Source organism: Pseudomonas sp. 13159349 (assembly GCF_013305685.1).
Classification (GTDB): Bacteria; Pseudomonadota; Gammaproteobacteria; order Pseudomonadales; family Pseudomonadaceae; genus Aquipseudomonas; species Aquipseudomonas asiatica.
On record NZ_CP045553.1, the window covers coordinates 2,517,384 to 2,745,141 of the forward strand.

209 protein-coding genes and 13 pseudogenes (2 of these 222 only partly in view) are annotated in these 227,758 nt (G+C 60.3%); 119 read left to right on the top strand and 103 right to left on the bottom strand.

The annotated features are described in order from the left end of the window. The 5 genes from GEV38_RS11805 to GEV38_RS11825 all read left to right on the top strand — a co-directional run. On the top strand, positions 1-360 hold the 3' portion of the coding sequence (locus GEV38_RS11805) for a helix-turn-helix domain-containing protein (RefSeq protein WP_015270026.1). The gene continues 195 nt to the left of window position 1, outside the view; the window shows 360 of its 555 coding nt (coding positions 196-555); the start codon falls outside the window, past its left edge; it ends in the stop codon at positions 358-360. Between the two features lie 27 nt (positions 361-387). Then, positions 388-1,734, top strand: a complete 1,347-nt coding sequence (locus tag GEV38_RS11810; protein WP_173895826.1) for a glutamine synthetase family protein — start codon at positions 388-390, stop codon at positions 1,732-1,734. A gap of 84 nt (positions 1,735-1,818) precedes the next feature. After that, positions 1,819-2,592 (top strand): gamma-glutamyl-gamma-aminobutyrate hydrolase family protein, encoded by a 774-nt coding sequence (locus tag GEV38_RS11815; RefSeq protein ID WP_015270028.1) that lies wholly within the window; start codon positions 1,819-1,821, stop codon positions 2,590-2,592. Positions 2,593-2,661: 69 nt separating this feature from the next. After that, the gene (locus GEV38_RS11820) at positions 2,662-4,020 is read left to right on the top strand and encodes an aspartate aminotransferase family protein (protein ID WP_015270029.1); all 1,359 of its coding nucleotides are present in this window, start codon (positions 2,662-2,664) and stop codon (positions 4,018-4,020) included. Positions 4,021-4,248: 228 nt separating this feature from the next. Continuing rightward, on the top strand, positions 4,249-4,803 hold the full coding sequence (locus GEV38_RS11825; protein WP_054572893.1) for a helix-turn-helix domain-containing protein: 555 nt from the start codon (positions 4,249-4,251) through the stop codon (positions 4,801-4,803). Between the two features lie 26 nt (positions 4,804-4,829). Here the strand turns inward: GEV38_RS11825 and GEV38_RS11830 are convergent, their stop codons facing one another. Then, positions 4,830-5,600 (bottom strand): SDR family NAD(P)-dependent oxidoreductase, encoded by a 771-nt coding sequence (locus GEV38_RS11830; protein WP_054572892.1) that lies wholly within the window; start codon positions 5,598-5,600, stop codon positions 4,830-4,832. A 158-nt stretch (positions 5,601-5,758) separates the two neighbouring features. Between GEV38_RS11830 and GEV38_RS11835 the strand changes: the two genes are divergently transcribed. Genes GEV38_RS11835 through GEV38_RS11845 form a run of 3 tightly spaced genes read left to right on the top strand, consistent with a single transcriptional unit; the run spans position 5,759 to position 8,029 of the window. Continuing rightward, positions 5,759-6,280, top strand: a complete 522-nt coding sequence (locus GEV38_RS11835) for a chalcone isomerase family protein (RefSeq protein ID WP_054572907.1) — start codon at positions 5,759-5,761, stop codon at positions 6,278-6,280. Between the two features lie 43 nt (positions 6,281-6,323). After that, positions 6,324-7,850, top strand: coding sequence for a cryptochrome/photolyase family protein (locus tag GEV38_RS11840; protein WP_054572891.1), 1,527 nt, complete (start codon positions 6,324-6,326; stop codon positions 7,848-7,850). Next, positions 7,847-8,029 (top strand): DUF2256 domain-containing protein, encoded by a 183-nt coding sequence (locus tag GEV38_RS11845; protein WP_081013970.1) that lies wholly within the window; start codon positions 7,847-7,849, stop codon positions 8,027-8,029. Before GEV38_RS11840 ends, GEV38_RS11845 begins: the two co-directional genes overlap by 4 nt. Here GEV38_RS11845 and GEV38_RS11850 read toward each other — a convergent pair. The 7 genes from GEV38_RS11850 to GEV38_RS11880 all read right to left on the bottom strand — a co-directional run bounded on the left by GEV38_RS11850 (position 7,967) and on the right by GEV38_RS11880 (position 13,472). Then, positions 7,967-8,455 carry a DUF2878 domain-containing protein gene (locus GEV38_RS11850; protein WP_054572890.1) on the bottom strand — a complete coding sequence of 163 codons (489 nt, stop codon included), beginning with the start codon at positions 8,453-8,455 and terminating at the stop codon, positions 7,967-7,969. The genes GEV38_RS11845 and GEV38_RS11850 overlap by 63 nt on opposite strands. Further along, entirely contained in the window at positions 8,455-9,717 is a 1,263-nt protein-coding gene (locus GEV38_RS11855; RefSeq protein WP_015270035.1) for a cyclopropane-fatty-acyl-phospholipid synthase family protein, read from the bottom strand. The genes GEV38_RS11850 and GEV38_RS11855 overlap by 1 nt, the downstream gene beginning before the upstream one ends. Then, positions 9,692-10,501, bottom strand: a complete 810-nt coding sequence (locus GEV38_RS11860) for a DUF1365 domain-containing protein (RefSeq protein ID WP_054572889.1) — start codon at positions 10,499-10,501, stop codon at positions 9,692-9,694. Before GEV38_RS11860 ends, GEV38_RS11855 begins: the two co-directional genes overlap by 26 nt. Continuing rightward, positions 10,498-11,745 (bottom strand): NAD(P)/FAD-dependent oxidoreductase, encoded by a 1,248-nt coding sequence (locus GEV38_RS11865; protein WP_054572888.1) that lies wholly within the window; start codon positions 11,743-11,745, stop codon positions 10,498-10,500. Before GEV38_RS11865 ends, GEV38_RS11860 begins: the two co-directional genes overlap by 4 nt. A 6-nt stretch (positions 11,746-11,751) precedes the next feature. Continuing rightward, entirely contained in the window at positions 11,752-12,504 is a 753-nt protein-coding gene (locus GEV38_RS11870) for an SDR family oxidoreductase (protein WP_054572887.1), read from the bottom strand. Beyond that, positions 12,501-12,923, bottom strand: a complete 423-nt coding sequence (locus GEV38_RS11875; protein ID WP_015270038.1) for a nuclear transport factor 2 family protein — start codon at positions 12,921-12,923, stop codon at positions 12,501-12,503. The genes GEV38_RS11870 and GEV38_RS11875 overlap by 4 nt, the downstream gene beginning before the upstream one ends. 102 nt (positions 12,924-13,025) lie before the next feature. After that, positions 13,026-13,472: a PAS domain S-box protein gene (locus tag GEV38_RS11880; protein ID WP_003257626.1), complete on the bottom strand. Its 447-nt coding sequence runs from the start codon at positions 13,470-13,472 to the stop codon at positions 13,026-13,028. Positions 13,473-13,626: 154 nt separating this feature from the next. Here GEV38_RS11880 and GEV38_RS11885 point away from each other — a divergent pair, with 154 nt between their 5' ends. The 4 genes from GEV38_RS11885 (at position 13,627) to GEV38_RS11900 (ending at position 19,213) form a co-directional block, all read left to right on the top strand. Continuing rightward, positions 13,627-14,514, top strand: coding sequence for a MerR family transcriptional regulator (locus GEV38_RS11885; RefSeq protein ID WP_015270040.1), 888 nt, complete (start codon positions 13,627-13,629; stop codon positions 14,512-14,514). Between the two features lie 217 nt (positions 14,515-14,731). Beyond that, positions 14,732-15,916, top strand: a complete 1,185-nt coding sequence (locus tag GEV38_RS11890) for a porin (protein WP_003257627.1) — start codon at positions 14,732-14,734, stop codon at positions 15,914-15,916. A 269-nt stretch (positions 15,917-16,185) separates the two neighbouring features. After that, positions 16,186-17,349, top strand: coding sequence for a nitric oxide-sensing protein NosP (gene nosP, locus GEV38_RS11895; protein WP_013972164.1), 1,164 nt, complete (start codon positions 16,186-16,188; stop codon positions 17,347-17,349). Then, on the top strand, positions 17,318-19,213 hold the full coding sequence (locus tag GEV38_RS11900) for a NahK/ErcS family hybrid sensor histidine kinase/response regulator (RefSeq protein ID WP_015270042.1): 1,896 nt from the start codon (positions 17,318-17,320) through the stop codon (positions 19,211-19,213). Before nosP ends, GEV38_RS11900 begins: the two co-directional genes overlap by 32 nt. Before the next feature lie 170 nt (positions 19,214-19,383). Here GEV38_RS11900 and GEV38_RS11905 read toward each other — a convergent pair whose 3' ends face one another. The 6 genes from GEV38_RS11905 to GEV38_RS11930 form a co-directional block, all read right to left on the bottom strand. Then, the gene (locus GEV38_RS11905; protein ID WP_013972165.1) at positions 19,384-20,049 is read right to left on the bottom strand and encodes a response regulator transcription factor; all 666 of its coding nucleotides are present in this window, start codon (positions 20,047-20,049) and stop codon (positions 19,384-19,386) included. 57 nt (positions 20,050-20,106) lie between these two features. Next, positions 20,107-20,667 carry a PQQ-dependent catabolism-associated CXXCW motif protein gene (locus GEV38_RS11910; protein WP_054572886.1) on the bottom strand — a complete coding sequence of 187 codons (561 nt, stop codon included), beginning with the start codon at positions 20,665-20,667 and terminating at the stop codon, positions 20,107-20,109. A 304-nt stretch (positions 20,668-20,971) separates the two neighbouring features. Then, entirely contained in the window at positions 20,972-21,763 is a 792-nt protein-coding gene (locus GEV38_RS11915; protein ID WP_013972167.1) for an ABC transporter permease, read from the bottom strand. Beyond that, positions 21,760-22,500 (bottom strand): ABC transporter ATP-binding protein, encoded by a 741-nt coding sequence (locus GEV38_RS11920; protein ID WP_015270045.1) that lies wholly within the window; start codon positions 22,498-22,500, stop codon positions 21,760-21,762. The genes GEV38_RS11915 and GEV38_RS11920 overlap by 4 nt, the downstream gene beginning before the upstream one ends. Then, on the bottom strand, positions 22,497-23,486 hold the full coding sequence (locus tag GEV38_RS11925) for a YVTN family beta-propeller repeat protein (protein WP_054572885.1): 990 nt from the start codon (positions 23,484-23,486) through the stop codon (positions 22,497-22,499). Before GEV38_RS11925 ends, GEV38_RS11920 begins: the two co-directional genes overlap by 4 nt. A gap of 31 nt (positions 23,487-23,517) precedes the next feature. Then, positions 23,518-24,711, bottom strand: a complete 1,194-nt coding sequence (locus tag GEV38_RS11930; RefSeq protein ID WP_054572884.1) for an ABC transporter substrate-binding protein — start codon at positions 24,709-24,711, stop codon at positions 23,518-23,520. Positions 24,712-24,862: 151 nt separating this feature from the next. Between GEV38_RS11930 and GEV38_RS11935 the strand changes: the two genes are divergently transcribed. After that, the gene (locus GEV38_RS11935; RefSeq protein ID WP_054572883.1) at positions 24,863-26,137 is read left to right on the top strand and encodes a histidine kinase; all 1,275 of its coding nucleotides are present in this window, start codon (positions 24,863-24,865) and stop codon (positions 26,135-26,137) included. Further along, positions 26,137-26,775, top strand: a complete 639-nt coding sequence (locus tag GEV38_RS11940) for a response regulator transcription factor (protein WP_003257635.1) — start codon at positions 26,137-26,139, stop codon at positions 26,773-26,775. The genes GEV38_RS11935 and GEV38_RS11940 overlap by 1 nt, the downstream gene beginning before the upstream one ends. A 179-nt stretch (positions 26,776-26,954) precedes the next feature. Here GEV38_RS11940 and GEV38_RS11945 read toward each other — a convergent pair whose 3' ends face one another. Next, positions 26,955-27,614, bottom strand: coding sequence for a pentapeptide repeat-containing protein (locus GEV38_RS11945; protein WP_054573834.1), 660 nt, complete (start codon positions 27,612-27,614; stop codon positions 26,955-26,957). Between the two features lie 178 nt (positions 27,615-27,792). Next, a complete protein-coding gene (gene exaA / locus GEV38_RS11950; RefSeq protein ID WP_013972174.1) occupies positions 27,793-29,688 on the bottom strand; it encodes a quinoprotein ethanol dehydrogenase in 1,896 nt (631 codons plus the stop codon). Positions 29,689-29,942: 254 nt separating this feature from the next. On the opposite strand from exaA, the gene pedF reads away from it, so the two are divergent. From pedF to GEV38_RS12000, 10 genes are all read left to right on the top strand, one after another. Next, positions 29,943-30,404: a cytochrome c-550 PedF gene (gene pedF, locus GEV38_RS11955; protein ID WP_013972175.1), complete on the top strand. Its 462-nt coding sequence runs from the start codon at positions 29,943-29,945 to the stop codon at positions 30,402-30,404. Positions 30,405-30,409: 5 nt separating this feature from the next. After that, complete coding sequence (locus tag GEV38_RS11960) at positions 30,410-31,285, top strand: ABC transporter substrate-binding protein (protein WP_054573833.1); 876 nt, start codon at positions 30,410-30,412, stop codon at positions 31,283-31,285. Between the two features lie 178 nt (positions 31,286-31,463). Then, positions 31,464-32,231, top strand: a complete 768-nt coding sequence (locus GEV38_RS11965) for a quinoprotein dehydrogenase-associated SoxYZ-like carrier (RefSeq protein WP_015270052.1) — start codon at positions 31,464-31,466, stop codon at positions 32,229-32,231. 40 nt (positions 32,232-32,271) lie between these two features. Continuing rightward, positions 32,272-33,210, top strand: a complete 939-nt coding sequence (locus GEV38_RS11970; protein WP_015270053.1) for a quinoprotein relay system zinc metallohydrolase 1 — start codon at positions 32,272-32,274, stop codon at positions 33,208-33,210. A gap of 162 nt (positions 33,211-33,372) precedes the next feature. Continuing rightward, positions 33,373-35,157: a PQQ-dependent alcohol dehydrogenase PedH gene (pedH, locus tag GEV38_RS11975; protein WP_024086834.1), complete on the top strand. Its 1,785-nt coding sequence runs from the start codon at positions 33,373-33,375 to the stop codon at positions 35,155-35,157. Positions 35,158-35,319: 162 nt separating this feature from the next. Continuing rightward, positions 35,320-36,840 carry an aldehyde dehydrogenase family protein gene (locus GEV38_RS11980; protein WP_015270055.1) on the top strand — a complete coding sequence of 507 codons (1,521 nt, stop codon included), beginning with the start codon at positions 35,320-35,322 and terminating at the stop codon, positions 36,838-36,840. Positions 36,841-37,091: 251 nt separating this feature from the next. Further along, positions 37,092-37,163 (top strand): pyrroloquinoline quinone precursor peptide PqqA, encoded by a 72-nt coding sequence (pqqA, locus tag GEV38_RS11985; protein WP_003253598.1) that lies wholly within the window; start codon positions 37,092-37,094, stop codon positions 37,161-37,163. 52 nt (positions 37,164-37,215) lie between these two features. After that, the gene (gene pqqD / locus GEV38_RS11990) at positions 37,216-37,488 is read left to right on the top strand and encodes a pyrroloquinoline quinone biosynthesis peptide chaperone PqqD (protein ID WP_039613271.1); all 273 of its coding nucleotides are present in this window, start codon (positions 37,216-37,218) and stop codon (positions 37,486-37,488) included. Positions 37,489-37,577: 89 nt separating this feature from the next. Continuing rightward, positions 37,578-38,741 carry an alcohol dehydrogenase-like regulatory protein ErcA gene (ercA, locus tag GEV38_RS11995; protein WP_013972181.1) on the top strand — a complete coding sequence of 388 codons (1,164 nt, stop codon included), beginning with the start codon at positions 37,578-37,580 and terminating at the stop codon, positions 38,739-38,741. Then, the gene (locus GEV38_RS12000; RefSeq protein WP_054573832.1) at positions 38,725-40,452 is read left to right on the top strand and encodes a NahK/ErcS family hybrid sensor histidine kinase/response regulator; all 1,728 of its coding nucleotides are present in this window, start codon (positions 38,725-38,727) and stop codon (positions 40,450-40,452) included. Before ercA ends, GEV38_RS12000 begins: the two co-directional genes overlap by 17 nt. 237 nt (positions 40,453-40,689) lie before the next feature. On the opposite strand, the gene GEV38_RS12005 is transcribed toward GEV38_RS12000, so the two are convergent. Further along, positions 40,690-42,342, bottom strand: coding sequence for a SulP family inorganic anion transporter (locus tag GEV38_RS12005; protein ID WP_015270057.1), 1,653 nt, complete (start codon positions 42,340-42,342; stop codon positions 40,690-40,692). Positions 42,343-43,108: 766 nt separating this feature from the next. On the opposite strand from GEV38_RS12005, the gene GEV38_RS12010 reads away from it, so the two are divergent. The 3 genes from GEV38_RS12010 to xth (GEV38_RS12020) all read left to right on the top strand — a co-directional run bounded on the left by GEV38_RS12010 (position 43,109) and on the right by xth (GEV38_RS12020) (position 44,917). After that, positions 43,109-43,723 (top strand): hypothetical protein, encoded by a 615-nt coding sequence (locus tag GEV38_RS12010; RefSeq protein WP_173896075.1) that lies wholly within the window; start codon positions 43,109-43,111, stop codon positions 43,721-43,723. 160 nt (positions 43,724-43,883) lie between these two features. Continuing rightward, positions 43,884-44,126 carry a hypothetical protein gene (locus GEV38_RS12015; protein ID WP_003257678.1) on the top strand — a complete coding sequence of 81 codons (243 nt, stop codon included), beginning with the start codon at positions 43,884-43,886 and terminating at the stop codon, positions 44,124-44,126. Then, positions 44,123-44,917: an exodeoxyribonuclease III gene (gene xth, locus GEV38_RS12020; RefSeq protein WP_015270059.1), complete on the top strand. Its 795-nt coding sequence runs from the start codon at positions 44,123-44,125 to the stop codon at positions 44,915-44,917. The genes GEV38_RS12015 and xth (GEV38_RS12020) overlap by 4 nt, the downstream gene beginning before the upstream one ends. An 18-nt stretch (positions 44,918-44,935) precedes the next feature. Here xth (GEV38_RS12020) and GEV38_RS12025 read toward each other — a convergent pair whose 3' ends face one another. The 6 genes from GEV38_RS12025 to GEV38_RS12050 all read right to left on the bottom strand — a co-directional run bounded on the left by GEV38_RS12025 (position 44,936) and on the right by GEV38_RS12050 (position 48,463). Then, positions 44,936-45,364, bottom strand: coding sequence for a hypothetical protein (locus GEV38_RS12025; protein ID WP_015270060.1), 429 nt, complete (start codon positions 45,362-45,364; stop codon positions 44,936-44,938). A gap of 26 nt (positions 45,365-45,390) precedes the next feature. Continuing rightward, on the bottom strand, positions 45,391-46,500 hold the full coding sequence (locus GEV38_RS12030; RefSeq protein WP_015270061.1) for a mechanosensitive ion channel family protein: 1,110 nt from the start codon (positions 46,498-46,500) through the stop codon (positions 45,391-45,393). Between the two features lie 86 nt (positions 46,501-46,586). Continuing rightward, the gene (locus GEV38_RS12035; RefSeq protein WP_054573831.1) at positions 46,587-46,772 is read right to left on the bottom strand and encodes a hypothetical protein; all 186 of its coding nucleotides are present in this window, start codon (positions 46,770-46,772) and stop codon (positions 46,587-46,589) included. A 45-nt stretch (positions 46,773-46,817) separates the two neighbouring features. Continuing rightward, positions 46,818-47,063, bottom strand: a complete 246-nt coding sequence (locus tag GEV38_RS12040) for a hypothetical protein (RefSeq protein WP_054573830.1) — start codon at positions 47,061-47,063, stop codon at positions 46,818-46,820. Then, complete coding sequence (locus GEV38_RS12045; RefSeq protein WP_004376291.1) at positions 47,063-47,527, bottom strand: hemerythrin domain-containing protein; 465 nt, start codon at positions 47,525-47,527, stop codon at positions 47,063-47,065. Before GEV38_RS12045 ends, GEV38_RS12040 begins: the two co-directional genes overlap by 1 nt. A gap of 432 nt (positions 47,528-47,959) precedes the next feature. Continuing rightward, positions 47,960-48,463, bottom strand: coding sequence for a CinA family protein (locus tag GEV38_RS12050; RefSeq protein ID WP_013972207.1), 504 nt, complete (start codon positions 48,461-48,463; stop codon positions 47,960-47,962). A gap of 186 nt (positions 48,464-48,649) precedes the next feature. Here GEV38_RS12050 and GEV38_RS12055 point away from each other — a divergent pair, with 186 nt between their 5' ends. Then, positions 48,650-48,883: a PLDc N-terminal domain-containing protein gene (locus GEV38_RS12055; protein WP_015270063.1), complete on the top strand. Its 234-nt coding sequence runs from the start codon at positions 48,650-48,652 to the stop codon at positions 48,881-48,883. A gap of 296 nt (positions 48,884-49,179) precedes the next feature. On the opposite strand, the gene GEV38_RS12060 is transcribed toward GEV38_RS12055, so the two are convergent. Continuing rightward, positions 49,180-50,379, bottom strand: a complete 1,200-nt coding sequence (locus GEV38_RS12060; RefSeq protein WP_054573829.1) for a zinc-dependent alcohol dehydrogenase — start codon at positions 50,377-50,379, stop codon at positions 49,180-49,182. 226 nt (positions 50,380-50,605) lie between these two features. Here GEV38_RS12060 and GEV38_RS12065 point away from each other — a divergent pair, with 226 nt between their 5' ends. Together GEV38_RS12065 and GEV38_RS12070 are read left to right on the top strand one after the other, a co-directional pair. Further along, complete coding sequence (locus GEV38_RS12065) at positions 50,606-51,301, top strand: DUF2238 domain-containing protein (protein WP_052329214.1); 696 nt, start codon at positions 50,606-50,608, stop codon at positions 51,299-51,301. 350 nt (positions 51,302-51,651) lie between these two features. Continuing rightward, a complete protein-coding gene (locus GEV38_RS12070; protein WP_173895828.1) occupies positions 51,652-52,137 on the top strand; it encodes a hypothetical protein in 486 nt (161 codons plus the stop codon). 50 nt (positions 52,138-52,187) lie between these two features. Here the strand turns inward: GEV38_RS12070 and GEV38_RS12075 are convergent, their stop codons facing one another. Then, positions 52,188-53,018 (bottom strand): AraC family transcriptional regulator, encoded by an 831-nt coding sequence (locus tag GEV38_RS12075; protein ID WP_015270067.1) that lies wholly within the window; start codon positions 53,016-53,018, stop codon positions 52,188-52,190. Positions 53,019-53,148: 130 nt separating this feature from the next. Here GEV38_RS12075 and GEV38_RS12080 point away from each other — a divergent pair, with 130 nt between their 5' ends. Both GEV38_RS12080 and grxC read left to right on the top strand, forming a co-directional pair. Beyond that, on the top strand, positions 53,149-53,667 hold the full coding sequence (locus GEV38_RS12080) for a carboxymuconolactone decarboxylase family protein (protein ID WP_013972212.1): 519 nt from the start codon (positions 53,149-53,151) through the stop codon (positions 53,665-53,667). A 13-nt stretch (positions 53,668-53,680) separates the two neighbouring features. Then, positions 53,681-53,935 (top strand): glutaredoxin 3, encoded by a 255-nt coding sequence (gene grxC, locus GEV38_RS12085; RefSeq protein ID WP_015270068.1) that lies wholly within the window; start codon positions 53,681-53,683, stop codon positions 53,933-53,935. Between the two features lie 120 nt (positions 53,936-54,055). On the opposite strand, the gene GEV38_RS12090 is transcribed toward grxC, so the two are convergent. The 3 genes from GEV38_RS12090 to GEV38_RS12100 form a co-directional block, all read right to left on the bottom strand. Further along, entirely contained in the window at positions 54,056-55,072 is a 1,017-nt protein-coding gene (locus GEV38_RS12090) for a GlxA family transcriptional regulator (protein ID WP_015270069.1), read from the bottom strand. 223 nt (positions 55,073-55,295) lie between these two features. Next, positions 55,296-56,681, bottom strand: a complete 1,386-nt coding sequence (gene gabP / locus GEV38_RS12095; RefSeq protein WP_013972215.1) for a GABA permease — start codon at positions 56,679-56,681, stop codon at positions 55,296-55,298. Between the two features lie 83 nt (positions 56,682-56,764). Continuing rightward, entirely contained in the window at positions 56,765-57,538 is a 774-nt protein-coding gene (locus GEV38_RS12100; RefSeq protein ID WP_054573827.1) for a creatininase, read from the bottom strand. 331 nt (positions 57,539-57,869) lie between these two features. Between GEV38_RS12100 and GEV38_RS12105 the strand changes: the two genes are divergently transcribed. Next, positions 57,870-58,433, top strand: coding sequence for a hypothetical protein (locus GEV38_RS12105; RefSeq protein WP_015270071.1), 564 nt, complete (start codon positions 57,870-57,872; stop codon positions 58,431-58,433). 199 nt (positions 58,434-58,632) lie between these two features. Continuing rightward, positions 58,633-59,844 (top strand): M24 family metallopeptidase, encoded by a 1,212-nt coding sequence (locus GEV38_RS12110; RefSeq protein WP_015270072.1) that lies wholly within the window; start codon positions 58,633-58,635, stop codon positions 59,842-59,844. A 92-nt stretch (positions 59,845-59,936) separates the two neighbouring features. On the opposite strand, the gene GEV38_RS12115 is transcribed toward GEV38_RS12110, so the two are convergent. Continuing rightward, a complete protein-coding gene (locus tag GEV38_RS12115) occupies positions 59,937-60,317 on the bottom strand; it encodes a cupin domain-containing protein (RefSeq protein ID WP_003256754.1) in 381 nt (126 codons plus the stop codon). 110 nt (positions 60,318-60,427) lie between these two features. On the opposite strand from GEV38_RS12115, the gene GEV38_RS12120 reads away from it, so the two are divergent. After that, the gene (locus tag GEV38_RS12120) at positions 60,428-61,279 is read left to right on the top strand and encodes a LysR family transcriptional regulator (RefSeq protein WP_015270073.1); all 852 of its coding nucleotides are present in this window, start codon (positions 60,428-60,430) and stop codon (positions 61,277-61,279) included. Positions 61,280-61,378: 99 nt separating this feature from the next. On the opposite strand, the pseudogene GEV38_RS12125 reads toward GEV38_RS12120, so the two are convergent. Beyond that, positions 61,379-61,582, bottom strand: a pseudogene (locus GEV38_RS12125) (LysR substrate-binding domain-containing protein); the annotation flags it as partial. On the opposite strand from GEV38_RS12125, the pseudogene GEV38_RS12130 reads away from it, so the two are divergent. Next, positions 61,518-61,838 (top strand): annotated as a pseudogene (locus GEV38_RS12130) (zinc-binding dehydrogenase); the annotation flags it as partial. The pseudogenes GEV38_RS12125 and GEV38_RS12130 overlap by 65 nt on opposite strands. 124 nt (positions 61,839-61,962) lie before the next feature. Here the strand turns inward: GEV38_RS12130 and arsJ are convergent. The 5 genes and pseudogenes from arsJ to GEV38_RS12150 form a co-directional block, all read right to left on the bottom strand. Further along, on the bottom strand, positions 61,963-63,186 hold the full coding sequence (gene arsJ / locus GEV38_RS12135) for an organoarsenical effux MFS transporter ArsJ (protein ID WP_054573826.1): 1,224 nt from the start codon (positions 63,184-63,186) through the stop codon (positions 61,963-61,965). 9 nt (positions 63,187-63,195) lie between these two features. Next, positions 63,196-64,200 carry an ArsJ-associated glyceraldehyde-3-phosphate dehydrogenase gene (locus GEV38_RS12140; RefSeq protein WP_039612838.1) on the bottom strand — a complete coding sequence of 335 codons (1,005 nt, stop codon included), beginning with the start codon at positions 64,198-64,200 and terminating at the stop codon, positions 63,196-63,198. A gap of 23 nt (positions 64,201-64,223) precedes the next feature. Continuing rightward, positions 64,224-64,940 carry an arsenical resistance protein ArsH gene (gene arsH / locus GEV38_RS12145; protein WP_054573825.1) on the bottom strand — a complete coding sequence of 239 codons (717 nt, stop codon included), beginning with the start codon at positions 64,938-64,940 and terminating at the stop codon, positions 64,224-64,226. A 50-nt stretch (positions 64,941-64,990) separates the two neighbouring features. Then, positions 64,991-65,101: pseudogene (locus GEV38_RS27680) on the bottom strand (arsenate reductase ArsC); the annotation flags it as partial. 18 nt (positions 65,102-65,119) lie between these two features. Further along, positions 65,120-65,476 (bottom strand): metalloregulator ArsR/SmtB family transcription factor, encoded by a 357-nt coding sequence (locus GEV38_RS12150; RefSeq protein ID WP_054573824.1) that lies wholly within the window; start codon positions 65,474-65,476, stop codon positions 65,120-65,122. 441 nt (positions 65,477-65,917) lie between these two features. Here GEV38_RS12150 and GEV38_RS12155 point away from each other — a divergent pair, with 441 nt between their 5' ends. The 3 genes from GEV38_RS12155 to tcuB all read left to right on the top strand — a co-directional run bounded on the left by GEV38_RS12155 (position 65,918) and on the right by tcuB (position 69,603). Continuing rightward, positions 65,918-66,838, top strand: coding sequence for a LysR family transcriptional regulator (locus GEV38_RS12155; protein ID WP_054573823.1), 921 nt, complete (start codon positions 65,918-65,920; stop codon positions 66,836-66,838). Positions 66,839-66,986: 148 nt separating this feature from the next. Next, the gene (gene tcuA / locus GEV38_RS12160) at positions 66,987-68,441 is read left to right on the top strand and encodes an FAD-dependent tricarballylate dehydrogenase TcuA (RefSeq protein ID WP_015270080.1); all 1,455 of its coding nucleotides are present in this window, start codon (positions 66,987-66,989) and stop codon (positions 68,439-68,441) included. Further along, positions 68,422-69,603, top strand: a complete 1,182-nt coding sequence (gene tcuB, locus GEV38_RS12165; protein WP_054573822.1) for a tricarballylate utilization 4Fe-4S protein TcuB — start codon at positions 68,422-68,424, stop codon at positions 69,601-69,603. Before tcuA ends, tcuB begins: the two co-directional genes overlap by 20 nt. Before the next feature lie 60 nt (positions 69,604-69,663). Here tcuB and GEV38_RS12170 read toward each other — a convergent pair whose 3' ends face one another. After that, positions 69,664-70,557: a LysR family transcriptional regulator gene (locus tag GEV38_RS12170; RefSeq protein ID WP_013972231.1), complete on the bottom strand. Its 894-nt coding sequence runs from the start codon at positions 70,555-70,557 to the stop codon at positions 69,664-69,666. Between the two features lie 147 nt (positions 70,558-70,704). Between GEV38_RS12170 and GEV38_RS12175 the strand changes: the two genes are divergently transcribed. The 4 genes from GEV38_RS12175 (at position 70,705) to GEV38_RS12190 (ending at position 75,911) form a co-directional block, all read left to right on the top strand. Then, on the top strand, positions 70,705-71,784 hold the full coding sequence (locus tag GEV38_RS12175; RefSeq protein WP_015270082.1) for a 4-oxalomesaconate tautomerase: 1,080 nt from the start codon (positions 70,705-70,707) through the stop codon (positions 71,782-71,784). Between the two features lie 73 nt (positions 71,785-71,857). Further along, complete coding sequence (dctA, locus tag GEV38_RS12180; RefSeq protein ID WP_173895830.1) at positions 71,858-73,171, top strand: C4-dicarboxylate transporter DctA; 1,314 nt, start codon at positions 71,858-71,860, stop codon at positions 73,169-73,171. A 123-nt stretch (positions 73,172-73,294) separates the two neighbouring features. Beyond that, a complete protein-coding gene (locus GEV38_RS12185) occupies positions 73,295-74,599 on the top strand; it encodes a CitMHS family transporter (protein WP_013972233.1) in 1,305 nt (434 codons plus the stop codon). A 58-nt stretch (positions 74,600-74,657) separates the two neighbouring features. Continuing rightward, positions 74,658-75,911, top strand: coding sequence for an OprD family porin (locus GEV38_RS12190; RefSeq protein WP_054573820.1), 1,254 nt, complete (start codon positions 74,658-74,660; stop codon positions 75,909-75,911). Between the two features lie 62 nt (positions 75,912-75,973). On the opposite strand, the gene GEV38_RS12195 is transcribed toward GEV38_RS12190, so the two are convergent. The 3 genes from GEV38_RS12195 to GEV38_RS12205 form a co-directional block, all read right to left on the bottom strand. Beyond that, on the bottom strand, positions 75,974-76,873 hold the full coding sequence (locus GEV38_RS12195; RefSeq protein ID WP_054573819.1) for a DMT family transporter: 900 nt from the start codon (positions 76,871-76,873) through the stop codon (positions 75,974-75,976). A gap of 24 nt (positions 76,874-76,897) precedes the next feature. Continuing rightward, positions 76,898-78,409, bottom strand: coding sequence for a sensor domain-containing diguanylate cyclase (locus GEV38_RS12200; protein ID WP_081014025.1), 1,512 nt, complete (start codon positions 78,407-78,409; stop codon positions 76,898-76,900). A 160-nt stretch (positions 78,410-78,569) separates the two neighbouring features. Beyond that, on the bottom strand, positions 78,570-79,670 hold the full coding sequence (locus tag GEV38_RS12205; protein ID WP_054573817.1) for an SDR family oxidoreductase: 1,101 nt from the start codon (positions 79,668-79,670) through the stop codon (positions 78,570-78,572). Positions 79,671-79,743: 73 nt separating this feature from the next. On the opposite strand from GEV38_RS12205, the gene GEV38_RS12210 reads away from it, so the two are divergent. From GEV38_RS12210 to GEV38_RS12240, 7 genes are all read left to right on the top strand, one after another. Beyond that, positions 79,744-80,130, top strand: a complete 387-nt coding sequence (locus GEV38_RS12210; protein ID WP_054573816.1) for a MerR family transcriptional regulator — start codon at positions 79,744-79,746, stop codon at positions 80,128-80,130. A gap of 93 nt (positions 80,131-80,223) precedes the next feature. Beyond that, positions 80,224-80,748: an RNA polymerase sigma factor gene (locus tag GEV38_RS12215; RefSeq protein ID WP_054573815.1), complete on the top strand. Its 525-nt coding sequence runs from the start codon at positions 80,224-80,226 to the stop codon at positions 80,746-80,748. Continuing rightward, positions 80,745-81,581 carry a FecR family protein gene (locus GEV38_RS12220; protein ID WP_054573814.1) on the top strand — a complete coding sequence of 279 codons (837 nt, stop codon included), beginning with the start codon at positions 80,745-80,747 and terminating at the stop codon, positions 81,579-81,581. The genes GEV38_RS12215 and GEV38_RS12220 overlap by 4 nt, the downstream gene beginning before the upstream one ends. Before the next feature lie 77 nt (positions 81,582-81,658). Continuing rightward, on the top strand, positions 81,659-84,097 hold the full coding sequence (locus GEV38_RS12225; protein WP_173895832.1) for a TonB-dependent receptor: 2,439 nt from the start codon (positions 81,659-81,661) through the stop codon (positions 84,095-84,097). A gap of 91 nt (positions 84,098-84,188) precedes the next feature. Further along, complete coding sequence (locus GEV38_RS12230; protein WP_173895833.1) at positions 84,189-84,695, top strand: GNAT family N-acetyltransferase; 507 nt, start codon at positions 84,189-84,191, stop codon at positions 84,693-84,695. A gap of 277 nt (positions 84,696-84,972) precedes the next feature. Continuing rightward, positions 84,973-86,670 (top strand): 2-isopropylmalate synthase, encoded by a 1,698-nt coding sequence (leuA, locus tag GEV38_RS12235; protein WP_015270092.1) that lies wholly within the window; start codon positions 84,973-84,975, stop codon positions 86,668-86,670. Positions 86,671-86,968: 298 nt separating this feature from the next. Further along, positions 86,969-87,685: an SDR family oxidoreductase gene (locus tag GEV38_RS12240; RefSeq protein WP_015270093.1), complete on the top strand. Its 717-nt coding sequence runs from the start codon at positions 86,969-86,971 to the stop codon at positions 87,683-87,685. Between the two features lie 125 nt (positions 87,686-87,810). On the opposite strand, the gene ftrA is transcribed toward GEV38_RS12240, so the two are convergent. Continuing rightward, the gene (gene ftrA / locus GEV38_RS12245; protein ID WP_054573812.1) at positions 87,811-88,770 is read right to left on the bottom strand and encodes a transcriptional regulator FtrA; all 960 of its coding nucleotides are present in this window, start codon (positions 88,768-88,770) and stop codon (positions 87,811-87,813) included. Positions 88,771-88,865: 95 nt separating this feature from the next. Here ftrA and GEV38_RS12250 point away from each other — a divergent pair. Continuing rightward, positions 88,866-89,300: pseudogene (locus GEV38_RS12250) on the top strand (rhodanese-like domain-containing protein). Positions 89,301-89,648: 348 nt separating this feature from the next. Here GEV38_RS12250 and GEV38_RS12255 read toward each other — a convergent pair. Further along, the gene (locus GEV38_RS12255; protein ID WP_054573811.1) at positions 89,649-91,085 is read right to left on the bottom strand and encodes an IS1182 family transposase; all 1,437 of its coding nucleotides are present in this window, start codon (positions 91,083-91,085) and stop codon (positions 89,649-89,651) included. Between the two features lie 196 nt (positions 91,086-91,281). Here GEV38_RS12255 and GEV38_RS12260 point away from each other — a divergent pair, with 196 nt between their 5' ends. After that, on the top strand, positions 91,282-91,731 hold the full coding sequence (locus tag GEV38_RS12260; protein ID WP_173895835.1) for a GNAT family N-acetyltransferase: 450 nt from the start codon (positions 91,282-91,284) through the stop codon (positions 91,729-91,731). Positions 91,732-91,990: 259 nt separating this feature from the next. Here the strand turns inward: GEV38_RS12260 and GEV38_RS12265 are convergent, their stop codons facing one another. Then, entirely contained in the window at positions 91,991-92,902 is a 912-nt protein-coding gene (locus GEV38_RS12265; RefSeq protein WP_015270098.1) for a LysR family transcriptional regulator, read from the bottom strand. 93 nt (positions 92,903-92,995) lie between these two features. Between GEV38_RS12265 and GEV38_RS12270 the strand changes: the two genes are divergently transcribed. The 5 genes from GEV38_RS12270 to aroE are packed head-to-tail and all read left to right on the top strand — an operon-like array spanning position 92,996 to position 96,834. Continuing rightward, positions 92,996-93,943, top strand: coding sequence for a ketopantoate reductase family protein (locus GEV38_RS12270; RefSeq protein ID WP_173895837.1), 948 nt, complete (start codon positions 92,996-92,998; stop codon positions 93,941-93,943). Beyond that, positions 93,940-94,338: a VOC family protein gene (locus GEV38_RS12275; RefSeq protein WP_015270100.1), complete on the top strand. Its 399-nt coding sequence runs from the start codon at positions 93,940-93,942 to the stop codon at positions 94,336-94,338. The genes GEV38_RS12270 and GEV38_RS12275 overlap by 4 nt, the downstream gene beginning before the upstream one ends. Then, complete coding sequence (locus GEV38_RS12280; protein WP_003256790.1) at positions 94,335-94,790, top strand: MaoC family dehydratase; 456 nt, start codon at positions 94,335-94,337, stop codon at positions 94,788-94,790. The genes GEV38_RS12275 and GEV38_RS12280 overlap by 4 nt, the downstream gene beginning before the upstream one ends. Next, positions 94,787-96,019 (top strand): CaiB/BaiF CoA-transferase family protein, encoded by a 1,233-nt coding sequence (locus GEV38_RS12285; RefSeq protein WP_054573808.1) that lies wholly within the window; start codon positions 94,787-94,789, stop codon positions 96,017-96,019. The genes GEV38_RS12280 and GEV38_RS12285 overlap by 4 nt, the downstream gene beginning before the upstream one ends. After that, a complete protein-coding gene (gene aroE, locus GEV38_RS12290) occupies positions 96,016-96,834 on the top strand; it encodes a shikimate dehydrogenase (protein ID WP_054573807.1) in 819 nt (272 codons plus the stop codon). Before GEV38_RS12285 ends, aroE begins: the two co-directional genes overlap by 4 nt. Before the next feature lie 53 nt (positions 96,835-96,887). Here the strand turns inward: aroE and GEV38_RS12295 are convergent, their stop codons facing one another. The 8 genes and pseudogenes from GEV38_RS12295 to GEV38_RS12330 form a co-directional block, all read right to left on the bottom strand. Next, on the bottom strand, positions 96,888-97,607 hold the full coding sequence (locus GEV38_RS12295; protein ID WP_015270103.1) for a proteasome-type protease: 720 nt from the start codon (positions 97,605-97,607) through the stop codon (positions 96,888-96,890). A gap of 41 nt (positions 97,608-97,648) precedes the next feature. Continuing rightward, the gene (locus GEV38_RS12300; RefSeq protein WP_015270104.1) at positions 97,649-98,428 is read right to left on the bottom strand and encodes a transglutaminase family protein; all 780 of its coding nucleotides are present in this window, start codon (positions 98,426-98,428) and stop codon (positions 97,649-97,651) included. After that, a complete protein-coding gene (locus GEV38_RS12305; protein ID WP_015270105.1) occupies positions 98,425-99,375 on the bottom strand; it encodes an alpha-E domain-containing protein in 951 nt (316 codons plus the stop codon). Before GEV38_RS12305 ends, GEV38_RS12300 begins: the two co-directional genes overlap by 4 nt. Positions 99,376-99,378: 3 nt before the next feature. Further along, complete coding sequence (locus GEV38_RS12310; protein WP_015270106.1) at positions 99,379-100,788, bottom strand: circularly permuted type 2 ATP-grasp protein; 1,410 nt, start codon at positions 100,786-100,788, stop codon at positions 99,379-99,381. 478 nt (positions 100,789-101,266) lie between these two features. Further along, a pseudogene (locus GEV38_RS12315) lies at positions 101,267-101,757 on the bottom strand (GNAT family N-acetyltransferase). A 436-nt stretch (positions 101,758-102,193) separates the two neighbouring features. After that, positions 102,194-103,459 carry an MFS transporter gene (locus tag GEV38_RS12320; protein WP_039612867.1) on the bottom strand — a complete coding sequence of 422 codons (1,266 nt, stop codon included), beginning with the start codon at positions 103,457-103,459 and terminating at the stop codon, positions 102,194-102,196. Positions 103,460-103,492: 33 nt separating this feature from the next. Further along, positions 103,493-104,563, bottom strand: a complete 1,071-nt coding sequence (locus GEV38_RS12325; protein ID WP_015270109.1) for a sugar phosphate isomerase/epimerase — start codon at positions 104,561-104,563, stop codon at positions 103,493-103,495. A 111-nt stretch (positions 104,564-104,674) separates the two neighbouring features. After that, positions 104,675-106,180 carry a PLP-dependent aminotransferase family protein gene (locus GEV38_RS12330; protein WP_054573806.1) on the bottom strand — a complete coding sequence of 502 codons (1,506 nt, stop codon included), beginning with the start codon at positions 106,178-106,180 and terminating at the stop codon, positions 104,675-104,677. Between the two features lie 896 nt (positions 106,181-107,076). Between GEV38_RS12330 and GEV38_RS12335 the strand changes: the two genes are divergently transcribed. Together GEV38_RS12335 and GEV38_RS12340 are read left to right on the top strand one after the other, a co-directional pair. Beyond that, complete coding sequence (locus GEV38_RS12335; protein ID WP_015270586.1) at positions 107,077-107,313, top strand: hypothetical protein; 237 nt, start codon at positions 107,077-107,079, stop codon at positions 107,311-107,313. Between the two features lie 782 nt (positions 107,314-108,095). After that, positions 108,096-110,648 carry an EAL domain-containing protein gene (locus GEV38_RS12340; RefSeq protein WP_054572909.1) on the top strand — a complete coding sequence of 851 codons (2,553 nt, stop codon included), beginning with the start codon at positions 108,096-108,098 and terminating at the stop codon, positions 110,646-110,648. A 22-nt stretch (positions 110,649-110,670) separates the two neighbouring features. Here the strand turns inward: GEV38_RS12340 and GEV38_RS12345 are convergent, their stop codons facing one another. Next, entirely contained in the window at positions 110,671-111,585 is a 915-nt protein-coding gene (locus GEV38_RS12345; RefSeq protein ID WP_054572910.1) for a LysR family transcriptional regulator, read from the bottom strand. A 199-nt stretch (positions 111,586-111,784) separates the two neighbouring features. Here GEV38_RS12345 and GEV38_RS12350 point away from each other — a divergent pair, with 199 nt between their 5' ends. From GEV38_RS12350 to hutH, 4 genes are all read left to right on the top strand, one after another. Then, entirely contained in the window at positions 111,785-112,753 is a 969-nt protein-coding gene (locus tag GEV38_RS12350) for an ABC transporter substrate-binding protein (RefSeq protein WP_015270114.1), read from the top strand. Positions 112,754-112,828: 75 nt separating this feature from the next. Further along, a complete protein-coding gene (locus GEV38_RS12355; protein ID WP_015270115.1) occupies positions 112,829-113,680 on the top strand; it encodes a proline/glycine betaine ABC transporter permease in 852 nt (283 codons plus the stop codon). After that, positions 113,677-114,510, top strand: a complete 834-nt coding sequence (locus GEV38_RS12360; RefSeq protein ID WP_081013972.1) for a glycine betaine/L-proline ABC transporter ATP-binding protein — start codon at positions 113,677-113,679, stop codon at positions 114,508-114,510. The genes GEV38_RS12355 and GEV38_RS12360 overlap by 4 nt, the downstream gene beginning before the upstream one ends. 12 nt (positions 114,511-114,522) lie before the next feature. Further along, complete coding sequence (hutH, locus tag GEV38_RS12365) at positions 114,523-116,046, top strand: histidine ammonia-lyase (RefSeq protein ID WP_015270116.1); 1,524 nt, start codon at positions 114,523-114,525, stop codon at positions 116,044-116,046. 412 nt (positions 116,047-116,458) lie between these two features. Here hutH and GEV38_RS12370 read toward each other — a convergent pair whose 3' ends face one another. Then, a complete protein-coding gene (locus GEV38_RS12370) occupies positions 116,459-117,784 on the bottom strand; it encodes an SDR family oxidoreductase (protein ID WP_054572911.1) in 1,326 nt (441 codons plus the stop codon). 361 nt (positions 117,785-118,145) lie between these two features. Here GEV38_RS12370 and GEV38_RS12375 point away from each other — a divergent pair, with 361 nt between their 5' ends. Continuing rightward, on the top strand, positions 118,146-119,774 hold the full coding sequence (locus GEV38_RS12375) for a mechanosensitive ion channel family protein (protein WP_015270118.1): 1,629 nt from the start codon (positions 118,146-118,148) through the stop codon (positions 119,772-119,774). Between the two features lie 7 nt (positions 119,775-119,781). On the opposite strand, the pseudogene GEV38_RS12380 reads toward GEV38_RS12375, so the two are convergent. The 3 genes and pseudogenes from GEV38_RS12380 to GEV38_RS12390 form a co-directional block, all read right to left on the bottom strand. Beyond that, positions 119,782-120,549, bottom strand: a pseudogene (locus GEV38_RS12380) (MgtC/SapB family protein); the annotation flags it as partial. After that, entirely contained in the window at positions 120,534-121,355 is an 822-nt protein-coding gene (locus GEV38_RS12385) for a helix-turn-helix domain-containing protein (RefSeq protein ID WP_054572912.1), read from the bottom strand. The pseudogene GEV38_RS12380 and the gene GEV38_RS12385, both read right to left, overlap by 16 nt. Before the next feature lie 2 nt (positions 121,356-121,357). Then, positions 121,358-121,606: a hypothetical protein gene (locus GEV38_RS12390; RefSeq protein ID WP_223997932.1), complete on the bottom strand. Its 249-nt coding sequence runs from the start codon at positions 121,604-121,606 to the stop codon at positions 121,358-121,360. Positions 121,607-121,978: 372 nt separating this feature from the next. Between GEV38_RS12390 and GEV38_RS12395 the strand changes: the two genes are divergently transcribed. Beyond that, entirely contained in the window at positions 121,979-122,905 is a 927-nt protein-coding gene (locus GEV38_RS12395; RefSeq protein ID WP_015270122.1) for a universal stress protein, read from the top strand. A gap of 27 nt (positions 122,906-122,932) precedes the next feature. On the opposite strand, the gene GEV38_RS12400 is transcribed toward GEV38_RS12395, so the two are convergent. Beyond that, complete coding sequence (locus GEV38_RS12400; protein ID WP_015270123.1) at positions 122,933-123,481, bottom strand: GNAT family N-acetyltransferase; 549 nt, start codon at positions 123,479-123,481, stop codon at positions 122,933-122,935. A 186-nt stretch (positions 123,482-123,667) separates the two neighbouring features. On the opposite strand from GEV38_RS12400, the gene GEV38_RS12405 reads away from it, so the two are divergent. Genes GEV38_RS12405 through GEV38_RS12415 form a run of 3 tightly spaced genes read left to right on the top strand, consistent with a single transcriptional unit; the run spans position 123,668 to position 126,616 of the window. Continuing rightward, entirely contained in the window at positions 123,668-124,582 is a 915-nt protein-coding gene (locus GEV38_RS12405) for a universal stress protein (RefSeq protein ID WP_054572913.1), read from the top strand. A 2-nt stretch (positions 124,583-124,584) separates the two neighbouring features. Continuing rightward, the gene (locus GEV38_RS12410) at positions 124,585-125,952 is read left to right on the top strand and encodes an MBL fold metallo-hydrolase RNA specificity domain-containing protein (RefSeq protein ID WP_015270125.1); all 1,368 of its coding nucleotides are present in this window, start codon (positions 124,585-124,587) and stop codon (positions 125,950-125,952) included. A 55-nt stretch (positions 125,953-126,007) separates the two neighbouring features. Beyond that, positions 126,008-126,616: a hypothetical protein gene (locus GEV38_RS12415; RefSeq protein ID WP_043935573.1), complete on the top strand. Its 609-nt coding sequence runs from the start codon at positions 126,008-126,010 to the stop codon at positions 126,614-126,616. 185 nt (positions 126,617-126,801) lie between these two features. On the opposite strand, the gene GEV38_RS12420 is transcribed toward GEV38_RS12415, so the two are convergent. Next, entirely contained in the window at positions 126,802-127,371 is a 570-nt protein-coding gene (locus GEV38_RS12420) for a GNAT family N-acetyltransferase (protein WP_054572914.1), read from the bottom strand. A gap of 57 nt (positions 127,372-127,428) precedes the next feature. Continuing rightward, on the bottom strand, positions 127,429-127,887 hold the full coding sequence (locus tag GEV38_RS12425) for a hemerythrin domain-containing protein (protein WP_054572915.1): 459 nt from the start codon (positions 127,885-127,887) through the stop codon (positions 127,429-127,431). A 231-nt stretch (positions 127,888-128,118) separates the two neighbouring features. On the opposite strand from GEV38_RS12425, the gene GEV38_RS12430 reads away from it, so the two are divergent. Continuing rightward, a complete protein-coding gene (locus tag GEV38_RS12430) occupies positions 128,119-128,850 on the top strand; it encodes a helix-turn-helix domain-containing protein (RefSeq protein ID WP_024086875.1) in 732 nt (243 codons plus the stop codon). Here GEV38_RS12430 and GEV38_RS12435 read toward each other — a convergent pair. Further along, positions 128,825-129,550: a hypothetical protein gene (locus tag GEV38_RS12435; protein WP_054572916.1), complete on the bottom strand. Its 726-nt coding sequence runs from the start codon at positions 129,548-129,550 to the stop codon at positions 128,825-128,827. The genes GEV38_RS12430 and GEV38_RS12435 overlap by 26 nt on opposite strands. Positions 129,551-129,744: 194 nt before the next feature. Between GEV38_RS12435 and GEV38_RS12440 the strand changes: the two genes are divergently transcribed. Then, the gene (locus GEV38_RS12440; protein WP_173895839.1) at positions 129,745-130,299 is read left to right on the top strand and encodes an Hsp20/alpha crystallin family protein; all 555 of its coding nucleotides are present in this window, start codon (positions 129,745-129,747) and stop codon (positions 130,297-130,299) included. 140 nt (positions 130,300-130,439) lie between these two features. On the opposite strand, the gene GEV38_RS12445 is transcribed toward GEV38_RS12440, so the two are convergent. From GEV38_RS12445 to GEV38_RS12455, 3 genes and pseudogenes are all read right to left on the bottom strand, one after another. Then, entirely contained in the window at positions 130,440-130,865 is a 426-nt protein-coding gene (locus GEV38_RS12445; protein ID WP_015270132.1) for a potassium channel family protein, read from the bottom strand. A 27-nt stretch (positions 130,866-130,892) separates the two neighbouring features. After that, a pseudogene (locus tag GEV38_RS12450) lies at positions 130,893-131,111 on the bottom strand (cell division protein FtsH); the annotation flags it as partial. Beyond that, a pseudogene (locus GEV38_RS12455) lies at positions 131,063-131,380 on the bottom strand (divalent metal cation transporter); the annotation flags it as partial. The pseudogenes GEV38_RS12455 and GEV38_RS12450, both read right to left, overlap by 49 nt. 287 nt (positions 131,381-131,667) lie before the next feature. On the opposite strand from GEV38_RS12455, the gene GEV38_RS12460 reads away from it, so the two are divergent. From GEV38_RS12460 to GEV38_RS12510, 11 genes and pseudogenes are all read left to right on the top strand, one after another. Further along, positions 131,668-132,237, top strand: coding sequence for an acyl carrier protein (locus tag GEV38_RS12460; protein ID WP_015270135.1), 570 nt, complete (start codon positions 131,668-131,670; stop codon positions 132,235-132,237). Positions 132,238-132,248: 11 nt separating this feature from the next. Then, a complete protein-coding gene (locus GEV38_RS12465) occupies positions 132,249-133,523 on the top strand; it encodes a beta-ketoacyl-[acyl-carrier-protein] synthase family protein (RefSeq protein ID WP_102083849.1) in 1,275 nt (424 codons plus the stop codon). Between the two features lie 157 nt (positions 133,524-133,680). Then, on the top strand, positions 133,681-134,607 hold the full coding sequence (locus GEV38_RS12470; protein WP_015270137.1) for a hypothetical protein: 927 nt from the start codon (positions 133,681-133,683) through the stop codon (positions 134,605-134,607). Continuing rightward, positions 134,604-135,902 carry a beta-ketoacyl-[acyl-carrier-protein] synthase family protein gene (locus GEV38_RS12475; RefSeq protein ID WP_015270138.1) on the top strand — a complete coding sequence of 433 codons (1,299 nt, stop codon included), beginning with the start codon at positions 134,604-134,606 and terminating at the stop codon, positions 135,900-135,902. The genes GEV38_RS12470 and GEV38_RS12475 overlap by 4 nt, the downstream gene beginning before the upstream one ends. Next, on the top strand, positions 135,899-137,104 hold the full coding sequence (locus tag GEV38_RS12480) for a beta-ketoacyl synthase N-terminal-like domain-containing protein (protein WP_015270139.1): 1,206 nt from the start codon (positions 135,899-135,901) through the stop codon (positions 137,102-137,104). The genes GEV38_RS12475 and GEV38_RS12480 overlap by 4 nt, the downstream gene beginning before the upstream one ends. Before the next feature lie 43 nt (positions 137,105-137,147). Next, positions 137,148-140,018, top strand: a complete 2,871-nt coding sequence (locus GEV38_RS12485) for an aminotransferase class III-fold pyridoxal phosphate-dependent enzyme (RefSeq protein ID WP_137164946.1) — start codon at positions 137,148-137,150, stop codon at positions 140,016-140,018. A 9-nt stretch (positions 140,019-140,027) separates the two neighbouring features. After that, positions 140,028-140,765 (top strand): SDR family NAD(P)-dependent oxidoreductase, encoded by a 738-nt coding sequence (locus GEV38_RS12490; protein ID WP_015270141.1) that lies wholly within the window; start codon positions 140,028-140,030, stop codon positions 140,763-140,765. Continuing rightward, entirely contained in the window at positions 140,762-141,526 is a 765-nt protein-coding gene (locus GEV38_RS12495) for an SDR family NAD(P)-dependent oxidoreductase (RefSeq protein WP_039612918.1), read from the top strand. Before GEV38_RS12490 ends, GEV38_RS12495 begins: the two co-directional genes overlap by 4 nt. A 2-nt stretch (positions 141,527-141,528) precedes the next feature. Further along, positions 141,529-142,812 carry a DUF1302 family protein gene (locus GEV38_RS12500; protein WP_054572920.1) on the top strand — a complete coding sequence of 428 codons (1,284 nt, stop codon included), beginning with the start codon at positions 141,529-141,531 and terminating at the stop codon, positions 142,810-142,812. A gap of 51 nt (positions 142,813-142,863) precedes the next feature. Next, entirely contained in the window at positions 142,864-143,700 is an 837-nt protein-coding gene (locus GEV38_RS12505; protein ID WP_054572921.1) for an outer membrane lipoprotein-sorting protein, read from the top strand. A gap of 33 nt (positions 143,701-143,733) precedes the next feature. Continuing rightward, positions 143,734-146,343, top strand: a pseudogene (locus tag GEV38_RS12510) (RND family transporter). Between the two features lie 69 nt (positions 146,344-146,412). Here the strand turns inward: GEV38_RS12510 and GEV38_RS12515 are convergent. The 4 genes and pseudogenes from GEV38_RS12515 to GEV38_RS12530 all read right to left on the bottom strand — a co-directional run bounded on the left by GEV38_RS12515 (position 146,413) and on the right by GEV38_RS12530 (position 148,864). Then, positions 146,413-146,796, bottom strand: coding sequence for a MerR family transcriptional regulator (locus GEV38_RS12515; RefSeq protein WP_003256870.1), 384 nt, complete (start codon positions 146,794-146,796; stop codon positions 146,413-146,415). A gap of 164 nt (positions 146,797-146,960) precedes the next feature. Next, entirely contained in the window at positions 146,961-147,539 is a 579-nt protein-coding gene (locus GEV38_RS12520) for an NAD(P)H-dependent oxidoreductase (RefSeq protein ID WP_015270145.1), read from the bottom strand. Between the two features lie 547 nt (positions 147,540-148,086). Next, on the bottom strand, positions 148,087-148,548 hold the full coding sequence (locus GEV38_RS12525) for a type II toxin-antitoxin system YhaV family toxin (RefSeq protein WP_024086894.1): 462 nt from the start codon (positions 148,546-148,548) through the stop codon (positions 148,087-148,089). Further along, positions 148,506-148,864, bottom strand: a pseudogene (locus tag GEV38_RS12530) (type II toxin-antitoxin system PrlF family antitoxin). The gene GEV38_RS12525 and the pseudogene GEV38_RS12530 overlap by 43 nt, the downstream one beginning before the upstream one ends. Positions 148,865-149,420: 556 nt before the next feature. On the opposite strand from GEV38_RS12530, the gene GEV38_RS12535 reads away from it, so the two are divergent. Genes GEV38_RS12535 through GEV38_RS12545 form a run of 3 tightly spaced genes read left to right on the top strand, consistent with a single transcriptional unit; the run spans position 149,421 to position 157,116 of the window. Further along, on the top strand, positions 149,421-152,222 hold the full coding sequence (locus GEV38_RS12535) for a S8 family serine peptidase (RefSeq protein ID WP_024086895.1): 2,802 nt from the start codon (positions 149,421-149,423) through the stop codon (positions 152,220-152,222). Between the two features lie 2 nt (positions 152,223-152,224). Beyond that, positions 152,225-154,039, top strand: coding sequence for a serine protease (locus tag GEV38_RS12540; RefSeq protein ID WP_044039697.1), 1,815 nt, complete (start codon positions 152,225-152,227; stop codon positions 154,037-154,039). Next, a complete protein-coding gene (locus GEV38_RS12545) occupies positions 154,036-157,116 on the top strand; it encodes an ATP-binding protein (RefSeq protein WP_024086897.1) in 3,081 nt (1,026 codons plus the stop codon). Before GEV38_RS12540 ends, GEV38_RS12545 begins: the two co-directional genes overlap by 4 nt. Positions 157,117-157,362: 246 nt before the next feature. On the opposite strand, the pseudogene GEV38_RS27685 reads toward GEV38_RS12545, so the two are convergent. The 5 genes and pseudogenes from GEV38_RS27685 to GEV38_RS12565 form a co-directional block, all read right to left on the bottom strand. Then, a pseudogene (locus GEV38_RS27685) lies at positions 157,363-157,551 on the bottom strand (IS3 family transposase); the annotation flags it as partial. Positions 157,552-157,761: 210 nt separating this feature from the next. Continuing rightward, positions 157,762-158,517, bottom strand: coding sequence for an IS21-like element ISPpu7 family helper ATPase IstB (gene istB / locus GEV38_RS12550; RefSeq protein ID WP_074198791.1), 756 nt, complete (start codon positions 158,515-158,517; stop codon positions 157,762-157,764). Between the two features lie 17 nt (positions 158,518-158,534). Further along, positions 158,535-160,050 (bottom strand): annotated as a pseudogene (gene istA / locus GEV38_RS12555) (IS21 family transposase). Positions 160,051-160,520: 470 nt separating this feature from the next. Beyond that, the gene (locus GEV38_RS12560) at positions 160,521-161,501 is read right to left on the bottom strand and encodes an IS5-like element ISPa41 family transposase (protein ID WP_004576175.1); all 981 of its coding nucleotides are present in this window, start codon (positions 161,499-161,501) and stop codon (positions 160,521-160,523) included. A gap of 440 nt (positions 161,502-161,941) precedes the next feature. Next, positions 161,942-162,808, bottom strand: a complete 867-nt coding sequence (locus GEV38_RS12565; protein ID WP_014861609.1) for a LysR family transcriptional regulator — start codon at positions 162,806-162,808, stop codon at positions 161,942-161,944. Between GEV38_RS12565 and GEV38_RS12570 the strand changes: the two genes are divergently transcribed. Together GEV38_RS12570 and GEV38_RS12575 are read left to right on the top strand one after the other, a co-directional pair. Further along, on the top strand, positions 162,807-163,634 hold the full coding sequence (locus tag GEV38_RS12570; RefSeq protein ID WP_256674088.1) for an aspartate/glutamate racemase family protein: 828 nt from the start codon (positions 162,807-162,809) through the stop codon (positions 163,632-163,634). The genes GEV38_RS12565 and GEV38_RS12570 overlap by 2 nt on opposite strands. 51 nt (positions 163,635-163,685) lie before the next feature. Continuing rightward, complete coding sequence (locus GEV38_RS12575; protein WP_054830797.1) at positions 163,686-164,405, top strand: glutamine amidotransferase; 720 nt, start codon at positions 163,686-163,688, stop codon at positions 164,403-164,405. Positions 164,406-164,581: 176 nt separating this feature from the next. Here the strand turns inward: GEV38_RS12575 and GEV38_RS12580 are convergent, their stop codons facing one another. Beyond that, entirely contained in the window at positions 164,582-165,016 is a 435-nt protein-coding gene (locus GEV38_RS12580) for a PRC-barrel domain-containing protein (protein ID WP_014861612.1), read from the bottom strand. Between the two features lie 556 nt (positions 165,017-165,572). Between GEV38_RS12580 and GEV38_RS12585 the strand changes: the two genes are divergently transcribed. Beyond that, positions 165,573-166,088: an MgtC/SapB family protein gene (locus GEV38_RS12585; protein WP_014861613.1), complete on the top strand. Its 516-nt coding sequence runs from the start codon at positions 165,573-165,575 to the stop codon at positions 166,086-166,088. Between the two features lie 37 nt (positions 166,089-166,125). Here the strand turns inward: GEV38_RS12585 and GEV38_RS12590 are convergent, their stop codons facing one another. After that, complete coding sequence (locus GEV38_RS12590) at positions 166,126-170,235, bottom strand: CheR family methyltransferase (protein ID WP_014861614.1); 4,110 nt, start codon at positions 170,233-170,235, stop codon at positions 166,126-166,128. A 372-nt stretch (positions 170,236-170,607) separates the two neighbouring features. On the opposite strand from GEV38_RS12590, the gene GEV38_RS12595 reads away from it, so the two are divergent. From GEV38_RS12595 to GEV38_RS12620, 6 genes are all read left to right on the top strand, one after another. Next, positions 170,608-170,793: a hypothetical protein gene (locus GEV38_RS12595; protein ID WP_014861615.1), complete on the top strand. Its 186-nt coding sequence runs from the start codon at positions 170,608-170,610 to the stop codon at positions 170,791-170,793. Between the two features lie 14 nt (positions 170,794-170,807). Then, positions 170,808-172,133: an iron-containing redox enzyme family protein gene (locus GEV38_RS12600; protein ID WP_014861616.1), complete on the top strand. Its 1,326-nt coding sequence runs from the start codon at positions 170,808-170,810 to the stop codon at positions 172,131-172,133. Continuing rightward, positions 172,133-173,086: a class I SAM-dependent methyltransferase gene (locus GEV38_RS12605; RefSeq protein ID WP_014861617.1), complete on the top strand. Its 954-nt coding sequence runs from the start codon at positions 172,133-172,135 to the stop codon at positions 173,084-173,086. The genes GEV38_RS12600 and GEV38_RS12605 overlap by 1 nt, the downstream gene beginning before the upstream one ends. A gap of 7 nt (positions 173,087-173,093) precedes the next feature. Continuing rightward, positions 173,094-174,200 (top strand): carboxylate-amine ligase, encoded by a 1,107-nt coding sequence (locus GEV38_RS12610; RefSeq protein ID WP_024086899.1) that lies wholly within the window; start codon positions 173,094-173,096, stop codon positions 174,198-174,200. 186 nt (positions 174,201-174,386) lie between these two features. Continuing rightward, a complete protein-coding gene (locus GEV38_RS12615) occupies positions 174,387-174,617 on the top strand; it encodes a metallothionein (protein WP_024086900.1) in 231 nt (76 codons plus the stop codon). Positions 174,618-174,891: 274 nt separating this feature from the next. Next, on the top strand, positions 174,892-175,056 hold the full coding sequence (locus GEV38_RS12620; protein ID WP_014859204.1) for a DUF6021 family protein: 165 nt from the start codon (positions 174,892-174,894) through the stop codon (positions 175,054-175,056). A gap of 70 nt (positions 175,057-175,126) precedes the next feature. Here GEV38_RS12620 and GEV38_RS12625 read toward each other — a convergent pair whose 3' ends face one another. Further along, on the bottom strand, positions 175,127-175,666 hold the full coding sequence (locus tag GEV38_RS12625; protein WP_014859203.1) for a type 1 glutamine amidotransferase domain-containing protein: 540 nt from the start codon (positions 175,664-175,666) through the stop codon (positions 175,127-175,129). 166 nt (positions 175,667-175,832) lie between these two features. Here GEV38_RS12625 and GEV38_RS12630 point away from each other — a divergent pair, with 166 nt between their 5' ends. The 3 genes from GEV38_RS12630 to GEV38_RS12640 all read left to right on the top strand — a co-directional run bounded on the left by GEV38_RS12630 (position 175,833) and on the right by GEV38_RS12640 (position 178,189). Next, complete coding sequence (locus GEV38_RS12630; protein WP_014859202.1) at positions 175,833-176,075, top strand: hypothetical protein; 243 nt, start codon at positions 175,833-175,835, stop codon at positions 176,073-176,075. Beyond that, on the top strand, positions 176,072-176,869 hold the full coding sequence (xth, locus tag GEV38_RS12635) for an exodeoxyribonuclease III (RefSeq protein ID WP_014859201.1): 798 nt from the start codon (positions 176,072-176,074) through the stop codon (positions 176,867-176,869). The genes GEV38_RS12630 and xth (GEV38_RS12635) overlap by 4 nt, the downstream gene beginning before the upstream one ends. Positions 176,870-177,049: 180 nt before the next feature. After that, positions 177,050-178,189: a glutathione-independent formaldehyde dehydrogenase gene (locus tag GEV38_RS12640; protein WP_014859200.1), complete on the top strand. Its 1,140-nt coding sequence runs from the start codon at positions 177,050-177,052 to the stop codon at positions 178,187-178,189. A gap of 91 nt (positions 178,190-178,280) precedes the next feature. Here GEV38_RS12640 and GEV38_RS12645 read toward each other — a convergent pair whose 3' ends face one another. From GEV38_RS12645 to GEV38_RS12670, 6 genes are all read right to left on the bottom strand, one after another. After that, positions 178,281-178,529, bottom strand: a complete 249-nt coding sequence (locus GEV38_RS12645; protein ID WP_014859199.1) for a hypothetical protein — start codon at positions 178,527-178,529, stop codon at positions 178,281-178,283. 78 nt (positions 178,530-178,607) lie between these two features. After that, positions 178,608-179,072: a hemerythrin domain-containing protein gene (locus GEV38_RS12650; RefSeq protein WP_014859198.1), complete on the bottom strand. Its 465-nt coding sequence runs from the start codon at positions 179,070-179,072 to the stop codon at positions 178,608-178,610. Positions 179,073-179,165: 93 nt separating this feature from the next. Then, positions 179,166-180,920 carry a glycoside hydrolase family 15 protein gene (locus GEV38_RS12655; protein ID WP_173896080.1) on the bottom strand — a complete coding sequence of 585 codons (1,755 nt, stop codon included), beginning with the start codon at positions 180,918-180,920 and terminating at the stop codon, positions 179,166-179,168. 231 nt (positions 180,921-181,151) lie between these two features. Continuing rightward, on the bottom strand, positions 181,152-181,595 hold the full coding sequence (locus GEV38_RS12660; RefSeq protein WP_014859196.1) for a DUF421 domain-containing protein: 444 nt from the start codon (positions 181,593-181,595) through the stop codon (positions 181,152-181,154). Positions 181,596-181,604: 9 nt separating this feature from the next. After that, positions 181,605-182,111 (bottom strand): hypothetical protein, encoded by a 507-nt coding sequence (locus GEV38_RS12665; protein WP_014859195.1) that lies wholly within the window; start codon positions 182,109-182,111, stop codon positions 181,605-181,607. Positions 182,112-182,122: 11 nt separating this feature from the next. After that, the gene (locus GEV38_RS12670; RefSeq protein WP_014859194.1) at positions 182,123-182,626 is read right to left on the bottom strand and encodes a CinA family protein; all 504 of its coding nucleotides are present in this window, start codon (positions 182,624-182,626) and stop codon (positions 182,123-182,125) included. Positions 182,627-182,779: 153 nt separating this feature from the next. Here GEV38_RS12670 and GEV38_RS12675 point away from each other — a divergent pair, with 153 nt between their 5' ends. Further along, entirely contained in the window at positions 182,780-182,941 is a 162-nt protein-coding gene (locus GEV38_RS12675; protein WP_167551131.1) for a hypothetical protein, read from the top strand. 52 nt (positions 182,942-182,993) lie between these two features. Here GEV38_RS12675 and GEV38_RS12680 read toward each other — a convergent pair whose 3' ends face one another. Further along, entirely contained in the window at positions 182,994-183,851 is an 858-nt protein-coding gene (locus GEV38_RS12680; protein ID WP_024086901.1) for an SDR family oxidoreductase, read from the bottom strand. 196 nt (positions 183,852-184,047) lie between these two features. Here GEV38_RS12680 and GEV38_RS12685 point away from each other — a divergent pair, with 196 nt between their 5' ends. The 7 genes from GEV38_RS12685 to GEV38_RS12715 all read left to right on the top strand — a co-directional run bounded on the left by GEV38_RS12685 (position 184,048) and on the right by GEV38_RS12715 (position 187,439). Continuing rightward, positions 184,048-184,572 carry a hypothetical protein gene (locus GEV38_RS12685; protein ID WP_004573937.1) on the top strand — a complete coding sequence of 175 codons (525 nt, stop codon included), beginning with the start codon at positions 184,048-184,050 and terminating at the stop codon, positions 184,570-184,572. A gap of 32 nt (positions 184,573-184,604) precedes the next feature. After that, positions 184,605-185,660, top strand: a complete 1,056-nt coding sequence (locus GEV38_RS12690; protein WP_014859192.1) for a peptidase M42 — start codon at positions 184,605-184,607, stop codon at positions 185,658-185,660. A 96-nt stretch (positions 185,661-185,756) separates the two neighbouring features. Then, positions 185,757-186,041, top strand: a complete 285-nt coding sequence (locus GEV38_RS12695) for a DUF6555 family protein (protein ID WP_014859191.1) — start codon at positions 185,757-185,759, stop codon at positions 186,039-186,041. A gap of 45 nt (positions 186,042-186,086) precedes the next feature. Continuing rightward, on the top strand, positions 186,087-186,245 hold the full coding sequence (locus tag GEV38_RS12700) for a hypothetical protein (RefSeq protein WP_014859190.1): 159 nt from the start codon (positions 186,087-186,089) through the stop codon (positions 186,243-186,245). 17 nt (positions 186,246-186,262) lie between these two features. Further along, the gene (locus GEV38_RS12705; protein ID WP_024086902.1) at positions 186,263-186,487 is read left to right on the top strand and encodes a DUF2188 domain-containing protein; all 225 of its coding nucleotides are present in this window, start codon (positions 186,263-186,265) and stop codon (positions 186,485-186,487) included. After that, positions 186,484-186,918 (top strand): DNA methylase, encoded by a 435-nt coding sequence (locus GEV38_RS12710; RefSeq protein ID WP_024086903.1) that lies wholly within the window; start codon positions 186,484-186,486, stop codon positions 186,916-186,918. The genes GEV38_RS12705 and GEV38_RS12710 overlap by 4 nt, the downstream gene beginning before the upstream one ends. A gap of 83 nt (positions 186,919-187,001) precedes the next feature. After that, a complete protein-coding gene (locus GEV38_RS12715; protein WP_014859189.1) occupies positions 187,002-187,439 on the top strand; it encodes a response regulator in 438 nt (145 codons plus the stop codon). Here GEV38_RS12715 and GEV38_RS12720 read toward each other — a convergent pair. Continuing rightward, the gene (locus GEV38_RS12720; RefSeq protein ID WP_014859188.1) at positions 187,436-187,852 is read right to left on the bottom strand and encodes a low affinity iron permease family protein; all 417 of its coding nucleotides are present in this window, start codon (positions 187,850-187,852) and stop codon (positions 187,436-187,438) included. The genes GEV38_RS12715 and GEV38_RS12720 overlap by 4 nt on opposite strands. 165 nt (positions 187,853-188,017) lie before the next feature. On the opposite strand from GEV38_RS12720, the gene GEV38_RS12725 reads away from it, so the two are divergent. After that, on the top strand, positions 188,018-189,352 hold the full coding sequence (locus GEV38_RS12725; RefSeq protein WP_024086904.1) for a sodium:proton antiporter: 1,335 nt from the start codon (positions 188,018-188,020) through the stop codon (positions 189,350-189,352). Positions 189,353-189,367: 15 nt separating this feature from the next. Here GEV38_RS12725 and GEV38_RS12730 read toward each other — a convergent pair whose 3' ends face one another. Beyond that, entirely contained in the window at positions 189,368-189,769 is a 402-nt protein-coding gene (locus GEV38_RS12730; protein ID WP_044039709.1) for a response regulator, read from the bottom strand. Positions 189,770-189,930: 161 nt separating this feature from the next. On the opposite strand from GEV38_RS12730, the gene GEV38_RS12735 reads away from it, so the two are divergent. Then, positions 189,931-191,478: a sensor histidine kinase gene (locus GEV38_RS12735; RefSeq protein WP_014859186.1), complete on the top strand. Its 1,548-nt coding sequence runs from the start codon at positions 189,931-189,933 to the stop codon at positions 191,476-191,478. Positions 191,479-191,910: 432 nt separating this feature from the next. Here the strand turns inward: GEV38_RS12735 and GEV38_RS12740 are convergent, their stop codons facing one another. After that, positions 191,911-192,255 carry a response regulator gene (locus GEV38_RS12740; RefSeq protein WP_230491501.1) on the bottom strand — a complete coding sequence of 115 codons (345 nt, stop codon included), beginning with the start codon at positions 192,253-192,255 and terminating at the stop codon, positions 191,911-191,913. A gap of 268 nt (positions 192,256-192,523) precedes the next feature. Between GEV38_RS12740 and GEV38_RS12745 the strand changes: the two genes are divergently transcribed. After that, positions 192,524-192,802, top strand: coding sequence for a hypothetical protein (locus tag GEV38_RS12745; protein WP_024086907.1), 279 nt, complete (start codon positions 192,524-192,526; stop codon positions 192,800-192,802). 57 nt (positions 192,803-192,859) lie between these two features. On the opposite strand, the gene GEV38_RS12750 is transcribed toward GEV38_RS12745, so the two are convergent. From GEV38_RS12750 to GEV38_RS12760, 3 genes are read right to left on the bottom strand one after another with little or no spacing between them, the layout of a single operon-like run. Beyond that, positions 192,860-194,185 carry an SDR family oxidoreductase gene (locus GEV38_RS12750; protein ID WP_014859184.1) on the bottom strand — a complete coding sequence of 442 codons (1,326 nt, stop codon included), beginning with the start codon at positions 194,183-194,185 and terminating at the stop codon, positions 192,860-192,862. 32 nt (positions 194,186-194,217) lie between these two features. After that, complete coding sequence (locus tag GEV38_RS12755; protein WP_014859183.1) at positions 194,218-194,451, bottom strand: PLD nuclease N-terminal domain-containing protein; 234 nt, start codon at positions 194,449-194,451, stop codon at positions 194,218-194,220. 13 nt (positions 194,452-194,464) lie between these two features. Then, entirely contained in the window at positions 194,465-195,667 is a 1,203-nt protein-coding gene (locus GEV38_RS12760) for a zinc-dependent alcohol dehydrogenase (protein ID WP_014859182.1), read from the bottom strand. 248 nt (positions 195,668-195,915) lie between these two features. On the opposite strand from GEV38_RS12760, the gene GEV38_RS12765 reads away from it, so the two are divergent. The 3 genes from GEV38_RS12765 to cydB all read left to right on the top strand — a co-directional run bounded on the left by GEV38_RS12765 (position 195,916) and on the right by cydB (position 198,819). Then, positions 195,916-196,305, top strand: a complete 390-nt coding sequence (locus tag GEV38_RS12765; protein WP_014859181.1) for an NUDIX hydrolase — start codon at positions 195,916-195,918, stop codon at positions 196,303-196,305. A gap of 142 nt (positions 196,306-196,447) precedes the next feature. Then, on the top strand, positions 196,448-197,824 hold the full coding sequence (locus tag GEV38_RS12770; RefSeq protein ID WP_014859180.1) for a cytochrome ubiquinol oxidase subunit I: 1,377 nt from the start codon (positions 196,448-196,450) through the stop codon (positions 197,822-197,824). Then, the gene (gene cydB / locus GEV38_RS12775; protein ID WP_014859179.1) at positions 197,821-198,819 is read left to right on the top strand and encodes a cytochrome d ubiquinol oxidase subunit II; all 999 of its coding nucleotides are present in this window, start codon (positions 197,821-197,823) and stop codon (positions 198,817-198,819) included. Before GEV38_RS12770 ends, cydB begins: the two co-directional genes overlap by 4 nt. Positions 198,820-198,852: 33 nt before the next feature. Here cydB and GEV38_RS12780 read toward each other — a convergent pair whose 3' ends face one another. The 4 genes from GEV38_RS12780 to GEV38_RS12795 all read right to left on the bottom strand — a co-directional run bounded on the left by GEV38_RS12780 (position 198,853) and on the right by GEV38_RS12795 (position 204,459). Next, on the bottom strand, positions 198,853-201,051 hold the full coding sequence (locus tag GEV38_RS12780) for a xanthine dehydrogenase family protein molybdopterin-binding subunit (RefSeq protein ID WP_024086909.1): 2,199 nt from the start codon (positions 201,049-201,051) through the stop codon (positions 198,853-198,855). Continuing rightward, positions 201,048-202,049 carry a xanthine dehydrogenase family protein subunit M gene (locus GEV38_RS12785; RefSeq protein WP_014859176.1) on the bottom strand — a complete coding sequence of 334 codons (1,002 nt, stop codon included), beginning with the start codon at positions 202,047-202,049 and terminating at the stop codon, positions 201,048-201,050. Before GEV38_RS12785 ends, GEV38_RS12780 begins: the two co-directional genes overlap by 4 nt. Then, positions 202,046-202,573 carry a (2Fe-2S)-binding protein gene (locus GEV38_RS12790; protein WP_024086910.1) on the bottom strand — a complete coding sequence of 176 codons (528 nt, stop codon included), beginning with the start codon at positions 202,571-202,573 and terminating at the stop codon, positions 202,046-202,048. The genes GEV38_RS12785 and GEV38_RS12790 overlap by 4 nt, the downstream gene beginning before the upstream one ends. Before the next feature lie 98 nt (positions 202,574-202,671). Further along, positions 202,672-204,459 (bottom strand): thiamine pyrophosphate-requiring protein, encoded by a 1,788-nt coding sequence (locus tag GEV38_RS12795; RefSeq protein WP_014859174.1) that lies wholly within the window; start codon positions 204,457-204,459, stop codon positions 202,672-202,674. A 147-nt stretch (positions 204,460-204,606) separates the two neighbouring features. Between GEV38_RS12795 and GEV38_RS12800 the strand changes: the two genes are divergently transcribed. Next, on the top strand, positions 204,607-205,131 hold the full coding sequence (locus tag GEV38_RS12800; RefSeq protein ID WP_014859173.1) for a cupin domain-containing protein: 525 nt from the start codon (positions 204,607-204,609) through the stop codon (positions 205,129-205,131). Between the two features lie 41 nt (positions 205,132-205,172). On the opposite strand, the gene GEV38_RS12805 is transcribed toward GEV38_RS12800, so the two are convergent. Then, on the bottom strand, positions 205,173-205,553 hold the full coding sequence (locus GEV38_RS12805) for a hypothetical protein (protein WP_024086911.1): 381 nt from the start codon (positions 205,551-205,553) through the stop codon (positions 205,173-205,175). A 762-nt stretch (positions 205,554-206,315) separates the two neighbouring features. On the opposite strand from GEV38_RS12805, the gene GEV38_RS12810 reads away from it, so the two are divergent. Together GEV38_RS12810 and GEV38_RS12815 are read left to right on the top strand one after the other, a co-directional pair. Further along, positions 206,316-206,669 (top strand): hypothetical protein, encoded by a 354-nt coding sequence (locus GEV38_RS12810; protein WP_080676042.1) that lies wholly within the window; start codon positions 206,316-206,318, stop codon positions 206,667-206,669. Between the two features lie 646 nt (positions 206,670-207,315). Continuing rightward, positions 207,316-207,606 (top strand): hypothetical protein, encoded by a 291-nt coding sequence (locus tag GEV38_RS12815; protein WP_024086912.1) that lies wholly within the window; start codon positions 207,316-207,318, stop codon positions 207,604-207,606. Between the two features lie 85 nt (positions 207,607-207,691). Here the strand turns inward: GEV38_RS12815 and GEV38_RS12820 are convergent. Both GEV38_RS12820 and GEV38_RS12825 read right to left on the bottom strand, forming a co-directional pair. Then, positions 207,692-207,817 (bottom strand): annotated as a pseudogene (locus GEV38_RS12820) (effector protein); the annotation flags it as partial. Between the two features lie 945 nt (positions 207,818-208,762). Then, complete coding sequence (locus GEV38_RS12825; protein ID WP_003117291.1) at positions 208,763-209,743, bottom strand: IS5-like element ISPa41 family transposase; 981 nt, start codon at positions 209,741-209,743, stop codon at positions 208,763-208,765. 1,768 nt (positions 209,744-211,511) lie between these two features. Here GEV38_RS12825 and GEV38_RS12830 point away from each other — a divergent pair. From GEV38_RS12830 to GEV38_RS12840, 3 genes are read left to right on the top strand one after another with little or no spacing between them, the layout of a single operon-like run. After that, positions 211,512-213,896 (top strand): ABC-three component system protein, encoded by a 2,385-nt coding sequence (locus GEV38_RS12830; protein ID WP_014861263.1) that lies wholly within the window; start codon positions 211,512-211,514, stop codon positions 213,894-213,896. Further along, positions 213,886-214,455, top strand: a complete 570-nt coding sequence (locus GEV38_RS12835; protein ID WP_012052680.1) for a hypothetical protein — start codon at positions 213,886-213,888, stop codon at positions 214,453-214,455. The genes GEV38_RS12830 and GEV38_RS12835 overlap by 11 nt, the downstream gene beginning before the upstream one ends. Beyond that, complete coding sequence (locus tag GEV38_RS12840; RefSeq protein ID WP_012052679.1) at positions 214,448-217,237, top strand: AAA family ATPase; 2,790 nt, start codon at positions 214,448-214,450, stop codon at positions 217,235-217,237. The genes GEV38_RS12835 and GEV38_RS12840 overlap by 8 nt, the downstream gene beginning before the upstream one ends. Before the next feature lie 87 nt (positions 217,238-217,324). On the opposite strand, the gene mobH is transcribed toward GEV38_RS12840, so the two are convergent. After that, positions 217,325-219,037: a MobH family relaxase gene (mobH, locus tag GEV38_RS12845; protein WP_014861265.1), complete on the bottom strand. Its 1,713-nt coding sequence runs from the start codon at positions 219,035-219,037 to the stop codon at positions 217,325-217,327. 224 nt (positions 219,038-219,261) lie between these two features. On the opposite strand from mobH, the gene GEV38_RS12850 reads away from it, so the two are divergent. Both GEV38_RS12850 and GEV38_RS12855 read left to right on the top strand, forming a co-directional pair. Then, positions 219,262-219,456 (top strand): hypothetical protein, encoded by a 195-nt coding sequence (locus GEV38_RS12850; protein ID WP_024086914.1) that lies wholly within the window; start codon positions 219,262-219,264, stop codon positions 219,454-219,456. 124 nt (positions 219,457-219,580) lie between these two features. Then, a complete protein-coding gene (locus GEV38_RS12855; RefSeq protein WP_004575622.1) occupies positions 219,581-219,946 on the top strand; it encodes a histone-like nucleoid-structuring protein, MvaT/MvaU family in 366 nt (121 codons plus the stop codon). A gap of 86 nt (positions 219,947-220,032) precedes the next feature. On the opposite strand, the gene GEV38_RS12860 is transcribed toward GEV38_RS12855, so the two are convergent. The 7 genes from GEV38_RS12860 to GEV38_RS12890 all read right to left on the bottom strand — a co-directional run bounded on the left by GEV38_RS12860 (position 220,033) and on the right by GEV38_RS12890 (position 227,057). After that, on the bottom strand, positions 220,033-220,971 hold the full coding sequence (locus GEV38_RS12860) for an ArdC family protein (RefSeq protein ID WP_012052676.1): 939 nt from the start codon (positions 220,969-220,971) through the stop codon (positions 220,033-220,035). An 85-nt stretch (positions 220,972-221,056) separates the two neighbouring features. After that, complete coding sequence (locus tag GEV38_RS12865) at positions 221,057-221,473, bottom strand: hypothetical protein (RefSeq protein WP_012052675.1); 417 nt, start codon at positions 221,471-221,473, stop codon at positions 221,057-221,059. Between the two features lie 203 nt (positions 221,474-221,676). Further along, the gene (locus tag GEV38_RS12870; RefSeq protein WP_012052674.1) at positions 221,677-222,042 is read right to left on the bottom strand and encodes a DUF3085 domain-containing protein; all 366 of its coding nucleotides are present in this window, start codon (positions 222,040-222,042) and stop codon (positions 221,677-221,679) included. An 832-nt stretch (positions 222,043-222,874) separates the two neighbouring features. Then, positions 222,875-224,413, bottom strand: a complete 1,539-nt coding sequence (locus GEV38_RS12875; protein ID WP_012052673.1) for a conjugal transfer protein TraG N-terminal domain-containing protein — start codon at positions 224,411-224,413, stop codon at positions 222,875-222,877. A 9-nt stretch (positions 224,414-224,422) separates the two neighbouring features. Further along, positions 224,423-224,728 (bottom strand): hypothetical protein, encoded by a 306-nt coding sequence (locus GEV38_RS12880; protein WP_012052672.1) that lies wholly within the window; start codon positions 224,726-224,728, stop codon positions 224,423-224,425. Further along, on the bottom strand, positions 224,725-226,080 hold the full coding sequence (locus tag GEV38_RS12885) for an integrating conjugative element protein (RefSeq protein ID WP_012052671.1): 1,356 nt from the start codon (positions 226,078-226,080) through the stop codon (positions 224,725-224,727). Before GEV38_RS12885 ends, GEV38_RS12880 begins: the two co-directional genes overlap by 4 nt. Then, on the bottom strand, positions 226,080-227,057 hold the full coding sequence (locus GEV38_RS12890) for a TIGR03756 family integrating conjugative element protein (RefSeq protein WP_024086916.1): 978 nt from the start codon (positions 227,055-227,057) through the stop codon (positions 226,080-226,082). Before GEV38_RS12890 ends, GEV38_RS12885 begins: the two co-directional genes overlap by 1 nt. A gap of 478 nt (positions 227,058-227,535) precedes the next feature. Between GEV38_RS12890 and GEV38_RS27690 the strand changes: the two genes are divergently transcribed. After that, positions 227,536-227,751, top strand: a complete 216-nt coding sequence (locus tag GEV38_RS27690) for a hypothetical protein (protein WP_024086918.1) — start codon at positions 227,536-227,538, stop codon at positions 227,749-227,751. Here the strand turns inward: GEV38_RS27690 and GEV38_RS12895 are convergent. After that, positions 227,705-227,758, bottom strand: partial view of an SOS response-associated peptidase family protein gene (locus GEV38_RS12895; protein ID WP_012052669.1) — the final stretch only. Its footprint extends 675 nt past the window's final position; only the last 54 of its 729 coding nucleotides appear in the window; its start codon lies beyond the right edge, outside the window — the gene reads right to left on this strand; it ends in the stop codon at positions 227,705-227,707. The two genes, GEV38_RS27690 and GEV38_RS12895, sit on opposite strands and share 47 nt — an antisense overlap.

Consider the following 227,758-nt stretch of genomic DNA (forward strand, 5'->3'; position numbering starts at 1 on the left):
GCGTACTTCTACAACCTGAGCAAGCCCCGCAGCGTCAGCTGGGTCACGCGCCCCCACGAGCGGCGCACGCTGTACCTCGAGTCGGGCATCACCGATGTGCTGGCTTCGCCCACCATCGGCGGCGCGTTCTCCATGCTCGACAGCCATCTCGAGCCAGGCGCCAGCAGTGGCGAGCTGTACCTGACCGACCGTTCCGAGCAAGGCTGTTTCGTGCTCGAAGGCGAACTCACGGTCTGGCTGGACCACGGCGACGCCGTGACCCTGCAGGCCAACGACTGCTTCCAGCTGCACCCCCACGCGCAGTTCCGTTACGCCAACCTGACGGAAAAAGCCACCCGCGTGCTCTGGGTCTTCAACTGAATTCGTTCACCTCACAAGGACAAGAAGATGAGTGTCGTCTTTCCGGATCTGCTGACTGAAGTGCGCTCGTTCCGAGCGAAACACCCAGAAATACGTTATGTCGACCTGATTGCGCTGGATATTCCCGGGCACTTCTACGGCAAGCGCTACCCCATGGACATGCTGGAAAAAGTCGCAGCCGGCGCGCCGCTGAAGTTGCCGCAGAACTGCGTGCTGCTGGGCACCCAGGGTGGCCTCTATCCAATCGGTGACTACTGCTTCGCCGATGGCGACCCGGATGCCACCCGCCGCCTGGTGCCGGGTACCCTCAGGCCGGTGCGCTGGGAAAAGGAACCGATCGCGCAGATGCTCATCACCTCTGACGGCACCGCCAACCCCATCGAGTTCGAGCCCCGTGAAGTGCTGGCCCGGGTGATCCAGCGCCTGGCCAGGCGCGGCATTCGCCCGGTGGTGGCCTTCGAGCTGGAGTTCTACCTGTTCGACCGCAAGCTCGATAACGGCCTGCCACAGTACCCACGCGACAAGGCGACCGACGACCACGACGACCAGCCGAACATGCACATCGAGCGGCTGTCGCGCTTTGCACCGGTGCTGCACGAAATGGTCGATGGTGCCAACGAGCAAGGCGTGCCGGCGAACGTCATCACCGCGGAGCTGGGCCCAGGCCAGTTCGAGATCAACTTCTCGCACAGCGACGATGCCATGAGCGCGGCGGACTGGTCGGCGCTGTTCTGCCGCAGTACCCGCGGGATCGCGATGAAGCACGGCTACCGAGCCAGCTTCATGAGCAAGCCGTACCTGGATGCGCCGGGCAGCGGCATGCATGTGCACGTCAGCCTGTACGACAACGCCGGCAACAACATCCTCGCCGGCGATGACCAGCGCAAGCTGCGCCATGCGGTGGCAGGGTGCCTGGAGCTGCTGCCGCACTGCATGCCGATCTTCGCCCCGAACCACAATGCCTACCGCCGTTACGGTGCCATGGTCAACGCGGCGAGCAAGGCCAGCTGGGGTTTCGAAGATCGCGATGCGTGTATTCGCATCCCCGAGTCCGACCCCCGCAACCTGCGCATCGAACACCGCCTCGCTGGGGCCGATGCCAACCCGTACCTGGTGCTGGCGGCCATCCTGACCGGGATGGAGCATGGCCTGGAACGTGGCGTCGAGCCCATCGCCCCGCTGAACGACAACCGCCAGAGCGGCATCGAGTTCCCCAAGGATGCCTTCAGTGCCCTGGCCGCCATGCGTCACCACCCGGAGGTCAACGCGGGCCTGGGCAGTGAATTCGTGATGGTCTACTGCGAAAACAAATACCAGGAGCAACTGGACTTCATGCGCCACATCGATGCCCGCGAATACCGCTGGTTCCTGTAGGTGCCGGGGTCGGGGCAGCGCCGCTGCACCCTGCCTTTCTACCGTTTCAATACAACGCGCAATATGGATTTGCCGGAGGAAGATATGCCACGTGTGCCCGTTATCGGCATTACCGCATGCACCAGCATGATCGAGCTGCATGCAACCCAGACCATCAGCGAGAAGTACGCGCGCGCGGCGGCCAAGGCAGCGTGTGGGCTGCCCATCGTGATACCCAGCCTCGCAGACCTGATGGACAGCGCCGATATTCTCGACGTGGTGGATGGGCTGATCTTCACCGGTTCGCCGTCCAACATCGAACCGTTCCACTACAACGGACCGGCCAGTGCAGCGGGCACCCATCACGATCCGCTGCGTGATGCCACCACACTGCCACTGATGCGTGCGGCCATCGCCGCCGGAGTGCCGGTGCTGGGCATCTGCCGTGGTTTCCAGGAAATGAACGTGGCGCTCGGTGGCACCTTGCACCAGAAAGTGCATGAGACCGGCATGTTCATGGACCACCGCGAAAGCAAGGGTGAGCCCATCGAAAAGCAATACGGCCCGCGTCACGCCCTGCATATAGAGCCCGGCGGCATGCTCGACCGCATGGGTTTGCCGGCGGTCATCGATGTCAATTCCATCCACGGCCAGGGCATCGATGTACTGGCCCCCGGGCTGAGGGTGGAGGCGCTGGCGCCCGATGGCCTGGTGGAAGCTGTTTCGGTCGAGAACAGCAAAGGCTTTGCCCTGGCCGTGCAATGGCACCCCGAGTACCAGGTCATGGACAACCCGCATTACCTGACCATCTTCCAGTCCTTTGGCAAGGCCTGCCGGCATCGCTCGGTACTGCGCCAGATGCTGTTGAAGACCGCCTGACAGCGATCTTTCCCAATTACAAAAAAGTACCTGCGCAGCACGGCTGCGCAACTTGATGGAGTGAAGTCAATGAGTGAGCAGAATTCGCAGACCCTTGCCTGGCAAGCCATGAGCCGCGACCACCACCTGGCCCCGTTCAGCGATGTTCGGCAGCTGGCCGAGAAAGGCCCGCGCATCATCACCTCGGCCAAAGGTGTGTACCTCTGGGACAGCGAGGGCCACAAGATTCTCGATGGCATGGCGGGCCTGTGGTGCGTGGCGGTGGGCTATGGGCGCGATGAGCTGGCCGACGTCGCCAGCCAGCAGATGAAGCAGCTGCCGTACTACAACCTGTTCTTCCAGACCGCGCACCCGCCCGCACTGGAACTGGCCAAGGCGATCGCCGATGTGGCCCCGCAAGGCATGACTCACGTGTTCTTCACCGGCTCTGGCTCCGAAGGCAACGACACCGTGCTGCGCATGGTCCGCCATTACTGGGCGCTCAAGGGCCAGAAGAACAAGAAGGTCATCATCGGCCGCATCAACGGTTACCACGGCTCCACCGTGGCCGGCGCGGGCCTGGGCGGCATGAGCGGCATGCACCAGCAGGGCGGGCTGATCCCGGATATCGTGCATATCCCGCAGCCATACTGGTATGGCGAAGGCGGCGACATGACCGAGGCCGACTTCGGCGTGTGGGCGGCCGAACAGCTGGAGAAAAAGATCCTCGAAGTTGGCGTGGACAACGTTGCCGCCTTCATCGCCGAACCGATCCAGGGCGCTGGCGGGGTGATCATTCCACCGCAGACCTACTGGCCGAAGGTGAAGGAGATCCTGGCCAGGTACGACATCCTCTTCGTCGCTGACGAAGTGATCTGCGGCTTCGGCCGTACAGGCGAGTGGTTCGGTAGCGACTACTACGACCTCAAGCCCGACCTGATGACCATCGCCAAGGGCCTTACCTCCGGCTATATCCCCATGGGCGGCGTGATCGTGCGAGATGAAGTGGCCAAAGTCATCAGCGAAGGCGGCGACTTCAATCACGGCTTCACCTATTCCGGCCACCCGGTGGCGGCTGCGGTCGGCCTTGAGAACCTGCGGATCCTGCGTGACGAAAAGATCATCGAGCAGGTGCACGACAAGACCGCGCCTTACCTGCAACAACGCCTGCGCGAGCTGGCTGACCACTCGCTGGTAGGCGAGGTACGCGGCCTGGGCATGCTCGGTGCGATCGAGCTGGTGAAGGACAAGGCCACCCGCGCGCGCTATGAAGGCAAAGGTGTCGGCATGATCTGTCGCCAGCACTGCTTCGACAACGGCCTGATCATGCGTGCCGTGGGCGACACCATGATCATCGCGCCGCCGCTGGTTATCAGCATCGAGGAGATCGACGAACTGGTGGAGAAGGCCCGCAAGTGCCTGGACTTGACGTACGAGGCTGTTCGGTAAGGGGGGCTGCTGTGCAGCCCATCGCCGGCAAGCCAGCTCCCACCTCGACCGCATCGACTTCAAGTGCTGCGCAGTACCTGTGGGAGCTGGCTTGCCGGCGATGGGCCGCAAGGCGGCCCCGAATTAAACTGCCGGTTCCCGCAATTCCTTGAAGAATCTTGCTTTGTGAAATGAATCATGTACTTTTCAGGGCATCAATTTTTCCCATCCGAAAGTCGCGATTCAACCATGAAAGTGCACGAAGAGATCGAAGGCCTGGCCGTACTGATTCGCGACCTGCGCAAGTTCAAGGGCCTGACACTGGGCGAACTGGCGCAGCGCATCGGCCGTTCGGTGGGCTTTCTGTCCCAGGTCGAACGGGGCGTATCCCGCCCAACCGTGGCCGACCTCACGGCTATCAGCGAAGAGCTCGGCGTCTCCACGGCCTATTTCTACAAGCTGGACCAGCCCCGCGAGCTCGAGTGGGTCACCCGCCCTCACGAGCGTCGTACCCTTCACCTGGCCGGTGGCATCACCGATGTGCTGGCATCCCCCACGATAACGGGCGCGTTCTCCATGCTCGACAGCCACCTGGAGCCGGGGGCCAGCAGTGGCGAGGAGTACCTGGACGACAGCTCGGAGCAGGGCTGCTTCGTGCTCGAAGGCGAACTGACCGTCTGGCTGGATGGCGGCGAGCCGGTAACGCTGCGCGCCAATGACAGTTTTCAGCTGCAACCCCACGCGAGCTTTCGTTACGCCAACCTGACAGACAAGCTCACCCGCGTGCTCTGGGTATTCAGCTGAGAGGGGAATCCAGGCTGGCTCTGGAGTCACCAGGCAATCGGTGTCCCGTCCCACGCCCAGAATGTACCGCTCTGTTCCGGGCCGTGTCGGCTCACCAGCGCTAGAATGCATGTGGCTGCAAACGCCGGCGAGAACAGTTTTCCTGGCGCCACATTGCCCTGAAAGGGTTGGGAAAGGCGGGTGTCGGTGGTCCCGGGATGCAGCAACAGTACCGTGGAAGCGGGGTTCAGTCGCTTGAGCTCGATGCTCGCGGTACGCAGAAGCTGGTTGAGCGCCGCCTTGCTGGCGCGATAGCTGTACCAACCGCCAAGATGATTGTCGCTGATCGACCCGACCCGCGCCGACAGCGCCACATAGGTCATCGGTTGCTGTCGCAACAAGGGCAGCAAGTGCCTGAGCAGCAGGACAGGGGCGAAACAGTTGGTCGTGAAGCTGGCCAGCAGCCCCGCCATATCCACCTGTGTCAGCGCTTTTTCGGCCCGTGCGGGTGGCGCTTGCAGCACGCCAAGCGTGCAAAATACCAGGTTCAAGTGGTTGCAGCAGGCTCCCACCCGCGCCGCCAGTGTTTGCAGTGCCACTTCGGAACAAGCGTCGCAGTCGATGCGAACCAACTGTCGTGGGTGCTCGGCGAACAAAGCATCCAGCGCAGGGTTGCTGGTGGCATGTCGCGAGACGGCAAACACCCGTCCGATGTCGTCGCGCGCCAGCAGCTGTGTGCACAGTGCAAGGCCGATCCCCTGGCTGGCTCCGCAGACCAGCACGTTGGCGGGGGTATGAAGGTCATTGATAAGGCTCACTGAACTGCCTCCTTTGCCGGCCCCGACGCAGGTATGCCACTGTCACTGGCTCTGCCGAAACAAGGCCCTGAGACCCGCAAGTAAAAGTTGTACAACCTCATAAAAAACTGTACATAGTTTCTAATATTGTACAGGTATTTCACGTGCTCGAGGTCAGTATGGGGCACACGACTCGTTGGGCCTGGCTTTGCCTGCTATTGACTGCCCTGTCGGAGGCGGCGGACTGGCGAGCGGAGCTGCCGGCAGCGCAACGGCTGGGCGTCGGTGAGTTCAGCTGGTTTGGCTTGCGCCTTTATACCGCACAGCTCTGGGCAGCAGGTCCGGTCCAGGACTGGAGCCGGCCTTTTGCCCTTGAGCTGGCCTATCACCGAAGCCTGTCCAGGGACACGCTGGTACAGGCCAGCCTCGAGGAAATGTACCGCCTGGCACCTGAAAACCTGACGCCGCAGCGGCGCGCGGCGTGGTCCCAGGCCATGCAGCAGGCGTTTGTGGATGTACGGCCAGGCATGCGCATCACCGGCTTGTACATGCCGGGGCAGGGCTGCCGCTTCTACGTCGATGGCAAACTCAGCCGGGCGGTCGCCGACCCCGTTTTTGCACGGGCGTTCTTCGCCATCTGGCTCGATCCGCGGGCCAGGGATCAACAACTGCGTCAGCGTCTGCTGGGGGGCATGCCATGAATCTGCATAGCGGTAACGCTGACCAGCCTGGGGTAGCCTGAAGATGCGCCTGGGTCTGGTACTGGGTGACCAGCTGTCCTTCGACCTGGCAAGCCTCAACGCCCTCGATCCTGCCCGCGATGCTGTGCTGATGGCGGAAGTGGAAGGGGAGGCCAGGTACGTGCCGCATCATCCGCTGAAGATCGTCCTGATCTTCAGCGCCATGCGGCACTTCGCACTGGCACTGCGCGAGCGCGGTTGGCAGGTGCATTATGTGCAACTCGATGATGACGGCAACAGCGGAACCATCGTTGGCGAGTTGCGGCGCTGGCAGCAGGCCCTGGGAGCCACGCATATTCACCTGACCGAGTGCGGAGAGTGGCGCCTGGAGCAGGCGTTGCGCGATGCCGCACTGCCGCTTGTGTGGCATCGCGACACGCGGTTTCTATGCTCCCGCGAAGCTTTCGCGCGCTGGGCCCGGGAGCGCGGCCAACTGCGCATGGAGCACTTCTACCGTGGCATGCGCAAGCGCACCGGCCTGCTGCTGGAGCCTGACGGCAGCCCGGCAGGTGGAACCTGGAATCTCGATGGCGACAACCGCAAGGCCTTGCCTCGCCAGCTACGTGGCCCTTTCGCCGCACATTTCGCACAGGACGACATCACAGCTGCAGTAATAGCCCTGGTACGGCAACGCTTCAGCGACCACTACGGAGCCATCGACGGTTTCGACTACCCGGTGACCCATGCCGAGGCACAGCAGCTCTGGCAACACTTTCTGGATTTCGGCCTGGCGGCTTTCGGTGACTACCAGGATGCGATGGCCGAGGGCGAGCCGTACCTGTTCCATGCGCGCATCAGTGCAGCACTCAACATCGGGCTTCTTGATGTGCGTTTTCTATGCGACGGGGTCGACAAGGCCTGGCGCGAGGGGCGAGTACCGCTCAATGCAGCAGAGGGCTTCATCCGCCAGCTGATCGGCTGGCGTGAGTATGTACGCGGCATCTATTGGCTGCGCATGCCGGAGTATGCCGCGCTCAATTACCTGGGTAACGAGCGAGCGTTGCCGGAATTCTACTGGACCGGTCGCACCCGCATGCGCTGCATGGAGCAGGCCATCGGGCAGACCCTTCGCTTGGGTTACGCTCACCATATCCAGCGCCTGATGGTCACCGGCAACTTCGCCTTGTTGGCCGGTATCGCGCCCACCGCAATCTGTGAGTGGTACCTGGCTGTCTACATGGACGCCTTCGACTGGGTCGAACTGCCCAACACGCTTGGTATGGTGATGTACGCCGACGGCGGCTACCTGGGCTCCAAGCCTTACTGCGCCAGCGGTCGCTACATCCAGCGCATGTCCGATCATTGCAAGGCCTGCAGTTACAGGGTTGACCAGGTGGCCGAGGAGGACGCCTGCCCGTTCAATGCCCTGTACTGGCATTTTCTCATCCGTCATCGCCACCTGCTTTCGGCTAACCCGCGTCTGGCGCTGGTCTATCGAAACCTCGATGGCATGTCGGCTGACCGTCGCGATGCCATCTGGCAGCGTGGCCAGTCACTTTTGGCGCGACTCGATGCGGTGCAGCCGATATGAAAAAGGTTCTTTTGCCCAGCAAGGTCTGCGTGGTGTGTGGGCGGCCGTTCAACTGGCGCAAGCGCTGGTCACGTTGCTGGGAGCAGGTGCGCTACTGCTCCGAACGATGCCGCAAGTCAGCACCGCACCGCAAGGCGCACGAGCAGGGGGAGGGTAACGGCCCATATCGGCATCAGTAACAGGCCGGTTACCGGTGCGCCCATGGGCAAGTCGACATTTGCCAGCCCCGCTCCGCCTATATAGGCCAGCGGGCCGCCAACTGCACCTAGCAGTGCACCGAGCTGCCAGTGCCTGTCGGCCCATGCCAGGCTGTGGCGCATGCCGCTGGCCAGTACCAGCCACAGCAGCGCAAGCCACAGCGGCAATGGCCAGGTGTCGAAGCTGAACACGCCCAGCGCGCCCAGCACGCTATCCAGCACACACCCGACCGGCGTTACCAGCAACAGCGCCTTGACCTCTGCGTGGACGGCCGGGCACAGGCTCAGATGCACGGCCAGGCCAGCAATCACCAGCATCGACAGGAAGGGTTTTTCGGCCCCCAGTATGCATAGCCACCAGCCAGCCTGTAGCCACAAGGCATTGGCGAGCAGCCAGCCACGGCTCATCAGGCACTGCCAGGCAAGGGCGCGCGCCGTGCCTGGGGCGCTGCCCAGAGCAGATGCGCGACACCGATGGTGCGCTCCTCGAAACCGCCTTGGCAGTAACACAGGTAGAACTCCCACAGGCGCTGGAACATGTCGTCGTAGCCCAGGTCCGTCAGCGCTGCGCGTGCCTGGCGCAGGTTTTCTCGCCAATGCCGCAATGTGTGGGCATAGTCCTGGCCGAAATCTTCCATGTGCAAGAGGTTGAGTGCGGTGTGCCGGCTGGCAGTTTCCAGCATCACGCTCAACGAAGGCAGGGCGCCACCGGGGAAGATGTAGCGCTGGATGAAGTCGACCGACCGCCGCGCCTGCTCATAGCGCTGGTCGCGTATGGTGATCGCTTGCAACAGCATCAGGCCGTCGGGCTTGAGTAGCGAGGCGCACTGGCGGAAATACACCGGCAGGTAACGGTGGCCGACAGCCTCGATCATCTCGATCGAGACCAGTTTGTCGAAGGTGCCTTGAAGATCGCGGTAGTCTTCGCGAAGCACTTTCACGCGCTGCTCCAGCCCCAGGGCCTGAACGCGTTGCAGGGTATGGCTGTACTGCGCCTCGGAAAGCGTGGTGGTGGTGACCTTGCAGCCATATCGGGTGGCGGCGTGGATTGCCAGGCTGCCCCACCCGCAGCCGATCTCCAGCAGGTGGTCGGCAGGGCTCAGCTCCAGCTTCTGGCAGATGCGCTCCAGCTTGTGCAGCTGTGCTTGCTCCAGTGTCTGCCCCGGGTGTTCGAACTGAGCTGCCGAATACATCATGGTGGGGTCGAGCAGCCGCTCGAACAGGGCATTGCCCAGATCGTAGTGCGCCAGAATATTGCGGCGGGCACCGCGCCTGTTGTTGCGGTTGAGTTTGTGCTGCAACCGCAGGGCAGGGCGGCCGAAGCGGGCCAGGCCCCCCTCGAGGGCGTCAAGTACCTCAAGGTTTGCGACGAACAGACGAGTCACCAGCGCCAGGTCGGGACTGCGCCAATAGCCGTGAATGTAGGCTTCGCCAGCACCGATCGAGCCATTGCCGGCTATCAGGCCCCAGGTGATGTCATCAAGGATCTCCACCTCGGCCTGCAACGGGCTGTGGGCGTCACCGAAACTCCACTGTTGCCCGTGGCTGAGCAGGCGCAGGTGGCCATGGCGCAGCCTGCCCAGCCGGGCGAGCACGGCATTTCGTGCCAGCCCGCCGAACAATGGCCCGAGGCCTGCGAACTTGCTAACGCTCAGGGTGGGGTTCGACATCATCAGGGTCCTCGCAGGAATGGCCGAGCGCCAGGTCACGCTGGCTGGCCGTGTGGTCATGGACGGGTGTGCGTTTGAACAGCAGGCGCAATGCCTGCCAGTAAATGGCCGAGACGGTGCGCAGGCTCATCCATGGGAAGGCCAGTACGTATCGGTGCACAGCGGCTCTATCCAGCGCCTGGCGTTGCAATGCCAGGTCGGCCTCGAACACCTTGCTATCGGCTTGCCAGTTCTCCATGTGGATGCGCACATGTTCAGCGTCCAGGGCGAAGCGCAAGCGATAGTCCATGTGCAGTGGCATGAACGGTGACACATGGAAGGCCTTGGCGACGGTGAAGGGCCCGGCAAGGTTTCCGCGCACCGGCAGCACGTAATGGAAGCGTTCACGCCATGGTGTGTTTCGCACCTCCAGCAGGATTGCCGTCAGCCGTCCGTCACGGTCATGGCAGAAATAGAAACTGACCGGGTTGAACGACAGCCCCCAGCAACGCAACTGCGTGAGCAGGTGCACCGGCCCCTCAGGCATTTCTCCCGTCGCGCTGCGCACCAGCAAGCGTGCAGCCTGGGCCAGGGTCTCGCCCCGGCGGGTCTGGGCTGGCAGGTAATCTGCCTGGTTCCAGCTCAGTGGCGCCAGGCGCCAGCGCCACAGCCAGCGTGACAGGCCTGTCAGCAAGGCTTGCTCGTCCAGGTCCAGGTAGAACATGCCGATCCTGTAGCGGAAGGCGTGGGGGCGCGGCACCAGGCGCCGGTGGCTGACCCAGCCCACGCAAAGGCTGCTGTTCACAGGTGCTCTCCGAAATGCGCGGCCACCTTCAACGCACTGACCACGCCATCTTCGTGAAAGCCGTTGCCCCAGTAGGCGCCGCAGAAGTAACTGTGGCGCTGGCCCTGCAGCTGCGCCTGGCGCGCCTGCGCGGCGCACGCCGCAAGGCTGTATTGCGGATGGTCGTACTGGAAGCGGGCAATGATCTGCGCCGGATCTACCAGCGCGGTCTGGTTGAGGCTCACGCAGAAGGTCGTCGCTGCCTGGATACCTTGCAGAATGTTCATGTTGTAGGTCAGCGCGGCAGGCGCCTGCTGCGGCCCGCCGAGACGGTAGTTCCAGCTGGCCCAGGCGCGCTTGCGGCGGGGTAGCAGACGGGTATCGGTGTGCAGCACCACATCGTTGCTGGCATAACCGATGGCGCCGAGCACTTCCCGTTCCTGCACGCTCGGCGCTTCGAGCAAAGCCAGGGCCTGGTCGCTGTGGCAGGCGAACACCACACTGTCGAAACGCTCGGTACCGGCAGCGCTCGTCAGGGTGACGCCACCTTCGTCGCGGCTGACCCGGAAAACCTTGCAGTCGAGGCGGATGCGCCCGGCAAACGGCCGGCACAGCGGACTGACGTAGCTGCGCGAACCCCCTTCGATCACGCGCCACTGTGGACGTTGGTTGACCGACAACAAGCCGTGGTTGCGACAAAACCGCACAAAGAACGCAAGTGGGAAGCCGAGCATGTCCGCGCGGGACATCGACCAGATCGCCGACCCCATCGGTACGATGTAATGGTCGATGAAGCGCTGTCCATAGCGCTGAGCCCGGAGGTAGGCGCCCAGGGTCGCGTTGGCATCGATACGCTGGTTATCCAGGTCGGCGAGCGCCTGACGATTGAAACGCAGAATATCCCGTAGCATCCCCCAGAACCCCGGGGACACCAGGTTGCGGCGTTGGGCGAACAGGGTATTCAGGTCGTGCCCGTTGTATTCCAGGCCAGTGACCGGATCATACACGGAGAAGCTCATTTCGGTCGGCCGTGAGGCGACCTTCAGGTGGTCGAGCAAGCGGATGAAGTGCGGGTAGGTCCAGTCATTGAAGACGATGAAGCCGGTATCTATTGCATGGCGTTCACCCTGCCAGATCACATCGAGGGTATGCGTGTGGCCCCCGATCCATTTCTCGGCTTCGAAAACCGTCACCTCATGCTTGCGTGACAGCAGATGAGCGCAGGTTAACCCTGCAATGCCGCTGCCGATGATTGCTATACGCATGGATCATCATTCCTGTTCATGACGGGCAAGGCGTTGCCCAAGCCCCAGGCGCAGGCGCGCGGGCAGTGCGCCAAGCAGGCGCAATACCAGGATGAAAAGCCGGGGGAAGTTGATTTCCAGCGGGCGCTCGGGAAGGCGTTTGGCAATATGGCTGGCTGCGCGCTGCGCCGACCACAGCTGCGGCATGGGGAAATCGTTGCGACGGGTCAATGGCGTGTCGACAAAGCCCGGGTTGACGAGGGTGACGGCGATGCCTTCGCGGGCCAGGTCGATGCGCTGCGATTCCACCAGATAACGCACGGCTGCCTTGGACGCGCCATAGGCGCCGGCACGGGGCAAGGCCAGCCAGGTCACCGAACTGCCCATGACCACCAGATGAGGGCGTTGACCGGCGCGAAGCAAGGGCAGGGCCGCTGCCAGGCAGTAGCTGACAGCAAGGAAATTGGTACGGACCACGCGCTCGACCAAGGCAGGGTCGAAATGGTCCGGCTCCAGGTACTCGCAGGTGCCTGCATTGAGGATCACCCTGTCCAGCGCTCCCCAGGCCTGCTCGATACGGGTTGCGATCCCGGCGACCTGTACGGGGTCGTTCAGGTCGCCAATGGCCAGCAGCACCTGCCCGGGAAAACGTTCAGCCAACGGGGCGAGACGATCTGCATGTCGTGCGCCCAGGGCAACCTGGTGGCCTTGCTCCAGCAGGCATTGTGCAAGTGCGGCACCGATACCGCTGCTTGCGCCTGTCAGCCAGCAGCGGCTCATGCCATCCGGCCTTTGAGCCATCGAATCGCACCGCCCATAACCGGAACATGTTCGTAGAGCAGGGCTGCTGCGTCGAAATAGTCCTGGTGAAAATGGACCCGGTCATGCCATTGCAGGTAACTGCATCCTTGCAAGCTGATCTGCTGACCGCGGGCCAGGCGTGGGTGGCGAAACTGCAGGGTCCAGCGCAGGTAACCTTGCCCAGGCATCACTTCGTCGATGCTGGAAAAGGCATAGCGAATATCGTGAGCGTTGGCGTACAACTGCGCGAAATAGGTTCGCAGAGCGCGCAGCCCCTGGATCTGATGCAACGGATCGCGAAAAGTGACATCGTCGCTGTACAGCTTTTCAAGGGTGCCGAGGTTGCCCCCGTCGAGTCTGCTGAAGTGCTCGGCGAATTGCTGCAGATACGCTGACATGCTGGACTCCAGGAAATCCTGTACAGAAATGGCTTGTTGTACAGGTATATCTGAAGTCTAAGCGTAAATCTATACAAGTCAACGATCTTGTATAGGTTTTGTTCAGCGCTCAGCCTGGCCCAGTTGTCGGCGCAATTCAGCCACCTCGGCCTCCAGCTCGCGTAGCTTCTCCTCAGCGAAAATCTGCGCTGTGACATCGCGCTGGATGCCGATGTAGTACGTCAACTGGTCCGCCTCGTTGTACACCGGCGTGACGGACAACTCGTTCCAGAACAGGCTCCCGTCCTTGCGGTAATTGCGCAGCACCTGGCAGCACGGCAGGCCTCCACGGATCGCCTCGCGGATGTTGGCAAGGCCGGCCTGGTCATGATCGTCGCCCTGCAGAAAACGGCAGTCCTGATACAGGATGTCCTCGGCGCGATAGCCGGTCAGGCGCTCGAAGGCGGGGTTGACGTAGATAAGGATGCTGTCGTCGCCCTCCTGCTCTGCGACGACGATGCCATCGTTGGAATGCTCGACCATCAGTTGCATGAGTTTCGCGTTGATCATGGGGCCCACCTACAGGCATTTAGGATGCAAAGTGCGCGGCCTGGCCTGCGTGCAGAAGGCCTCGGCGCCGTTTGTTGCATGATGACCCAAGGAGGCTCGCCGCAGAAGGTGCATATGGGTTTAGAATGTGCCACCCCCCAGATAAACCCTCATCATGACTGACGCCACCCCAGCCGATTTGCTACCCATGCGCGATGTGGTCAGCCTGACCGGCATCAATCCGGTGACCTTGCGGGCATGGGAGCGGCGCCATGGGTTGATAAGCCCGCAGCGCACCGAGGGCGGCCATCGCCTTTATACCGCCCGCGATGTCCAGCGCATACGCGACATCTTGCGCTGGACTGGCAATGGGGTGCCCATCAGCAAGGTAGGCGGCATGCTCGCAGGCCAGCCGGATGCGCCGGTGCAGCAGCACTCGGCGTTCGACGACTGGCGCGCTGCCGTGGAGCGTGCAACCAAGGCATTCGATACACAAGCGCTGGAAAGCATCCATGGGCAGTTGTTCACCGTCCTGCCCAAGTCCACCGTGCTGCGTGAGGTGCTGATGCCAGTCTGGCATGGCCTGGCCTCAGGCATTGCGCCGGGCCAGCGTAGCCAATGGCTGTTTCTGGACATGTTCCTGCGCGCCCGCCTGCTGATGCGCCTGCAGATGAACCAGGCCGATGCACCGCGCGTGCTGCTGGCAGGTACCGAGGGGCAAGCCGAACTGCAGGTATTGTGCACCGGGCTGCTGTTGAGCAGCGAGCAGCAACGCATCGAAGTGCTCGGTTGCGGGCAGCCGCTGGAAGAAATACCCATGCTGTGTGCAGCAATGCAGCCCGCAGCAGTGGTGATCAAGGTCCAGGTGCCGGTGGACCCTGCCTTGGCCAGGCGCCTGCGTTCGCTGCAAATGGCAATCGTTTGTCCGCTGGCCTTGATTGGCGAGGGATTGGCCGATTTACAACCAGCCTGGCAAGGCCTCCCGCTGTGTCTGCTGGACGAGCAGCGCGCTGACGTCGCCCCCATGCTGAATGCCTTGCTCAGTGGTGCCCTGGACCTTTGACAGGGGCCCGCTGTAGTCTGCCGTACTGATCCTTGCCTGCTCCTGTGGGTTACGCCAGAAGTCTTGCCTCTGGGCGTAACCCGGTCCTGGGCCGGAATCATCACGCCGCGCGCGCAGGCCCAAAGCACCTGGCAGCCCCCTCCAAGGCAGCGTTTCTGGCTGTTTGCCAGCTTCTGATAATCGCCTCCGACATCCCGTCCCCGTTTCGGAGCGCGACATGTACAACAATAAGAATCTGTCCCCACGTTTGCTGGCGGCTGTTACCGTCAGCCTGTCGACCCTTTGCCTGAGCAGCCTGGCCCAGGCCGAGATCATGCTGTACGACAAGGACCAGACGACGTTTTCCACCGACGGCTATATCAACGCCTTCTACGTCAACAGCGATGTCGATCGGCAGGGTGAGCAGTTCGATCGCCGCCAGTCACGGGTGAAGATGGGCTTTCTGCCCAACTACCTGGGCTTCAACATGGGCAAGCAGGTAGATGACCTGAAGCTCGGCGCGCGAGCCTCGTTCTGGGTGACCATCAACGACAGCGAAACCAACGGTACCGACACCGCCATCGACGTGCGCCAGTTCTACGGCACCGTGGCCAACCCCGAGTGGGGTGAGGTGCTGATCGGCAAGGACTTCGGGCTGTTCGCCCGTTCCAATATCCTGCTCGACGAACTGCTGGCCGGTTATGGCCAGGTCAGTGACACCCTGGGGCTGGTTGACGGCGGCGGGGTCTCGTTCGGCAACATCGGTAGCGGCTACCCGTACCCGTTCCCCACCTCGCAGATCACCTATCGCACCCCAGTGATGGACGGCCTGCGGGTGGCGGTGGGCATCATGGACCCGGTGGACACCAACGACAGCAGCCCGACCGGCAAGGCCTACCAGGAAAACCCGCGTACCGAAAGCGAGATCACCTACCAGTTCGACCTGGGTGGGGCGCAGATCTACAGCTGGCTCAACGGCAGCTACCAGACCTCCGACAACACCGACCCGGCGGTGCAGTCGGTCACCTCCAAAGGTGTCGGCTACGGTGTGCAGGCGAAGATGGGGGGGCTGTCGCTGACCGGCTCGGGGTTCCAGGCCAAGGGCATCAACCCGTTCTTCACCAACAACGCTGGCGAACCGACCTTGCGCAATGTCGACAGCGACGGCTACCTGCTGCAGGGCTCCTACAAGGTCGGCAAGAACCGGGTGGCGCTGTCGTATGGCAAGACCAAGGACGATGGCAACGGCGCGGTGGGCAGTGGTGCGGATTATGAAACCCGTGGCGTGGCGCTGTTCCATGACGTCAACGACAACCTCAAGCTGGTTGCCGAGTACAACCAGTTCTCCATCGACGGCCATGAAACCAGTGACCAGAACGAAGACACCGATACCTTTGCGGTGGGGGCGGTGCTCACCTGGTAAGCCTTGCCAGACCGGGCAACACGGTCAATTGTAGGAGCGGCCTTGTGTCGCGAAAGGGCCGCAAAGCGGCCCCAGGATTTCAGCAGCGATGCACAAATTGCTGGGGCTGCTTTGCAGCCCTTTCGCGACACAAGGCCGCTCCTACAAGGTCCCGCGCATGCCGGTGATATTACGTCCATGGAACCGCCCACCCGCTACCCAAGTAGCATTCGTCCTCGATGATCGCCTTCGTACACTCATCACTCAGCCACCCCGCGCCGGAGACCACGATGCAGCAGGCTCACAACGACGGTGTGGTCAGCGCCATGTCCCAGGCAACCGACGCCCGGCAGGCAGCCCAGGAGCTGGCGGCGCAGTTGCTGCACCCGCACCTGGGCTTCGTGCTGTTCTTCTGCTCCGCCGAATACGACCTGCAGGCCCTGGGCGAAGCCCTGGAGCAGGGCTTTGGCGGCATCCGCCTGGTCGGTTGCACCAGCGCCGGGGAAATCACCCCGCAGGGCTATGGCCGCAACTGCATAACGGCAGTGGGGTTCGATCATCGGCACTTTTCCATCGCCACCGAGCTGATCGACGAAATGGAGCGCTTTAGCCTGATCGACGCCCAGCAGATGGTCGAGCGCCTGGTCGGCACCTGCCGCAGCAATAACCTGGCGCCGATCAAGGGCCACAGCTTTGCCCTGACCCTGCTCGACGGCTTGTCCAGCCGTGAGGAAATGGTGCTTGCCGCCCTCAGTGCGGCCCTGGGCGACATCCCGCATTTCGGCGGCTCGGCCGGCGACGACAACTACCTGACCCGCACCCATGTGTATTTCGGCGGCGCGTTCCACCACGGCGCGGCGGTGGTGGTGCTGGTCAATACCTGGCTCGACTTCGAAGTGTTCACCACCCACCACATCCTGCCGCGCCAGGAAAAGCTGGTGGTCACCGGCGCCGACAGTGCCCAGCGCCGGGTCTTCGAACTGAATGCCGAGCCAGCTGCCGAGGAATACGCCCGGCACATCGGCGTGCCGGTGGCCGAGCTCGATCATCGTGTGTTCGCTGCCCATCCGCTGGCCGTGCGCATCCACGACCAGTATTACGTGCGGGCGATCCAGCAGGTGCACCCGGACCTGAGCCTGAGTTTCTACTGCGCTGTTGAAAACGGCATCGTGCTTACCGCCATGACCCCGGGCCCGCTGTTGCCGAACCTGCACCAGTTGTTCGACGGCTTGCAGCAGCGCCTCGGCCCGCTACTGCTGACCATCGGTTGCGATTGCTTCCTGCGGCGGCTGGAGCTGGAAGCCCGGGACGGGCTGGAAGCGGTCGGTGCGTTCCTGCGCGAGCAGCGGGTGATCGGCTTCAACACCTACGGAGAACAGTTCGATGGCATGCACATCAACCAGACCTTCACCGGAGTCGCCATTGCCCGCAACCGGCCTCCTGTCGGTCGCTGAACTGCAGGCCGAGGTCGCCCGGCTGCAGCACCAGAACCACAAGCTGCAGCGTATCAACGGCGCCCTGATCGAGCGTATCGAGTCCGGCGTCACGCGTGGCAACGACCCTTATGCCGCGTTTCAGCATTCGGTGGTGCTGGCCGAGCAGGTGCGCGAACGCACCGAAGCGCTGAACCAGGCCATGGCCGAGCTCAAGGCCGTCAACCACCTGCTCAGCGAGGCCCGGCAGCGGGCCGAGACGGCACACCAGCACCAGATCCGCCTGATCACCGACCATGTACCGGCGCTGATCGCTTACCTGAATGCCGACCTGGTCTACGAATTTACCAACAAGGTCTATGAAGAATGGTATTGCTGGCCTCGCGGCGTGATGCTGGGCCAGAGCCTGCGCGAGGCCCACAGCGAGCAGCATTACCAGCGCCTGGAGGCCTACGTGGCGCGGGCGCTGGCGGGGGAGAGCGTAACCTTCGAATTTGCCGAAACCAACATCAACGGCCAGGAACGCTACATGCTGCGCTCCTACGTGCCGAACCGCCTGGCCAATGGCGAAGTGGTGGGCATCTTCGTGTTGATCCGCGACATCACCGAGCGACGCAATACCGCACAGGCGCTGCACCAGGCGTATCAGCACCTGGAGCAACGGGTACGCGAGCGCACGGCCGAGCTGACCAGCCTCAACGAGCAGCTGCTGCGCGAAATCGAGGAGCGCAGCCGGGTGGAATCGCGCCTGCGCGAGGCCAAGCGCGAGGCCGAGCAGGCCAACCTGTCGAAAACCAAGTTCCTTGCCGCCGTCAGCCATGACTTGCTGCAGCCACTGAACGCGGCGCGGCTGTTCACCAGCGCCTTGCTCGAACACCGCGAGCCGCACAACAGTGCTCACCTGGTGCGTAATGTCAGCAACTCGCTGGAGGATGTGGAGAACCTGCTAGGTACCCTGGTGGATATTTCCAAGCTCGATGCTGGCGTGATCAAGGCCGATGTCGCCCCGTTCGCCCTGCGCGAACTGATGGACAACCTCGCTGCCGAATACGCCCAGGTGGCGCGCAGCGAAGGGCTTGAACTGCATTTCGTGGGCTGTTCCGCCGTGGTCCGTAGTGACATCCAGCTGCTGGCGCGGATCCTGCGCAACCTGCTCAGCAATGCCATTCGCTACACCCGCAGTGGGCGCGTGGTGCTGGGCTGCCGGCGCCAGCGTGGCGGCTTGCGGATCGAAGTATGGGACAGCGGGATCGGTATCGCCGAAGAGCACCTGGAAGAAATGTTCCAGGAGTTCAGGCGCGGTGATGTGCAGCGTCCGGACCAGGACCGTGGCTTGGGCCTGGGCCTGGCGATCGTGGAAAAGATCGCCGGCATTCTTGGCCACCGGATTCGGGTGCGTTCATGGCTTGGCAAAGGCTCGGTATTCGCGGTCGAAGTGCCGCTGAGCACCATCGCGCCCAAGGCCCAGCCGAGCCAGGCAATCAGCGAGCCGATGCTCGAACGCCTGCGCGGGGCGCGGGTGTGGGTACTGGATAACGATGCGGCGATTTGCGCTGGCATGCGCACCCTGCTGGAGGGGTGGGGCTGCCGGGTGGTCACCGCGCTGTCGGAGGAGGACCTGGCGCGCCAGGTGGACAACTACCATGCCGAGGCCGACCTGCTGATCGCCGACTACCACCTGGACAATGACTGCAATGGCGTCGACGCCGTGGCGCGGATCAATGCCCGCCGTACCCAGCCCTTGCCGGCGATGATGATCACCGCCAACTACAGCAACGAGCTCAAGCAACAGATCCGCGAGCAGGGCCACACCCTGATGCACAAGCCGGTGCGGCCGATGAAGCTTAAGGCGGCGATGAGCCATTTGCTGGGCAGCCAGGGCTAGCCGTGATGCCAGACAATCGGACCCAAAGGCTGCTCAGTACCTGTAGGAGCAGCCTTGCGCTGCGAAGAGTCCATTACTGCTAGAGAAGATTTTTGCCTTGCCGGCCTCTTCGCAGCACAAGGCTGCTCCTACAGGGCAATGAGGTAGCCTGGGAAAGGAGCAGGGACAGGTCAACGCCGCAGGTAATCACCGAAATCGATATCACCGGCACTGAGGATGGCCTGCACCCGGTTGTGCACGTTGAGCTTGCGCAGGATCGCCGAAACGTGGGCCTTGACCGTGGTCTCGGCGATATCCAGGGTGTAGGCGATCTGCTTGTTCGACTCGCCCTTGGTCATGCGCTCGAGCACCAGCAGCTGCTTGCGGGTCAGAGCCTGGAGCATCTCCGGCGGGAAGCTCGGGGCATCGTTCAGGCGCCGGCTGGTGCTGCTTTTCTGGGCTCGGATGATGTCGGGCGGCAGGTAGACATTGCCGTTGAGGATCTGCTCGATCGCTTCGATCATCTGTGAACGTGGCGAGGACTTGGTGATGAAGCCCACCGCGCCATAAGTGATGGCCTGCAGCACGATCTGCTTTTCCTGCTCGGCCGAGACGATCACCACCGGCGTGGTCGGTGCCTCGTTGCGCAGGGTGATCAGGCCATTGAGGCCATGCATACCGGGCATGTTCAGGTCGAGCAGGATCAGGTCGAGGTCGTCATGTTCGTGGGTCAGCGCCAGGGCGCTGTCCAGGTCGGCAGTTTCCATGACTTCGCTGCCCTGGAAACCATCGCTGATAACGTTGTGGATGGCTTCGCGAAACAGGGGGTGATCGTCGGCAATCAGAATTTTGTACATGGCCTTTTCACCTCGTTTTTATTGGATGGAGCGGGCACGCGTTTGCAGGCGATGAATTCAGGGGAAGGGTTCCGGCTGCGCTGGCTGCAGCGGCAGGTTGGCCTGTTGCCAGGCGTCCAGGCCATCGCGGTACCAATACAGATTCTTATAGCCCAGGGCTTTCGCGCGTTTTACCGCGTTCCAGCTTAACCAGCAATCGGAGCGGCAGTAAAAGACCAGCGGTTGCTCCGTGCGCCCGGCGGTGGCTTTTTGCAGGTTGCGCACGAAGTAATCGTGCCACGCCGGGCTCAGCTCGCCATCGCCGGTGTTGGCCAGCCAGCGGCTGCCGGGGATGTTGGCGTGGGGTTCATCTTCGATGAAGCGGCCTTGCAGCCATTGGCGGCGATAGACGTCGATCAGCACCGGCTTGGGGGTGTGCCCCAGCAGGCCTTGCAGCATGGCGGTGTCGATGACCTGGCCGCCCTCGACCTGCTGTGGGGTCGGGCTGCGGTAGAGGGTGGTGCGGTAGCCGTCGGCGGAGAATAGCGGCGTGGTGTCGGCCAAGGCAGCGCCTAGCGTCAGGCTCAGGGAAAGCGCCGCCAGCAATGGGCGTGGCAGCCGGGGCAGGGCACGTGGCATGGGGGTTGTCCTTTTTGTTATAGGCCCATTACATGCCAGTGGCGGTGCATTGTGAATGCGACGATCAGACAGCAAAGGCAGTACCAAAGTAGTAGAAAGCCGGGCGCGCAAACCTGTGGGAGATTGCCCAACCCTTTGGGCTACGCTGTCGCACAGGGAACAATGTTCGAGAGCGTGTCACCTTCCCTTGTGGGAGCGGGCGTGCCCGCGAACACCGGCGAAGCCGGTGCCATACACCGCGTCGCCTGTTTCGCGGGCGCGCCCGCTCCCACAGGGTTCGCGCTAAGCGATGGATCGCTGCCGCTCAGCGTGGCTTGCGCAGCGCCGCATGCTGGGGGTTGAAGGTGAGGATCGCCAGCAGGGTGAACAGCACGGTCAGCCCCAGGCATACCGCCAGCGCCAGCGGGTTGAAGCGCTCATACAAGGCAAAGCGCACCAGCTCCACGGCATGGGTGAACGGGTTCACTGCACACAGCCAGTACAGCCACTGGCTGGCCTCGCGCATCTTCCACAACGGGTACAGCGCCGAGGACAGGAAGAACAGCGGGAATATCACGAAGTTCATCACCCCGGCAAAGTTCTCCAGCTGGCGAATCGCATTCGATAGCAACAGGCCCAGGGCGCTGAGCATCAGCGCCACCAGCAACAACGCTGGCAGCGCCAGCAACAGGCCCGCAGCCGGTGGCTGCACGCCATACAACCAGGCGATGGCAAGGAAGGCGTACACCTGCAGCAGGGAGATCAACGAGGTCGCCAGCAGCTTGCTGCCGAGCAGGAAGGGCCGCGGCAACGGGCTGGTCAGCAACACGCGCATGCTGCCCATCTCCCGGTCATAGACCATCGACAGCGAGCCCTGCATGCCGTTGAACAGCAGGATCATGCAGGCAAGGCCCGGAATGATGTACACCTCGTAGGGGATGTAGGTGTCGTAGGGCTCGATGATCGCGATGCCCAGGGCCGCGCGAAAGCCGGCGGCGAACACCAGCAGCCACAGCAGCGGGCGCACCAGGGCGCTGAGAAAACGGGTGCGCTGCAGGACGAAACGCAGGCATTCGCGCAGGAGAATGCCGTTGAAGCACTGCCAGTAAGCGTTCATCGGGCATTGGCTCCTGTGGGGGCGCTGGTCAGGCGGGCAAAGGCATGGTCGAGGTCACCGCCGTGCTCCAGGCTCAGGGCATCGGCCGTGCCGCTGGCCACCAGGCGCCCTTGATGCAGGATCAGCAGGTCATCGCTGGGCTGCACTTCGTCCAGCAGATGGGTGGTCCACAGCACACTGAGGCGCTGCTCGCGGCACAGCAGCCGCAGGTGCTGGTTGAGCGCCAGGCGGCTGGCCGGGTCGAGGCCAACGCTGGCCTCGTCGAGCAACAGCAAACGCGGCTCATGCAGCAGCGCGCGGGCAATCTCCACCCGGCGCCGATGGCCGATGTTCAGCGCCCGGACCGGTTCGCGCCGCCGCTCATCGAGCCCCTGGCGGGCCAACTCGGCATCGACCCGAACATTGCCCTGGCGCCGCGACAGGCCGTGCAGCGAGGCGTGGTAGCGCAGGTTCTGCTCCACGCTCAGGTCAAGGTCGAGGGTGCTTTGCTGGAACACCACGCCCAGCTGGCGCAAGGCCGGGCGTGTGGCGTTGCGCAGCGAGCAGCCGCACACGCGGATGTCGCCATGCTGCAGGTCGTACAAGCGGGTGAGCAGGGCGATCAAGGTCGACTTGCCGGCGCCATTGGGGCCCAGCAAGGCGGCGAAGCGCCCGGGCGCCAGGCTGAAGCCGACGTGCCTGAGCGCCTCGCGCTGGCCGTAGGCAAAGCTCACGTCACTGACTTCGAGGGTATTCATGGCGTCACCACCACGCCCCAGGGGTAGCGGCCGACCTTCACCGACTTGAGCACCTTGAGGTTTTTTGCATCGATCACCGAAACGTCGCCACTGACCCCGTTGGTGGCCAGCAACTGGCTCTGGTCCGGGGTGAACGCCAGTTGCCAGACCCGCCGGCCCACCAGCAGGTAGTCGAGTACCTCATAGGTCTTGGCATCGACCACCGCCACATGGTTGGCAGGGCCCAGGGCGACGAACGCGTACTTGCCATCGGCGCTGAGCTTGATGCCTACCGGCTGGACCTTGTCCGGGTGCACGCCCTTGATCTGGAAGTTCAGGGTTTTCAGCACCTGGCGGCTGGCCACGTCGAGGATGGTCACCGTGCCGCCGATTTCTGCCGAGGCCCACAGCCGCGAGCCGTCCTGGCTGAACTCGACGAAGCGCGGCCGCTGGTCCACCGGGGTGCTGTCCGCCAGTGTCTGGGTGCTGGTGTCGATCCAGTGCAGCATGTTGGTGGTTTCGCTGGTGTTGACCGCCCATTTGCCATCCGGGCTCACCGCCATGCCTTCGGGCTCGATGCCGACGTCGATTTGCCCGAGCACCTTGTCGGTCTGGGTATCGATTACCGTCACCAGCGCGTCGTCCTCGTTGGACACGTACAACCAGCGGTCGTTGGGGTGCAGGGCGAACTGCTCGGGGTCCTTGCCGGAGGGCAGTTCCTTGATGATCTTGCGGGTGGCCACATCCATCACTTGCACCCGGTCCGAATCGCTGGCGCAGATGTACAGCAGCGTGTTGTCGTGGGACAGCAGCAGGCCGCGCGGGCGCTGGCCCACTGGCAGGGTTTCGGTGACTTGCAGGGTCTGCATGTCGATCAGGCTGAGGCTGTTGTCCTTCTCGTTCGATACCCAGGCGGTGGCGGCCACGGCGTGCCCGCTGGCAAGGGCCAGGGCGCCCGACAGCAGGCTGGGGTAAAGCAGTGCCCGGTGAAAAGGGGAGCGACGCATGGCGAAATCCTTTTTTGTTGTGGTTATCGGGTCAGGGGTAGCCGCAGGTCACTTCGGGCCTGTCGTAGCCCAGGCTGTCCATTTCGTTGAACGGGTGCAGGAAGCCTTCCTGCGGCGAGGTACTGACCAGGGCCCGCGGCTGCACCAGCGGGATCGGCTGGCGCAGCTCGCCGTTCCACGGGCGGTAGCTGAGCTTGCGGCCCTTGAAGCCGTCCAGCGGCAACTGCTCGCTGAGCAGCAGTTGCTGCAGGGCGCGGGGCTCGGCCTGGCGCAGTTTGCTCACTGCGCTGGCGACGCTGCGCACGGCCATCCAGGCGGCGAAGTCGCGGTCGTTCATCCAGCGCCCGGCCTGGGCTTCGAAGCGCTTTTGCAACTGCGCCGCGCCGAAGGTTTCAACAGTCTTGTGCCAGCCGGTGGGGGTCAGGCCCTGGGTGCCGGCTACCGGCCGCGGATACCAGGTCTGGTAGGGCAGGTACTCGCCGAAGTCGCCGCGTTCGTCAGCCACCAGCACCACGTCGTACTCGGCGGTTTGGGTGAACAGCGGCATGTCGGCCTGGGCGCTGCGGCGCTGGTCGTTGTCGAATGTCCAGGCTTTCTCCGCGACCAGCTGCATGCCAAAGCGCTTCATGGCGCGGCGCAGGGCCGCCGCATAGGCCCGGTCATCGTCGGTCTGGCCGACGACCAACAGCGCCCGCTGCCATTTGCGCATTACCAGGAACTGCGCCAGGGCATCGGCCAGCATGGCGCGGCTGGGCAGGCTGTGCAGCACATTGCCCAGGCACTGGCTGCTGCGCAGGCTGTCGTCCGGGCTGCCGGCGTTGAACAGCAGGCTGTCGGGCAGGGCGGCAGACAGCGCGCGCAGGCTGGCGGCGGGGGCATTTACCACGAACAGCCGCAGGCCCTGGTCATGCTGGGCCTTGGCAGCCTGCAGCAGGGCTTCGGGGCTTTCGACCGTGGCATTGGCCAGGTGGAATTCCTGTTTGAGAAAACGCCCGCTGCTGTTGCTGTCGACAATCGCCAGTTCGGCGCCCTGCAGCCCGGCATCGGTGGGTTCGGGAATGATGTTGGACAGCAGCGGGCCGGGATCGGGGCGATAGCCGAGATAGCCGATGCGCACTTGCAACGGTTCCCCGCCCGGGGCCTGCGCGGCGGGTGCCGGGCTTGCAGAAAACGTTGCGGCCAAGGCCAGCAGGCAGGTCATGGCAAGGTGGGCAGGCAGGCGCATAAGGCAACTCCACGGCAGATGGCGCCAGCATAGGAAGCCCGCCGGGAGGGGGGAATATGCAGAAAGTAGCGCTCGCCCGGTACCAAGGTAGTAATTCACCACATGGGCGCGGGTTTTACGATGGCCGCAGCAACCCCGAGGAGAACTGCCCATGCGCCTTGTCAACCTTTCGGCCCTGTGGCGGATCAACCTCTGGGTCACTTGTTGCTTCGCGATGTTGACGCTGGCCTGTGCCGGGGTGCTGTTGCGCCAGGCGGTGGCTGACGTGGAGCGGGAGTTGCAGTCGGCGCAAGCCGTAGTGGCATACCTCGGCGACACTGCCGAGCACGACCCGCAGAGCCTGCAACCACGGCTGACGCAAAGCCTGCGCCATGTGCGGGTGCACTGGCTGGCGGCGGATGAACCTGCGCGGCTGCCGCAAGCAACCGGCCTGGATGCCTGGCTGGGCCGCCAACTGCTTGGCCAGCGCCATGACAGCAGCCGGCTGCTGGAGCTGGGTGACGGCCGCCGGGTAATGATTGCCGTGGATGCGCGGGATGAAATCGATGAGGTCCGCGACTCGCTGCAGCAGCTGTTGGTCCTGTGCGGCCTGGCGTTGTTGCTGAGCTTGTTGACCATCCGTTGGGCGGTGCGGCGGGGCATGGGCTTGCTGGACGATCTGCTGCAGGCCTTGCGCCAGGTCTCAGGTGGGCAATTGACCGCACGCCTGCGCGAGGCCGGCCTGCCGGAGGCGCGCCAATTGGCGGAGCACTTCAACCGCATGACCGCGTCTCTGGAGCAGGCCCGCTGCGACAATACCCAACTCACCCAGGCCCTGCTGGCGGTGCAGGAGCAGGAGCGCACCCAGTTGGCGCAGACCCTGCACGACGACCTCGGGCAATACCTGGCGGGTATTCGGGCCCAGCTCTGCCTGCTGCGCATGGTCGCCGACCAGCCAACCGCGGTGGCGCAGACGACACGCACCCTGGAGCTCGATTGTGAACGCCTGCAGCAAGGTTTCCGCGCCCTGGTACATGACCTGTACCCGCTGGCGTTGCAGCACATGCCGCTGGCCGAAGCCTTCGGCCTGCTGGTGAGCCAATGGCAGGCCAGCCAGGGTATCGATTGCCGCCTGCGGGTAGGCGAGCATTTGCCGGCACTACCCGGGCCGAGTCGCACGCATTTGTATCGTTTGCTGCAGGAGGCGTTGACCAACGTCGCCCGTCACGCCGGCGCAAGCCAGGTGCGGGTGCGCCTGCAACGCAGCGCCAAGGGCTTGCGCCTGCTGGTTCGCGACAACGGTTGCGGTGCCAGCCAGCCCCAGCGCCCCGGGGTAGGCCTGCACTCGATGGCCGAGCGCGCCCGCAGCCTGGGCGGTGAGCTGCGCATCCTCAGCCGACCGGGTGCCGGCTGGGCGCTGGCCCTGAACATTCCCATGGAGGTGTGATGAATATCGTGTTGGTCGATGACCACGCCGTGGTCCGCCAGGGCTATGCCAGCCTGCTGCGAGCGGTGCTGCCGAAGGTACAGGTGCGTGAGGCTGCCAGTGGCGAAGAGGCGCTGGCGCGGGTTCAGGAACAGGTGCCCAATCTGGTGATCATGGACTTTGGCCTGCCAGGCATCAGCGGCCTGGAAACCACCCGGCGCCTGCGTCAGCGCCTGCCGCAGTTGCGGGTGCTGTTCTTCAGCATGCATGACGAACTGCCGCTGGTGCGCCAGGCGCTGGATGCTGGTGCCTCGGGATACCTGACCAAGAACTCGGCGCCCGAAGTGCTGATCGAGGCGGTGCAGCGGGTGTTGGCCGGGCATGCCTATATCGAACAGCCCTTGGCCACCCAGCTGGCCTGCACGTCACAGCAGAATGCCAGCGACCCGCGCCTGCAGCGCATGACCCAGCGTGAGCTGGAAATTTTCGTGATGCTGGCCAAGGGCACCCCGGTGCGAGGGATTGCCGAGCAGTTGTGCATCAGTGCCAAGACCGTGTCCAACCACCTGACCTTGCTCAAGAGCAAGTTGCAGGTCAGCTCCCATGCCGAGCTGGTGCATCTGGGGATTGACCTGGGGGTGGTGCGGGTGGCGGGGTGAGGTGTTCTGCTACCTGGACGCTGCGCAGAGCCCTGTAGGAGCGGCCTTGTGTCGCGATGGGCCGCAAAGCGGCCCCCAGGGGCTTCAGCGTCAACGCAGCAATCGTCGGGGCTGCTTTGCAGCCCATCGCGACACAAGGCCGCTCCTACAGGGGGCCTGCGCAAGGTAGGATATCGGGCTCAATTGTCCCAGGTCTCGGGGCACCCCTTGCACCCCTCCATGTTGGCCTCCTGAAAATTCCCGTAATGCTGCCGCGCCCCGCGCAAGTCGGCGCGGGCCAGGTTGCTCTGGCCAAACTTGGCCTCTTGCAGGTTGGCATCGCCAAGGTCGGCCCCTTGCAGATCAGCCTTGCTCAGCCAGGCCATTTCCAGGTCCGCCGCGCGCAGGTTGGCCTGCTGCATCTTCGCCCCTGACAACCTTGCGAACTGCAGGTAGGCCGCGCTGAGGTCGGCCTTGGCAAGTTGCGCACCTTGGGCAAACAGGCCCCAGCCCTGAATCGCAACGAGCCGGCTTTGGCTCAGGTCGGCCAGGCGCAGGTTGCTTTGCTGCAGGCTGGCGCGGGTCAGGTTGGCGCCTTGCAGGTTGGCCTTTTCCAGGTTGGCCAGGTCCAGCCGGGCATGGCGCAGGTCCGCATCGCGCAGGTCGGCGCCGGCCAGGTTCATCTTGCGCAGGTCCTGGTTGGCCAGGTTGGCGCCCCGCAGGTCGGCCCCCGGGCACTGGCTGGCTTCGGCAATCACGCAGCCGTTGATGGTCAGGGGGGGATCGTTGCCAGCGTCGTCGGCATTCTCGGCCATGGCAGGAGACAGCACGATCAGCAAGGCAAGTGGCAGGTAGTTCATGGCGATAGGCTCTCAATGTGAAGTCGGGTACGCACCCTGGGGCCGCTTTACGGCCCATCGCCGGCAAGCCAGCTCCCACAGAAACTGCGCAACCCTTGAGACCTGCGCTGTACCTGTGGGAGCTGGCTTGCCGGCGATGGGCTGCCTCGTAGCCCCAGTGATGCGTCAACTCATGCAGTCAACGCTGTGCAGTCTTGTTGTCCCAGCTTGGGATCTTGAACACCCAGAACGAACCGCCCTGGGCCACCGGTTTGGTCAGTTCGGCCATGTCGCCGCCCCACAGCGGTACCGCGCCGCCGTAGCCCACGGTCACGCCGATGTACTGCTCGCCGTCCTGTTCCCAGGTGATCGGCGGCGAGACGATGCCGCTGCCGGTCTGGAACTTCCACAGCTCCTTGCCCGTCTTGGCGTCGAAGGCCTTGAAAAAGCCGTCGCCGGTGCCGGTGAACACCAGGTTGCCCTTGGTCGCCAGCACGCCGGCCCACAGCGGCAGGTGCTCCTTGTGCTCCCAAACCAGCTTGCCGGTGGTCGGGTCCATGGCGCGCAGGGTGCCGACGTGGTCGTCGTACATGCGCTTGATGCGGAAGCCCATGCCCAGGTAGGCCGAGCCCTTCTTGTAGTTCACTTCCTCGGTCCAGTACTCCTCCTTCCACTGGTTGCCGGGGATGTAGAACAGGCCGGTGTCCTGGCTGTAGGCCATGGGGTTCCAGTTCTTGCCGCCAAGGAAGGGTGGCGAGACCTCCACCGGCTTGCCCTTGGTTTCTCCCGGCAGCGGTTTGGCCGGGCGCTGCCCAGGGTTTTCCACCGGGCGCCCGGTCTTGAGGTCGATGTGGCTGGCCCAGGTGATGTTGTCGACGAAGGGGAAAGCGTTCTGCAGTTTGCCGTTGCTGCGGTCCACCACATAGAAGAAGCCGTTGCGGTCGGCGTGGCCGGTGGCCTTGACCAGCTTTCCGTCCTTGCCCTTGTAGTCGAACAGCACCAGCTCGTTGTTGCCGGAGAAATCCCAGGCATCGTTGGGCGTGTGCTGGTAGAACCACTTCACTTCACCGGTGCTCGGGTCGACGCCGACCTGCCCTGAGGTGTACAGGCTGTCGAAGTCATGCGGGTTGCCGTCCTTCGACGTACGTGCCCAGGTGTTCCAGGGGCCGGGGTTGCCGGCGCCGACAATGATGGTATTGGTCTCGGGGTCGAAGCTGGCGCTTTGCCAAGGCGCGCCGCCGCCGTGGCTCCAGGCTTCGACCTTGCCGGTTTCGGTGGTGGGGTCGTCCGGCCAGGACGGCGCCTTGACGTCACCGGTCGGCGTGCTGTCCTTGCCGTTCAGGCGGCCCATGTGGCCCTCGACGAAGGGCCGCATCCACACCTCTTCACCGGTGTCCGGGTCGCGGGCGAACAGTTGGCCGACCACGCCGAATTCATCGCCGGAGCTGCCGTGGATCAGCAGTACCTTGCCGCTGGTCTTGTCCTTGATCAGCACCGGGGCACCGGTCATGGTGTAGCCGGCGGCGTGGTCGCCGAACTTCTTGTTCCACACCACTTTGCCGGTGCGCTTGTCGAGGGCGATGACCCGCGCGTCGAGGGTGCCGAAGTAGATCTTGTCGCCGTAGATCGCTGCGCCGCGGTTGACCACATCGCAGCAGGGGCGAATGTTGTCCGGCAGGCGGTGGTTGTAGGTCCACAGGCGCTTGCCGGTTTTCGCATCGAGGGCGAACACCCGCGAATAGGAGCCGGTGACGTAGACCACGCCGTCGCTGACGATGGCCTGGGATTCCTGGCCGCGTTGTTTCTCGTCGCCGAAGGAATAGGACCACGCCGGGGTCAGCTTGAACACGTTCTTGTCATTGACCTGGGCCAATGGGCTCCAGCGCTGGGCGTTGGTACCCATGCCGTACTGCAGCACATCCTGGGTGGTCAGGTGGTCGTTGGCGATGTCTTCCCACGTCACGTTCTTGCTGGCAGGTGCCGCAGGGGTGGTGGCTGCCGTGGCCACGCTGCCCAGGGCCAGGCTACCGGCCAGCAGCAAGGCTCGCACGCTCAGGGCCAGAGGGGAAAGGGCGGGTAGCGTTCTTGTTGTCATGGTTGCAGTTCCCAGTGGAGGTTTTGGCCTGCACAGGGTGGGACGGGGCGGGCCTTGCGGGATACGGAAAAAGTCCCGCCCTTGCCGGGAATAGTTCCCACGGGGCACCTCATTTGGCCGTTCGCCACAAGCCCTACTACCAAGGGAGTAAGGCGCGGCCACCAAAGCAGCATTCGGCCGCCTGCGGGCTGTTTCTAAGATGGCGACACGGCCTCTGTGGTTGAGGCCTTGCGTGCAATCGTGAGGGCATAAAAATGACAACAAAACGCAACGTCTTGCTGGCTGCCGGGCTGCTTGCCAGTGCAGTGCTGACCGGCACTGCCTGGGCACATGGCAATGTGGTGCCCCAGGCCGTGGAAACCAAGGGCCTGACCCCGATCAAGGACGCTGGCGTAACCCTGGACGGCGATGGCTGGGCAGCGGTCAACCCGTACCGCAGCTCTCCCGAGCACGACAAGGCCGTGGAGATCGGTGCCTCGGCCTACAACCAGAACTGCGCCGCCTGTCATGGCCTGGAGGCCAAGTCGGGGGGCATCGCCCCGGATCTGCGCATGCTCGATGCCGGCGAGGCCGGGGATGAGTGGTTCGTCGAGCGGGTACGCCACGGTGCGGTCCGCGACGGCCGGGTGTACATGCCGAAGATGGCCGACTACCTGAGCCAGGAGGCCCTGTGGGCGGTGCGCACCTACCTGGACAGCGTGCACGTCGAGGAATGACGGCCATGCGTCTGTTGGCGGTGCTGTTCAGTGGCTTGCTGCTGTGCTGCGCGGCGGCGCAGGCGCAGGTGCGCAACTACGACGCGATCATCGCCGCCGGCGAATTGAAGGTGGCTGTGTACAAGGACTTTGCGCCCTACAGTTTCGAGGACCACGGCCAGCCGCGAGGTGTCGACGTGGAGCTGGCGCAGGCCCTGGCCACGGCGTTGGGGGTGCGCTTGCAGCTGATCTGGGCGCCACCCGGGGAAAAGCTCGACGACGATCTGCGCGACTACATCTGGCGCGGCAGCCCGTTGCGCCATCAGCAACTGGCCGACCTGATGATGCGGGTGCCATACGACCATGCCTATGCGCAGCGGCGCAACGAGGTAGGCGAGCTGGAAAACGCCCAGGTGGTCATGTTCGGCCCTTATCAGGAGGAGCGCTGGCAGGTCGCCTATGATCGCCGCCGCCTGCCCTCGGTGGCCAGTGTCGCGGTGTTCCAGCAGCACCCGATCGGGGTCGAGGTGGACAGCGTGCCGTCGTTCTACCTGACTTCTGTGTTCAACGGCATGCTCAGTGCCAAGACCCATCATTACCCCAATGTGCAGCAAGCTTTCGGCGCCATGCAGGCCGGTCAGGTGGACGCGGTGATGGCGATGCGCGGCGAAGTTGACTGGCAACTGCATCAAGCCGCCGACCCGCAGCTGGCCCTGGCGGAAAACGCCTACCCGAACCTTGGCAAGCAGGCCTGGGAGATCGGCATGGCGGTGCATGAAAGCAACCGGCAGCTGGCCTATGCGGTGGAGGAAGCGCTTGAGACGCTGATTCGTGATGGGCGGATGAGGGCGATTTATGCCAGTTATGGCCTGCGTTACCAGGTGCCGGAAATGTATCAGTAACAAGCTTCGCAGGCTTGTGAGTTTGTAAAAGCAACACATCCCCCTGTGGGAGCGGGTTCACCCGCGAAGAATGCGACGCGGTATATGGCACCGGCTTCGCCGGTGTTCGCGGGTGAACCCGCTCCCACAAGGACCGTGCACTGTCAGCCAGGTTTGCGTTGATCAAAAGGAGTGGGCGATGAACTGGCGAGCGACTTTCCTGCTGGCCTGCTGGATGCCCTGGGCCGCACAGTCCCAGGCCAGCGAGCCGAGTAACCACAAGGACCCGGTGCCGTCGGTGATGTGGGACTTCTACCACAAGCAGCTGCTGGGCCAGGCCGCATTCGTGTTCGATGATCGGGTCAAGCTGCTGGCGCCACCCTTTGCCGAGGACGCACGCCAGGTGCCGTTGGAGATCGACGCTCGGGCGTTCAGCGGCGAAGTGGTGCGGATCATTGCCTGGGCCGAACTCAACCCGCTGCCGCGTATCGTCGACTTCCAGCCTGGCGAGCGCGTGCTGCCCTGGTTGTCGATCCGCATCCGCGTCGAACAGGCCACACCGCTGCGTGCCGCGGTGCTGACCCGCGACGGCCTGTGGCATGTCGGCTCGACCCTGATCGATGCTGCCGGCGGCGGTTGTACCGCGCCCAGCGTGGTACGCACTCAGCCCGGCTGGGAGGAACACCTCGGTGAAGTCCTGGGCGGGCGCTACCCGCGTGGCGACAGCAGCCGCCTGCGCCTGCAGGTGGCCCACCCGATGGACAACGGCCTGGTCAGCGGTATTCCCGAATTCTTCCTCAACCATGCCGAGTTGCAAGGCGCGGATGGCCAGCGCCTGGCCAGCCTGGAACTGTACCCGGCGGTCAGCGAAAACCCCAACCTGGGCTTCGACATCCAGGGCCCCGGGCCAACCCGGTTGGTGTTGCAGGACAACAGCGGCAACCAGTTCGAGGCGGCAGTGCCCTGAACGCGTTGCCCGACTCCATCCCTGACCAGAGGCGCCCGTCATGCGTTGCATTCTGCTGTTGCTACTGTGCCTGGGCCTGCCGGCCTGGGCAGACCTGGACTATCGGCTCAAGCCCCGGCAGATCGCCGAAGGCACCTGGCTGCTGGAGGGCAGCACCGACAATTTCGCCAAGGATAATGGCGGCAATATCGTCAACACCGCGTTCATCGTCACCGACAACGGGGTGGTGGTGATCGACAGCGGGCCGTCGAAACGCTACGGCGAAGCATTGCGCCAGGCCATTGCCGCCACCACCGACAAGCCGGTGGTCGAAGTGCTGCTGACCCATCATCACCCCGACCATGTGCTGGGCAACCAGGCCTTTGCCGATGTGCCCATCGGCGCCCTGGCCGGTACCGGCGAGCTGTTGCGCCAGCAGGGGGAGGCCATGGCCGAGAACATGTACCGCCTGGTTGGCGACTGGATGCGCGGTACCGAGGTGGTGCTGCCGACCCGTGTGCTGGAGCCAGGTATTCACGAGGTGGGTGGGCACCGCCTGCGGCTGCTGGCGCTGGGCGGGCACACCGGTGCCGACCTGGCGATTCTGGATGAAAGCACCGGTGTGCTGTTCGCCGGCGACCTGGTGTTCTACGAGCGCGCATTGACCACGCCCAACAGCCCGGGGCTGGAGGTGTGGCTGAAGGACCTGGACACCTTGCAAGCGCTGCCCTGGAAGCAGCTGGTGCCTGGTCATGGCCCGCTGGCCAGCGATGCCCGGCCGTTTGCCCAGATGCGTGATTACCTGGGCTGGCTGGACGGGCTGATGCGCGACGGCGCGGCGCGTGGCGATGACATGGCCGAGATGATCCGCAGCCCCATACCCGAACGGTTTGCTGCTATCAGCCTGACCCGTTACGAGCTGATTCGCAGTGTCAGCCACTTGTACCCCCGTTACGAACGCCAGCAGCTGCGGCGTGTCGACGCCAAGCCCCCTATCTGAGGGTGTAACACGGCCCCCTGTGGGACCGCGCAAGTTCACTGCTACCAAGGAACTAGAAAACTCAGCACTGCGGGCAATTGTTGGCAAGCAGGTCGGGACCAAGAATTCCCGACACACCGGGAAGTTTTCCCGGATACAACAAAAAAACCAAAGGTAGCCGTCATGACCCGATCCACACGTCGTCCCGTGTTCGCCTTGAGCCTGGTGCTCAGCGCCATGCTGCTTGCCGGTGCAGCCCACGCCGCTGTCAGCAATGAAGAAATTCTCCAGGACCCGAAGAACCCGCAGCAGATCGTGACCAATGGCCTGGGCGTGCAGGGCCAGCGCTACAGCCCGCTGAACCTGCTCAATACCGACAACGTCAAGGACCTGCGGCCGGTCTGGGCATTTTCCTTCGGTGGTGAGAAGCAGCGCGGCCAGCAGGCCCAGCCGCTGGTCAAGGACGGGGTGATGTACCTGACCGGCTCCTACTCACGGGTGTTCGCCGTGGACGCCCGTACCGGCAAGAAACTGTGGCAATACGATGCGCGCCTGCCCGATGACATCCGCCCGTGCTGCGACGTGATCAACCGCGGCGTGGCGCTGTACGGCAACCTGGTGTTCTTCGGCACCCTCGATGCCAAGCTGGTGGCGCTGAACAAGGACACCGGCAAGGTGGTATGGAGCAAGAAAGTGGCCGACCACAAGGAAGGCTACTCCATCAGCGCCGCGCCGATGATCGTCAACGGCAAGCTGATCACCGGCGTCGCCGGCGGCGAGTTTGGCGTGGTGGGCAAGATCCAGGCCTACAACCCGGAAAACGGCGAGCTGCTGTGGATGCGCCCGACCGTGGAAGGGCACATGGGCTACGTGTACAAGGACGGCAAGGCGATCGAAAACGGCATTTCTGGCGGCGAGGCGGGCAAGACCTGGCCCGGCGACCTGTGGAAGACCGGTGGTGCGGCGCCTTGGCTGGGCGGCTACTACGACCCGGAAACCAACCTGATCCTGTTCGGCACCGGCAACCCGGCGCCGTGGAACTCGCACCTGCGCCCGGGCGACAACCTGTATTCCTCTTCGCGCCTGGCCCTGAACCCCGACGATGGCACCATCAAGTGGCACTTCCAGAGCACGCCGCATGACGGCTGGGATTTCGACGGCGTCAACGAGCTGATCTCGTTCAACTACAAGGACGGCGGCAAGGAGGTCAAGGCCGCCGCTACCGCTGACCGCAACGGCTTCTTCTACGTGCTGGACCGCACCAACGGCAAGTTCATCCGCGGCTTCCCCTTCGTCGACAAGATCACCTGGGCCACCGGCCTGGACAAGGACGGCCGGCCAATCTACAACGAGGCCAGCCGGCCGGGGGCGCCGGGTAGCGAGGCCAAGGGCAGCTCGGTGTTCGTCGCCCCGGCGTTCCTCGGGGCCAAGAACTGGATGCCGATGGCCTACAACAAGGACACCGGGCTGTTCTATGTGCCGTCCAACGAGTGGGGCATGGACATCTGGAACGAAGGCATCGCCTACAAGAAGGGCGCGGCGTTCCTCGGTGCCGGCTTCACCATCAAGCCGCTCAACGAAGACTACATTGGCGTGTTGCGCGCCATCGACCCGGTCAGCGGCAAGGAAGTGTGGCGCCACAAGAACTATGCGCCGCTGTGGGGCGGGGTGCTGACCACCAAGGGCAACCTGGTGTTCACCGGCACGCCGGAAGGCTTCCTGCAGGCCTTCAACGCCAAGACCGGCGACAAGGTCTGGGAGTTCCAGACCGGTTCCGGCGTGCTCGGTTCGCCAGTGACCTGGGAAATGGACGGCGAGCAGTACGTTTCGGTGGTTTCCGGTTGGGGCGGCGCGGTGCCGCTGTGGGGCGGTGAAGTGGCCAAGCGGGTCAAGGACTTCAACCAGGGCGGCATGCTCTGGACCTTCAAGCTGCCCAAGCAACTGCAAACGGCAAGCGCCAGTCGCTAAGCCGACAACCTGCCGCTTGCTGCCAGGGACCCTGTGGCAAGCGGCCCTACTACCAAATGACGAGAGCCCCGCTGCCAACGATGCATTCGCCCGGCAGGCGGGGCTTTTTACCATCGGCTCATCGCCTGTCGCTGGACAGGCATCGACCCACAGAGGCTCAGCATGATCTACGCACAACCCGGAACCCCAGGCGCCATCGTGTCCTTCAAGCCACGCTACGGCAATTTCATCAACGGCGAATTCGTGCCGCCGCTGGGCGGCCAGTACTTCACCAACAGCTCGCCGGTCAATGGCCAGCCGATTGCCGAGTTCCCGCGCTCCGGCGCCCAGGACATCGAGCAGGCCCTGGACGCCGCGCATGCCGCTGCCGAGGCCTGGGGCAAGACCTCGGTGCAGGACCGCGCCCTGGTACTGCTGAAGATCGCCGACCGCATCGAACAGAATCTCGAAGTACTGGCCGTTACCGAGAGCTGGGACAACGGCAAGGCCGTGCGCGAAACCCTCAACGCCGACGTGCCGCTGGCGGCGGACCACTTCCGCTACTTCGCCGGCTGCATCCGTGCCCAGGAAGGCGGCGCCGCCGAAATCAACGAGGGCACCGTGGCCTACCACATCCACGAGCCATTGGGCGTGGTCGGGCAGATCATTCCATGGAACTTCCCGCTGCTGATGGCCGCCTGGAAACTCGCCCCGGCGCTGGCAGCCGGCAACTGCGTGGTACTCAAACCGGCGGAGCAGACGCCGTTGTCGATCACCATTTTCGCCGAGCTGATCGCCGACCTGCTGCCAGCAGGCGTGCTGAACATCGTCCAGGGCTTTGGCCGCGAAGCCGGTGAGGCCCTGGCCACCAGCAAGCGCATCGCCAAGATCGCCTTCACCGGTTCCACCCCGGTGGGCTCGCACATCATGAAGTGCGCGGCCGAGAACATCATCCCGTCCACCGTCGAACTGGGCGGCAAGTCGCCGAACATCTTCTTCGAAGACATCATGCAGGCCGAGCCCGCGTTCATCGAAAAGGCAGCCGAAGGCCTGGTGCTGGCGTTCTTCAACCAGGGTGAAGTGTGCACCTGCCCGTCGCGGGCGCTGATCCAGGAATCGATCTACGAGCCGTTCATGGCCGAGGTGATGAAGAAGATCGCCAAGATCACCCGTGGCAACCCGCTAGACACCGCGACCATGGTCGGCGCCCAGGCCTCGGAGCAGCAATACGACAAGATTCTTTCCTACTTGCAGATTGCCCGGGAGGAGGGCGCGCAGCTGCTCACCGGTGGCGCTGCCGAGCGGCTCGACGGCGACCTGGCCAGCGGTTACTACATCCAGCCGACCCTGCTCAAGGGCAACAACAAGATGCGCGTGTTCCAGGAGGAGATCTTCGGCCCGGTGGTGGGCGTGACCACCTTCAAGGACGAAGCCGAAGCCCTGGCGATCGCCAACGACAGCGAGTTTGGCCTGGGCGCGGGGCTGTGGACCCGTGACATCAACCGTGCCTACCGCATGGGCCGCGGGATCAAGGCCGGGCGCGTGTGGACCAACTGCTACCACCTGTACCCGGCGCATGCCGCGTTCGGTGGCTACAAGAAGTCCGGGGTGGGCCGCGAGACGCACAAGATGATGCTCGATCACTACCAGCAGACCAAGAACCTGCTGGTGAGCTACGACATCAACCCGCTGGGCTTCTTCTAAACCGCGTCGCGGCCTTCGCGGGCTCGCCCGCTCCCACAGGTATTGCACTGGTCTTGAAACTTGTGCAGTCCCTGTGGGAGCGGGCGAGCCCGCGAAGAGGCCGGCACTGCCATGCACAAATCCACAGCTGCTCCGTGTTACCCCTACCAACGCACCCCGCAAACCTGTCCCAAAGTAGCATTCGGCCCCGTCGCCCCTCGTGCATTAATGCCTCTACCGGAATCGCCCGGCACCAAGAAGAGGAATGCCCCATGTGGACTAAACCCGCCTTTACCGACCTGCGCATCGGCTTCGAAGTGACGATGTACTTCGCCAATCGTTGATGCCTGTCCGGCCATCAGCGCGATGGCCGGTTCTTCATTGAGCATGCCCGTTGTGAACCTGATCGATCGCGAACAAGCCCTGGCCTTGCGCAAGGGCTTCCGCCTGCGCTGGGAGCCGCGCCGGGCCTGCCATGTGCTGCTGTACCCGGAGGGCACCATCGAACTCAATGCCAGTGCCGGCTGGGTGCTCGAGTTGCTGGACGGCCGGCGCAGCGTGGCGGCGGTCATCGACCGCCTTGCACAGCGCTTCCCCGGGGTGCCGGGGCTGGACGAGGACATCCTGGCGTTCCTGGAGGTGGCCCGTGCCAAGTACTGGATCGAATGAGCCGTGGCCAGGCTTTGGTCTGGTTGCTTTCGCTGCGGGATGCTTTACGCTGGCGGTTACCTTCCAGAACAATAAGAACAGGCTTCCCGATGAGCCAGAGTTTCAGCCCGCTTCGCAAGTTCGTTTCGCCCGAGATCATCTTTGGTGCCGGCTGCCGGCATAATGTCGCCAATTACGCCAAGACCTTCGGTGCGCGCAAGGTGCTGGTGGTCAGCGACCCCGGTGTGATTGCCGCCGGTTGGGTGGCGGACGTGGAGGCCAGCCTGCAGGCCCAGGGCATCGACTACTGCCTGTACAGCGCCGTATCGCCCAACCCGCGTGTGGAAGAGGTGATGCTTGGCGCCGAGATCTACCGGCAGAACCACTGTGATGTGATCGTCGCGGTCGGCGGCGGCAGCCCGATGGATTGCGGCAAGGCCATCGGCATCGTGGTCGCCCACGGGCGCAGCATCCTCGAATTCGAAGGCGTGGACATGATCCGTGTGCCCAGCCCGCCGCTGATCCTGATCCCGACCACGGCCGGCACCTCGGCGGACGTGTCGCAGTTCGTGATCATTTCCAACCAGCAGGAGCGCATGAAGTTCTCCATCGTCAGCAAGGCGGTGGTGCCGGACGTGTCGCTGATCGACCCGCAAACCACCCTGAGCATGGACCCGTTCCTGTCGGCCTGCACCGGTATCGATGCGCTGGTGCATGCCATCGAAGCCTTCGTTTCCACCGGCCACGGCCCGCTGACCGACCCCCATGCGCTGGAAGCCATGCGCCTGATCAATGGCAACCTGGTGGAGATGATCGCCAACCCCACCGATATCGCCCTGCGCGAGAAGATCATGCTGGGCAGCATGCAGGCAGGGCTGGCGTTTTCCAATGCGATTCTGGGTGCGGTCCACGCCATGTCGCACAGCCTGGGCGGGTTCCTCGACCTGCCGCATGGCCTGTGCAATGCGGTGCTGGTGGAACACGTGGTGGCGTTCAACTACAGCTCGGCACCGGAGCGTTTCAAGGTGATTGCCGAAGTGCTGGGTATCGACTGCCGCGGCCTCAACCACCGGCAGATCTGCGCACGCCTGGTGGAGCACCTGATCGCGCTCAAGCGTGCCATCGGCTTCCATGAAACCCTGGGCCTGCACGGCGTGCGCACGGCCGATATCCCGTTCCTGTCGCAACATGCGATGGACGACCCGTGCATCCTCACCAACCCGCGTGCGTCGAGCCAGCGTGATGTCGAGGTGGTCTATGGCGAGGCCCTCTGACGAGCAGCAACGGGCGCTGGCCGGGCTGCTGGGGCTGGGTGACCACTCGGCGCGCAAGAGCCATTACCCGGAGCTGGCTGCGCGCCTGGACGAACTGGAGGCCGAACGCAACCGCTACAAGTGGCTGTTCGAAAACGCCGTGCACGGGATTTTCCAGGCCAGCCTGCAAGACGGCATGCGTGCCGCCAACCCGGCGTTGGCACGCATGCTGGGTTACGACAACCCGCAAGCGTTGCTGTTTCCGCTGACGGACCTTGCCGCCAACCTGTTTGTTGGCGGGGCCGAAGAGTTGCACGCCATCACCGCGACCCTCGCCCGTGAACGCAGCCTGCACGGTTATGAAACCCGCTTGCGGCGCAAGGACGGCAGCCACCTCGATGTGTTGATGAACCTGTTGCTCAAGCCAGGTCAGGAAGGGCTGGTGGAAGGGTTTGTCGCCGACATCACCGAACGCAAGCTGGCCCAGCAGCGCCTGCAGCAACTGAATGACGAGCTCGAGCAACGGGTGGCTGCCCGTACCGATGAGCTGCTGGAGGCCAACCGCAACCTGCAACAGCAGATCGCCGAGCGCAAACAGATCGCCCGCGCCCTGCGCGATGCCCGCGACGCCGCGGAAACCGCCAACCGCAGCAAGGACAAGTACCTCGCTGCCGCCAGCCATGATCTGCTGCAACCGCTGAATGCCGCGCGGCTGCTGATCTCGACCTTGCGCGAAAGACCGCTGCCAGAAGCGGAAAAAGTGCTGGTGGAGCGTACCCATCAGGCGCTGGAGGGCGCTGAAGACCTGTTGACCGACCTGCTGGACATTTCCCGGCTCGACCAGGCGGCGGTCAAGCCGGACGTGGCGCTGTACCGCCTCGACGAGCTGTTCGGGCCACTGGTCTCGGAGTTCCGCACGGTGGCCGATGCGGCAGGCCTGAAGTTGCGTGCGCGCATTGCCGACTACGCCATCAGCACCGACCTGCGGCTGATGACGCGTATCCTGCGCAACTTTCTCAGCAACGCCTGTCGTTATACCGATGAGGGCAGGATTCTGCTGGGCGCCAGGCGCCGCGGCGATCACTTGCGCCTGGAGGTGTGGGATACCGGGCGGGGCATCGCGGCCGATCGGCTGCAGGCCATTTTCCTCGAGTTCAACCAACTTGACGTAGGCCGTGCCGCCGATCGCAAGGGTGTGGGGCTGGGGCTGGCGATCGTCGAGCGGATCGCCAAGATTCTCGGCTACCGCATCGAGGTGCGTTCGTGGCCGGGGCGTGGCTCGATGTTCAGCATCGACGTGCCGATCGGCGAAGCCATGCCGTTGCCTATCCACCAGGCCGCGCCGCAGCCTGGCGCCGGCAACCCGTTGCCGGGCCGCCGCCTGCTGGTACTGGACAACGAAGTGAGCATCCTCGAGAGCATGGGCGCGCTGCTCGGGCAGTGGGGCTGCGAAGTGGTTACCGCGACCGACCAGGCCGGGGCCTTGCTGGCCTTGCAGGGGCGGGCACCGGAATTGATCCTGGCGGATTTTCACCTGGACCACGGTGTCGTCGGCTGCGAGGTGGTCAGGCATTTGCGTGAACATTTCGGCGCCGCCATTCCCGCGGTGATCATCACTGCCGACCGCAGCGATCAGTGCCGACGCTCCTTGAACAAGCTCGGTGCGCCGTTGCTGAACAAGCCCGTCAAACCGGGGAAGTTGCGTGCGGTGTTGAGCCAGTTGCTGGGCTGAAGCCTCAACCCCATGGCCTTGCGCGTACCTCTGTAGGAGCAGCCTTGTGCTGCGAAGAGGCCCGTACTGATTATGCATATCTGTTGCTTGTACCGGCCTCTTCGCAGCACAAGGCTGCTCCTACAGGGGGGGGCCGCGCAGTGCCAGGTGGCTGTTCCTGAAATGGGACTCTGTATGGCCTTTCAATACAAGCGACTGGACAAGAATAACGCCGCTGTACTGCTGGTGGATCACAAGTCAGTTGTGTGCCGCTGGTGCCTTTGCCTCCAGCAGGGCGGTACCGAGCATTTGGTGATAGTGCCCGGGGCCAAGCAGGCGCAAGATTCCGGCCTTTTCGAGCTTGCCAAGCACCTTGCCGTTGGCTTCGCACAGTTTCACCACGATCTGGCGTTCATGCAGTTGCTGGATCACTTCCTCCAGGGTCTGCAGCCCGGTGATATCCATGAAGGGCACCCGCTTCAGGCAAATTACCAGCAGTTCAGGGTCGGTATGCGTTTGTGACAGGGCGCGCTCGAAGGTTTCAGCGGCGCCAAAGAACAGCGGGCCTTCGATGGTGTACACCAGCACGCCGGGGGGCAGCGATTTCTGGCCGTTGCTGTGCAGTTCATTGGCCAGTTCCTCTTCGACCACCTGCTGGACTTCGACGGACGATGCCATGCGGCGCATGAACTGAAGCATGGCGAGGATGACGCCGATATTCACGGCGATCACCAGGTCGCTGAACACCGTCAAGGTGAAGGTGACGAGCAGGATGGCGATGTCGGCTCGCGGTGCGCGCTGCAGCATGCGCTTGAAATGCTTCAGCTCGCTCATGTTGTAGGCGACGACGAACAGGATCGCTGCCAGTGCGCAGAGTGGAATGTTCGACGCCAGTGGCGCCAGGAACAGAATGATCAGTACCAGTGTCAGCGCATGGATGATGCCGGCCAACGGCCCGGTAGCACCATTGCGGATGTTGGTCGCTGTCCGGGCAATGGCACCTGTGGCGGCAAAGCCCCCGAACAGCGGCACTACCAGGTTGGCGACCCCTTGGCCGATCAATTCCTGGTTCGAGTCGTGCCTGGTCCCTGCCATGCCGTCGGCGACGACAGCCGAGAGCAATGATTCGATGGCCCCCAGCATGGCGATCGCAAATGCTGGCCCGATCAGTTCGATCACCCGCGCCAGGGAGACTTCGGGCCAGGTCAGTGACGGCAAACCTTGTGGGATCGCCCCGAAGGCGGTGCCGATGGTAGCCACACCGTCAAAATGGAACAGGGATTGGACGAGCGTCGCGAACACCATGGCTACCAGTGGCCCGGGCAGGCGTTTCAGCACGGGCAGCCTTGGTGCCAGGATCAGCAAAGCAAGGCTGCATGTCGCGAGCAGCGTCGTGGCAATGTGGAGGTCCGGCAGGGCTAGCAACAGATGCCACAGTTTTTCGTGGAAGTGCCCACCTTCGATTACGGGCAGGCCGAAGAAGTCACGCCATTGCCCAACCCAGATGATGATGCCGATGCCGGCGGTGAAACCTACGATCACCGGGTCGGGAATGAACTTGATGACTGCACCCAGGCGGGTAATGCCAAGCACCAGCAGTATGGCGCCAGCCATCATCGTGGCCAGTTGAAGGCCTTCCACTCCGTACTTCGCCGTCACCCCTGCGAGGATCACGATGAAGGCCCCGGTCGGTCCGGCGATCTGCAATCGACTGCCGCCCAGCAAGGAAACCAGCAGCCCGCCTATGATCGCCGTGTAGATGCCTTGCTCCGGCTTGACCCCGGAAGCGATGGCGAAGGCCATGGCGAGGGGCAGCGCAACAACCCCGACGATGAGGCCGGAGACAAGGTTGCGCATCCAGTGTTCACGCTTGAACAGGCCGGCGTTCCAGGCTTCGCGAACCGCGATCATTGCAGGCTCCTTGATAAGGTGCATGCACATAGTATTTAGCATGCCATGGGCCTGTTGTGCCTCTGAACGAACTGATCGAGCTGAACGAGGCGGAGCAGGGCAGGCGCGGCATCTGCACCCTCAAATGTGAAGGCGTTGTGCGGGTCCAGATTCACGATGTCTCGCACGCTTCCTTCCGACCGCCCGTGATGATCGGAATGTAGCTTGCCGGGCCTGACTGATGGCACTTCAGGCACGGTCACCTGCAAAGCGATAACTGCGAAACAGCAGGATAGAGCGTCCAAAGACACTTGCTAAGTTTGGATCCAGTTGTTGGTAAAACTTTCCATTCGGTCAAATTACAACAACTTAGCAAACTAACTAACTTGATTTAGTGTGCCGCCTGTCGGTCGTTTTGCTCGAGAAATGAACGATTTGGATGACACTGACTCCTATTTGCCAGCAGGTGCGTTCAATGTGATTGCACCTCGCGCCTTTCCCCAGAACTTATGGACGATCAACCTCATCGGCATTGCAGGGATGCTCATGGGGCTTTTTTATTCCTGAATAGTGGAGTATTGCCATGCCCAACCGAGGCTCTTCGGGTGAGCCACCGCGTATATTGAGTGACAATCTGCTTTTTCATTTAACGATTAGAATTTGGCTCTGTCGTTGCGATTAAATCGTTCGCACACCTATTTCAAAGCCATCTAGCGCTAACGCATTGCGTGGAGAAAATGTCGTGGAGATTAATACAATTATTAGCCTGTTCGGGCAGAAAGAATCCATGGGGCTGGTGCGGTTGTCTGTTATTTACGTCCATTTATTGGCCTGTTGCATTGCCATCGGCATGGTATTCGCCAGTGACGCCGAGATGGTCAGGAACTTGTTGAAGGGTCATAAAGAAACTGGGCATGACAGTAAGCATATGACGAGCTTGCAGAAGTCCGTGGCCAATGCCCTGATATTCTTGTGGCTCACGGGTGCCGCAGTGATTGGAATTGACTACCTTGATAAAGGTATGAACTATTTTGCCAATCCTAAACTTCAAGCGAAGGTCATTATTGTCATGTTGCTGACCTTCAATGGCATGCTGTTGCATCGTTATGTATTGCCTGCCCTGCTCAAAGCAGGCAACTTGCTGGACCTTAATTTTGGCGTGCGGATGTTCGCACTGTTCTCCGGCGCACTGTCGGGTGTGTCCTGGCTGTATGCGGCGATGCTGGGTGTTGGCCGCCCACTGGCCTGGAAATACTCGCTGACCGAGTTGCTGCTGGCCTATCCGGTACTGATCCTGCTGGGCTTTGCCATGATGGCTGCCCTGACCCAGTGGGCACGCAAACGCAGCCAGGCCGAACCAGCTCCAGCGCCTGTCTGGCGACTGGCAGGCATTCCTACCTGATTGCCTGAGTAACGCTTCGGTTGCGCCGCGAACCGGGAAACCTGGTTCGCGGCGAGCTCGTTTCATGCGCAGCCTCTGGGCGGTTCGACTGGCGGCATTGAATTTGAACGTCGCCCAATGGTGGGGCTCTTAATGCAAAGGACACCGTGAGGGCTCCATCATGAGCATTGAACGCAGCATCCCCGAGCTCGAAGCCTGGTACGCCCAATACGACGACATCAGTTACCGCCGTGAGTCGCCGGATGCCTACCACCATGAACTGCTACGCACGGCCGAGGCGCTGCGTGACGATGGTGCCATCGACTGGGACGACTGGCTGGCACTCAAGGCATTGGCCGATGACGCCCATGTGCGCGCCCTGGAAGATGCCGTGCAGGCCCATGTGAGCGACCCCGACGCATGAAAGCGCTTAAGATTGCCACGTTCAACATCAACGGCATTCGTAGCCGACTGCCGGCACTGCTGGCCTGGCTGGAGCGGGAAAGGCCTGACATTGCCTGCCTGCAGGAGCTCAAGGCGGCGGATCAGCAGTTTCCTCACCAGGCGCTGGAAGCGGCGGGGTACGGCAGCCTCTATCAAGGGCAGCCTTCGTGGAACGGTGTGGCCATTCTGTCGCGAGGCAGCGAACCACTGGAAGTACGGCGTGGCCTGCCTGGCATGGAGGACGACAACCAGAGCCGCTACCTCGAAGCCGCGGTGCACGGGGTGCTGGTGGCTTGCCTGTACCTGCCGAACGGCAACCCGCAACCGGGGCCGAAATTCGATTACAAGCTCCGCTGGTTCGAGGGCCTGATCGAGCATGTCAAAGGGCTGCATGACGGTGGCCATCCCGCGGTGCTGGCGGGCGATTTCAATGTGGTGCCAACCGATATGGATATCTACGACACGCGCTCCTGGATGAAGGACGCGCTGCTGCAGCCCGAATCACGTGCGTGCTACCAGAAACTGCTGAATCAAGGCTGGGTCGACGCCATTCGCCATCTGTATCCGGACGAGCGCATTTACACCTTCTGGGATTATTTCCGCAACCACTGGGCACGCAACGCCGGTTTACGTATCGACCACCTGCTGCTCAACCCCGAGCTCGCGCCCTACCTGAAGCGGGCTGGTGTCGATGCCTGGGTGCGTAACGAACCCAAGGCCAGCGACCATGCGCCCGTCTGGATCGAGCTGGGCACGCGTCGCCGGCCATAGGGCAGTTCGAGCGAACCTTCAACTACCGGAACCACCGCTGGAGCCCGAACCACCAGAGCCTCCGGTCCCGCTACCCGTCCCGGTGCCGCGTTCCGATCCACTGCGGTCACTACCGGATCGGTCGGTGGTGCCATCGCCACCGGTATTGTCAGTGTCATTGCCATCGGTTCCGCCGGAACCTGTCCCCATGGCATCCGCAGGCGTGCCGGAGCCGGTCGCTCCGCCTTGGTTGCTCATGTGCCCACTGTCATGCGGCTGCGTGCCAGGAGCACGCTGATCGTTCAGGTCGGTGGCTGCCAGCACCACAGGTGCGCTGAGCCCCAGGCACAGCACGAGCAGTAACGAATGAGGCTTCATGATCTTCATGGCGATACTCCGTTGCGGGTTGGTCACCTTCTGTTCGGCCTGCATCACCCACGGGCGTGCCGTGAAATCGACGGAATGCATGGAGCGCTGACATGCACGGGGGCGGGTTACCCCACGTGAATACTTTGAGGCCCGCGCTTCGATTCTTCTGGCAAGGCCGTGACCTTGATCGCGCGTACCGGTACGGCGAATTTTGCACCTACCTTCGAGAAGCGCTCGAGCAGGTGGAAATTGATCGCTTGCTGGATGTCCATGTACAGGTTGTAGCCCGGGTCCTTGACGATATACACGCACTCGAATTCCAGCGCCTCCTTGCCGAAGCCGCGCAGGTGGGCACGGTCGAAGCGCACCTGCTGTTGTGCCTTGATCGCTTCCTCGACGATGGCGGGTGCCTTTTTCACGGCCTCGGTTGGCGTGTCGTACGACAGGCCGAACTCGAACACGATCCGTCGTTCCTGCAGGCGCTTGTAGTTCTGGATGGTGCTGCTGATCATGCTGGCATTGGCCATGACGATCTGCTCGCCGCCCAGGCTGCGGATGCGTGTGGTCTTCAGCCCCACGTGCTCCACCGTGCCGGCCAGCGGGCCGATGACGATGAAATCGCCCACCTCGAACGGCTTGTCGACGGCGATGGACAACGAGGCGAACAGGTCGCCGAGGATGTTCTGCACGGCCAGTGCAACAGCGATACCGCCTACCCCCAGGCTGGCGACGAAGGCGGTGATGTTCACGCCCAGGTTGGACAGCATCGCCAGCAGCACCACTGACCACAACAGTACCCGCGCACCCCATGCCGACAGCGTGGCCAGCGCGCTGCCCTGGTTCAAGCCGTCGGTGCGATGCCGGGCGAAGTAGCGACTCAGGCCCAGGCCGATGGCGCGGTTGGCCCACAGCCCGATCTGCAATGCCGCGACCACGAACCACAGGCTACCGACCCGGGTCAGCCAGCGCTCGGGCAGGTCGAGCATGCTCAGGCCCACCAGCAGCGAGGCGAGGAACAGCAGAAAATTGCTGGTCCCGGCGAGCACCTTGGCCAGCACCTGGCATAGCGCGCCGTCATGCTCGGACCAGCGCCTGACCCGATGCAGCATGAAACTGATGGCCGCCCGCGCCACGACGAATGTCAGCAGCGCTACCGTCAGTGCCAGCAATAAATTAAGAACGGAAACTCCGAACAGTGTGGTATCGGTGAACAAGGCGATGATGCGATCACTCATGAGACACTTGCCTCCTTCCATAGGATTGGGTGACTGGTGGAGCGGCATTGCCGGCGAAGCAGGCAATGCCGCTCGCCAGGTGAGCCTCAGCCGTCGGACTGCTCCTCTGGCGGCACCTGGCCTTCGGGCCAGTCGGGTGCTTCCTTCTCCTGTTCCTGTTCCTGTTCCTGTTCCTGTTCCTGTTCCTGTTCCTGTTCCTGTTCAGGCACAGGCTCGCCCGGGTTGTGGGGTACTTCGTCCACGTACGGGTCGGGTTGGTTGGGGTCGATCATGGTCTGGCTCCTCGCCGTTGGGCTTTCAGGCATGTGTCCGGGCGTTCAGCCCGACTCCACGGCAGTGTTTTTCTTCCAGCCCCGCAGGTTCATGGCGCACAGGCAACCCGGCAGGATGATCAGCGCCCAGGCTTGCGCCTGCCACCCCCAGGCGGCCCACAGCACGTTGCTGGCAATGAAGCAGCAGAAACCCAGCTTGCGCCGGCCTGGGCGCCGTGAGCCGATGCACCACGCAGCAAGTACCGTCAGGGCCATGGCAGGCCATTCAAGAAAGTCGATCCAGGCTTCCATCACGCAGCACGCTGTTCGCCCTTGAGCAGTTTTTTCTGCGCTTCCATGGCCTGGCCGAGCTCATCCAGTTGCTGCTTGCCCAGCAACTTGCGGGCGGTCGGAAACAGCTCGCTTTCTTCTTCCTCGATATGGTGTTCCAGCAGTTCCTTCATCACTTTGACCCGCCCGGCGAACTCGACGGTGCCGGTTTCGGTTTGCAGCAGGTCCGGCAGCACCAGGGAGTCCACGGTGCGGTGTTCCTCCTTGGCTTCGTAGTACATCTTCGCTTCTTCCTTGCCGCCGGCCTGCTTGATGGCCGGGTACAGGATTTCTTCTTCCAGGGCGGTATGGATGCTTACCTCCTGCTTGATGCGTTCGAGCAACTCGGCGCGCTTTTTCACCGCGCGCTCAGTGGTGGAGGAGAGTTCCTCCAGCAGCTTCTTCACCAGCTCATGGTCCTGGATCAGCAAATCGATAGCGTTCATGCGACACCTCTTCGGGGCTGAAAAATTCACGATTGCCTTCGATGGAGTAGGGGCCGCGCGCCAAGGTTCAAAGCGGATGATCAGCGTACTGCTGTCGCGAAAGGCGGCTCTCACCGGAATCCGTGCAGGTTGCGCCGGCCAGGCAGGGTCACTCCTGCGGAATGAAAATGCACTGCGCTGCCTGGGCCGGCGCTGACAACACCTTCGAGAGTGCCGACATGTTCGCTGCGCAGGGTCAGGTATGAGCGGACCGTTGCCGAACAGCCCGGCCAGGCCCAGCAGCACCACCAGCACCAGCGCGTACCATCCGACCCGTTCGAATCGCCAGACCCGCTGCTGCATGCGCATGTCATCCTCGACGGGGTAATGCCTTGAAGCCAGCTCGTCTTCGTCCATGCTCGCAGCCTCTCACGCAGCCCCTTACGTTGCCCCTCAGGCGCGCTCACCGCGCAGCCAGCGTTGGTGGTAATGGGCCAGGTGCGACAACCCGTACAGCGCGCCCTGGCGGATTACATCCGCGCGCTCGCCAAAAAAGCGCTGGCTGCGTGTGAATACCGCCAAAGGCTCGCCGGCAAAGGCCCAGGCAAAGCACACAGTGCCCGGGGCGATGCCATCCTGCGGCTGTGGCCCGGCGACTCCCGTGCTGGCGATGGCGACGGTGGCGTCGCTGTCTTTCAATGCGCCGAGGGCCATCTCCCAGGCTACCGCCTCGCTGGTCAGGCCGTAGCGTTCGATAGTCTGTGGGCTGACGCCGAGCAGGCGTTTCTTGGCGCTTGGCGAGTACACCACGTAGCCGCTTTCCAGAACCTCGCCGGTCCCCGGCACTGCTGCCAACAGCGCAACCATGGCACCGGCCGTGCAGGATTCTGCGGTGGTCAGTACCAGCTTGTGGGCTTTGAGGTAATCAAGGGCCTCGAGTACGGGGTCGGTCGTCATGGCCGGTCACTCGTGCGTTGTTTTCTTGTGGACGTGTTTCCTGTGGGATTGGTTCATTGCTTGGGTGCCACCCATCAATGCTGGGGAAAGCTTCCTGAACTTTGTTCCGTTTGCCGGCTTCCTCTGGGTAGGAGGGCGGCGGTGCGGACCTCGCGCTGCTGCCGGAACAACAGAGGAGAAGCGATCATGACCGAGCCTGTGACGTATTTCTGGATCGCTGTTGCGGCGATCATCGTGTTGCTCGATCTGTGGGCCATCGTCAGTGTCTTCCGCAGTGACAAGAGCGACATGACGAAGGCGATGTGGGCACTGTTGCTGTTGGTGCTGCCCGTTGTCGGCCTGGCTATCTGGGGCGTTTTCGGGCCGCGTGGGATCAAACGCGGTACCGGGCCGTCGTCGCCTGAACACAGCAAGGGGTAGGAGGGGACATGAAGAAAGGATCGGAGGCACCTCGCAGCGGAACCCAAGGTGAAGAGGAACGGGACAATGATGCGCAGCGTCCTGATGGTTCGACTGGCACGTCCCATGATTCCACTGCGCAGAAAACAGCTCGTGAGGAAACGCAACGCAAGCGTTGATCGGGTCGGCTGGAAGAACTGAATTCGCAAGCGGTCCGCGTAACCTGTGGGAGCGGCTTTAGGCGCGAAGAATCCGACGCGGTGCATGGCACCGGCTGCGCCGGTGTTCGCGGCTAAAGCCACTCCCACAGGTCCCTGCTAATGGTCAGGTCCCAATGTACCGGCAGCAGCGCCCGGCACGAGGATGACCTTGCGGCAGTCGTCCTGTTTCTGGTCGAACAGCCTGTAACCCAAAGCCGCTTCTTCCAGGGCCAGGCGATGGGTGACGATGAGTTCCGGCTCCAGGCGCCCGGCCTCGATATGTTCGAGCAGTTCAGGAAGGAACTTCTGCACGTGGGTCTGGCCCATCTTGAACGTCAGGCCCTTGTCGAAGGCATCACCAAACATGAAGGCGTGGATAAAGCCCGCATAGACCCCAGGCACGCTGACCACGCCGCCCCGGCGCACCGCGGCGATACTCTGGCGTAGCGCCTTGCCGCTGCTGCCCTCTATCTTCAGAGTGGTCAGTACCGTTTCGGTGGTACTGCCCTTGGCCTCGAAACCGACCGCATCGATGACGGCGTCCACGCCGCGCATGCCGGGGGTCAGGCGGATGATGCTGTCGGCCGGGTCGTCATCCTGCTCGAAGTTGATCGGCACCACGCCGTAGGCATCGCGGGCAAACGCCAGGCGGTAGTCATTGTCGTCGACCATGAAGATCGTCTGGGCGCCCAGCATGCGCGCGCAGGCTGCGCTCAGCAGGCCGACCGGCCCGGCGCCGTAGATGGCCACTGTCGAGCCTGGGCCGACCTGCGCATTGGTGACGGCCTGCCAGGCTGTGGGCAGGATATCCGAGAGGAACAGCACCTTGTCGTCCGGAAGGTCGGTAGGCACCTTGAACGGGCCGACGTTGGCCTTGGGCACCCGCACGAAATCCGCCTGGCCACCGGGTATGCCGCCATACAGATGGCTATAGCCGAATAGCGCCGCTCCTGGCGGGATGCCTTTCTTGTTGATGATTGCACCCCGGCCGGTGTTGGTCGTTTCGCAAGCGGCAAACTGATCGAGTTGGCAGAAGAAACAGTTGCCGCAGGCGATCACGAAGGGAATCACCACGCGGTCACCGACCTGCAGGTTGGTCACCCCGCGGCCGGTTTCCTCGACGATCCCCATGAACTCGTGGCCGAAGATATCTCCCGGCTCGGTCTGTGGAATCTTGCCATGGTAGAGGTGCAGGTCGGAGCCGCAGATGGCGGCAGCGGTGACCCGGAGGATTATATCGTCCTCGTCCTGGATGAGTGGGTCGGGGACATTGTCGACCCTGACGTCCTGGGTTCCGTGGTAAGTCAATGCTCTCATTGTTTCATCTCCTGCAGAGGCGGGGCCGGATGGTCTATGCAGGGGAAGCCAAGGAGGGAGGTAAAGTTCAGGTGGAATCATCCATCGGTAATTTTCAGTGCTACTGGCCCCACCAACATCATGAAGAACTGTCGTTGGGGGGACATGGCATCAGGTGAAACCGGCGACCGGAGGAAACTTTAGTTGCCCTGCCAGGCTCAACCGTGCTCAAGCCGAGCGTAAAACCATGAACAAGAATCCAGCATTGCAAACAAGCTTTGCCCCTTCGGCCACGCCACGCCAAGCTGCGGGCTTGCTGAAATCGGCCACGTTGCTGATGCTTGCCTCGGGGGTTGCGCCGGTTGATCGTGCGGATTGGTGGCTCGAAAACGTTTTGCCGCTGGCACTCCTGCTCACCTTGGCTGCGACCAGCCATTATTGGCGCTTTTCTCGGCATGCTTACCTGGCAATCGTGGTGATGCTGGCGATTCACGAACTAGGAGCGCATTTTACCTATGCCAAAGTCCCCTATGACGCTTGGCTGCGTGCGCTTACCGACCACTCTCTGAATGCCTGGATGGGCTGGCAGCGCAACCAGTTCGATCGTCTGGTGCATCTGAGTTACGGCCTTTTGTTCGTCCTGCCGATCAGGGAGCTGCTCCAGCGCCAGGCCCTGTTGCGAGGCGGCTGGTTGGCGTTGTGTACTGTTTCCTTCGTCCTCGCCACATCGGCGCTGTACGAGCTGCTGGAGTGGATAGGTGGCCAATACCTGGGTGATGACCAGGCACAAGCCTTTGTCGCGACCCAGCAAGACCCTTGGGATGCACAAAAGGACATGGCCCTGGCTTTGCTCGGTGCACTTGTCACCTTGTTCATCCAGTGGCTTGGGTCACGCAAGCTTTGGGGCACAAAGGTAGTGTGTCTGGAGGACAGGCACGGCTGAAGGGGCAGGACTTATCGCTGTGTAGGAGCGGCCTTGTGTCGCGAAAGGGCTGCGAAGCAGCCCCAGGGTTTCTGCGTAGACGCATAAGTTGCTGGGGCTGCTTCCGCAGCCCTTTCGCGACACAAGGCCGCTCCAGGTAGCATCCAGCGCGATCAGAACTTCAAAAGGTCTCTCCATCACTGGAAAGGCCTCTCGCAATCAGCCTGTGACTATCGAAAATCCCTTAAGTTTCCATCGGGAAAACAATAACTTGGAGAATTTTTCCAAGTCGTGTCACTCATCGGATTTCCATTGTAAGCCCCTGTCCAGAGCCTCAGGATCGCCTCCGTATCCCTCTGAGGCTTTCACAAATGAAGTACTCCTCGATTCTGTTGTTGTCACTTGGCCTGCTGAGCGGCGTTGCGTCGGCAGGCGGCAATACCGAAGCAGGTATAGGTGGCGCATTGGGTGGAGTATTGGGCTCGGTAGTCGGCCAGTCGATCGGCGGCAGCACCGGCTCGGCAATCGGCGCCGGCCTGGGTGGTGCGGCCGGTGGTGCGGTGGGTGCCGACAAGCACAGCCGTGGCGAGGCGGCCATTGGCGGCGCACTGGGTGCAGCTGGCGGCAACGTGGTGGGTCGCAAGATGGGCGGCACCATTGGCAGCATGATCGGCGCAGCAGCCGGTGGCGGTGTGGGTGGTGCCTTGGGCAACCACATGGGCCGGGAATACGATGACGAGAGCGGGCATCGCTACCGTGATTATGACGACGATGACGACGACCGGGGCTGGCGCCGTCACCGCCACGACCGTGGCCATCATTATGGCTGGCGCAACAAACATCGCTACGACGATTGATCCCCGCGTTACAGGCCCATCGCCGGGGGCTGGACGCAGCTGTCTCTCGGCTAGGTATCATGCGTGCTCTGCTGTAGCCACTCCCTCGGGCTTGCACCCACCTTGCGGCGAAAGGTGCGGGCCAACGCAGACGGGCTTTCGTAGCCGACCTCATCGGCAATCAGGGCGATGGGGCGGCCTTCGCGCAGCCGTTTCTGGGCAAGGCTGATTCGCCAGTTCGCCAGGTAATCGGCAGGGGTGATGCCCACGGTCTCGCGAAAGTGCGCAGCAAAGCTCGCGCGCGACATGCCTGAGCGGTCAGCCAACTCTGCCACGGTCCAATTGTGCTGTGGCTCGTTATGGATACCCACGAGCGCACGGGACAGCTGTGCATTGGCCAGCCCGGCCATCATCCCCGAAGCAATGCTGCGGCTGGCGATCAGATGGCGAAGTAGCTGAATCACCATCAACTCGAACAGCCGATTGAGAATGACATCCCGTCCACACTCGTCGCCGAAGGCTTCTTCGAACAGCCATTCGAGGGTGCCATCGAGGCCCTGCAATTCGCGCAACGGCTTGATGATGAAGTCCGGCAAGGCCTGGGTCAGCGGATTGTTGGCGCCACCATCGAACTGCAAGGTGGCGCACACCAACTCCGCTTCGTCTGCTTCGATCGCCAGCAACTGATGCTCCTGCGGACGTACCGCAAGTATCAGGCTTGGCTCCGCCAGCTCCATGAGCTGACCACGTTTGTCACTGAAGGTCAGGCGACCCGAACGAAGCAGGTGCGCGTGGCCGGAACTTTGCTGCCCATGAAAGCGGGTCGTTCCACAAAAACCACCGTGGTGGAAGGTAGACGCATGCAGGTTGAAGTGCTTGAGCAGTGTCGATAGTCGGTCCATGGGGCGCTCAGGTTTGGACGATCGGTTGCATAGATTCGACGATCTGAAGCCGAAAGGATAGTCGTCTTCCCTAGTATTGACTCCAGGCTTGATCGACAAGCTGGTTAATCACCCTACTGGAGAAACTACCATGACTCGTATCGCTGCTCTCTCGCTGGACCAGGCCCCTGCTGGCTCGCGCACTGCCCTTGAAGGCATTCAGAAAGGCCTTGGTTTCATACCCAACGCCTTCAAGACCCTGGCTCACTCCCCAGCCGCTCTCAATGGATACCTGGGCCTCGCCCAGGCTCTGGGCAAGAGCTCACTGAGCGCCGCGGAGCGTGAAGTGGTTGCGCTTGCCACCTCGGAAATCAATGGTTGCGACTATTGCCTGGCCGCACACAGCTTTTTTGGTGCCAAAGCCGGCTTGAGCGATGAGGCCATTAGCCAGGCGCGTAGTGGCACGCTCAGCGCGGTCGCCGCGCTGGCGCATCAGATCACCGAAAGCCGCGGCCAATTGAATGACGATCAGGTCGCCGCAGCACGCGAGGCTGGTCTCAGCGATGGCAAGATCGTGGAGGTGGTGGCACAGGTCACGCTGTTGACCCTGACCAACTACCTGAACAACATCGCCACCACCGATATCGACTTCCCGCCGTTGGCACACTAGGAGGGCAACCGACATGAACCAGGTGACAATCTATACCACCCAACACTGCCCTTACTGCGTGAGCGCCAAGCGACTGCTGGCGCACAAGGGGGTCAGTGCCGTGGAAATCGATATCGAGGCTTCGCCGAACCATCTGGCCGAGATGCTGCTGCGATCCAGGCGCAGGACCGTGCCGCAGGTCTTTGTGGGGAGTGTCCATGTGGGAGGTTTTGATGATCTGAAACGCCTCGATCAAAAGGGCGAGCTCGAAGCACTGCTCAGTGCCTGAAGGGCTGATTCAGCGATATTTGCCTTTGGCCGTTAGCCGCCCTTGGCAAGGGCAGCTAACGGTTCAAAGCGGTCACTTGCGATCCCTGTTTCACCGACGCTTCGTTGCACTCGTCGATGATCAGCACTGAGCCGCAGCAACCTGCTTGCGTTCACCCATGGGAGAGACGCCGAAGAAACGGCTGTAGCATTTGGAGAAATGCGCCGGCGAAACGAAACCACAGGCAAGGGCGATATCCCGTACTTGCGATTCGCTGTGCAGTAACAGTTGTCGGGCGCGCGACAGGCGTAATTCAAGGTAGTACTGGCTAGGGGTACTTTGCAGGTGCTTGTGGAACAGGCGCTCCAACTGCCGAACTGAGATGTCGTTCAACTGCGCCAGTTCCTCCAGGGTCACAGGGTCTTCGAGATTGGCCTCCATGATGCTGACTACCTGGCTGAGCTTGGGTTGGGACGTCCCTAGCCGCTGTCGCAGGGGCACGCGCTGGCGTTCCTGCGAACTGCGAACGCGGTCGCACAACAGCAATTCGGCCGCATGTTCGGCAATCTCTCGCCCGCCGGGTTCGCGTGCGATCAGTTGCAGGCACATGTCCATTGATGCCACCCCACCCGAGCTGGTGTACCGGTCACGGTCAAGTTCAAACAACTGGCTGGAAATGATGATCCCGGGAAAGCGCTCTTTCAGCGCTTCGATATCTTCCCAGTGGATGGTGCAACGGTAACCCGTGAGCAGATTGGCACGCGCCAACAAATGGCTACCCGTGCAAATGCCACCCAATGCCACTTGGTCATGGGCGAGCTTGCGCAGCCAGTTCAGGATGGCGCGGGTATTGTGGTCGGAGACGATGGGGTTTGGCCCTACCACAAACAGCATGTCCAGCTTGGGCGCATCCTTGATGGTGTATTCAGGCAGGATGCGCATGCCGTTGCTGGCGCTCACCGGCTCCATGTCGGCGGCGATGATCAGTGTCTGGAACATGGCCCTGCGCGCAGCAAGGTTAGCCATGCGCAAGGTCTCCACCGCAGAGGCGAACCCGATGGTGGTGAAATTGGGGATCACCAGAAACCCGACGATCTTGGGTGTGGGGGCATCGACAGGGTAACCCGTGGCCAGCGGGGAGGATCTCGGCGTAGCCATCAATACGACTCCTACAATGCAAGATGACGTGTTCAGCGCCTGTCTCCCGATACAGGCAATTTTTTGTGTAAAAGGGCTCCAAGCCTGCGGCGGCATACTACACGCAGCAATCAGGCTACAGGGTGCGCACTGGCCGATATTCGCCCCCTGTTTTCAGTTTGACGCAAAAAGGCGACACCCTGCGAACGCATAGCCTTCGCAGGGCGAAGCGGCTGAGCCAGCCTCAGGCCGATTTGGTTGCGACACGGGGCAGTGGGCGCTTCCTGGGCGAGAAGATCGAACTCATGCACACGATGGCAATTGCCAGCGCGCCGGTTGTCATTACTTCCATGCGGTGGCCGGGCATGATCAGCATCATTGCCAGAATCCCGATGATGGAGGCGACGACCAAGTAGCTCAGCCAGGGGAACAACCACATCTTGAAGGCCATGACCTCACCTCGACGAGCCATCTGCTTGCGCAGGATCAGTTGCGATACCGCGATGGCCAGGTAGACCAGCAGTGCCACGGCACCGGAACTCGCCAGCAGGAAGGAGAACACCTCGTCCGGCGCAAAGTAGTTCAACGCGGTGGTAAGGAAGCCTACAGCGGTGCTGGCCATGACCGCGACGAATGGCACACCGGCCGATGAGGTGCGCTGGAGAACGGCAGGGCCGTCGCCACGTCTGCTCAGCGAGTAGACCATGCGCGATGCGGTGTAGATTGCCGAGTTGAGGCAGCTGGCCACGGCAATCAGCACGACGACATCCACGATCATCTTGGCGTGAGGGATGTTCATCAGCTCAAGGGCCCTCTGATAGGAGCCGACCTGCACCAGCATGGGGTCGTTCCAGGGCACGATCGAGACGATCAGGAACACCGAGACGATGTAGAAGATGCCCATGCGCCACACGACCGAGTTGGTAGCGCGGGTGATCTGTCTGGAGGGGTCCTTGGATTCTGCGGCGGCGATGGTGACGATTTCGGTGCCCATGAAACTGAACACCGTGGTCAGCATGGCGCCAATCACCGCTGCCATGCCGTTGGGCATGAAACCGCCGAAGTCGTTGCTCAGCTTGGCCACGCCACTGACGCTGAGGTTTGGCACCACGCCGGTCAGGGCCAGCGCACCCAGGGCGATGAAGGCCAGTACGGCGATGACCTTGAGCATGGCGAACCAGAACTCGAACTCCCCGTAGCGCGCAACGCTGAACAAGTTGGTCAAGGTGAGCAGGGCAGTAACGGCCAGTGCGAATTCCCAGGTTTCGATCGCGGGGAACCAGGCATGCAGGATTGCCGCTGCGGCAATTGCCTCGATGGGAATGACCAGCACCCAGAACCACCAGTACAACCATCCAATGGTAAAACCGGCCGAACGACCCATTGCGCGTTCGGCATAGGTGGAAAACGAACCGGTATCAGGGGAAGCAACTGCCATTTCACCGAGCATGCGCATGACCAGCACAACCAGTGTGCCGGACATGATGTAGGCCAGGATGGCCGCTGGGCCGGCCGCTGCAATTGCATGCCCCGATCCGATGAAAAGGCCGGCACCGATAGCGCCGGCTATCGAGAGCATGGTGACGTGGCGCTGCTTGAGGCCGGGGGCCAGAGTTGAATGGCTGGACATTATCATTACCCTTGTTGTTATAGATGGCGGGTTAACAGCTAATGCGAATCGTGCTCTGGTAGATCAATGCGGTGTTGCGGCGCTTAACTGAATGCCTCGCGGACAGCGTTGCTGATGCCTTCGGTGCAGACACGCAGAATCAGTTCGCCTTTCTCGCGGCTGGCGCCTTTTGGCGATGACAAGGTTCCACACGCCGGCGTGCGCTCGGCAATGATCGGGAACACATCGTAGGGGGGGAAGGTGGCTGGCGGATGATCGATGGCACGGGCCAGGTCGACTTTCTCGGGGTGCAGGGCCAGCATCAACGAAGTCTCGAAGACGCCACCGTGTTCAATGTCCCAGCCGAGGAATCCGTCAGGGTAGAGTTCCTGGATGACCTCAGGCGCGTTGACGAAGTCCCAGTAGGACAGGACCACGACCTTGAAATCGGTGATGCCGGCATAACGGAGTTCGCGCAGCGCCAGGTCGATGCCTTCCACGATGAACATGGAGTTCTCGTAGTGCCCGTTCATCATCACCAGCTGACGCGCGCCGTGCCGGGCCAGCTCCCTGATGATGTCCTGGATGGTATGTGTCAGTGTTGCGCCATCCAGGCTGGTGGTGCCGGGAAAGTGGTTTCCGCCGCCCGATTTTTGCTGCGACTTGTAGCCGTAGGCCAATGCGGGGAGCACCAGGCCGTCGACATTGCGCGCTACGGCCTTGCACAGCGCGGTCGGTAGCAGTACATCCACTTCCATGCACATGTGGTGGCCGTGTTGCTCCAGGGCGCCTACAGGCAAGAATATCGTGCTGCCGGATGCAACACGCCGGGCGTACTCGGGCCAGGTGAGTTCGCCAATTACAACGCTATCGTTCATCGGGTGGTCTCTCTATGTTCTTGTAATTGCAAAAGCTCGTCCGGTTTGCAGCAGTAGCAGATGTCCCAATTTGATCAGATCGCCATCGGCTGGAATTGTCAGTTTCCGACCTGAAATTGACAAAAGCTGCCGTGGCTCTATCCCGTAGGTCACGGCATGCGTTGATTCACGAGTTCAGGGGCGGCGAAAACGTTCATGTCGGACGAACTGATTTGCTTGCCCATTCTGTCTGGCAATTAGGGGTCGAAATCTGACATATCTGGCCAAGCAACTACCGGGACAATATTACTGTTCGCAGTAGACGCTGCGTGGGTAAAGTTGGAGGTAGTACATGCAGCAATTGACCGAAGTGGGCCAGCCATTGGCAAGCACAGTGCGCATTGGTTTCCTGTTGAGTGAAGGGTTTGATTTCTATGCATTAGCCGCCGCATTGGAGCCGTTGCGCATCGCCAATGAAGTTGCCCGGTGCGAAGTATGCCAGTGGCAGATCATCAGCCTTGGCGGCCGGCCGTTGAAGGCCAGCAACGGCATTTCCACGGCCACCGTGGAACTGAGCCAGGCAAAACCGCTGGATATACTCATTGTCTGCCCGGGTGATGAAATGCGTTCACGCACAGGCACCCCGCACCTGCGCCACCGTGTATCGGGGCCGAAGGTGCGCTGTGCGGCAAAACAGATGACGTGGTGGTTGCCCACCGTTGACGATCACGCAGACCTGCCTGTCGGCCAGATCAAATGTGTGCATGCACCGGCCAGTGTTTCGGAACAAGTCAAGAAGACCCTGGCTTTGTTCCCGCCGTCTACATCCCACCTGCTTGGAGTCAGCGAACTGGCAACGCTGATCGGCGTTTCGCGGCAACTTCTCGAGCGCTTGTTCGCGCACCGACCCCACTGAATCCTCACTATCGGTTGATTGCGCTGGCGCCTCGGATTCTGCGTCGCCTTTGCAGTGTTTGGCCTCGTTTGCAGGGCGACGGATCTGGTCATTTACGGGTCGGATTCGCGCAAAAAACCATTCGGCTTATCTGGTCGAATGGTCACCAGTGGCACCGATAAACAAGTTTCTCCGCTGTTAACTACAAGGAATAAAAAACATGCAAATGCCAAAAACCATTCAGATCAAGAACGGCGAAAAAGTCAAACCGACGTTCTCGCAACAGGAATATGCCAACCGTCAGTCCAAGTTGCGCACTTACCTGGCACAAAACAATATCGATGCTGCGGTCTTTACCTCCTACCACAATATCAACTACTACAGCGACTTCCTGTACTGCTCGTTTGGCCGCCCCTATGCACTGGTTGTCACTCAGGAAGCCGTCGTGTCGATCAGTGCCAACATCGATGGTGGCCAGCCATGGCGCCGTACGGTCGGTACCGACAACATCATCTACACCGACTGGCAGCGTGATAACTATTTTGTCGCGATTCAGCAGGCACTGCCGAAGGCCGGGCGCATCGGCATCGAGTTCGACCACCTGAACCTGATGAACCGGGACAAACTGGCCTGCCGTTACCCGCAGGCCGAGCTGGTGGACATCGCCGCGCCGTGCATGCGCATGCGCATGATCAAGTCGGCTGAAGAACACGCGATCATCCGCCAGGGCGCCCGGGTAGCCGACATCGGTGGCGCTGCGGTGGTCGAGGCCCTGCGTGACCAGGTACCTGAGTACGAAGTGGCATTGCACGCTACCCAGGCGATGGTGCGTGAGATCGCCCGCACCTACCCGGACTCCGAGCTGATGGATACCTGGACCTGGTTCCAGTCGGGCATCAATACCGACGGCGCCCACAACCCGGTGACCTCGCGCAAGGTCAACAAGGGCGACATCCTCAGCCTCAACTGCTTCCCGATGATCGCTGGTTATTACACCGCACTGGAGCGTACGCTTTTCCTGGACCACTGTTCCGATGAGCACCTGCGCCTGTGGGAGGTCAACGTCAAGGTGCATGAGGCTGGCCTTGAACTGGTCAAGCCCGGCATGCGTTGCAGCGACATCGCCCTGCAGCTGAACGAGATCTTCCTGGAGCACGATCTGCTGCAATACCGTACGTTCGGTTACGGCCACTCGTTCGGTACGCTGAGCCATTACTATGGTCGCGAGGCAGGCCTGGAGTTGCGTGAGGACATCGACACCGTACTCGAGCCGGGTATGGTGGTGTCGATCGAGCCGATGATCATGCTGCCCGAAGGCCTGCCGGGAGCTGGCGGATACCGTGAACACGACATCCTGATCGTCAATGAGCACGGCAGTGAAAACATCACCAAGTTCCCGTACGGCCCGGAACACAACATCATCAAAAAGTGACTGAACCCGCCGCACAGTCAACCTGTGCGGCTTTCTCCCTGCACCGGCGATTTGCGCGGTGCGCCTGAAGGCGTGAACCGCGGTTGACTGAATTACGCCGGATATAACTGCTCCTCTATCGAAACCGTGAGTGATGAAGTCTCTGCGCCGGTGTGGAGGGTGGTATCCGTTTCGATCAGCATGACTGCACATTCTTCCTCGGCAATCGGCCGGTGTCGCATTTGCTTTGGAATCACGCAGAATTCTCCTGCGTTCAGGACAATGGTGCGGCTTTCGAGCTCGATGCGAAGCGTGCCAGAGACCACCGTAAACATTTCGTCTTCATGTTCATGGGCATGCCAGACGAACGCGCCTTTCAATTTCGCAATCTTGATGAAATGGTTGTTGACGCGGCCGATGACCTTGGGCTTCCAGTATCCGGTCAGCGTATCCAGTTCATGTTGCAGGTTGATGCTGTCCACCGTGTTGATCATGCGCGTACTCCCTTCTGCAAGTCAGTCTGAGGCTTGCAATCTAGAGCGGCGCGTGGCTTTTGCGTAGCGACGAATTACAATACCGGTATTAACACTGCTAATGGCCTGGCATGAACAAGAACCACACCCTTGATCTGGCGCTGCTCAGGGCCTTTGTCGAAGTGGCGGATACCGGAAGCATGAGTGTTGCATCGGTAGGGCTGCACCTGACACAAGGGGCTGTCAGCCAGCGAATAAAGCGGCTGGAGGCATTCCTCGGCTGCCCATTGCTGATGCGTGACACTCAAGGCAGTAGCCTGACCTGGCAGGGGAGGTCGTTGTTGCCTGACGCTCGTCGCCTGCTGCGGATGCATGATGCATTTTGCGCCAGTGTCGGGGCCAGGGAATCAGACGCCCCGGTGCGTCTCGGGCTCCCGTTCGATATGGCCGGCGCGCCGCTTGCTCCCGTGCTGAAGGCGTTCGGTGATGCCTTCCCCAAGGCCGAGGTAAAGATCTTCAGTGCTTCGTCCGTGGACCTCGACCAGGTGTTCGCCACGGGCGAACTCGATCTGGTGCTCAGCCAAGGCCCGGTTGATGTCGAGTTGGGCGAACGCCTGGCTGTTGATCAGCTGGTGTGGCTGGGCAACGAGACCGCATCGGCACGGCGCCCATTGGCTCTGTGCTTCCTGACGGCGAATTGCGCCTTTCGCGACACCGTTTTCCGGTGTCTTGGCGAAGCAGGTATCGTGGCAAAGGTGGTATTTGAAAATGCGTCGGTCGATACCACGTTGACCATGGTTCGCAACGGGCTGGCGGTTACGCCATGGCTGCGAAGTCTCGTTCCTGAAGATATCAGCCTGGCTGCAGCCGAATGTGGGTTACCGACACTGCCCGCGTTCGCCGTGCGGTTGCAGACGGTCGAGGATGCCAGTCGTTCCGTTTCTGGCCTCGCGGACATTATCCGGGAACATTTCAAGCGCTGAGACGGCTGCGTTTCTCATCACTGCGAAGCCGGTCCGAATGAGCAGGTCCAGATTGTTTGTTGATGTTGCCCCACGCCTGTGTACTCGACTGACGCAGGCCTACGGCTCTTGCGCAAGACCGTGCAGGTGCTCGCGCAGAAAGTCGATGAAGGCCATCGCCCGTGCCGAATGTCGCCGCTCGCGGCTGAACACCGCGCTGACGGGCAGTGCCGTGGCTTTGTAATCGTCAAGCACGCTTAGCACGCTGCCGCGTTCAACGTCTGCTTTGAAAAGCCATTGTGGCGAGAGGGAGATGCCCAAACCGCACCGTCTTGCGCCGCTCTCGTTCAGAAGCGCCACTTATTCGGGGGTGTTCACCCTGGCCCCGTTGCTCACGGGCCAGGGCCGCGAACACCATGGCGCAATCCTGCGCGAGGCGGCCGAGCTGGCAGATGCGGGGCAACTGACGATACGGGTGGACCGGCAACGGTTCGCACTGGACGAGGTAAACGACGCCTTCCGCCAGGTCGCAGAAGGCCGCGCCAAGGGCAAGACAATCATCCAGTTGTTGAGCGAATAGAATCGAGAACGTTGAACGCCAAGGTATCCGCCGATGGGGGCCGCTTTACCGAGCGGCCCCCTGACTTTGTCGTGCTGGAGAGCAGATTTCGGGAGACGCGATTCTATGGCACACGCTGAGTGGGTCAATTGCAATCGCTGGCATGCCTTGGCAATGCACTCGATATCAATGCTGCCAGCAGAACAAATACTGTGGAGATCCACAGGCAGGCCTCCAACCCGTAAGCCTGGAATACCCAGCCGGAAAGCAGCGTACCGACCAGCCGCCCTAGCGCGTTGGACATGTAGTAGAAGCCCACATCCAGCGATACCCCGTCTTCCTTGGCATAGCTGACGATCAGGTAGCTATGCAGCGACGAATTCACGGCGAACAGCACGCCGAACAGCATCAGCCCGCCAAGCACCATCCCCTGGGCCGACCAGCCTGCCGACAGGCCCACGGCGATGAGCGCCGGCAGCCCGGCAAGGGCGATCGCCCAGATGAAAGCCGCGCGACCGTCGGGCACCTGGCCGCGTTTCTTGCCAGTGATGTGGGGGGCAAGCGACTGGACGATGCCGTAGCCGATTATCCATGCAGCCAGGAAGCCGCCGACCAGCCAGAAGTCCCAGCCAAAAGCCGTGCTCAGGTACACCGGCAAAGCCACGACGAACCAGACGTCACGGGCGCCAAAGAGAAACAGCCGTGCGGCCGAAAGAATGTTGATGGCCCGGCTCTTGGACAGCATGTCGCGGAACTTCGGCTTGGCCTTGGCCTTGCCCAGGTCCTTCTTCAGCAGGATCAGGCTGCCGACCCAGATCAATGCCAGTACCGTCGCCATGGCCAGCACCGCCAGGGTGAAGCCGAGCAGGGCGAGCAGGGCGCCACCAAGGAAGAAACCCACGCCCTTGAGCGCGTTTTTCGAGCCCGTCAGGATGGCCACCCACTTGTACAGGGTGCCTTGCTGGCTGCCTGGCACCAGCAGCTTGATGGAGCTCTTGGCACTCATCTTGTTCAGGTCCTTGGCGATGCCGGACAGCGCCTGTGCCGCCATCACCCAGGGCACTGTCAGCCAGGCTGCCGGCACCGTGAGCATCAGCAGGGCCAGAACCTGCAGGCCCAAGCCTATGTTCATGGTGCGATTCAGCCCCAGGCGGGCGCCGAGGTAGCCGCCCACCAGGTTGGTGATCACGCCGAACACTTCATAGAACAGGAACAGCGCCGCGATCTGCAGCGGCGTGTAGCCCAGCGTATGGAAGTGCAGTACCACCAACATGCGCAACGCACCGTCGGTGAGGGTGAAGGCCCAGTAGTTGCCGGTAACCAGCAGGTACTGACGCACGTGTGTAGGCAGGGCTGACAACGCCTTCATGATTGCCGGTTACTCCGCCGTGCCGACCATTCGGGCCAGTTCCGCTGCACGGTTGGCGTAGCCCCACTCGTTGTCGTACCAGGCGTAGATCTTCACCTGGGTACCATTGACCACCAGGGTCGATAGCGCATCAATGATGGAGGACCGCGGGTCGGTGCGGTAGTCGATGGACACCAGCGGTCGCTGTTCGTAGCCCAGGATACCCTTCAACGGGCCTTCGGCAGCCGCCTTCAACAACGCATTTACCTCTTCGGCAGTGGTCTCGCGTGCCACTTCGAACACGCAGTCGGTCAGCGAGGCGTTGGCCAGCGGTACACGTACGGCGTGCCCATTCAGCTTGCCGCGCAGTTCAGGAAAGATCTCGGCGATTGCGGTAGCCGAGCCCGTGGTGGTCGGGATCAGGCTCATGCCCGAGGCGCGGGCGCGACGCAGGTCCTTGTGCGGTGTATCGAGGATGCTCTGGGTATTGGTCAGGTCGTGGATGGTGGTGATCGAGCCGTGGCGGATGCCCAGGTTCTCGTGAATCACCTTGACCACTGGGGCCAGGCAGTTGGTGGTGCAGGAAGCGGCGGTGACGATACGGTGCTGCGCCGGGTCGAACAGGTGCTGGTTGACGCCCATCACCACGTTCAGCGCGCCTTTCTCCTTCACTGGCGCGCAGACCACCACGCGTTTGACGCCCTGGTCCAGGTAGGCCTGGAGCACGGCTACCGACTTCATCTTGCCGCTGGCTTCGATGACCAGGTCACAGCCCGACCAGTCGGTGTCGGCGATCGCCTTGTTCGCAGTGACCTTGATGCGCTTGCCCTCGATCACCACCGAGTCGCCTTCTGCCCCGGCTTCACGCTGCCAGCGGCCGTGGACCGAATCGAAGTTGATCAGGTGGGCGTGGGTCTCGGCGTCGCCGGCCGGGTCATTGATCTGGACGAATTCGAATTCCGGCCAGCCCCAGGACGCGCGCAGCGCCAGGCGACCGATACGGCCAAACCCATTGATGCCTACTTTGATTGCCATGGTCTTGTTCTCGAGTTGTGACTTCAGATGGATCGTTGATTGACACGCCTGGACAATTCCTCGGCCGACTCCTTGCGCTCGGAGTAGCGGTCGACTAGGTAGTCGGCGCGGTCGCGTAACAGCAGGGTGAACTTCACCAGCTCTTCCATGACATCCACGACACGGTCGTAGTACGGGGACGGTTTCATGCGGCCCGTTTCGTCGAACTCCAGGTAGGCCTTGGGCACGGACGACTGGTTAGGGATGGTGAACATGCGCATCCAGCGGCCAAGCACGCGCAACTGGTTGACCACGTTGAACGACTGCGAACCACCGCATACCTGCATGACCGCAAGGGTCTTTCCCTGGGTCGGCCGTACGGCGCCCATGCTCAGGGGGATCCAGTCGATCTGCGACTTGAACACGCCGGTCATTGCACCGTGGCGTTCCGGCGAGCACCAGACCATGCCTTCGGACCACAACACCAGATCGCGCAGTTCCTTGACCATGGGGTGGTCATCGGGCACGTCATCCGCCAGTGGCAGGCCGGACGGGTTGAAGATGCGCGTCTCGGCACCGAAATGCTCCAGCAGGCGGGCGGCTTCTTCGGTCAGCAGGCGGCTGAAGGAGCGTTCGCGGGTCGATCCGTACAGCAGCAGGATGCGAGGCTTGTGGGTGGACTGTTGCGCGATTGCCAGTTTCTCGGCTGTCGGCAGATCGACCAGGTCGTTGTCGATGTTGGGAATGTGGTGTTCGGTCATGGTTTCACTCTGCAGGGTAGTGATGGATCGTGGCGCACTTCGCTCTATAGCTGGCTGCCGCCACTGAAGGCCTTCATCTCGACCGGTGCCTGGTGATTGAAATTGGCATGGGACAGGATGCTGCGGCAGCGATTGGCGGTGCAGAGGAACAGGGCTTTCAGCGTATTTCCTCGCAATGATCAGCAGCAGGCAGCGACGCGCTGAGGGCGGTCACCCATGGTGTCCAGTCGTTTGGCGCTGGTGCTCAACCATTCGCGATTGGCTTCCAGCGTGGTTACCAGGACATCGCGTACCCAGGCGGGCAGTTCTGGATGCAGGCGGTAGTAAACCCATTGGCCCTGCCTGCGGTCTTCAAGCAGGCCGCAGGAGCGCAGTTGTGCGAGGTGGCGAGAAACCTTGGGTTGGCTTTCTTCCAGGGCGCAGATCAGTTCACAGACGCACAGCTCTTCCTCGCGAGCGATTAGCAGCATCATCCGAATGCGGTTCTCGTCGGCGAGGCATTTGAAGACCTGGGTCGGGGTCAGCGAGTCAGTCATGGCAGTTCTCGGTGTTTGCTTTTCATGCTTGATATATATGGTTTTTCAAATATACGATTTTTCGCATGTATTGCAAGGCCTGCCAGATTGATTCCTGCAGACGAAAAGAAGGCCTTGCAGGAGATCGCCCAGCCCTTTGGGCTGCGCTGTCGCGCAGAGAACTCAATTCGCAAGCGCGACGCGGCCTCTGTGGGAGCGGGCGTGCCCGCGAAAAATTCAACGCGGTGGTTGGCACCGGCTGCGCCGGTGTTCGCGGCGGTTCGACGCCTCGACACGCCCGCTCCCACAGAGGCCCTGCTCAATCATCCAGCTATATGCAGTTCCATGAGGGCGGGCCAGTCCGTTCCACCGTAGCGTCCTGTCGATCAAGGCTTGACCGCCCACGCTGTGCAAATACGTTTAACATGCTCCAGGCCTGCCCCCATCGTTGAAGAGATCTGTATGGAGTTACGTCAGCTTCGCTATTTCCTGAGTGTTCTGGAGTACGGCAGCCTTGGCAGGGCTGCGCTCGAGCTAGGGGTTGGCGCCTCGGCTTTGAGCCAGCAGTTGTCGAAGCTGGAGAGCGAGGTGAGTACCCGGCTTTTGACGCGTTCGAGCACCGGCGTAGCGCCGACCGCGGCCGGACTGGCCTTCGAATACCATGCGCGTCTTGCGCTTCGTCAGGCGGAACATGCTGTGCTGGCAGCTCAAAGTGGCCGCATGAGCGGCTATGCCAGCGTGGGGCTGGCTCCGACCACGGCTTCGATTCTTGGCCTTGCCTTGATCGACAGGATGCGCGAACGCTATCCCGACATCCGGCTGCACCTGGTGGAAATGCTGTCTGGTTATCTGATGAACCAGCTCAATGCCAGGCACCTTGACCTGGCGGTGCTGTTCCAGGCAGAGACGGGGCCGCGCCTGGAGGTGCGGGGGCTGCTGACGGAGCGGCTGTTCGTGCTGGTTCCCGCACCGCTGGTCAAGGACGGCTGGGGCGAGTCGCTCACATTGCAACAGATCGCGACGTTGCCGTTGGTGATGCCCAGCAACCAGCATGGATTGCGCACGACGTTGCGCTCGATTTTCGAGCGGGCAGGGCTGGAGGCCAGCATCGTCATGGAAGTCGATGGCCTGTCGCTGTTGATGGATTGCGTGTGTGCGGGCCATGCCGCCACCATCCAGCCCGGCGCGACGGTGGCCCGGGCGCATCAGGCGGGCTTGCGCGTGTTTGCTGTCGACGAAGCCCTGGCGCAGCGTCGCAATGTGATTGTCAGCCTGACTGATGACGAGCTCTCACCGGCGGCGCTGGCTACGCGGATCGTACTGCAGGACGTTGCCCGGGAGCTGGTGGAGCAGGGCCGATGGCCAGGCGCACGGCTGCTTTGACCCAGGCGACGGGGGCGCTTGTTCCGACCCTTTAGAAAAACTGAATGCCTCCCCCCGACCATCGCGTTTCGCGGTCTGCGGGCGCTCATTAAAGTCCCCGGTCACGAGGAGCAGCCGAACATTCGGCTCTTCGTGATCTGGAGGCGAAATGATCGATGTGCTAGTCATCGGAGGGGGCAATGCCGCCCTCTGTGCCGCGCTGATGGCGCGAGAGGCCGGAGCCAGCGTGCTGCTGCTCGAGGCCGCACCCCGCGCCTGGCGTGGTGGCAACTCACAACACACGCGCAACCTGAGGTGCATGCATGATGGACCGCAGGATGTGCTGGTCGAGGCGTACCCGGAAGAAGAATTCTGGCAGGACCTGCTGAAGGTTACCGGTGGCCAGACCGACGAAAAGCTTGCGCGGCTGGTGATTCGCGCGTCCTCCAGTTGTCGCGGGTGGATGCGCCGCCATGGCGTGCATTTTCAGCCCTCATTGTCGGGTGCGCTGCACACAGCAAGGACCAACGCCTTCTTCATGGGCGGCGGCAAGGCACTGGTCAATGCCTACTTTCGCAGCGCCGAAAACCTTGGCGTACAGATACGCTACGACACGCCAGTAGCCGACATCGAACTGCAGGGCGGACGCTTCGTCGCGGCCCATGTGCCGGCGCGTGAGGTTCAGGGGCGACACCTGCCTGCCGAGCGCATCGAGGCGCGTACCTGTGTGCTTGCCGCCGGCGGCTTCGAGTCCAACCGTGAGTGGTTGCGCGAGGCGTGGGGGCAGAACGAGCGAGGGGAGTGGCCTTCGGACAATTTCCTGATCCGTGGCACGCGCTTCAATGACGGGGTGCTGTTGCGCCGCATGATCGAACAGGGCGCCGACACGATTGGCGACCCGACCCAGGCGCACATGGTGGCGATCGATGCTCGTGCGCCGTTGTACGACGGCGGCATTTGCACGCGCATCGATTGTGTTTCGCTGGGCGTGGTGGTCAACCGCGATGGCCAGCGCTTCTACGATGAAGGCGAGGATTTCTGGCCCAAGCGCTATGCCATCTGGGGGCGCCTGGTGGCGCATCAGCCTGGGCAGGTGGGGTTCTCTATCATCGACCAGAAAGCTCTCGGGCGCTTCATGCCACCGGTTTTTCCGGGTGCCACTGCCGATAGCCTGGAGGCGTTGGCCGGCCTGCTCGGTTTGCCTGTGCAGGCCTTCCTCGAAACCGTGCATGCCTACAACCGAGCCTGCCAGGTGGGCACTTTCGACCACACCCGGCTGGACGACTGCCACACCGCAGGCCTGGAACCGGCGAAAAGCCACTGGGCGCGCCCGATCGATACGCCGCCTTATTACGGCTACCCGCTGCGCCCTGGCGTGACTTTCACCTACCTGGGGCTGCGCACCGATGAAACCGCCGCCGTCCATTTCGACGGGCGTCCCAGCCCGAACCTGTTCGTTGCCGGCGAAATGATGGCGGGCAATGTACTGGGCAAGGGCTACACCGCAGGCGTCGGCATGTCCATCGGCACCGCCTTCGGCCGTATCGCCGGAACCAGCGCTGCTGCGGCGGCGGGTTACGAACATCCAGAAAAAGAGAAGAGCCATGACTGCGCAACTGCCTGAGCCACGCCAGCCTGACACCGCCGGGCCGGCCCTCGAACTGATCCCGGTGTTGAACGTCGAGGAGCAGGAAGTGGACCGGCAAATGCGGATCTGCAATGCCTGCCGTTACTGCGAGGGCTTTTGCGCGGTCTTCCCGGCGATGACCCGCAGGCTGGAGTTCGGCAAGGCCGATATCCATTACCTGGCCAACCTGTGCCACAACTGCGGCGCCTGCCTGCATGCCTGCCAGTACGCGCAGCCCCACGAATTCGCGGTGAACGTGCCCCAGGCGATGGCCAAGGTGCGGGGGCAGACATACGCCGAGTACGCCTGGCCGGCCCTCTTCGGGCGGCTGTACAGGCACAACGGCACCTATGTCGCCAGTGCATTGGCCGTAGCCTTGTCGCTGTTCCTGCTGCTGACCTTGTTCGTCAACGGCACGCTGCTGCCCGGGCGGTTGGCTGGGAATTTCTATGCGGTCTTCCCGCACAACACCCTGGCACTGATGTTCGGTAGCGTCTTTGCCGCTGCAGCGCTGGCCCTGGCGGTGGCGGTACGTCGCTTCTGGCGCTCGGTCTCGCCTGCCGAGGCGCTGGCGCAACCGGCCAAAGGGGCGGTGTTCGAGGCATCAAGCGCGGTGTTGACCCTGAAATACCTCGACGGTGGGCACGGCCAAGGTTGCAACAATGCCGATGATCGCTACACGCTCTGGCGACGTCGCTTCCACCACTTCACCTTCTACGGCTTCATGCTGTGCTTTGCCGCCACGGTGGTCGCCACCGGTTATCACTACCTGCTGGGCCAGCAGGCACCGTACCCACTGCTGAGTGCACCGGTGTTGCTCGGAACCCTGGGCGGAATTGGCTTGATTGTCGGGCCGGCCGGGTTGCTGGCGCTGAACCTGCGCAGGGCGCCGGAGCAGGGCGATGTGGCCCAGCGCCCCATGGACCGGGCCTTCATTCTGCTTCTGCTGTTGGTCAGCGCCACAGGCCTCGCCTTGCTGGGCCTGCGTGATACCGCAGCGATGGCGATCGTGCTGGCGCTTCACCTGGGGACGGTGATGGCGCTGTTCATCACGCTGCCCTATGGCAAGTTTGCCCATGGCCTGTTCCGCAGCGCGGCACTGCTCAAGTTTGCAATCGAGAAGCGCCGGCCCAACAAGCTGGGCCTGGGCGGGGAGTGAACCATGAACTCAGCCCGTATTTCCCCTGCGCCGTGCCGAGCCGGAAGCAAGGCATTTCGTTCAACGGTTGGGCCACTTGTCCAGCAGGATCGACACGAACTTCTCCGCTGCCGGCGACAGCGACGCCCCTCTGCGGTAGACCAACCCCAGGGTGCGGGTTACCTGGGGCTCGATCAGCGGCACGCTGACCAGCGTCGGGTGGTCGGCGCTGGGCATGGCCAGGCTGGGCATGGCCGACACGCCCAGCCCGGCCTCGACCATGCCCAGCGAGGTCGACAGGTGCTGAACCTCATAGAACCACTTGGGCCGCAGGTTGAGCCCGGACAGGGCATGGTCAAGCAGCATCCGGTTACCGCTAAGCCGGCCTACGCCGATCAGGCGGTAGTCGGCCAGTTCTGTCCAGGTGACGGCCTCACGGTTCGCCAGCTTGTGGTCCCTGCGGCAGGCCAGCACGAAGTGCTCCTGTACCAGGGAGACGAACTCGATGTCCGGGTGCTGGCCACTCATCATGTTGATGCCGAAATCGGCTTCACCCCGCAGCACGGCTTCGAGCCCGTCGTTGGCACTGAGGTCCAGCAGACGAATGCGGATCTTGGGGTATTGCTCGTTGTAGTCGCGGATCACCGATGGCAGGAAATAAAACGCTGCGGTCGGAATACAGGCGAGGGTTACCTGGCCGGTCTGTCGTTCTGCGAGTTCGCGAATGCTCAGGATCGAGTCTTCGAAGTCATCCAGCAGGCGCCTGGCCTTGGGCAGGAAGTCACGCCCGACGCTGGTCAGACTGACGCGACGAGTAGTGCGTTCCAGCAACGAAGTGCCCAAGCCTTCCTCGAGCTTCTTGATCCGTCGGCTCAAGGCGGGCTGGGACAGGTGCAGCGCTTCTGCGGCTTCGTGGAAGCTGCCGAGTTCGGCGATTTTCACGAAAGATCGTATGTCTTGCAGCTCATATTCCATCTCGGATCGCTCTTGGCATTGGGTTCGGTATTGATGCTCAAATCGGAACAATAACTACGATATTTGCATTGGATTGATTTATCCATCCCTGTCAATCTTTTGTCCACAGCATCAATGATGTCCATTGATCAACAAGAGTGCGAAATCATGCAACGAATTCCTTGCGTACTCATGCGCGGTGGCACCTCCAAGGGCCCCTTTTTCCATGCATGGGACCTTCCTGCCAATGTGGTCGAACGCGACGAATTGCTGATCAACCTGATGGGTTCCGGGCATGAACTGGAAATCGACGGCATCGGTGGCGGTAGCCCGCAGACCAGCAAGGTAGCGATTGTCAGCCCCTCGCTGCATGCCGACGCCGACGTCGACTACCTGTTCGTGCAGGTCATGGTCGCCCAGCGCCGGGTTGATACGGCGCCCAACTGCGGCAACATGCTGTGCGCCGTTGGCCCGTTCGCCATCGAGCAAGGTCTTGTCAAAGGCCAGGACGGCAAGACGCTGGTGCGTATTCGCAACCTGAACACCGGCACTTTCGTCAATTCGCTGGTGGAAACCCCCGGCGGCATCGTGCGCTATGAAGGCCGCACGGCGATCGATGGCGTACCGGGCACTGCCGCCCCGGTACACCTGACCTTCCTCGATGCGGTCGGCAGCAAGACCGGCAAACTGTTCCCGACTGGCAAGGCCAAGGATGTGATCGACGGCGTTGCAGTCACCTGCATCGACATGGCCATGCCGATGATGGTGGTGGAGGCCAGCCAGCTGGGCGTCACCGGCTCGGAATCCCCGGCCGAACTCGACGCCAACGGCGAACTGCTCGAGCGCCTCGAGGCGTTGCGCCTGAAGGCCGGCAAGGCCATGGGCCTGGGTGATGTCAGCGGCATGGTCATCCCCAAGCCTGTGCTGGTGTCCAAGCCCCGTTATGACGGCACGTTGCAGGTTCGCTACTTCATGCCACACAACTGCCACCGCGCCTTGGCCATCACCGGAGCGATAGGGCTGGCGACTGCCTGCGTCAGCCCAGGTACGGTGATCGGCGATCTGCTGGGCGAGGGCGCCGTGCAGTTGACCGAAGTGCGTCTGGAACATCCAAGCGGCGGTATCGATGTCGCGCTGTCGCGCAGTGGCGCAGATGGCAAGACGATTCAGGCCTCTGTGGTGCGAACCGCCCGGCGGCTGTTCTCAGGCTTCGTTTACGCGCCTACATTCCGCAGGTTGGCGGGGTAGGCCCAGGCGGTAGTCCAGACCTGTACATTCGCAACAAGCGCATCCGCACAATTTCAACAATGGGTGATGCCTCATGAGACTCGCCAAATCGCTGTACTTCCAGATCCTCTGCGTCGTCCTGCTGGGCGTGGTGGTCGGTCACTTCTGGGCGCAACAGGCCGTTGCGCTCAAGCCCCTGGGTGATGCGTTCATCAAGCTGATCAAGATGATGATCGCGCCGGTGGTCTTCTGCACCATCGTCACCGGTATCGCCGGGATGACCGACAAGCGCTCCCTCGGGCGTTTAATGAGCAAGACCTTGCTGCTGTTCCTGGTATTGACTGTTATCAGCCTGATGATCGGCCTGGCAGCGGTATACCTGTTCCGTCCTGGTGTCGGCATGAACATCGACCCTGCCACTCTCAGCACTGCGGGGCTCGGCCAGTACGCCGCATCTGCGGCGAAGCTCAGCGTGGTCGACTTCTTCATGCATATCATTCCCGACACGTTCATCGGGGCGTTCAACAAGGGTGAAGTGTTGCCGGTGCTGTTCATCGCGGTGCTCAGCGGCTTCGCCTTGTCTTCGATGGGCGAGAAGGGCAAGCCGGTACTCGATGTGCTGGAGTCTGCCTCGACCATGGTGTTTCGCATCTTTGGCTACCTGATGCGTTTCGCACCGGTCGGCGCCTTCGGTGCCCTGGCCTTCACCGTCGGGCAGTATGGTGTGACGTCCCTGGGTGCACTGGCCAAGCTGGTAGGTACGCTCTACATCGCCTGTGCGTTTTTCGTGCTGGTGGTGCTTGGCGGCATCTGCCGTGCCCATGGCTTCAGCTTGTGGAAGCTGCTGCGCTATTTCCGCGAGGAGTTTCTGGTGGTGCTCGGCACCTCGTCCACCGAGCCTGTACTGCCGCGCATGCTGGAAAAGCTGGAGAAACTGGGCTGCAAGAAAGGTGTGGTCGGGCTGGTACTGCCAACCGGTTACTCCTTCAACCTCGACGGTACTGCCATCTACCTGTCGTTGGCGGCGGTCTTCATCGCTCAAGCTTGCAACATCGACCTGAGCCTTGGCCAGACGGTGACGATGCTGGCGATCATGCTGTTGTCGTCAAAAGGCGCGGCGGGTGTGACCGGTAGTGGTTTCGTTGCGCTGGCTTCGACCTTGACCGTCATTCACGACATCCCGTTGGCAGGGCTTGCCTTGCTGATCGGCATCGATCGCTTCATGTCCGAGGCGCGTGCCCTGACCAGCCTGGCCAGCAATGCCGTGGCCACGGTGGTCATCTCGCTGTCGGAGAATGCCTGTGAGCGGGAAACCTTGCTGCGCCGCCTGAACGGCATTCCGGCTGCACCGGACGAGGCGGATATTGCGCAGGCCGACTGGTCTGCCGAGCCCCGGCATCACGGCTGAAAAGCCTCTTCACCTTCCCTAGTTGACTTAGAATCCCACTCAGCATCCCAGCGATGCCGAGTGGGGTAGGGGGCCGTCTGCCTTGCCGATGGCCGCAATAGAATAAAAACAAGAGAAAAGACCATGCTCGCACTCCTGGGCCTGATCATGGTGGTGACCTTCACCTACCTGATCATGAGCAAACGCCTGTCGCCAATCGTTGCGCTCACCGTGGTACCCATTGTCTTTGCAGTGATCGGCGGCTTCGCCCCCGAGCTGGGCAAGATGATGCTCGATGGCTTGAAAATGGTGGCGCCCTCGGCGGCCCTGTTGTTGTTCGCCATCCTGTTCTTCGGCCTGATGATCGATGCCGGCCTGTTCGACCCGCTGATCCGCAAGATCCTCAAGCGCGTCAATGGCGACCCGGTCAAGATCGCCATCGGTACCGCGCTGCTCTCGCTGTTGGTGGCGCTCGACGGTGATGGCACCACCACCTACATGATTACCTGTGCGGCCATGCTGCCGCTGTACAAGCGCATCGGCATGAACCCGATGATCCTGGCCACGGTATCCATGCTGTCGCTGAGCATCATGAGTGGCATGAGCCCTTGGGGTGGGCCGGCCACCCGGGCCATTGCCGCGCTCGGGCTGGATGCGACCGAGTATTTCATCCCGATGCTGCCCACCGTGATCGGCGGTGCGGCCTGGGTGGTGTTCACCGCGTTCCTGCTGGGCCGCGCCGAGCGCCGACGCATCGGCAACATCGCCCTGGAGTCGGGTGGCGGCAACTGCTACATCAAGGAGATCCTCGGCGAGAGCCCACATAAGCGCCCACGCCTGGCGTATGTGAACCTGGTGCTGGTGATTGCCGTCATGGCAGCGCTGGTGATGGGCGTGATGCATTCCGCACTGTTGTTCATGATCGGTTTCGTCGCGGCGCTGATGATCAACTACCCGCAGCTGGATCTGCAGAAAGAGCGCATCCTCGCCCATTCTGGCAATGCCATGACAGTGGTACTGCTGGTATTCGCCGCAGGCATCTTCGCGGGGATCTTCTCGGGTACCAAGATGGTCGATGCGCTGGCTCAGACCCTGGTCGACTGGATTCCCGAGGCGTGGAGCCACTGGTTCCCGCTGGTGGTGGCGCTGACCAGCATGCCGCTGACCTTCGTACTGTCCAACGACGCTTACTACTTTGGCGTGGTGCCGATCCTTGCCAACGCTGCGGCCGCCTACGGCATCGACCCGGTTGAAATCGCCCGCGCCTCGGTGCTGGGGCAGCCAGTGCACCTGATGAGCCCGCTGGTGGCCTCGACCTTGCTGCTGGTGGGCATGGTCGATCGCGACATCGGCGACTTCCAGAAGGCCACCGTGAAATGGGCGGTGCTGACATCACTGGTCATCACCGCACTGGCCTTGGTCACGGGTGCCTTGTCCTTCTTCGTCTGATCTGCTTCGGGCGCCGCTGGCGCCCACCTCATCCAAGAACAACAACAGAGTATCGAAAATGTCCCGAACTGTTTTCCGCCGGGCCACCTGTGGCCTGCTTTGCGGCTGGCTGCCTGTGGCCGGCGCTGCCGGATTCATCGACGACGGCAAGCTCAAGCTGCAGCTGCGCAACGTTTACTTCAACGAAAACTTCCGCGACGAACAAGGCATGAGCGCCCGCGCTGCTGCAACTGCAAAGAGCGAGCGGGTGGAATGGGCGCAGGGTTTTCTGCTCGACTACCAATCAGGGTTCACCCAAGGCCCGCTGGGCCTGGGGCTCGATGCCTTGGGGCTTGTAGGCGTCCGTCTCGATTCGGGCCGCGGCCGCAGCGGTACCGGCTTGCTGCCGGTGCATGACGATGGCCGTGCCGCGGACGAGTTCGCCAGTGCCGGGGTAACCGCCAAGGCGCGACTGGGGCAGACCATCGTCAAGCATGGCACCTTGCTGCCCAAGACACCGGTGCTGGTGTACAACGATGCACGATTGTTGCCTCAGACCTACCAGGGTACGCAGCTGACCAGTACCGATGTCGATGGCCTGACCCTGACCGCCGGCCACCTGGACCGCTTCAAGCAGCGGGACTCCTCGGACAGCACCGGTCTGTTCCTGGATGGTTATGGTGGCGGCGAGTCTGGCGATTTCAACTTTGCCGGTGCCGACTATGCCGTCAGCAAGCAGCTGCGCCTGAGCTATTTCCACGGCCAGCTCGAACACTTCTATCGCCAGGACTATGCCGGCCTGGTACACGACCTGCCGTTGGGTGGAGGGGTGTTCACCACCGACTTGCGCTATTTCAAGAGCCGCGACAGCGGAGCCGCTCATGGCGGCCAGATCGACAATGACATGTTCAGCGGGCAGTTGTCCTATACCCACTCCGGGCACACTGTCGGTGCCGGTTACCAGGTGCTCGACGGCGAGGCAGGGCTGCCGTACATCAGCGGCGCGACGGTTTACTCGTTCAGTAACGTTGGCATAGGCAAGTTCATCGAGGAGGAAGAGAAAACCTGGATGGCGAGCTACGCCTACAACTTTGCAGCGGCCGGTGTGCCCGGGCTGACCTTCATGGCGCGTTACCTGAGCGGGGACAACGGTCGTTCCGGTGAAGCCGGGCTCAGCGAGTGGGAGCGTGATGTGGAGCTTGCCTACGTGGTGCAGTCCGGGCCAGTCAAAGGGCTCGGCGTGAAACTGCGCAACTATGTATACCGCTCTGACTTTGCCCGAGGTCGTGACAGCAACCGGATTTATCTCACCTACGATATTGCGGTCTGGTAATGCGGCAGTGCGAGCATGCGCCTCAAGGAGCGCGTGCTCGCCGGGTGCTGATTGAAAATGAATTATGCGCCGGACGGCTGTGGTGCTTTTTTGCCTAACCGGATCAGCTCGTTGGAGAAACATAATCCGCAGAGGATCAGCCCGGCCCCCGGGTACAAGGTGTCTCGTGGCACTTCATTGAGGATCACGAACGCTAGAAGCGCGGCAAACAGCGGTTCAGTCAGCTCCAGTGCCTGGACTTGTGATGGCTTCAAATATTCGATGGCCTTGGTGGTACAGAAGAAGCCGAGGATAGTCGGCAACGCAGCCAGCGCCAGCAATGCCAGGACCGCTCCCAGCGACAGTTCACCAATGATGAACCCATCGGTTGCAGCTGGCATCAGCAGGTAGAGACTGCCGAAAAACAATAGTTGCCGAGTAAAATGCAGCCCCCCGGAAACGCCCATGCGCTTCATGGCAACTGAAAATGCACCGTAGCCGCAGCCCCCAGTCGCAGCGAGCATTGCACCTTGCAGCGTGAAGCCTTGGTCCAGGTCGGCTCCAAAAATCACGGCAATACCGGCTATGGTCAAACCGGCGCCTACTGTCGCATTGGCGGTGATTGGATCCTTGAGGACTATCCGTCCCAGTAATATCGAAGAAATGGACGCGCTTGCCATCAGGATCACCACGACGCCTGCCGCGGCGTAATGGCTATAGGCCGAAGTCTCAAAGTGGAACAGCACAAAAATGCCGAGAAAGGCGCAAACGGCGGCATGGAACCATTTGGCCGTATGCAGTGGCCGCTTGAGGATCAGTAGCAGTGCTGACAGCAACAGGCAGCCGAGGACTGTTTTTATCAGGGCGATGCTGCTGGAACTGAATCCACTGTTCATCAATACCTTGCTGAGTACACCGATCGTTGCATTCAGTGCAGCGGCGCAGAGTGCAAAGAGCAAGCCTTTGCTGAATTGAGATTGCATTTATACATTCCTTGTTATTTGGCTTTATGTCTTCGACCGGTCGACATGGAGGCGATTGCGGCCGGCCTGCTTGGCGATATAGAGCGCCCGGTCGGCGCGCTCAATCAGTGATGGCGCGCTGTCCAGGGCCGTACCTTTGGAGCAGGCGATGCCGATACTGGCGGTTATGTGTCCGAATGGGCTGCCTTTGTGAGGGATGGCTTGCAAGGCCAGGCGCTCGAGCATCAGCCTGGCGACGACGGCCGCTCCATCGTTGTCGGTATCGGGCAGGATTACCGCCATTTCCTCACCCCCGTAGCGTGCCAGCAGGTCGCGAGGGCGGCGAATGCAGGAGGAGAGCAGGGAGGCTATCTGCTGCAGGCAGGCATCGCCCGCCGGATGCCCGTAGGTGTCGTTGTAGGGTTTGAAATGATCGATGTCGATCATCAGCAAAGCCAGCGTGGTGCCATTGCGATGGGCCGTGCGGATTTCCTGAGTCAGCGCTTCGTCAAAGCAGCGCCGGTTGGCAAGCCCCGTGAGCGCATCGTGCATCGCCAGGCTCTCGAGCTGCTGGTTGCTGTCGAGTAGCCGTTGCTGGGTCAGTCGAAGCTCGCTTTCGATCGCATTTCGCCGGCTCATGGCGCGAATCAACAGCCAGCCAATGGCCCCGGTCAGTGCCAGCAGCACAGCGACCACCAGCGTTGACAGCAGCGCCTCGAGCCGCCAGGCCGAGAGTGCCTCCTGCTTGCCCAGCGCGACCGTTGTCACCAAAGGTAGCTTGTCGCTCTTGCGAAACGCATAGAGGCGCTCCACGCCGTCCAGGCTGGAGGTGAACGATGCAGTGCCTGCTGACTGGTCGACGAGATACTTGGTAAAGATGGGCGACTTCGAAAAGTTGCGACCCATGTCCTGTTCCCGAAACGGGTAGCGCACCAGCATGGAACCGTCGGTATAGGCCAGCCCGATGGCACCCTCATGGCCGACATCGAGTTTGCCGAATAGCTGCAGGAAGTTCTCCACGCCAAGCGTCATGGCGACAACGCCGGCGAATTCGCCATGGTCATCGTTGAACCGTCGGCTGATGGTGATCACCCATTCCTGGTTGACGCGGCTACGGATTGGCAGGCCGATGAAAGGGTCGCGGGACGGGTCGTCACGATGGTGTATGAAAATGGCGCGGTCGCTGCTGTTGGCACCGACGGGGGTCGGCTGGTTGGACGACATCAGCCAGCGTCCGTCCCTGGCGTAGATCATGATGCCGCTCATTGGCGGCATCAATGGTTGCTGGCGCTTGACCAGTTGATCCAGCCGCTCGATCTGCGCAGGTCCGGAGCCTTCGGTTTCCAGGCGCTCGACCAGCCCGAGCAGTAGCATTGAGCTCTGACGGACAATACCTTCCGAATAGGTGGACAATGCCTGGGTCAGGTTAAGGCCATGGACATTGACGTCTTCCAGGGCACGCTCGCGAGAAGCCATGACCTTCCACAGCGTTAGCGAGGCGAGAGAGCAACCGATGACCGATAGCAGTAGCACAACGAGGTGGATGTCACGCTTCACGTCAATTCACACGCCTTTTTCCCTAAAGACCAAGTTGAGCGTCGACACGCTTTAACTAACCAGACGGTCAGGAAGTAACCAATCGGTTCATGTGCAACAATATAACACCGAAGTTACCGGAATGTTCGACAGAATTACGCGTTCTGTCAGAACCCGTTCGTTATCTTCCGGCAGGGTATGCAGAAGTATGAACATGACGATTGGGCAAGTAACCCTCAACGTAGCGCACCGTCTTTTCCAAAGTTCGCGTCATGTCGGGATGGGCCAACTGATACTTTCGTTCCAGTTGCTGGCTGTCGTTCATGTCGAACCGCTGCGTCTGGATGAAGTTCAGTGACTCCGCGCTGATCGATAATCGGTTGGCCAGTCCTGGAATCGCCAACAGCCACTTCAGCAACCCTATGGGTACATGGCGGCGGGGGGGCTCTATATCCAGCGTTTGTGCCATTTGCTCAAGCATACCCTGCAGGTTCGGCGTGTGCTCATACAGCGCCAGGACCTGCCGGTTGACCATTGATGGGTCGAACGCCACGCAGGTCATCATCTTTACCAGGTAATCAACGCTGACCAGCGGCAACCAGTGCCTGGCGGAACCGGGGACAGCCTTGAACCAGCCCAGTGCCAGGTTTCTGATGAGGTCCACCAGAGGTTGACCTTCAGGGATATGCCCACTCTCGCTGTGACCACATACCGTAGCAGGATGAACGATCGAGTAATCTGCGCCTACCTCCTGCATGTAACGGATGACTGCGAAATGGGACTCCAGCTTGCTGCCTTCGTAGCCCCCGACACGGCCGTATACTGCAGGCCAATTGGTGTTTTCAGGGTGCGCGGTATCAACCCCGATACTTGCAAGATGAGTAAGGTTCTGCAGCATATAACCGCCAGCCATCAGCAAGCGGATACGCTGGCTCGCCGCAAGCCTGGCGGCCCTCAGCGCCCCTTGTACGTTGACTGCGCGGGCCTGTTCCATTGTAAGGCCCCAGGTAAACTGCGCCGCGAGGTGAAAGACCACGGCGGCCGAAGTTACGCATTGCCTGTCTGCTTCGCTGAGTCCAAGCCCATCCCTGCTGATGTCTCCTTCAACTGCGTTTAAATACGCGGGATTACCTCCCAGTTGGCCTACCTGCTCTTTGAGGCGTTCGATGTTTGCAGGGTTGCGCATGAGCACCCAGGTCTTGTGCCCTGTCGCGGTAAGATGGGCCAGCAGATGTTGACCCACAAACCCACTGCCGCCAGTGACGAAGCATTCCACGCTCATATCTGAATCCTTGTCTGGATGATCGGCGCAGGCTAAGGTGTAGAGCCTACTCTACAGTCAAGGAATTTTTATCGTGAATGTCGGAGAGTTGGAGCGCCGGAGTGGGGTGGGCCGCCATACATTGCGTTATTACGAGCAACTCGGGCTTATCGTGGCCCATCGCCAAGCCAACAATTACCGCAGCTACAGCGACCAGACCGTTGTCGATCTGGCCTTTATTCAAAGTGCCCAGAGCGGCGGTTTTTCGCTCGCCGAGATTGGCGAAATCCTTGCGGCCAAGCGCGGTAACACGATCGATTGCGCCCAAGGCGCGATGTTGGTATCCGGCAAGATGGCCGAAATTCAAGCGAAGATCAACACGCTGCAAGCCGCCTATGTCTTTCTGGATGCGGAGCGTGCAAAGCTGGAAGCCAGTGCCATTGCCAACGGTCTGACCATTCCTCGCCCTCTCTCGGTTTAGCATGGCTCGATGCTGTAGCTTGTTTATTCGCAATTATTTCTCATTTACACTTGTGTCTTGTTTTCGAGGCCTACCTCTTATCCAGGATGCATCGTGTCGTTCGATCCCGCCAAACCGTCGCTGCTGTCTACATTGGTCCGTCACTATGACGAGCTGGTAGACCACATTCGCCGGCGCTTCGGCGACAGAAGCGTGGCGCGCGATGTAGTGCATGACGTGTGTGTGCAGTTGCTTGAGCGCGGTGAGAAAGAAGACGTCAGAACCCCACTGGCCCTGCTACGAAAAATCTCCCACGACACCGCCGTGAGCCGCTATCGTAGCGATCGCCGCCGAGGCGCCTGGGTAGAGGCAATTTCCGAGCTGCCAGAGGTGGCCTGCCCGGCAGCCACCCCGGTGACCAGGTATGACAGCGCGCGCGAGTTTCAACTGCTCGTCGACGCTATCGCAGACCTCCCACCACGCTGCCAGGCTGTTTTCGTCATGCACAAGATTCACGAAATCCCCCAGGCAGAAGTCGCTGCGCGCCTCGGTATTTCCCTCAAGACTGTGGAAAAGCATCTGCGCCTGGGGTTGGCGGCGTGCAGGCAACGGCTTGGGCGCGATGAGGTGCATCCATGACCAAGCTGCCCGAACAGGCGCCATTGGACGAGGCACTGGGGCGACATCGTGAAGAGCTCAAGCAGCTGTTCCCCATGCCGCCGTTCAGGCCAGCGCCCTCCAAAGCGGTGAAGTCGGCCGGCATTACACTAGCGGTTGCGATCGCCTTTGCGGCCCTGGCGTGGCTGAACCCTGCCTACAAGAGCGAGCGTTTCGCTACCGCCATTGGTGAGCGGCGCGCTGTGCTGCTGAGCGATGGAAGCAAGCTGCTGCTCGACAGTGGCACGCATGTCGATATCAGTTGGCGTCTGCTCAGCCGCGAAGTCGACCTGCGCGCAGGGCAGGCGCTTTTCGATGTGTCCTCGGCCGTGTACCGCCCCTTCGTAGTGTCCGCTGGCATGGCGAAAGTCGAGGTGCTCGGTACGCTGTTCAATGTCCGCCGGCTGGATAACGACGCGGTGCGTGTGACCCTGGCCCGTGGGCGCGTGGACGTCACCGCTGCAACTGCAGCACAGGCGCCTGTCACCCTGAGGCCAGGGCAACAGGTCGACTCGATTGGCGGGCAACTGATGCCGGTTGCAAAGGCTGACGCCTCCAAGGCGATGGCATGGAAAGATGATCGCATCGTGTTCGAGCAGACGCCGCTGGATGAAGCGGTGTCGTTGTTGCGCCACTATCGCAAGGCCCCCATCGAGCTGAGCGACCCAAGCCTGGCCGCACTCAAGGTGACGGGGGTGTTCGAAGCGCGCAATGTCGACCTGCTACTGGATCTGCTGCCCAGCATCCTGCCTGTCGCCGTGCTGCAGGTAGGGGACGGCAGCGTCCGGATTCAACGCAAACCGACAAGAAAATAATTCTCAGGCGCAGGTAGGGTTTCTCGATCCCCATGGCGGCTACTGAAAAAGCCCAACCACAAAAAGGAACTCGAGAAGTGCATTTTCCCCTCCGCAGTCGCCAGCTACGCCTGTCATTGCTTGCCAGTAGCCTGCTCATCGCAATGTCGGCCCAGGGCCGGGAAAAGGTGAACGTGGATCTCCCCGCTGCACCGCTGGGCGAGGCCATCAACGCGCTCGCACAGCAGTCTTCGGTACAGATCATCTTCGCCAGCGATCTTGGTGCAGGCCGAAACGCGCCTGCGGTGAAGGGGCGGTTCACACCCGAGGAAGCACTTCAAACGCTGCTCAAGGATACTGGCTTGCAGGTACAGGCCAAGGATGAGCGCACGTTCGTCATCGTCGCGCAGGGGGGCCCTGCATCAAGTGCTGGAATCCAGAGCGGACCCGTGGAAATGGCCCAGACGGAAATCACCGCCTCGCGCACCAGCAGCAGCCTGGTTTCCGCGACGCGGCAATCCACCATTCTCGAGCATGAACAACTGCAGGAGCTGCGCCAGGGGTCAGAGAGCCTGGCTACGGTACTGGCCAAGGCGGTTCCCGGCATGTCCGACTCCAGCCGCACCGTCACCGAGTATGGCCAGACCCTGCGCGGGCGCAGCATGCTGGTCATGGTCGACGGGGTGCCGCTCAATACCAACCGCGACTCCTCGCGCAACCTGGCCAACATCGACCCGGCACTGATCGAACGGGTCGAAGTCATTCGTGGCAGCAGCGCCATCTACGGCAGCGGCGCCACGGGGGGCATCATCTCCATTACCACACGGCCCACGGGTGGTGAAAACCGCGCCGAAACCAGCCTGAGCGCGACCTCGCCGCTGACCCGCCTTGGCAGCGATGGCCTGGGGGGGCAGTTCCAGCAATATTTCGCGGGCTCTCAGGGGGCGGTGGACTACTCGTTCGACTTCGGTACCCGCCATATCGGTGCCTCGTATGATGCGCACGGTGACCGGATCGCCCCGGAGCCAAGCCAAGGCGACCTGTTCGATTCGAACATCTACAACATTGGCGGCAAGCTGGGGCTGCACATTGACGAGAACCAGCGAGTGCAGCTTGCAGTCAGCCACTACGATGCCCGCCAGGACACCGATTACGCTACCGACCCAAGCGTCGCGAAACTCCCTGCTGGCTCTGTGCCGGCCAATGCGATCAAGGGCCTGGATCTTGACGAGCAGAACCGCATTCGCAACACGCTGGTGAACCTGGAGTATGAAAATCTCGACATCCTCGGGAGCCGGCTTTCTGCCCAGATGTACTACCGGGACTACTTCACACGCTTCACCCCGTTCGATGCCCGTGCCGTTGCCACCCGCGGCGGCAATGTTGACCAGATCATGCAAAACAGCGAAGTCTTCGGAAGCCGCCTGACGCTGCGCACGCCAATTGGCGACAGCGGCAGTACCGAACTGGTGTGGGGTGGTGACTATAACCAGGAGCGCAGCGACATGCCGCTCGATGTCTTCGACCCGGCGGCTTATGACGCCAGTGGCGGCCTGGTTTTCGACAAGACCGGCAAGCTCACCTACATGCCCCCGCTGAGGACGCGAAGCGCTGGCGCCTTCGCCCAGCTGCAGCATCGCTTCGATGAGCATTGGTCGGTCGACGGCGGCCTGCGCTACGAATACTCCACCGCCGAATTCGATGACTTCGTTCCGTTGTCCGAATCCACGTCTGCCTCCCCGGTGGCGGTGAAGGGTGGCGACATTCATTACGATGCGGTGCTGTCGAACCTGGGCATCGTCTACTCGCCGGTACTCGGCCAGGAAATCTACGCCTCCTTCAGCCAGGGCTTCCAGTTGCCCGACGTGGGCATCCAACTGCGCAATGCGCGCCGTGGCTTCGACATCGGCGCATCGAACCTGGAACCGGTCAAGACCAACAACTATGAGCTTGGCTGGCGAGGAGACCTGGGCAGCAACACACTCGGCACCCTGGCGCTGTTCTACACCACCTCCAAACTGGGGGATGTACAAAGTTTCAACAACGGCCTGATTCTGACCCGCACCAAGGAGCGTATCTACGGTGCTGAAGCCAGTGCCGATTGGCTGTCGGACGATGCGGTGTGGGGCGCAGGGGGGAGTGCGACCTGGATGCGCGGACGAGAAAAACCGGACGGTAAAGACTGGCAAGACATGACCGGCTATCGCGTTCCGCCGCTGAAGCTGACCGCCTACGTGCAATACAAGCCGACCCTGGATTGGAGCAACCGCTTGCAAGCCACGTTCTTCGATGCCAAGGACTACAGGCTCGATGGGTTGGACAGCTTTGGTCGACATCAGGTTAGCAGTTATACGACAGTCGACCTGGTCAGCCAGTACCAGATCACCGCAGACGACAAGGTGAGCGTCGGCATCCAGAACCTGTTCAACCGCGACTACTACCCGCTCTACAGCCAGTTGCTGCGCAATAACAACAACACCAGCCACTTGCCGGCACCCGGCACGGTATTGACTGCCAGTTACACGCACAATTGGTAAGGTAGTGAAAAACCACCGGGCTCGATGTCGGCCCCGGTGGTCATTGTCATGTTTCACACCAATAGCTGGCTTGTAGGGTAGGGAGTCTACGATGGAACGGTCTTGCACCACTTATTATCTGGAAATGGTCTCGGCATCCGAGCTGAAGGAAAAACCACAGCCTCACGAACTCCAGATCATTGAATGTGAAGTGCCTCAGGCGGAATTCAATCGGTTTCTGTACAAGCTGGTAGGCACACCTTGGGAGTGGGGCGATCTTGACACCTGGGGGATTTCTGACTGGCAGGCACTCGTCGAACAGGATTGCCACCGTACCTGGGTTGCCTATTACCGTGGTGCGATAGCTGGCTATTACGAGCTCTATCGCCCCGATGGCAGTAACGCAGAGATACGCTACTTCGGGCTGGCACCTCAATTCCTGGGGTGTGGCTTCGGCGGAGCGCTCCTGAGCCATGCTGTCCGATCTGCGTGGGGATGGAGCGGTACAGAGCGGGTGTGGGTACATACCTGCACCTTCGACCATCCTGCCGCGCGTCGAAATTATCAGGCGCGAGGGTTCCGTATCTTCAAGCAAGAGGAGACGGAAGCAAGCCAATAAGCGCTTTTTCATGAAGGCGCATTCGCCTTTGCCGGATTTTGGGGCTGTAGCTTCCGACGGGATGGTGCTGAAGGCAGTCTGTGGCTGCCTATTTTCATTTTTCGATATAAAAATCCATTTTTTCATTGTTTATAACAATAAATGTTCGCAAGTTACCGAATTGATGCTGAATAACGCAATCGAGGTAAGCCAGGTTCTGTGTAAATTGGATCCAATATTTTGGCTTGTCCATCACGGGCAAGTACAAGGTGTTACACAGGCCCAGGAGAAAGCCGCCATGATGCTTAAGGATCCATCAATCAAATATCGCCATTTCGCCACAGTCGACCTGCCAGACCGCCAGTGGCCCAATCAGGTCCAGAAGGTCGCTCCCACCTGGTGCAGCGTCGACATGCGAGACGGTAACCAGGCACTGATCGAGCCGATGAACGCCGAACGCAAGCGTCGATTCTTCGACCTTTTGGTGAAGGTTGGTTTCAAGCAGATCGAGGTTGGCTTCCCGGCAGCATCGCAAACCGATTTCGACTATGTGCGTGAATTGATCGAGAGCGGTCGGATCCCCGAAGATGTGACTATCCAGGTCATGACACAGGCCCGTACACACTTGATCGAGCGTACCTTCGAAGCGCTCAAGGGGGCGCCACGTGCCATCGTTCATGTGTACAACGCAACGGCTCCCGTATTTCGTGATGTGGTGTTCGGCGTGGATCGCGCAGGTTGCATCGGCATCGCCACGCAGGCTACCCGGGAGATCAAGGCGCTGATGCAGGCCAATCCGCAGACGCAGTGGACTTACCAGTATTCACCAGAAACCTTCTGCTTCACCGAGCTCGATTTTGGCCTGGAAATTTGCGAAGCGGTGATAGACGTATTCGAACCGTCTCCCACCAACAAGATGATCCTGAACCTGCCTACCACCGTGGAAGTTTCGACCGCCAACGTGTTCGCCGACCAGATCGAATGGTTCTGCCGCCACGTACGCAAGCGCGACAGCGTGATCATCAGTATCCACCCGCACAATGACCGTGGCACAGGTGTGTCTACCGCCGAGCAGGCCTGCCTGGCAGGCGCCGAGCGGGTCGAGGGCACCTTGTTCGGCAATGGTGAGCGCACCGGTAATGTCGATATCCTGACCTTGGCCATGAACCTCTACACCAGTGGCATCAGCCCGGAGCTGGATTTCTCTGACATCATCCATGTCCAGCGTGAGGTCGAGTTCTGCAACCAGTTGCCGACCCATCCACGCCATCCCTATGCGGGAGAGCTGGTGTTCACGGCATTTTCCGGCTCTCACCAGGACGCCATCAAGAAGGGCTTCGCCCAACGGCGGAAAAACCCCGACGGTTTCTGGGAGGTGCCGTACCTGCCGATCGACCCGGCCGACATGGGGCGCAGCTATGAGGCAGTCATCCGGGTCAACAGCCAGTCAGGCAAGGGTGGTGTGGCCTATCTCCTGGAGCAGCAGGGTATCGTCCTGCCGCGTCGGTTACAGATGGAGTTCAGCGGCCTGGTGCAGCAGGTCGCCGATAGTGAAGGGAGGGAGATCACCAGCGAAATGATCTTGTCGTGCTTCACCAGAAACTACCTGGAGCAGGGTAATCCCTACGCCTTGCTGCACCCCATGGTCACCACTGACGAAGCCTGCACTTACCTTGACGCTCAACTGCTGGTCGAGGGTGAACGCCTGGCGTTCGCTGGCAAGGGCAATGGCCCAGTGGCCGCACTGGTCCATGCGTTCGCCCAGCAGGGGCTGGTCTTCGATATTGCCGATTACCACGAGCACGCCGTGCGTGATGGTGCTGAGGCCGAAGCCATTGCCTACATCGAAATACGTGTCAAGAACCAGTTGCTGTTTGGCGTGGGCAGGGACGGCAGCACACTCCAGGCATCACTCAAGGCTGTGGTGAGTGCTGTCTGCCGGGCCACGCGCCTGGGGCTGCTCGATACAGTGAAAAGCACGGTCGCCACGGCTTGAGGGATACTGGCTGGCGCTGCTCGGCGGTGTGGTGACCAATGCTGCTGCGGCCACGGCGGAAAAGGTGAAATGCCAGCCTTGTAACCCTGAACCGCTATTGACCTCGAGTTAACTCAAGGTTTTAGAGTGGCGTGGCGGCACACTCGCTGCTTGCGCAAACGAACTCGCAAGCACCAGAAATGGACACTCCGACTTCACTGCTGGTTTTCCAGATTATCGGCTTCATCGCCTTGGGCCTGTCGAAGGCGATGACCGATCCAGTGAGGCCTGGAGCAGATCAGGGAAAGAGGAACAGCATGTGAAGACGATGATCGTAGGCGCCAGCAGAGGCCTGGGGCGGGCTTTGCTCGAAGGCCTCGGCAAGCCCGGGGACACGCTGATTGGCGTATCACGCAAACAGCCGAAAGATCTGGCCCTTGCGCCGGGCATCGACCTGTACTGGATCGATGCCGACCTTTCCGAGCCAGTGGCGGCTGTAGCACGGATCGCGGACCGAACACCTGCCGATCTGGACGTACTGATATACAACGTCGGCATCTGGGAAGAGCATGCCTTCAGCGAGCACTATGCATTCTCCGAAGACAGCGACGAATCGATCACCCGGCTGGTCGAGGTGAACGTCACCGCCACGCTGCTTCTTCTCAAACGCCTGATACCCAGGTTGCTCGGTGCTCCCCGGCCGCAGTTGATCCTCACCGGCTCGACTTCGGCTCTTCGCCAGAGCGGGCGCCCGGAGGTAGCGTTCGGTGCCTCCAAGTTCGCCCTCAACGGCATGGCTGATGCGCTACGCGAAGGCTTCAGGGATGACAACCTGGCGGTGACCGTGCTTCAGCTGGGTTACCTGAATACCGATGACGCCCTGTCCACGCCATTGGTGCAGGCTGCTGCGCGAGGTGAGCGGCGTTGGGTACCGGTACATGATGTGGTCACCATGGTCGATGCGTTGTTGCGCCTGTCAGGGGCTTCATTCGTACGGGAGTTGATCTTGCCCGCGATCGGGGATGAGCGCTTCTGACGCCACAACGGTCAGTCGCCCTGAGTCCGGATAGCAGCTGACGCGTACCAGGGCGCGACAGAATCGACATGCACGTGTTTCTGCTTCCTTGGCAGAAACGGTGTACCAAAGGTACCGCTGAACGGTCAGTGGTTGCCAAACTGCGCACGATACCTCATGGGCGCCAACCCCACGATCTTGCGAAATGCTGCCCGGAAACTTTCCGCCGAGGCGAACCCGCAGCGTTCGGCGATTTGCTCATTGCTCAATGGGCTGCTTTCCAGCAACTCACGCGCCACGTTCATGCGTACCTGAAGCAGCCAGGTTTTCGGTGTGATGCCTGTCGCTTCGATGAAGCGTCGCAGGAAGGTACGTTCGCTCATCAGCGCCTTCGCTGCCAGCTGCTTGACCGTAAGCGGCCTGCCCACATGCAAGGTCGCCCACTCCAGCACCGCGGCAAGATCATCGCGAGGCTTCTGGGCAACGGGTGCGGGGAAGAACTGTGTTTGCCCTCCGGAACGCTGGGGTGCCATAACCAGGCGACGGGCAACGGTGTTGGCAACCTGGGTACCAAAGTCTCGACTCACCAGGTGCAGGCAGGCATCTATACCGGCAGCGCTGCCTGCCGAGGTAATCAGCTGGCCGCAGTGTACGTAAAGCACGCCTGGGTCTACTTCAATGAGTGGATAGCGTGCCGCGAGTTCGTCCGTATAGCGCCAGTGGGTGGTGGCACGCTTGCCGTCCAGAAGGCCCGCAGCCGCGAGCACGAACACCCCCGAACAGATGGAAAGCAACCGTGCCCCGCGTTGATACGCGGCGCGCAAGGCGTCCAGCAGCACCTGCGGCGGGCGCTCATCGCGGCTACGCCAGCCCGGAATGATGATGGTATGGGCATCAACGAGCGACTCCAAGCCGAACTCGGCAATGACCTGCATGCCACCTGCCGCGTGCATTGGTGCGGGATCGACGGCGACGATGCGATGCGTGTACCAGGCGAATTCGAACTCCGGGCGTGGCAGCCCGAAGATCTCCACGGCAATGCCGAACTCGAAGGTGCACAGCCCGTCATAGGCAAGCACGGCGACCAAACCAGGGTTCGTGAGCATTGGCGGAAAACTACCGGTGACTGTCGAGTGCGCCACTGTAGCGGTACAGGCGGGCTTCCTACAATGGGCGCACCTTCAACCGAGGAGTGAAATCCATGCCAAGCCTGGTCAGCGAATATCCTGCCGCAAGCCCATCCGAAGCCCTGCTTCATTTCAGCCGCCGTCTGGCGTTCGAGACGGATTGTTCGGATGTTGAACGTAGCCAGCGGTCGGGTGATGTCGACTAAGTGCTGGTAGATGTAAGGAGCAGCGAGGCGTTTGCGCAAGGCCATGTGCCGGGCGCGATCAATATTCCTGGCCGCACCATCAGCGCAGAACGCATGGCTGACTATGCGCGCCAGACGCTTTTCGTTGTTTATTGCGCGGGGCCGCATTGCAATGGCGTACATCGGGCGGCGGTTCGTTTGGCTGAGCTGGGTTTTCCGGTGAAAGAAATGATTGGCGGGGTTACCGGCTGGCTTGACGAAGGGTTTTCGTTGGAGGGTGCGGACGTTGCTGCACAGGGTAACGGCGTTTCATGTGCATGTTGAGTCGAGAGGGCACAGTTCGAGCGGCATCACCCGAGGACGTACCCGGCCTGATCGAGCACATGCGAGCATCGGAAAGTTTTTCCGAATATCGATGAGCAGCTCTCTCTGCATTGATGAGCCTTCCCACAGATAGTGTTATCTCGCTAGCCTCTGTTGAATGTCCGCAATGGGGCCAGGCTGTGTGAAAACGCTAATAAGTACGTCGAGTAGCGAAAGAAGCTGGGGCACCCTGTCAATTCAGCAGATCTGAGTGCTGATCTACCTCAGTCGGGCCCGGACGCGGCCTGCGCTATTTGGGCCGCGGCAGCAGCCCGAATAGCCGTATACGGACGCAAAAAATGCGTGGCCTCAAGTCCTGATCGCTTCAATCAGCCCAGCAATGCCAAAGATGCTCATCATTCGTTTGAGATTGTAGGCAAGCACGTGAAGGCTCATTTCGGTGCTTACCCTCGGTAGGGTTTTGGTCAGGAAGTGAGTGCTTCCCATCCAGTATTTGAGCGTTCCGAAGGGATGCTCCACCGTCTGCCGACGAACCTTCATCTTTCCTGGGTCATGCTCCAATCGGATCTGCACGGCTTCGACTACCGTTTCATGCTCCCAGCGCTTCAATCGGCGTTCCTTACCCGTCGTACACTGCTTCTGCATGGAGCAACTTTGGCAGCCAGAGAACCAGTAGGAGTGCAGCAACATACCGTCTTCCACCGAAGAATGCCTGCGGGTCAGTAGTTGATCCGCAGGGCATCGGTATTCATCCGATGCAGCGATGTAGATGAAGTCCTGCTTGCCGAATCGGCCTTCCGCTTTGCTGCTTGATGTCAGCGGCTTCGGGACAAAAGTGGTGATCCCTGCCTGCTCGCAAGCAAGGATCTCCGGACCTTTGTAATTGCCTCGGTCGGCGACCACTGTCAGCGACTCAGCGCCGATCTCTTCGCGTGCCTGGTTCGCCATATTGCTCAGCTGCGTTCGGTCATTGCCAACATTAGTGACTTCATGCGCAATGATCAGATGGTATTTGTCATCGACTGCTGTTTGTACGTTGTAGCCAACCGTGCCAGTACCTCGGCCACTCGTGGCCATTGAGCGTGCATCAGGATCGGTAAGAGAGATTTGCTGATCTGGGCTGGCGTGAAGCTGCGCTTCAATGTCCTTTAGCTTTGTCATCTGCTGTTTCAGCTTTTCTATTTTTTCGCTCAGCCGTTCAGCCTTGGCCTCGGCGACCTCGGGCGCCGCCCGATCCGCCGAATCCAGCGCCGCAAGATAGCGGTCAATGCTCTGCTCGATCTGCTGCATGCGCGCCTTGATCTTGCCCTGGGTGAAGTTGCGGTCGCGGTTATTTACGGCTTTGAATTTGCTGCCGTCGATGGCAATGATCGACTGGGAGAAAAGATTGAGGTTGCGGCACAGCACTACGAATTGCCGGCACACGCCGCGAATAGCTTTACCGTTGTCTCGCCGAAAGTCAGCAATCGTTTTGAAGTCAGGAGCCAACCGGCCCGTTAACCACATCAGCTCGACGTTGCGCTCTGCCTCGCGCTCAAGCCGGCGGCTGGACTGAATCCGGTTGAGGTAGCCATAGATGTAGATTTTCAGCAGGACTGCTGGATGGTAGGCCGGACGACCCGTAGCAGCCGGATCGACACCCTCGAATCCGAGCGCTCCGAGGTCGAGTTCATCGACGAAAACGTCAACCACCCGAACAGGGTTTTCTTCGGTGATGTAATCATCCAGGCACTCCGGCAGCAGCGTGACTTGCGTCCGGGCCTCACCCTCAATGAACCGCTTCATGATCGTCCCCGCCACGATCTCGACGATCAGAAGGTTAGATAATCGCAGGTTTTTTTCACAGCCTGGACCCGAAGCTGCCGGCCTGTAACGTTACCTCTCGCGCATGGAGGTGTCTGTTAGCAGAGGCGTTGTTGCATATCTCTAAGTCGGATGTTCTGGTATAAAAATACCCCTGCCCAAGTCACGGACGACGACCATGCAGATACGCAAGATGACTCAGGAAGACCTGCCAAGCGCCAACGCCCTGTGCTTGGATGCGTTCATGCTAGCGGTTGCGCCATCGCTGTCTGCCCAGGGCGTGGAAACCTTCGCAAAGGTGGTTGCTCAGAAGGCGTTTGCCGAACGAATGGTAAGTGACAACCTGATGCTGGTTTGTGTCGCGGAGGGAACCCTGGTCGGGCTGATCGAGCTGAAGGAAGGGCGCCATGTGGCGATGCTGTTCGTTGCGCCGGCCTGGCAGCGCCACGGCGTTGGGAGGCGCTTGATGAATGCGGCTCTGGAGCAGGCCAGGGCCAATGTAGTAACAGTTAGAGCGTCGCTATCTTCAGTGGCCGCTTATGAACGTTACGGTTTTGCGTTGGCAGGGGAAGTGGGCGAGCTTGCCGGGCTGATCTACCAACCGATGGAGAAGCGGTTGACCATTTGAAGCGCCGTCTACGACCCAGGCTGCTGTTCTTAATGACTTCAAATGGCCGTTAGGGGCCTTGCGCCAAGGGCCGTAATGGGTCGTTAGTCGCCGTTCGTGGACAATTGCTGTCGGCCCAGAGACCGGCCGCTTCGCGGCCCCGTCGCCTTCGACCCGCGCCCGGCGCGGTCGGCAAATAGGCGGCACGCTATGCCCGTTGAACGGCGGGTCAGCCCAGATCCATGGAGCGATGAGGCGAGCGAAGGTTTCGCCGTGTGTGCTAACCGGCCCCTGTTTGAAACAAGCCCCGCACCACCTCCCTGATCCAGCGATTCCCGCTGTCTTGCTGGTACCGTGCGTGCCAGTGCTGCTTGACCGTGAAACCTTCCACTGCAAACGGGCAATCGTGCACGTGCAAACCATGCATGTCGGCGAGTGTCTGGCCGATGTGCCGTGGCAACGTAGCCACCAGGTCGGTCGACCCGACAATCATCCCCAACCCCAGAAACGCCGGCAGCTCCAGCATGATCCTGCGTTCGATGCCGGCCCGCGCCAGGCCAGCCTCCAGTAACTTCTGCCCGGTCCCGGCACTGATTTGTACATGCCCCTCGGCCTGGTAACCCGCCACGCTCATGCCGTTGCTCAATCGAGGGTGTAGCGGGTTGCTCAGGCAGACCCAGTCCTGCTCGAACAACACTTGCTGATACATCCCCGCACCCAGCCAGGGCACGAAGCCGATGGCCAGGTCCGCCTCGCCCGACTCCAGCGCGCTCTCGGTATTGCCATCGATGCGTGCAGCTTCCAGGCGAATACCCGGCGCGTGGGTGCGCAGGTGGTTGAGGATGCTGGGCAGCAGGGTGATATGGCTGGCATCACTGACGCACAGGCGAAAGCGCCGCTGCGCCGTGGCCGGAACGAACTGCGGCTCCCAGGTAGTCAGGCGCCGCAGCGATTCCAGCACCTCGCGGCATGGCCCGATCAGCTGGTCTGCCCGCGGGGTTGGCGCCATGCCGCCTGGCGTACGCACGAACAGTGGGTCGTTCAACTCTTCACGCAAGCGCCCCAACCAGATGCTCACGGTAGGTTGGCTCTGGCCGAGCTGTTCAGCACTGCGAGTGACGCTGCGGCATTGATACAGCACATCGAACAGTTGCAGCAGCTTGGGGTCGGGCAAAGCGTCGAGCGCACTCATTATTGCGAAATCCAATAAGTGTATTGAGTCCATTGTATAGCCGAAATAAGGCTCGCTGCATAAGGTAGTCGCAAACCACAGGAGGTCAGCGATTTGAAAATCTGCATTCTGGGCGCCGGCGCCCTGGGTTGTGCCATCGGTGCGGCCTTGAGCGAAGCGGGGCACGAAACCTGGCTGTTGAACCGTGGCCATGCACATGTCGAGGCGATGAACCTGCACGGGCTGCGGGTGCAGGACGAACGCGGCGAGCGGCAGGTCCCGGTGAAGGCAGCCTGCGCCGCGGCAACCGTGGGCGTGGCCGACCTGGTGGTGGTGCTGGTCAAGTCATTCCACACCGGCGAGGCGATTGCCGGGGCCAAGGCGCTGATCGGGCCGCAGACGCTTGTGCTGTCACTGCAGAACGGTCTTGGCCATGAAGACATCCTGGCCGAGGCCGTGGGCCGTGAGCGGGTGCTGGCTGGCAAGACCTACGTCGGTGGCGTGCTGCTGGCGCCGGGTTCGATTCGCGCCGGTGTTGCGGGCAAGCAGACTTTCATCGGCGAGCTCGACGGCCAAAGGACGCTGCGTGTGCAGGCCATCGCCGAGGTCTTCAATGGCGCCGGGCTCGCCACCACGGTCAGTGACAACATTCTCGGCACCATGTGGGACAAGCTGCTGGTCAACGTCGCGACAGGCGCGCTCAGCGGCATCACCAGGCTCGGTTATGGCCAGTTGTACAGCGAGCCGCTGCTGGAAAGCACCGCCAAGGCAGCGGTGGCTGAAGCCATTGCCGTCGCTGAACGAGCAGGCATCCGCCTGAGCCTCACCAGCCCGGATTCTGCATGGCGGCTGGCCGCCGAAGGCCTGCCGGCAAGCTTCCGTACCTCGATGCTGCAGAGCCTGGAAAAGGGTTCGGTCACCGAGATCGATTTCATCAATGGCTCCGTCGTGCGCTGGGGCCAGCGCCATGGCGTGGCCACGCCGGTCAACGCGACCCTGGTGGCCTGCATCAAGGGCATCGAACGCGCCATGGCCGATCAGCAGAAGGGGAGTAATCCATGAGCCAGCCGAAAGCCTACCTTGAACACGTGGCGTTCTGGGTGCGCGACATCCAGTGGCACATCCGCTTTTTCAGCGAGGTGTGTGGCATGACCATGCGTGAAATACAGGGTGACGTCGAGCAGCCTGCACAGTACTGGACCCTTGGTGGCCTGCAGTTCATCCACCAACCGGACTTTGCCGGCCCGGAAGGGCGCATGGCGCACCTGGGCATCATGTGCGAGGACCTCGAAGCTACCCTGGCCGCCGCACAGCGTTTCGGCGTGAGCGAAATGCCCCAGGGCCGCAACTGGCTGCGCCTGCCTGACGGCCTTGCGGTCGAGTTCATTCAGGCATCGCCGGCGAAATGCGTCGCCCAGGCACTGGCCATCGACCCACGTGCAGAGGTGGTGGCATGAGCGTAGTGGAAAGATACTGGGACGATGCCCGCGAAGGCGATGAATGCATCAGCCCCACCTACACGGTGACCCGCGAACGTATCCTGGCCTACGCAGACCTCACCGGCGACCACACCCCGGTGCATGTCGACGAGGCCTACGCCAACGCCAGTCATTTCGGCTGCCTGGTTGCCCACGGCCTGTTCGGCCTGTCGATCGCCGACGGCCTGAAGACCCAGTGCGAATACCGCTTTGTACCGGGCATGTCGCTGGGCTGGACCTGGGACTTCGTGCTGCCGATCAAGGTCGACGATGTGCTGCACGTGCGCATGCGCGTGGGGGCGATGCGCCCGAGCAACAGTCGACCGGGCTGGGGCATCGTGGTCTTGCCGTCGGAGCTGATCAACCAGCACGGCGAAGTCGTGCAGCGTGGCGAGCACCGGCTGATGGTGCCCCGGAGGGTGCAGGCATGAGCCAGGCATTGCCATTGGCAGGTATCCGCGTCATCGACTACAGCCACTTCCTCGCCGGGCCCTATGTGGGCCGCTGCCTGGCAGCACTCGGCGCCGAGGTGATCAAGGTCGAACGGCCGGGCAGCGGCGATGCCGGGCGCCAGCATGCATTTACCCTTGATGAGCAGCAGAGCGGTTACTTCCTGCAGCTGAACATGGGCAAGCAGGGCGTCAGCGTGAACATGAAGGACCCGCGTGGCAAAGCGTTCATGCAGCGCCTGACCGACTCGGCCGATGTGTTCATCGAAAACTATCGCCCCGGCGCCCTGGACAAGCTGGGCCTGGGCTATGCCGAGCTGTCGGCGCGCAACCCGCGTCTGGTGTACTGCTCCATCTCCGCCTATGGCCATACCGGGCCGGATGCCCACCGCGCCGGTTTCGGGCTGATCGCCGAGGCCAAGAGCGGGATCATGCAGATGGTCGGCGTGCCGGGCGAAGCGCCGCCGTTGCTGCGCATTTCCCTTGGCGACATGTACACCGGCATTCATGCCGTGGCGGCGATCAATGCGGCATTGCTGGGCCGGGTGAACAGTGGACGCGGCCAGCACATCGACATGGCCCTGTACGACACGCTGGTGTCGATGCATGAATATGCGGTGCAGTGCTACACCTTGTCCGACGGCACCGTCCTGCCCGAGCAGACCGGCCATGACATGCCCACCTCCACCCTGTACGGCGTGTTTCGCGCGGCCGATGGCGACTTGGTAATCGCCGCCCAGGTCGACGATGCCTGGAAGCGCTTTGCCGCGATGCTGGAAGCCAACGGTGGCCCGGCCGGGTTCGGCAGCGACAGCCGCTACCACAGCCTCAATGGCCGCAACGCCCATCGCCAGGCGATTCTGGCCGTGGTTCGCGACTGGGTCGGCGCGCGCCTGGTGGCGGATATCCTGCAGTTGCTCGATGACATCGACATCCCCAGCGCCAAGGTGCAGCGCATCGACGAGGTGGTGGCCGACCCGCAGATTAAGGCGCGCGACATGGTCATCGAGCAGCAGCACCCGCGCTACGGTACCTTGCGCCTGCCCAACCTGCCGTTTCGCTTTTCCGACTGTGACACCACGATCCACCAGGTGGCCCCGGACCTCGGTCAGCACAATGCCGAAGTGGCCGCCGGCCTAGGTTTCACCCCTGAAGAAATCACCGCCATGCAGGCAGACGGTGTGCTGTTCACCCACGGAGATGCACGATGAGCGACCGCTATGCAGTGATCGGTCGGCCGATCAACCACACCAAGTCCCCGTTGATTCATGGCCTGTTCGCCCAGGTCGCCGGCCAGTGCCTGGAGTATGGCGCGCTGGAGGGCGAGCTCGAGGGCTTCGAGGCTCAGGTACTGCAGTTTCGCAGTGATGGCGGGTTGGGCATGAACATCACCGCGCCGTTCAAGCTGCGAGCCTTCGAGCTGGCCGACCAGCGCAGCGAGCGCGCCCAGTTGGCGCGGGCGGCCAATGCGTTGAAGTTCGAGGATGGCCGTATCTTTGCCGAAAATTTCGACGGCATCGGCTTGCTGCGGGATATCGAGGAAAACCTCGGTGAGCCGCTGGCCAATCGACGGGTACTGTTGCTCGGCGCCGGTGGCGCGGTACGCGGTGCATTGCTGCCGTTCCTGCAGGCGGGGCCGAGCGAGCTGGTGCTTGCCAACCGTGACATGGCCAAGGCGCTCGCCCTGCGCAACGAACTGGATCATCCAAGGCTGCGCATCAGCCGTTATGAGGAGCTGGAGGGACAGTCCTTCGACATCGTGGTCAACGCCACCTCTGCCAGCCTCACCGGCGAGCTGCCGCCACTGCCTGAAGGCGTGCTGGGCGCGACGCAGCTGGCTTACGAGCTGGCGTATGGCAAAGGCCTTACGCCGTTCCTGCGCATGGCCCAGGCGCAGGGGGTGGTGCGCCTGGCCGACGGTGTCGGCATGTTGGTCGAGCAGGCGGCGGAGGCTTTCGCCTGGTGGCGCGGGGTACGGCCAGAAACCCGCGCCGTCATCGATCGCCTGACTATTCCGCTGGAGTAGGACCAAGGCCACTGTAGGAACGGGCATGCCCGTTTCCACAGTGGCCCTGCCAATCAGTACGGCGGCGCTGGCAGTTCGGCCAACAGTCTTTTGAGCCCGTCGCTCCACTGCCTGCGTATCTGCTCGTAATACACATCGTCGCTGGCGATACGCTGGCGTTTCGGTGTTTCCAGGCTGTCCTTCTGATACACCAGCAAGTCCAACGGCATGCCCACCGACAGGTTGCTGCGAATGGTTGAGTCGAACGAGATCAGGCCACAGCGCAACGCTTCATCGAGTGGCATATGGTAGCCGAGGTTACGGTCCAGAATCGGCCGCCCGTACTTGCTTTCGCCCAGTTGCAGGAACGGGGTGTCCGGCGTGGCCTGGAAGAAATTGCCCTGCGCATAGACGTTGTATATGCCCATGGGGCCGCCGGCAATCTGGCCGCCGACGATGAACGAACTGCTCAGGTCGATTCCGGCCGACAGCTTGCTGCGATCACGGCTGACCACCTCGCGCAAGGTGTCGGCGACCAGTACCGTTGCATCGTAGAGCGTCGCAACGTTCAACAGGTGGGGGCCGGGGCCCTTCGTACGTTGCTGGAGCAGGTTCACCACCGATTGCGAGGTCGCCAGGTTGCCAGCGGTCTGCAGGACGATCAGGCGCTCCCCCGGCACGCCGAACACGAACAGCTTGGCAAAGCTGGCGATCTGGTCGATGCCCGCATTGGTGCGTGAGTCGCTGATGAAGACAAGCCCGTCCGCCAGGTGCATGGCGACACAATAGGTCATGCTGTTTCCCTTGTTTTTTTCATGAACGGATGCCGCACCTGTCATTGGCGGTGCACGTGTACGCTGGCCTGCATCGATTCGGCGCCGCCCCCGCGGCGCACGCCCCTGACCGGGCAGGCATCGAGGTAGTCCAGGCCCACTGCCAGCTTCAGGTGGCGTTCTGGCCGGGTCAGGCGGTTGGTGATGTCGAAGCTGTACCAGGCGTCATCGACCCAGGCTTCCGCCCAGGCATGGCTGGCCAGGTGCTGCTCGTCTTCGGTACATAGGTAACCGGACACATAGCGTGCCGGAATACCCAGGCTGCGCGCGCAGGCGAGGAACGCATGGGTATGGTCCTGGCACACCCCGGCAGCGCCGCTGAACGCTTCGATGGCAGTGGTGCCCACCGATGTGGCACCGGGGCTGTATGGCATGTGCTCGGCCAGGCCTTGCATCAGCCCGATCAGCGCCGCCCGGTCGCGGTGCTCGCCACAATGTCGGCTGGCGAAGGCCTTGAGTGTGTCATCGGCCTGGGTCAGGTGGCTGCCGCGCAGGAAGGGCAGGGGTGAATGTTCGCCGGCCTCCTGCTCGCGATCCGGGTCGATTTCTACCTGGCCGCTGGCGGTCAGTGCCAGGTGGCCATGGGGTTTGTCCAAGGTCAGTACATGCAGGATGTTGCCATACGGGTCGATCTGGCCCTTGACCTTGCAGGGCAGGTCGAGTTGCCATTCAGTGATGCGCTGGCGCTCGCTGCTGCGTGGCGTCAGGCGCAGGAACTGGATGCTGTTGCACACATCGCTTGCATAGCTGTAGGTAGTGTCGTGGCGAATGGACAGTTTCATACGACCTCCAGATAGGAGTGGTGGACCGCCTGGCCCAGTTGATTGATGCGCCCAATGAAGTCGCTCAACCACGGGTGCAACCCTGCTTCGAGTATTTCGTCGATCGCGGTGTAGCGCAGGCGAGCGTTGAGTTCGGCGGCCATGCGCTGGGCGGCGCGCCCGGTGCTGCCCGGCAGGCTGGCAAGGATCTGGTCCAGCTCCTCGATGCAGGCATGCAGCGAGCGGGGCACATCGACCCGCAGCAATAGCAACTCGGACACCGGTCGTGCACTGGGTGCGGCGCGATACAGTTCGTTGAAGGCTTCGTAGGAGGTCAGCGCGCGCAGCAAGGCGCTCCATTGGTAATAGCCGCGGGCAGAATCATCGCTGACTTCCTCGGAGGCCTCCCCGAACATTTCATAGCGTGCATCGAGCAGGCGCAGGGTGTTGTCAGCCCGCTCCAGGAAGGTCCCCAGGCGGATGAAGCTGTAAGCGTCGTTGCGCATGATGGTGCCTGAAGTAGCACCGCGGAACAGGTGCGAGCGTTCCTTGACCCAGTCGCAGAACTGGCTGATGCCATAACGGCCGAGACCATTGCTGGCAATGTTGCGCATCTCGATCCAGGTAGCGTTGATGTTCTCCCACATGTCGGCAGTGATGCGGCCACGCACTGCGTGGGCATTGGTCCTGGCCGCCTGCAGGCAGCAATAGATGCTGCCGGGGTTGGTCGCATCGAGGGCGAAGAAGTGCAGCATGCGCTCGGTGTCCAGCTCGGTGTGCCGGCGGCGGTAGTCGTCCAGCGTTCCGGATGCCAGCAGTGACATGGCCAGCTCGGCATGGCCGTCGCTGCGGCCAGCCTGGGGCATCAGCGATAGCGAATAACTGACCTCGAGCATGCGCGCAAGGTTCTCTGCACGCTCCAGGTAGCGCGACATCCAGTAAAGGTCGGAAGCAGTTCTCGAAAGCATGGTTCAGTCCTCCACCACCCAGGTGTCCTTGGTACCGCCGCCTTGCGACGAGTTGACCACCAGCGAACCTTCCTGAAGGGCCACGCGGGTAAGGCCGCCTGGCACCAGTCGGGTTTCACTGCCGGACAGCACGAACGGGCGCAGGTCGATGTGGCGCGGCGCGATGCCGCTGTCGACGAAGGTCGGGCATGTGGAAAGGCACAGGGTAGGTTGAGCGATGTAGGCGTGCGGGCGGGCCTTGATGCGGGCGCGGAAGTCCTCGATCTGTGCGCTGGTCGCCGCAGGCCCGACCAACATGCCGTAGCCACCGGACCCCTGGGTTTCCTTGACCACCAGCTCGGGCAGGTGGGCCAGGACATGGGAAAGCTCTGCAGGCCTGCGGCACTGCCAGGTAGGGACATTGTTCAGGACCGGCTCTTCGCTCAGATAGAAGCGGATCATGTCGTCGACATAGGGGTAGATCGACTTGTCGTCTGCCACCCCGGTGCCTACCGCATTGGCCAGCACCACGTTGCCAGCGCGGTACACCGAAATCAGCCCCGGCACGCCCAGCATCGAGTCAGGGTTGAACGACAGCGGGTCGAGGTAGTCGTCGTCCAGACGGCGATAGATCACATCCACCTGTTTTGGACCAGCGGTAGTACGCATGTAGACGTGCTCGTCACGGATGAACAGGTCCGCACCCTCGACCAGTTCGATGCCCATTTCCCGGGCCAGGAAGGCGTGCTCGAAATAGGCACTGTTGAAGCGGCCAGGGGTGAGCAACACGGCAGTGGGGTTGTCCAGTGGGCTGGCGCTCTTGAGCGTGTCCAGCAGCAGGTTGGGGTAGTGGTCGATGGGCGCGATACGCTGTGCGGCGAACAGCTCGGGGAACAGCCGCATCATCATCTTGCGGTCTTCGAGCATGTAGCTGACCCCGCTGGGGGTGCGCAGGTTGTCCTCCAGCACGAAGTAGCTGCCATCCCCGTCACGGACCAGGTCGACGCCAGCGATATGGGCATAGAGCCCACGGTGTAGGCCCAGGCCCTGCATGGCGATCTGGTAGCCTTCGTTGGCCAGCACTTGTTCCGGCGGGATGATGCCGGCCTTTAGGATGCGCTGGTCGTGGTAGATGTCCTGCAGGAACAGGTTCAACGCCTGAACCCGCTGGATACAGCCGCGCTCGACCATGCGCCATTCGCTGGCGCGAATGCTGCGCGGGATGATGTCAAAGGGGATCAGGCGCTCGGTGTCCTCTTTGTCACCGTACAAGGTGAAGGTGATACCGGCGCGGTGAAACAGCAGGTCAGCTTCGCGTCGGCGTTGCTCCAGCAACTCCAGCGGGGTGTTTGCCAACCAGCGGGCGAACTCCTGGTAATGCGGGCGGCAACTTCCGTTCGTATCATACATTTCATTGAAAAATGCCCGGGACATACCCACTCCTTGCCACCGTTGCCGGCAGCTTCATTGCGGTTCATCTACGTGTTTCAGGGTGCGGCCTTGCGGGTCGGTGGGTGTTTTGTCTGCGGTGAGCCTCGAATCCGATCAATTGCTGTGCGTTATGCACGCAAGAGGCCATTGCAATGAAGGTGCCGAAAGCCAGGCACAGTTCTGGAGTGGCAACGGGCTGGCGGTAACACCTTGAAACTCTTGGGTTTTATTGCTGAATTCGCTGACTGCGCCGCATGCAGCCGTGCGGGAACGTCGGGAGGGGGGAGCAGGCGCGCCTCGAAAAAAGGCGCGCTATGCACCGAGCTGCAGCTTTTGCTCCGAATTGGAGCGAGTCCATGGCGAGGCGGCACTCCGGCCGCGCAAGCAAGGAGTAGTGCGTTTCGTTCCAAGTGTCAGGTTATGACGCAGTCACCGACGCAGAATGCTCTGGGCGTCGCTTGCAGATCGAAAACGGTCACTATCATTCAATGGATTTGGCCATTTCCGACGTTCCATCCAGCCGGTCTGCTCATAGACCGGTTTACCCGTCTCGGTGGCATGCAGGACAGCGAAGGTGATACCTCGGCGAGCGAACTCGGCGTCAGCAGCCTGCATCAAGGCCGAAGCCAGGCCGCGGCGGCGGTAGGCCGGCTGGACGAACACATTCAGCACGTACCCACGTTTGTCCAGGGTTGGGTGCGATGGATGGGGAGGCCAGTCAATGCTCATCAGGCCGATGGCTGCAACCGGTTGGTCGCCATCCAGGAGCTTGAAACCGTAATACCGACCGTCACCGAGCCGCTCTTCCAGCCATGGGCGAAAGTGCTGAGTCATGACTTGCAGTTTTTCAGGGTCGCCACCTGCCTCAAGAAACATCTCCTGGCGATGCGAGCAGATCATTGCTGCGTCAGCGGGCCCGACTGGCCGACACTCCAGGCCTGAAGACGCTCCACATCCTTGTAGCTCGATCATCGTTTATCCAACGTAAGTGGCCGATTCATGAGAAGGCAGCCTATGGCCTCTTCAGGCCTGCTTGCAATGGCTTGGTTCAACGCCTGGCCCGCCAGACGAAACAAGATCCAATGGCTAACGATCGACCTTGGCAAGCAACTCAGCTTTTGTCATCTCTCATGGAACTGCACATAACTCATTGAATCAGCAGGGCCCATGTAGGAGCGGCCTTGTGTCGCGATGGGGCGCGCAGCGGCCCCGGCAATTTCAACTGTTGCGCATCAATCCTGGGGCCGCGATGCGGCCCTTTCGCGACACAAGGCCGCTCCTACAGGTACAGCCACAACCTCGAGAGCAACGCTGTACCTGTGGGGTTTTAGCCGCGAACACCGGCGTTGTGGGCGGAGGAGGGCTCGGCATGATGGACGAACCCTCCTCCTGAAGCCCATGGCGACGATCAGGCTTGTACCGCGTCGGCCCCGCCAGAGAGCACGGATTTTTTGCGTACCGCTTGATAGAGAAGGCTGGACACCATGAAGCCTGCAATGGCCAGCATGCTCATCAGAATGAACACATAGTTGTAGCCCTGTTGACCAGGGAAGTGGTCGAGGATCGCGCCATAGATGACGTAGGCAAACATGCCGGGGGCATAGCCGATCAGGCAACCGATGCCGAAGGCCGAGCCGGTGATGTGCTGGGGAATGCCGACTTCGCCCATGGGGGCCCAGAACACGCCGCGCATCGAGAAAACAATCAGGGCGAAGGATAGGGTGGCCGCCATCCCCGCATAGATGAAGCCCGGGCTTTTAGGAATCAGCATGATCACGGCCATCAGCGGCAATAGCGCCAGAAATGCCCACTTCAGGTAACGGCTGGTACTCTTGAACTGCTTGTCGGCAATGAAACCGCCGGCAGGCCCGCCGAGGATTTTCAGGAAGTATTGATTGATGATGCCGTAGGCGCCTACCAACGCTACTGGCAACCCGTACATTTCCTTGAGGTAGGGGATGAAATAGGTCAGGCCGCAGTAGACGATGTAGACCATGAACACATTGAGGCTGACCAACCAGATACCGGGTACCTTGATAGCCTCCATCAGGTTTGCCAGACCGTTTTTCGGCTTGGTGGCCGATTGCGCATTACCGCCCTTGAGCAGGACCCAGGTCAGGGTGCCAGCCAGAATGTCGATGACCGAGTAGAACAGGATCGCCGATTTCAGGCCGGCTTCCCCCGAGCCCATGGCGACGAACACGCCCAGTGCGGAAAAGGCCACCAGCGTATCAACCACGCCACGCCCGCCTTCCAGCAGGCCGAACAACCGGCCTTGCTCCTGATCGTCACCCAGATTGCGGATGGCCTTGAGCAACGATGGCCAGAACAGGCAGTCGGCACAGACGGCCAACAGACTGAACACGATCAGCAAACTGCTGAAGGGCGGAAAGGTCGCCAGGTACAACCCCAGGCTCCCGGTCCCGATCAGGCCGAGGGGGATCAGTTTGCGCGTGTCGTAGCGATCGGCGAGCAGGCCACCAACCACGAACAGTGCAGTCGCGATGATCGCGTTGGCACTCAACAGCATGCCGATTTCAGTGTGGCTCAGGCCCATGAATTCCTGCATGGGGACATAGAAGGCGTCCTTGAGGTTCGCCAGCTTGTAAATGGTGCCGCCACCAAGGATGAGAATCAGGAATCTGAGCCATTTGGCCTTGTTTTGAGTTGTCATTATTGTTCTCCGGGCGTAATCGGGTCGTCAGGTTCAGGCGTTGGAAGGAGCGGCCAGGGTCAGTTCAGCCAAGGTGCGCAGTTCGCCCAGCAAACCTCGGACATAGGCCACCTGATTGTTCGCCCAGCGGTGTTCGTCGGCCAGCATGCGCTCGAGCGAGTAGCCTTTCGGGAGCGGCGTTTCGCTCATCTCCCGGTAAGCAATGAATGGATCGGCTGCTTCGAGGCTCTGCCGGAAGGCCGGGGCCACGTAGTGATTTTCCTGCTCGAGAATGAACGCGATCACTTGCGGGGTTGCTTCGCCCAGCATCAACAGTTCGAACAGCATGCGGGCGCTGGGCAGATCGTCTTCGTCGCTGCCTTGCAACACGCCGTAATGGCCGAAGCCGTTTTGTTCGGGGACGATGCGTACGCCCTTGAGGTGAGCCTGGCGGATGTGCGGCGCCAGGTTGTGCAGGGCCTGCAGGGGCTGTTCGCAGGCATTGATCATGTTGCCGAAGTCGAACAGGGCATGCAGGCGAGGGTGGTTGACACGGTTGAGCAGCTGCGCGATTTCGCTGCTCTTGAGTTCTTCATGCTGCTCGAAGTCAAAGTACAGATCGTTGGCATCGGCCTGTTGTGCGAGGTAGTGCAGGTCGGTCTCGATCACGTCCATGACCCGCGACAGCGGACCCTCGTAACGTGAGTAGACACGGATGTTGCGCACCCCCAGTGCCTTGGCGATGGCGATCACCTGGTCGACATCCTTTTTCAGCGTGCTGCTGATTTCCAGATGCACATCCAGCCCCAGCGCCTTGGCCTTGCTGGCAAACACCTGGAGCTGCTCTGGCGACATCTGGCTCAGGCTGTTTTCCTCGCCGTCGAGCAAGTGCAGGCTCAGGCCTTGCAGCTCGTGGCGATAGGCGAAGTCCAGCATGTCCGCGGGTGTGACACGACCGTGGGTGAGGTTGGTCAGTAGCGGGTAGGCGTGGGCAAACAGGCGCAATTGCCCGAGACGCTCAAGCAGCCGCTGGGCCAGTGCCTCTGTCAGCACTGGAGCAGCCACGTGTTCGACCACCTTGTGGCTCAGCAAGGCGTTGAATCGTTCCTGGATCTTGTTGTTCATTAGAGTTGTTCCTGGTTCAGGCACCGGTCTACCGGCGCAGCCTTTATCGCGCCAGCCAGGAACTCTCGATAGATCCATTATCAACTAATTGATAAGGCCACTTTCCACGCATCAAGTGGTCGGCGGAAGATAACCCAGCGTGCGCAAAGCCTGGGCCAGCTCCTCGACACGCTCCCGGGCCTGCTTTTCAGGCGTGCCGGCAAAGCCGATCAACAGGGCAGGCGGCAGGTCATGCTTGATGCGGTAGTCGCTCAAGGCGTAGGTGTGGATGTTGTGTCGGGCCAGTTGCCGGGCGATTTCAGTGTCACTGAGTTCGGGGGGCAGCCAGGCGATCAGGTGCATGCCGGCATCCGTCGGAGTGATCCTGAAAAAGCTGCCGATCTGCTTTTCAAGTTGTTCGATCAACGCCTGCTGGCGCGCCTTGTACAGTGCACGCATGCGGCGGATGTGCCCCAGGAAGTGGCCTTCGCTCATGAAGTCGGCCGTTGTAGCCTGAAGCAGTGTGGGCGGGCTGCGATCCATGACCGCGCGCAGGGTGCAGAAGGGCTCGACCAGAGCCTGCGGCAGAATCACGTAACCCAGTCTCAGTGACGGGAAGAGCACTTTGCTGAATGTGCCGACATAGATCACTCGGGCCATCTGGTCCATGGCATACAGTGCCGGAAGAAGTCGACCACTGTAGCGAAACTCGCTGTCGCAATCGTCCTCGATGATCCAGCTCTGATGCTTCGCAGCCCAGTCGATGAGTGCCTGGCGCCGCACATAACTCAGGGTGACACCCAAAGGATGCTGACGCGAAGGCGTACAGAATACCAGGCGCGCATCAGGGCACTCGGCAAGGCCTTGCTGGACATCGATCCCCTGTTCATCAATACGCAACGGAATGATCTGGGCCCCCTGGGCTTGCAACGCAATTCGCGCGGCGATGTGCCCAGGGTCTTCCATCCAGACACTGTCCTGCGGATTGAGCAGCAGCATGCCCAGCAGGTTGAATGCTTGCTGCGCGCCGGAAACGATCACCACTTGCCCGGCATTGCAGTCGATACCTCGCGCATCGAAGACATACTCGGCAATCGCTGTGCGAAACGCCTGCAAGCCTTGCAACTCGCCATAATCCAGGATCGCCTTGGTTGGCTTTAGCAAATGACGGTTCATCAGGCGCCGCCAGATTGCTTGCGGAAACCCTTCATAGGTGCTGTGACTAGGCAGGAAGGAGGTCGGCGTCGCCGGATCCCAGTCGGCATAGGACACCCCGCGAAAATGATCGCTGCGCAGCGACAGCATCGACTGGCTCAGTTCGGACAGGCGCGGTGGCTGGCGCGGTTGCTCGTCCTCGATACTCCGGTTTTCCCACTCAGTACCGACATACGTACCTGCACCCGTGCGCGAGGCCAGAAAACCTTCGGCAATCAACTGATCGAAAGCATTGAGGATGGTGATCCGCGACAGCCCCAACTCGATGCTCAAGGTCCGCGTCGACGGCAGGCGCACGCCCCCCTGAATTCTGCCGTTGAGTATCTGTTTGCGAATTTGCAGATACAGCTGACGGTACAGAGGTATGGCACTGGCACGGTCCAGTTCGATAGCCGACAGCAGCAAACCTGTGGGGGATTTCATGACATGCTCGTCTGGGTGAAACGGGATTTGACCCGGGAACCGTCAGGCGACGGGATTTCAGGGTAGCGAGCGATACCCGATAAGTCATCCGTCCGGCTTTGATGTCCGGCGCAGCGTCCGTTTTGGGTAGATAGTGCCCAGTCGCGAATGGCTACAAACGACCCAAAGCGGACATCTGTGACCGGGGCCGCTTCGCGGCCCATCGCCGGCAAGCGCGGCTCCCACAGGTACAGCGCATGCCTGAAGGCTGGTGATATTCCTGTGGGAGCCGGCTTGCCGGCGATGAGGCCGGTACTGACTACAGAGCTTTGGATCAGTGTCCGCCGTGGGTCGTTAGCCGCCATTCGCGGTCGATCGCTTTTGGCCAAGGCGGACGCTAAAGGATAACTGGTTTCGTAAGCGCGACGCCGTCCCTTTGTGAGCGGGTTTACCCGCGAAGAGGCCGGTGCAGGCGACACAACATGGTGATCACTGCTGATTGGCCAGCAGGTGATGAGTGAGAGGCGCCAACGGAAGTGTTACTGCACATTCCCTTCGCTTGAAACGCTTCCCTGACACCGGTAGTCTTTGCCCGCTGCTGTAAGTCCAGCGGCCGGGTTTGGTCACCCGCAATCATCAAGGCGCACAAGCGCCCGCTCTGCGATACAGTTGGCGCTTTTTTGTGCCCGCTGTTTCGTTTTATGGCGGCTGTGCGTGGGGCGCCTCCGTGCGCGCCGGTTTCCTTGATTCCCGGTTGACCAACCCGCGTACAGTCGCCACCCATTCGTTTGGTCACGTTGTGTGGCGGCTCCAGTGAATCAAGGAGCGACACAATGACAAAAGGCTTACCCGATCCTCCCGTACGCGCCACCACGGCGTCCTCCAGTTTCTCCACGTGCGAATGCAGCCACCCACCGTTGTTTGCCGTGCGTTCTGGGGTGGACTACGAAGATGCGCTGGTGCATCTGTCCACGCTGCTCAAAGGCGCGTTTGCGACCAATCTCAAGGCACTGGAGCTGGCCAAGGGAACCTGTCGTGATCTGTTGTTGAGCAATGACCATGGGCTGGATTCGGCCAAGGCGGTGGTGGAGGCGTTGCTGGATGGGGTGGAGAGGCAGCAACTGGTTGGGCGGAAGACGGTGCCGGGTGTCTGACGGGCGCTTGGGCTTTGTTTGATTCAAGCGGCAGCCGTGATTGACCTTGAGGGCCTCTTCGCGGGTGAACCCGCTCCCACAGGTACAGCGCCAACTCGAAGCCCGCGCAGTACCTGTGGGAGCGGGCGCGCCCGCGAAGCAGGCGCCGCGGTGAATGGCACCGGCTTTGCCGGTGTTCGCGGGCATGCCCGCTCCCACAGGCACCGTGTGATCTCAAGTGCGACGCCGGCCCTGTGGGAGCGGGTTTACCCGCGAAGCAGGCGCCGCGGTGAATGGCACCGGCTTTGCCGGTGTTCGCGGGCATGCCCGCTCCCACAGGTACCGTGGGATCTCAAGTGCGACGCCGGCCCTGTGGGAGCGGGTTTACCCGCGAAGCAGGCGCCGCGGTGGATGGCACCGGCTGTGCCGGTGTTCGCGGGCATGCCCGCTCCCACAGGTACCGTGGGATCTCAAGTGCGACGCCGGCCCTGTGGGAGCGGGTTTACCCGCGAAGCAGGCGCCGCGGTGGATGGCACCGGCTGTGCCGGTGTTCGCGGGTAAACCCGCTCCCACAATGATCGCCGTTGGGCAAAACGACAGCTATGGGTCGTTATCCGCGGAACGCACCAGAACCGTTATCCAAACTGGCAGTCGTTCACCGCTGGCAGGCCCCCGCGCTGTACTGACCATAGCCCCGTATCAGGCTCTAGGTTGCCTTTCGCCAACCACCGATCGTCAGCTCCATCGACCTCCAAGCCCGCCGCCCGGTCAACCGGGAGACCCTAGGCCGCGATGGTGAACCAATGGACGTCTTTGCTGACAATGAAATGTCGACCCGCAGTGATGTGGTCGGGCAACTGATCGTGGCGTTTTCCCTGATTCTGCTGTTGGCCTTGTTGCTGGGGCTGTTCTCCCTCTACCGCCTCGCCGGGGCGCTGGACGCCCGAGAAGTGGAGCAGAGCCGCTTCTATGCTGAATCCGCCATGGCCCAGCTGCAGAAGAACGACAGGACGTTCCTGCTGACCCATGCCAACTGGCAGGCCGCCTATGATCACTTGGGCGGGCAGGTCGATGCACATTGGGCATACGACGAGGACAATGTCGGCGCCACGCTCTATACCTCCGATGGGTACGAAGGCGTATATGTGCTCGATGACGACGGTACGCGGTACGCAATACTGGACGGTAAGCTCAGCCAGCTGGGCCTGGAGCAGCATACCGTCAGTGCCGGCAAGATCCTGCAGGAGGCTCGGCAAGCAGCGCAGCACGATCAGGCGTCTTCAGGCTATCTGGTCTTTCGTGGCCAGCCGGCGGTGTACGTCGCTGCACTGATCCGCCCGCAGACCCAGCCGGCCCGCCCGCCGGGACCAACTGCGGTTTTGGTGTTCATTCGGGTTCTATCGCCACAGGTGCTCTTGCCGCTGGGCCAGGCGGCGGGGCTGTTAGGCCTGGCCGTGGGCGATTCGGCCGATCAGCGCCAAGGGCGCGGTGCCCTGCCACTTGAAGGCAGCGGCCACACCTTGACATGGGATATACCGCAGCCCGGCACCGAACTGATCCACACGGTAATCGCGCCCTTGGCTATCGCCGTTCTATTCATCGCACTGAGCATGGCATTGTTTGCACGCTACGCGATCCGCGCCAGCAGCAGGATCGATCGCAGCCACCGTGCTCTGGTGACTTCCAGGGTTGCCCTGCAATCAAGTGAAGAGCGCTTCAAGGCAGTGGCCGAAGCTGCCTCGGACTGGATTTGGGAAACGGATGTGCTCCTTCGCCTGACCTACCTTTCGGACCGGTTCACCGAACTCACCGGGCACCCCGTCGAAGCGTGGCGACAGCGCCCGATTACCGAGTTGCTGTCGTGTGATACCAGCAACCTCCGGACCTCGCTGCACAGCCTGGCCGCGACAGGCTCCTCCGGCACGCTGCGCTGCCAATACCAGGACCATCTAGGCCAGCAGCGTATCTGCAGGATCGCTTCGCGCGCGATCGTGGCCGAGGGCGTGTGTACCGGCTTTCGTGGCACGTGCAGCGACATCACCGACGAAGTGGCCGCCCATGCCCAGATTCAGCACCTCTCCTTGCACGACGCCCTGACCGGCCTGCCGAATCGCAACAAGCTGTTCCGTTTCCTCGAACAATCAGCCCCTGGCGCTGAGCTACCCAAGGTGGCGCTGTTGATGCTCGATCTGGACAACTTCAAGCCAATCAACGACAGCCTTGGGCATCCGGCCGGCGACGCGGTGCTGCTCGAGGTAGCGAGCCGCCTCGGTCAAGTTACCCGTGACAGTGATCTGGTCGCCCGTCTGGGAGGCGATGAGTTCATCGTCGTACTGACCCGGCCAGGCGATCACCAGGACATGGACCGATTCTGCATGCGCGTGATCGAGGCGATCAAACGCCCCATTCAGGTCGAAGGGCATGTCGTGCAAGTGGGGGTAAGCCTGGGTGTAGTGCTGTCGGCCGAGTACCCTGGTACGCCGAGCGACCTGATCCGACACGCCGACGTGGCCCTTTACAGCGCCAAGCAGGCGGGCAAGAACACCTGGCGCTTCTTTTCGGCACAGATGAACGCCGCTTTGATGGAGAAGCGTGTGCTGGAAAGCGAGCTGCGCGAGGGCATACCGCGTGGCGAGCTGGTGCTGCATTTTCAGCCGCGCTTCAAGGTCGATGGGGTCTCGATCGCATCGGCCGAGGCCCTGGTGCGCTGGCAACACCCGCGCCTGGGCCTGCTCCGCCCGGATCGTTTCATCCCGCTTGCCGAAGAGTCCGACCTGATCGTGCTGCTTGGCAACTGGGTGCTGCAGGAAGCCTGTACCAAGGCGCGGGGCTGGCCGCAGGCGGTGATGGTCTCGGTCAACATGTCGCCGGCCCAGTTCAGCCGCAGCGATGTGGTCCGCGACGTCGGCAACGCGTTGCGCGCCACCGGGCTGCCAGCCCACCGCCTGGAGCTGGAAATTACCGAGAACGTCATGCTCAACGATGTCGAAGGCGCACTGCACACCATGCTTGCACTGAAAGAGCTGGGCGTGCGCCTGAACATGGACGACTTCGGGACCGGTTACTCCTCGTTGGGTTACCTGCGTACCTACCCGTTCGACAGCATCAAGATCGACAAGCGCTTCGTGCAGCACCTGGGAAAGAGTGGCAGCGACCGTAGCGTGGTCCAGGCCATCATCAACCTTGGCAATGCAATGGGCATGACGGTGACTGCCGAAGGTGTCGAGACCGCCGAGCAACTGGCCTTGCTCAGCGATGACCAATGCCATGAAGTACAAGGCTTTTTGCTCAGCAAACCGCTGGAAAACGAGGTACTGATGGGGATGATGAAAGACCAGGTATCGTTAGCGCAATGACGCCTCGCAGAGGAGGGCAGTTTCATTCGGATGCAAACGACGGCCGCTCCGCGAACCATGCCACCGCCAGGTCCTTGAACGCCTCAGCCGAAGGCGTCAGCGGATAGCGCTGATCATGCGCCAGCACGATGCTGTGCGTTGGCAATTTCTCCTCGGTCGGCCGACACACCAGCGCTTGGCCATCATAGCTGCGGTCACCAAATGGCCGGGTGTAGATCAGTGCCACGCCAAACCCGTTGGCGACCAGGCTACGCTGCATCTCGAAGGTGCGCACGCGGTGCACAGCGGCGGGCGAAAGATCGTAGAAGCTGAACAGGTCCAGCACATGCTGCCAGCTGTGGACCTGATCGGTGACTACCAGTGTGTATTCGGATAGCGCTTTGAGGCTGACGCGCGATTCCTTGGCCAACGGGTGATCGGCAGCCAGCAGTACCTGAGCGGTCAGCTGGCACAACTGGGTGCATTGAGTGTTCGGCGGCAGACCCAGATCGTAGGTGATCGCCAGCTCTATCGCACCCTCACTCAGCCGCTTGCCAACATAATCGAAGCTGCCTTCGCGCATATCGACCGTGACCCTCGGGCAGGACTCCTGCATCCGTCGCACAATTTGTGGCAGGCAATAGGGCGCCAGGTCTTCAAAACATCCGACCACCAACTCTCCGACACACTCTCCTGCATTGGCATTGATCTCGGCAAAGGTCCGAGCTTCGCTCAGAACGCGGCGGGCCTGGACCATGACGGTACGCCCGAACGGGGTCAGCGATATGCCGAGGCCACGTTGGCGCACGAAAATCGATTGGCCCAGCACCTCTTCCAATTCGCTGATGGCCGCCGAAATGGAGGGCTGTGAAACATGAAGCTCCATGGCGGCAGTCGTCAGGTTCCCGTGCTTGGCCGCTGCGAGCGCGTAGCGCAGTTGTCGCAGTGTGAACTTCATAGGTTTTTCCGTTGTGATACATCAGGACATATTATTTTATCCTTTTTTGAGGTTGTGAAATATTTCCTCTGTGCAGTGGCCACCGATCACAGGTGCCACGCCGATGCCGATTGCAAGGCTGATCAGCCAGTTTGGCGACCCTCTTTGGGCCGGATGCCCTCGACTACTGCAATCCATGTTCTTGTTTGGGAGCGTCACAATGAAAATTACAAAGGCTCTGCTGACCACCACACTATCTTTCGGGCTGCTGGCGGCCGCTGGTGCCAGCCAGGCGGCCGGCTGGTGCGAGTCTGGCAAACCGGTGAAATTCGCCGGATTGAACTGGGAAAGCGGGATGCTGCTCACGGACGTGATGCAGTTCGTGCTGAAAAATGGTTATGGCTGTGAAACCGACAGCCTGCCGGGCAACTCCATCTCCATGGAAAACGCCCTGAGCAGCAACGACATTCAGGTGTTTGCCGAAGAGTGGGTGGGGCGCAGCGAGGTCTGGAACAAGGCGGCGGCCGCCGGCAAGGTCGTTGGCGTCGGCGCGCCGGTCGTTGGCGCGGTCGAAGGCTGGTATGTGCCGCGTTACGTGATCGAAGGCGACCCCAAGCGCAAACTCGAAGCCAAGGCACCGAACCTCAAGACCATCGCCGATCTTGGGCAATACGCCCAGGTATTCAAAGACCCGGAAGAACCGGACAAGGGGCGCTTCTACAATTGCCCGGCCGGCTGGACCTGCGAGCTGGACAACAGCGAGATGCTCAAGCACTACGGCCTGGAAAGCAGCTACACCAACTTCCGCCCGGGCACCGGCCCGGCACTGGATGCCGCCGTGCTGTCGAGCTACAAGCGTGGCGAGCCGATCCTGTTCTACTACTGGTCGCCGACGCCGCTGATGGGCCTGGTCGACCTGGTCAAGCTGGACGAGAAGCCAGGCGTGGATAAATCCCTGACCATCAAGGTGGGCCTGTCGAAGGCCTTCCACGAGCAGGCGCCGGAACTGGTGGCAGTGCTGGAAAAGGTCAATCTGCCGATCGACCTGCTGAACCAGAACCTGGCGCGCATGAGCAAAGATCGCATCGAGTCGCCGGAACTGGCCAAGTTGTTCCTCAAGGAGCACCCCGAGGTCTGGCACAGCTGGGTCAGCGAAGACGCAGCCAAAAAGGTGGACGCGGCACTCTGAGCGTATGGGCTTGTCCGGCTCCTGCCGGACAAGGCACGCGACAGTCCGTTTCATGCACTTGCTCGAGAGAATTCCATGTTTCCCAAGAACTTCACGTTTTCCATTGCCGACTGGGTCAATGGCTGGGTCGATGCGCTTGTAACCAACTACGGTGACGTGTTCCGGCACATCTCCGACACCCTGCTGTGGGCCATCGTCAACCTCGAAGGCCTGCTGCGCGCAGTACCCTGGTGGCTGATGCTGGCCATTGTTGCTGGTATCGCCTGGCACGCCACCCGCAAAGTCGTGACCACTGCCGTGATCGTCGGCTTGCTCTTTTTGGTCGGCGCGGTCGGCCTCTGGGACAAGCTGATGCAGACCCTGGCGCTGATGCTGGTCGCAACGCTGATATCGGTCCTGGTCGGCATTCCGCTGGGTGTGCTGTCGGCGCGCAACGATCGCCTTCGGGCGGTGTTGATGCCGCTGCTCGACATCATGCAGACCATGCCCAGCTTCGTGTACCTGATACCGGTGCTGATGCTGTTCGGCCTGGGCAAGGTGCCGGCGATCTTTGCCACCGTCATCTATGCCGCGCCGCCGCTGATTCGCCTGACCGACCTGGGCATTCGCCAGGTGGATGGCGAGGTCATGGAGGCGATCAACGCTTTCGGTGCCAATCGCATGCAACAACTGTTCGGTGTGCAGCTGCCACTGGCGTTGCCGAGCATCATGGCCGGTATCAACCAGACCACCATGATGGCCCTGTCGATGGTGGTCATCGCCTCAATGATCGGTGCCCGCGGCCTGGGTGAAGACGTCCTGGTCGGCATCCAGACCCTGAATGTGGGCCGCGGCCTCGAAGCGGGCCTGGCCATCGTGATTCTGGCGGTCGTGATCGACCGTATTACCCAGGCCTATGGCCGACCACGGCATGGGGTGGGCAAATGAGCGCCAAACAGACAATGAACAAGATCGAAGTCAAGAATGTCTTCAAGATATTCGGTGCTCGCGTCGAAGATGCCCTGAAACTGATCCGCCAGCAAAAAGCCAAGGATCAGGTCCTGGCCGAAACCGGCTGCGTGGTTGGGGTCAACGATCTCTCGTTGTCCATCGGCAGCGGCGAGATCTTCGTGATCATGGGGCTGTCGGGCTCGGGCAAGTCGACCCTGGTGCGCCACTTCAACCGCCTGATCGACCCGACCAGCGGCCAGATCCTGGTCGATGGCGAAGACATTCTGCAGTACGACATGGACGCCCTGCGCGAATTCCGCCGGCACAAGATCAGCATGGTATTCCAGAGCTTCGGCCTGTTGCCGCACCGCACCGTGCTGGACAACGTCGCCTACGGCCTGAAAGTCCGTGGCGAGAGCAAGGCCAGGTGCGCAGAGCGTGCCCTGCACTGGATCAACACCGTGGGCCTCAAGGGTTACGAAAAGTCGTACCCGCACCAGTTGTCGGGCGGCATGCGTCAGCGCGTCGGCCTGGCCCGCGCCCTGGCAGCCGACACCGACATCATCCTGATGGACGAAGCCTTCAGTGCGCTCGACCCGCTGATTCGCGCCGAAATGCAGGACCAGTTGCTGGAGCTGCAGAAGACACTGCACAAGACCATCGTCTTCATCACCCACGACCTGGACGAAGCGGTGCGTATCGGTAACCGGATTGCCATTCTCAAGGACGGTCGCCTGGTCCAGGTCGGTACGCCGAAAGAAATCCTCTACCAACCTGCGGACGAATATGTAGATCGTTTCGTGCAGCGTCGCGTAGCTTCGCTTTAAGGAACCGGGTATATGTCGTTTGCCGAAAGAATCATCATCGCCGACGCGCCAGTGCGTTGGCAGGACGTGGTGGCAGTGGCCCGGCATGGCGCGAAGCTTGAGCTGGCCCCATCGGCCTGGGCCCGGATCGAGAACGCCCAGGCGATTGTCCAGCGCATCGTTTCCAGCGGTGACCGCGCCTATGGCGTCAACACCGGGCTTGGCGCCTTGTGCAATGTCTCGTTGCAGGATGAACAACTCAGCCAGCTGTCGCACAACACCTTGCTCAGCCATGCCTGTGGCGTGGGTACGGCGCTGTCGGACGAACAGACCCGGGCGATCATGTGCGCGGCGATCATCAATTTCTGCCAGGGCCGTTCCGGCCTGCAGCGCAAGGTGGTCGAGGCGCTGCTGACCTTGCTCAACCAGCACATCACGCCGCAGGTGCCGAAGCAGGGGTCGGTGGGGTACCTGACCCACATGGCGCATATCAGCATCACCTTGCTGGGCGTCGGCCAGGTCAGCTATCGCGGCCAGATCATGCCGGCGCAGCAGGCCTTGGCCGAGGTCGGCCTGGCGCCGGTCAAACTGGGTGCCAAGGATGGCCTGTGCCTGGTCAACGGTACCCCTTGCATGACCGGCCTTAGCTGCCTGTCCCTGGACGACGCCACTCGGTTGAGCCAATGGGCGGATGTCATCAGTGCCATGAGCTTCGAGGCCCTGCGCGGCCAGCTCGATGCCTTCGACCCTGAAATCATCGCGATGAAACCGCACCCCGGCATGCAGCGCGTGGGCAGTAACCTGCGACGCCTGCTCGACGGCAGCGAAATCATTGCCAGCAGCCAAGGCATACGCACCCAGGACGCCTTGAGCATTCGCTCGATTCCGCAGGTTCATGGCGCCGCCCGCGATCAGCTGGACCACGCTGCGCGGCAGATCGAAACCGAACTCAACTCCACCACGGACAACCCGATGCTGCTGGGTACGCCCGAGTCGTATCGGGTGGTTTCCCAGGCGAATCCGCACGGCCAGTCGGTGGCCATGGCGGCTGACTTGCTGGCCATCGCGGTGGCCGAGATCGGGGCGATTGCCGAGCGTCGTCTCGATCGCCTGATCAACCCGTTGGTCAGCGGATTGCCGGCTTTCCTGGTCAGCCAGCCGGGAGTTAATTCGGGGATGATGATTGTCCAGTACGTGGCTGCTTCACTGTGTGCAGAAAACCGTCAGCTGGCACAACCGGCAGTCGTCGACAACTACGTCACTTCCGGCCTGCAGGAGGACCATCTGAGCATGGGCACCAATGCCGGGTTGAAGCTGCACCGCGCCCTGGAGAACTGCACGCAGATCCTCGCCATCGAATACCTGCTGGCGGCCCAGGCATTCGAGTTCCTCAAGGAGCAGCGCTTTGGCGCGGGTACCAGCGTTGCCTGGCGGTTGTTGCGCGAACGGGTCCCGGCGTATGCCCAGGACCGTTGGCTGGCCCCGGATATCGCCAGCAGCGCATCGATCCTGAAGGATCCGGGCCTGCTTGGCGCTGCATTCCCCGAGCTGTTATGAGCGATGCAAGGGCCGCTCATGGCTTCGGCTCCTGAGGCGCAAGACCTGTGCAATCGGGGGGCAAATGCCCCCTTGATTGTGAACGACCAATATTCAGAAAAAAGGCCAGGGTGCCATGCACCCTGGCCGAGCTCATTTCAAGTTAGCGATTTTCGCTACCACGACCGCCGCCGTGGCTGTCCTGTCCGCCTTTACGTCCAGCCTCAGAGTCGCGTTCATCACCTCATGTCGTCACACAGGAAAGTCTGTGTTCAACTCGGACGTCAGGCAGAGGGGCGTTTGCTCTACTGCATTTTGCTCGGCCCGACGGGTTGCGCGAAAGAACCCGTGCGGGCGCCGGTGGTGCAGCAGAGCTTTGTTCGCCAACCTTTGGGAAGGATCTGGCTTGCATCGGCTTTGACGGCACGGTCGTTCAGCTCCTGCGTCGTGAATGGGTGATTGCAAAACCCACGATCATTCCAAGCGCCGCTGTGCCTATCAGTAGAGGCGTCTTGTCTTTTGACTTCCTCCAACCCCCGTCGATACTCCTCCTGCCACTCGGCGGCTCAAAGAGGTTGCCTGATGATGTTTCGGCTTTCGGGCTGCGGTTTATCCCCCGACGCGTCAGCCACCCCGATAACAGAGGCAGGCCCGGTACCAGGTAGCTGGCCAGATGCGCCAGGCGGGCCGTGGCACCGACCGTGGTGTGAGCGCGTGGTGAGATTGCGCAGGCCACCATGGCCTTCGCCACAAGTTCGGGATCATATACAGGGCCCGGAGGCGTCAGCGCATGGCCTGTGTAGTTGCCGCCGTCTCGGAAGCCCGGTGTGTCCATGACGGCCGGATAGATATCGCACACGTGGATATCGGGAAACTCCGTCAATTCCCCCCGCAGCGCCTCGGTCAGGCCGCGCAAGCCGAACTTGCTCGCAGAGTACGCGGCTGCATAGGGTTGGGCCACCCAGCTGCCCAGTGACAGTGTATTGATCAGGATGCCGCTGCCCTGGGCTTTGAAGAGGGGGAGGGCTACGAACGCACCGCGCAGGTAACCCATCAGGTCGGTCTGAATGACCTGCTCGTGGGCCTCCAGCGGTGTTTCCTCGAAATTGCCGACCGCCCCGACGCCGGCGTTGTTGATCCAGATATCGATTCGCCCGTGGCCGAATTCTGCTGCCTGTGCGGCCAGCGCTTGCACCTGGTCGTTGCGGGTGACGTCGGTCGTGATCGCGATGGCATCGGTACCGCAGTCGGTGCATTCATCCAGCACGTCGAACAACGCCTCTTCGTCGCGCGCAGCGAGCACCAGGCGAGCGCCCTTGCAGGCAAATGCGTGCGCGGCGGCACGGCCGATACCGCTGGAAGCGCCAGTGATCACCACGACTTTGCCGCGCAGTGGCCCTCTGCTCGGAACGCCCCCGCGGGGCGCTTCCTGTTCTGTGCCAGATTTCTTGTGGTCGTCAAGTGGCGCGATCGTTTCGCTGGCCTCGATCCGAGAAAGCTCAAGAGCGGTGCCATCGACCAGGGTCAACCTCAGCCCTTCAATCGTGCCAGCCTCCCGGTTCGGAAACACGGGTTCACCCTCGGCATCCACGCTGTCGTAGATGAAGCGCGTGCCTTCGATCCACCCCACGGCGGTCAAAAGCTCAGGGCCGAGATAATACTTCCCGTCTTGAAAGAAGCCAGGGAACTGATGAGCCCGCTCCACGTTTTCCACGCGATAGCGTTCACCTGGTTTCATACCTGTCGCTTGATCGATCATTTTGCGAACCCCTGTAGTTGGACCTCGGAAATGCCAGCCTTTGCTGTGCTAGTCAGAAGCAGGCCCGGTGCGCTTGACGCTGCGCGGGCCAGCAACGCTCCGGATACCAAAGCGCTCGTTGGCACCTGCCCCGGCAGGCGCATCTTTGCGTGTTGGATATGCAGGGGAAGCCAGGGCGGACCGCAAAGTTCAGACCAACAAGTCCGGTGGTACCAAACGGTGCTTCGCTGCATCCGTGTGTCACAGGATGATGTCCTGAACCGCCGCGCCCGTATTTCCGCTGGTTCCTCAGCCCTGGGCAGTAAACGCTGTGCTATCACTACCTGCATGGTTTTCGCCATAGGGGCCCGGGGATCTCATGATGAAGCGCCTTTATTGCCTGCTGTTGATTCTTTTCACCCTGCAGCCCATGGCCGGGCACGGTATCGAGGTTGCAGGCAGTGCCACAGATGGCGTGCCCGGTGAGCCGGCCGAGCTGACCATCGCCAATCGCAGCATCTTCATCTTCCACGCCACCTTGCTGGGGGAAACGCCGGCGGCGCGGGTGCAACGGGCCACAGCCGTGATCGAAGAGGCCTTGCGCGGGACTGATGAGCTGAAGGTCAGCGTCGACCCCATCCTGAATAGCCACCTGGTGCTATTGGGAGGGCGGCGTGCCTTCATCATTGCGCCGCAGGACCTGGGCCTGGCCGGTGGCGACACTCGCGAAGCCGCCGAGCAGGCAGCCGCTATGCTGCGCCTGGTGGTCGACGAGACCGGTCAGGCCCGCAGCCTGCGCTTTCTGCTCAAGGCAGCAGGCTACTCGGCGCTGGCCACGTTGATCTACGTGGTGCTCATCAAGGGCACCAACCTGGCTCGGCGCAAGCTCCAAGGCCTGTTGCCGCAGCTGATGCGCGAGCGCGCCCGGCAGATACGGCTCGGGCAGATGCCGCTGTTGGACATGCAGCTGGTCTACACCGTGATCGAACGCCTGTTGCGGCTGCTGCACTGGGGCGTAGTACTGTTGCTGAGCTACCAGTGGCTGAGCTTCGTGCTGTCGCAATTCCCCTACACCCGGCCTTGGGGGGAAAGCCTCAACGTCCACTTGATCGACCTGTTACGTTATCTGCTCGACGGCATTTTGCAGGCAATTCCCGGCATCGCCGTGGCTATCATCATTTTTTTCATCGCCCGCGGTATCAGTGGCTTCAGTCGGCGCCTGCTGGAGCGCATGGCTCGGCCGGGCACCCTCAAGTGGCTGACCGAGGAAACCCTGCAGCCAACCACACGCCTGACCTCACTTGCCATCTGGCTGTTCGCCCTGGTGATGGCGTACCCGTACCTGCCGGGTTCCGGCACCGACGCCTTCAAGGGGCTGTCGGTGCTGCTCGGGCTGATGATTTCTCTCGGCGCCTCCAGCATTGTCGGGCAGGCGGCAGCGGGCCTGATCCTGACCTATTCACGCACCTTGAAGGCTGGCGAGTATGTGCGGGTAGGTGACCACGAGGGCACGGTGACCGAAGTCGGCATGTTCAACACCACGATCCGCACTGGACTGGGCGAAGTGTTGACCTTGCCCAATTCGATGATCACCGGCTCGGTGACACGCAATTTTTCACGTGTTGTACAGGGGCAGGGCTACATCGTCGATACTGTGGTCACCATCGGTTACGACACGCCGTGGCGCCAAGTGGAGGCGATGCTGGTGGAGGCGGCCAAGCGTACCGACGGCATACTGGAAAAACCCAGGCCGCAGGTGTTTCAGACCGGGCTTTCGGATTTCTACCCCGAGTATCGCCTGGTGGCGCAGGCGGTGCCGAGTGAGCCTCGGCCACGGGCAGAACTGCTGAGCCTGTTGCACGGCAACATTCAGGATGTGTTCAACGAGTACGGGGTGCAGATCATGTCGCCGCATTACCTGGGCGACCCCGCGCAGGAAAAGTGGGTGCCGCACGAGCGCTGGTTCACGGCACCTGCGCGGAAACCTGAGGTTGGCCAGCCGGGGGAATAGCGTCATAACGGTCGACGATGCCTAGCACCAGGGCGAATTGCGCGATGCTGGCGAGGTTCGACAGTACGGCAGCGGCGGCCAAGGGCCTCACGGCTGTGACTTGCCGACGTGCCTCATGGGCAAGCAGCGCAATGGTTGCCGTGCCGGAGGCGAAACCTGAGGCGATCGCGCTCAGGGGCAAGCCGTAGCGTGGGCCCACCAGACGCATTGCGATATGCCCCAGTGCACCGACGGTCATCAGCAGGACGACCAGCGTACAGATGGTGCGAGGGTTGAGTGCGCCATACGGCCCCATGAACCTGTCCGGTGTCAACGGTAGCACCACCAGCGCTACCGTCAGCAGCATCAAACCATCGCGCAGTTCTTCCTCGCTCAGCTGCTGGAGCACGAAATGGTGCAGCTCGCGGCGCAGTGCCAGCAGCACGGTCAGCACCACGCCGACCGCCGTGGCAAGTTCTGGCTCGTCAAGGCTCAGTGCGCCCAGCGTCAGCACCAGTAGCAGGGCGATTTCGCTGGTTACTTCGGGGTCTTTGTCGGCGTGTTTGCGGTAATGCATGCACAGCATCAGAACCAGGCTCAGGCTGGCGACCCCGACCAGTACCGGCCCGGCCAGCAACATGCTGACGTAGCCCAGCAGGGCGGTGATGGCGAAGGTCCTAAGGCCGGCAGCGGCATGATCTTCATTGCGGCCTTTCTTGCGCTCGCGCTCAAGCCCCACCAACATGCCGATGCCCAGCGCGACGGCACCGTGGCTGACATTTACCGCGTCGAGCATGGCGCCTTCGGGGTGTCCTTGGGGCTGACTTCCGCGCCGCCTTGCTCAAGGGCTATCAAGGCTGGCAGATCGAGTATCTCGACAAGCCTGCCACGCATGCTGACGATGCCCAGCGCGCGCATGCGGGCGACTGAGCGACACACGGTTTCCAGGCGCAGGCCCAGGTACGAAGCCATGTCTTCCCGGGACATGCGCAGCATGAAGCCGTGGGCAGAGTAGCCGCGGCTGAAGAAGCGCTGTGACAACCCAACCAGGAAGCTTGCCAGGCGCTGTTCGGCGGTGAGGTTGCACAGCATCAGCACCCGCTCATGCTCACGCACGATTTCTCGGCTCATCAAACGGTTCAGGCTTTGCTGCAGGACGGGAAAGTCACGCGCCAATGCCTGCAGCCGGCGATAGGGGACAGGGCACACCTCGCTGTCTTCCAGGGCAATGGCATCGCATACGTGATGTTCGGTGGCGATGGCGTCGAGCCCAAGTACATCGCCCGGCATCCAGAAATTGATCACCACGCCCTGGCCTTCGGCGCTGTTCAGGCTGGTCTTGAAGCTGCCACAGCGCACGGCATAAAGCGTCGTCAGCGGAGCGTTGGCGTTGAACAGCGCGGCGCCTTTGCGAATACGCATGCGCGGGCCGATCAGTGCGCCCAGGCAACTGTTGTCATGCACGGGCAGACCGGTGGGCAGGCACAGCCCGCTGACACGGCACTCTGTGCACAGGGTCGTCAGCGGTTTCAGGTGAATCGGGGTTGCCGGGCTCGACGCTGCAGGTTGGTCGAGCAAGGTCACTTTCAGTAGGCCAGTCATTTTCAGGCCTCCTTCGCGCATCGGAGACCTGCCTGGGCTGCCATCCCTGCATTGGCTTTGCCAACGCTGCCCATACCTGGGCGTGGTGACCAGTCGGCGAGCATGTCCCGCGAGTGGGGCGCGTTGAGGCGCGCATTCAACCGGTCGACAAAGGCTTGCGCTTCGGTGGACGTAACGAAGCTCACCCGGCAGTCGTCCATGCGGACCCACCAGCGGTTCTGCTGAGGGCTATTTTCGACGTAGATGTTCATGGAAGCCTCCAAAAGCATGCATGAGCAAACCAACTGCAAATCCATGCGAAAACGAAGGCATCCCTGCCGGCAACAGGGGTGTTCAGGGCGTGATTGCCATTTTCATCGCGCTATCGCGCTGGTTGGCGAACGACCATAGGCGACGTTCGATGGTTTTCATGAGCGCCATGGCACGCCTCCGGGGCATTCGATGATTGTTGTTGGTGTAGGGTCAGATTGCGCCGTTAACGGCCAAGAGCTTTGACCAGTATCAAATTTCCGCGCCGCGGGCGTTGCCGTTTGTCCGCCCAGTGGTTCAGTTGATAAACATCAAATCCGCCAGGTGCGGGTGATGGATGATCCAGGAACACTTCCCAACCGCTGAGGTGCGCCATGGACAACCCGCAAAGACTCTTGCTGATCGCCTCGCCCCTGATGCGGCGCACCCCGGTCTACGACCGTGCGGCTGCGCTGGCCAAGGCCAAGGGCATGGCCCTGCATATCGTTGCTTTCGACTATCTCGAAGGCCTTGCCACGGCGGGCCTGGTCAACGACCAGACACTGGCTGTGATGCGTGAAGGTTATGTACAGCAACACCGTGAATGGCTGGAAACCCAAGCGCTTTCGATGCGCCGTAACGGGGTCACGGTCACCACCGAAGTGGTATGGGTGCAGCATCCGCTGGACGAGATCCTCGTCCACCTGCGCGAGCAGCCGTTCGCCATGCTGATCAAAGCCTTCGAGCATGAACCCTGGTGGGCGCGGGCGATGTTCACCTCGCTCGACATTCAGTTGCTGCGGGAAACCCGCATCCCCCTGCACCTGGTGCATCAGGCCAGCCACGCGCTGCCGCGCAAGATTCTGGCTGCCGTGGACCTGTCCCGCCCCGAGGACCAGTTTGAGGGGTTCAATGACCAGATCATCAGTGAAGCGCTGAAACTGGCATTACAGTGCAACGCCCAGATCGAACTGCTATATGCCTACGACCTGGGGTCCATGTACCTGGACTCAGGCGGCAGCCGCGAGCATTCGTTTCTGTTCGACTCCAACCTCGCCCAGACACTGCACGAGGCGCAAAGCGAGGCATTCCAGGCACTGGCCGAACGTAACGGTATCGCCGCCGAACACCGCCACCTGCGGCTGGGAGACCCGGCCAAGGTGCTGGCGCTGTTCATGGAGAACAATGATATCGATGTGCTGGTCATGGGCAGTTACCACCATCGCGGCATTGGCTGGTTCATCGGTAGCACTGCGGAGCGGGTATTGCATCGGTTGTCCAGCAGCGTGCTGGTGATATCACCAGAGCATTCCCAAGGCTGAGAGACAAGGCCCGAAAGGGCCTTGCTTTCAGGCGTGAAGATCGAGCTCGTGAAGGATTTCGCTGACATCGCCACCCAGGTAGCGGGAGGTGAACCCCAGGGTCTTGGTCAGCCGGTGCATGGCGTAGTTGTTCGCCAGGTCCCTGGAGATCATGCAGTGGAAGCCATTGCGCTTCGCGGCCGCGATCAGGTGCTGCATCAGCAGCCGGCCCAGCCCCTTGCGTTGCCATTCTTCATTTACGGCTACCGCGCATTCGCACTGGAGGCTGCCGGGAACACTGGCATACCGGCTGACCCCGATCTGGCGCAACTGGCCATCTGCATGGACCAGGGCAACGTAGGCTTCGCACTGGTGATGATCCACCGGCATATGCTGCGCATCCAGGCTCGGCACACCGCCACTGAGCCCGGCGATGAAGCGGAAACGCCGGGCCTCGAAGGCGATCGTGCTGAGAAAGCGGCGGTCCCTTTCGCGGTCTTCCTCGCGCAGGGGGCGGATCAGTACGGCAGAGCCATCAGAAAGCTTGTCGATCCAATGCTCGCACGCGTCTGGCTTTTCAGTCTGTTGCCTGTTCATGTCGCCTCCCGGTCACCTGGTCGATGCTTGCCAGAGCTGTTGTACCGTGCTGGGCGGCGCCGGTTCTGACAATCGTCAAGTTCCGGCTCGGATGGTGGTTTTCTGATCTGCATCAAGCGCGAACAGGCCTGCTTTCGGACAATCGCCTCCATCATCACGCCAGCCGCGCAAGCCCGGAGGTTCGCCATGGGTCAATATCGTCAACTGCTGGTGCTGCTCACCGAGCTCGATCCGCATTCGGCCGCGCTGCGCCGGGCCCTGGCCCTGGCGCATGTCAGTGGTGCCAGTGTGCATGTACTGGGCTTGTTCGAACCGACGCAGGAGCACCTGCTGCGCGAAGAGCGATTGAACGAGGCCGATATCCAGCGTCAGTTCGACCACTACGGTTTGCGGCTGGCGGGGTTGGTCGAGCGTCACCGTGGCAGCGGCATCGCTTTGACGGTCGACACCTTGCAGGCAGATGACATCCGCAGCCAGGCCATCGACTACATCAGCGAACTGCACCCCGATATGGTCATCAAGGACAGCGAAGTGACGCCAACCATGATGCGCCTGTTCAGCACGCCCCTGGATTGCGCGTTGATGCGGGGCTTGAAGGGCATCACGCACTTCGTACCGGAGGCGGCGGTGTCGCTGCCCCGGCGCGTGCTGGTCGCCGTGGACACCTCCTTCAGCGAAACCCCCGAGGACCAGGCGTCCTTCAACCGCAGGCTGATTCGTGCAGCGCAGGCGCTGGCACTGCAATGCGATGCACAGCTGCACCTGCTCTCGGCCTACAACCTGGCGGGCGTGTTCGCCTCGGACATGAACGTTACCCAGGCGTGGATCGATGAGATGCGCAATGCCTTGAAGGAGCCGTTCGACACCTTGGCGGACGCCGAGGGGGTCCCGGCCGATTGCCGCCACTTCCTGGAAGGTGGCCCGGTTCAGGTGATTCGCGAGCAAGTCGCTGTGCTGGATATCGACGCGGTGGTCATGGGCGTCGTGCAGCCAAAGGGCCTGGACAAACTGCTCGGCGACACCACAGAACGCATCGTCAGCCGCCCGCCGTGCAGCGTCCTTGCGGTTCACCCTCAAGCGGCCGAAACCTTGGAGCCCTAGCCATGCAACTGACATTCCTCGGTGGTACCGGGACCGTGACGGGCAGCAAGTTCCTGTTGACCCACGAGAGCAGCCGCGTGCTGATCGACTGCGGGCTGTTCCAAGGCTACAAGCAACTGCGCCTGCGCAACTGGGAACCGCTATCGGCGGCGCTGCGCGCGCTTGATGCCGTGGTGCTGACCCACGCCCACCTCGACCACAGCGGTTATCTTCCGGTGCTCGCGAAGGAAGGCTATACCGGGCCGATCTACGCAACACCGGCCACCTGTGCCTTGGCCGAAATCCTGTTGCTCGACAGTGCCCGGCTGCAAGAAGAGCAGGCAGAGCATGCCAACCGGCACGGCTACTCGAAGCATTCGCCGGCACGCCCGCTTTACACCGAACAGGATGCAAAGCGTGCATTGGCATTGTTGCGCCCTGTGGAGTTGCATCACCCGACCATGATTGCGCCGGGGATGGAGCTGTTGTTGCGCACGGCTGGGCACATACTCGGCGCGGCGACGGTACAGATCAAGGTCGACGGCCAGACCTTGGTCTTCTCTGGCGACCTGGGTCGGCCACAAGACCCGATCATGCGCGCGCCGGAACTGATCAGGACGGCAGACGTGCTGCTGGTGGAGTCCACCTATGGCGATCGCCAGCATCCAAGCGAATCGACCGAACAGTTTCTGACCCAGGTCATCAACCAGACCCTCCTGCGCCACGGCATCACCTTGGTGCCCTCATTCGCGGTTGGCCGGGCCCAGTTGCTGATGTATTACCTGTACAAGCTCAAGCGCGATGGCCTGATACCCGACATTCCGGTCTACCTCAACAGCCCGATGGCCACAGACGCAACCACCCTTTACCAGCAGTTCCGGAGCGAGCATCGCCTGACGTTGGCGGAATGCGCCGACATGTGCAGGGACACGCATATCATCCGTACCGTCGATGAATCCCGGCATCTGGATCAGCTGCGTGAGCCCGCGGTCATTATCGCCGCCAGTGGCATGGCGACCGGTGGACGAGTCTTGCACCATCTCAAGGCGCTGGCCCCCAACCCACGCAACAGCATTCTGTTCTCTGGTTTCCAGGCCGGCGGTACGCGCGGCGCCGACATCGTCGCCGGTGCGCGCAGTGTCCGCCTGCACGGTGAAGACGTGCCTATCCGGGCCCAGGTGCATGCGATGGATAATCTCTCTGCGCACGTCGATGCCGACGAGATCATGGAGTGGTTGCGCGGTTTCGCCCGCCCGCCACGCCAGACCTATGTCATCCATGGTGAGCCGCACGCCGCCGACACGTTGCGGCGGCGGATCAGCATCGAGCTCGGTTGGCAGGTGTACGTACCCGAGTACCACGAAACGGTTGCTATTGACCCAGTGCGCTAGCCTGGGCCGGGAGGCTGTCATGGATACACAAGCAAGGGCGAAACTCCGGGCCTGGATGCATCGGCCACGGGGTAGCCTGGGGTTTATCGTGGCAATCTTCGCACTGCTCGTCGTGGTCGCTGCCTACCGGTCGTTGAACCCGAACTGGCGCCTGCCGATGCAACATCCACTTATGCTGCTGGCGTTGCTCGCCTTGTGCGTGGCGTTGGGGTGGGTGGTGCAGCGTGGCGTGAAACGCACGGTAGGCAAGACCATATTCAACGGCCAGGCCACGGGCTGGCAGGCTCGGCTTGCCTTCCTGCGCTCGGTCACCCAGGAGTCGAACGTGCTCTTGGGCATGTTGCTGTTCCTGGCGTTGCTCGCTGGCGGCACGGTTTGGCTGGCGGGGCGCTCGGTGGACCGAATCGTGGAAAATTGCACAGACAGCCTGCAGGCCCGGGTGAACACCCCTGAGGATGAAAAGCTCACGGCATTGGTCGGCAAGCCGGTGTGTACCTGCCTGGCGCAGACGTTTCTCGACCGTAATGGGGTGATACGCCTGGCCTTGTTCGAAACGCCGATGCGGGAAGTGAGCGCATACAAGGCGTTGACGGCAGACGATGAACAGCGCTGCCTCGAGCAGTTCGACCTGCTGCCTGAAGAGGCCCGGGCGACGCTGCCTTGAATGTTATGTAGTGCTTGCCAGTAGCTGAAACGACAGGCGCCCGTCGCGGCGCGGGAGGTTTCCATGTCGCATGATCTTGCTCTTTGTTCACGGATACCTCCTCGTGCGGATAGGGCCGGAGGTCGTGGGGCTTGCAGCGGGCGGGGCAGCACGGTGGCTGCCCCAGGCGCTGGCGCAGCGGCGCTTCAGGTCAGGTTGAGGCGATGGATGACCTGGGCCGGATCATCCGGATCGGTAGTGGTGGTGAATCCTGCCGCCTTGGCCAGGTCGCGCATCGCCAGGTTGGCGGCTGAGTCGATCGAGTACATCTGCCGCAGGCCCTTTGCCCGGGCATGATCGGTCAGGTGCTTGAGCAGCAGGCGGCCCAGGCCATGGTGCTGCCAGCTGTCGAGTACTGTCACGGCGCATTCGCATTCATCCTTGCCGGCAATGGCGGCATAACGCGATATGCCCACCTCCTGCAGCTCGCCGTCCACATGGGCGAGGGCGACATAAGCCGCTTGTCGGTCCTGGTCGACCGCCATCAACTGGTCGAGCATCGCCTCACCGGGCTCTTTGATCTGGCACAGGAAGCGAAAATGCCGCGACTGCGGTGACAGCCGTTCGATGAAGGCCCTCTCGCGCTCCCGGTCCTTGGCTTGTAGCGGCCTGATCAGTACATGGGTGCCATTGTCGAGGGCTTCGATCCAATGCTCGCCCACAGGCTTGGGAAACGAGGGCGCGGTATGTTGACGGGAAGTATCAGCAGAAGCCATGGCAGTATCCTCGTGTGATTGAGATGGGGCGGTTGGGCGCTTGAATTTGCACTCCAGTTAATTCCATTGATGTTTTATTTCCAGCCATTGACTGTTTGAAAGCCATTTGTCTGCAGCTGGAAAGAATATGTTTTCCTCCGACTCCATGTGGTCGTAATATTTTTCGATATAGTCATCGACAGTGTCAGCGATTACTTTCGTGTCTTTTGTCGTAGCCGCTAATGTTTTCAATTGCCCAGCAATGCGCGCAAATGCCTGGTGATCTCGCTCGATATCCAGGATCCGCGGGTGGATCGGCGCCTCCGTGGCCAGCAAGGCTCGCCGAATGATTTCTTCATTCTCATGGTGGTGCCGCTCTGCATTGCTGTGCAAGGCCTCCAACATTTCGAACAAAAGCTTACAGTCATCAGTGGCATCGGGTTCATGCTTTAGCTTTTTCAGCAACTTCCTGATCTGGCTTATCTTATTGGCCATGTCATGGTGATAGGCGTGAAGTTCGTTCAGTAAGGTATTCATGACACATCCTCTACACGTTACCAGACAATGCAGATTTATAAGGCCCAGGGGCCTTCAGACAGGAACACGGGTTGAAGGCTGTCTAAGTCGAGCATGAGGGCAGCGCACTGGCCTGACTTGATCTTGATCAAGCTTTAGGGCACAGCCATGACCCTTGGTCAGTTGCCTCAGAAACTTCGGGCGAAGCGGCTAGCGTTTATAGAGCCCGCAAGAAAAAGCGGAGACATCGTCATGTCAGGCCCTGAAGATATGGGTATAAAGCCCCAGGTAAAGTGCCTTGCGTGCTCTTTGAGCCGACTTTGCCTGCCCGCCAGCCTAAGCGTCGATGAAGTGGAAAAGCTGGAGCGTATCATTCGCCGTAACCGCCCTTTGAAGAGGGGCGAGTATCTGTTCAAGGCCGATGAGCCCATGGAGCATGTGTTTGCCCTGCGCTCAGGAGTCATCAAGAATTTTCTGATTGATACCGAGGGCAACGAGCGGGTCACCGGCTTCGTTCTGCCGGGCGAAATCTTGGGGCTGGACGCTATCGGGGCAAGTCATTATCGGAGCTATGCGTTGGCGCTGGACGTTTCGCTGGTCTGCTCGATCCGGCTGGACCAGTTGGTTGATCTGTCGGGGCAGATACCCGGATTGCGCTATCAACTGTTGCACATGCTCAGCCTGGGTATTCAAGGCAAGGACGAACACCTGCGCTGTTGCCACGGACGAGCCGAGCAGCGCCTTTCGCTTTTCCTGTTGGGCATGGCGGCGCGTTATCAAGAAAGAGGTTTGCGTGCAGACGTCCTTAATCTGCCCATGTCGCGAGGAGATATCGCAAACTACCTGGACCTTACCCTGGAAACTGTCTCCCGGCTTTTCAGCCGGTTCAATCAGGCTGGGCTCCTGCAATGCGTTGGCCGGGAAGTCCGACTCATCGATCAACAGGGCCTGCTCAAGCTCAGTCGGATGGAGGAGCCGAATTGAGGGCCTCGAGAATCCTGTCATAACGTTGCACAGGCCCATTCAGAGGAAATTGACAATTCCAGGATGGACGCGACACATGGTCTGCCCGCAACCAGATACGCTGTATCGGGACCCCTTTTTGCCAACAGATGCGCGCGGCATGCCTTGCCACCAAGGATGGCGCGCAGCAGTAGACAGTGTCCGGCTTGAAATCCTCCAGCTGTTCAGTCAGTTGACTCCAAACGCTTCTGCTGTTGCGCGGCACCGAGGTAAACGCTGAGATCCATGGCTTACATTCAGCGGGCAGTTGCTCCTGCTCAAAGCTTTCGTGCAACAGCCTCACCTCTACCCAAGGTAGCCAACAGCGAACCTCATCCAGTGTGCAAAGTAGCGCCAAAACCCCCTCGCCGTGAGTGATAGCCAGCAGTCGCACACTCTGCAAGGGCACCGGCCAGGCGCTGCCCAGAGGGCCTGAGTACTCCAGCAGATCTCCGACCTTCAATGCCAGGACGCTGCGGGTGGCGACCATGAACTGACCTGCTGCGCCAGGCATGCTGATGTAGTTGCAGGTCCAGCGCTGGGTTTGATTCGCCAGTTGGCAATACTGGCCTGGCATCGCCTCGCTGCGTTGCGGGTTGCACAGCATCAGGCGAAGGTACTGTATGCCGGGCCCCGGCAATGTTTCCAGCAAACGGACACACTCACTGTCATCCTGGTCCATATGCGCCTCGAACAGGTTTGGGCGGGCCACGTTCCATATAAGCTAAGCCCCTGCGATGGCAACACTTTGATCAGGATCAAACCGACAGAGGATGGTGGCCGCATCCTGATTGATAAAGGTCAAACGGGGGCTTGCCTGCCAGCGCAATATCGAGGCGTCTCCCAGGGAGGCATTACTTATTAGAGGAGGTCGCCATGTCCGAAACAGCGAAGAAAGTACCTGTCACTTCCGCAACCACCCAACCTGCCAAGGCTACGCCACCAAGTACCGAGGCATCGGACCTGTGGCGCCCATTCCAGCAGTTGCGGCGTCAGATCGACAGCCTGTTCGACGATTTCGGTCGCCGGCCATTGCGCATGCCGTTCAGCCATACCCCGTTCGATGTCGAGCCATTCTGGCGCCGTGAACTGTTCAGCCATGGCATGCCGGCGATGGATATCAGCGAACTGGCCGATGAGTTTCGCATCAGCGCCGAACTGCCTGGAGTGGACGACAAGGACATCGAGATCAAGCTGGTCAATGGCAACGTTGTGATCCGCGTCGAGAAGCAGGAAGAGGTTGACGAAAAACGCAAGGAGTACCACCTGTCAGAGCGTCACTACGGCAGCTTCGAGCGGGTCTTCCAGTTGCCCCGTGAAGTCGACGCTGAAAAGATCACTGCCCAGTTTGCCAAGGGCGTGCTGCTGGTGCACTTGCCCAAACGCGCCGAAGCGATTCACCCTGAAAAAGTGATTCCCATCACCAAATGAGCGACCCGGCCGCGTTCAGGAGCATGGACGCTCCCTTCTCGTGTTACAGCGCAACGGTGCTCCAACCAACTGCCCCAGGTGACCTTCGCAAGCCGTCTGTTTGTGGCACTGGACGCCACACCCAGACGCCTGAACAGGCGCTATTTGGCTTTCCAGTATTTCTGCATTTCGAGGAACAGGAACGACGCGGTCCAGGTGATCAGCACCAGGCCTGTCAACGCTTGCAGGCCGGTGAGGTACTTCAGATGGCCGTTAGGCGCTATGTCGCCAAAGCCTATCGTGGTGTAGGTGGTGAAGGAAAAGTACACGCAATCCAGGAAGCTGCCGTCGAAGTTGCCACTGAGCGTGCCCCAGCCTTCGGCGTGAATCATCAGGTAATACACCAGGGCGAAACACCAGACCTCCAGCGCATGAGCCAGCAGCGCGCCGAATACGCCTGCGACGATCCGGAATCGGTTCCACAGTTTCAACCGCGGTAGCCAGTCGTTCAGGCGCAGCAGGCATTCGTAGTGGATGATCACCACCAGGATCACCACCAGCATGTTGATCAATGTGACGGTGAGCATGGTCGGTACTCGGACTGGATCGGAGTGTCATTTGGCCGCATCGACCAGATTATAGGTGGCAGGCTCCTTGGCCACCGGCAGCAGCGCCGGGAATTCTTCCGGGGTGATGGTTTCCCTGGCCAACAACAGGCGTGCCCCAGTGTCCAGGTCGGCGCGTCGTTGCTCGAGCAAGGTCCGGGCACGGGCGTAAGCGTCTTTCAGCAGGCCTCGAATACCCAGGTCGATTTCGCGCGCGGTCTGCTCTGTACAGGTAGTCCCCAATGCGCGCTGGCCCTGGCTATCAACTCTTGCCGCGCTTTGCGGTATTTCATGCTGGCGAACAAAGTGGCGAATACGCCTACGAAGAAAATGTACCAGCCGATCGGGCCGAAGAACAGTTCCAACGCCTTGCCCGGGTCGCCGAGCGTTTTCACCTCGATGCCGTTGGGCTGCAGGATTTCCGCGCCGACGATCCAGATCGCCAGGTTGATGACGATAGCGACGAATACCGCAAACAGCAGGTCGTTGCGCATGATGCCTCTGGTGCTTGCGGGCACGGTTATATCCCACTTTTGGAACTATCGTGCTGTTTCAAGCAATCGATTTTGTCATTTTACGATCCCTCTCCAAGCACCATTGAACTGCATAAATCAAAGGTTCCAGGGCGCGTCGGGATTTCTCGCAAAAAGCGATGATGGCACGTTGACTCTCCCCTTAGGGGGAGACTTTAGACTCCCGGCCCTCGATATATCTGGCCTGAAAACAGCATTTTTTGGCCCGATGAATTTATTCATTCAATGCGGCTTTTGTAGGGAAACAATCAATGAACAATCCCTTGGAATTGGACAGCGTTATCAGCAGTACACAGGAGATTCTTGCGCAGTTGCTGGTGTTGGACCGGGCCGACGTGGCAGAGCACAGCAGTATCGTTGACGACCTCGGCGCCGACTCGCTGGATATCGTCGACCTGAGCTTCCAGCTGGGCCGTCAGTACGGTTGCACCTTGCCGAAAACCAGCGTGCTGGATCACGCGGTAGCGGTGTTCGGCGACGCCACCCGGTTTGTCGAAAAAGGCCGAATCACGCAGGACGGCGTGGCCTTGCTGGAACAGAGCCTCAGCGCTTATGCGCCGGGCCAGTTGCACGCGGGCATGCAGCCGGGCGAAGTCTTCTCGGCCACCACCGTGCGTAACTGGGCGCAGCAATGCCATAACGTTTTCAACTACCTCCCCGAGACCTGCCCTGAGTGTGGGGCGGTACATGCCCAACTCAATGAACGCAAACAAGTGGTGTGTGGCGGTTGCAGTGCTCGTCTGACCCCTCTGGACGGTGACTCGATCTCGCGTCTGTTGGTTGAGCAGTACGCGGCCAACCAGTTGAAGGCTTCGGTGTAGGGGTTGCCTTGATGCAGGCCCGAGAGGTTCTGGTCACCGGCTATGGCCTGGTGGCTCCCACGGCACTGGATGCAGCCTCGCTGTTCACGACGATCAGCGAAAACCGTTCCTGCATTCGCCAGCACCCGGCGTTTGTCGAATTGGGGTTTGCGAACCCGGCGGCCGGATTTATCGATGAGCAACAATGGCAGGTGATCGCTGCGGCCTTTCCGGGCGATCTGCAGACCACCTCCCGCCAGGAATGGCTGGCGCATTACGTGGCCCGTCAGGCGTTGGCCCATGCCGGGTTGGCCGACGGCGCATTTGCCCGAGTCGCCAGCGGTATTTTCGTCGGGGCCAATAAATACTGCATGAGCGGTGATTTGCGGGACGCCAGCCGTTACATGGACGATCAGGGGCGGGTCGATCTTGACCAGTACCTGGATAACCACACCCTCAGCGGTGGGGCGTTCGCCCGGCGGGTTGATCAGCAAACCCGCCATCTCGCCGAATGGCTGGGTGTACGTGACCATATCTCCACACATTCCGATGCCTGTGCCGCTGGCACCATGGCCATCGGCAGCGCCTATCGAGCGATCGCCCGTGGCGAGATCGACCTGGCGTTGTGTGGCGCGGTGGAGTTGATGGCCCATGAATTGTCTTACTACAGCTTTGATGGGCTGGGCGCACTCTGCCAGCGAGTGGACTTTTCCCCACAAGAACAGAGCCGACCGTTCATGCCAGACCGCTGCGGTTTTGTGCTGAGTGAGGGGGCGGCGCTGTTGGTGCTGGAATCCCGCGAGCATGCCGAGCGTCGTCAGGCCCGCTCGCTGGGCCGGGTGCTGGGTTACGTGAATCTGTGCGAGGCAGAGAAAATCACCTCCAGCAGCCGCGATGGCAGCAAGTACGCCGCCTGCATGACCGCGGCCCTGGCCGATGCCGAACTGCCCAATGCGGCTGTGGACCATGTGAATGTTCACGGTACGTCGACACAGGCCAATGACCGTTGCGAGGCCCTGGGCCTGGCGCAGGTGTTCGGCGAAACCCTGGAGCAGATGACGTTCACCGCCAACAAATCTGCCGTTGGGCACTCGTTGGCCGGCAGTGGTGCCATTGAGGCGGTGCTGTCGTTGATGAGCATTCAGTCGGGCGTGGCCTTGCCGACCCTCAATTTTCAGCCGGAAAAATCCGAATTTCCGGAGTTGAAATTCCTTTGCGAACCGTTGCAGCAACCGATCAATGTCGTGCTCTCAAACTCCTTCGGGTTTGGTGGCGTGAACAGTTCGTTGGTGCTGGGCAGGGCATGACATGACCAGATCCAATTCAACTGCTGTTTATATCACTGCAGCGTCGGTACTCAACGCCGCCGGTACTGAATGTGCGCCTCGTGACAGTCAACCTCAGGCCGCGCAACCGCTGGATTTCGACCCGGCACGCCTGGCCCGTTGCGTCGCAGCGCCCGCCTTGCCGGCTGGTGTGTATGACCGCAAATTGTCCCGCAGCCTCGAGCCTCAGGGCGCGCGCCTGCTGTATTGCGCCGGCCGCCTCGCCGAGGCCTTGCGTGAGCTGGAACTGCCCGATGAGCGGATCGCATTGACCGCTGCCATTCCGGAAGTGGATGGCCCCAGCTCGTGCTGGGATGCCGTGCAGGCCATTGGCGCACAACCGGCGGATCTGTTGGCGCAATTCTTTGCCCACACACCGCCGCTGCATGCGCTGATGATGCTCAACAGCAGCGTTATGGCCCACGCGGCTGAGGCCTTGCATTGCAAGGGCCCCATGGGCGGTTTTTGCTCCCAGGGCAATGCAGGACTGGATGCTTTGATGGAGGCCGCCGCCCATCTGAGCGAAGGCCGTGCCGATGCTGCCGTCGTCGTCAGTAGCAGCCCGAACATCACCCCGGCGTTGTACCTGCGTGACGCTACACACCCACCTGTGAACCCCGGCCCGTGGGTTTTCGGCGAAGGTGCTGCGGCACTGTTGCTGACGACCAAGCCGGGTCGTGGTGCTCAATCTGCGTTGCGCATTGCCGGGTTTGCCCGTGGTTACAGCGCGCAACCCGAGCGTGGGCTGGCGGTTGGTCGCGACGTCATCGAGCGTGCTTTGAGCAACGAAAAACTATGCCTCAGCGATGTCGGGCAGGTCGTCGCCGATGCACAGGACCCGCAGATTGCCGCATTGTTCACCCTATCGGGGCACACCCTCGAACACTCCAAGGCGTTGGTAGGTGACTTGGGCGCCAGCGCCTTGCTCAGCGAAATCGCTGTGACCTGGGCACTGGATTGCAGCCGTTACACGCTGTTGCTCGAACATAGCCGAGGTGGGCATTGGGGCGCGGTGCTGCTGGCCAGAACGTCGTCGGACACAGAGACAATGGAGAGTTACCCATGAGCCCCAGACGGATCGTGATCACGGGCATGGGCGCCGTCACCGGCTTCGGTTTCGAGTGGCAGTCCATGTGGCAAAGAATGTTGGCCGGCGAGCATTGCATTCGGCCATGGCAACCGGAAGGCGTCGAGGCGGGTGCGTTCCCTGTGCGTTACGCAGCGCCCGTGGATATGGGCTTGATGCCGGCACACTTGAAAGACCATCCGGCCTGGGGGTTGTCGCTGGAAAAACGCACCCGCTTTGGTTGGGTCGCGGCCACCCAAGCCATTTCCGACGGTGGCCTGAGCCCCGAACAGTTGCGTGGCGCGGCGGTATTGTCAGCGTCCGGCGCACCTGCTCATCGTTTGCAGGACATGCTGCTCAGCCTGGCGGATAACCCGGCGCAGGCACCGTCCTGGGCTCAGTTGATGGCGCGACAGGCGCAGGTCGATCCTGACAGTTCACTGTGTCAGAGCAACGACCGCCTTGCGCGGGTGATTGCCGATGGCATCGGCAGTGAAGGCCCGGTGATCAATATCAGCAGCGCTTGCGCGGGAGCATCCCAGGCCATCGGCAATGCATTCCAGATGATCCGTCGCGGCGAGGTCGAGCTGGCCATTGCCGGGGGCGCCGATTCGGTGCTGAGCCTGGACACCATGACCGCGCTGTATCTGCTCGGCGCCGCCAGCAGCGAGCAGCGTTGGGGCACCGAACTGTGTCGGCCGTTCGACCGCCATCGCAGTGGCTTGATTGCGGGTGAGGGCGGTGGTTTTGTCGTGCTCGAAACCCTCGAACGGGCGCTCGCCCGAGGGGCAACGCCGTACGCCGAAGTGCTGGGTTTCGGCAGCAGCCTGGATGCCTACAAAATCACCGCACCCGACCCGCAGGGCCGGGGAGCGGTGCTGGCGATGCAGGCGGCCCTGACAGATGCCGGGCTGGAGCCGCAACAGGTCGATCTGATCAATGCCCACGGTACGTCGACACCCCTCAACGATGCCGCCGAAACCCTGGCGATCAAGACCCTGTTCGCCGAGCGCGAACATTATCGGCGGTTGCTGGTGACGGCCAACAAATCCCAGTTCGGCCACCTGATTGCGGCCGCCGGAGCACCGGAGTTCATGCTCACGGCCCTGGCCTGCCGGGATGATCGGGTCACGCCGACCCTGAACCTGCATGATGCCGATGAACAATGCGACCTCGACTACTGCGCCCATCAAGCGGTCAAGCGCAAGGTCGACGTTGCCCTGAGCAACTCCTTCGGTTTCGGCGGCCTCAACACTTCACTGGCGCTGGGCAAGTACCGGGAGGCGCCGCGATGAAACAGGCGGTCGCGATTGCCGGTGCGGGCTGCGTGTTGCCCAGCGGCTGGGGTGTCGAGTCTTTCTGGGCGGCTGCGACCGAAGGGCGCAGTGCAATTACGGCGCTGAACGCCCGAAGGTTCAGCAGCGAACGCGTGGTAGCGTTCGGGCAAATTCAGGATCAGGACCACCAACGCAGCCGACAAGACCTTGCGCAAAACCTTCAGCGTTACTGCACGCCGGCAGTGATCTGGGGCGTCAGCGCGGTACGTCAGGCGTTGGCAGAAGCAGGCCTGGCCGATGAGCAGCCGGATGTCCGTTTCGGTTTGTATTGCTGTCAGGGCGGCTACACCCATCCGTCTCTGGAATCCTATGCCGAGTTGTTGCTCGGCTGTCGGCAGGACGGCGTCGCCGACATGGCGGCGTTCGCCAAACGGATCCTGCAAGACCGTGCCCAGGACCCTTTTCTGGTGCTCAAAGGCTTGAGCAACTGCTTGCTGGGTGTCACCAGCCTGGCGCTGAAACTGGTGGGTGAGTGCAACGCCTATATGCAAGGTGTCGCCGGCAACCTGGCAGCCTTGCGTGAGGCTACGGCCGCTTTGCAGGATGGCCGAATCGACGCGGCAATCGTTGTCGGTGCGGGCAGCGAACTGGATGCCCTGGCGCTGTCCGGGTTGGTCCAGGCGGGGGTCATCAGCGCCAACGGCTCGAACACTCTGCTGCCGTTTGACCTTCGGGGCACCGGTGGCATTGCCGGGGAGGGCGCGGCAGCATTGGTGCTGCGCCGGCGCGAAGACCTGCCGGCCGGCCCTCAGGCGTGCCTAGCCGACATGACGGCCCATGCCACCCTCGGTCGCTTGAGCCTGCCCGACAGCCCAACCGATCTATTGGTGTGCAGCGGCACCGGCGATGCGCACAAAGACCGCGTGTTGTGCCAGACGCTGGCCCTTGCGCGCGCCTCGCACATCACCAGCGGGTTGGCGATAAACGGCATTCTCAGCGCAGCGCCGAGCCTGGTGGATCTGATGCTTGCGCGTTGCGCATTGCAGGCCCAAAGCGTGCCGCCGATTGCCGGTTTGCAGCAGCCAGTGGCAAACCTGCCGTTTATTCAGGGCGCGCCCCACGCCGCGAGCCTTGAGCATTGCCTGGTGCTGAACCGCGACGACAACGGATTCAGCGCCGCCTATCAAGTGCTCTACAGCGCAAAGGTCACTCAGGACTGACGCTGACTACCGCCTATTTTTTACTTTCAGGGATATGACAGTCATGGATTATCGCGATTTCGTTCGGCCCAAATTCGTCGGCCTGCTCCAGGCACTGGGCCTGGAGTGTGAGTTTCAGCGCGCCCTCGGTAGCCAGTTGTTCTACCGCAACCCCAAGGGCGACATGGTCACGGTCACCGACTTTCTCGGCGGTTACGGTGCGGCACTGTTCGGCCACAACGACCCACAGTTTGTCGATCAGCTCTGTGCGCTGCTGCGCAGCGACGTGCCGTTCAACGCACAAATGTCGATCCGCGGTGCGGCCGGGCAATTGGGGCGAGAGCTCAGTGACGCCTTCAATCGCGAACTGAAGAACACCGAACGTTACATTTCGACATTCTCCAACAGTGGGGCGGAGGCGGTGGAAATCGCCGTCAAGCACGCGGAGTTCCGTCGCCAGAAGAGCCTGCAAAAGCAGTTCGACGACATCGATTTCACCCTGGCCAGCCTGACCGCCAGCGAACGCGCTTATCGCGAGCTGGATGTGGCCGACCTCGACCTGCCTGCAGGTGTCCTGCCAGCCACTCTGAACAGCGTGACCTTGCGTCAGGTGGTTGAAGCCGTTCGCCAACACAACCTGGCGCAGTTGCACATCGAACCGGTATTCATCGCCCTGCGCGGCAGCTTCCACGGCAAATTGGTCAATACCGTGCAACTGACCTATGGCCGTCAGTACCGCGCGCCGTTTGCCCGTTTTGGTCTGAACGTCGAGTTCATCGACCCCCAGCAGCCCCATCAGTTGCAGGAATTGCCGGCCCGGCACACGCACCATTGGCTGAGCCTGCAATGGGACGGCGAACACCTGAACGTGCTGAAACTGCCGTTCAGCGCGATTACCGCCGTGTTGATGGAGCCGATTCAGGGCGAAGGCGGTATCAACGAGTTCGCGGCCGAGTTCTACCTGGGGCTGCGCAAGCTGTGTAACGAGCAACAGTGCCCGCTGGTGATCGATGAAGTGCAGTCAGGTTTTGGTCGCGCCGGGACGTTTCTTGCCAGCAGCCAGTTCAACCTGCAAGGCGACTATTACTGCCTGTCCAAGGCCCTCGGCGGCGGCTTGATGAAAATCGCCGCGACGGTGATCCGCAGCAGCCACTACGAAGGCGAGTTCAGCTACATCCATAGCTCGACCTTCGCCGAGGACGATCCGTCCTGCCATATCGCGCTGTCGGCATTGCGCCGGTTGTTCGCCAATGACGACGCGATGCTCAAAGACATACGCACCAAGGGCGCCTACCTCAAAGCCTCGCTCAATGAACTGAAGATGGCCTATCCGGATGTGATCGCCGATGTGCGCGGGCGCGGCTTGCTGGTGGGTTTGGAATTGCACGACCTGAGTGTCAGCAGCTCGCTGGTACAGGCGTCGGCCCAGTACAACGATGCCTTGGGTTACTTGATCGCCGGCTACCTGTTGCAATTCGAAGCGTTGCGGGTAGCACCGTCGGGCAGCAACTCCAACGTGATTCGCCTGGAGCCTCCAGCCTGTATCACCCTGGGCGAAATCGACGGGCTGATCGGTGCCTTGCAACGGGTCTGTGACATGCTGCGCCGTGGCGATGCGTTGCCGTTGGCGGCGGGTATCTGCGCGGACTCGATTCCCGCTGTGCCAGCCCGTCAGGACGATTTTCGGATGGCCGAGCCCGTTGAAAACATCGATGCCAAGGTCGAAGTCGTCGCTCGGGTAGCGTTCATCAACCACCTGATCGATGCCGATATCCTCGGTGACGTCGATCCCTCGCTGGCAGCCCTGAGCCCGGAACAGAAACGCACGTTCATCAACCGCACCAAGCCTGAACGCCGCGCTGCGCCAGTCGGCCCGGTGATCATTCGGTCGCGCCTCGGCATGGCGGTGGAGTTCACGTTGTACCCGCTGTGCATGGATTCGGATGCCATGGCCGAGTACATCCTCAGCGGTGACCTGGACAGCATTCGCGAAGAAGTCGGCAGGCGTGTCACCGATGCCCGCGCCGACGGCTGCAGCATCGCCGGTCTCGGGATGTACACCTCGATCGTCACCAACAATTGTCAGGCGCTGAAGATTGCCGACATGGCGCTGACGTCCGGCAATGCCCTGACCATCGGCATGGGGCTCGAAGCCATCGAGCAAGGCTGTGTTCAGCAAGGCCTGGCACTGCGCGAGCAAACCGCTGCCGTTGTTGGTGCCGCCGGTAACGTTGCCTCGACCTATGCCTCGGTGCTGTCCGCCACCGTCGATCACCTGATTCTGATTGGCAGCGGTCGTGACGGCTCGGTTCGGCGCCTGGAGAAAACTGCCCAACTGATTTACGCCGACGCGGCCCGTTCGATCCTCAAGGGCACAGCCGAAAACGACCGGTTGGCGCAGCGACTGCTGAGCCTTGATGGTTTTTGTGACTTGTTGCGCTCACATGGACAAAAAGCCGACCTCGGTTTGCACATCGCCCGTCTGGTGGATGAGCGCCTTGGCGCGAACGCTTTCATCACGGTCACCAACGATCTCGACGCCCTCAAGGGCGCACGGGTTGTCCTGTGCGCGGCCAACGCGCCTCAGCCATTCCTCGGCGCCGAACATTTCTCCGAGCGCAGCGTGATTTGCGATATCGCCGTGCCGCTGAACGTTCATCAAGACATGCCGAGCCAACGCGAGGACGTGCTCTACATGCACGGCGGCATCGTCCAGACGCCGTTCGACGACGGCCTGGCGCCCAACGTGCGGGCCTACCTGAAAAAAGGTCAGCTGTATGCGTGCATGGCCGAGTCGGTGTTGATGGGCTTGTCTGGCATGAGCCAGCACGGCTCCTACGGCGATATCAGCCGTGAGCAAGTTCAGCAGGTCCGCGCACTGGCCGCGACCCACGGCTTCACCCTCGCGCAATTCAAAACTCAAAACTCGCTTTAAGGAGCGGTCATGACTCAGAAAATAGCTGTCGTGACCGGCGGCAGTCGCGGCATTGGCAAGTCCGTCGTGCTGGCCCTGGCCGGCGCGGGTTATCAGGTTGCCTTCAGTTATGTCCGTGACGAGGCGTCAGCTGCTGCCTTGCAGGCACAGGTCGAAGGGCTCGGCCGGGAGTGCCTGGCTGTGCAGTGTGATGTCAAGGATGCGCAGAGCATTCAGGCGTTTTTTGAACGGGTCGAGCAGCGTTTCGAGCGTATCGACTTGTTGGTCAACAACGCCGGTATTACCCGTGACGGTTTGCTCGCCACGCAGTCGTTGAGCGACATCACCGAGGTCATCCAGACCAACCTGATCGGCACGTTGTTGTGCTGTCAGCAGGTGCTGCCCTGCATGATGCGCCAACGCAGCGGGTGCATCGTCAACCTCAGTTCGGTGGCCGCGCAAAAGCCCGGCAAGGGCCAGAGCAACTATGCCGCGGCCAAAGGCGGTGTAGAAGCATTGACGCGCGCACTGGCGGTGGAGTTGGCGCCGCGCAACATCCGGGTCAACGCGGTGGCGCCCGGCATCGTCAGCACCGACATGAGCGAAGCCCTGGTCGGCGCCCATGAGCAGGAAATCCAGTCGCGGCTGTTGATCAAACGGTTCGCCCGGCCTGAAGAAATTGCCGACGCGGTGCTGTATCTGGCCGAGCGCGGCCTGTACGTCACGGGCGAAGTCTTGCCCGTCAACGGCGGATTGAAAATGCTATGAGCCAGGCACGCACGATTGTGATTACCGGCGCGGCCAATGGTATTGGCCGCGCCGTCGCGGAAAGTTTTGCAGCGCAGGCCGAGCACCTTTTGATCTTGCTTGATCGGGATCTGGCAACCTTGCAGCGGTGGGTCACCGAGGGCGAATTTGCCGCTCGCATCGAAACCCATCAAGCGGACATCGCCGATCTGGCCAGCCTGCAACTTCTGTTCAAGGGCCTGGCCAACCGGGTCGGCTTTGTCGATGTGCTGGTCAACAGCGCCGGTGTCTGCGACGAGAACGAGCCCGAAGACCTGGACAACTGGCACAAGGTGATTTCGATCAACCTCAACGGCACTTTTTACGTCACCTCGTTGTGCCTGCCACTGATGGCGGATGGTGGGCGGATCGTCAACATGTCGTCGATCCTCGGCCGAGCGGGCAAGGTCCGCAACACCGCTTACTGCGCCTCCAAGCACGGCATCATCGGCATGACCAAGGCCTTGGCGCTGGACCTGGCGCCACGGCGAATCACCGTCAATGCCATCCTGCCCGCCTGGATCGATACCCCGATGCTGCAAGGCGAATTGGCGGCTCAGGCGCGCATCGCCGGAATCACCCATGAGCAAATCCTGCGCAATGCCAAGAAGAAGTTGCCCCTGCGGCGCTTCATTCAGGGCGACGAAGTGGCGGCCATGGTCCGTTATCTGGCGAGCCCGCAGGCGAGTGGTGTCACAGCGCAAAGCCTGATGATCGACGGCGGTGCCGGGTTGGGAATGTAGCCATGGCTCGACTGGGATTGAACCGCGGCCTTTTGGCCGCGCTGGTCAGCCTCGGCTCGCCGGTGGCGATCGCCGAGTGGTTGCCGGAGCATCATGAAGCGGAGATCGGCGTAGCCACGGCCGTGCGTCTGCACGGTGACGACCAGGTCACGCAAAAGGCCGTGTACCTCAAGTTCAGCCTGGAGGATGCCTGGGACAGCGGCTACTACAAGGCCAAGGGCCGAGCCCGTTATGACTTCCGTTACGACGGCAACAATCCCTACAGTGCGCAAGCCCGGGACGATTACCGGGCGACCGCCGATTGGCGGCACCTTTACTGGGGGCTCTACGTTGGCGACGGCGAGCTGACGGTGGGCTGGCAGCAGGTGGTGTGGGGGCGTGCAGATGAATTACGAGTGCTCGACCAGATCAATCCGCTGGACTATCGCGAGGGTGTGATCGGTCTGTTGGAAGACAGCCGCATCGCGGTGCCGATGATTCGCCTGGTGCAGCCGGTCGCCGAGTGGGAGCTCGAAGCGCTGGTGATCACTGATTTCGTGAAAAACCAGGCGCCGGCCGTCGGCAGCGAGTTCGATGCACCGATCTTTGCCACACCCGATCCGCAGATGTTTGTGGTCGATTCGCGGCCCGGTTATGACGGTCACAGTGGCTTCGGTTATGGCGCCAGTGCCAACGGCCGGGTCGGCACGGTGGATGTCAGCTTCGTTGTCCTCAACGCCCGCCAGCAGGACCCGGTTTACGCCGTCGAAGGCCAGACCGAAGAGGGCCTGATTCGCCTCGAACGGCAATTCCCGCGCTATTCCATGGGCGGCGCCAGTGTGGCCATCGATGCCGGCCACAGCATCGTGGTACGCAGTGAAGTCGCCTACTTCGACAATTGGCGCGTCACCAATCCTTACCGCGCTTACGGCAGCGACCAGACGGCGATGACCAAGTCGCTGCTGGGCGTCGATTACCTGTTGCGGGACTGGCTGATCTCGACGCAGTGGCAACATCAGCGGCTGCTCGACTGGCAGCCCGGCATGGTCCAGGACAAACGCGACGACCTGTTCACCGTGTCTGCCGAGGGCTCGCAGTTCCAGGATCGCCTCAAGACTCGTCTGGTTTTCGGCATGTCGCCGCCAGCGCAGGACGATAGCTTCGTTCAGGGGATCTTCACCTACAAACCGGTGGACTGGCTCAAGTTGGGGCTCGAAGTCGATGTGTTCTTCGGCAAGCCCGACCGCCAGTTCGGTGCTTACGCCAACCGCGATCAGGTGCGCTTGTCCGCGGGTTATCTGTTCTGACCACACCGGTGCCGGTGTGCGAACCACTCAAACAATGAAAAGGAAATCGCAATGATGCCCATCTTCAAGACCCTGACTGTAAGCGCACTGTTGCTGAGCACCGCTGCCGCCATGGCAGCTGAAACACGCACGGCCGACGACATCATTCGCCAGGCCCGGGACCGCGATGACGGCAAGAGCTTCATGTCCCAGGTGTCCCTGATTCTGATCGACAAGCAAGGTAACAGCCGCATCCGCGAGTTCAGCTACCTGCAAAAGGATTACCCGGACAGCGACAAATTCACCATGTATTTCTCCGCGCCGAGTGATGTGCGTGACGTCGCCTTCCACATCGAAAACCCGCGCGAGGCCCTGGGCCTCGAAGACAGCCAATGGATGTATTTGCCGGTCAGCCGACAGACCCGAAGGATTTCCACCACCGACAAACGCGGGGCGTTCATGGGTAGCGACTACTCCTATGCCGACCTCGACAAGATTCGCGCCGAAGACTATCGCCAAACGCTGGTTGGCGAAGAGCAGTTGCAGGGCCGCGATTGCTACGTGATCGAGCGTGAGCCGGCGACGCCTGCCGTGCTGGCCAAGACCGGCTACAACAAGCTCAAGGTCTGGGTTGACAAGAAAAACTCACTGGTGCTGCGCCAGGATTTCTTCGATGTAAAAGGTGTGATGTTCAAGCAGATGCGCACTCTGAAGACTGAAACCATCGACCAGATCGACAGCATTACCTTCAGCGAAACCGAAGACTTCATCGCCGGTACGCGCTCTCAGCTGCGCTTCAACCAGTTGCAGTACAACGTCGCGCTGGACGACCGCCTGTTCACGCAGACCGCGATCAAGCGTGGGCTGAAAGCCGGCGACTTGCCGGAATACGCCGTGTCTGCCCGCTAAGCGCCGCTCTCGATTCATCTGGAACCCTCATTCATGGAAAGATACCTGAACTTCGTCGAGCGCTATGCGCGGGCAATTGTGTTCGTGCTGGTGGCGATCACCGCCTACTTCACCTACACCCTCGGCGCGCTGATGTCGGACACCAATCCGTATCTGCTCAAGGACACTCACCCGGCGCGCAAGACGATCATTGATTTGCAGCGCGAGTTCACCGGCACATATGACTCGGTCATGGTGGCGCTGAGCAACCCCGAGAGTGTCTTCAACACCACGTCGCTGAACGCGCAGTTCGAGTTGTCCCAGGCCATACGCCGGCTGATGCTGGCGAACGATGAGGACCGTGTCGAACTGCAGCGCATCGTTGGCCTCCACAGTGGCGATCCCGATGCCCAGGCCTTGCTGGTGCAGATCCTCGCCGAAGGTTTTTCGCAGAACGATTACGCTGCCGCCAAAGCGCTGCGCGACCATGGGATTGCCCGGCACTGGGACAGCCACGACCTGCAGTTCCTGAGCTTTCTTGCCGAGCGGCTCAACCCGATCCAGGAAATGGCCTCGATGGCTGACCTGGAAAACATCAGCTTGAGTGCCGATGGCGAGTTGTGGATCCACAAGACCCTGCACGCCCTGGATATGGACCCGAGCAAGGTCGAAGCGCAGATCATGGGCAACGAGCAGATGGTTGGTGGCGTCGTCTCGGCGGACAAGAAAGTCGCCATGGTCGTCGCCGAACTGGGCACCAAACAGGACGACGCTCAGGCCCAGTTGCGTGCCTATCACTAGGTCCGCGAGATCATCGCGAAGTACCAGGCCGCTCACCCGGAGTTCACCGATGAGGTATTCATCGCCGGCATGCCGATCTTCATTGCGGCCCAGCAGGAGATCATCGATCACGACCTGGCGATGCTGTTCCCGATCGTGTTCCTGTTGGTGACTTCTCTGCTGGTTTTCTTCTTTCGCAAACCACTTGGCGTGGTGCTGCCGCTGTTCAATATCCTGTTCTGCACCATCTGGACCCTTGGCCTGATGGCGCTGCTGCGTGTACCGATGGACTTGCTCACCAGTGTGTTGCCGGTGTTCCTGTTCACCATCTGTTGTGCCGACGCGATCCACGTCATGGCCGAGTATTACGAACAGCTCAATTCGGGCAAGTCTTTCCGCGAAGCCAACCGAGAAACCCAGCGCCTGATGGTCACGCCCGTCGTTCTGACAACGGTCACGACTATTGCGACGTTCTTGATTTCCACCACCAACAACATTGTCAGCATCCGCAACTTTGGCGTGTTCATGTCCATCGGCCTGACGGCGGCGCTGATCATTTCGTTGCTACTGATCCCGGCGTGGATTTCGATCTGGGGCAAAGATGCCGTCCCGCGCAAAGTGCAACTCAAAGAGTCGCTGATCTCCCACTATCTGGTAGTGTTCTGTGCCTGGCTGATTCGCTGGCGCAAGCCGGTATTGCTGGTGACCCTGCCGTTGTTGGCGATGATGACGGTGTTCACGTTCAAGGTGGATATCGAAGACTCGGGTATTGCCTACTTCAAGAAGGACAGCCCGGTGCGGATGTCCGACGAGTTCATCAACCGGGCCGGAGTCGCGGGTACGTCGCCGGGCTGGATCGCTTTCGACACCAAGACTCCGCGTGGCGCGCTGACCACTGAAACCGTGCAGTTCCTGGAACGTCTGGACCAGTTCATCAGGGCCCAGCCGAACGTGAGTTACACCTATTCGGTGGCGACCTACATCAAGCGCATGAACCTCGTGCTCAATGACATGAACCCTGCTTTCCTGCGGGTGCCGCAGGCGGTGGAGCAGGTGACGGTGGTCGATGATGACGGGAAACCGGAGACCTTCGAAGTCGATGGCAACTCGCTCATCGAACAACACATCATGATGTTCGAGAACGGTGGCGGCACCGACTTGCAGAACGTGCTCAATGCCGATTACTCGAAGGCGGTGACGCTGTTCACCATGACCTCCTCTGTGGCGGGCGATTACCAGGCGATGCTCGATAAACTGGACGCCTGGCTGGCGATCAACAAACCGGCCAACCTGCAAGTCACCCATGCCGGTACGCCGTACATATGGACCGGGGTGTTGCAGGAAATCACCCAGGGTCAGGTGCTGAGCTTCTCGCTGGCGTTGCTGGCCGTGACCTTGATGATGATGTTCTGGCTCAAGTCAGTACGCCTGGGCATCCTCGGCATGCTGACGTTGCTGACCACGTCGGTGACGGTGTACGGCAGCATGTACCTGTTGGATATCGAGTTGAACATCGGTACCACACTGGTGACGTTCCTGGTGGTGGGCGTCGTGGATTACGCCGTTCACCTGCTGTCACGGATCAAGATGCTGGTGCAGAAGGGCGCCGAGATCGACGAGGCCATCCTGGCGGCCATGCAGGGCGTCGGGCGTTCGACGGTGGTCAATGTCGTGATCTTCTCGATGGGCTTTGTCGCGCTGCTGTTCTCCGCCTACAAACCCGTCATTGACCTGGGTGTACTGGTGATACTGGCGCTGTCATCCAGTGGCTTCATGACCATTTTGTTGGTCACGCTGATTTCGCCGTGGTTCTTTGCCTCGATTGTGCCGCAGCCAGCAGTGCAAGAGGGCGAGCAGCCGCGGGGTGAGGCTGTGCCAGGCTAAATCGCCGGGGCGCCTGCGTGTTGAAAACGGCACGGGGCGCCATGGCCGTTCAGCGGCGGCGGTGCGGATTCAGCGGGCTTTTTCCAGGTGTTCGAACTGGCATTGCATCTGAGCATCTTTGAGGCTCAGCTCAAACTCGACCAAGCCGTCATGCACTTTCTGCAACGCCTGGATCTGCCCCATCAATTCCTGCTTTTTGTTATCGATGGCCTGCATGGCCAGATCCCAGGGCAGCTCCTGGCCGCGATGATCCTGCAGAATGGCCTGCATTTCCTTGAGCTTGAAACCGAGTTGCTGAGCGCATTTGATGAAGGTCAGCAGCTCTACGCTTTGCTGGCTGTAGATGCGGTACTTGCCTTCGCGTTGCGGGGGGGGCAACAGGCCGATTTCTTCGTAATGTCGAATGCTTTTGACGGTGGTGCCCGACAGCTGGGCGGCTTTGCCGATGTACATGAAAATCCCTTTTTGACGCATCAGAAGCGAAAAGATGTCGCGCGCTCGCACAGGCGCGCGACATCTTTGCACAAGCGTCAGGGGGTTGGAAGCCAGTTTGGACAAGGTGTCGCAGCAGGTAGGCTCGGCTGGGCAGTGCAGGGGCACGGCACGACCGGGGCCGATCAGCGGCTGGCGACTGCCTGGACTTGTTTGAGCCAGGCTTCACGCTGTTCCGGCTTGGAGCCCAATACCGGACCGAAGGTCAGGGTTTTCAGGGGCTTTATGCCGCAGAATTCCAGGGTGGTCTTGCGCATTTGGTGCAGGCCCGGCATGCGATACACCCATCGGTAGTACCACGGCGGCGTGTCCATGGTCACCAAAAGGTGAGCCGTGCGACCCTTGAGCAGCTTATCCGGGAAGGGCGAGCCCTTGCGGTACTTGAAGGCAAAACCGGGCAGAAACACGCGGTCGAAGAACCCCTTGAGCAACGCCGGAATGCCGCCCCACCAGATCGGGTACACAAATGTCAGGTGTTCGGCCCAGGTAATGTCGTTCTGTGCGGCGATCAAATCGGGCTCAAGCAACTGGACCTGGTTATAGCCATCGTGCAGGACCGGATCGAAATCCAGGGTGTCCAGGCGCAGCAGACGCACCTCATGGCCTGCTTGCGTGGCCGCCTCGACATAACGGTCGGTCACGGCGCCGCAAAAGCTGGCGTTCGAAGGGTGGCCGAGGATTACGAGCATGCGTTTGCTCTTCATGACGAACTCCAGATAATGAAGTGCCAAGGGTAAAGTCTGCCCCTAACGGTAGAGTCAAGCCTTGCCGGTTACCGGTGGAGACAAACAGTCCAGCAGCGCTCGGGTGTAACCCGGCAAACCGTCGAATGAGCGGGCGCAGATCCGCAATATGCGTTGCGCCCAGGGGGCCGGCAGATCGCGCCAGATCAAGCCCGGATCATGGAGGGTGCGCCGGCATTTACTGGCTGCTGCCGGAGAGGTGCGCCTGTAAGGCCAGAAAACCAAGGGGCTGCCCTGGTTTTCAATAATCCGCGCCTGCAAATCGAGCTTTTCTGAGCCCGGAAGTCAGCCATTGTCGGGTGTCGGGTGACTTGTTCGGATTTCCCTAAAGACTATCAGGGTCGCCGAAGAACATTTGGCCATCCATATAAATCAAAAGGTTATGAACGGGAAATTGGATTTGTACCCCCAGATGTACCCCTTTCAACAGGAGCTACGAGTGGATTCCAGTGGACGCAACGAGGAGGGATCGGTTTCAAAGGTGCAAACCCTCACCCACTCGCGCAATTTATGCTTTGGGCTCGTCCCAATCGCTACGCGTCGCAGCAGTCAGCGCATCCCAATCATCAGGAGGGTTGCCGCGGCCCAGCATCTTCTCGAATACCGCGTAGGAGTCGGATTTGCTGCCTGCGGACCGTAGGGTGTTTTCGTCGTTGACCCATGCATCGACGATAACCTTGGACTTTGAGTCGTAGCGAAAGAACAGCCAAAAGCGCCTGCCGATTTTTGCGCGGCGCCAATGTCGGTAGGCTGTGCCCAGCGTGTTGCCTTGGCGGAACTCGTCACGGCCCGGGTCGGCAGGCACAGCCTCCATGATCAGATGGCTCAATGCCCGAAACGGCTTGACGTTGGCGTTGCTCTCAAAACCTTGCGGATCGTTCTGCTCGGCCCGGGCGGCGGCTTCTTGCAACTTGCGTAGCTGTAAAGTCACACCTTCATAGAACAACAGTGTCCAGCCATGTCGCAGCACCAGATCGCGAACTCACCATCGATCTCTTCGTCCAGGTTTAACGAGAGGTTTGCGTTGGCGAGCAGGGTTTGCGCCAAGTCTTCCGACAGGGTGGTGAGGTTGCGGCCGCCTCTGATATCAGCCTCCAGCAAACCCAGGAACGCACCGATGCAGGGTCTTCGTGGGTGGTTTCTACGCGGCTGACCACGATTTCACCGCCGCGTACGTCGAATGCAATCTTGCCACCGGTGTCAATGCCCAGTAGCTGGCGAACGGATTTGGGCAGTGTGACCTGTCCCTTCGAGGTCAGTGTGGCGATTTCGTGGATGGCAGGCATGAGCGTTCTCCCGGATATGCTGAGTGGGTGGTAAGGAATAATCCTTACGTGGTCAATCTTGGTTTTCTGCTGATCAAGCATGCACGAGGTGGACGCCCGTTAGTGCCGCAGGAAGAGTTACACCAGCTCCGGGACAGAACACTGCCGGATGGCTCGGCAGCGGCTGTGAGACTGACTCTACGTGGCTTAAGGCCCCATCCGAGCATCTTGCGTCGTGGTTTGTGATTACCGCTTGGCGACAGTCTGAATGTTCGGTCCGTAGCGGTTGGAGAGCTTTCGATCCGACTCTTTCAAAGCGTGGAATTGGATCGGATTCGCGGCGTCGTGGAGCTGAACACCTAGGTTGTGGTCCCCTAAGCTTGAGCTCAACCTCTCGACGGAGGCCCAGAGGTCGATTGATGTAACGCGTGAAACAAATTTTGGAAAACGCTCCTCGCACAATTGGCCTTTAGGCGGAAAGAGTCAGTGGTGGCATATTGGTATTGCGCTGAGTGCCCGGCCGGCCTCAGTATGGCGAAGATTGTTAGTGCTGTTTACAAGGATAGAAGGGGAAGTGATGGACTACTTGGCCATATTGCGCAAGCTTGTGAACCAGGCACAGACCGTAGCGGCGACCACCGACGGTTTCCCGCCAGACGAACTGCGGTTCGTCCTTGAGTACAAAAAACCTCCTGATATTGCAATCGAGCGGGGGCGCATTGCGGCGTTGCTGGGCTCGACGAACCTGAGTTTGCAGCCGCTCGATACGCTGCTGAAATCATTTTTGGTGCTGCATTGCTTGGGCGTCGAACGCACGCTGCCGTCCCGCGAATTGTTTTCCATGGGCTATGCCCTCACCAATGCGCTGGATCTGCTATCCGCCGAGCCTGATCTTGGGACGGGCTTTTATACCGAACCGGTCGAACCGGGTGAAGAAGCCGCCACCGAGGCGCTTGAGTGGTTGGAGGCGACCTGTATCGTCAAGAAAGCACCGCCGCCGGATCGCCGTTGGGCCTTGAAGTCGGCGGGCGTGGTGGATGCCTGGGCATTGAGTCGCGGCGCCGGCATCATCATTGCGCAAGCCGATACCGGGATCACTGAGCACGCGCAGCTCGGTGACGAAATGCTCGACAAAACCCGGGCCTACGACTTTATCGATAACGACCCGAATCCCACCGATCCACTTTCGCCAAAAATGGGCAATCCCGGACATGGCACGGCGACTGCCAGTGTCCTCGCCGGCCGCGATACCGCGCAGATGTGCGGCGCCGCGCCCTCCGCAAAGATCGCGCCGATCCGTTGCATCGAAAACGTCAAAATCTTCAACGCAGCACCCGTGGCAAAAGCAATTGCCCACGCGACACAGGTCGGCTGTCATGTCATTTCCATGAGCCTCGGTGGAGTGCCAAGCCGCGTCCTGCACGCTGCAGTGCGTGAAGCGGTGAGCGCGAACCTGATCGTTATTGCTGCAGCCGGCAACTGCGCGCGCATCGTGGTCTGGCCGGCCCGCTATGACGAGGTCATTGCCGTTGGTGGCTCGAACGTTGAAGACGGCACCTGGATTGGCAGTTGCCGAGGAGAGGCTGTCGATATCACTGCACCGGCCGAACTAGTCTGGCGAGCACAACGCCACACTTCGAGCGAGCCCACGGACGTCGTGGCGCCCGGGCAGGGAACGTCGTTTGCCACAGCGATCACTGCGGGTGCAGCCGCACTATGGCTGGCCCATCACGGTCGCGACAAGGTGATCGACTATGCAACGCAACAGGGCGTCACCGTTCAGCAACTGTTCAAGGCCGCACTGCTCGCCACCTCACGCCAGCCAGCGGTATGGGATGCCGAAAACTATGGCCGTGGGTTGGTGGCGGCTGATGAGTTATTGAAACTGGCGTTGAGTGACATACCCGTCGTGAATGTCGAGTCGCTGGGTGGTCCCGAGCGTGACGTTCAGACCTTGCTCAACCAGGAATACGGTTGTGCAGTCATTGACCCGGCCCTGCGCCTAGCCAAGTACGAAACCGAAATCGCTACCATCGCACTGGCTCAGGCCCGCGCCACGGGTGTTGCGTCAGGTTTGAACACCGAGTCGAAATGGTTCTCGACCCGGCCGTCGACCGAGTTAAATGAGTACATACAGCAGTCAACTGACCCGCGCCTGCGGCGTTTTGCCGAAGTACCCGGCAAAACTAGCCTGGCACGCTTGCCTAGTACCGGGCCTCTGTCGTTCCAGGACAGACGCATAAGCCTAGCTTTGCCGACGAAGGCGCTGGGTTTGGAGAGCGCACAAGGGTTCAGTTCCGAACGCGCACGAGATTACTTGCGGGGCGCCGGTAAACACGAACAGCTTGACCGTTTTACCCGCTTGCTCGACGCTCGGTCGGGAATCACTCGGGAAACTCGCGAGAAGTTGGTCGAAACGGTGGAGCAGGATCTCGATGGTTATGTAAAAGGAAGAAATGCAGGTTCGACAACAACAGTGGGGTTGGAGGCGCTGGTCCGTATGACCGGCCGACCAACCCTACGAGTACGCAATAACGACGTGGATTCCGATCATCCGGAAGCTGCCGCGTGGTCCGACACACTGTATCTGATGAGGAACGACCAAAGCCTTCAAGACCGTTTGTGCCGCATCGGTCGCATCGATGTCGGTGGTATCCATGTAGGCACGGGCTTCCTGATTGGCGACGGCGTACTGTTGACCAACCGTCATGTTCTACAAGCCTTCGCCGCCCCGATTCCGCAACGGAATAATCCGAAAGACTGGATCATGTTCAGTAATGACGTGACCATCGATTTTGCCGACGAACCTAGTTCGTTGACGACAGCGACGCGCTTTCGCATTACCGAGGTTATTGGCGCGGGCGCGCAGCAGATTCCTGACAACATGGCTGACTTCTCCTGCCTCGATGCAGCGTTGTTGCAGGTGGAAAGCTCAAACGCCCAGCGGAGCCTGCCAACACCTATGACCTTGGTGAAAGACCCGTCAAAGGCGGATGTAAACAGTCAGGTATTTCTTGCGGGTTATCCTGGCCGCCCTGGTGAGTTGCCACGCACCGCTACGGGGGCAATCGATGCGCAAATCGCGACCCGACTCAACGAACTGTTCGGGGCGGATTACGGCACCAAATATCTGTCGCCAGGCCTCATCATGCGAGGTGTAGGCACATTGCCTCGCGACACTGAACGCAGTGTCCTCACTCATGACGCTACAACCCTCGGCGGATGTTCGGGCTCGCCGCTAATCAACTTCAATTCGCCGCAAGGTGTCGTAGGGCTGCATTTCGGCGGTAGCTGGCTGCGTGAGAACTATGCGCATGGTATTGGCGCAGTGGCGGCAAGTGAAAACCCGATCAGCCGCGCGAAGCTCAATTGGGTGTGACAATGCCGGAAATGATTGATCCGCAATTGGTGTTGTTGGCTGAAAGTGTCGTGCTGTCCGACGATGGTTTCTGTGCGATCTACGACATTCTTGCCAGTCTTCATGACGCTGATTCTTTCATGGTGTTGAAGGCCTTGTCTGGTCAGGACGATAACCCTTTTTATGCCGCTTTTATCGAAGCCAAAAAGGGAAAGTGGTTGGGCGAACTGTGCTTGCAATTGACGACTGTGGACGGTCTGAAAGCGAGCAATGAGCCGAATGCCGAGAGTCTGAAAGTTAAATTACACAAGGTCATTGAACCCGAGTTGGGTTTTCTGGATGCCAGCGCAATGACCCGTGCAGGATTAGAGGCGGTGCGACGGGTGTGCCGAGTGGTGGTCGAAAACAGTGGGGGGGATATCAGTTACGGCACAGGATTTCTAGTTGGCCCCCAGGCGATCCTGACTGCGTGGCATGTCATCGAGCCGCTGTTGGGAGATGATGGCGTTCCATTAGAGGGTAGTGACAAGAAAATAAAGATTGAGTTCGATCATGTCGGTGTTGTTTATGAGCAATTGCACGTCTCGGTTGCCCCGCAATGGCTGGTGTCCTCCAGTGCCTATCACCAGTCAGAGAGTCCCCACCAGCTGTCGATTGATTTCGTTGCGCAATCTTCCGACGGGTTCGACCAATATCTGGATTACGCCGGTATTCGTTTGAGTACTACTGTGGGACGACTCCGCGGGTTCTACAAACTCGACCGGTTACACAAACCACAAATAAGAAAGCCCGGATCGCAGATGACACTGTATCAACACCCGGGCGGCAAACAGATGCGTGTCGCCTATGGCTACGGTACTGCGCTTTGGCCCGCTGAGCATCAGACACGTCTGCGCCATACCGTCAATGCCATGCCGGGCTCTTCAGGCGGGTTGCTGCTGGACGTGAACTTTAAGCCGGTCGCGCTGCATCAATGTGGTATTGAAAGCAACGGCGAATTAATAAATGGTGCAATTCCGACTGCTTGTATCGCGGCTAGAAGCGCAGGCGTGCTGGAGGGCGTATTGGGACTAGATCCTGTTTGGCGTACTGATCATCGCAATGAGCCGATCCTCGGACGCAAAGGTTTTCAACAGGCTATACAGGATTGCATGGTGGGGACAAGGCAAATAATTGCCGTGGTCGGGCAGAAGGAAAGCGGTAAGAGCTTCAGCCTGGAAATACTGCGCACGGTGCTGAAGAACAATGCGGAGCATTCAATCGTTATGTTCAGAGCGGCAGAATTGGTGCGTGGGCCAAGGGCGTTCGCCGAAGAGGTGATCCGTCGTTCCGGACCAAGAGACTCGGTATATGAACCTTTACCCTTGGCCGAGGACGGAGATACGGCTGTCGATGCCTGGATCAAAGGCATTTTGTTTCCAGCTTTTGCCAAGCAAGTGAACGCCGTCACGGAAGTCCGCCAACTCTGGTTGGTGATTGATGAGCTGGACGCGAACCCCTTGGCCCAAGGTCCTCTTCAGCATTTTCTGGAACAGCTTTATCAAGAAATCGCTGATATTCCAAAGCTTCGGGTGTTGTTGTTGGGCGCCAAAAGCTTCGTTCCGGGAGCCCGGCCCGATAAGTTGTGCGTTGAAGTTATTCAGCCGGTCAGTCAGCAGGACATCATCGAATACCTTCAGCTCTACTCTATCGGCAAACGTCTCGAGTTGACTGAGGGTGAGGTTAGGCGCCAGGCGAGACTTATCGAGAAGAGTGCGAGCCTGCTGTCTATGACGACGCTCAAGGGACTGTCCTATTACATTCAGCATTATGTTTATCCTGCGATGGAGTCTGCATGAGTCCCTCTATCGATAGTGCAAAGGATCTCATTGTTCAGCGTCTGGCTGAGATTCGGGCCAACCTCGCATTGGTCGGATCTTTCGAACCCAAAGCCATCGTGGATTTGCAGCAAAAGCCGGAGATCACCCGGGATCTATTGCGCGGTCTGGCCCGCATCTGCGACGAGGTTCCCTCGGAGAAAGGTATTCGTTGGCAACTGACACCCGATAGTCGACGCGCGACGTTACGCGAGTTATCCGACCTTAAGCGACTGCGCAAACTAGCCCGACGCTCAAAGGCCGAGCCCGGGGACACGCTAGGGGCATACCTGATTAAAATTGCCAGTGGCAAAGCATTCAATATCGAAGCGGTTTCAACCTATGACTTGAGCTATCTGTATACCGCTCAACAGTTTTTAGAGCACCTTCCTGAAGGGCGTATTTTAAGTACCCACGTAAATAGGGTATTTGCCCTGCGTGAATTTAAAGCTTCGCTCGACATAGCGTTACCTACAGGCTTGTTCGGTCGTGAGGATGAACTCACCCGGTTACACAATTACCTGCTCGGCGGCCAAAACTCCGATGACGTGGATGAGGCCGGGCCGTTGTATTTGACTGGGCTCGGTGGGACAGGAAAGTCCGCGCTGCTGGCAGCATATGCCCGTCGTTTGTTGGATGAGAAAGTCCCGGTCGTCTGGTTCGATTTTGACCGGGCGGCCTTTTCCCAGGCCGATACCAACCTGATGACACTGGAGTTCAGTCGCCAGCTTGGCCTGTTTCTGCCGTCACTAATGGAACCGTTGGCCAGGTTTCGTGAACAGGCTCGCGAGGTGGTGGGCCAGCACTATAGTTCCGAAAGCTATGAAAGTAGCGCCTACTCAACAAGCAGTGTGTGGTCGATATGGCACCAGGAGATGGCCGGGCACCTGCCGATACTTGAGCCAATTGGGCTGGTGCTGGACACCTTCGAAGAGGTGTTGTTGCGCGGTGCGAACGAACACCGGCGCCTGCGCAACTGGCTAAAGAGCGTGCAGGAAGAGGGCGCACTGTTAGGTCTGCGGCCAATTATCAGCGGTCGAGTACTTCCCAGTGACCTCAAACATCAGGAATGGAAATTCCAACATATTGCCCTAGACGATTTAAGTCCGGAATCGGCCTACGCAATGCTTCATCAGCTATTGCTCGCTGCAGGGATTGATGCGAAGGAGGATCTGTGCCGCGGGATGATTGAACAGTGGGGCAGCAGCCCATTGTTTATTCGGCTACTGGCCCGTTTCCTGAGTGAAAAGAGCGCTGTGCAGGAAGCTGCCGAGTTACTCGTTAGTGGGCAGTTCAACGGGGTGCCTCACGCTCTGGTTCGCGGATTTACCTATCAGCGCATCCTCAACCGCCTGCGTACTGATGATCCGGATTTACGCACACTCGCGCACATGGGCCTGATCTTGCGCCGGGTCAACGCCAAGTTGATCAACGAAGTTCTGGCAGAGCCATGCAAACTTCCCGTATTTGATAGTGAGCGGGCGGACCAACTGTTCAAGACGTTGGCTCGCCAGGTGTGGCTGGTAGAGGAAACGGAACGCAGCGAGGTGGTGCGGCATCGACGAGATTTGCGTCAGGTTATGCTGGGATTGATGGAGTCGGAAAACCTTGCAGTAGCACAGGGCATACACCTTCGGGCGCACGTGTATTACACGGTGGGTGCTGATCCTTACCTGACCAAAGCCGAGCAAGACCTTGAGGCGGATTACCATCGTTTGTTCATTTCTGAGATGGATTTGGGTCTTTTTGCGCTGCTCAGTAACCCTTCACGGTTGGTGGCGTCGCTGGGAGAAGAGTTGGAATACGTGCCGCTGCAACGGAGGGCCTGGCTGAAGAGACAGGTGAAGTACGAACTAAATGAGGAGGAGTTGAACAGCCTTTCCACCGACGGTCGTGTCGACTATCAGAGTGAGCAGATTTCCCAAACGCTGAAGAGCGGGGGGACTACGATCCCTGCTACCGACTACGGCCAATTAACAGGTGACCTAGAACTGCGGCCCGAACCGCTGGCCAGTGACTTACCAAGTTTCATCGCGTTGAATTTTAGTACTGCGAATCTGAGAATTATCAATAGAAAACGGCATAATGTTGTAGACGACTTTTTTCAAATGATTGCTGTGGGTCGGACGTCGAAAGCCTATGCAGTAGATTTTTGCGAAACCCCGATCTGGCGGGTGGCTTTGGCGGCCTTGTACACCGGTGAGTCGGGCGAACTGTATACCGTGATCCGAGACCGCATCTCCGCTACTCAATTCATCGAGTGGCAGCGCCCCATTCGAGATGACCAAAGCATCGGGCTTGACGTGGCAACAGCGGTGCGCATGTTGGCGACCCTGTGCGGTAACAAGGAACTCCATCTGCACGGTTACAAGCGCGCGCAGCGAACGAGACAGCGCACTCACAGTAACGACGAGCTCAAGGCGTTGCTCATTTCCTTGCAACGGGATTCGGAAAGTTACTTGGGTTATCCTGCTCCTATTGCAACGGGCCTTCTGTGCGACCTGACTCCGGATTTCATACGTTGTGTGGAAGGTGAATTGTCGGAGTTCAAGGTCCATGACCCAAATTTGAGCCATCTTTTGACCGATATTCGGGGCGGTGGAGAGCCGAAGCTAGCAAATTTTCAACGCAAGGTGTCATCGGTTGGATATGTGGAATTGCACCGCCGCTCCATGGGTAGGTCTGGGTTCAAAGAGACCTTTCGACCGCTTTATCCGGAGCTGTATCCACACATACGCGGCGCCATACGCGGCGCTGATTTTGCTTTGCTAACATTTGTCCGTGAGGCGGAAAGCTATGTCCCGGTATGGCCGCTCGAGTTGAAAAGAGAGTCCTTCGAGAGATCACTTAAACTTGATTCGGATCGCTGGACGGCAACGCTGATTCACTTCGCTGACCGCTGTGGCTTGCTGTATCCGCTTCTGAACCATATTGCTCATCTGACCCAAAACAACATAGCTGTCGTCGAAGCTCGGAGACTTTATGAGGTTTACGACCAAGCGGTGATGGGCTCTGAGTCTTTTGAGGCCAACCGTCGCGGAAGGTGGTTTGAGTATTAGCGGCGTTTTTCAACGTAGTTGCCGCATCAAGCCATCCCTTGCTTCGCGTGCTGCTGATCCCGATTAGGGCTCAACAGCACCGTACCACTTGGCACCGAGTTAGGCTCTGTACGAAAAGCCTTGATACTTGTTCATGCTGCGTTGAAAACAGCCTCGGAATGCTCATGTACTCCAGCACACTCCGCTTCCTCGGCTGTTTTCGCCTTGCCTGACCTGCGTCTCAAGACTTTTCGTACAGAACGTAGGAGTGCGTCCTGACCATCGCTCTGGATTTCTGTTCCGAGCCTGTACATGCAGCTTATGGCGCAGGGCAAGGATTTGTCTATCCTGACCTCGATGGCGTTCTGCCGGGTTACCGAAACGTATTCGGCTGCATCGACGTTCGTGGTTGTAGCAACGAATAAAGTCACACACCCAACATCTTGCAGTATCCAAGGTCGGCAGATTACCGAAAGCGCTGAGCATCTTCGATTGGGGGCATCATTTTCAAACCATCCAAAGCATGCCCTCAAATATGTGCGGATTCCACGCCATCCGGCCACCCAGTCCACGCTCATCTGGCCAGGCATTCCACGGCCATCTGGCCACCTGTTCCACGGCCATCCGGCCGGGCAGTCGGAGCGCAGCGACGCAGGGGTGGCATTGTTAGTCCGGGTTGGCTGGCGTCGTCAATTTCTGCGTCCGTTTGCGCATTGATTCACCCTTCAGATTGATCCGATAAGCGTTGTGCACCAGGCGGTCGAGGATGGCATCGGCCAGGGTCGGATCGCCGATCAGTTCGTGCCAGTTGTCCACCGGCATCTGGCTGGTGACGATGGTCGAGCGCTGGCCGTAACGGTCGTCCAGTAGCTCCAGCATGTCGCGCCGTTGCTCGCCGGTGAACGGGGCCAGGCCCCAGTCGTCGAGGATCAGCAGGTCGGTCTTGGCGTAGCTGCTCATCAGCTTGGCGAAGCGGCCGTCGCCATGGGCCAGACCCAGTTCTTCCAGCAAACGTGGCAGGCGCAGATAGCGCACGCTGTAGCCCTCTCGGCAGGCCTGGTGGGCCAGGGCACAGGCCAGCCAGGTTTTACCGACACCGGTGGGGCCGCCGATGATCAGGTTGAGGCCGTCGCTCAGCCACTGGCCACTGCTCAGTTGCAAGATCAGCGCCTTATCAAGTCCGCGCGGGCTGCGGTAGTCGATGTCTTCGAGGCAGGCGTTGTGCTTGAGCCGGGCCTGGCGCAGACGGCTGCTCAGGCGCTTGTCGTCGCGTTCAGTCAGCTCGCGGTCGACCAGCAGGCCGAGGCGTTCCTCGAAGCTCAGGCTGTCGATGTCCGGGGTTTTCAGTTGCTCGGCGAGTGCCTTGAGCATGCCGGTCAGGCGCAGGGTCTGGAGCTTGTCCAGGGTCGGATGGGGCAGCATGGTGGGATTCCTTGGGGTCAGTGGTAGTAGCCGGGGCCGCGCAGGTTTGGCGTGGTCGTCTGGCAGTAGAGGCAGGTTGGCTTGAGCCAGTGGCAGGTTTTCCAGCCCCTGGCGCAGGATCGATTCGAGGCTCTTGTAGCTGCACGCGCCGAGGCTGAGGGCGCGTCGGCAGGCCAGCTCCAAGCGCACTTCGCCATGGGTCTTGCCCAGGCGCAGGATGCCCAGGCAGGCCCGGTAGCCGTGAGTCGGGTGGATGCGCCGTTCGAGGATGTGGCTGATCACGCCGGCGGTGTTCGGCCCGGTCTGCTCAGCCCAGCGGATCAGCCGTTGTGGCGTCCACTCGGCGTGCTCGCGATGGCTCTTGGGCATGTGCTCGGTCTGCGTGCTGTGCCTGCCCTTGTGCATTGAGCGCAGGTGGCTGGCCACTCGCTGGTTGGCGTGGAAACACTCGACGGTGCGCGCCGTCAGCCGTACTTCCAGTTGCTTCTTCACCAGTTGGTACGGCACCGAGTAGTAATGCCCATCGACCTCGACGTGGTAGTCGATGTGCACCCGCGCCTTCTTCCACTCGGCGTAGACGTAGGGTTGCTCCGGCAGGGGGCGCAGCGCTGGACGATCCAGGGCTTCGAAGGCCGACTGCCGGGAGCCCGGCAGCTTGCGAAACGGTCGTCGGTTGAGCCGCTCCAGCAATAAGGCGATGGCGCTGTTGAGTTCATCCAGGGAGAAGAACTGGCGGTTCCTCAGCGCGGCGAGGATCCAGCGCTCGACCACCTGCACGCCGACCTCGGCCTTAGCCTTGTCGCGCGGCTTACGCGCCCGCGCCGGCACCACCGCCACGCCATAGTGCTCGGCCAGATCGCGGTAGCTCGGGTTGATGTCCGGCTCGTAGCGATGACTCTTACTCACCGCGCTGCGCAGGTTGTCCGGCACCACGATCTCCGGCACGCCGCCGAGGAAGGCGAAGCAGCGGACATGGGAGCCCAGCCAGTCCGGCAACTGCTGCGACCAGGTCGCTTCGGCGAAGGTGTAGCTGGAGGCGCCGAGTACCGCGACGAACACCTGCGCCTGGCGGATCTCGCCGCTATAGCGGTCGATCACCGGCACCGTCTGCCCGGCGTAGTCGACGAACAACTTCTCGCCAACGCGATGTTCCTGGCGCATCACCACGTCCAGCTTGCCCTGCCAGGCTCGGTAGTGCTCACAGAACCAGCTGTACTGAAAGCCCTGCGGCTGGCTCAGACGGTACTCCTGCCAGAGCAGCGCCAGGGTTACGCCGGGGCGGCGCAGTTCGGCATGCACCCATGCCCAATCGGGTAAAGGCCGCTTCTCACTGGCAACCGCCGGGGCCGGCGGGAACAGTTGCTGCTCCAACTCGGCATCGGACAGCGAACAGGGCCAGGTGAGGCCGCTGGCGGCAAAACGATTGAGGTAGTCGCCGACGGTGACACGACCGACCTGCACGCTGACCGCAATCTGGCGAGCCGATAGTCCGACCTCGAACTTGAGACGTAGTACTTCGCGAATCTTACGCATGGATAAACGCTCCACGACGACCTCTCTGCTTCGAAAAAGAGGTCGATGGTAGTGAAGAAATCCTGCGTAGCTGCCTACCCGGTTGGGTGGCCGGATGGCCGTGGAATCAGTGGCCGGATGCGCGTGGAATGGGTGGCCGGATCACCGTGGAATCGGTGGTCAGATGCTCATGGAATGGGTGGCCAGATGACCGTGAAATCCGCAAATATGCCCAAAATGTAGCAATTCGCTGGAGGTAAATGGCTATTCGAGGCTAGAAAAACGCAGAAATGATCAGCTAACAAGCATGCGCGAAGCCCCTAAAGACTCTCAGGGTCGCCGAAAAACATTTTGACTAGGCTCTAGGGATGCTCCGATCAACTTGTCGTGCAGCCGCGGCAAGTTGCAATTTTCCAGGCACCTACAGCGTCATTGGACGAAAAGTGACCGAAAAATCATGTACGGAGAGCTTTTTCGACCGGTTCTCCGTGTTAAACGCGAACCTCACCCATACCCATGAGCTGTTTTCGAACCCTCCACAGGTTTGCCAGGGCGAACAGCGTGGTCAACTGAGCCGTGTTTTTCATCAGCCCACGAAAACGTACTTTCACGTAACCAAACTGCCGCTTGATCACGCGAAACGGATGCTCGACCTTGGCCCGTGTCTGAGCCTTGCAGAACTCGATCTTGCGCTTGGCTTTGTACAGTACGCTGCGCTGGTTCAGCTTGGAATAGGTGCTGCGACGCGCTGCAATCTGCCAGATCACCCCCCGATTTTCATGCTCTTCGCGCCTTTCGACACCGGTGTAACCGGCATCTGCATACACGGCGTTTTCTTCGCCATGCAGCAGTTCAGCCACCTGCGTGACATCGGCCACATTGGCAGCGGTGCCATGGACGTGATGCACCAGGCCGGACTCGACATCGGCACCGATGTGCGCCTTCATCCCGAAGAAATACTGACCGCCTTTCTTGGTCTGGTGCATCTCGGGATCACGCTTGCCTTCTTTATTTTTGGTCGAGCTGGGGGCATGAATAATGGTGGCATCGACGATGGTGCCTTGGCGCAGCGACAGGCCTTTTTCCTGCAGATAACCATTGATGACCGCAAGGATTGCCGGTGCGAGCTGATGCTTCTCCAGCAAGTGCCGGAAGTTCATGATCGTGGTGTCTTCGGGGATTGGCGCGCTCAGCGTCAGGAGTGCGAACTGGCGCATGGGCGTGATTTCGTAGAGCGCTTCTTCCATGGCCGGGTCGCTCAGGGAGAACCAGTTCTGCAACAGATGGATGCGCAGCATGGTTTCCAGAGGATAGGGTTTTCTACCGCCGCCGGCCTTGGGGTAGAACGGTTCGATCAGCTCCAGCAGGCCTGCCCAGGGCACCACCTGATCCATTTCGGCGAGGAAGCGCTCTCGGCGGGTCTGCTTGCGCTTGCCGGCGTACTCAAAGTCGGAAAAGCTCATCTGGCTCATGGGCGGCTCGGATCAGGTGTTGCGGGGATTCTCGCATAACTGAAGGCTTGTTCGGAGATTCCCTAGGACGGTAGTTACAGGATGGGATTTTAAAGCTATGCCCCCAATTTTGCCCCCAGTCTCAGCGGGAGCGTAGGCGATCGCGACTGGCGATTTCTGACACGGACCAGGGTGATCTTCAGCGGCCCTCAGTGTACGCCAGTCTCGGCTTTTTCGGAGCATGCCTGATGATTGGTTGCCTAGTGCACGGCGCCAAGCGCGTGGTAGGACTTCACCGCGTCCGAATTAGGCCAGGTTCGCACTACTGCTCGTCAAGCGGCTGACTAATCGCCAGATGTCCGCATCCAACTGCTTTGCGAATTGTGGATCCTGGATGGCCGCTATCGACCCAAAGCTGACACTGATCGAAGGGCATTCGACCGGAGTGAAACGGTTTCCTGCTATGAGGCCCTGCGGTGCCTGGCCAACTCATCCCGAACAGACTGCAATACGCGCGATTCATGCCCGTTGCGCCAGACCAGGTGAGTGCGAACCCGAGCAACCTTTGGGGGCAAGGGGAGCGATCTGACCAAGCTTTCCACGTTTACAGCCTTGAGCACGGACTGCGGCATGATTGCCACCCCAGTTCCGGCTGCAACGCAGACTGCTATCGCATGATAGGACGCAAGTTCCAGCACCCTGGTGGGCACGATTTCGCAGGTCTGAAGCCAGCTTTCCAGAATGCGCCTGAACGAACAGCCCCTGGAAAACGCGATGATGGTCGCTCCTTGGAGTGCACGCGCATTAGCGATGGGGCTGTTCTTGGCCACGACGAGTGCCAGTTCCTCAACGAAGACCTCTTGGCAATCTAGCCCGGCAACGGTGAATGGGTCCGAGATAAATGCAGCCTCGATATCACCGCGATGAACCTGTGCAATCAGTGCGTCCGTTGAGCCGGATATCAACTCGATTTGAACATCCGGAAAGCGTTCGTGATAGCTGGACAGCAGCGGAGCAAGCCTGGCGGCAGCGGTACTTTCAAGCGTACCGATCCGAAGCACGCCTTGCAGGGTGCCGCGCTTGAGAGCGGTTTCTGCTTCTATGGAAAGGCGAAGCAACTTCTCAGCATATTGATACAGCAGTAGCCCTTCATCGGAAGGCGTCAGCTTCCCACCCTGGCGATGGAAGAGCGCCACACCCAAGCGCTCCTCTAGGTTCTTTACCCTGGTGGTGATATTCGATTGCACGCGATGAAGCTGGGCTGCCGCGTTCGTGATGCTGCCGTAGTCCACCACGGCTTTGAATATTTGCAGTGAATCGAGGTCCATGTTTCTCATTTTGAGATTCAACTATGCTGATTATTCATTATTGAAGAATTTGCACGCAGCATACACTCCAGATGATCCGAGCGGGCAGTGCCTGCCATCTGGTCGTCGAGAGCAGCTTCCTGAGAGGTGTAATGTGCGCAAGATTGGTCTTATCGGTGGAATGAGCTACGAGGGCTCTGCGGTGTACTACCGGGAGCTGAATCGAGGTATCAACCAACGCCTGGGCGGTCTGCACTCGGCTCAGATACTGCTGCACTCGGTAGATTTTCAGACCATTGTCGACAAGCAGAAAGCTGGCGAATGGGCGCAGGTCGGGAGCCAACTTGCTGAAGTGGCTCAGAGCTTGGAAAACGCAGGCGCTGACTGCGTGATGATCTGTGCTGTGACCATGCATCTGGTAGCGGATGCTGTCATGGCAGCCACCTCGCTCCCCTTCATCCACATCGTTGATGTCGTAGCGGATCGCCTCAAGCTCGTCGGGCACAAGAAACCGTTGCTGATCGCGACCCGATACACCATGGAGAATGGCTTCTACCCAGCCCGCATGCAGAATCATGGTATTGATGTGCTCGTTCCCGACAGTGCGGGTCGGAGTCAGATACACGACATCATTTTCAACGAACTCAGCCTGGGGATCGTACGCGACGAATCGCGGGCAGTGCTTTTATCTCTGATCGAGCAGGCCAAAGCCGAAGGCGCGGACTCTGTCATTTTTGGTTGTACGGAAATCTGCCTGATCCTGGAGAGTGACAAGCTTGCTCTACCTGGTTTCGATTCAACCGCGATTCATATCGAGGCTGGAATCAATTTTGCGCTGGGTAGCTGATCGCTCCACAGTCGTCCCAGCCATGTTCCTTTGAAATAGCGATACACGTCATTGAACTCACCCACGCTCCTCATCGTTCAGGTAGGTACGCCACCGGCAGACATTCGCGATCAACTTGGGGACCTGCCGTCATGGTTTGCAGCGGCCTTGGAGCTTTCACCCAGTGAGATGACCGTTGTACGAGCTTTCGGGGGAGAACTGCTGCCTGATCCGTCCAAGGATCTTGTTGCCATCATTACTGGTTCATGGGCAATGGTTACCGACCGCGAGCCCTGGAGCGAGTACGTAGCGCAGTGGATTCGTGAAGCCATGAGGATCGAGATGCCACTGTTCGGCGTGTGCTATGGGCATCAGCTCATGGCTCACGCGCTAGGTGGGGTTGTCGACTACCACCCTGCCGGGCGTGAAGTGGGCTGCGAGATGATCCAACTGCTACCTGCGGCCATAGCCGATGAAATGCTGAAGCAGTGGCCTGCTCAGTTCCCGGCCCATCTCACGCATGAACAGACAGTTATCACGCTCCCTGAAGGCGCTGTCGCGTTGGCCCGCTCGACTCATGATCCTCACCAGATCATCCGATATGGCCGCCACGCGATCTCCACCCAGTATCATCCGGAGTTCACGCCTGGTCACCTTGAAGCCATGATCCGACGACGTCATGCCCTACTGGTCGCTGAGCAACACGACCCCGCCCAAATGCTCAATGCTCTTCAGAAGACACCAAGTGCCCAAGCGGTAATGTGCCACTTCGTATGGAGCCGTTTGGAGTAACCGCCGAGCATGCGCCATAGACCAGAATTCCCTTCTGGGTCTTACGTCATGCCGACAGGCCGCTATGGGTCGAAAGCGGTCACTCGCGAAGGGCACCTACCGACCCAAAGCCGCCTGTCACGACCCTCTTGCTCAGGATAGGCTTGGCCGGGAGCCCGGCCAAGCAGGTTGGCACATCACAGCCGGGGATCGCTTTCCCACGTGGTGCCATAGTAGTCGTGGATACCTCTGCCCCAAGTCGGATCGCTCATGTTTGGCCAGTTGTCCTTATCGAAGCCTGGGGCGTTCTTCAGGCGGTCCTTGTCGGCATCAAGGACGAAGCGCTTGTTCACCGTATCCAGGCGCAAAGCAGCCCACGGCACGGCGAACAATTTTTCACCCATCCCCAGGAAACCGCCGAACGACAGTACAGCGTAGGCCACCTTGCCGCTGGCGGTGTCCAGCATGATTTCCTTGATGTCACCCAAGTCTTCGTTTTGCGTGTTATACACGTCGTTGCCGATGAGGGTATCCGCGCCCATCAGCCGCGGCCCCGGGCCGCGGTCTCCCTCGGCAGTGAAATCGGTCCGTCCCTTGTACATACCGTACTTGTCGCGTTCTTCGAAGTTCATAGTACGCTCCTGGCAAGAGGCCACAGGCAGTAGAGCATCTCGACTATTGGTTCAAGGCTGCTCGGGCGACGCCGGCGGGAATGTCGGCGTAATCAGACGTTTTTTAACCGCGCGATATCCCTCGAGCATTCAGCAAGGCTCGTACGAGAAACGGGCGGTACAGCGAGCGACGGAATAGGACACTAAGCTACGACAGCCTGGATGTGTTCTGCGGCGCTCAGAATAGGAGAGTGGTCAGCATAACCAGCCGTTCGCTATTTGCGACCAGCGGCGGGACATGGAGTCGACTGAAGCGGCTGCGGATGGCCGTCAATTGGGTCTGGACGCCTTACCGACAACACAGCAAGCGCCGAGAGCATCTACGGCGAAAATTTGATGCTGACTGTCAATTGCAGAGGCGACCACTTGAGCGTGCGATGCAGCAAACGTGCAGTGCTCGCAGTCATACACTGTAACTGCCTCCGGAGGTCCCGGCCATGCCCATCGAGATCATAAAAACGCCTATCCGCGTACGCGCCAGCAGAGGCCGAACGTGTAAACGGCCCGGGCCCCCTCCATGGATCTGATCTGGCAAACAATCCAGGCCGAATTCGCCGATATTGGCGATGAGCGCGAGATCGTGCGAATCCTCGTACGGCTGGTGATGGCTGCCGTACTGGGCGCTGTTCTAGGCTTCGAGCGAGAGCACAAGGGCAAGTCCGCCGGGGTGCGCACGCACATGCTGGTTTCGTTGGGCGCGGCGCTGTTCGTGCTGGCACCGAGCATGGCAGGTGCCGATGCGCAGGCGCTCAGCCGGGTGATTCAGGGCATCGTTGCCGGTATCGGATTTCTGGGCGCGGGCACCATTCTCAAAGGAAATGGCCAGGACACCAGTCATGTCAAAGGTCTGACCACAGCTGCCGGGTTATGGATGACGGCTGCCATCGGTACGGCAGCGGGGATGGGACGCGAAGCCACGGCGCTGGTCAGCACGGTGCTGGCGCTGTTGGTGCTGGGCACGATGCCTTTGCTGATGGACAAGGTTGAAGGGCAGGACGAAGAAAAACAGAAGGAGGAGGGCAGGAAGCACTGAGGGGCGTGGGTCGCCCCGCAAAGCCTACCTCCTCTATTCAAACCGACGCTGAGCCATTCAGGCGCTCGATCGCGTCAATCAAGTCGTCATAACCCACCGGCTTGTTCAAGTGGCGGTCAAAACCGGACTGGCGAGACTTGTATTGGTCCGCGCTTGCCCCATAGCCAGTCAACGCGATGGCAGGGATGTAGCGCAGATGCTCCAGGCCGCGCAGCGCCCGGATCAGAGCATGGCCATCCATGCCAGGCATGCCGATGTCGGAAATGATCACGTCGTAACGCGCATCTGCCGCCGACTGCAGCGCCAGTTTCGGGTCGCTGTAGGCATCGACGTCGGCATCTTCCATCAACAGCAATTGTTCCATCACTTCCAGCACATCGACCGAGTCATCCACCAGCAGGATGCGAACCCCTTTCAGCCGACCTTCTGATAGCAGGACTTCGCCCTGCACCTGGGGTTGCTGGGCGTACGCGCACAAAGGCAGGGTGATGATGAACGTACAGCCCTGGCCTATGCCGGGAGACTCTACGCTGACCGCTCCGCCATGGGCTTCTACCAATTGACGAACCAGGGAAAGGCCAATACCTAGCCCCTCTCGCCCATGGCCGGTGGGTGCAGCCTGGTTGAACAGCTCAAAAATATCTTCCAGGGAGTTTTTGGCGAGGCCTATGCCCTGATCAATGACTTCAAGTCGCGCCTGCTCATCCTGGCGAGCAAGTCTCAACAGAATCTCGCCATCGGCAGGGCTGAACTTCAGTGCGTTGTTCAGCAGGTTCCAGATGATCTGCTCGACACGGGTGCTGTCGGCCTCCACATAGACCGGTTCGCCATCGGCCGGCAGCGTCAGCCGAACACTGCGGCCGCGCTGTTCATTGCAGGCTACAGCGTAGATACCTTGCAGCACGGCACACAAATCGACGGGTTGGGTCTTCAGCTTGAGCTTGCCCGTGCGGATGCGCGCCACATCAAGCAAGTCATCGATGATGCGTGCCTGGCTGGTGACTGCTTCGCGAATGACGTTGACCGCTTTGCTCGCCATGCCGGTGCTTGTGACCGATGGTATGCGTCGCAAGATATCGGCATTGAGCTGGATCAGGTTCAGCGGGTGCTTGAGCTCGTGGGACATCACCGCGAAGAACTCGTCCTTCATGTGGCTGGAGCTTTGCGACTCGGCCAGGCGCTTGCTTTGTTCGTCCTGCAAGCGCTTGTGGCCGGTCAGGTCACGGGCGATCTTCACGTAACCCCGCAAGCTGCTGCCCTTGAGGCGCGAGACTTCGCCACTGCAATAGAAGCGGCTGCCGTCCTTGCGCACATGCCAGCGTTCGTCCTGGCCACGGCCATGCAGACGGGCAGCGCGCAGCTCGCGCGCCGGCTCGTCATTTTCGCGGTCTTGCTCGGTGAAGATCAGCGCATAATGCTGGCCGATGACTTCATCCTTGGCGTAGCCGAATACCAGCGCAGCGCCGGTGTTCCAGTCGATGATCAGGCCTTGTTCGTCAAGCAGGATGATGGCGAAGTCATGGGTACTCTCGGCAACCAGGCGCATGCGCTCTTCACCCTGGCGCAAGCGTTCCTCGGCCGCACGACTCTCGGTGATGTCGATGAACGTTAGCACCGTGCCGTCAACGTTCTGCTCACTGGCCCGGTACGGTAGTAGACGTGCCAAGTACCAATGTTGGTCCTGCCCGATGACTTCACGCTCGATCGTGGTTTCGCGCTCGATCACCGCGCGCGCATCGTCTGCCAGCCCCGGATACTCCAGGCGATGGGTGATGTCGAGCAGTGAGCGGCCGGTGTCGACCGGCAGTATGCTGAAAATGGCGGTGGCCCCGGGCGTGAACCAGCGAATGTGCAAGTTGCGGTCGACGAACACGGTGGCGATCTGGGTGGAGGCGATCAGATTGCTCAGGTAGTCGTTTATCTTGTCGGTTTCATCAACCTTGGTCTTGAGCTCGTAGTTGACCGTCAGCAGTTCTTCGTTGATGGATTGCAGCTCTTCCTTGCTGGTTTCCAGCTCTTCGCTGGCCAGGCGCAATTCCTCGTTGATCGCTTGCATTTCTTCGTTCGAGGCCATCAGCTCCTGGCTGGAGATATCCGACTGCTCGATGGTTTCCTGTAACTGCTGACGGGTCCGCTGCAGTTCCCGCTCCAAGGTGTTCAACACCATGCCTTCGGTTTGCTGGATAGCAGGCAGGCTCTGGGGATCAGCTTCGCGAACCTGGAACGTCACCAGCAGGCATTCGCTGCCACTGGGTTCGTCCTGGTGGGGCAGGACCTGTACCTGGACTTCGACGCGCTGATCGTCGATGGTGGTGATCACGGCGCCCGAGCTGACCGGCTGGCCGGTGTTATGAGCCTGCAACAAGCTACTGCGCAGGGCAGGGCGCAGCGGTGTGAGTACCAGGTTCAGCAGGCTGGGGCTGACTTCGCCACCGGCGTGGCGTAGGAATCGGCCGACGCTATCACTCATGTGCAAAATGTTGCCATCACCATCGACGATCAGGCTGGGCGGTGTGCGTCTGGACAATGCACGGTGATGGATTTCAGCATAGGACAGCTTGCGCAGGGGTTTGGGTTTAGCGCGTATGGCTTGCGCGTCGGGCGTATGAAGCCGCCCCGGGCGGCGTGCCGGCTCCACTTCCCGAGCCCGGAAGATGCGATGGTGCTTGTCTACGGCAATAAACAGGTCGGCAGCCACGTCCGCCGATTCCGAACTGCCCAGGAACAAATAACCCCCTTTGCGCAGGGCGAAGTGGAACAGGCGCAATATTTCCCGTTGCACTTCCCGATCCAGGTAGATGAGCAGATTACGGCAGACCACCAGGTCCAACTGTGAGAACGGAGGATCGGACAACAGGTTATGTCGGGCGAACAGGACTTTTTCGCGAATGTCCTTGCGTACCCGGTAATGCTGGTCTTCCTTGATGAAAAACTGACGCAACCTGGCCGTGGGCACATCGGTGGCGATGGCATCGGGATAGACGCCTAGCCGGCCGACATTGATCGCGCGTTCGTCGAGGTCTGTGGCGAACACTTGGACTTTGGCACTGCGCTGCTCCATTGCCAATTGTTCGGTCGCCATCATCGCCAGGCTGTAGGCTTCCTCGCCGGATGAACAACCTGCCGACCAGATGCGTACTTCGCGCTGAAGATCTTCGCTGTCGTCGTTGGCAAGACCCGGCATCACATGCTGCTGCAATGCTTCGAAAGCTTCGCGGTCCCGGAAGAAATTGGTGACCCCTATCAACATGTCAGCCAGCAATGCACGGCATTCCTCAGGATGCCGCTCAAGGTAATCGCGGTAACCGGCCAGGTCGGTCTGTGCGGTGACATGCAGGCGCCGTTCAAGTCGGCGCAGGATCGTCGCGCGCTTGTAGTGCTGGAAATCGTGGCCGGTACCGGCATGCAGGCGGGTGAGGATGTCGTCGAGCAGGGGGTCGGATTGGGCTGGGTCGCCTGAACGTTCGCCCAGGGGCGGGGGCAGGCTGTCATCCTCTATTTCCGGAAGTTTCACCTTCTTTGCCGAGCGCCACAGTTCCAGCAGCTTGCCCGGGATCTCGGTTACCGGCAGGATCAGGTCGACCATGCCAGTGGCGATGGCGGCCTTGGGCATGTCGAGGTACTGGGCGTCATCGGGCGACTGCACGAGGGTCACGCCACCTTGTTCCTTGATGCGCGACAGGCCCACTGCGCCATCGCTACCGCTGCCCGAAAGTATCACGCAGAACGCATGGTCCTTGTGCACATCAGCAAGGTCGCGGAAGAACAGGTCGATGGCGACGTGGTCGCCGCGGCTGCGTCTGGCCGGACTGACCCGCAGGTAACCGTCATTGGTGGACAGGCGGTTGGCCGGCGAAATGACATAAACGTGGTCACGCTCGATCGGTACTGGCTCGCTTACCTGGCGCACCGGCATGCGCGTGACGCGCTGGATCAAGCGGTCGGCCTGGCTCTGGTGGTCCGGCGACAAGTGCAGCACCACGACGAACGCCATGCCGCAGTTTTCGGGGGCGTGCTGGAAAAACGCCTGCACCGCCTCCAGCCCGCCGGCCGATGCCCCGATGCCCACCACTGGAAAGTCCAGATGGCTGGGGCTGAGCGAAGGGTTGTGCGGCGAGGCGAGGGAAGTCTTGCTGGACGATTTCATGGGCACGAGCCTTGTGCGAACCGGGAGTGAGCTTAGCCAGCGATTATAGGCCCGACATCCTTCAGACGACGAGCAGGGTTAAAGGTAGACAGCCCTCGCTGGCCCAAGTGCCGCTAGTTGTTAGTGGGCCTGAGGCTCAGCGGGTGAATGCGTTAGCGCGCAGACCTTGATAGGCGGCGATCACGAACCATAAGCTACTGGCCGGCCCAACCAGCGCTTGGGCAGGTCCAAAATGCTCAGAAATTCGATCATTCATGGAGAGCAAACCGGCGTTTCGGTCACCGCTCATCCGCTATGTCGGAATCAGAACGAATTCACGGCAACCGGTCGGACTCGTTGATGTAGGTCTTGACGAAAACGAGAGCCCATCAGATGAAAAACAACCAGTTTGTCGTGCTGCTGTTGACTGCCAGTTTCTCGCTGCTCGGAGGTTGCTTCGACCGCGACAAGGATCACCCGGCGAAGGATGCTGACCCAAGTAAACCCTCGCTTCAGATGCAGCAACCCATTCCTCCCGCAACTACCCCATCACCTGAGACCAAACCGCAGAATCCCTGAGCGAGGTACAAGGCATGGTGGCAATGACACAGGCAGGTACCGCGACCCAAAAGACCAACGCAGGACTGGAACATCGCTATCGGGCGCTACTTGAGGGCCCTGAGCCGACCAGTGAGGGCTGGTTGACGGAGCAATTGCGCCATGCCCGTCTGCTTTGCGATGATCTGCCAGATGACCCGAGGCTACTCCCTCAATGGGCCGATGCCCATGCAGGTTGTGTCGCCAAAGCGCATGCGGCCTATCTGGAGCACCGGCGTCAGGGCGGGGCGCGTCGTTATTTTGCCAACCGTTCCCACGCCTTGTGGTTCCTACAGCAAGTCGCGCCGACCAAGGCGGTTGACGGCGCCTGGCTTCACGGGGCCCTGTGGCACTGGCAGGACCCGCGATTCCACGGGCTGATCCGCACCTTCCTGGAAGAGCTCGGGGACGGCGACCCACGCTGCAATCACGTGTTGATCTACCAGCGCTTGCTCAGCCGTCTGGGTTGCTCGCAGGAGCGGCCGCTTGACCCCGCTCGTTACCTGCAGGGCACGCTGCAACTGGCTCTGGGGCAGCACTGCCAGCGATTCTTGCCGGAAGTAATCGGTTACAACCTGGGTTACGAGCAACCGCCTTTGCACCTGCTGATCACCACCCATGAGCTGGCCGAGCTGGGTATCGATGCCTATTACTTCCAGCTGCATGTGACCATCGACAATGCCGCCAGCGGCCATGCGCGACGCGCTGTGGAAAGCGTCACCGAGCTAGTGCGCGATCAGGGGCCGGCGTTCTATGAGCGCGTGAGGCACGGTTACCGGCTCAATGACCTGGGGGGCGACACGCCCTCATTGATTGCTTCGTTCGACTTGCAGGCCGAGTTGCTAGGTACCTTGGAACGCAAGCGCATCTACGGGCAGTGCATGCATTCGGACCGCTGTCGCCTGCAAGGACGCACCATCAACCAGTGGCTAGCTGAGCCCGGCGCAATGCCCGGGTTTCTTGAAGCATTACAGGCCCAAGGCTGGATCAAGCGTGACAGCGATCCTAAGCAAAGCCGCTTCTGGTCGCTGATCGAGGGCCCGGTCGCTGCCATGTTCGGTGTGTTCGATGCCTATGAAAAGCAGCTTTGGCATGACTGGATCGCCGGCTCCTGGCAAGGCGCGGGAATTCGTCGGGTGCCGCCAGGGCAGTGGGAGCACGCCTTGCAACTGGACAATGATGTCTCCATCGCGTCCCAGGTATCGGACATACCGACCCTGATCGATGCAATGGCCGGCAATCGGCACGCCACCCCTCAGGGCCTGCACGCCACGCGTGCGTTCATCCAGACCACCGGTTTGATGCACGGAGGGCTTCATTGATGCTGCTCGACCAAGACCAGATTCGCGCCGATGAGGCCTTGCTGCAATTGGGGAACCGCTTGCGTGCCGACGGCTATCGTTTCACCTGCGTGACGCCGGCGACCCACGCCACGGTCAATGCCCGAGCCGAGGCGCAGCAGGCGCGTACCTTGCGTGATGTGTTCGGCTGGAGTAGGCCGTTCGCCGCTTCACTGCTCAGCCCCGACGAACTGGAGCAACTTAGCCTCGCTGGCGTGCTGGAGGCTCAAGGGGCGCTGTGGCGCAGCAACGTGCGCTGGTCCAGCCTGGACGATCTGCTGCTGCTGCATTCCGCCTGGCCTACGAACAGCCGCGATGCCGTGTTCTTTGGCCCGGACAGTTACCGGTTCGCCCAGTTGATCCACGATCACCTCAGCAGCACGCCCGAGCGCGTGCAGCATGCCGTCGACATAGGCTGCGGCAGTGGTGTCGGGGCATTGCTGATCGCGCGCGCCGTGCAGCATGCGCAGGTCTGCGCGGTGGACATCAACCCCATGGCCTTGCGCCATACTGCCATCAATGCTGCCTTGGCCGGTGTGGCGAATGTTTCGGTAGAGCGCAGTGACCTGCTCGATGATATCGCGGGTACATTCGACCTGATCGTCGCCAACCCGCCGTACATGCTCGACGCCGGCCAGCGCGCCTACCGCCATGGCGGCGGCGCACTGGGTGCCGAGCTGTCGCTGCACATCGTCGAGCAAGCCCGTGAGCGCCTGTCGCCCGGGGGGACGTTGCTGCTGTACACCGGTGTCGCCATCGTCGAGGGGCGCGACGCGCTGCTCGAAGCCATGCGGTTGCGCCTGGCGGGGCCTGGGTTCAGTTGGTTCTATCGCGAGCTGGACCCGGACGTATTCGGCGAGCAATTGCTTGACCCCGGTTACGAGCAGGTCGAGCGCATTGCCGCCGTGGCCCTGACCGTCACCCGTCGCGGCTGATAGCGTCGTGACGCGGCATTGCACGTTTGGCATCGAGGAAGAATACCTGCTGGTGAAGCTGGCCACCGGGCAGGTCATGGCTGTTCCGTCAGCAGCCGTGGCCCGCTGTTGTTGGGACGCGGCGGGCCCGTGGTTCGCCGAGGAAATGTTCCACAGCCAGATAGAGATCGCTTCGCCCGTATTCGACGCACTGCACCAAGCGCGTGATTTCTTTGGCGAGCGGCGTCAGCGCCTGGCCCGGGCGCTGGCCGACGAGGGCGCCGGCCTGTACGGCGCGGCGAGCCACCCAAGCGCCCAGTGGCTGCGCCAGCGCCCACGTGGCACCCCGCACTATCGCCAGTTGTTCAACGATTACCAACTGGTGGCGCGGCGCAGCCTGTTGAATGGCCTGCACGTGCACGTCGGAGTACCGGTGGGCATTGATCGCATGCGGGTGATCAATCGGGTGTTGTACTGGTTGCCTTTGTTGTTGGCGCTCAGTACCTCGTCTGCGTATTGGGGCGGTGAGGATACCGGCTACATGAGCTATCGCCGCGCAGTGTGCGGGGAATGGCCGCACATGGGGCTGCCAGAGCCGTTGCCGGACTGGAGCGCGTACCAGCGATACCGGGCATTGCTGCAACGCACCGGCAGCCTGGCCGAGAACGGCGACTTCTGGTGGGCGATCAGGCCCTCGCGGCGGTTTCCAACGGTCGAGCTGCGTATCTGCGACGGCTGCCCGCGGCTGGAGGATGCCCTGGCTGTCGCAGGCCTGTTTCGCCACCTGGTCGAGCAGGCGCTGGCCCGCCACGATGACCCCGCCAGCCGCGAGTTGCGCTGGGTCACCCAGGAAAACTACTGGCGCGCCCTGCGTCAGGGGCGCCTGGCCACCTTCATCGGTGTCCACGGTCAACAGCCGGTCAGCGCCGAGGGCTGGTTGACGCAGCTGCAGCAGCAGTGCCCGGCTGACACCGTTGATGCCGAGCGTTCATTCATTCAGGCCCGGCACATCCTGCGCGAGGGCAGCAGTGCCGATCGCCAGCGCCAAGCCTTCGCGCTGGCCCGTGAACAGGGCCTGGATAACCGCCAGGCGTTGCGCGCAGTGGCCGGGCAGGTGATGAACGACCATCGTTAGGGCCGGTGGCAAGCCGCTGCCCTGATGGCCCGACCGGAAAATCCGGATAAACCTTCGCGGCCCTGCGCAGTCAGTTTCAGTACGGCCCCGGATACCCCAGAGGGTCAGGGACCCATCTAGCGTCACTGGCCGGTGAGCCGTGGAGTGACGAAGTGGTGCCCGAAGAAGATGACAGGAGAGACCGTGATGAGCGAGCAACGCTGTTCCTGCAACCACTGTTCATGCACCGTGGATGCCAATGCTGTGCTCCAGGATGGCAAGGCTTATTGCTGCGAAGCGTGTGCGACGGGGCACCGCAATGGGGAGCCTTGTCGTATGAACGACTGCAAATGCGGCCAGTTGAGTCAGCCGAAGGAGAGCAGCGTCGGTAATGCGTTGGATGAAACGTTCCCGGCCAGTGATCCGATTTCGCCGTGAGGCCCGTTGCTTTGAGATGTAAGACGGGGGGAGACAGGACGTCGTTGAGATCATGTGCAAGCTCACCCGTCACTCATCTGGTTCAGGTCACGGTTGGTCAGTGTCTCCTGCGTCAGTGCAGGATTGACGAGTGGATGGCATGCAAAAAAGCAACTTTACCGGTGTTGCAATTCTCCACCGGACGCCAACATTCTACCGAGGTATTTTATGAACAGCCTATTCAGATAGCGGCCAGACCGTGACGGTGAATACATCACACTTCGGAGACCAAAACATGAACAAACCCGACGATCAGCAGCAGAAAGGCCCCCATTCTTCCGATCATGCAACGACTGATCAGGACTTGGGGTTCGACCCGGACTCTCCAGACCTGAGCGATCCTCAGGTGGACCCACAAGGCCCGGCGAAAGCGCCCAAGGACGTGGAGAAGAAACCGTGAGCTTGCCTACCGTGAACCCTGCCTGAGCAGAACAGGAGGTTGAGGTGTTTGCTCGCCCACGGTCAGCAAATTAACCAGCAAGGGCTCTGATCAACTGCTCGTTGAAGGCGGGGATATCATCCGGCTTGCGGCTGGTGATCAGATTGCCGTCCACCACCACCTCTTCATCTACCCAGTGGCCACCTGCATTGCGGATATCATCCTGCAACGTCTTGAAGCTGGTCATGCGTTTGCCCTTGGCCAATCCACTCGATACCAGCAGCCAGGCGCCGTGGCAGATTACCGCCAGTGGCTTGCTGGCCGAGTTGTGGCTTTTCACCAGTTTCTGGGCGCCAGGTATCAGGCGAATAGTGTCGGAATTTTGTACCCCGCCCGGTAGCACGATGGCATCGTAAAGATCGAGGAGGGCGCTGTCGAACGTCGCGTCTACCGCAAATTCGTCGGCCGGCTTGTCATGGTTCCAGCCGCGGACAGTGCCTTCCTTGTCACTCAGGATGTCGACCACGGCCCCGTTTTTCTGCAAGGCTTCACGAGGCCCCGTCAACTCGAATTGTTCGAAGCCATCGGTGACCAGAAAGGCTACCCGCTTACCACTCAATTTTGCACTCATCGTTCAATCTCCGTTTTCGTCAGGTGTGGATGTGGGACGTCCCGGACGGGGTTGGAAGTTCCAATGCAATACTTCAGCGGTAGGGGTGCTGACCGGCTGACCATTGCGGTTGAACATTCCAAGGCGGTTGGGTTCTCACTTGCAGGAATAGAACGAGGCGGCCGTCATGAGCATCGAACGCAGCATTCCTCAACTTGAAGCCTGGTACGCGCAGTACGACGACATCAGTTACCGGAGTGAAGCGCCGGACGCCTACCACCATGAGCTGGTGCGCACGGCTGAGGCGCTCAGGGACGATGGTGCCATTGACTGGGATGACTGGCTGGCGCTGAAGTCACTGGCCGACCAAGCACATATCTGGGCACTGGAAGATGCCGTGCAGGCCCACGTGAATGACCCTGACGCATGAAAGCGCTGAAGATCGCCACCTTCAATATCAATGGTATCCGCAGCCGGCTGCCCGCACTGTTGGCCTGGCTGGAACGGGAGCAGCCGGACATTGCCTGCTTGCAGGAACTGAAGGCGGCCAACCAGCGGTTTCCTCGCGAGGCCATCGAAGCGGCAGGTTATGGTTGCCTTTACCAGGGGCAACCCTCATGGAACGGCGTGGCGATCCTGGCGCGTGATAGCGAGCCGCTGGAGGTACGTCGTGGGCTGCCTGGCATGCAGGACGATCAGCAAAGCCGCTATCTGGAAGCTGCGGTGCACGGCGTGCTGGTGGGCTGTTTGTACTTGCCCAATGGCAACCCGCAACCCGGCCCGAAGTTCGATTACAAACTGCGCTGGTTCGAGTGCCTGATCAAGCACGCCCAAACACTTCATGTCAGCAGCCATCCTACGGTGTTAGCAGGGGATTTCAATGTTGTGCCGACCGATCTGGACATCTATAGCCCGCGCTCATGGCTCAAGGACGCGCTGCTGCAGCCTGAGTCGCGGTCGTGTTTTGAAGTGTTGATGGCCCAGGGCTGGGTGGATGCTGTTCGTCACCTGTATCCCGAGCAGCGCATTTACACGTTCTGGGACTATTTTCGCAATCACTGGGCGCGTAATGCCGGGCTTCGTATCGATCACCTGCTGCTCAACCCGGGTCTCAGCCCTTATCTGAAGGGGGCGGGCGTGGATGCCTGGGTGCGCAACGAAGCCAAGGCCAGTGATCATGCGCCGGTCTGGATCCAGTTGGGCGGGCGCCGACAGCAACGCTAGCTGTCAGGGCGCAATCCCTCGCTTCCAACCTCATGGCTCACGATCCCTGTTCCGGTGGGAGCGACAGCAATTAGCGCCACCGGTCTGCCTCTACAGTTAACACGCTGAACGTACGGACGCTGCGTTCGCCTGAACAGAGTAGGGCGCATTTCAATCGCCCCTGACTATCGGGAGTTCAGCATGAAAGCAATCGTGTACAACGGCCCACGTGACGTCGCGGTGAAGGATGTACCGGACGCAAAAATTGAAAAGCCTACGGACGTGCTGGTACGCATTACTACGACCAACATCTGCGGTTCTGATTTGCACATGTACGAGGGCCGAACCTCGTTCGAAGCCGGGAGAGTTTTTGGTCACGAAAATCTCGGTGAGGTAATCGAGGTAGGGGCAGGGGTCGACCGGGTCAAAGTCGGTGACCGAGTCTGTCTACCTTTCAATATCGGCTGCGGGTTCTGTGAGAACTGTGAGAAAGGCCTCACTGGATTCTGCCTTACAGCGAATCCTGGTGCTGCGGGCGCTGCTTACGGTTTTGCCGAGATGGGCCCGTATCAGGGCGGGCAGGCCGAGCTGCTGCGTGTGCCCTATGCGGATTTCAACTGCCTGGTACTGCCGGAAGATGCCCAGGAGCGTGAGGATGACTATGTCATGCTCTCGGATATCTTCCCTACAGGCTGGCATGCAACAGAGCTTGCCGGTTTGCTGCCGGGTGAAAGCATTGCGATTTACGGCGCAGGGCCTGTCGGCCTGATGGCGGCCCATTCGGCAATCATCAAAGGCGCGTCCCAGGTGTTTGTCATCGACAACCAACCGGATCGCCTGCAACTCGCCGCGCAGCTTGGCGCAACCCCTATCAATGCAGTCGAGCAGAAGGCCGTGGAAGAGATCATGAACCTGACCCATGGCAAAGGTACTGACCGGGGCTGTGAGTGCGTGGGTTACCAGTGTTGCGACAAGCATGGCCATGAAGCGAACTACCTCACCATGAACAACCTTGTCGCTTCCACCAAGGCCACAGGCGGCATAGGCGTGGTTGGGGTGTTCGTTCCAGAAGATCCTGGAGCGAAAAACGAACTGGCGAAGGAGGGTAAGATGGCCTTCGACTTCGGTGCGTTCTGGTTCAAGGGCCAACAGATCCGGACAGGCCAAGCGAATGTTAAAGCCTACAATCGCCGCCTGGCAGAGCTTATCCATCATGGGCGCGCCAAGCCCTCGCAGATCATTTCCCATCGTTTGAAACTGGCCGAAGGCCCAGATGCCTACAAGCACTTTGATGCGCGGGATGATGGCTGGACGAAAGTGGTGCTCAAGCCTGCGGCCTGATCCGCTCTCACTGCTTCCAGGGACGGAAGCTTGGTGAAGAGTGCAACCTGTATGTTTTAGAAGCAACCTTTACCGGCTTGTCAGTGCGTTATCACCCGGTAATTTCCAGTTGCGTGTTCTTGCGCCACCCTCGCAGATTCATGGCGCAGAGGCAGAACTGCAGGATGATCAGAGCCCAGGCATGTGCTTGCCAGCCCCACACAGCCCACAGCACGTTGCTTGCGATGAAGCAGCAGAATCCTATCTTCCTTCTACCCGGACGGCGCGAACCAATGCACCAGGCTGCCAGTACGGTCATCACCATGGCGGGCCATTCAAGTAATCCAATCCAATATTCCATGAAACCTTCCAACTGATGATGGGGTATTTGAAGCTGATCACCTGCAAGCGTCCTGAGCGCTGGCAGGTGATCGCTCGACTAAGCCGCTCGCTGCTCGCCCTTGAGCATCTTTTTCTGCACTTCCATCGTTCGCCCCAGCTCCTCGAGGGTGTCCTTGCTGAGCAGCTTCTTCGCCGTGGGGAACAGCTCGCCTTCTTCTTCCTCGATGTGATGCTCCAACAACTCTTTCATGACCTTGACCCGCCCGGCGAATTCGACGGTGCCAGTTTCGGTATGCAGAAGGTCGGGTAGGACGAGGGCGTCAACAGTCCGGTGTTCTTCCTTGGCCTCGTAGTACATCTTCGCTTCTTCCTTGCCTCCCGCTTCCTTGATGGCCGGGTAGAGAATTTCTTCTTCGAGCGCGGTGTGTATCTGCAGCTCTTGCTCGATGCGGTACAGCAGTTCAGCGCGTTTTTTCACAGCCCTTTCGGTGGTGGTAGATAGCTCCTCAAGCAGCTTCTTTACCAGCTTGTGGTCTTGAATCAGCAAGTCGATAGCGTTCATGGCGTTACCTCATCACGGATTGAAAGAATGGAGAACTTGCCTGTGGTTGAGTAGCCGCCAAGCGAGACGGTTCAACGCAGATGATGACTGGCCTCATCGTTCAGGATGGCAGCCCCCGATGGCCATCGCGGCTTTGAGGGCTGCCAGGTGAGTCAGGCCCTGCGGAAGGTTGCCCAGATAGTGTCCCGTTTGCGGATCGATCATCTCCGAGTAGATGCCTACACCGTGTGACAGCCCTTCCAAAGCATCTGCATAGGCGGCTTCGGCGCGATCCTGGTTATCCAGAATGGCCCAGGCTTCGATTAACCAGAATGTGCAGGCTAAGAAGCAACCTTCCTCTTCCTGTGCATCGGTGTAGCGATAATGGAAAGCGCCGGCTCCCAGATCATGGTCAATGGCTTCCAGCGTGCTGCGTAGACGTTTCTTGCTTGGGTAGCCGAACCTGACGGCCAATGTCAGTGAAGCGTCCAGTCGGTCGCTGTCTGGATAGAACAGGTAGGCCTGGCGCTCCTCGCTCCAGCAGTGCCCCTCGATCCATGCCTGGATGCGCTGCCGCTCGCGATCCCAGCGTTCCCGGCAGGTGGTGGGAAGATGGCCACCATCTGCCAGTTCGATGGCTCGGCTCAAGGCTTGCCAGCAACTGATCTTGGACATCGTGTAGTGCTGTTTTTCCGGCAACTCCCAGATACCGGCATCTTGCTGGCGCCAACAGTCGGCGCACTGGTCGGCAAGGCCTGAGAGGAGCATGGCGCTCGGGGAATCAAGAATGTTGCCGCTGTCGATGAAGCAGCGCGCTGTTTCGAAGATATCGCCGAACACCCCGTGTTGGAGTTGGTCGCGGGCATCATTGCCGACGACTGGAGGGGAGTTCTTATAGCCAGGCAGATCGACCGGGCGCACGCAATCACCGATTGCACCGTCCAGGGTATAAAACACCCGTGGCCCATATTCATCCAACCGGCGCAGTAGCCAGGTAAATGCAGCCTTGGCCTCTGGCTGAGCGCCGATGCCCAGAAACGCCTCGATGATGTAGCCGGCATCGCGTATCCAGGCGAAGCGGTAGTCGTAGTTCTTACTGCCGCCAATCCGTTCGGGCAGGGATGAGGTCGCTGCCGCCATGATCGAGCCACTTAGAGAGGACAGCAGTAGCTTGAGGGCCAGCGCATTGCGCAATACCTGGGTCTGGTGTGGGCCATCGTAGACGAGCCCTTTCGACCACTGGCACCACTCCCGGTGCGAGCCGTCGATGCGTTCGTCGATCAGGGCCAATGGCGGTGCCACCAGGGGCTCATCACGCCCTGCGATGATTGCGACCACTGAGCGTTGTCCTGCTGCAAGGCTAAGGACAGCACGGACGCCCATGTCGTCTTTGCGTTCGATGTGCACATGATGGTCGTGCAGGAACATGCCGAGAATTCGGCCCGCATGAAAAACACAGGCATTGTCATTCGGCGCCACGTAGGGGCTTACCGTGTCGGCTTGGGTTCCGAAGTCGATGGCAATCTCGAAATTGACCTTACCCTCGATACCTTCGATGCGTCTGCCAAGTTCGGCCCAAGGCAGGCGCCCGGCAGGGCCACTGTTCAAGGATTCCGTCAGCCGGGCACGACCCTGACGGGTGATGAAAATTGTCTCAAGGATGTTGCTGCCTGGCAGGTAGCGGCGCTCAGCAACGAATGGCTCGCTAGGGGTAATGGAAAAGAAGCCTCCAGTCTGAGGGGCCAGCAGCTTGTCGAATAGGGGAGGTGAATCCATGTGCGGCACACACCACCAGTCGATGGAACCGTCCAAACCAATCAGTGCCACAGAGCGCCCATCGCCGAGCGCACCATACTGCTCCAGGGGCAACCATCCACCCTCATCTCGCTGAGGTGCACCCCGTTGAGCTTCTACCGGTTCTCTTTCCATTGATATGCCTTCGAGATCACGTGTTCTGATTCCGACATGGCTATCTGGCGTCTGGTTCGTCTTATGTGAGCGCTGCGCAAAAGAACTGATGCCTCTCCCTACCATCGACCATAGCCAGGCGAGATTGGCACGTTAAGCGGGCCTTGGCTCCACGGTGAGAAGCGCCGTGCCTTACTCGGTAGGAATGATCGAAATCTTTCCATTGCGTTCGACGATAGCGAATTTCACCTGCTCAATGCTCTCTATGCCTTGGCTGTCCCGCGCTGATTCAAGGATATCGGCCTCCGTGAGTCGTGCCCGACGCATGCGGTGGTGCAGAAAGCGCCCATTCTCGACAACCAGGGTAGCGTGCCCGTCCAGAAGTCGGGCCAAGGGCTTGGAGTTCAGCTTCGCGAGTGAAAGGCCGACGTCCAGTACGATCAGCGTGGCGATTACCAACATGGCGTTGGTGAATGAAAAATCGTCACCCAGAAGCGCCTGCTGGGTGGCTTCCCCTATGATCAGCAACAACACGAAGTCGAAGGTCGTCAAATCGGCCAGCGAGCGCCGCCCGGCCACGCGAAACAGCAGCATGAGGGCGACATACATTCCGGCTGCGCGGAGGATCGAATCCATGACGCACTCCTAGGGGTAAAGGAATGTGGAGAAGTGAACGGCGCTTTCAGGGCCAGCCTTGACGCTGCCCTTCAGAGTCCCCACGTGCTCACTTCGAAGGGTCAAGTACAAGGTGGCCAAGCCATCTTGCCCAGTACCCAATTGGAACAGCATGGCCTGGCCATGCGACATCGACCGTTGCGGCTGCGGCTGTAACGTCTCGATACTGGCGTCACGGAGCAATGATCCCTCGAGTTGCACCTCCACCGGCCGACCAGGGATACCCTGAATGGTGATGAAAAGGCTGTCTGTCGTGCCGCTTCGGCTGAGACGCTGGTACTCAACCCGTACCCGTCCATCCTGGCTCACCACCTCCGCATCGCTCAATGGGCCATTACCGAACAGGCCTGCCAAGGCAAGCAATACGATGGCCACAAGCACGTACCACCCCACGCGCTCGAAGCGCCAAACACGCTGCTGCATCGGCATGTCTTCTTGAACAGGATGACGCCTGGATAGCAGTTCATCTTCCGACATGATCACACCCCTCAGGCGCGCTCACCGCGTAACCAGCGCTGGTGATAGTGGGAAAGCCGGGTCAACCCGAACAGGGCGCCTTGGCGCATAACTTCAGACCGCTCGCCGAAGAAACGTTGAGTGCGCGTGAAAACGGCAATTGGCTCGCCGGCGAAAGCCCACGCAAAGCACATCGTCCCCGGTGGTATCCCTGATTCGGGCGCCGGCCCGGCTACCCCGGTGGTGGCGATCACCACACTCGCATCGCTGTCTCTCAATGCACCCAAGGCCATTTCCCAGGCTACTGCTTCGCTGGTCAGGCCGTATCGTTCGATGGTTTCGGCGCTGACCCCCAGCAGCCGCTTCTTGGCGCTGGGCGAGTAGACGACATAGCCGCTTTCCAGCACCTCTCCGGTACCCGGTACCGCCGCCAATAAAGCCACAAGGCAGCCTGCAGTGCACGATTCTGCTGTGCTCAAAATCAGTTTGTTGTTTTTGAGGTAGCCGAGGGCGGCCAGTACAGGGTCGTTTTCCATTTCAGAGTCGACTCGCTTGTTTTGCGGTGGACGCGATGCTGGGGTATTTGGTTCATCGCACCTAACGCCCGGCTATCTCGAGGAGTGAACCTGACCTGAACTTTGCCTCGTACATTAGCTTCTTTTATTCAAAGGCAAGGGTAGGAGAGCAAGATGAAGAAAGAGAGCGATAGGCAAAAGGCAGGTGCGCAGACGAGGCCGCAGGGGGAAGAGGAGCGAGATAACGATGCTCATCGTCCGGATGGATCAACGGGGACAGACCACGACTCCACGGCGCAAAAAACAGCCCGTGATTACGACCAGCAAAAACGCTGAAACTGCCCACGAAAAGGGTTTGAGGCTCGCCAACTCGGCGAGCCTCTTTTCGCTAAAGGATCGGTTTGCCGCCAGTCACTGCGTAACGTGAGCCACTGATGTAACTGGCTTCGTCGGAGCCCAGCAGCACGTAGATTGGCGCGACCTCGACCGGTTGCCCCGGGCGCCCCATCGGGTAGCTGGAACCAAAGTTCTTGACGGCCTCGTCCGGCATGGTTGCCGGAATCAAAGGCGTCCAGATAGGGCCTGGCGCGACGCTGTTGACCCTGATGCCTTTCTTGGCTAGCAACTGAGCCAAGCCAGCAGTGAAGTTGGCAATGGCCCCCTTGGTCGTGGCATAGGCCAGCAGGCTGGGGGATGGATCGTCGGAATTGACCGAGCTCGTATTGATAATCGAACTGCCCTTGGGCATAGAAGGCAGCGCCGCCTGGCAAATCCGGAAGATCGCGGTGATGTTGGTATCGAAAGTCTTCACCCATTCGTCATCGTCGATTTCTTCCAGGGTCTCGTGGGACATCTGGAACGCCGCGTTGTTGACCAGGATGTCGATACGCCCGAACTGGCTAACGGTCTTTTCGACAATGTCGTAGCAGTGCTGTTTCTGCGCCAGGTCTCCGGGCAACAGCAGGCATTGGCGGCCTGCGGCCTCGACCCAGCGCGCGGTTTCCTGCGCGTCCTCATGCTCATTCAGATAAGCGATGGCGACGTCGGCGCCTTCACGGGCATAGGCAATCGCAACTGCCCGCCCGATGCCGCTGTCTGCTCCGGTGATGAGTGCAACCTTGCCTTCGAGGCGATTGTGGCCGGTATACGACTGCTCACCACAATCCGGGTAGGGCTCCATCTTGCGCTGTGAGCCAGGGACATTTTGAGGCTGCGAAGGGAAGGGCGGGGTAGGGAAGTCTCGCATGGTAGAAACTCCTGCAGTTGAGAACGTTCATACCGGTTCGAAAGGCCCTGCCTCCTCGTGTTGGTTTCAATCTGCGGTTGGTACGACGAGCGGTGCGGGATATCAATCCAATTGAATTCCATGCCCCATCGCCTGTTCTACCGGATTCAGCTCCAGTCTCATCTCTTCGCTCGGAGCCCAATTCCCGGAGTAGCGAGTGCCTCGAATCATTACCCCTGCGACCCCTGAGCATGAGATCAGCGAGCACAATGCCAGGATGTTTGGCTCTCCCAAGGAGCGTCTGGATTTTTACCGGCGTGAGATCCAGTACGAAACCAGCATCCTCGCGAACCGCACGGACGCCTACCTGGCGGCTCAGTCATTCCTGGTCATTGCCTTCGTCTCCTCCATGGGCAACCTCAATCAAGGATGGGGCGAGATGTTCACCCTGATCGTGCCAGCGTTCCTCGCCTTGCTCGGGGTGCTGAGCTCGCTCAACGCCTGGCCTGGCATCCGGGCGGCATACAACATCATCGATCACTGGCAGCTCAAGCAGAGCCACCTGCTGCGCAGCGAGCCGTTGATGGGGTTGGCTTACGACGAGTCGCCGCTGTTTTGTGAGGCGGAAACCTCGCGTGCAGGGCATCGAAAGTCATTGCTGTTTTCGCTACGGACGCCGTGGATCTTTCTGGTGTTCTGGGTGCTATTGGGTAGCTACTCGGTGTACATCCAGCTGGCCTGAACACGTTTGCGTGCAAACAGGGAGGTAACATTTTGAAGACTGAGGCATTACTGACCGAGCTCCTCAACGCCCGAGGGCCGGGCGGACAAGAAGATGAAGTACGGGCCATTTGTCTGCGCGAGCTGCGCCTGTTCTGTGATGACACGCACACCGACCCTGCTGGCAATGTGGTGGGGGTGATTCGTGGGGGCCGCACTGGTAGCCCAGAGGCAGCCATACGCGTTATGGCCCACCTCGATGAGATCGCGATGATCGTCAAAAATGTGCTGGAGAACGGCACCCTGGAGGTGCTCGCTCTAGGGGGTTCGCAACCGATAAGCTTCGGCGTCTGCCCTGTCGATATCCTGGGTGATGAACACATCCTGCCGGGTGTTTTGTCCTACGGTTCAATGCACAACAGCGGTCGAACTTCGAAGGGAAGAGACGTGCTGGCAGGAAATGTTCAGTGGAAAGATGTCTATATCGTCACGCGCAAGAGCAAGTCAGAGCTCCAGAAACTTGGAGTTCGGCCTGGTACTCGAGTCGTGCTCAGTCAGCACTGGCGTAAGCCCTTCAAGGTACATGACTGTATTGCCGCTCACTTCCTCGACGACCGAGCTCCGCTGAGCGCTGTCATTCTCTGTGCGAAGCTGCTGAGTGAACGTCGAGAAAAACTGAAGCAGGACGTTTGGTTCGTGCTTACGACGCTGGAGGAAGAGTCGAATGCCGGCGCCATGTACGCAGCTTCCCGGCTGCCCGGCGACACCACAATCGCGGTCGAGGTCGGCCCTGTACTTGAGGAGTATGGCACGGAGCTTTCGGCCAACCCGATCATCAATACCGGCGACCAGAAGGGATACTACAGCCGCACCGTGGTGCAGGGCCTGATCGCCGCTGGCCTAAAGGCCGGTTTTAAGCCCCAGTCGGCATTGCTCGTCGATTTTGCGTCGGATGCAAGTGCGGTATTGAGTGCGGGGATCGATGCCCTGGCCGGTTGCATTGCGATCCCGACCGAAAATACCCATGGCTTCGAGATGGTGCTCCTGGAGGGGATTACGGCCTGCGCTGAGACCTTGTTCGAATTCCTTACAGGTACACAAGACACATAGCCCGAATCGCAAGCATCCCTTACCCACGAGCGATTTCGATGGAATTTTTTTCTCCCGTGCTTGCTCAATAACGCATGAGCTAGGGAGGGAATTCTGGTGGTCGGACAGCAACTCTATGTCATTGAGTACGAGCTTCACGGTGAGCCTCGGACATTCATCATCCGTCTGGAGAAGATGGACAACGGCGTCGCGTGGCACTGGGCCAGTTGCGATGCCGGTGTTGGCATCATCCCGCGATTCAGTCAGCAGAACATCAAGCTGGTCAGTCGCCCGATGGCTGAGCGTTATGGCGTTGCCAAGGTGAAGTGGAGGCTGGCTGGCGAGGGCCCCGAATTCGTTCCGCAACCTATCGATGTCGGCAAATTCTCAGGTGCTACCTAAGGGGCCTGAGACCTGCATTCCGTCAACGTGCCTGGAGGTGTTGCCATGCAGCCTAAAACCGAAGGCTCTGAAGAGAAAGGCCCAAGCGACTTACCTTTCATTAATGATCCGGAAAAGCCCACGTCGCCTCCTTTGAATGACGCTGATGCCACTGAGGCAGCCGAGGCAGAGGAAGACATCGAGGATGACGGCCAATCCCTTTAAGCTAGGAGGAGCACACGATGGACAACTACCAGCTCAGCCCTACAGCAAATGGATGGGAATTGAAGAAAGCCGGTGCTGAACCCGCCTCCAAGCGAGCAGCGACTAAGCATGAATTGGTCAGCGCCCTCGCAGATTTCTTTGATGGCAAGACGGCATCGGTGAAGATCCATAAGGCGGATGGCACTATCGAAGAGGAGCGCACTTACCCCCGATCTGCTGACCCGCGCCGTAGTGAAGGTTGAAGACCGTAACTGCCTCTGACCTCGGCATCGAAGTGACGGATGTCGGGGGAGTGTTTAGGTGGTTGCTGGCCAGCTTTCTCATGGGCAAGCGCATCCGATCTACAGTCGCCCTGAGGGCGTACCGGATACTTGCCAATGAGCAGGGACTAGATACGCCGTATAAGCTTTCGCAGGCTACACATGCGACCCTTGTCAGGCTGCTCGGGCAGGCTGGGTATGCGCGATACGATGAATCCACTGCCCGACGATTGCATTCCCTTGGTAAGAAGGCCGACGCGGAATTGGATGTTCAACTTGAGGCGCTGCGGGACGATCCAGGTTGTGAGGGCTTCAAGCGCTGGCTGCTAAGCTTCGAGGGTATAGGCCCTAAGACGGTGGAGATTTTCATGCGAGAGGCACTTGTCTATTTGTCTGTGTCTGGCAGCCATTGAGCAAATAATGGCCATTAGCCTCCGTCGACACGCGTCCAGATGAGTGGAACACTCGAAAAATCAATTATGGACTGGAGAGGGTGATGAAGCTCGACATCGAGGGTTTGTCGCTGTCAGGGAAGACAGTAGTTGTCGTGGAAGATGATCCAACGCTTCAAACCCTGCTGGTGGATATCCTGATCGAGTTGGGCGCTGTATGCGATGCGTTCGATAACGCCGAAGACGCCTTGATTCACTTGATGGCGCTCAAGAGCGACTGTTCGTTGATCGTTGTCGATCACGGTGTTCCTGGAAGTATCAAAGGCATGGAGTTCATCTCCATGGCCCACGAAAGGTGGCCTGGGCTGCCCGCCATCCTGACCTCTGGTTACCAGCTTGATCCATCGCAGGTCACCCCACCTGTCACTTACCTGTTCAAACCATGGTCAATTGACGAGCTCGCTGAAGCTATTAACCAAGCGCTCAGCTCTGCAAGTGTTCCGCCAGCTCTGCCCGCATCGTCCGACCGTAACGCTCTTTAGCGCTGCAGGTTGTCTCGAGCTGCATCGTCCGCCCGCTGCTCGCTAGACATTTGATGGGGCGTCTCGCAGTGGCTGCCCATCGCCTGATATTCCTTGCGAAGTTTATGGATTTCTCGATTGTCGAGTGCTTCAAGATCGAGCACCGACTGCTCTGCGGATTTCGTAGCACGGATAAGCTCGTCGAGCTTCACGTGGATGATGTCGTTGTCCCGGTTCTGGGTATTCTGGATCAGGAAGACCATCAGGAATGTGATGATGGTGGTCGACGTATTAACGATGAGTTGCCAGGTGTCGTTGTAGTGAAACCAGGGCCCGGATGCAGCCCATGTGGCAATCAGTACCACGGCGATCAAGAAGGTACTCGGTTTACCGGCGTGGTCAGCGAGCAATTGGCAGAAGTGGGCGAATTTCATGACGATAACTCCAATGCGACCTATCGGTTTTGACAGCAGAGGAGCGCTGAAATCTTTTTTTACATTTCGCCGTGATGATGGACGAACGCAGTAAGTGCAGCGGAACGACGTGTTTAGCCAGAAAGTCAAAAAGTAATCGAAAATTCTCCCAAGGCTTCTGCGCAGATGACCTTCATCGTCTGGTTCGCCATGCTGGGTGCAGTGCTCCTGCTGCTCTCGCTTTCATCCTCGTACCTGCGCTGGATTCCAGTTACAACGTCCGTTGTGTGCCTTGGGTTAGGTATGGCTCTGGGAACATCGGGCCTGGGTTTCCTACAGCTCGACTTGAGCAAGTCGAGTGGCTGGATGGAGCACCTCACCGAAGTCGCGGTGTTGTTTTCGCTGTTCTTCAGTGGCCTGAAGTTGCGCTTGCCCTTGCGCAACCGCAGCTGGTTGAGCGCTTTCTATCTGGCGGGGCCGGTGATGTTGCTCTGCATCGGTGGGGTAACGCTGGTGCTGCATTACGGCCTCAGCCTGGGGTGGGGAGTGTCCGTTCTGATTGGAGCTATCCTGGCACCCACAGACCCGGTGCTGGCAACCCTGGTACAGGTGGTTGATGCCCAGGACGATGATCCTGTACGTTTCAGCCTGTCCGGTGAGGCAGGGCTTAACGATGGAGTGGCTTTTCCCTTCGTCATCCTCGGCCTGTTCCTGCAACAGGATACCGGGCAAGCTTGGTTCTCTAGCTGGCTCCCCAAGGACATGCTGTGGGCAGTCACTGCAGGTCTGCTGCTGGGCTATTGGATGGGGCGTGGCTTGGGCAAACTCACGCTTTTCTTGCGTTTGCGCAACGATGACAGCACCGTGTCGCCCAACGACTATCTCGCCCTTGCCCTAATCGCGCTGGCTTATGTAAGCGCCGAGACTATTCAGGCCTATGGGTTTCTCGCGGTTTTCGCTGCGGGCCTCGGTTTGCGCCAGGCCGAGGTTCAGACCTCAAATAGCCCCGAGGATCCAGCTGCAGAACATCTGGTACAGCCCGTGGTAGGACACCAGCATGTCGCGCCGGAGCAGGCTGTCAGAGGTGATGTGGAAGGGCTCGATGACTCGCAGGTGGCAGCGGGGATCATGTTGGGTGACATGTTGGCATTCGGCAGCTTGATCGAACGGGCAATGGAAGTTTTCCTCGTCACCATGCTAGGGGTAGTGCTGATTGAGCATTGGGACTGGCGGGCATTGCCGGTCGCCGGAGCGCTGTTCCTGCTGATGCGACCCTTGAGTGTCTTCCTGTTTCCGGTTCGGGGAATGCTTAATGTCCGGCAGCGAGGGCTTTTGGGTTGGTTTGGCATCCGAGGTATCGGCAGCTTCTACTACCTGTTCTATGCCCTCAATCATGGGCTGCTTCCCGCCTTGGCCGCGCAGAGCATCAGCCTGGTTCTGTCGGTGGTGGCGTTGAGCATTCTGCTACATGGATTGAGCGTTCAACCGCTGCTAGCCAAATATGAAGCATGGAAGGGGTAGGCAGTGTTCTTTGGATCAAGCTTCTACTTGCGGCGGGAGCGTTACTAATTTGTTGATCAGCGAGGCGAGATCAGAAATCTCCCAAGGTTTGGGGAGAAATGCTGTCCGAGCAGGCAGCAAACCGGTGTCGATTACTGCGTCGCCCGAAGTCAGAATCACTGGCAGAGTAGGCCATCGACGCCAAATCTCGTGTGCAAGGCCTAAACCGTCCATGCTTCCAGGCATATGGATATCGGTCATCACCAAGCTAGGGACTTCCTTATTGCAAAGGTAATGCAACGCCTCGTCAGCATTTGCGCAGCACGTCACAGCAACGGCGTAGAGTGACGAGAGGCTCTCGGCAGTTAGGTCTCTTAGGAGGTCGTCGTCTTCCACAATGAGGATGGTTTTCGGCATGTAGGGTTGCTCGCGGGTCATATGTATTAGGGCTCTGGGCCTCTACGCCGTTGCTCCTGGGCGATGAGTGGTGCGCTAGGCGCCGTCATGGATTAGCGGCTATGGTAGGAAAGCGGTAAGCGAACCGCCTGTACGCCCTGAAAGGATTCTGGGCGTTTCCCGTTAATCCGGAAGGGAAGACTATGCAGCAGCTACCAGTCGATGAAACAATCCGAGCGGCCTTGAAGAAGACTCATGCGCGCTTGCATCGCCAACATGAGCTCGTGGTCGAGTTTGGCGTAATGTCCCTGAAGGCTGCGGACTTGGATCTGTTGCTGACCCGTGCATGTGAAGTAGTCGCTGAAGGGATGAGCACTCGTTTTTCCAAGGTGCTCCAGCCAGCGGAGGACGGGGAAGGGTTTGTTCTGACCCACGGCGTTGGCTGGGATGCTTCTGACATCGGGCGGGCAACCGTGGGCGGCGATGTGGCTAGTCCGGCTGGCTATGCATTGGCCACCTACAGGCCCGTACTCTCGAATCATTTGGGTATGGAAAATCGCTTTCGAACGCCGGAACTGCTGAAAAAATATGGAATCGAGCGGGCCATCAATGTCCCGATCCGGGGTGTGCTCAGCCCGTTTGGTGTACTGGAAGCCGACAGCAGCAACGGGGACGATTTTGTAGAGAGCGATCTGGTATTTCTAGAAGGCATCTCGAACGTCATTTCCATGGCTGTCGAAAGAATATCTGCAGGCGTGGATGTTCCAGTTCCCGACCCTTATTCCGAGACTATCCTGAACGCAAGCCCTGACTGGGTGGATATCCTGGCCCCGAGCGGCGAGATCGAGTTCATGAATGAAGCCGGGCTGACATTCCTAAATACCCAACTGACCAGTGTTAAAGGTCAGCGATGGTATGACTTGTGGCCTGAGGAGTCGCGATCACTTGTTTGGGAGGCGGTAGCTAAAGTTAGCGCTGGCGAAACCATGAGGTTCGAATCGTACTGCCCAATCGCTCCCGACGAACCCAAATGGTGGGACGTGACTGTGGCGCCAATCATAGCCACGGATGGCCAGGTCGAACGGATCATAGCGGTATCACGGGATATCACTGAACGGCACCATTACGAAGCTCAGCTGCTCTCTCTCATTGAGGCACAGAACAGCAGGCAAAATCGAAGCGACCTTTATCTCGAAGAAATCCATCATCGCGTCAAAAATAGCCTCCACCTTGTAAACACCCTGCTGTTACTTCAAGCCAATCTCACGCCAGATGCGGCTGTTAAGTTGCAGCTCGAAACTGCCGCAGGGCGAGTGGTGACCATTGCCAGTGTTCACGAGAGACTATACCAGGCCGCCGAAGACCAAGAGGTACGCGCTCGCGATTATCTGAGTGCCCTGTTGGGTGATCTAGGCAAGGCGTTGGCCGACCGACAAATTCTGTTGGAGGCTGACGACTTCGTCCTACCACCTGAAAGAATGGCGCCTTTGGGATTAGTGATCTCCGAGTTGATCACCAACGCCCTTAAGTACGGCAAAGGCTCTATAGACGTGATCGTCAAGCATGCCGGCGATCATGCTCAGCTCACCGTCAGGGATGAGGGCGACGGCTTTCCTGATCATTACCCTAAGCCGACAGGAACGGGGCTTGGAATGCGATTGGTCAAAAGCTATTCCGGTTACGGCAGCGCGGCAGTAGTGGTTGATCGCCAAGATAGTAAAAGCTGCATCCATGTCCGCTTTAAGCTCTAGACGCGAGAGGGGCGCGTCTACGCGCCGATGGCACTTTGCCAAATGGGTATGGTCTCGTATCAAGTCGAATTGATCTCGAAAATCAAACTTGAGGAGTCGGGGATGCGAACCTTGGGATGGCTTATGACTGCTGTAGGCTACGCTGGGCTTTCAGGAATGTTGGCCATGATCGGCGCTGCGGCTTTAGGGTTTCATAACCTCACCGCCAGATGCTAGGGGTGAGCCTATTGTTAGCGGCAGCATCATTGGCGCTGGTGTTCGTCGGTGGTCGTGTTCGAGCTAGAGGCACAAGCCCTTGTTGCCCATTTCGCTGTCTACTTAAGACCGCTTTGTCATTTTCTCACAAGTGGCCAGAGTGCCACGCACCCTGGCCACACCTTCCAGCACCGTCGGCGTGGTTAAGCTGAGCGTAGAGCAGTTCCTGGAGCTGGGTTATTGGCCACGGCTAGGAAGGAACTCCGCACCTGGCGGCAACACTCTCCCTGCAAATTCGTAGTATCCGCTCATGACAATGATGCGCGTCTGAGGTTTTTGCTGGCTTGCCATCCAGGCAAGATCAACCCCATTGAGTAAACCAGGCGTTTGTACATCCGTTATCAGCAGCGTCCAATCTTGCTTCCTCAACGCCTCATTGCCGCCATCGGCAGTCGCCACTGCTGTCACCATGGCCCCCCATTCTTCCAGGTACAGGGTCAAAAGCTCTCGAATCATGGGTTCGTCCTCAACGATGAGAACAGTTGGGCGAATTATCTTCGCAGCGGAAAGCAGCTCTTTCATACGGGTACTCGGACATGCGGCTGCAGGAAGGGAGGGACATCCAGGTCTGCTTGCTTTCTTCCAGCAAGCCGTAGCAGCGCGCCATCACTACGACATTGCCAGCGTTCAAGAAATTCACTCCAACTTGAGTCAGTGCCATTAATTCGCATCCGTGAGCGGATCCCTAGCGGGGGCGATCCTCGGGACGTATCCATGCCGCTGACACCGCTCTGCTGAACCTCTGGGAGCAAGGGTGACTCAACCCTCCATCAGCGTATGAGGCCTCCTGATGCGAACGCTCGAGAAAAACCTGTCTGCCGCCCAATTGCTGAAGCTTACTTGTTTGGCGGTTTGGTATCGGGTGCTTGAAGACAGGGCATTGCGCATGGACTCGCCTGACGACTATCACGAGGAACTGCTTCGCCAGGCCGATGAGATGGATCGTCGAGGGATTATCTGCTGGCAGGAGTGGCGCGATCTTCGTCTGGAGGCTGACGCTGCTTACCTGAGAGCGGTAGCAGGGGAGGACTATCGCCATGTTAATCCCACAAGCTCGTTAGCCAAGTAGGGATTGAACGTGATCTCGCAATGAAACCACGGTCATTCCTCTGTAAGCAGACCTTCTCTATCTATCCCTGCGTCGTGAATGTGTGAGGCTAAAACCCAAAAGGATTCCCAGCGCCGCTGCGCCGATCAGCAGGGGCGTTTTATCTTTTGGCTTCCTCCAACCTCCGTCGATACCCCTCCTGCCACTCGGAGGCTCAAAGAGGTTGCCTGACGATGTTTCGGCTATGGGGCTGCAATTTATCCCCCAGCGCGACAGCCTTCCTGACAACAGAGGCAGCCCTGGTATCAGGTAGCTGGCCAAATGCGCGAGGCGCGCCGCAGCGCCAACCGTGGTGTGAGCACGAGGCGAGATTGCGCAGGCCACCATAGCCTTCGCCACTATTTCGGGATCGTATACGGGGCCTGGCGGCGTCAGCGCGTGCCCGGTATAGTTGCCGCCGTCTCGGAAGCCTGGTGTGTCCATGACTGCTGGATATATATCGCAAACATGGATGTTGGGAAACTCAGTCAATTCGCCCCGCAATGCCTCGGTCAGTCCACGCAAGCCGAATTTGCTCGCCGAATAAGCGGCGGCGTAGGGCTGGGCCACCCAGCTGCCCAGCGACAGCGTGTTGATCAGAATGCCGCTGCCCTGTGCCTTGAAGAAGGGAAGGGCAACGTAGGCCCCCCGCAGGTAACCGATCAGGTCGGTCTGGATGACCTGTTCGTGTGCCTCCAGTGGAGTGTCTTCGAAGTGGCCGACCGCGCCAACTCCGGCGTTGTTGACCCAAACATCGATTCGGCCATGGCCAAATTCGGCGGCCTGCGCCGCCAGGGCTTGAACCTGGTCGCGGTGGGTGACGTCGGTGGTGATCGCTATGGCATCCGTACCGCAATCGGTGCATTCATCCAGGACGTCGAACAACGCCTCTTCGTCGCGTGCGGCGAGTACCAGGCGAGCACCTTTGCACGCAAAGGCATGCGCGGCGGCTCGGCCTATGCCGCTGGATGCGCCGGTGATGACCACGACCTTGCCGCGCAGAGGCCCTTTCAGCGGAGCGCCACGGTCAGGCGCTTCTCGTTTCGCAGCTGAGGCGCTGGGGTCAAGGGGTGCAATGGGGTCGCAGGCCTCGATCCGCGAGAGCTCAAGGGAGGTGCCATCGACCAGGGTCAACGTCAGCCCTTCGACCGTGCCTGCCGCTCGGTTTGGAAATACGGGCTCACCTTCGGCATCCAGGCTGTCGTAGATGAAGCGCGTACCTTCGAGCCAGCCCACGGCGGTGAGAAGCTCAGGGCCCAGGTAATATTTCCCGTCTTGAAAGAAGCCTGGAAACTGATGAGCGCGCTCCACGTTTTCCACGCGATAGCGTTCGCCTGATTTCATGCCTGTCGCTTGATCGATCATGTTGAAACCTCTGTAAGTGGAGCTGGGAAATGTCAGCCTTTGCTGTGCTCGTCGGAAGTGGGCCCGGTACCTCGCTTGATGCCGCGTGGGCCAGCAACGCCCCAGATACCGAGGCCAACCAGCGGTAGCGCGACGATCAGCAGGGCCCAGGCCGCTTTGACTGCATCTGACTTGTCGCTTCTGAAGACGCTGACGATGGCCCACAGATCGATGAGTAAAAGGATTGCCGCCACGGCAATCCAGAAATAGCTGGCGAGCCCGTTCATGACTTTACTTCCTTTATACGTAGTCAGGGCCCAGGGTGCCGGGTGCAGCGCCTGGCACGAGGATGACCTTGCGGCAGTTATCCTGCTTCTGATCGAACATCTCGTAGCCCATGGCCGCTTCCTCGAGGGCGAGGCGGTGAGTGACGATCAGTTCCGGTTGCAGGCGTCCTGCTTCGATGTGCTCAAGGAGTTCCGGCAGGTATTTCTGCACATGGGTCTGGCCCATCTTGAAGGTAAGGCCCTTGTCGAAGGCATCGCCAAACATGAAGGCATGGATGAAGCCGGCGTACACACCGGGGACACTGACAACGCCTCCGCGACGCACCGCAGCAATACTCTGGCGCAGTGCCTTGCCACTGCTGCCTTCTATCTTCAGCGCCGTCATCACCGTTTCGGCAGTGCTGCCTTTGGCTTCAAAGCCGACTGCATCGATCACTGCATCGACCCCGCGCATGCCTGGTGACTGGCGGATGATGCTATCAGCGGGGTCGTCGTCCTGCTCAAAATTGATGGCTACGGCGCCGTAGGCCTCTTTTGCGTAGGCCAGGCGGTGGTCGTTGTCATCAACCATGAAAATGGTCTGGGCGCCGAGCATTCGCGCACAAGCGGCACTCAGCAAGCCGACCGGCCCGGCGCCGTAGATCGCCACAGATGACCCCTGGCCTATTTCGGCATTGATGACCGCCTGCCAAGCGGTCGGCAGGATGTCCGAGAGAAACAGTACCTTGTCATCGGCCAGCTCGGTGGGCACTTTGAACGGTCCGACGTTGCCCTTGGGTACCCTCACGTAATCCGCCTGGCCGCCAGGGATACCGCCATAGAGATGGCTATATCCAAACAGCGCGGCGCCTGGGGGAATACCCTTCTTGTTGATGATCGCACCCCGACCTGTGTTGGTGGTTTCACAGGCAGCGAACAGGTCGTGCTGGCAGAAGAAACAGCTGCCGCAAGCGATCACGAAGGGAATCACTACGCGGTCGCCGATCTGCAGGTTGGTGACGGCACTGCCAGTATCTTCGACGATGCCCATGAACTCATGGCCGAAGATATCGCCCGCTTCGGTTTGTGGAATTTTGCCTCGGTAAAGGTGCAGGTCAGAGCCGCAGATGGCTGTGGCGGTGACCCTGAGGATAATGTCGTCTTCCTGCTCAATAATGGGATCGGGGACGTTATCGACCCTGACGTCGTGTGCTCCGTGGTAGGTCAGTGCTCGCATAAGGTCAGCTCCTGCAGGCGTTTTTCCGTGATAGGTATGCAGGGGAAGCCAGGACAGATGGCAAAGTTCAGACCAACATGTCAGGCGGTACTGATTTGCTGCAGCCCCAAACCGGAGCCTCGGAGGTGTTTATCGGGATTTAACTTGAACGTTGCCACCGTTATGCCGGTCATCTGACAAATGCACGGACGATTTACGCTCGGCAAGGAACCTGCCGGATCCTGGCCAGCCAACTTCAAGGGCAACACATGAAGGCAATGGACACTGCAACAGCGAAACGCAAAGGCATCAAGCTGCGCGCCACCATCATCTACCGCAAGGCTGGTGAGGTTTTGTTCGTTCGCAAGCGCAACGCCAAGTGGAACCTGCCGGGTGGACGTGTCGAGCGGCACGAAACGCCGCTTGAGGCGGCTATGCGGGAGATGGCCGAGGAAACTGGCCTCGCATTCGACGAGCTTCGTTACCTCACGATGTACCGGGAGGACAAGGTCATCCATTATCTGTTCGAAGCCCGAAAGGCAGACGACAAGCCACACCCTCGAAACGAGATCGAGGCTTGCCGTTGGATCAAGGCGAGGGATGTGTCGAAGCGCCGAGTAAGGCGCCCGATCAAGACCATCCTGAAACGCTGCGCCTGATCAGCCCACGCTATGCTTTTGAAGATGCCGCACATTGATATCCTCCCCGAAGGCTGCCCGGCGGCGTGCTACCTGCAATGCAACCCGTGGAGACCGTCCTTGCACCCTGACGCGCACAGTAAAGTGCAGACGGAAGGTCAGCTTGGTTGACTTCGGCGATGCGACGACGGCGCTTCTGGCTGCGCGGCTTCAGTTCGCCATCACCATCAGCTTTCATATCGTCCTGGCGGCGTTCAGCATTGGGCTGGCCCAGTGGCTGATGGTGCTTGAAGCGCTATGGTTGTACCGTCGTGATCAGCAGCTGATGGCCATCTACGGTTTCTGGCTGAAGGTGTTTGCGCTGACGGTGGCTGTCGGTACCGCATCGGGGCTGGTGATGGAGTATCAGTTCGGGCTCAACTGGTCGGGGTTGTCCTTGGCGGCCGGGGAGGTGATCGGGCCCTTGATGTTCTATGAAGTACTGGTAGCGTTTTTCCTGGAAGCGGGATTCCTTGGGGTCATGCTGTTCGGCCTCAACAAGGTCGGGCCGAGGCTGCACTTCATGGCCACCTGCGCAGTGGCTGTCGGGGCATTGGTCAGCGCTTTCTGGATCCTCAGTGCCAACTCATGGATGCAGACCCCCGCAGGCTACTCGATCGATGCCCACGGGCGCTTCGTCGCCGAAGACTGGTGGGCGATCATTTTCAATCCGTCATTTCCTTACCGTCTGGCGCATATGCTGGTGGCCGCGTTGCTGGGTACCGCCACAATGGTTGCGGGAGCGGGCGGTTGGCAACTGCTGCGCGCGCCTTCAAACCTGCGCGCACGGCAGCAGTATTCGATGGCGCTGTGGGCCATTGCAGTGCTGGCGCCCTTGCAGGTGGCGATTGGCGACCTGCATGGACAGCACACGCTCGAGACGCAACCGATCAAGGTCGCGGCCATCGAGGGCTCTTGGCACCGTCCGGCGAAAGGTGCCGGTGAGCCGATGAGGCTCTTCGCCGTGCCTGACATGGCGTTGCAACAAAACCGCCTTGAAGTGTCGATCCCGCGGGCGGGGTCGCTGTACCTGACTCACGACCTGGTTGGCACCATCGCGGCGCTCGATGAATTTGCACGCGAAGACCTGCCACCGGTCCCGGTAGTGTTCTTTGCCTTTCGCATCATGGTTGGCTTGGGGTTGCTGATGGTCATGCAGGGCATTGCTGGCTTGGTGGTGCGCTGGCGCGGGCGGCTAACGAGTGCACGGTGGCTGCAACGCGTCAGTGTAGGGTTGGCGCCTGCGGGATTTGTCGCCATGCTCAGTGGCTGGGTAGTGACCGAAGTCGGCCGTCAACCGTTTACCGTTTATGGCCTGTTGCGCACGGCCGACAGCGTGTCGCCGGTGGCCACCTCGACCGTTTTGGCTGCCACGGTGGCGATCCTGGCGTTCTACGTGATCACCTTCGGTATCGGGTTGTGGTTGTTGTTGCATGTGCTGCGCCGGGCGCCCGCGCTGGACGAGGCGGGCCCTGAGCCGCGAGTCGGGGAACAATCATGAGCATCCTGGGTGTCGACCTGCTGACCCTGTTGAGCGCCGCAGCGCTGGCGTTCTCGGTCCTTGTCTATGTGTTGCTCGATGGTACCGATCTGGGTGTGGGCATGCTCATGGCTGCTCATCGTCGCGCCGAAGAGCGCGAGGTGCTGGTGCTGACGATTCTGCCGATCTGGGATGCCAATGAGACTTGGCTGGTATTGGGCGGTGGAGGGCTGCTGGCGCTATTCCCGACAGCCTACGCGGTGTTGCTGCCAGCGCTTTATGTGCCGTTGCTGTTGATGTTCATGGGCTTGATCCTGCGTGCGGCAGGCCTTGAGTTTCGTGAGCACTTGACCCACAAACGCTGGTCGGATGCCGCAACGCTGGGTGGCTCGCTGCTTGCCACGCTGTGCCAGGGGCTGGTGTTGGGCACGTTGATTCAGGGTGTCCCACACTATCAGGGCCAATACAGTGGCGACGGCAAAGAATGGCTGGCGCCTTTTCCTTTGTTTTGCGCGTTGGCGCTGGTTGTCGGCTATCTGTGGCTGGGCGCTTGCTGGCTGTACTGGCGAACTGATGGAACACTGCAAGTGCGCGCAAAGCACCAGGCTCGGCTGTTATGCGGGGTTGCCGTACTGATGCTGGTCGCTGTGCTGCTCCTGACCATGGCGCTGGATGCACTCTACTGGCAGCGGCTGAGCCAGGGCTGGGTTGTGCTGACGGCCGGGGCGGCCTTGGCAGTGCTACTCGCGGGATTCTCCCTGGCCTGGGGCAGGACGCGGGATTGGTTGCCGTTGTCGTTTGCCCTGGGCGTCATCTGCTTCGCGTTCACGCTCATGCTGATCGCGCTCTTCCCCTTGGCAGTTCCGCCGGCACTGACCCTTGTCGAGGCCAGCGCCTCAAGAGCCACCCAGCTGTTCATGCTGATCGGCTTTGCAGCCGTGGTGCCGCTGACGCTGGCTTATAACACCTGGGGCTTCCGGGTGTTCGCCGGCAAGGTCCGAGCGCGTCGTCGTTAGCGCAAAGCGGGTGGGGAATTGGTCCCCGCCCGATCAGAGCACTTTGTCGAGCGTGATCGGAAACTCCCTTACACGCTTGCCCGTGGCATGGTAGACCGCGTTGGCCACCGCCGCGGCCACCCCGACGACGCCGATTTCACCCACACCCTTGGACCCCAGTTCGTTGACAATGTCATCGTGCTCGTCAACGAAGATCACCTCGATATCCCCACAATCTGCATTGACCGGGATGTGGTACTCCGCAAGGTTGTGATTGACGATGCGGCCCAGCCGGTGGTCGGTCAACGCCGCTTCGTGCAGGGCCATGCCAACCCCCCAGACCACGCCTCCCAGAATCTGACTGCGTGCGGTTTTCGGGTTGATCACACGTCCTGCCGCCACAGCGCTGAGCACCCGGGTTACATTGATCGTGCCAAGGTCCTCGTCGACGTGGACTTCTACGAATACCGCCGAATGGGTGGCGGTGGAGAACGGTTGGCGCCTGGCGCCGGGCTCGGCGTCGATCTGCACTTCGAACTTACCGTCGGGGGCGCTCGCCACGATGTCCGCCAAGGCCCAGCGATGGCTGCCTGCGTGCAGGTAGCCATCGGTGAAAACGATCTGCTGCCGGGGTGTGTTGGCCAACTGGGGGTACAGGGTGCGCGCATGTTCCAGCACCTGGGTGCGCAGGACATGGCAGGCTTGGCGCACGGCCGAGCCCACCGACGACACCGTGAACGATCCGCCCTGAAGCGGGGCGGTGGGCAGTGAGGAGTCACCCAGCATGAAGGTGACATCCTGCACCTTGACGCCAGCTGCGTCGGCGGCGATCTGAGTCATGACGGTATAGGTGCCGGTCCCGATATCGGTGGTGGCACTGCTGACGGTAAGGTGGCCCCGGCCATCGATGCGCGCTTTGGCGCTGGCCTTCATCTGCATGGCTTCCCAGACGCCGCCAGCCATCCCCCAGCCGATTAACCGGTGGCCACTGCGCATGCTGCGCGGTTGCGGATTACGGCCATGCCAGCCAAAGCGTTCGGCACCTTGCTGATAGCACGCCAGTAACTCCTTGCTGGAGTAGGGCTTGCCCTCGTTGGCGTTGTGGGCGGCGAAGTTGCGCAGGCGCAGGTCTACCGGGTCGACCTGCGCTGCACAGGCGAGCTCATCCATGGCGCATTCCAGTGCAATCATCCCGGACGCGGCCCCAGGCGCCCGCATATCCAGCGGGGTGTACACATCGAGCGAGGCCAGGCGATAACTGAGCGCAACGTTATCGCACTGGTAAAGCATGCCGCTCCATTCCACCAGGTGCTCGGTGAAGTCCTCGAAGCGGGAGGTCTGGCCAAGCGCATCGTGAGCGATCGCTAGCAAGCGCCCATCTGCGTCTGCGCCCAGGCGCAAGCGTTGCTCGGTGCGGGGCCGGTAGCCAAAGGTGAACATCTGCTGGCGGGTCAGGGTGACGCGGACCGAGCGCTTCAGGTGCAACGCCGCCATCACTGCCAGCGGCAACTGGTACTGCGGGCGCAAGGCCGAGCCGAAGGCACCGCCGACGAACGCCGCGTGCACACGAATGTTTGCCTTGGGCAGGCCGAACACCTTGTGCAGGTAGTCCTGGCAGTTCTGCGTGCCTTGGGTCTTGTCGTGGATTTCCAGGGTTCCGTCGGCCTTGTAGTGCACCGTCGACGCATGAGGTTCCATCGGGTTGTGGTGCTCGTTGGCCGTCAGGTAGGTGGCATCCACCTGCAGAGGCGCCCCGGCAAACTGCCCGGCGAAGTCGCCACGCGGCGCCGGTGTTTCGGCGGGGGCGGCATGCGATTTTTGGGATGCGCCCAGGTCTGTCTGGTGAACCTCCTCGGCATAGTCGATTTTGATCAGCGAGCCTGCATAGCGGGCCAGTTCCAGGGTTTCGGCGATCACCAGCGCCAACGGTTGCCCGCTGTAGAGCACTCGATCATTGAACAAGGGCCGAAACGGCGAGCCCTCGGCAGAGTCGGCATCGCTGTAGTCGTCGTCATAACTGGAGATAGGCGGACGATGGCCATGGTCGAGCACGGCGATTACCCCGGGCACGCGCATGGCCTGCGTGCTGTCGATGTCGAGAACCCGACCGCGGGCGATGGTACTGGACACGACGCTGCCGTGCAGCAGGCCCGTCTGGGGGTATTCGCCCGCATAGCGCGCCTGCCCGGTGACTTTCGCCACACCGTCCACGCGGTCCAGGGGTGTGCCGACTACCGGTGTGCTGTTGGTCATGGTCGCGGCCCTCTGTCAGCGGCGCCGCGCGCCGCGTCATCCAATGCACGCACGATTGCGCGCTGGGCGAGCGTTACCTTGAAACCGTTATGGCTCAGAGGTTGTGCACCTTGCAGCAATGTTTGCGCGGCGCGGGTGAAGAGCGCTTCGCAAGGCACCTGGCCGGCCAGCATGCGCTCCACAACCGGGTCCCGCCAGGGTTTGTGGGCAACGCCGCCCAGCGCCAAGCGCGCTTGTTGGATCACCTCGCCATCGAAGTTCAAGGCGGCAGCGACCGACACCAGTGCGAACGCATAGGAGGCGCGGTCGCGTATTTTCAGATATCGGTAATGGTGTTCGAACACCGGGGGCGGCAGCTCGATGCCAGTTACCAGCTCAGCGACTGCCAGTTGATTGTCGCGCTCGGGGGTGTCCCCGGGCAGGCGATGGAAATCCGCAAATGGTATCTGCCGTTTACCCGACGGCCCTTCTAGATGCACCACCGCTTCGAGCGCTGCCAATGCCACGCACATGTCCGAGGGATGGGTCGCGACACAGGCATCGCTGCCACCGAGAATGGCATGGATGCGGTTCATGCCTGTACGCGCAGGGCATCCGCTGCCCGGTTCACGCTTGTTGCACGGGGTGCCTGTGTCGTAGAAGTAGTAGCAGCGGGTACGTTGCAGCAAGTTGCCACCGGTACTGGCCATATTCCTCAACTGCGGCGATGCCCCCGCCAGGATCGCGTCTGACAGCAGTGGATAATGCTGCTCGATCATCGGGTGCCAGGCCAGGTCGGCATTGCTCACCCGTGCACCGATCAGTACGCCGCCGTTCCGGGTGGAGTGAATACCGTTCAGCCCCAGGCCGGAGATGTCGATCAGGCGCTGGGGGCGCACCACATTTTCCTTCATCAGGTCGACCAGGTTGGTGCCCCCGGCGATGAAGTGCGAGCAGGCGTCAGCTAGGTTCACCGCTTCGCTGACTGAGGCGGGCTTGTGGTAGCTGAAGGGCGTCATGGATTCTTCCCTCGTTGTGGCTGGGCCCCGTCCGTCATCAACGGTAAGGCTTCTTCCACCGCTGCGACGATGTTGCCGTAGGCACCGCAGCGGCAAAGATTACCGCTCATCTGCTCGCGAATAGCCTCCCGGGTGTCTGCACGTCCCTCGTGAGCAAGCCCGACCGCAGAGCAGATCTGCCCCGGGGTGCAGTAGCCGCACTGGAACGCATCGTGGGTTATGAAGGCGCGCTGCATGGGATGCAAAACGTCGCCGCTGGCCAGCCCTTCGATGGTCACCAAGTCGGCCCCGTCGCACATGATGGCCAAGGTCAGGCAGGCATTGACGCGCTTACCATCGCGCAGCACCGTGCAGGCGCCACACTGGCCATGGTCGCAACCGTTCTTGGTACCGACCAGGTCCAATTGCTCACGCAGCAGGTCGAGCAAAGTCACCCAAGGATGCACCTGCAGTGTGCGGGGCTGACCATTGAGGGTCAGACAGATGGGGTGCTCTGCAGCCCCGTTGGAAGCGATCGCGCTCATGGTAGGTCCTCACGGTCAGGGTTCGCGCAGTCTGCTGCGTCTCTGTTGTGCGACCGGGCCGGCTGATCAAACGTTCAGCCGGCTCGCCGAGGTGCCGATCACTTCTTGCCAGGCAGCACCGAGCTGAGCACCTGCTTGGCTGTCTGCACGATGATGCCCGCTTGGTCGGGGTCGCCCTTTAGCAAGGTACTGGCAAACTTCTTCGCCTGCTCCAGCTTGATGTGGGGTGGCAGAGGCGGCACGTTCGGGTCGGTCTTGAACTCGATCAGTACTGGCCGATCAGCAGCCAGCGCGCGCTCCCACGCAGCGGCAACGTCCTCTTCGCGATCTACGTAGATACCTTGCAGGCCAATGGAAATGGCGAACAGGTGGTAGGGCACGTCAGGGATCGACTGCGAAGCTTCGAACTTGGGGTCACCCTCCATCACCCGTTGCTCCCACGTTACCTGGTTAAGGTCCTCATTGTTGAACACGGCACAGATCCATTGTGGGTTGTCCCACTGCTGCCAGTATTTGGCCACGGTGATCAGTTCGGCGAGGTTGTTCATCTGCATCGCCCCATCGCCCACCAAGGCAACCACAGCCCGTTGCGGATGGGCGAATTTGGCTGCAATCGCATAGGGCACAGCTGCGCCCATGCAAGCCAGGCCACCGGACAGCGAACACTGCATACCCTGGCGAATTTGCAGGTCGCGGGCAAACCAGTTGGCACAGGAGCCAGAGTCGCTGGTGATGATGGCGTGGTCGGGCAGGCGAGGGGACAGCTCATGGACCACGCGTTGCGGGTTGATCGGGTCGGCCTTGACCAGCGCGCGCTTGGCCACGGTCTTGTCCCACTGCGCACGCCAGGTCTCTACCTTGTCGCGCCAGCGCCGGTCGGTCTTGTGCTCAAGCAACGGCAACAGTGCGCGCAATGTTTCGCTGGCATCGCCGACCAGGTTGACCTCCATCGGGTAGCGCAGGCTGAGCATGTCGGGTTGCAGGTCGATCTGCACGCCCCGTGCCTGGCCTTCCTTGGGCAGAAACTCGGAATAGGGGAAGCCGGAGCCGATCATCAGCAAGGTGTCGCATTCGGTCATCAGCTGATAACTGGGTTCGGTGCCGAGCAGGCCGATCGACCCGGTGACCCACGGCAGATCATCCGGTAGCACAGCCTTGCCCAGCAACGCTTTGGCCACGCCAGCGCCGAGTTGTTCGGCGACCGCCATTACCTGCTCAGTCGCCTGCAGGGCGCCGGCACCCACCAGTATCGCCACTTTGCGCCCGGCGTTGAGTACAGCGGCGGCGCGCTGCAGGTCTTCGTCGAACGGCAACACCCTCGGCTTGCTGTAGCCGATGCCTGAATGCACCGTACCGTGAGCCCTCGGGGGGGCGTTGTAGGGCAGGTCCTGCAAGTCGTTGGGCAGAATAACAGCGGTGACCCGGCGTTCGCCCACGGCCGTACGCACCGCACGATCGAGCAGGTGGCGCACCTGCTCCGGCGTAGAGGCCTGCTGGACGAACGCGCCGGCGACATCCTTGAACATCGACAGCAGGTCCAACTCCTGCTGGTAGTGGCCGCCCAGTGCTGCACGGGCCTGTTGACCGACGATGGCCAGCACTGGCTGATGGTCCATGCGTGCATCGTACAGCCCGGTCAGCAAGTGCGAAGCGCCCGGGCCGGAGGTCGCGATGCAAACACCGAGCTCGCCGGTGAACTTGGCATGGGCGCTGGCCATGAAGGCGGCCATTTCCTCATGGCGGGCCTGGATGAATTCAATCTTGCCGTTGGCCCGGCTCAGCGCGCCGAACACGCCATTGATGCCGTCGCCGGGGTAACCGAAAATGCGCCGTACGCCCCATTGATACAAACGCTCCACCAGAAAGTCGCCTACCGTGCCGGTCATTGCCTGCTCCCGTTCTGTTATCGATAGGGTTCTGGACTTGGCACGTGTCAGGAAAGTTTCAACAGTCTGTGCACCCGTCTGCCGGCTGGAACCTGACAACAGCCGACGGGTTCGAAGTTGAACCGATAACCCCTCAGGGAGCGCATCATGACGCGCATGAATACACAAGATGCCAGCGTGCGGGCCTTGTATTTCGAAGACGATGGCGCGACGCCGAACAGCCGTTTTCCCGTACTGCTCTACCGGTTGAAGCTTGATCTGTCGGGGGACAATGCCAGCGCATTCGAAGCGATGTTTGCGGCTCACCAATGGACCCCGCTCTGGCGCTCAGGGATCTTCGACTATCACCACTTTCACCCTAACGCTCACGAGGCGCTCGGCATTGCCTGTGGGCGGGCGCGATTGACGCTTGGCGGTGAATACGGGCAGAGCGTGAGCGTGGAGCGGGGTGATGTGCTGGTGCTGCCAGCGGGCACGGGCCATCGCTGCATCGAGTGCAGCGATAACTTCCTGGTGGTCGGCGCCTATCCTCATGGGCAGGAAGACTACGACATTCAGCGGCCCGACAGAGCAGCGCACCCGCGCAATCTCGCGCGCATCGCCCAGGTGCCATGCCCTGAACAAGACCCGGTCTGCGGTATTCGGGGCATGTTGATGACGCAATGGCGTTGAGTGTGAGTTAGTGAGCCTTACGCTGCGCCGACCTTCTCCGATCACCCCTGTTTTTGCAGGGCTTCGACCAACTGAGCTTTGTTCATGCTCGAGCGCCCCTTGATGTCTTTGCTGCGCGCCTCCTTCATAAGGCTTTCCTTGCTTTGCGATTCCAGCGACGTGTGCGAAGTGCGTGAATGCCCCTTGCGAGACTCAGCGGCGCGTTTGGCTGAATCAGTGCGTGCGGTCTTCTTCTCGCGCGATGGCGTTCTGCTGCCCGATCCCCCCGGCTTTTCACCGCCACCGGATTGTTTGTTCACGGTGGCCCAGGCGCGCGCTTCGGCTTCGTCCTTGCCCACGCCCTTGTCCTCGTACGATTGCTCGATGTGCTCGGCCTTGCGTTTCTGCTTGTCCGTATATGTGTCCTTGTCACCGCGTGGCATGGCATTCACTCCTGAGTGTGTTTCTTGAACAATGGCGAAACTGAAGCGCTGGGCCATGGACGGGAGATCCTCCGCCATTTGGCCATTCCACCTAGCTGCCCGATCCTGAACCTGATCCACTACCGGTTGAGCCACCACTACCATTCGCCGGACCTGCACCGCTACCATCCCCCCCATTATCGCCGGAGCCCGAGTCAGTATCGGTGCCATCACCTCCCGTGTTGTCCGTTCCATTGTCATGGGTACCGCCATTACCCGTACCCATTCCATCGGCTGGTGTTCCAGAGCCTGTCGCATCGCCTTGGCCGTTCATGGACCCATTGCTGTGAGGTTGCGTGCCCGGGGCGCGCTGATCGTTCAGGTCTGTGGCGGCCAGGGCAAGTGGCGCCGCGCAACCCAAGCACATTGCGAGCAGCAACGCGCACGGTTTCTCTGCTTTCATGGTGAAACTCCCTCTCTGGTTGTTCACCCTGTGTTCGGCCTGCTGTTTACCGAAGGGTGCCCGCAGAGCGACGGAAGGTTTTGATGCAAAAAGGCCGGCTGTCACGGTCTGGCCGATCGCGATCGAGGGCATTGGGAGGATCAAGAGCGCTTACCTGTCGAAGTGGATGAACCGACGCCCTTTTCTGAGGAAAGGCGTTCAACCGAAGGTCCGGCTTCGACAGGCTGCTACGCCACTCGTCTAGCTGCAGGCACTCTCAAGCATCGCCCGCTTCTCAAGTTTAGGTGCAGATACCATCTGCCTCTGAACGGAGAAAGGACATGGTCATTGATGACAATGCTCCCGGTGAGGTATCGCAGCAGGTCATCTGCGATAAACACGGTGATGAAACATCGCAGCGTCACGGGACCAAAGAGGTTGAGGTCCCATTGCCGCCTGAGGATGAGTCACCCGTAGAAGAAGAGATGGATGATGTGGATGCAAAGAACTCAGTATCCAGTGAACACCCAAACCCTAGCGGTGCGAGTAGTCGGCGGGATGTGCGCCGGGATAGTCAACTAAAGGAAGGGGCTCCCATACCTGATGATCCGGGTACCAACCCGGGTCTTGGCAATGACAAGGAAAGCCAGCGTTCCCCTGGAGTTCCGGCGAGCGACCCTGAATCAGGGGCGTAGCATGCCTGGAAATTCCGGGAAGCCAACCTCCCCGCTGATTGCGGGCGTGGGACCCTCGCTACGCTGATTCCAGCCACGCAAGGTATTTTTTGTCGGTCAGGTCGAGGACGAGATGCCAAATCAAAACAAGGATCAAGCCGAGCAGTTGGTGGCTGAGGTGCTCGCTGCGGCCTGCCTGGCCATCGAAAATGATGCAGGCTCAGCGAATGATCGCAATGTTATACGACATTTACTGCGTTGTGCCTTTGAAGCACTTCGCTCTCGGCACATCTCAGTGCACAGTCAAGTGGGAGTGCTGGAGTTCCAGCTTCCGAGCGACAGGGTAGCTATCGCAGATCCGGGCGCCGATTGGAGAGTTGTGATGAGGAAGCGCGGACGGCAAGTCGTGCTGGATCGGGCTCGCCTTCAATCTCATTGTGCATTCATGACCATGGGCCGCTGGTGCAGATCAGCGCTGAGAAGCAATCTTCAAAGGGCCTTTAGAATCCTGGGACATCCTGAATTCCGTTGACGCATTTGGAAGACCTCCCACGTCACATCCCGTCACAGTAAGTGTCCATAATCCGCTCGGCGGGGCTGTCTCTTCTGCTTCGCTGCGCTAAGGTGCAGAGACCCATATATAAGACTAAAGTCGTAGGAGGGCGGCATGCGGATACGCGGTGATATTTTCTGGAAATGGGCAGACCCGGCGCTACATCACAGGACGCACGATGAGACCCTGGATGACGGCACCATGATGGATATCCAAGTGCGCCTTTCTCGCACAGGTGACACGCAGATGTTCATAGGCGTGTATGCCGGCACCGGTATGGCACTGCACGAAGAAGCCTTCGACACGCGCCCCGGAGAATCGATGACGCGTGCCTTGGCCTGGGGCGTTTGCCGTGCGAGGTGCCTCGCAACCGAGCGTCACCAGCCTAAACAACGGATTGCTTAAAACATCGCTGGAAACCGTGGGTTGCAGTTTCCGTTCAGCGATCCACGGCTTTATGCGTCCAGGCGGCATAACCCGCTTTGAGAGAGTCGATATTTCGGCAGAGGTCATCGGTACGAATGCTGTATTGGCTACGCCCGAAGGGTGCTTGCAGGTCGGTGCCGATTCGCTCCATGGCCAGCAGCATGCAACCTACCACCGTAAACATGCGAGGCATCAGTAGTGCCTGGATTAGAAGGGTGGTGTTGCAGCCCGGCCGAAGCCGGGCTTTTCAGCTCAACGGCGGTCATCAGAAAGTGGCGTCTGTTCATCCGCTTCCGGAGGCAACCGTTCTTGGTCCTCCCAATCCTCTGGACGATCCAGGCTTGGCTTCCTTAGCGGATCGTACTTCTTAGGGTCATCGGGGTTCAGGGTAGGATTATTCACATCAGGACCAGGCATCGATGGATCTGAGCCTTGCGGTTGATCTTGAAAACTCGAGTCAATAGACATAGGGACCTCTCCGATAGAGTCCAGTTTTTCCGGGCCGTACTCTTTGGAAACTACCTAATTCATCGCGGTGCGCTCGAGCAGATGAATGGGCAACAAAATGCCTTACTCAAGGGGCGGGCCCAACACACTCGGGGAAGAACGATCGGGTGATTGCAACAGCTATCAGTGTTGAACGTCAGCTCTGAGATTGGCTGCTTTTCCACGAAAGATATCTTAGGGTCAATAGCGGACCCTGATGGGCGACCTGCTATCTCCTAAGTGCTAGCACGGGACCATCGAAAGGTACTTCAAATTGCAGTGGGGAGCAGTGCTGCGGCGGGAAGCTAGGTGGAGCACGAAGTTGCCAACGATGTCAGCCTGAGTTCGCGACTGTCTTCCCGCAGTCACAAGCTATCGGGATCCCCGAAAGCGCTGGGCATCTTCGGTTGGGGGCATCCTTTTCAAACCACCAAAAGCATGCCCTCAAATATGCCCCAAATGTAACAATTAGCTGGAAGTAAATGGCAATTTGAGGCTGGAAAAACGCAAAAATGATCCGCTAGGGATGCTCCGATCAACTTGTCGTGCAGCCGCGGCAAGTTGCAATTTTCCAGGCACCTACAGCGTCATTGGACGAAAAGTGACCGAAAAATCATGTACGGAGAGCTTTTTCGACCGGTTCTCCGTGTTAAACGCGAACCTCACCCATACCCATGAGCTGTTTTCGAACCCTCCACAGGTTTGCCAGGGCGAACAGCGTGGTCAACTGAGCCGTGTTTTTCATCAGCCCACGAAAACGTATTTTCACGTAACCAAACTGCCGCTTGATCACGCGAAACGGATGCTCGACCTTGGCCCGTGTCTGAGCCTTGCAGAACTCGATCTTGCGCTTGGCTTTGTACAGTACGCTGCGCTGGTTCAGCTTGGAATAGGTGCTGCGACGCGCTGCAATCTGCCAGATCACCCCCCGATTTTCATGCTCTTCGCGCCTTTCGACACCGGTGTAACCGGCATCTGCATACACGGCGTTTTCTTCGCCATGCAGCAGTTCAGCCACCTGCGTGACATCGGCCACATTGGCAGCGGTGCCATGGACGTGATGCACCAGGCCGGACTCGACATCGGCACCGATGTGCGCCTTCATCCCGAAGAAATACTGACCGCCTTTCTTGGTCTGGTGCATCTCGGGATCACGCTTGCCTTCTTTATTTTTGGTCGAGCTGGGGGCATGAATAATGGTGGCATCGACGATGGTGCCTTGGCGCAGCGACAGGCCTTTTTCCTGCAGATAACCATTGATGACCGCAAGGATTGCCGGTGCGAGCTGATGCTTCTCCAGCAAGTGCCGGAAGTTCATGATCGTGGTGTCTTCGGGGATTGGCGCGCTCAGCGTCAGGCGTGCGAACTGGCGCATGGGCGTGATTTCGTAGAGCGCTTCCTCCATGGCCGGGTCGCTCAGGGAGAACCAGTTCTGCAACAGATGGATGCGCAGCATGGTTTCCAGAGGATAGGGTTTTCTACCGCCGCCGGCCTTGGGGTAGAACGGTTCGATCAGCTCCAGCAGGCCTGCCCAGGGCACCACCTGATCCATTTCGGCGAGGAAGCGCTCTCGGCGGGTTTGCTTGCGCTTGCCGGCGTACTCAAAGTCGGAAAAGCTCATCTGGCTCATGGGCGGCTCGGATCAGGTGTTGCGGGGATTCTCGCATAACTGAAGGCTTGTTCGGAGATTCCCTAACAAGCATGCGCGAAGCCACTAAAGACTCTCAGAGTCGCCAAAGAACATTTGGATAGGGCTCTAGCGCGGGTTTTGCGGGTGGAAAAAGAAGAAATGTACCCCCAAAAATACCCTCGATACCCCAGCTGGATACGCGATCGAGAATGGCGATTTCTGACACGGATCAGGATGGTCGTCGGCGGCTTTTAGTGTACGTCAGACCCGACTCACTAGGAGGTTGCCTGGATGATTGGTTGCCTGGGCAGTGCGCCAAGGGCCTCGTGAGATTTAGCTGCGTCCGTCCTTCGCGGGCCGCTCTATCTATTAAATTGGTCGCCCGGGAAAGCCTGATGCCTGCTTTGCACAAGCTGAAGCTGGCTGGACTGTCGGCCGTGCAGCTCGACAGCGCTTTGGTGTGCAGCCTTCGGACTCGTTGTACCAGCTGATCGAAAAATGCGTCGAACTCTATTCTCAGGGACCGCCCCTTGCATGGGGTGCAAGGGGTCGAATGTTCGAATCACTCCGTCCCGACCAAAATACTCCAGAAAATCCAGTCACTTAGCGGTGACTGGATTTTTTTATGGCTGTTCGTTTTTTGTGGTTAGCAATTTTGCCCCACTTTTTGCCCCACCGAATTTCAGTTGCCCCTTTTTCGAAGATTCTGAGTCGGCAGAAAATTAGGCACTCGCACCTACTCATGCAGAATGGCCTCTAGCCGACAGCGGGGGAGCGACTTGATAGTTCGAATCCCTACGCTTCCGCCATTATTCCTCATTAAAGCCCTGATTATTCAGGGCTTTTTTGTGTCTGATCGGTTTTAGCCCATACCCTAGCCCATACTTTGGGCGCTGGCTTTCATTGGGCTTCCTCGGAATTTTCTGCCCAACGGTTAAGAACCTGCTGCGCCGTGCATTTCCCTTCCCGGGGAAATGAGCCGGCGAACATCAAGGGCTAAGCTTTGGAATCAGGTGCAGGAGGGGGGGGGGTGCGATCATGCAGTCCTTTCAAAAAATCGCAAAACCGACCACATAAGGGGCGCTGGTTTTTTGCGAAAATTTAGTCCTCGGTCTTCTTTATCCAGTGGATTTAGCCGCACGTTTCAGGCTACTGGGCTCATGAGATCCGTAGGTTGGGAGCAGTATTCCAATTCACGCGTAGTGCTGTTGCTATCTGAGGTCCATTTGCTTCTGCTCTTAATGGGCCCCCATAGGTCTACTGTGCAGTTGTCCTGCTGAACTCATACAGCGGGGGGCGGCACAATCTTCCTATGAGCCGAGTCGGCATAGGCCTACTTGAAGTCACGCTGCCTACTTGGCAGCCGTTGAACGCCCGCCCGAAAATCGCGCTTGGTTGATCATTAGCTAGCCAGGGATGTTGTAGGCGGCGCCATACGTACTTGCCATCCTCTTGCACATAACGCTGGCGAAGGCGTGGTGCTTAGTGGCTTTCCGCAGATCGCATGGACTTTAGTGGTTGGCAGCGAACAGGTGGTCCCTTTAAAATGATGTTTTTTTGCTATCAGTGAGATGTGCCCGGTTGCGCTATCGCAGGAGGTCACGCTTTAAGCATACCTGCGCCGCAGGATTTCGTGGAGAAGCGATTAGCCAGCCCTAGCCCTATAGGAAACGGGCTTACCATTCGCTAATGAGTTGCTTGCGAAAGCATCGCTACGTCTCTCCGGCATCTGCTTCCGTGTGGTCGAGTCATTCCTAGGAGCAAGAGTTTGACGACTATTGATGTGCAATTTCATAGCGATGAAGAGGACCGCAAGCTGCGGGAAGAAAACCCAAGTACCCCTGAACTCTTCGCGTTTGACTGCGGCCAGCTGCCTTTCGAGCGAATGGGGGACGCCCATTTTGAGCTTCTCCTGGCAGACCTCTACGCTGCACGAGCAGACGATGGTTCAGAGGACTGGTATGACACTGCCCGCCGCCTAAATGACGGGGCCGATCAGGGGCGCGATGTCATCCTGCTCGAGGATGGCCGTCCGGTTGGCGTCATTCAGTGCAAGCGCTACAACGGCATCGTCTCTCTTCCCATGGTCATTCAGGAAATTTGCAAATTCTTCCTTTATGCGACCATTAAGCCTGGCATCGCCTCCGCTCCAGGTGAGCCATTTCGCTATTACGTTGCAGTATCTGATCGGGCAGCTGGTAAGCTTTTCGAATTCCTGCAAGGGAGCGGCAGGCAACGTTTCGTAGACCTTAGAGCAGAATTCGAAGAGAAGGCGCTAGCCGCTCGCAAAGGATCCGCCACCCTTAGAAAGCATCCTGACCTGAAAGATCTGACACAGGAGCAGCTGTGTGATTTGGTCTGGGCCAGGATCGACAACCTGCAAACCACCCTGCACAAGAAAGATGACCTTTCACGGTTGGTAGGCGCCTATCCTCGCATCAAGTCGACCTATTTCAAGCTTGAGTCCGATTCGGCACAGGTCGTTGGTGAGCTGAAAGCGTTCCTCCAATCACGGAATCTGATGGTGAGTCAGGAGGACGAGGAGCTCATTTCCGGAATCCGGACTGAATACATCAAGTTAAAGCTGGGTCGCAATCAGCGTTTCAATCTGGGGCTGTTGCAAGGCGTAGAGCTTCTGCCTTTCATGCGAACCATGCTCTTGCCCAAGGCAGGCACGCTGTTCAATAACTTTGGCTCGCTTCCCGTGATTTTTACCGGCGGAGCCGAGGCGGCAGATCCGGGCGACTGGGCAGAACTTCACCAGCTTGTCGAAACATACGATAGCCAAGCGGTGGTATTCGTAGGTTGCGGTGGCGTGACTGGGGCTCAGCTTGCTGCCTGGAAAAATTCAGATGACATGATTTGGATTGATCCAGAGTGGGATCCGGCTCCGCTCCAGAACTACAGGGCCGGTTGGTGTTGGGTCAAAGATCCTACACAGGGTATTTTCAACTGCTATGTGCTCGTGGAAAACGAGACAGGCCTGGCTGAGTACGGGCACGGTAAAGTGTCGCTCCGTCTAGCATTTGACGACGTTGTCGTCTGGCCGACCTTGGGTAACGATTTTACGAACCCGATATCCAATGCCAGGTCTCAGTTGCGTCGGATAATGGCTAGCCAAAATGAGGACAGTTCGAAGCGGCCTAATCTTGTCCTCGCATCCATTAGCGTCACCAGCCTCGAAAAAGTATTGACCTCGGCCTCAGATCACTATGGCCAGCGCATACACTCGACAATTGCCACGGCGATTGCCAACAGTAACCGTGTCGAAGCGTGTCCTACAGAGCTGTACAGTGCCACTGGCATCTTTCCAGCGATCGACGTCGAGTTCGCGACCCGACCAACCCCTGCAACCGTTAACCCCTCTGGACGTGTTATGCGTCGGAGCACCAGTGGTGCTCTTACATTCACTCTCGACTGGAATGCAGATGTGACCCTGGCTGCAGTAAAGGCGCATCGCTTGGTTGCGGGGATAGTTACAGACGATATGCATCCGATGTCGCTTGAATTTCATGAGCTCTTCAATCGGTATCCCCCATACCCAGGCTACCTGCCTGCAGTGAAAGCAGAGCTGGATCTGCTCGATACGTTGGTGCAAGGCGCAGGCCTGCCTGACTACTCGGGTTTCACCTACAGAACTTGGTTTGGTGTCAAAGCGGGGGAGGATTTTCCACTGGAGGCGCTCTGCGCATCTGGTGAAAGCGTTATGAGAACCGTCCAGGCACTGAGCTATCTCAATGTACCACCCGCCAGCCAATGGGTCTGCTCGCCCGACCTGCAGGGACATATCCGGCATGACGACCCTGTGCATGGCGAGGTCAACCTTATGGCTTGGGCAAACAGGAACTATCCCGTCAGACAAATGGAAGGTGACCTGTTCGACTGGGCTCGACAGCCGATTGTGCATCCGAGCCTCATCGTCTTCGCGCAGGGTAGGGGGAACGTCGCGGACAAAAAGCCCAGCGATGGGCGTTACGATTACACCAGTCCGCCTGCCCCCAAGGGATCAATCACTGAACCCGCGATTGCAAGAAACGTTTATATGTTCAGTTTGGGCGACATTGAATCGGTGTATGACGACCCGTCAGCTCCTTCACCCAATCAGTTCATGCAAGATATTTTTGTTCGGAAGGGGAAGTTAGATGCTCAATGAATTGACTGAAATCATAGGGCGTCGAGCTGAGGATGCCGGCTTCTCCAGAGCCTCCACTCAGCAGTACTTATCGGGCAGTAATCAGAACTGGCAGGATGGTGCGATAGGGAATGAACTCGGGTATTGGGAGTCGTCCTTCGCCTCTATTTTATTGGTCAACATCACCACTGAGACCGGTGTCGATGCGATGCGCCAGGCCAAGATTGCAGAGACGTTCTTGGATGCCGCGATTGTCCAGCGCGAGCGCTCAGGTCTCGTTATTGACGGCTACCTGGTGATCGCCGCTACCGAGGTGAATGATCAGTTCAAGGCGTTCATCCTTGATATCGAGAGAGATATCAGATTTGTCAGAAAGCATGTTGTTACCCGGGGTGATGAAGGTTGGGAACGCTATGAGCGAATCACTCCGTTAGGCCTGGAGCGTATTGAAGATCAAGGGGGTGCGGTAGTCTTTTCTTCCGAGAATACCGACTATCTTCAGCTTGTAGAGTTACTGGCGGAGGTGGACAGTCAAGAGCTTGCCCAAATTCATGGTAAAGAATGGAATCTCAATGAATAACCTGCCCATCAAATTCCTTGCCGTTACCATCCAGAATTTTCGGGGCATTCCGGATGAGTTGGTGGTGCCGTTGGATGCACCTTTAACCGTCATCCATGCGGCCAACGGCACAGGTAAAAGCACCATTTGTTATGCCTTGGAGTGGTTGGTTACCGGTAAGGTCGATGATCTGAACGGGGCAGCACTGGAATGTCAATGGGGTAAGGGTGCTACTACAGTCTCGGCAAACTGTTTGATTGACGGAAAGCTTCACGTACTTACCCGAACCAATACCTCCCTGTGGATAACCCCCGACGGCGAGAAAAAGAAAAAAATTAACGATGAGTTTCTTCTGGGGATGCTCACGCCTACGTCGGTTTCGGGGAAAAGTACCATCGCATTGCGAAAGGCCAAGCGTGGATGGTTGCGCAATAGTCGGTGGCTTTACTCGAACTCGCTAGCATTGTTGATTGATAATAATAAGGCCGACGAGCGTCAGCAAATCTTCGCTGACATACTTGGTTTTGGTCATCTCACCAGTACCTTGCGAGATCTGCGCGATTACAGGAAGGCACTTCCCAATACGAAAGGGCTAGCGGACAAAGTTTCGGGCGTGAAGGCTGAAATTGAAACGCTCAAAGCCTCCTTGGCCCTTAGTTCTCCGGCCAAGGAGGCCGCGCTAGACAACCTTGAAGCTATTTTTACGGCGTTTCCACCAGCAGTCGAGGGAACCATTCCTGAGCGGCTAGAGGCAGCTCAGCTGCGTGTTAACTCGTTCAGCCAGAAGCAACAGCGAGAAATGGCAGTGCTGAACACCGTGTATCAGCAGTGGACGCCGTACCACGGTTCTTTGCAGCAAATTGAAACTCTTCGTCAGTCAGTTGATGCCCTGACGCAGGAGCAGAAAAAGGCGAGCGAAGATCACAGTGTTCGAGCATCAGAATTGTCCGACGCCCAACAGAAAGTGTCTGACGCTCAGCGGTCATTAAAATGGGCTGATGACAGCCTGCTAACCTTCCATGGGTGGCAAACAGCTACTAGCGCTCAGGGTGTGGGAGGGTATTTTGAGCAGATTGACCGAAGCCAAGCGGAACTTGAGGCGGCGGGTTTTGTAGAGCTGGGATGGAGTTCTGATCGGCAAACGGAGTGGAAAAAGGCAATTGCTCTTCTGTCCGCTAACTTCCAAAAAATTATGGAGCTTGAGCGTCAGAAAAGTGACCTGAAGGCGAATCCTGTAGCGCCTGCTATCGACTTCGACGAAAAGGCACGCCTGGCTGATGCGGCAAAGAATATACGCATTCGAGCAGAAGCAGACTTTGACGCATATACTAACGTTTTGGGTAAGTTAAAGGTTATGGGCAGTGAGTTCGCTCATGCTCATGATGACCCTCACTGTCCGCTCTGTAATTATAATTGGCCCACCACTGCTAGGCTTCGGGAAGAAATATCCTCGAATATGGAAGTGCTTGCACCGGCTCTTGAAGCTGCCTCAAGTGCACTGACGTTGGCTCGTAAAGATGAGCAGGACGCCATTAAAGCCCTGGAGTTAGCTACGTCGCAGAAATCGGCGTATGAAACTTATTTGGCTCGATCTAATTCCGTGTATCAAGAGCTGCAGTCGTTTGCAATCAGGAGTACGTACTTCGAAACGATGAATGTTCAAGACTTCTCCGGAATGAACATGGACGGCCTTGCTAATATGAATCGCAGGGTAACCTCTGCAATTCAAATCAGCGGAATTTTTGAAAAGCTTTCCGAAGTAGAGAAGTTTTTCGCCATTACTCCGGCGAGCGGTGCGGCAACACGGGTATCGAGCGCCGTCGCAAGCTTGGGAAGCTACAAGAAACATTTTCAGGATCAATTCGACCAATACGAGCCGGCGAGAGCTCGCCTCGTTCTGGCTGTACAAGGACTTTTACAGGCCGTTCAGTCCAAGGCAGGCGAGATCGCTGGTCTCAACGCGAACATCGCTGCGGCGGTAGAGATCTCCAGCAGCTTCGATTCCCATTGGCGTGAGCTTTTTGGTGATCAACCCGTGTCAGTAGAGTCCTACGACATCATGCGTCAGCAGCTGGGTCAGCGAGGAATTGATGCAACGACATACACCAGCATGCTTGATCAATGCAAAGCTGTGGTGAGCGTTGATGCCGACTCGGCGAAGTTGAAAAAGCTGGAGCAGGAACTGGTTCAATTGACCAGCAAGCTCAGAATCGGCACAGGCTATATTGCTGATGCAGACCTGGCGATTGAGCAGTATGCCTTGCATGTAAAGGACTTCACTGCCTCTAGCCTGAAGCCCCTGTTGAGTCCTGCAGCTGAGCTGTTTTCCAGGATGCATGCCAACGAGGTCTACAAGGGGCTGGGCGTTTCAGAAGGCGAAGACGCATTGAAATGGACAGTCTTCGCCGAGGGCCATGAGCCTGCATTGGACGCAGAAGGGAAGCTTAGCCAAGGCCAGCGCCAGGATCTGGCATTGTCGCTATACCTAGCCAGGGCTCGGAATACCGGGGGAAGCTTCTTCCTCGATGAGCCAATCGCGCATTTGGATGACCTGAATCGCGTGGCAATGCTGGACATTTTCCGGCTGGTGGCCACCTCGATGCCGGATATGAACTTGATCTTGACCACTGCCAGTGATTCGCTGGCCCGGCACATGGCTCAGAAGTTTTCGAGCATCACCGACCGGCACCTGTTGAACATGATTCATTTGGAGGGGAACCCCCGCACCGGAGTTAAAATGACAGTTCAGGGCAATGCGGCGGTGCCAAATAACCCCGGTCAAACCGAGAGCTTGAGGGAGTAGCCTTAGCGGATCCAAGCCGATGAAGCGTGGTGACCTTTAGGATTTCCTCGTCATAGAGTAGGTTTGCCCTAGCCACGCTCTCAATCTTCAAAACTGTAACTTTAGGAAGGGGTTGTCTGGAGGTGGCGTCAGACCAACGAGATTGACATTTTGCAGGATGTAGCCATTAAGGGATGTGGTTTTCCGCGGGCCTCGTACAGTGCAAGTCCAAATGTTCTGGCTATTGGGCTTTCTCAGATGAGCATCCAGCTTTTCAAATTCGCGTTGAATACGTCGCCAAGGTTCTTTCTGAGCCGCGCCGTCAGGCTGCTCTAGATGCTCGGCTGCGTAACGCTGGAAAATGCCCGGAGTGACCAGGAAAAAAGTGCCATCCACGGTGTGGACCTTTGCTTTGCTGTCGTTGACCAGTAAGCGATGTGTGTGGATTCCGTCGCGCAGCCACTCGAGAAAGGCAAGGCCCACGGAATTCTGAGGTGGCGCAGCGGTTGATTGCAGGCTTCCCGTGCTTGATCCAGTTTCGAGCTCGCCTGGCACTTGCAACATTTCCATCAAATCGTCGAGGTAGTCGAAATCCTGATTCAAAAGCTCGGGGTCGTGCTGTTTTGGTTTCGGGGCTACGTGCGGCCGATCTGGGGCTGACTCGCGGGCTTCATGAGGTGGCAGGGAATCGCCCATCATCGACTCAATCGTTCCGTTGAAGCAGTCTGGCCGAGGTTCATCGGCCCAAATCAGGCTCGGTTTCAGGCGGAGAAAGGTAAAGCGATGCTGCCAGTCCCCGTCTGTGACGGCGGCGCTCCACACCGCTTTCCCTTTATCTGTCTCATCCACCAATCCATGTGATTGCAGTTCATCGAACATGGCGATGTTGGAGGAGGGAATACCGTCCACCGATTGGGCCAACAGGTAGGCACGCAGCCTGTCGGTCGCGGTTTTGCTGACCAACCACAGGTGGTCAACAGTGAGCCAGCCGGCAGCACCGGGCTGGTTGAGCTTGAACTCGTTTTTGACCAGGTGGCGTAGCCCCATGAGCAGGTGATGCTGCAGCGAATGTTTAGGTGCCTGCAGTGCTTTGGTGGGGTTGGCCCCAATGTTCTGTGCCGTGGATACCCGGTCTGCTTGCAGCACCAACTCCCCGAGTGTGCCGGCCTGCTCGTAGTGGTCGGCCAGCAAGGACAGCAATTGTCTCCACAATTCTGGGTAGCTGCTGAGCCAGTCAAGCAGCGTGGGCGTCAAGATCTGCGTATACAGCAGCCCAGCGGCGGCACCGTGCAGTTGGTAATCCCGGTCGGGGACGTAGCGGAAGCGGTAGGGCTGATTCAAAGGGCCGTGCCAGGGGTGCCAGCGGTCACCATTCTGGTACTCCACCTGGAGATCGACGGCGATTTTACCCACGTCATGGAGCAGGGCGCCATAGGCAATGGCGGCGCTCCAGGCATCAGCCTGCGCAGCCTGGTCTTCCGGAGCGGCACCACCGGGGAGCAGGTAGGACTGGCGCAACTTCAGGCTGCATGCCACCAGCTCCAAGCCGTGGTCGAGCATGCCACCTGGGTAGGCATGGTGATGGCTCTCACTGGCCGGTAGTTGCTGTACATAGGTGGCGTAGCGACGAATCGGTTCGAGGTAGAGTTGTTCGAACTGTGGCGGGGAGAGGGCCGTGTACTGCCAGATGCGAGCAAGCAGCTTTTTTCGATGGCTGGCAGCGAGCAGTGATTCCGCCGACAGTGGTTGATGAAAGCCCACGGCGGCGGGGGTGGACTCTTCGGGAAGGCCTTTTTGCGGTTTGAACCACCAGCGTTTCATCGCAGTACCTGTCTTGCGTTCAAAAGGTCCTTTTGCCTTTTCGGATAAGCCTCTTACCCTTGCGCCCCCTTCCATTGACACCATTACCCTTTACCGCCTTGGCCTTTTTCGCGAGTGCGATAATCCGAAGTCTGGCGCGTCGGGTTAGCCGGCCGATCGGCGTGGCCGACCACTTTAGAGTGGGGGTAGACTGCCCAGCATCATTTTTCTGAGCTGTGGCGCTGATGACGCTGAGTGATGCTGTATTGATCGTGCTGCTGGCGGACCGGATTCATGGCACTGATGCTGCCATTCGGTCTGCTGCCAAGCGCTGTGCGAAAAAGTTGCCGCGCAGCCAGCGCGACATCTTGTTCAAGGTTGGCAACAGCGCGGCGCCTCGCGAAGTGGTGGCGCATCTCTGCCAGAACTTGGCTGACTGATCTGTCACAGAGTTTTGCAATTGATAAGCTTGAAGTGACTCTTAGATTGGGAATTAGTACTCGGATATTGAGTGTGTCTCAGTTAGTATGCCTTCACGTGTCTCATACCTAGGAAAGATTTCTCATGTCCAAACTTGCCGAATTTAAAGCACTGGAAGCGCAACTGGCCGCGCAACTTCAACAGCTGGATGCGATGAAAAACGATTCTGGCCTGAAGCAGGAAATTGAGTTTGAACAGAAGCTGAAGGCTTTGCTGGAAGAATACGGCATGAGCCTGCGTCAGGTGATCACCATTCTGGATCCGTCCAAAGGCGTAAGCGTGAGCGCCGCAAGCGCGTCGAGTGGCGCTCAGCGCAAGCCACGCGAGGTCAAGCGCTACAAGAACCCGCACAGCGGCGAGGTCGTGGAAACCAAGGGTGGCAATCACAAGATCCTCAAGCAGTGGAAGCAGGAACACGGCTCGGATACCGTCGAGAGCTGGCTGCAGTAATCGACTGCGCATTTGCAACGGCCGATACACGGCGCTGCCGAAAAACAAAGGCCCCAAATCGGGGCCTTTTTGCTAGTTGATGGAAATTACGCCGTGAGTCGCTCCGGCGCTTCTGTGGTGCGCTCGGCCTGCAGTGCCAGCAGGAACTCCGAGGCCTCACGGGCCTGGCCACTGGCGCGGAAGATCGCACGCTTGTCTTCCTTGAGGATCTTCAGCCAGGAGGCCAGGTACTCCTCGTGGCGTAACTCTCCCTGGGTGGCGGTCAGCGCGCAGAGAAACGCTGCCCCCATCTCTGCAACCAGTTCCTCGAAGGCATAGGCTGCGGAGCCAAACGCGTGCCCGCCGGTGATGCCATCGCGGTTCAGGCGCGATCGATGACCCGACCAGTGAGTCAGCTCATGCAGGGCCGTCGCATAGTAGCTGCCGACGTCTTCGAACTGGGCCTTGGTTGGCAGCTGGATGCGATCACGCAGGGGTTGATAGAATGCGCTGTCGCCGTAGCAATGTTCGATCTGTGCGCCACTGGCTAGCAGCAACTGCTCGGCTGGGGCATGGTCGATAAATGCGAGCGGCTCGGTGTGTTCAGTGAGGCCTGGCTCCTCGTCAGGCAGACCTTCGGTCTGCTCGATGTTGAACAGGCAGTGCGTGCGCAAGAGGGCGAATTGCACCATCTTGATATTGCCCTGGTCATCGCGAACGACCTGACCGTCCTCGTCGTGCGCCTCCTTGCTCATCGGTTTGTACAGCACCGCGAGGGTGGATTGCTCCCCCTTGCGTACATGGCCACCAGCTTTGCGTGCCTGGTTGAAGGTCAGCCAGCGATCCTGGGTGAAACCTCGCAGGCGCGCCTCGGCCCACAGCAGTGGAATGTTGATCCCGGCGTAGGGCCGCCGGGTGATGGCGTTGATGGGAAAAGGGGAGTCAGCACTGGAACCGGTGGTGGTCCAGGGTTTGATCCAGGGAATCACGCCTTGGCTCAAGGCGCTGACGATCTTGTTGGTGACATCCAGATAGACATCTGACATGGCGTTCTCCTGGCGTGTAGGGGGAACGCTGCCCAGCCGGGAAGGGTTCCCGGTGGGGTAGTCAGGCAGTAGCGGTGCTACAGGGTTAGAGGGCTGCGATATCTACTACGATCTCACCGGGTAGCCGGATGAGCAGAAAAGCCGGGCCCCTGTGTGGCGTGATGCGAGCCAGCTGAAACTGCGGCAGGTGAGCAGATACTGAAGTGCCGTTGTGCTGCAAGCGGTCGAGTTGCAGCTCGATGGGGCAGTGTGAAGCACGCGGTGCTGAAGTCAGCACGCTGTTGAGCAGGTCTGCCAGGCGCAGGCCTGACTGTCCAATCGGTTCCTCCCCTGTGGCAGGTTCAATGAACTGCTGCCAAACGCCTGGGCTCAGTACCACCGCATCGGAAAAGTGCTTCATCCTGGACATTGGGACCTCCGCGTAACTGATCCCGCGCCACCTCATGTGAGGTTTGTGCATGGATTGGCTCAATCCGAACAAGACATTGAGCAGGGTGTCCATGTATTAAACCGCGTTTGGACGTGAGGTCAATTTCCGGCCGTGCCTCCAATGGAGCTCTCTATCCAGGGTGTTCCAGCGAAGACATCCGACCTTGTGTTCCTGACAAACGGTGATCTTCAACCGACTGAAGAATGATGCGAAGGGCGCCCAGAGAGGCCCGGTTAAGGTGCCGCCCTGGGTCCGCGTGGAACTCGCCTCTGCGTTCAAGATTTGCCTGCGGGATCAACCTCGGCGGCGAGGTACAGGTGGGTGGAGGTGGCCTCTACCACCAACGATCCTGCAGTGCCGCGAAGGCTGGCGAGGACAGGATCATCGATGTCGAAGTACTCGGCAAAATCATCGCCGCCGAATTCTTCGTGGGCCCGATTCCACCAGGTGTCGAAGTCGTCGACGTTGGGGTTGCAGCCAGTGGCATAGGCCACGCGTTTGCGGCCGCCACCGTCCGGTTTGCTTTCGCCGATCTCGGACATGAGGTAAACACCGTGGTCCTTGACCAGTATCAGTCTGCAACCATTGATACCGGCCTCGGCTAACACGGCGTGAAGTTCAGTGCCTGTGAAACGCAGCATGATGAGATCCTCCAGAGGGTGCGGAGGAACGCCACCCGTGTGGGAGAGTTCCCAGCACTGGAATGGATGTGAGTAGGGTGCAACGAAGACGCAGGTTCAGTGAACCTGGGGGATTAAAGAGCGTTCATCACCGGGGAACGGTGACCATGCGAGCTGCCGAACGCGAATCGCATTTCGGGGTAACCATCACATGCGTGACGTAGCCTCAAAGGTTATGGCTACCTGGGATGCCGGAAAAACCAGCGATTGCACAAGTGGTTTACCAAGCGAACCGATATTGCGTCAATGGCGCTTTTCAGTGGAGGCAATGTTCCCTATCCAATGAGCACCACCGGCGATAATCCAGTTTGTCCAAGTGATCAACGGTCATGGAATTCAGCGACAGAGGAGTAAGCTAAAGCTTGGATCCAAATTAACGATAGTGGTTTGGCCGCAAGCGCGGTGATGGGTAAGGGAGGTAATCAAATGTCGACTCCAGCTTCTGCCAATTCCGGCCGGACCGGTCTCGGCAGGTTTCTCATTCGCACTGCGGTTGGTGCTGGTCGAATGATGCAACGACTCGAAACGAAAGTGCTGCAGTCTCGCATATTGGTTTCAGTACCTTGCGAGTATCGGCGATTTGGCTTGCAGGTTATCAAGTTGCTCCTCGTCCTTGCGGTTGCGTCAGTTGCACTTTTCCTTGCGATCGGAATGGTCGCTCTCTGGGCTATGGCGGCACTGCCCATTACGACGTCCGATGATGAGGAACCTGGCGTGCATCAGGTCAGTCACCCTCAACATCAACACAAGTATCCAGAGCTGTATGACGAGTACGGGTCGCTCAAGTAGAGTCTTATTTGAGTTTCTGGACACCTGTCATTAGCTGTGATGAGCCTCTTCCTGCTTGTGTCTGAGCGGCCTCTGTTCCACGAGTAAGAAGGGTCTGGATAGCACTTCCCACGTTGTATCCCGCCCAACTCATTGCACCGATAAAGATCATGGGTAGCAAAACAAACATTGCGCCCATGACGTACTCGATCACCTGCGCGGTGACCGTTCCGTCCATGAAGCCTGCTGTCGGCAACGACAACAGCGCCTGGTCTGAGACCGATACCTGATTGTACAGCGTTTCCAGCATGCTTGAGTCGATCCAGCGTGCGAGCTCCCACCAGAAGGTGAGCATGTGCAGGGTGAACAGCGCGAATGTGATCGTCATGAGCGCCTTGAGCTGGTAGGTGCTGATCAGCAGCACCAGTGGCAGACTGATGATCGTGCCCATGATCAGAAAGGCTTGGATCATCGGCAAGGCCGCGCGCAGCGCATTCATCGCCGGGAAGTTACTGAACGAGCCTAGGGCCAAACCGGTATTGGTGGCCAGGTTGTTTAGCCCTTGCGTCAGCGATCCGCCCCTCGCGCTACTGCCATAGTCCTGGAACACCTGCCCAGGTGCCATGCTCAATGATTGCTGCCGTGGGCTCACCAGCTCGCGCAAGGTGGCGTCTTCGACCTCCGTAGAGGTGCGCCCGGTGAGCCAGCCCCGCAGCTGCGATAGCAATGAAGGATCAACAGCGGCCACCAAGCGGTCGCGCAGTCCGATCGTGCCGTCGCTCCACCACTGTTTGCAGGTGGGGTAGCCGGCGCCGCTGTCGAGCTGAGGCAGAGAGGTGTCCCGGGTCTCGTCGTACGGCCAATCGACTCTGGGCATTCGCGAGCGATCGGTATCGTAGTAGCCCGGTGTGTTGAGTAGGTAAGTCGAGCCAATCCAGGACGCGTCGTAGCTCTGCGACTCGTCCAGCTCGGGGCGATTGGTGAACAGCCGCGAGCGCGAAAAACCGTAGCAGTCCCGGGTGAAGTCGGCGACTTCCTGTAGCAGCACCTGGTCGTTGATCCGCGAACTATCGATCTCCATGCGCATCGCCCGGATGTCGGGCGCGCAGGGAATCGCCGCGGTGGCAGCGGCGGTGATGCCTTTGCTCATGGCATGCACTAGGAACCACCACACCGGCACGTTCGCTGACTTCTCGCCGATGGTGTTGAAAGTCGTGGCCCAGGCCGTGTCGGCGGGCCTGGCCATTGTGACCCCACAGCGCTGGCTCGCGGCATCGTCAAACGTCACGGAGGACAGGTTCAGCGGGAAGAACGGCATGCAGCCGAACATAATGACCACGTAGCTCATCCACAGCCGGTTCTCGACGCGAGGGATCGACAGTAGGCCCTTGTTGCCTTCGTCAGCACCCTGTTGGCGGGCCGACAGCCATTCCTGCAGGATGACCGCACCGAAGGGAGCGGCGAACAGCCCGGTATCCACCAGCGTATTCCAGATGCCGTTGTTGATGATCCAGGCCAGCAGCGACAGGTAGTACTCAAGGTAGCTGTTGGTGCTCATGTTCATGGCTGCACCTCACAGGCGAGACAGCTCGACCAGGATGATCGAACTGAAGCCGATCAACCCCAGACGCTTTAGCCGTTGCTGGTCCACAGGCGTAGCTCGCATACGCAACGCTGCGGCCCAACCGGTGAAGATCAGGGTGTACAGCAGGGCGCGCCACCACGCGAAGTAGGCGGCAGTTGCCCGGGTTGGTGCGAGCCAATCCAGTTGGGCGGCGGGCAGTTGTAGTGCCATCCAGGCAATCAGCAACATGATCAGCATGGCGCCGATGATCAGCAGCATGTGGACGATCAGTGATCTCATAGATGACGTGATCATGGCGTGCTCCTCTCCTGTTCAGCCCGGCGCAGTCGGTCCGGCATCGGGTCGCGCTGATCGATGCTGCGCGAGGCGTCGGCACCACCGGCGTGGCGATCGAGGACCAGGCTGGCGGTATTAGTGGCCAGCGACTGGCGTACCTGCAGCTCGGTTTGCAGCAAGCGGATCTCCCGTTCCAGGGTTTCGACGTTGCTGTTGAGGGCGGTAGTGGCGGGCTGCGCCGATGCCACGTTCGGTTCGTGGCTGCCGGCGAACAGCGTGCGCTGTAGCAGCATCGCCTTGTAGATCACGCTGGACAGCGCGGTCTCACTGGCCAGGCGCCGGGCCAGCAAGTTCTGGTCGGGGTCATCGCGCAGCCCCTCGATGACGCCGCGGGAGACCTGCAACAAGGGGCTGGAGACCTTGCTGAGGTTCTCTGGGGTAGGCTGGTCGGCGCGCGAGACCATGTGCTGCAGGCCTTCCAGGTGTTCCGTGTAGGTTTCCTGGATCAGCGGCGACAGGCCCGTACCGGCGGTTACACGCAGCGTCTCGCAGTCGTCACAGGTCTCCACCTCAGTTTCACCGAGCACCCGTGTCGCCCATTCCGAGGCCTCCTCGGGGCTCGACCAGGCTTGGCAGATGGCGCCATTCTGGCAGCCCGAACCAACGGCCGAGGTGTCCTCGACGGATCGGTTGTGCAGCAGGTTGTAGCCGGCCTTTACCACATCCGAAGTCACCCGGATGGGTTGCTGTCCATTACCCCCGGCTTTCTGCCCACCGACCCAGCTGACGCCGTTGTTGCCGTTGTTCGACTCGGTATCCTTCACCGCCATTACGGCATCGCCGCCGGACTGCTCAAGGTTGTGCTGCATCTCCTGGTTCTGGGCCAGCGCACCCCATCCGGCCTGGTCGACCTTGTCGGCCATTTTTGCCGCCATCGCCTGGCAGGTGAGCTTGGAACGATCGAAGTCGATGCGTCCCTGCAGCACGCCATTACTCAGCAGCTCATACAGCCCAGGGTTGGCGCGCTGGATGATCATCGCCGGCAGCGACATCACCGCTTGTGTGGCGTTCTGGATGACGTTGCCCATGATCTGCTGGAAGCCCTGGGTGGCACCATTGAGCTGGTTCTGCAGGGTGTTCGAGAGGTTCATGTTTCCGCACATCATGTTGGCCCGCCAGGACATGCCGACGCCGAGGCCGTTTGGACGGTAAAGCGAGGAGGGCGCTCCTGCCGCGGAGCCGCCGCCGATGGTGTACATCACGCGGTCATCCAGGACCTGGGCTTGGTCACCGAGGTGGTAGCCGTTCTCTGCGGCATGGCCTGCGGTAGACACAAGGAAGCACACCAACCCGAGCGCGAGGTTTTTCATCACTGGCCTCCATCAAAGTCAATGCTGAACAGAAACGTCTGACCCATGCGCTGGCAGCAGCGGTAGGGCCGCCACAGCGACCAGGCATAGGCGCCGTCGGCGCTCTGGATCGTTGGGCTGGGGAAGATGGCGCAGGTGTTCTGGATTACCGGGACCAGCAACTGCCAGCGGTGGTTGTTGACGTTGTTCTCCATCACCGGCTGCGGCGGCCAGTAGCCGGGAGCCGGCATCGGCTGCAGCGGTAGATAAACGTGCGGCTGGCCGACACGGGTAATGAAGTCGCTGGCGCGCTGGGCCATCACGGCAGCCGCCTTGAAATCATCGGGCTGCACCAGAAAGCCGTGTCGCGGATACACGCTGCCCCACATGTCTCCGAGTGCCTGGTTGCCGATCTCGCGCATCCCCGGGACCAGTGCCTGTGGGTAGACGGACTCGGGGATCGCCTGGCGCCACGCCAACGGGTCGAGCGTGCTGAGGTAGTAGGGCGCAAACGGTACGGCTCCGCTTGGGCACGCATAACCTAATGTATGCGCGAGAGCTGTGAGGGCTGCACCGCCGGGATGGCCAATGCCGTCGACATTCTTGAACCTGGGCAGGTTATCGCGCTGCGGCGAAGGCGTAATCAGGTTGCCCCCCCCTTGTGACGCCGGCGTCGGCGTCGACAGCGCCGACATCTCGCTCCAGGGATTGGCGCCGGTGTCGGCATAGCTCGATACCACCAGCTCGGGAATGAAGTGACGGATCTTCGGTGAGGTTCGCACCGTGCAGCCGAACGGTGTGCACAGCAGCCAATAGCAGATGCCGACGACCCGGTACTCCAGGCACTGCAGCGAAGTGACGGAGGCGATGACGGTAGGAGTGGTCAATGCTAGGCACTGCTCGGCGGCCACCAGCAGAGCAGTGGCGGTGAAGGCACGGCCACGGCGAGCCTTTCTGGATTTCGGCGCTTTGCTTCGAGTGAAGACGGTGACGTTCATGGGCAACGCTCGGCAGGTGGCAGCGGTGTGCATCCATGCGCCAAGTTTCAGCATCCCGTATCCGAGGCAGTTGGTGGGCGGACAAACTGCGGCCAGGACGATCGTTTTAGGAGGTAGCCGGCTAAAGGGGGCTGATAAGGCAGTATGGCAGGAGTACAAATGTACTCATGTGTCGCGCTATCGAATGTTGTGCGCGATGGGGCCGAGGTGGTCGTTTGGCGTTAGTAATAGGAGCAGGGTATGGACGAGCGCACTCTTTGGGGATGCTAGACGCCGGTGGAGCGCTCACCCCGCAGGCAGTTGACGTTTGGCGAGAGTTCCGCGCCGCTGAGGTAGGCCCGGCATCTGAGGAGGAAGTTGTCCGGCAGCGATTATTGGCTGATACCCTCTATCATGCAGCTGTGGACTTTCAGCTGATCAAGTCAGGCCAAGCCGTCCATACCGTTCATTGAACAGCCAAAACTGAGGATGCTTTGTGATGGGGAATAGACCGCCGATTCTGTATCCAGACCATCCAATGTATACCGATGCGGCAGAAGCGCTGAAGAACTATCACGAGGCCCTGGCCGCTGGCGAACCGCCCCTTGAGGTCGAACGGCTCCGCCAGATCGCCGAGTCGCAGTATCAGGCTGTAAATGAATACCAACTCAAAGCTCTAGGTCGCCTTGGCGGCCGTGGCGGTCCTGCTCACTAACCGGCTC

Coding starts and splice junctions, on each gene's coding strand:
- GEV38_RS11810 (WP_173895826.1), top strand. CDS start 388: ATGAGTGTCGTCTTTCCGGATCTGCTGACTGAAGTGCGCTCGTTCCGA.
- GEV38_RS11815 (WP_015270028.1), top strand. CDS start 1,819: ATGCCACGTGTGCCCGTTATCGGCATTACCGCATGCACCAGCATGATC.
- GEV38_RS11820 (WP_015270029.1), top strand. CDS start 2,662: ATGAGTGAGCAGAATTCGCAGACCCTTGCCTGGCAAGCCATGAGCCGC.
- GEV38_RS11825 (WP_054572893.1), top strand. CDS start 4,249: ATGAAAGTGCACGAAGAGATCGAAGGCCTGGCCGTACTGATTCGCGAC.
- GEV38_RS11835 (WP_054572907.1), top strand. CDS start 5,759: ATGGGGCACACGACTCGTTGGGCCTGGCTTTGCCTGCTATTGACTGCC.
- GEV38_RS11840 (WP_054572891.1), top strand. CDS start 6,324: ATGCGCCTGGGTCTGGTACTGGGTGACCAGCTGTCCTTCGACCTGGCA.
- GEV38_RS11845 (WP_081013970.1), top strand. CDS start 7,847: ATGAAAAAGGTTCTTTTGCCCAGCAAGGTCTGCGTGGTGTGTGGGCGG.
- GEV38_RS11850 (WP_054572890.1), bottom strand. CDS start 8,455: ATGAGCCGTGGCTGGCTGCTCGCCAATGCCTTGTGGCTACAGGCTGGC.
- GEV38_RS11855 (WP_015270035.1), bottom strand. CDS start 9,717: ATGTCGAACCCCACCCTGAGCGTTAGCAAGTTCGCAGGCCTCGGGCCA.
- GEV38_RS11865 (WP_054572888.1), bottom strand. CDS start 11,745: ATGCGTATAGCAATCATCGGCAGCGGCATTGCAGGGTTAACCTGCGCT.
- GEV38_RS11870 (WP_054572887.1), bottom strand. CDS start 12,504: ATGAGCCGCTGCTGGCTGACAGGCGCAAGCAGCGGTATCGGTGCCGCA.
- GEV38_RS11875 (WP_015270038.1), bottom strand. CDS start 12,923: ATGTCAGCGTATCTGCAGCAATTCGCCGAGCACTTCAGCAGACTCGAC.
- GEV38_RS11880 (WP_003257626.1), bottom strand. CDS start 13,472: ATGATCAACGCGAAACTCATGCAACTGATGGTCGAGCATTCCAACGAT.
- GEV38_RS11885 (WP_015270040.1), top strand. CDS start 13,627: ATGACTGACGCCACCCCAGCCGATTTGCTACCCATGCGCGATGTGGTC.
- GEV38_RS11890 (WP_003257627.1), top strand. CDS start 14,732: ATGTACAACAATAAGAATCTGTCCCCACGTTTGCTGGCGGCTGTTACC.
- nosP (WP_013972164.1), top strand. CDS start 16,186: ATGCAGCAGGCTCACAACGACGGTGTGGTCAGCGCCATGTCCCAGGCA.
- GEV38_RS11905 (WP_013972165.1), bottom strand. CDS start 20,049: ATGTACAAAATTCTGATTGCCGACGATCACCCCCTGTTTCGCGAAGCC.
- GEV38_RS11910 (WP_054572886.1), bottom strand. CDS start 20,667: ATGCCACGTGCCCTGCCCCGGCTGCCACGCCCATTGCTGGCGGCGCTT.
- GEV38_RS11915 (WP_013972167.1), bottom strand. CDS start 21,763: ATGAACGCTTACTGGCAGTGCTTCAACGGCATTCTCCTGCGCGAATGC.
- GEV38_RS11920 (WP_015270045.1), bottom strand. CDS start 22,500: ATGAATACCCTCGAAGTCAGTGACGTGAGCTTTGCCTACGGCCAGCGC.
- GEV38_RS11925 (WP_054572885.1), bottom strand. CDS start 23,486: ATGCGTCGCTCCCCTTTTCACCGGGCACTGCTTTACCCCAGCCTGCTG.
- GEV38_RS11930 (WP_054572884.1), bottom strand. CDS start 24,711: ATGCGCCTGCCTGCCCACCTTGCCATGACCTGCCTGCTGGCCTTGGCC.
- GEV38_RS11935 (WP_054572883.1), top strand. CDS start 24,863: ATGCGCCTTGTCAACCTTTCGGCCCTGTGGCGGATCAACCTCTGGGTC.
- GEV38_RS11940 (WP_003257635.1), top strand. CDS start 26,137: ATGAATATCGTGTTGGTCGATGACCACGCCGTGGTCCGCCAGGGCTAT.
- GEV38_RS11945 (WP_054573834.1), bottom strand. CDS start 27,614: ATGAACTACCTGCCACTTGCCTTGCTGATCGTGCTGTCTCCTGCCATG.
- exaA (WP_013972174.1), bottom strand. CDS start 29,688: ATGACAACAAGAACGCTACCCGCCCTTTCCCCTCTGGCCCTGAGCGTG.
- pedF (WP_013972175.1), top strand. CDS start 29,943: ATGACAACAAAACGCAACGTCTTGCTGGCTGCCGGGCTGCTTGCCAGT.
- GEV38_RS11960 (WP_054573833.1), top strand. CDS start 30,410: ATGCGTCTGTTGGCGGTGCTGTTCAGTGGCTTGCTGCTGTGCTGCGCG.
- GEV38_RS11965 (WP_015270052.1), top strand. CDS start 31,464: ATGAACTGGCGAGCGACTTTCCTGCTGGCCTGCTGGATGCCCTGGGCC.
- GEV38_RS11970 (WP_015270053.1), top strand. CDS start 32,272: ATGCGTTGCATTCTGCTGTTGCTACTGTGCCTGGGCCTGCCGGCCTGG.
- pedH (WP_024086834.1), top strand. CDS start 33,373: ATGACCCGATCCACACGTCGTCCCGTGTTCGCCTTGAGCCTGGTGCTC.
- GEV38_RS11980 (WP_015270055.1), top strand. CDS start 35,320: ATGATCTACGCACAACCCGGAACCCCAGGCGCCATCGTGTCCTTCAAG.
- ercA (WP_013972181.1), top strand. CDS start 37,578: ATGAGCCAGAGTTTCAGCCCGCTTCGCAAGTTCGTTTCGCCCGAGATC.
- GEV38_RS12000 (WP_054573832.1), top strand. CDS start 38,725: ATGGCGAGGCCCTCTGACGAGCAGCAACGGGCGCTGGCCGGGCTGCTG.
- GEV38_RS12005 (WP_015270057.1), bottom strand. CDS start 42,342: ATGATCGCGGTTCGCGAAGCCTGGAACGCCGGCCTGTTCAAGCGTGAA.
- GEV38_RS12010 (WP_173896075.1), top strand. CDS start 43,109: ATGGGGCTGGTGCGGTTGTCTGTTATTTACGTCCATTTATTGGCCTGT.
- GEV38_RS12015 (WP_003257678.1), top strand. CDS start 43,884: ATGAGCATTGAACGCAGCATCCCCGAGCTCGAAGCCTGGTACGCCCAA.
- xth (WP_015270059.1), top strand. CDS start 44,123: ATGAAAGCGCTTAAGATTGCCACGTTCAACATCAACGGCATTCGTAGC.
- GEV38_RS12025 (WP_015270060.1), bottom strand. CDS start 45,364: ATGCATTCCGTCGATTTCACGGCACGCCCGTGGGTGATGCAGGCCGAA.
- GEV38_RS12030 (WP_015270061.1), bottom strand. CDS start 46,500: ATGAGTGATCGCATCATCGCCTTGTTCACCGATACCACACTGTTCGGA.
- GEV38_RS12035 (WP_054573831.1), bottom strand. CDS start 46,772: ATGATCGACCCCAACCAACCCGACCCGTACGTGGACGAAGTACCCCAC.
- GEV38_RS12040 (WP_054573830.1), bottom strand. CDS start 47,063: ATGGAAGCCTGGATCGACTTTCTTGAATGGCCTGCCATGGCCCTGACG.
- GEV38_RS12045 (WP_004376291.1), bottom strand. CDS start 47,527: ATGAACGCTATCGATTTGCTGATCCAGGACCATGAGCTGGTGAAGAAG.
- GEV38_RS12050 (WP_013972207.1), bottom strand. CDS start 48,463: ATGACGACCGACCCCGTACTCGAGGCCCTTGATTACCTCAAAGCCCAC.
- GEV38_RS12055 (WP_015270063.1), top strand. CDS start 48,650: ATGACCGAGCCTGTGACGTATTTCTGGATCGCTGTTGCGGCGATCATC.
- GEV38_RS12060 (WP_054573829.1), bottom strand. CDS start 50,379: ATGAGAGCATTGACTTACCACGGAACCCAGGACGTCAGGGTCGACAAT.
- GEV38_RS12065 (WP_052329214.1), top strand. CDS start 50,606: ATGAACAAGAATCCAGCATTGCAAACAAGCTTTGCCCCTTCGGCCACG.
- GEV38_RS12070 (WP_173895828.1), top strand. CDS start 51,652: ATGAAGTACTCCTCGATTCTGTTGTTGTCACTTGGCCTGCTGAGCGGC.
- GEV38_RS12075 (WP_015270067.1), bottom strand. CDS start 53,018: ATGGACCGACTATCGACACTGCTCAAGCACTTCAACCTGCATGCGTCT.
- GEV38_RS12080 (WP_013972212.1), top strand. CDS start 53,149: ATGACTCGTATCGCTGCTCTCTCGCTGGACCAGGCCCCTGCTGGCTCG.
- grxC (WP_015270068.1), top strand. CDS start 53,681: ATGAACCAGGTGACAATCTATACCACCCAACACTGCCCTTACTGCGTG.
- GEV38_RS12090 (WP_015270069.1), bottom strand. CDS start 55,072: ATGGCTACGCCGAGATCCTCCCCGCTGGCCACGGGTTACCCTGTCGAT.
- gabP (WP_013972215.1), bottom strand. CDS start 56,681: ATGTCCAGCCATTCAACTCTGGCCCCCGGCCTCAAGCAGCGCCACGTC.
- GEV38_RS12100 (WP_054573827.1), bottom strand. CDS start 57,538: ATGAACGATAGCGTTGTAATTGGCGAACTCACCTGGCCCGAGTACGCC.
- GEV38_RS12105 (WP_015270071.1), top strand. CDS start 57,870: ATGCAGCAATTGACCGAAGTGGGCCAGCCATTGGCAAGCACAGTGCGC.
- GEV38_RS12110 (WP_015270072.1), top strand. CDS start 58,633: ATGCAAATGCCAAAAACCATTCAGATCAAGAACGGCGAAAAAGTCAAA.
- GEV38_RS12115 (WP_003256754.1), bottom strand. CDS start 60,317: ATGATCAACACGGTGGACAGCATCAACCTGCAACATGAACTGGATACG.
- GEV38_RS12120 (WP_015270073.1), top strand. CDS start 60,428: ATGAACAAGAACCACACCCTTGATCTGGCGCTGCTCAGGGCCTTTGTC.
- arsJ (WP_054573826.1), bottom strand. CDS start 63,186: ATGAAGGCGTTGTCAGCCCTGCCTACACACGTGCGTCAGTACCTGCTG.
- GEV38_RS12140 (WP_039612838.1), bottom strand. CDS start 64,200: ATGGCAATCAAAGTAGGCATCAATGGGTTTGGCCGTATCGGTCGCCTG.
- arsH (WP_054573825.1), bottom strand. CDS start 64,940: ATGACCGAACACCACATTCCCAACATCGACAACGACCTGGTCGATCTG.
- GEV38_RS12150 (WP_054573824.1), bottom strand. CDS start 65,476: ATGACTGACTCGCTGACCCCGACCCAGGTCTTCAAATGCCTCGCCGAC.
- GEV38_RS12155 (WP_054573823.1), top strand. CDS start 65,918: ATGGAGTTACGTCAGCTTCGCTATTTCCTGAGTGTTCTGGAGTACGGC.
- tcuA (WP_015270080.1), top strand. CDS start 66,987: ATGATCGATGTGCTAGTCATCGGAGGGGGCAATGCCGCCCTCTGTGCC.
- tcuB (WP_054573822.1), top strand. CDS start 68,422: ATGACTGCGCAACTGCCTGAGCCACGCCAGCCTGACACCGCCGGGCCG.
- GEV38_RS12170 (WP_013972231.1), bottom strand. CDS start 70,557: ATGGAATATGAGCTGCAAGACATACGATCTTTCGTGAAAATCGCCGAA.
- GEV38_RS12175 (WP_015270082.1), top strand. CDS start 70,705: ATGCAACGAATTCCTTGCGTACTCATGCGCGGTGGCACCTCCAAGGGC.
- dctA (WP_173895830.1), top strand. CDS start 71,858: ATGAGACTCGCCAAATCGCTGTACTTCCAGATCCTCTGCGTCGTCCTG.
- GEV38_RS12185 (WP_013972233.1), top strand. CDS start 73,295: ATGCTCGCACTCCTGGGCCTGATCATGGTGGTGACCTTCACCTACCTG.
- GEV38_RS12190 (WP_054573820.1), top strand. CDS start 74,658: ATGTCCCGAACTGTTTTCCGCCGGGCCACCTGTGGCCTGCTTTGCGGC.
- GEV38_RS12195 (WP_054573819.1), bottom strand. CDS start 76,873: ATGCAATCTCAATTCAGCAAAGGCTTGCTCTTTGCACTCTGCGCCGCT.
- GEV38_RS12205 (WP_054573817.1), bottom strand. CDS start 79,670: ATGAGCGTGGAATGCTTCGTCACTGGCGGCAGTGGGTTTGTGGGTCAA.
- GEV38_RS12220 (WP_054573814.1), top strand. CDS start 80,745: ATGACCAAGCTGCCCGAACAGGCGCCATTGGACGAGGCACTGGGGCGA.
- GEV38_RS12230 (WP_173895833.1), top strand. CDS start 84,189: ATGGAACGGTCTTGCACCACTTATTATCTGGAAATGGTCTCGGCATCC.
- leuA (WP_015270092.1), top strand. CDS start 84,973: ATGATGCTTAAGGATCCATCAATCAAATATCGCCATTTCGCCACAGTC.
- ftrA (WP_054573812.1), bottom strand. CDS start 88,770: ATGCTCACGAACCCTGGTTTGGTCGCCGTGCTTGCCTATGACGGGCTG.
- GEV38_RS12255 (WP_054573811.1), bottom strand. CDS start 91,085: ATGAAGCGGTTCATTGAGGGTGAGGCCCGGACGCAAGTCACGCTGCTG.
- GEV38_RS12260 (WP_173895835.1), top strand. CDS start 91,282: ATGCAGATACGCAAGATGACTCAGGAAGACCTGCCAAGCGCCAACGCC.
- GEV38_RS12265 (WP_015270098.1), bottom strand. CDS start 92,902: ATGAGTGCGCTCGACGCTTTGCCCGACCCCAAGCTGCTGCAACTGTTC.
- GEV38_RS12275 (WP_015270100.1), top strand. CDS start 93,940: ATGAGCCAGCCGAAAGCCTACCTTGAACACGTGGCGTTCTGGGTGCGC.
- GEV38_RS12280 (WP_003256790.1), top strand. CDS start 94,335: ATGAGCGTAGTGGAAAGATACTGGGACGATGCCCGCGAAGGCGATGAA.
- GEV38_RS12285 (WP_054573808.1), top strand. CDS start 94,787: ATGAGCCAGGCATTGCCATTGGCAGGTATCCGCGTCATCGACTACAGC.
- aroE (WP_054573807.1), top strand. CDS start 96,016: ATGAGCGACCGCTATGCAGTGATCGGTCGGCCGATCAACCACACCAAG.
- GEV38_RS12295 (WP_015270103.1), bottom strand. CDS start 97,607: ATGACCTATTGTGTCGCCATGCACCTGGCGGACGGGCTTGTCTTCATC.
- GEV38_RS12300 (WP_015270104.1), bottom strand. CDS start 98,428: ATGAAACTGTCCATTCGCCACGACACTACCTACAGCTATGCAAGCGAT.
- GEV38_RS12305 (WP_015270105.1), bottom strand. CDS start 99,375: ATGCTTTCGAGAACTGCTTCCGACCTTTACTGGATGTCGCGCTACCTG.
- GEV38_RS12310 (WP_015270106.1), bottom strand. CDS start 100,788: ATGTCCCGGGCATTTTTCAATGAAATGTATGATACGAACGGAAGTTGC.
- GEV38_RS12320 (WP_039612867.1), bottom strand. CDS start 103,459: ATGACAACTCAAAACAAGGCCAAATGGCTCAGATTCCTGATTCTCATC.
- GEV38_RS12325 (WP_015270109.1), bottom strand. CDS start 104,563: ATGAACAACAAGATCCAGGAACGATTCAACGCCTTGCTGAGCCACAAG.
- GEV38_RS12330 (WP_054573806.1), bottom strand. CDS start 106,180: ATGAAATCCCCCACAGGTTTGCTGCTGTCGGCTATCGAACTGGACCGT.
- GEV38_RS12340 (WP_054572909.1), top strand. CDS start 108,096: ATGGACGTCTTTGCTGACAATGAAATGTCGACCCGCAGTGATGTGGTC.
- GEV38_RS12345 (WP_054572910.1), bottom strand. CDS start 111,585: ATGAAGTTCACACTGCGACAACTGCGCTACGCGCTCGCAGCGGCCAAG.
- GEV38_RS12350 (WP_015270114.1), top strand. CDS start 111,785: ATGAAAATTACAAAGGCTCTGCTGACCACCACACTATCTTTCGGGCTG.
- GEV38_RS12355 (WP_015270115.1), top strand. CDS start 112,829: ATGTTTCCCAAGAACTTCACGTTTTCCATTGCCGACTGGGTCAATGGC.
- GEV38_RS12360 (WP_081013972.1), top strand. CDS start 113,677: ATGAGCGCCAAACAGACAATGAACAAGATCGAAGTCAAGAATGTCTTC.
- hutH (WP_015270116.1), top strand. CDS start 114,523: ATGTCGTTTGCCGAAAGAATCATCATCGCCGACGCGCCAGTGCGTTGG.
- GEV38_RS12370 (WP_054572911.1), bottom strand. CDS start 117,784: ATGATCGATCAAGCGACAGGTATGAAACCAGGTGAACGCTATCGCGTG.
- GEV38_RS12375 (WP_015270118.1), top strand. CDS start 118,146: ATGAAGCGCCTTTATTGCCTGCTGTTGATTCTTTTCACCCTGCAGCCC.
- GEV38_RS12385 (WP_054572912.1), bottom strand. CDS start 121,355: ATGACTGGCCTACTGAAAGTGACCTTGCTCGACCAACCTGCAGCGTCG.
- GEV38_RS12390 (WP_223997932.1), bottom strand. CDS start 121,606: ATGAACATCTACGTCGAAAATAGCCCTCAGCAGAACCGCTGGTGGGTC.
- GEV38_RS12395 (WP_015270122.1), top strand. CDS start 121,979: ATGGACAACCCGCAAAGACTCTTGCTGATCGCCTCGCCCCTGATGCGG.
- GEV38_RS12400 (WP_015270123.1), bottom strand. CDS start 123,481: ATGAACAGGCAACAGACTGAAAAGCCAGACGCGTGCGAGCATTGGATC.
- GEV38_RS12405 (WP_054572913.1), top strand. CDS start 123,668: ATGGGTCAATATCGTCAACTGCTGGTGCTGCTCACCGAGCTCGATCCG.
- GEV38_RS12410 (WP_015270125.1), top strand. CDS start 124,585: ATGCAACTGACATTCCTCGGTGGTACCGGGACCGTGACGGGCAGCAAG.
- GEV38_RS12415 (WP_043935573.1), top strand. CDS start 126,008: ATGCATCGGCCACGGGGTAGCCTGGGGTTTATCGTGGCAATCTTCGCA.
- GEV38_RS12420 (WP_054572914.1), bottom strand. CDS start 127,371: ATGGCTTCTGCTGATACTTCCCGTCAACATACCGCGCCCTCGTTTCCC.
- GEV38_RS12425 (WP_054572915.1), bottom strand. CDS start 127,887: ATGAATACCTTACTGAACGAACTTCACGCCTATCACCATGACATGGCC.
- GEV38_RS12430 (WP_024086875.1), top strand. CDS start 128,119: ATGTCAGGCCCTGAAGATATGGGTATAAAGCCCCAGGTAAAGTGCCTT.
- GEV38_RS12435 (WP_054572916.1), bottom strand. CDS start 129,550: ATGGACCAGGATGACAGTGAGTGTGTCCGTTTGCTGGAAACATTGCCG.
- GEV38_RS12440 (WP_173895839.1), top strand. CDS start 129,745: ATGTCCGAAACAGCGAAGAAAGTACCTGTCACTTCCGCAACCACCCAA.
- GEV38_RS12445 (WP_015270132.1), bottom strand. CDS start 130,865: ATGCTCACCGTCACATTGATCAACATGCTGGTGGTGATCCTGGTGGTG.
- GEV38_RS12460 (WP_015270135.1), top strand. CDS start 131,668: ATGAACAATCCCTTGGAATTGGACAGCGTTATCAGCAGTACACAGGAG.
- GEV38_RS12465 (WP_102083849.1), top strand. CDS start 132,249: ATGCAGGCCCGAGAGGTTCTGGTCACCGGCTATGGCCTGGTGGCTCCC.
- GEV38_RS12475 (WP_015270138.1), top strand. CDS start 134,604: ATGAGCCCCAGACGGATCGTGATCACGGGCATGGGCGCCGTCACCGGC.
- GEV38_RS12480 (WP_015270139.1), top strand. CDS start 135,899: ATGAAACAGGCGGTCGCGATTGCCGGTGCGGGCTGCGTGTTGCCCAGC.
- GEV38_RS12485 (WP_137164946.1), top strand. CDS start 137,148: ATGGATTATCGCGATTTCGTTCGGCCCAAATTCGTCGGCCTGCTCCAG.
- GEV38_RS12490 (WP_015270141.1), top strand. CDS start 140,028: ATGACTCAGAAAATAGCTGTCGTGACCGGCGGCAGTCGCGGCATTGGC.
- GEV38_RS12495 (WP_039612918.1), top strand. CDS start 140,762: ATGAGCCAGGCACGCACGATTGTGATTACCGGCGCGGCCAATGGTATT.
- GEV38_RS12500 (WP_054572920.1), top strand. CDS start 141,529: ATGGCTCGACTGGGATTGAACCGCGGCCTTTTGGCCGCGCTGGTCAGC.
- GEV38_RS12505 (WP_054572921.1), top strand. CDS start 142,864: ATGATGCCCATCTTCAAGACCCTGACTGTAAGCGCACTGTTGCTGAGC.
- GEV38_RS12515 (WP_003256870.1), bottom strand. CDS start 146,796: ATGTACATCGGCAAAGCCGCCCAGCTGTCGGGCACCACCGTCAAAAGC.
- GEV38_RS12520 (WP_015270145.1), bottom strand. CDS start 147,539: ATGAAGAGCAAACGCATGCTCGTAATCCTCGGCCACCCTTCGAACGCC.
- GEV38_RS12535 (WP_024086895.1), top strand. CDS start 149,421: ATGGACTACTTGGCCATATTGCGCAAGCTTGTGAACCAGGCACAGACC.
- GEV38_RS12540 (WP_044039697.1), top strand. CDS start 152,225: ATGCCGGAAATGATTGATCCGCAATTGGTGTTGTTGGCTGAAAGTGTC.
- GEV38_RS12545 (WP_024086897.1), top strand. CDS start 154,036: ATGAGTCCCTCTATCGATAGTGCAAAGGATCTCATTGTTCAGCGTCTG.
- istB (WP_074198791.1), bottom strand. CDS start 158,517: ATGCTGCCCCATCCGACCCTGGACAAGCTCCAGACCCTGCGCCTGACC.
- GEV38_RS12560 (WP_004576175.1), bottom strand. CDS start 161,501: ATGAGCCAGATGAGCTTTTCCGACTTTGAGTACGCCGGCAAGCGCAAG.
- GEV38_RS12570 (WP_256674088.1), top strand. CDS start 162,807: ATGTTTCTCATTTTGAGATTCAACTATGCTGATTATTCATTATTGAAG.
- GEV38_RS12565 (WP_014861609.1), bottom strand. CDS start 162,808: ATGGACCTCGATTCACTGCAAATATTCAAAGCCGTGGTGGACTACGGC.
- GEV38_RS12580 (WP_014861612.1), bottom strand. CDS start 165,016: ATGAACTTCGAAGAACGCGACAAGTACGGTATGTACAAGGGACGGACC.
- GEV38_RS12585 (WP_014861613.1), top strand. CDS start 165,573: ATGGATCTGATCTGGCAAACAATCCAGGCCGAATTCGCCGATATTGGC.
- GEV38_RS12590 (WP_014861614.1), bottom strand. CDS start 170,235: ATGAAATCGTCCAGCAAGACTTCCCTCGCCTCGCCGCACAACCCTTCG.
- GEV38_RS12595 (WP_014861615.1), top strand. CDS start 170,608: ATGAAAAACAACCAGTTTGTCGTGCTGCTGTTGACTGCCAGTTTCTCG.
- GEV38_RS12600 (WP_014861616.1), top strand. CDS start 170,808: ATGGTGGCAATGACACAGGCAGGTACCGCGACCCAAAAGACCAACGCA.
- GEV38_RS12605 (WP_014861617.1), top strand. CDS start 172,133: ATGCTGCTCGACCAAGACCAGATTCGCGCCGATGAGGCCTTGCTGCAA.
- GEV38_RS12615 (WP_024086900.1), top strand. CDS start 174,387: ATGAGCGAGCAACGCTGTTCCTGCAACCACTGTTCATGCACCGTGGAT.
- GEV38_RS12620 (WP_014859204.1), top strand. CDS start 174,892: ATGAACAAACCCGACGATCAGCAGCAGAAAGGCCCCCATTCTTCCGAT.
- GEV38_RS12625 (WP_014859203.1), bottom strand. CDS start 175,666: ATGAGTGCAAAATTGAGTGGTAAGCGGGTAGCCTTTCTGGTCACCGAT.
- GEV38_RS12630 (WP_014859202.1), top strand. CDS start 175,833: ATGAGCATCGAACGCAGCATTCCTCAACTTGAAGCCTGGTACGCGCAG.
- xth (WP_014859201.1), top strand. CDS start 176,072: ATGAAAGCGCTGAAGATCGCCACCTTCAATATCAATGGTATCCGCAGC.
- GEV38_RS12640 (WP_014859200.1), top strand. CDS start 177,050: ATGAAAGCAATCGTGTACAACGGCCCACGTGACGTCGCGGTGAAGGAT.
- GEV38_RS12645 (WP_014859199.1), bottom strand. CDS start 178,529: ATGGAATATTGGATTGGATTACTTGAATGGCCCGCCATGGTGATGACC.
- GEV38_RS12650 (WP_014859198.1), bottom strand. CDS start 179,072: ATGAACGCTATCGACTTGCTGATTCAAGACCACAAGCTGGTAAAGAAG.
- GEV38_RS12660 (WP_014859196.1), bottom strand. CDS start 181,595: ATGGATTCGATCCTCCGCGCAGCCGGAATGTATGTCGCCCTCATGCTG.
- GEV38_RS12665 (WP_014859195.1), bottom strand. CDS start 182,111: ATGTCGGAAGATGAACTGCTATCCAGGCGTCATCCTGTTCAAGAAGAC.
- GEV38_RS12670 (WP_014859194.1), bottom strand. CDS start 182,626: ATGGAAAACGACCCTGTACTGGCCGCCCTCGGCTACCTCAAAAACAAC.
- GEV38_RS12675 (WP_167551131.1), top strand. CDS start 182,780: ATGAAGAAAGAGAGCGATAGGCAAAAGGCAGGTGCGCAGACGAGGCCG.
- GEV38_RS12680 (WP_024086901.1), bottom strand. CDS start 183,851: ATGCGAGACTTCCCTACCCCGCCCTTCCCTTCGCAGCCTCAAAATGTC.
- GEV38_RS12700 (WP_014859190.1), top strand. CDS start 186,087: ATGCAGCCTAAAACCGAAGGCTCTGAAGAGAAAGGCCCAAGCGACTTA.
- GEV38_RS12705 (WP_024086902.1), top strand. CDS start 186,263: ATGGACAACTACCAGCTCAGCCCTACAGCAAATGGATGGGAATTGAAG.
- GEV38_RS12715 (WP_014859189.1), top strand. CDS start 187,002: ATGAAGCTCGACATCGAGGGTTTGTCGCTGTCAGGGAAGACAGTAGTT.
- GEV38_RS12720 (WP_014859188.1), bottom strand. CDS start 187,852: ATGAAATTCGCCCACTTCTGCCAATTGCTCGCTGACCACGCCGGTAAA.
- GEV38_RS12725 (WP_024086904.1), top strand. CDS start 188,018: ATGACCTTCATCGTCTGGTTCGCCATGCTGGGTGCAGTGCTCCTGCTG.
- GEV38_RS12730 (WP_044039709.1), bottom strand. CDS start 189,769: ATGACCCGCGAGCAACCCTACATGCCGAAAACCATCCTCATTGTGGAA.
- GEV38_RS12735 (WP_014859186.1), top strand. CDS start 189,931: ATGCAGCAGCTACCAGTCGATGAAACAATCCGAGCGGCCTTGAAGAAG.
- GEV38_RS12740 (WP_230491501.1), bottom strand. CDS start 192,255: ATGAAAGAGCTGCTTTCCGCTGCGAAGATAATTCGCCCAACTGTTCTC.
- GEV38_RS12745 (WP_024086907.1), top strand. CDS start 192,524: ATGCGAACGCTCGAGAAAAACCTGTCTGCCGCCCAATTGCTGAAGCTT.
- GEV38_RS12750 (WP_014859184.1), bottom strand. CDS start 194,185: ATGATCGATCAAGCGACAGGCATGAAATCAGGCGAACGCTATCGCGTG.
- GEV38_RS12755 (WP_014859183.1), bottom strand. CDS start 194,451: ATGAACGGGCTCGCCAGCTATTTCTGGATTGCCGTGGCGGCAATCCTT.
- GEV38_RS12760 (WP_014859182.1), bottom strand. CDS start 195,667: ATGCGAGCACTGACCTACCACGGAGCACACGACGTCAGGGTCGATAAC.
- GEV38_RS12765 (WP_014859181.1), top strand. CDS start 195,916: ATGAAGGCAATGGACACTGCAACAGCGAAACGCAAAGGCATCAAGCTG.
- cydB (WP_014859179.1), top strand. CDS start 197,821: ATGAGCATCCTGGGTGTCGACCTGCTGACCCTGTTGAGCGCCGCAGCG.
- GEV38_RS12780 (WP_024086909.1), bottom strand. CDS start 201,051: ATGACCAACAGCACACCGGTAGTCGGCACACCCCTGGACCGCGTGGAC.
- GEV38_RS12785 (WP_014859176.1), bottom strand. CDS start 202,049: ATGACGCCCTTCAGCTACCACAAGCCCGCCTCAGTCAGCGAAGCGGTG.
- GEV38_RS12790 (WP_024086910.1), bottom strand. CDS start 202,573: ATGAGCGCGATCGCTTCCAACGGGGCTGCAGAGCACCCCATCTGTCTG.
- GEV38_RS12795 (WP_014859174.1), bottom strand. CDS start 204,459: ATGACCGGCACGGTAGGCGACTTTCTGGTGGAGCGTTTGTATCAATGG.
- GEV38_RS12800 (WP_014859173.1), top strand. CDS start 204,607: ATGACGCGCATGAATACACAAGATGCCAGCGTGCGGGCCTTGTATTTC.
- GEV38_RS12805 (WP_024086911.1), bottom strand. CDS start 205,553: ATGCCACGCGGTGACAAGGACACATATACGGACAAGCAGAAACGCAAG.
- GEV38_RS12810 (WP_080676042.1), top strand. CDS start 206,316: ATGGTCATTGATGACAATGCTCCCGGTGAGGTATCGCAGCAGGTCATC.
- GEV38_RS12815 (WP_024086912.1), top strand. CDS start 207,316: ATGCGGATACGCGGTGATATTTTCTGGAAATGGGCAGACCCGGCGCTA.
- GEV38_RS12825 (WP_003117291.1), bottom strand. CDS start 209,743: ATGAGCCAGATGAGCTTTTCCGACTTTGAGTACGCCGGCAAGCGCAAG.
- GEV38_RS12835 (WP_012052680.1), top strand. CDS start 213,886: ATGCTCAATGAATTGACTGAAATCATAGGGCGTCGAGCTGAGGATGCC.
- GEV38_RS12840 (WP_012052679.1), top strand. CDS start 214,448: ATGAATAACCTGCCCATCAAATTCCTTGCCGTTACCATCCAGAATTTT.
- mobH (WP_014861265.1), bottom strand. CDS start 219,037: ATGAAACGCTGGTGGTTCAAACCGCAAAAAGGCCTTCCCGAAGAGTCC.
- GEV38_RS12850 (WP_024086914.1), top strand. CDS start 219,262: ATGACGCTGAGTGATGCTGTATTGATCGTGCTGCTGGCGGACCGGATT.
- GEV38_RS12855 (WP_004575622.1), top strand. CDS start 219,581: ATGTCCAAACTTGCCGAATTTAAAGCACTGGAAGCGCAACTGGCCGCG.
- GEV38_RS12860 (WP_012052676.1), bottom strand. CDS start 220,971: ATGTCAGATGTCTATCTGGATGTCACCAACAAGATCGTCAGCGCCTTG.
- GEV38_RS12865 (WP_012052675.1), bottom strand. CDS start 221,473: ATGGACACCCTGCTCAATGTCTTGTTCGGATTGAGCCAATCCATGCAC.
- GEV38_RS12870 (WP_012052674.1), bottom strand. CDS start 222,042: ATGCTGCGTTTCACAGGCACTGAACTTCACGCCGTGTTAGCCGAGGCC.
- GEV38_RS12875 (WP_012052673.1), bottom strand. CDS start 224,413: ATGAACATGAGCACCAACAGCTACCTTGAGTACTACCTGTCGCTGCTG.
- GEV38_RS12880 (WP_012052672.1), bottom strand. CDS start 224,728: ATGATCACGTCATCTATGAGATCACTGATCGTCCACATGCTGCTGATC.
- GEV38_RS12885 (WP_012052671.1), bottom strand. CDS start 226,080: ATGAAAAACCTCGCGCTCGGGTTGGTGTGCTTCCTTGTGTCTACCGCA.
- GEV38_RS12890 (WP_024086916.1), bottom strand. CDS start 227,057: ATGAACGTCACCGTCTTCACTCGAAGCAAAGCGCCGAAATCCAGAAAG.
- GEV38_RS27690 (WP_024086918.1), top strand. CDS start 227,536: ATGGGGAATAGACCGCCGATTCTGTATCCAGACCATCCAATGTATACC.